This is a genomic window from Asticcacaulis sp. (assembly GCA_024707255.1).
Classification (GTDB): Bacteria; Pseudomonadota; Alphaproteobacteria; order Caulobacterales; family Caulobacteraceae; genus Asticcacaulis.
Genome location: JANQAC010000001.1, coordinates 743,759 through 974,444 on the forward strand (window position 1 = coordinate 743,759; position 230,686 = coordinate 974,444).

At 61.1% G+C, this 230,686-nt stretch carries 205 protein-coding genes, 1 other RNA gene and 13 pseudogenes (2 of these 219 cut by a window edge); 85 read left to right on the plus strand and 134 right to left on the minus strand.

Annotated elements, in window-relative coordinates:
- Window positions 1-185: the end of a pentapeptide repeat-containing protein gene (locus tag NVV72_03580; protein MCR6658452.1), read on the plus strand. Its footprint begins 1,012 nt before the window's first position; 185 of the gene's 1,197 nt are visible here — the last part of the coding sequence; its start codon lies beyond the left edge, outside the window; the stop codon is at window positions 183-185.
- Window positions 186-284: 99 nt separating this feature from the next.
- Window positions 285-782, plus strand: a complete 498-nt coding sequence (locus NVV72_03585) for a DUF305 domain-containing protein (GenBank protein ID MCR6658453.1) — start codon at window positions 285-287, stop codon at window positions 780-782.
- Here NVV72_03585 and NVV72_03590 read toward each other — a convergent pair whose 3' ends face one another.
- The 5 genes and pseudogenes from NVV72_03590 to NVV72_03610 all read right to left on the minus strand — a co-directional run bounded on the left by NVV72_03590 (window position 783) and on the right by NVV72_03610 (window position 4,665).
- Window positions 783-1,748 (minus strand): magnesium transporter CorA family protein, encoded by a 966-nt coding sequence (locus NVV72_03590; GenBank protein MCR6658454.1) that lies wholly within the window; start codon window positions 1,746-1,748, stop codon window positions 783-785.
- A 58-nt stretch (window positions 1,749-1,806) separates the two neighbouring features.
- Window positions 1,807-2,691 (minus strand): CHAP domain-containing protein, encoded by an 885-nt coding sequence (locus NVV72_03595; GenBank protein ID MCR6658455.1) that lies wholly within the window; start codon window positions 2,689-2,691, stop codon window positions 1,807-1,809.
- Window positions 2,692-2,780: 89 nt separating this feature from the next.
- A pseudogene (locus NVV72_03600) lies at window positions 2,781-3,877 on the minus strand (acyltransferase).
- 197 nt (window positions 3,878-4,074) lie between these two features.
- Window positions 4,075-4,461, minus strand: coding sequence for a YdbL family protein (locus NVV72_03605; protein MCR6658456.1), 387 nt, complete (start codon window positions 4,459-4,461; stop codon window positions 4,075-4,077).
- Between the two features lie 21 nt (window positions 4,462-4,482).
- The gene (locus NVV72_03610; protein MCR6658457.1) at window positions 4,483-4,665 is read right to left on the minus strand and encodes a YnbE family lipoprotein; all 183 of its coding nucleotides are present in this window, start codon (window positions 4,663-4,665) and stop codon (window positions 4,483-4,485) included.
- Between the two features lie 149 nt (window positions 4,666-4,814).
- Here NVV72_03610 and NVV72_03615 point away from each other — a divergent pair, with 149 nt between their 5' ends.
- Entirely contained in the window at window positions 4,815-5,864 is a 1,050-nt protein-coding gene (locus NVV72_03615; protein ID MCR6658458.1) for a potassium channel family protein, read from the plus strand.
- 24 nt (window positions 5,865-5,888) lie between these two features.
- Here NVV72_03615 and NVV72_03620 read toward each other — a convergent pair whose 3' ends face one another.
- Window positions 5,889-6,596: a YdbH domain-containing protein gene (locus NVV72_03620; GenBank protein ID MCR6658459.1), complete on the minus strand. Its 708-nt coding sequence runs from the start codon at window positions 6,594-6,596 to the stop codon at window positions 5,889-5,891.
- Window positions 6,597-9,985: 3,389 nt separating this feature from the next.
- On the opposite strand from NVV72_03620, the gene NVV72_03625 reads away from it, so the two are divergent.
- Window positions 9,986-11,452, plus strand: coding sequence for a peptidoglycan DD-metalloendopeptidase family protein (locus NVV72_03625; GenBank protein ID MCR6658460.1), 1,467 nt, complete (start codon window positions 9,986-9,988; stop codon window positions 11,450-11,452).
- Here NVV72_03625 and NVV72_03630 read toward each other — a convergent pair whose 3' ends face one another.
- The gene (locus tag NVV72_03630) at window positions 11,453-12,727 is read right to left on the minus strand and encodes an MFS transporter (GenBank protein MCR6658461.1); all 1,275 of its coding nucleotides are present in this window, start codon (window positions 12,725-12,727) and stop codon (window positions 11,453-11,455) included.
- A 76-nt stretch (window positions 12,728-12,803) separates the two neighbouring features.
- On the opposite strand from NVV72_03630, the gene dapE reads away from it, so the two are divergent.
- On the plus strand, window positions 12,804-13,964 hold the full coding sequence (dapE, locus tag NVV72_03635; protein ID MCR6658462.1) for a succinyl-diaminopimelate desuccinylase: 1,161 nt from the start codon (window positions 12,804-12,806) through the stop codon (window positions 13,962-13,964).
- Here dapE and truA read toward each other — a convergent pair.
- From truA to rmuC, 4 genes are all read right to left on the minus strand, one after another.
- Window positions 13,913-14,695: a tRNA pseudouridine(38-40) synthase TruA gene (truA, locus tag NVV72_03640; protein ID MCR6658463.1), complete on the minus strand. Its 783-nt coding sequence runs from the start codon at window positions 14,693-14,695 to the stop codon at window positions 13,913-13,915. The genes dapE and truA overlap by 52 nt on opposite strands.
- On the minus strand, window positions 14,695-15,624 hold the full coding sequence (fmt, locus tag NVV72_03645; GenBank protein MCR6658464.1) for a methionyl-tRNA formyltransferase: 930 nt from the start codon (window positions 15,622-15,624) through the stop codon (window positions 14,695-14,697). Before fmt ends, truA begins: the two co-directional genes overlap by 1 nt.
- A 177-nt stretch (window positions 15,625-15,801) precedes the next feature.
- Window positions 15,802-16,335, minus strand: coding sequence for a peptide deformylase (gene def, locus NVV72_03650; protein MCR6658465.1), 534 nt, complete (start codon window positions 16,333-16,335; stop codon window positions 15,802-15,804).
- A gap of 24 nt (window positions 16,336-16,359) precedes the next feature.
- A complete protein-coding gene (rmuC, locus tag NVV72_03655) occupies window positions 16,360-17,658 on the minus strand; it encodes a DNA recombination protein RmuC (GenBank protein MCR6658466.1) in 1,299 nt (432 codons plus the stop codon).
- 82 nt (window positions 17,659-17,740) lie between these two features.
- Between rmuC and NVV72_03660 the strand changes: the two genes are divergently transcribed.
- On the plus strand, window positions 17,741-18,292 hold the full coding sequence (locus tag NVV72_03660; protein ID MCR6658467.1) for a VUT family protein: 552 nt from the start codon (window positions 17,741-17,743) through the stop codon (window positions 18,290-18,292).
- A 123-nt stretch (window positions 18,293-18,415) separates the two neighbouring features.
- Here the strand turns inward: NVV72_03660 and recR are convergent, their stop codons facing one another.
- The 4 genes from recR to ffs all read right to left on the minus strand — a co-directional run bounded on the left by recR (window position 18,416) and on the right by ffs (window position 21,569).
- Window positions 18,416-19,018 (minus strand): recombination mediator RecR, encoded by a 603-nt coding sequence (recR, locus tag NVV72_03665; protein ID MCR6658468.1) that lies wholly within the window; start codon window positions 19,016-19,018, stop codon window positions 18,416-18,418.
- A gap of 123 nt (window positions 19,019-19,141) precedes the next feature.
- The gene (locus NVV72_03670; GenBank protein MCR6658469.1) at window positions 19,142-19,471 is read right to left on the minus strand and encodes a YbaB/EbfC family nucleoid-associated protein; all 330 of its coding nucleotides are present in this window, start codon (window positions 19,469-19,471) and stop codon (window positions 19,142-19,144) included.
- Window positions 19,471-21,291 carry a DNA polymerase III subunit gamma/tau gene (locus tag NVV72_03675; GenBank protein MCR6658470.1) on the minus strand — a complete coding sequence of 607 codons (1,821 nt, stop codon included), beginning with the start codon at window positions 21,289-21,291 and terminating at the stop codon, window positions 19,471-19,473. Before NVV72_03675 ends, NVV72_03670 begins: the two co-directional genes overlap by 1 nt.
- Before the next feature lie 184 nt (window positions 21,292-21,475).
- An RNA gene (ffs, locus tag NVV72_03680) (signal recognition particle sRNA small type) lies at window positions 21,476-21,569 on the minus strand.
- A gap of 252 nt (window positions 21,570-21,821) precedes the next feature.
- Here ffs and NVV72_03685 point away from each other — a divergent pair.
- The 16 genes and pseudogenes from NVV72_03685 to NVV72_03760 all read left to right on the plus strand — a co-directional run bounded on the left by NVV72_03685 (window position 21,822) and on the right by NVV72_03760 (window position 41,739).
- On the plus strand, window positions 21,822-23,417 hold the full coding sequence (locus NVV72_03685; protein MCR6658471.1) for an alpha-glucosidase: 1,596 nt from the start codon (window positions 21,822-21,824) through the stop codon (window positions 23,415-23,417).
- Window positions 23,418-23,564: 147 nt separating this feature from the next.
- Entirely contained in the window at window positions 23,565-24,065 is a 501-nt protein-coding gene (locus NVV72_03690) for a hypothetical protein (protein ID MCR6658472.1), read from the plus strand.
- Window positions 24,066-24,105: 40 nt separating this feature from the next.
- A complete protein-coding gene (locus NVV72_03695; GenBank protein ID MCR6658473.1) occupies window positions 24,106-25,137 on the plus strand; it encodes a class I SAM-dependent methyltransferase in 1,032 nt (343 codons plus the stop codon).
- Window positions 25,134-25,836 (plus strand): annotated as a pseudogene (locus NVV72_03700) (pseudouridine synthase). Before NVV72_03695 ends, NVV72_03700 begins: the two are co-directional and overlap by 4 nt.
- A gap of 269 nt (window positions 25,837-26,105) precedes the next feature.
- Window positions 26,106-27,224: a sn-glycerol-3-phosphate ABC transporter ATP-binding protein UgpC gene (gene ugpC, locus NVV72_03705; protein MCR6658474.1), complete on the plus strand. Its 1,119-nt coding sequence runs from the start codon at window positions 26,106-26,108 to the stop codon at window positions 27,222-27,224.
- On the plus strand, window positions 27,224-28,138 hold the full coding sequence (locus NVV72_03710) for a sugar ABC transporter permease (GenBank protein ID MCR6658475.1): 915 nt from the start codon (window positions 27,224-27,226) through the stop codon (window positions 28,136-28,138). The genes ugpC and NVV72_03710 overlap by 1 nt, the downstream gene beginning before the upstream one ends.
- Window positions 28,138-28,815: a carbohydrate ABC transporter permease gene (locus NVV72_03715; GenBank protein ID MCR6658476.1), complete on the plus strand. Its 678-nt coding sequence runs from the start codon at window positions 28,138-28,140 to the stop codon at window positions 28,813-28,815. The genes NVV72_03710 and NVV72_03715 overlap by 1 nt, the downstream gene beginning before the upstream one ends.
- Entirely contained in the window at window positions 28,803-29,006 is a 204-nt protein-coding gene (locus NVV72_03720) for a hypothetical protein (GenBank protein MCR6658477.1), read from the plus strand. Before NVV72_03715 ends, NVV72_03720 begins: the two co-directional genes overlap by 13 nt.
- A complete protein-coding gene (locus tag NVV72_03725) occupies window positions 29,003-30,301 on the plus strand; it encodes an ABC transporter substrate-binding protein (GenBank protein MCR6658478.1) in 1,299 nt (432 codons plus the stop codon). Before NVV72_03720 ends, NVV72_03725 begins: the two co-directional genes overlap by 4 nt.
- On the plus strand, window positions 30,298-31,875 hold the full coding sequence (locus NVV72_03730; protein ID MCR6658479.1) for a glycoside hydrolase family 28 protein: 1,578 nt from the start codon (window positions 30,298-30,300) through the stop codon (window positions 31,873-31,875). The genes NVV72_03725 and NVV72_03730 overlap by 4 nt, the downstream gene beginning before the upstream one ends.
- Window positions 31,872-33,035: a glycoside hydrolase family 88 protein gene (locus tag NVV72_03735; protein MCR6658480.1), complete on the plus strand. Its 1,164-nt coding sequence runs from the start codon at window positions 31,872-31,874 to the stop codon at window positions 33,033-33,035. The genes NVV72_03730 and NVV72_03735 overlap by 4 nt, the downstream gene beginning before the upstream one ends.
- 276 nt (window positions 33,036-33,311) lie before the next feature.
- A complete protein-coding gene (locus NVV72_03740) occupies window positions 33,312-36,269 on the plus strand; it encodes a TonB-dependent receptor (protein MCR6658481.1) in 2,958 nt (985 codons plus the stop codon).
- 86 nt (window positions 36,270-36,355) lie between these two features.
- Entirely contained in the window at window positions 36,356-37,948 is a 1,593-nt protein-coding gene (locus NVV72_03745) for a family 43 glycosylhydrolase (protein ID MCR6658482.1), read from the plus strand.
- A gap of 64 nt (window positions 37,949-38,012) precedes the next feature.
- Window positions 38,013-38,803, plus strand: a pseudogene (locus NVV72_03750) (rhamnogalacturonan acetylesterase).
- Between the two features lie 9 nt (window positions 38,804-38,812).
- On the plus strand, window positions 38,813-40,135 hold the full coding sequence (pelA, locus tag NVV72_03755) for a pectate lyase (GenBank protein ID MCR6658483.1): 1,323 nt from the start codon (window positions 38,813-38,815) through the stop codon (window positions 40,133-40,135).
- The gene (locus NVV72_03760) at window positions 40,132-41,739 is read left to right on the plus strand and encodes a carboxylesterase/lipase family protein (GenBank protein ID MCR6658484.1); all 1,608 of its coding nucleotides are present in this window, start codon (window positions 40,132-40,134) and stop codon (window positions 41,737-41,739) included. Before pelA ends, NVV72_03760 begins: the two co-directional genes overlap by 4 nt.
- On the opposite strand, the gene NVV72_03765 is transcribed toward NVV72_03760, so the two are convergent.
- Together NVV72_03765 and NVV72_03770 are read right to left on the minus strand one after the other, a co-directional pair.
- On the minus strand, window positions 41,720-42,469 hold the full coding sequence (locus tag NVV72_03765) for an alpha/beta hydrolase (protein ID MCR6658485.1): 750 nt from the start codon (window positions 42,467-42,469) through the stop codon (window positions 41,720-41,722). The genes NVV72_03760 and NVV72_03765 overlap by 20 nt on opposite strands.
- Entirely contained in the window at window positions 42,469-43,581 is a 1,113-nt protein-coding gene (locus NVV72_03770; GenBank protein ID MCR6658486.1) for a pectate lyase, read from the minus strand. Before NVV72_03770 ends, NVV72_03765 begins: the two co-directional genes overlap by 1 nt.
- Before the next feature lie 401 nt (window positions 43,582-43,982).
- On the opposite strand from NVV72_03770, the gene NVV72_03775 reads away from it, so the two are divergent.
- From NVV72_03775 to kduD, 3 genes are all read left to right on the plus strand, one after another.
- Window positions 43,983-45,041 carry a LacI family DNA-binding transcriptional regulator gene (locus NVV72_03775; GenBank protein ID MCR6658487.1) on the plus strand — a complete coding sequence of 353 codons (1,059 nt, stop codon included), beginning with the start codon at window positions 43,983-43,985 and terminating at the stop codon, window positions 45,039-45,041.
- Window positions 45,042-45,168: 127 nt separating this feature from the next.
- Window positions 45,169-46,029: a 5-dehydro-4-deoxy-D-glucuronate isomerase gene (gene kduI, locus NVV72_03780; protein MCR6658488.1), complete on the plus strand. Its 861-nt coding sequence runs from the start codon at window positions 45,169-45,171 to the stop codon at window positions 46,027-46,029.
- A gap of 50 nt (window positions 46,030-46,079) precedes the next feature.
- The gene (gene kduD, locus NVV72_03785) at window positions 46,080-46,835 is read left to right on the plus strand and encodes a 2-dehydro-3-deoxy-D-gluconate 5-dehydrogenase KduD (protein MCR6658489.1); all 756 of its coding nucleotides are present in this window, start codon (window positions 46,080-46,082) and stop codon (window positions 46,833-46,835) included.
- Between the two features lie 4 nt (window positions 46,836-46,839).
- Here kduD and NVV72_03790 read toward each other — a convergent pair whose 3' ends face one another.
- The 5 genes from NVV72_03790 to NVV72_03810 all read right to left on the minus strand — a co-directional run bounded on the left by NVV72_03790 (window position 46,840) and on the right by NVV72_03810 (window position 52,539).
- Window positions 46,840-47,598, minus strand: coding sequence for a FadR family transcriptional regulator (locus NVV72_03790; protein MCR6658490.1), 759 nt, complete (start codon window positions 47,596-47,598; stop codon window positions 46,840-46,842).
- 78 nt (window positions 47,599-47,676) lie between these two features.
- A complete protein-coding gene (locus NVV72_03795; GenBank protein ID MCR6658491.1) occupies window positions 47,677-49,317 on the minus strand; it encodes a DUF5597 domain-containing protein in 1,641 nt (546 codons plus the stop codon).
- A gap of 126 nt (window positions 49,318-49,443) precedes the next feature.
- Window positions 49,444-50,607 carry a TonB-dependent receptor gene (locus NVV72_03800; GenBank protein MCR6658492.1) on the minus strand — a complete coding sequence of 388 codons (1,164 nt, stop codon included), beginning with the start codon at window positions 50,605-50,607 and terminating at the stop codon, window positions 49,444-49,446.
- Complete coding sequence (locus NVV72_03805) at window positions 50,561-52,261, minus strand: TonB-dependent receptor plug domain-containing protein (protein MCR6658493.1); 1,701 nt, start codon at window positions 52,259-52,261, stop codon at window positions 50,561-50,563. Before NVV72_03805 ends, NVV72_03800 begins: the two co-directional genes overlap by 47 nt.
- Complete coding sequence (locus NVV72_03810; GenBank protein MCR6658494.1) at window positions 52,147-52,539, minus strand: hypothetical protein; 393 nt, start codon at window positions 52,537-52,539, stop codon at window positions 52,147-52,149. The genes NVV72_03805 and NVV72_03810 overlap by 115 nt, the downstream gene beginning before the upstream one ends.
- A gap of 608 nt (window positions 52,540-53,147) precedes the next feature.
- On the opposite strand from NVV72_03810, the gene NVV72_03815 reads away from it, so the two are divergent.
- The 5 genes and pseudogenes from NVV72_03815 (at window position 53,148) to NVV72_03835 (ending at window position 60,764) form a co-directional block, all read left to right on the plus strand.
- Window positions 53,148-54,356 carry a D-galactonate dehydratase family protein gene (locus NVV72_03815; GenBank protein MCR6658495.1) on the plus strand — a complete coding sequence of 403 codons (1,209 nt, stop codon included), beginning with the start codon at window positions 53,148-53,150 and terminating at the stop codon, window positions 54,354-54,356.
- 212 nt (window positions 54,357-54,568) lie between these two features.
- Window positions 54,569-55,857, plus strand: a pseudogene (locus NVV72_03820) (MFS transporter).
- Between the two features lie 9 nt (window positions 55,858-55,866).
- Window positions 55,867-57,966, plus strand: coding sequence for an alpha-glucuronidase (locus tag NVV72_03825; protein ID MCR6658496.1), 2,100 nt, complete (start codon window positions 55,867-55,869; stop codon window positions 57,964-57,966).
- A gap of 90 nt (window positions 57,967-58,056) precedes the next feature.
- Window positions 58,057-58,410, plus strand: a complete 354-nt coding sequence (locus tag NVV72_03830; GenBank protein MCR6658497.1) for a hypothetical protein — start codon at window positions 58,057-58,059, stop codon at window positions 58,408-58,410.
- Window positions 58,410-60,764: a glycoside hydrolase family 3 C-terminal domain-containing protein gene (locus tag NVV72_03835; protein MCR6658498.1), complete on the plus strand. Its 2,355-nt coding sequence runs from the start codon at window positions 58,410-58,412 to the stop codon at window positions 60,762-60,764. The genes NVV72_03830 and NVV72_03835 overlap by 1 nt, the downstream gene beginning before the upstream one ends.
- Before the next feature lie 274 nt (window positions 60,765-61,038).
- Here NVV72_03835 and NVV72_03840 read toward each other — a convergent pair whose 3' ends face one another.
- Entirely contained in the window at window positions 61,039-62,463 is a 1,425-nt protein-coding gene (locus tag NVV72_03840; protein MCR6658499.1) for an MFS transporter, read from the minus strand.
- The gene (locus tag NVV72_03845; protein ID MCR6658500.1) at window positions 62,427-63,785 is read right to left on the minus strand and encodes an FAD-containing oxidoreductase; all 1,359 of its coding nucleotides are present in this window, start codon (window positions 63,783-63,785) and stop codon (window positions 62,427-62,429) included. The genes NVV72_03840 and NVV72_03845 overlap by 37 nt, the downstream gene beginning before the upstream one ends.
- Before the next feature lie 226 nt (window positions 63,786-64,011).
- Between NVV72_03845 and egtB the strand changes: the two genes are divergently transcribed.
- Window positions 64,012-66,159 carry an ergothioneine biosynthesis protein EgtB gene (egtB, locus tag NVV72_03850; GenBank protein MCR6658501.1) on the plus strand — a complete coding sequence of 716 codons (2,148 nt, stop codon included), beginning with the start codon at window positions 64,012-64,014 and terminating at the stop codon, window positions 66,157-66,159.
- Here egtB and NVV72_03855 read toward each other — a convergent pair.
- A complete protein-coding gene (locus tag NVV72_03855) occupies window positions 66,143-66,949 on the minus strand; it encodes a betaine/proline/choline family ABC transporter ATP-binding protein (GenBank protein MCR6658502.1) in 807 nt (268 codons plus the stop codon). The two genes, egtB and NVV72_03855, sit on opposite strands and share 17 nt — an antisense overlap.
- Window positions 66,942-68,813, minus strand: a complete 1,872-nt coding sequence (locus tag NVV72_03860) for an ABC transporter permease subunit (protein ID MCR6658503.1) — start codon at window positions 68,811-68,813, stop codon at window positions 66,942-66,944. Before NVV72_03860 ends, NVV72_03855 begins: the two co-directional genes overlap by 8 nt.
- Before the next feature lie 818 nt (window positions 68,814-69,631).
- On the opposite strand from NVV72_03860, the gene NVV72_03865 reads away from it, so the two are divergent.
- The 7 genes from NVV72_03865 to NVV72_03895 all read left to right on the plus strand — a co-directional run bounded on the left by NVV72_03865 (window position 69,632) and on the right by NVV72_03895 (window position 74,701).
- Window positions 69,632-70,372, plus strand: a complete 741-nt coding sequence (locus tag NVV72_03865) for a sigma-70 family RNA polymerase sigma factor (protein ID MCR6658504.1) — start codon at window positions 69,632-69,634, stop codon at window positions 70,370-70,372.
- Window positions 70,373-70,376: 4 nt separating this feature from the next.
- Window positions 70,377-71,771, plus strand: coding sequence for a transporter (locus tag NVV72_03870; protein MCR6658505.1), 1,395 nt, complete (start codon window positions 70,377-70,379; stop codon window positions 71,769-71,771).
- Window positions 71,772-71,961: 190 nt separating this feature from the next.
- Complete coding sequence (locus NVV72_03875) at window positions 71,962-72,696, plus strand: hypothetical protein (protein ID MCR6658506.1); 735 nt, start codon at window positions 71,962-71,964, stop codon at window positions 72,694-72,696.
- 23 nt (window positions 72,697-72,719) lie between these two features.
- The gene (locus NVV72_03880; GenBank protein ID MCR6658507.1) at window positions 72,720-72,920 is read left to right on the plus strand and encodes a hypothetical protein; all 201 of its coding nucleotides are present in this window, start codon (window positions 72,720-72,722) and stop codon (window positions 72,918-72,920) included.
- 82 nt (window positions 72,921-73,002) lie between these two features.
- Entirely contained in the window at window positions 73,003-73,395 is a 393-nt protein-coding gene (locus NVV72_03885) for a hypothetical protein (GenBank protein MCR6658508.1), read from the plus strand.
- A 14-nt stretch (window positions 73,396-73,409) separates the two neighbouring features.
- Window positions 73,410-74,132 carry a C39 family peptidase gene (locus NVV72_03890; GenBank protein ID MCR6658509.1) on the plus strand — a complete coding sequence of 241 codons (723 nt, stop codon included), beginning with the start codon at window positions 73,410-73,412 and terminating at the stop codon, window positions 74,130-74,132.
- Between the two features lie 8 nt (window positions 74,133-74,140).
- Window positions 74,141-74,701 (plus strand): hypothetical protein, encoded by a 561-nt coding sequence (locus NVV72_03895; protein MCR6658510.1) that lies wholly within the window; start codon window positions 74,141-74,143, stop codon window positions 74,699-74,701.
- Here the strand turns inward: NVV72_03895 and NVV72_03900 are convergent.
- The 3 genes from NVV72_03900 to NVV72_03910 form a co-directional block, all read right to left on the minus strand.
- Window positions 74,691-75,812, minus strand: a complete 1,122-nt coding sequence (locus NVV72_03900) for a M14-type cytosolic carboxypeptidase (GenBank protein MCR6658511.1) — start codon at window positions 75,810-75,812, stop codon at window positions 74,691-74,693. The two genes, NVV72_03895 and NVV72_03900, sit on opposite strands and share 11 nt — an antisense overlap.
- An 80-nt stretch (window positions 75,813-75,892) precedes the next feature.
- The gene (locus NVV72_03905; protein MCR6658512.1) at window positions 75,893-76,750 is read right to left on the minus strand and encodes a prolyl oligopeptidase family serine peptidase; all 858 of its coding nucleotides are present in this window, start codon (window positions 76,748-76,750) and stop codon (window positions 75,893-75,895) included.
- Window positions 76,672-78,159, minus strand: coding sequence for a hypothetical protein (locus NVV72_03910; GenBank protein MCR6658513.1), 1,488 nt, complete (start codon window positions 78,157-78,159; stop codon window positions 76,672-76,674). Before NVV72_03910 ends, NVV72_03905 begins: the two co-directional genes overlap by 79 nt.
- 204 nt (window positions 78,160-78,363) lie before the next feature.
- Between NVV72_03910 and NVV72_03915 the strand changes: the two genes are divergently transcribed.
- The 5 genes from NVV72_03915 (at window position 78,364) to NVV72_03935 (ending at window position 83,106) form a co-directional block, all read left to right on the plus strand.
- Window positions 78,364-79,368 carry a LacI family transcriptional regulator gene (locus NVV72_03915; GenBank protein ID MCR6658514.1) on the plus strand — a complete coding sequence of 335 codons (1,005 nt, stop codon included), beginning with the start codon at window positions 78,364-78,366 and terminating at the stop codon, window positions 79,366-79,368.
- A gap of 134 nt (window positions 79,369-79,502) precedes the next feature.
- A complete protein-coding gene (locus NVV72_03920; GenBank protein MCR6658515.1) occupies window positions 79,503-79,907 on the plus strand; it encodes a c-type cytochrome in 405 nt (134 codons plus the stop codon).
- Between the two features lie 209 nt (window positions 79,908-80,116).
- Window positions 80,117-80,830 carry a DUF1080 domain-containing protein gene (locus tag NVV72_03925; protein ID MCR6658516.1) on the plus strand — a complete coding sequence of 238 codons (714 nt, stop codon included), beginning with the start codon at window positions 80,117-80,119 and terminating at the stop codon, window positions 80,828-80,830.
- 2 nt (window positions 80,831-80,832) lie between these two features.
- Window positions 80,833-81,405: a gluconate 2-dehydrogenase subunit 3 family protein gene (locus tag NVV72_03930; protein MCR6658517.1), complete on the plus strand. Its 573-nt coding sequence runs from the start codon at window positions 80,833-80,835 to the stop codon at window positions 81,403-81,405.
- A 9-nt stretch (window positions 81,406-81,414) separates the two neighbouring features.
- Complete coding sequence (locus tag NVV72_03935) at window positions 81,415-83,106, plus strand: GMC family oxidoreductase (protein MCR6658518.1); 1,692 nt, start codon at window positions 81,415-81,417, stop codon at window positions 83,104-83,106.
- Between the two features lie 113 nt (window positions 83,107-83,219).
- On the opposite strand, the gene NVV72_03940 is transcribed toward NVV72_03935, so the two are convergent.
- The 7 genes from NVV72_03940 to NVV72_03970 all read right to left on the minus strand — a co-directional run bounded on the left by NVV72_03940 (window position 83,220) and on the right by NVV72_03970 (window position 92,639).
- Window positions 83,220-84,212 (minus strand): alpha/beta hydrolase, encoded by a 993-nt coding sequence (locus NVV72_03940; GenBank protein ID MCR6658519.1) that lies wholly within the window; start codon window positions 84,210-84,212, stop codon window positions 83,220-83,222.
- 117 nt (window positions 84,213-84,329) lie between these two features.
- Window positions 84,330-85,391 carry a sugar phosphate isomerase/epimerase gene (locus NVV72_03945; GenBank protein ID MCR6658520.1) on the minus strand — a complete coding sequence of 354 codons (1,062 nt, stop codon included), beginning with the start codon at window positions 85,389-85,391 and terminating at the stop codon, window positions 84,330-84,332.
- Window positions 85,388-86,476, minus strand: coding sequence for a Gfo/Idh/MocA family oxidoreductase (locus NVV72_03950; protein MCR6658521.1), 1,089 nt, complete (start codon window positions 86,474-86,476; stop codon window positions 85,388-85,390). The genes NVV72_03945 and NVV72_03950 overlap by 4 nt, the downstream gene beginning before the upstream one ends.
- A 19-nt stretch (window positions 86,477-86,495) precedes the next feature.
- A complete protein-coding gene (locus tag NVV72_03955) occupies window positions 86,496-88,007 on the minus strand; it encodes an MFS transporter (protein ID MCR6658522.1) in 1,512 nt (503 codons plus the stop codon).
- A gap of 138 nt (window positions 88,008-88,145) precedes the next feature.
- Window positions 88,146-90,377 (minus strand): TonB-dependent receptor, encoded by a 2,232-nt coding sequence (locus tag NVV72_03960; GenBank protein ID MCR6658523.1) that lies wholly within the window; start codon window positions 90,375-90,377, stop codon window positions 88,146-88,148.
- 172 nt (window positions 90,378-90,549) lie between these two features.
- Window positions 90,550-92,133: a carboxylesterase family protein gene (locus NVV72_03965; protein ID MCR6658524.1), complete on the minus strand. Its 1,584-nt coding sequence runs from the start codon at window positions 92,131-92,133 to the stop codon at window positions 90,550-90,552.
- 59 nt (window positions 92,134-92,192) lie between these two features.
- Window positions 92,193-92,639: a MarR family winged helix-turn-helix transcriptional regulator gene (locus NVV72_03970; protein ID MCR6658525.1), complete on the minus strand. Its 447-nt coding sequence runs from the start codon at window positions 92,637-92,639 to the stop codon at window positions 92,193-92,195.
- A gap of 93 nt (window positions 92,640-92,732) precedes the next feature.
- Between NVV72_03970 and NVV72_03975 the strand changes: the two genes are divergently transcribed.
- Window positions 92,733-93,137, plus strand: a complete 405-nt coding sequence (locus NVV72_03975) for a nuclear transport factor 2 family protein (GenBank protein MCR6658526.1) — start codon at window positions 92,733-92,735, stop codon at window positions 93,135-93,137.
- A 211-nt stretch (window positions 93,138-93,348) separates the two neighbouring features.
- On the opposite strand, the gene NVV72_03980 is transcribed toward NVV72_03975, so the two are convergent.
- From NVV72_03980 to NVV72_04025, 10 genes are all read right to left on the minus strand, one after another.
- Window positions 93,349-94,950 carry a sodium/solute symporter gene (locus NVV72_03980; protein ID MCR6658527.1) on the minus strand — a complete coding sequence of 534 codons (1,602 nt, stop codon included), beginning with the start codon at window positions 94,948-94,950 and terminating at the stop codon, window positions 93,349-93,351.
- A gap of 356 nt (window positions 94,951-95,306) precedes the next feature.
- Window positions 95,307-97,829: an exo 1,3/1,4-beta-D-glucan glucohydrolase gene (locus tag NVV72_03985; GenBank protein ID MCR6658528.1), complete on the minus strand. Its 2,523-nt coding sequence runs from the start codon at window positions 97,827-97,829 to the stop codon at window positions 95,307-95,309.
- A 690-nt stretch (window positions 97,830-98,519) separates the two neighbouring features.
- A complete protein-coding gene (locus NVV72_03990) occupies window positions 98,520-99,590 on the minus strand; it encodes a LacI family DNA-binding transcriptional regulator (protein ID MCR6658529.1) in 1,071 nt (356 codons plus the stop codon).
- Between the two features lie 94 nt (window positions 99,591-99,684).
- Window positions 99,685-100,317 (minus strand): bifunctional 4-hydroxy-2-oxoglutarate aldolase/2-dehydro-3-deoxy-phosphogluconate aldolase, encoded by a 633-nt coding sequence (gene eda / locus NVV72_03995; GenBank protein MCR6658530.1) that lies wholly within the window; start codon window positions 100,315-100,317, stop codon window positions 99,685-99,687.
- A 174-nt stretch (window positions 100,318-100,491) separates the two neighbouring features.
- Window positions 100,492-101,508 carry a glucokinase gene (locus NVV72_04000; protein ID MCR6658531.1) on the minus strand — a complete coding sequence of 339 codons (1,017 nt, stop codon included), beginning with the start codon at window positions 101,506-101,508 and terminating at the stop codon, window positions 100,492-100,494.
- Window positions 101,509-101,512: 4 nt separating this feature from the next.
- A complete protein-coding gene (gene edd / locus NVV72_04005; GenBank protein MCR6658532.1) occupies window positions 101,513-103,327 on the minus strand; it encodes a phosphogluconate dehydratase in 1,815 nt (604 codons plus the stop codon).
- A 28-nt stretch (window positions 103,328-103,355) separates the two neighbouring features.
- On the minus strand, window positions 103,356-104,147 hold the full coding sequence (gene pgl, locus NVV72_04010) for a 6-phosphogluconolactonase (GenBank protein ID MCR6658533.1): 792 nt from the start codon (window positions 104,145-104,147) through the stop codon (window positions 103,356-103,358).
- Window positions 104,140-105,630 (minus strand): glucose-6-phosphate dehydrogenase, encoded by a 1,491-nt coding sequence (gene zwf, locus NVV72_04015; GenBank protein MCR6658534.1) that lies wholly within the window; start codon window positions 105,628-105,630, stop codon window positions 104,140-104,142. The genes pgl and zwf overlap by 8 nt, the downstream gene beginning before the upstream one ends.
- Window positions 105,631-105,838: 208 nt before the next feature.
- The gene (locus tag NVV72_04020) at window positions 105,839-106,501 is read right to left on the minus strand and encodes a phosphoenolpyruvate carboxylase (GenBank protein ID MCR6658535.1); all 663 of its coding nucleotides are present in this window, start codon (window positions 106,499-106,501) and stop codon (window positions 105,839-105,841) included.
- The gene (locus NVV72_04025) at window positions 106,473-108,533 is read right to left on the minus strand and encodes a phosphoenolpyruvate carboxylase (GenBank protein ID MCR6658536.1); all 2,061 of its coding nucleotides are present in this window, start codon (window positions 108,531-108,533) and stop codon (window positions 106,473-106,475) included. The genes NVV72_04020 and NVV72_04025 overlap by 29 nt, the downstream gene beginning before the upstream one ends.
- A gap of 408 nt (window positions 108,534-108,941) precedes the next feature.
- Here NVV72_04025 and NVV72_04030 point away from each other — a divergent pair, with 408 nt between their 5' ends.
- The 6 genes and pseudogenes from NVV72_04030 (at window position 108,942) to NVV72_04055 (ending at window position 117,946) form a co-directional block, all read left to right on the plus strand.
- A complete protein-coding gene (locus NVV72_04030) occupies window positions 108,942-109,505 on the plus strand; it encodes a hypothetical protein (protein MCR6658537.1) in 564 nt (187 codons plus the stop codon).
- 511 nt (window positions 109,506-110,016) lie between these two features.
- Window positions 110,017-112,646: pseudogene (gene pepN, locus NVV72_04035) on the plus strand (aminopeptidase N).
- A gap of 100 nt (window positions 112,647-112,746) precedes the next feature.
- Complete coding sequence (locus NVV72_04040; protein ID MCR6658538.1) at window positions 112,747-113,319, plus strand: response regulator; 573 nt, start codon at window positions 112,747-112,749, stop codon at window positions 113,317-113,319.
- A gap of 154 nt (window positions 113,320-113,473) precedes the next feature.
- Complete coding sequence (locus NVV72_04045; GenBank protein MCR6658539.1) at window positions 113,474-116,107, plus strand: ATP-binding protein; 2,634 nt, start codon at window positions 113,474-113,476, stop codon at window positions 116,105-116,107.
- A gap of 227 nt (window positions 116,108-116,334) precedes the next feature.
- The gene (greA, locus tag NVV72_04050) at window positions 116,335-116,814 is read left to right on the plus strand and encodes a transcription elongation factor GreA (protein MCR6658540.1); all 480 of its coding nucleotides are present in this window, start codon (window positions 116,335-116,337) and stop codon (window positions 116,812-116,814) included.
- A 64-nt stretch (window positions 116,815-116,878) separates the two neighbouring features.
- Window positions 116,879-117,946: an alpha/beta hydrolase gene (locus NVV72_04055; GenBank protein MCR6658541.1), complete on the plus strand. Its 1,068-nt coding sequence runs from the start codon at window positions 116,879-116,881 to the stop codon at window positions 117,944-117,946.
- Here the strand turns inward: NVV72_04055 and NVV72_04060 are convergent, their stop codons facing one another.
- The 4 genes and pseudogenes from NVV72_04060 to NVV72_04075 all read right to left on the minus strand — a co-directional run bounded on the left by NVV72_04060 (window position 117,947) and on the right by NVV72_04075 (window position 122,665).
- Complete coding sequence (locus tag NVV72_04060) at window positions 117,947-118,471, minus strand: periplasmic heavy metal sensor (protein MCR6658542.1); 525 nt, start codon at window positions 118,469-118,471, stop codon at window positions 117,947-117,949.
- A 2-nt stretch (window positions 118,472-118,473) separates the two neighbouring features.
- Entirely contained in the window at window positions 118,474-118,929 is a 456-nt protein-coding gene (locus tag NVV72_04065; GenBank protein MCR6658543.1) for a hypothetical protein, read from the minus strand.
- Complete coding sequence (locus NVV72_04070) at window positions 118,926-119,615, minus strand: RNA polymerase sigma factor (protein ID MCR6658544.1); 690 nt, start codon at window positions 119,613-119,615, stop codon at window positions 118,926-118,928. The genes NVV72_04065 and NVV72_04070 overlap by 4 nt, the downstream gene beginning before the upstream one ends.
- Window positions 119,616-119,714: 99 nt before the next feature.
- Window positions 119,715-122,665: pseudogene (locus tag NVV72_04075) on the minus strand (bifunctional [glutamine synthetase] adenylyltransferase/[glutamine synthetase]-adenylyl-L-tyrosine phosphorylase).
- A 422-nt stretch (window positions 122,666-123,087) separates the two neighbouring features.
- Between NVV72_04075 and NVV72_04080 the strand changes: the two are divergent.
- Entirely contained in the window at window positions 123,088-123,942 is an 855-nt protein-coding gene (locus tag NVV72_04080) for a PhzF family phenazine biosynthesis protein (protein ID MCR6658545.1), read from the plus strand.
- On the opposite strand, the gene NVV72_04085 is transcribed toward NVV72_04080, so the two are convergent.
- The 28 genes and pseudogenes from NVV72_04085 to NVV72_04220 form a co-directional block, all read right to left on the minus strand.
- On the minus strand, window positions 123,943-125,460 hold the full coding sequence (locus NVV72_04085; GenBank protein ID MCR6658546.1) for a HAMP domain-containing histidine kinase: 1,518 nt from the start codon (window positions 125,458-125,460) through the stop codon (window positions 123,943-123,945).
- A gap of 159 nt (window positions 125,461-125,619) precedes the next feature.
- Complete coding sequence (locus NVV72_04090; GenBank protein MCR6658547.1) at window positions 125,620-126,291, minus strand: response regulator transcription factor; 672 nt, start codon at window positions 126,289-126,291, stop codon at window positions 125,620-125,622.
- Between the two features lie 90 nt (window positions 126,292-126,381).
- Window positions 126,382-127,953, minus strand: a complete 1,572-nt coding sequence (locus NVV72_04095; GenBank protein ID MCR6658548.1) for a Do family serine endopeptidase — start codon at window positions 127,951-127,953, stop codon at window positions 126,382-126,384.
- 148 nt (window positions 127,954-128,101) lie between these two features.
- Window positions 128,102-128,521, minus strand: coding sequence for a cytochrome c-type biogenesis protein CcmH (locus NVV72_04100; protein MCR6658549.1), 420 nt, complete (start codon window positions 128,519-128,521; stop codon window positions 128,102-128,104).
- A 78-nt stretch (window positions 128,522-128,599) separates the two neighbouring features.
- Window positions 128,600-130,585 (minus strand): heme lyase CcmF/NrfE family subunit, encoded by a 1,986-nt coding sequence (locus NVV72_04105; GenBank protein MCR6658550.1) that lies wholly within the window; start codon window positions 130,583-130,585, stop codon window positions 128,600-128,602.
- Window positions 130,586-130,751: 166 nt separating this feature from the next.
- A complete protein-coding gene (ccmE, locus tag NVV72_04110; protein MCR6658551.1) occupies window positions 130,752-131,246 on the minus strand; it encodes a cytochrome c maturation protein CcmE in 495 nt (164 codons plus the stop codon).
- Window positions 131,243-132,325 carry a c-type cytochrome biogenesis protein CcmI gene (gene ccmI / locus NVV72_04115; protein ID MCR6658552.1) on the minus strand — a complete coding sequence of 361 codons (1,083 nt, stop codon included), beginning with the start codon at window positions 132,323-132,325 and terminating at the stop codon, window positions 131,243-131,245. Before ccmI ends, ccmE begins: the two co-directional genes overlap by 4 nt.
- Window positions 132,326-132,371: 46 nt before the next feature.
- Window positions 132,372-132,755, minus strand: coding sequence for a hypothetical protein (locus NVV72_04120; protein ID MCR6658553.1), 384 nt, complete (start codon window positions 132,753-132,755; stop codon window positions 132,372-132,374).
- Window positions 132,756-132,795: 40 nt separating this feature from the next.
- Window positions 132,796-133,716, minus strand: a complete 921-nt coding sequence (locus NVV72_04125) for a hypothetical protein (GenBank protein ID MCR6658554.1) — start codon at window positions 133,714-133,716, stop codon at window positions 132,796-132,798.
- Between the two features lie 109 nt (window positions 133,717-133,825).
- Window positions 133,826-135,268: a sensor histidine kinase gene (locus NVV72_04130; protein ID MCR6658555.1), complete on the minus strand. Its 1,443-nt coding sequence runs from the start codon at window positions 135,266-135,268 to the stop codon at window positions 133,826-133,828.
- Window positions 135,265-135,945 carry a response regulator transcription factor gene (locus NVV72_04135; protein MCR6658556.1) on the minus strand — a complete coding sequence of 227 codons (681 nt, stop codon included), beginning with the start codon at window positions 135,943-135,945 and terminating at the stop codon, window positions 135,265-135,267. The genes NVV72_04130 and NVV72_04135 overlap by 4 nt, the downstream gene beginning before the upstream one ends.
- Window positions 135,946-136,317, minus strand: a complete 372-nt coding sequence (locus NVV72_04140) for a hypothetical protein (GenBank protein MCR6658557.1) — start codon at window positions 136,315-136,317, stop codon at window positions 135,946-135,948.
- A 190-nt stretch (window positions 136,318-136,507) separates the two neighbouring features.
- Window positions 136,508-137,501 (minus strand): annotated as a pseudogene (locus NVV72_04145) (DnaJ domain-containing protein).
- Between the two features lie 267 nt (window positions 137,502-137,768).
- Entirely contained in the window at window positions 137,769-138,677 is a 909-nt protein-coding gene (locus NVV72_04150) for a hypothetical protein (GenBank protein MCR6658558.1), read from the minus strand.
- Window positions 138,674-139,627, minus strand: coding sequence for a phage tail protein (locus NVV72_04155; GenBank protein MCR6658559.1), 954 nt, complete (start codon window positions 139,625-139,627; stop codon window positions 138,674-138,676). The genes NVV72_04150 and NVV72_04155 overlap by 4 nt, the downstream gene beginning before the upstream one ends.
- Complete coding sequence (locus NVV72_04160; protein MCR6658560.1) at window positions 139,584-141,437, minus strand: glycoside hydrolase TIM-barrel-like domain-containing protein; 1,854 nt, start codon at window positions 141,435-141,437, stop codon at window positions 139,584-139,586. The genes NVV72_04155 and NVV72_04160 overlap by 44 nt, the downstream gene beginning before the upstream one ends.
- A 64-nt stretch (window positions 141,438-141,501) precedes the next feature.
- The gene (locus NVV72_04165; protein ID MCR6658561.1) at window positions 141,502-141,969 is read right to left on the minus strand and encodes an NlpC/P60 family protein; all 468 of its coding nucleotides are present in this window, start codon (window positions 141,967-141,969) and stop codon (window positions 141,502-141,504) included.
- Window positions 141,966-142,268 (minus strand): phage BR0599 family protein, encoded by a 303-nt coding sequence (locus NVV72_04170; GenBank protein ID MCR6658562.1) that lies wholly within the window; start codon window positions 142,266-142,268, stop codon window positions 141,966-141,968. The genes NVV72_04165 and NVV72_04170 overlap by 4 nt, the downstream gene beginning before the upstream one ends.
- A complete protein-coding gene (locus NVV72_04175) occupies window positions 142,213-142,623 on the minus strand; it encodes a DUF2163 domain-containing protein (protein ID MCR6658563.1) in 411 nt (136 codons plus the stop codon). The genes NVV72_04170 and NVV72_04175 overlap by 56 nt, the downstream gene beginning before the upstream one ends.
- 106 nt (window positions 142,624-142,729) lie before the next feature.
- Window positions 142,730-143,341, minus strand: a complete 612-nt coding sequence (locus tag NVV72_04180) for a DUF2460 domain-containing protein (GenBank protein MCR6658564.1) — start codon at window positions 143,339-143,341, stop codon at window positions 142,730-142,732.
- A 98-nt stretch (window positions 143,342-143,439) separates the two neighbouring features.
- Window positions 143,440-143,955, minus strand: coding sequence for a phage tail tape measure protein (locus NVV72_04185; GenBank protein MCR6658565.1), 516 nt, complete (start codon window positions 143,953-143,955; stop codon window positions 143,440-143,442).
- Window positions 143,948-144,187, minus strand: coding sequence for a phage tail assembly chaperone (locus NVV72_04190; protein ID MCR6658566.1), 240 nt, complete (start codon window positions 144,185-144,187; stop codon window positions 143,948-143,950). Before NVV72_04190 ends, NVV72_04185 begins: the two co-directional genes overlap by 8 nt.
- Window positions 144,180-144,422, minus strand: coding sequence for a gene transfer agent family protein (locus NVV72_04195; GenBank protein ID MCR6658567.1), 243 nt, complete (start codon window positions 144,420-144,422; stop codon window positions 144,180-144,182). The genes NVV72_04190 and NVV72_04195 overlap by 8 nt, the downstream gene beginning before the upstream one ends.
- Window positions 144,423-144,438: 16 nt before the next feature.
- On the minus strand, window positions 144,439-144,843 hold the full coding sequence (locus NVV72_04200; GenBank protein ID MCR6658568.1) for a phage major tail protein, TP901-1 family: 405 nt from the start codon (window positions 144,841-144,843) through the stop codon (window positions 144,439-144,441).
- Window positions 144,844-144,920: 77 nt separating this feature from the next.
- A complete protein-coding gene (locus tag NVV72_04205) occupies window positions 144,921-145,322 on the minus strand; it encodes a DUF3168 domain-containing protein (GenBank protein MCR6658569.1) in 402 nt (133 codons plus the stop codon).
- Entirely contained in the window at window positions 145,319-145,627 is a 309-nt protein-coding gene (locus NVV72_04210) for a hypothetical protein (GenBank protein ID MCR6658570.1), read from the minus strand. The genes NVV72_04205 and NVV72_04210 overlap by 4 nt, the downstream gene beginning before the upstream one ends.
- A gap of 17 nt (window positions 145,628-145,644) precedes the next feature.
- Window positions 145,645-145,914 carry a head-tail connector protein gene (locus NVV72_04215; GenBank protein ID MCR6658571.1) on the minus strand — a complete coding sequence of 90 codons (270 nt, stop codon included), beginning with the start codon at window positions 145,912-145,914 and terminating at the stop codon, window positions 145,645-145,647.
- 145 nt (window positions 145,915-146,059) lie between these two features.
- Window positions 146,060-147,271, minus strand: coding sequence for a phage major capsid protein (locus tag NVV72_04220; GenBank protein ID MCR6658572.1), 1,212 nt, complete (start codon window positions 147,269-147,271; stop codon window positions 146,060-146,062).
- 250 nt (window positions 147,272-147,521) lie between these two features.
- Here NVV72_04220 and NVV72_04225 point away from each other — a divergent pair, with 250 nt between their 5' ends.
- Window positions 147,522-147,905: a hypothetical protein gene (locus NVV72_04225; GenBank protein ID MCR6658573.1), complete on the plus strand. Its 384-nt coding sequence runs from the start codon at window positions 147,522-147,524 to the stop codon at window positions 147,903-147,905.
- Here the strand turns inward: NVV72_04225 and NVV72_04230 are convergent.
- The 12 genes and pseudogenes from NVV72_04230 to NVV72_04285 form a co-directional block, all read right to left on the minus strand.
- Window positions 147,871-148,299 carry an HK97 family phage prohead protease gene (locus tag NVV72_04230; GenBank protein MCR6658574.1) on the minus strand — a complete coding sequence of 143 codons (429 nt, stop codon included), beginning with the start codon at window positions 148,297-148,299 and terminating at the stop codon, window positions 147,871-147,873. The two genes, NVV72_04225 and NVV72_04230, sit on opposite strands and share 35 nt — an antisense overlap.
- Window positions 148,296-148,526 (minus strand): hypothetical protein, encoded by a 231-nt coding sequence (locus NVV72_04235; GenBank protein ID MCR6658575.1) that lies wholly within the window; start codon window positions 148,524-148,526, stop codon window positions 148,296-148,298. Before NVV72_04235 ends, NVV72_04230 begins: the two co-directional genes overlap by 4 nt.
- Window positions 148,523-149,691 (minus strand): annotated as a pseudogene (locus NVV72_04240) (phage portal protein). Before NVV72_04240 ends, NVV72_04235 begins: the two are co-directional and overlap by 4 nt.
- A gap of 77 nt (window positions 149,692-149,768) precedes the next feature.
- The gene (locus NVV72_04245; protein MCR6658576.1) at window positions 149,769-150,977 is read right to left on the minus strand and encodes a terminase family protein; all 1,209 of its coding nucleotides are present in this window, start codon (window positions 150,975-150,977) and stop codon (window positions 149,769-149,771) included.
- Window positions 150,907-151,311, minus strand: a complete 405-nt coding sequence (locus tag NVV72_04250) for a hypothetical protein (protein MCR6658577.1) — start codon at window positions 151,309-151,311, stop codon at window positions 150,907-150,909. Before NVV72_04250 ends, NVV72_04245 begins: the two co-directional genes overlap by 71 nt.
- A 206-nt stretch (window positions 151,312-151,517) precedes the next feature.
- Window positions 151,518-152,933 carry a glycosyl hydrolase gene (locus tag NVV72_04255; GenBank protein ID MCR6658578.1) on the minus strand — a complete coding sequence of 472 codons (1,416 nt, stop codon included), beginning with the start codon at window positions 152,931-152,933 and terminating at the stop codon, window positions 151,518-151,520.
- A gap of 8 nt (window positions 152,934-152,941) precedes the next feature.
- Entirely contained in the window at window positions 152,942-154,546 is a 1,605-nt protein-coding gene (locus NVV72_04260) for a tryptophan 7-halogenase (protein ID MCR6658579.1), read from the minus strand.
- A gap of 97 nt (window positions 154,547-154,643) precedes the next feature.
- Window positions 154,644-156,557 carry a glycoside hydrolase family 3 protein gene (locus NVV72_04265; protein MCR6658580.1) on the minus strand — a complete coding sequence of 638 codons (1,914 nt, stop codon included), beginning with the start codon at window positions 156,555-156,557 and terminating at the stop codon, window positions 154,644-154,646.
- Window positions 156,558-156,771: 214 nt separating this feature from the next.
- Window positions 156,772-159,606 (minus strand): TonB-dependent receptor, encoded by a 2,835-nt coding sequence (locus tag NVV72_04270; GenBank protein ID MCR6658581.1) that lies wholly within the window; start codon window positions 159,604-159,606, stop codon window positions 156,772-156,774.
- A gap of 332 nt (window positions 159,607-159,938) precedes the next feature.
- On the minus strand, window positions 159,939-160,994 hold the full coding sequence (locus tag NVV72_04275) for a LacI family DNA-binding transcriptional regulator (protein MCR6658582.1): 1,056 nt from the start codon (window positions 160,992-160,994) through the stop codon (window positions 159,939-159,941).
- A gap of 93 nt (window positions 160,995-161,087) precedes the next feature.
- Window positions 161,088-161,423, minus strand: a complete 336-nt coding sequence (locus tag NVV72_04280; GenBank protein MCR6658583.1) for a hypothetical protein — start codon at window positions 161,421-161,423, stop codon at window positions 161,088-161,090.
- Window positions 161,424-161,644: 221 nt separating this feature from the next.
- Window positions 161,645-162,139, minus strand: a complete 495-nt coding sequence (locus tag NVV72_04285; protein MCR6658584.1) for a YcgN family cysteine cluster protein — start codon at window positions 162,137-162,139, stop codon at window positions 161,645-161,647.
- 133 nt (window positions 162,140-162,272) lie between these two features.
- On the opposite strand from NVV72_04285, the gene NVV72_04290 reads away from it, so the two are divergent.
- The 3 genes from NVV72_04290 to NVV72_04300 all read left to right on the plus strand — a co-directional run bounded on the left by NVV72_04290 (window position 162,273) and on the right by NVV72_04300 (window position 166,571).
- Window positions 162,273-164,111, plus strand: coding sequence for an ATP-binding cassette domain-containing protein (locus NVV72_04290; protein MCR6658585.1), 1,839 nt, complete (start codon window positions 162,273-162,275; stop codon window positions 164,109-164,111).
- Window positions 164,112-164,431: 320 nt separating this feature from the next.
- The gene (locus NVV72_04295) at window positions 164,432-165,424 is read left to right on the plus strand and encodes a hypothetical protein (GenBank protein MCR6658586.1); all 993 of its coding nucleotides are present in this window, start codon (window positions 164,432-164,434) and stop codon (window positions 165,422-165,424) included.
- Between the two features lie 49 nt (window positions 165,425-165,473).
- Window positions 165,474-166,571: a DUF2336 domain-containing protein gene (locus tag NVV72_04300; GenBank protein MCR6658587.1), complete on the plus strand. Its 1,098-nt coding sequence runs from the start codon at window positions 165,474-165,476 to the stop codon at window positions 166,569-166,571.
- Between the two features lie 363 nt (window positions 166,572-166,934).
- Here the strand turns inward: NVV72_04300 and NVV72_04305 are convergent, their stop codons facing one another.
- A complete protein-coding gene (locus NVV72_04305; GenBank protein MCR6658588.1) occupies window positions 166,935-167,168 on the minus strand; it encodes a hypothetical protein in 234 nt (77 codons plus the stop codon).
- Window positions 167,168-167,338 carry a hypothetical protein gene (locus NVV72_04310; GenBank protein MCR6658589.1) on the minus strand — a complete coding sequence of 57 codons (171 nt, stop codon included), beginning with the start codon at window positions 167,336-167,338 and terminating at the stop codon, window positions 167,168-167,170. Before NVV72_04310 ends, NVV72_04305 begins: the two co-directional genes overlap by 1 nt.
- 344 nt (window positions 167,339-167,682) lie before the next feature.
- Here NVV72_04310 and NVV72_04315 point away from each other — a divergent pair, with 344 nt between their 5' ends.
- Both NVV72_04315 and NVV72_04320 read left to right on the plus strand, forming a co-directional pair.
- Window positions 167,683-168,234: a hypothetical protein gene (locus tag NVV72_04315; protein MCR6658590.1), complete on the plus strand. Its 552-nt coding sequence runs from the start codon at window positions 167,683-167,685 to the stop codon at window positions 168,232-168,234.
- Between the two features lie 199 nt (window positions 168,235-168,433).
- Window positions 168,434-168,646 (plus strand): hypothetical protein, encoded by a 213-nt coding sequence (locus tag NVV72_04320; GenBank protein ID MCR6658591.1) that lies wholly within the window; start codon window positions 168,434-168,436, stop codon window positions 168,644-168,646.
- Window positions 168,647-168,661: 15 nt separating this feature from the next.
- Here the strand turns inward: NVV72_04320 and NVV72_04325 are convergent, their stop codons facing one another.
- From NVV72_04325 to hisS, 4 genes and pseudogenes are all read right to left on the minus strand, one after another.
- Window positions 168,662-169,531: a hypothetical protein gene (locus NVV72_04325; protein ID MCR6658592.1), complete on the minus strand. Its 870-nt coding sequence runs from the start codon at window positions 169,529-169,531 to the stop codon at window positions 168,662-168,664.
- A complete protein-coding gene (locus NVV72_04330) occupies window positions 169,528-169,737 on the minus strand; it encodes a M13 family metallopeptidase (GenBank protein MCR6658593.1) in 210 nt (69 codons plus the stop codon). The genes NVV72_04325 and NVV72_04330 overlap by 4 nt, the downstream gene beginning before the upstream one ends.
- Window positions 169,738-169,832: 95 nt before the next feature.
- Window positions 169,833-170,507: pseudogene (locus NVV72_04335) on the minus strand (M13 family metallopeptidase).
- Window positions 170,508-171,178: 671 nt separating this feature from the next.
- A complete protein-coding gene (hisS, locus tag NVV72_04340) occupies window positions 171,179-172,657 on the minus strand; it encodes a histidine--tRNA ligase (protein ID MCR6658594.1) in 1,479 nt (492 codons plus the stop codon).
- Between the two features lie 180 nt (window positions 172,658-172,837).
- On the opposite strand from hisS, the gene NVV72_04345 reads away from it, so the two are divergent.
- The 3 genes from NVV72_04345 (at window position 172,838) to NVV72_04355 (ending at window position 174,177) form a co-directional block, all read left to right on the plus strand.
- Window positions 172,838-173,008: a hypothetical protein gene (locus NVV72_04345; GenBank protein ID MCR6658595.1), complete on the plus strand. Its 171-nt coding sequence runs from the start codon at window positions 172,838-172,840 to the stop codon at window positions 173,006-173,008.
- 231 nt (window positions 173,009-173,239) lie between these two features.
- The gene (locus tag NVV72_04350; GenBank protein MCR6658596.1) at window positions 173,240-173,728 is read left to right on the plus strand and encodes a hypothetical protein; all 489 of its coding nucleotides are present in this window, start codon (window positions 173,240-173,242) and stop codon (window positions 173,726-173,728) included.
- The gene (locus NVV72_04355) at window positions 173,728-174,177 is read left to right on the plus strand and encodes a hypothetical protein (protein ID MCR6658597.1); all 450 of its coding nucleotides are present in this window, start codon (window positions 173,728-173,730) and stop codon (window positions 174,175-174,177) included. The genes NVV72_04350 and NVV72_04355 overlap by 1 nt, the downstream gene beginning before the upstream one ends.
- A gap of 196 nt (window positions 174,178-174,373) precedes the next feature.
- Here NVV72_04355 and NVV72_04360 read toward each other — a convergent pair whose 3' ends face one another.
- The 7 genes and pseudogenes from NVV72_04360 to NVV72_04390 form a co-directional block, all read right to left on the minus strand.
- Window positions 174,374-174,676: a thioredoxin family protein gene (locus tag NVV72_04360; protein ID MCR6658598.1), complete on the minus strand. Its 303-nt coding sequence runs from the start codon at window positions 174,674-174,676 to the stop codon at window positions 174,374-174,376.
- On the minus strand, window positions 174,606-175,178 hold the full coding sequence (locus tag NVV72_04365) for a hypothetical protein (protein MCR6658599.1): 573 nt from the start codon (window positions 175,176-175,178) through the stop codon (window positions 174,606-174,608). The genes NVV72_04360 and NVV72_04365 overlap by 71 nt, the downstream gene beginning before the upstream one ends.
- 5 nt (window positions 175,179-175,183) lie before the next feature.
- Window positions 175,184-176,449 (minus strand): protein-disulfide reductase DsbD family protein, encoded by a 1,266-nt coding sequence (locus tag NVV72_04370; protein MCR6658600.1) that lies wholly within the window; start codon window positions 176,447-176,449, stop codon window positions 175,184-175,186.
- Between the two features lie 298 nt (window positions 176,450-176,747).
- Window positions 176,748-177,434 carry a hypothetical protein gene (locus NVV72_04375; GenBank protein MCR6658601.1) on the minus strand — a complete coding sequence of 229 codons (687 nt, stop codon included), beginning with the start codon at window positions 177,432-177,434 and terminating at the stop codon, window positions 176,748-176,750.
- Window positions 177,435-177,514: 80 nt separating this feature from the next.
- Window positions 177,515-179,763: pseudogene (ptsP, locus tag NVV72_04380) on the minus strand (phosphoenolpyruvate--protein phosphotransferase).
- 171 nt (window positions 179,764-179,934) lie between these two features.
- Window positions 179,935-180,741, minus strand: coding sequence for a hypothetical protein (locus tag NVV72_04385; GenBank protein MCR6658602.1), 807 nt, complete (start codon window positions 180,739-180,741; stop codon window positions 179,935-179,937).
- A gap of 54 nt (window positions 180,742-180,795) precedes the next feature.
- Complete coding sequence (locus NVV72_04390) at window positions 180,796-181,185, minus strand: hypothetical protein (protein ID MCR6658603.1); 390 nt, start codon at window positions 181,183-181,185, stop codon at window positions 180,796-180,798.
- A 113-nt stretch (window positions 181,186-181,298) separates the two neighbouring features.
- Here NVV72_04390 and NVV72_04395 point away from each other — a divergent pair, with 113 nt between their 5' ends.
- On the plus strand, window positions 181,299-182,318 hold the full coding sequence (locus tag NVV72_04395; GenBank protein ID MCR6658604.1) for an IS30 family transposase: 1,020 nt from the start codon (window positions 181,299-181,301) through the stop codon (window positions 182,316-182,318).
- Window positions 182,319-182,359: 41 nt separating this feature from the next.
- Here the strand turns inward: NVV72_04395 and NVV72_04400 are convergent, their stop codons facing one another.
- The 4 genes from NVV72_04400 to NVV72_04415 all read right to left on the minus strand — a co-directional run bounded on the left by NVV72_04400 (window position 182,360) and on the right by NVV72_04415 (window position 187,469).
- Entirely contained in the window at window positions 182,360-182,617 is a 258-nt protein-coding gene (locus tag NVV72_04400; protein MCR6658605.1) for a hypothetical protein, read from the minus strand.
- Window positions 182,536-184,023, minus strand: coding sequence for a methyl-accepting chemotaxis protein (locus NVV72_04405; protein ID MCR6658606.1), 1,488 nt, complete (start codon window positions 184,021-184,023; stop codon window positions 182,536-182,538). The genes NVV72_04400 and NVV72_04405 overlap by 82 nt, the downstream gene beginning before the upstream one ends.
- Before the next feature lie 186 nt (window positions 184,024-184,209).
- Window positions 184,210-185,898, minus strand: a complete 1,689-nt coding sequence (locus tag NVV72_04410; GenBank protein ID MCR6658607.1) for a methyl-accepting chemotaxis protein — start codon at window positions 185,896-185,898, stop codon at window positions 184,210-184,212.
- Between the two features lie 302 nt (window positions 185,899-186,200).
- Window positions 186,201-187,469 carry an aspartate kinase gene (locus NVV72_04415; GenBank protein MCR6658608.1) on the minus strand — a complete coding sequence of 423 codons (1,269 nt, stop codon included), beginning with the start codon at window positions 187,467-187,469 and terminating at the stop codon, window positions 186,201-186,203.
- 248 nt (window positions 187,470-187,717) lie between these two features.
- Between NVV72_04415 and ubiG the strand changes: the two genes are divergently transcribed.
- The 3 genes and pseudogenes from ubiG (at window position 187,718) to NVV72_04430 (ending at window position 190,830) form a co-directional block, all read left to right on the plus strand.
- Window positions 187,718-188,500 (plus strand): bifunctional 2-polyprenyl-6-hydroxyphenol methylase/3-demethylubiquinol 3-O-methyltransferase UbiG, encoded by a 783-nt coding sequence (ubiG, locus tag NVV72_04420; protein MCR6658609.1) that lies wholly within the window; start codon window positions 187,718-187,720, stop codon window positions 188,498-188,500.
- A gap of 200 nt (window positions 188,501-188,700) precedes the next feature.
- Window positions 188,701-189,559 (plus strand): annotated as a pseudogene (prmC, locus tag NVV72_04425) (peptide chain release factor N(5)-glutamine methyltransferase).
- Window positions 189,560-189,864: 305 nt separating this feature from the next.
- Window positions 189,865-190,830 (plus strand): DUF4167 domain-containing protein, encoded by a 966-nt coding sequence (locus NVV72_04430; GenBank protein ID MCR6658610.1) that lies wholly within the window; start codon window positions 189,865-189,867, stop codon window positions 190,828-190,830.
- A gap of 88 nt (window positions 190,831-190,918) precedes the next feature.
- Here the strand turns inward: NVV72_04430 and NVV72_04435 are convergent, their stop codons facing one another.
- The 4 genes from NVV72_04435 to NVV72_04450 all read right to left on the minus strand — a co-directional run bounded on the left by NVV72_04435 (window position 190,919) and on the right by NVV72_04450 (window position 193,467).
- A complete protein-coding gene (locus NVV72_04435; protein MCR6658611.1) occupies window positions 190,919-191,389 on the minus strand; it encodes a DUF1178 family protein in 471 nt (156 codons plus the stop codon).
- On the minus strand, window positions 191,386-192,213 hold the full coding sequence (locus NVV72_04440; GenBank protein MCR6658612.1) for a carbon-nitrogen hydrolase family protein: 828 nt from the start codon (window positions 192,211-192,213) through the stop codon (window positions 191,386-191,388). Before NVV72_04440 ends, NVV72_04435 begins: the two co-directional genes overlap by 4 nt.
- Window positions 192,214-192,215: 2 nt before the next feature.
- Complete coding sequence (gene grxC, locus NVV72_04445; GenBank protein MCR6658613.1) at window positions 192,216-192,470, minus strand: glutaredoxin 3; 255 nt, start codon at window positions 192,468-192,470, stop codon at window positions 192,216-192,218.
- 178 nt (window positions 192,471-192,648) lie between these two features.
- Window positions 192,649-193,467 (minus strand): ComF family protein, encoded by an 819-nt coding sequence (locus tag NVV72_04450; GenBank protein MCR6658614.1) that lies wholly within the window; start codon window positions 193,465-193,467, stop codon window positions 192,649-192,651.
- A 50-nt stretch (window positions 193,468-193,517) separates the two neighbouring features.
- On the opposite strand from NVV72_04450, the gene NVV72_04455 reads away from it, so the two are divergent.
- Window positions 193,518-194,381 carry a methyltransferase domain-containing protein gene (locus NVV72_04455; GenBank protein MCR6658615.1) on the plus strand — a complete coding sequence of 288 codons (864 nt, stop codon included), beginning with the start codon at window positions 193,518-193,520 and terminating at the stop codon, window positions 194,379-194,381.
- On the opposite strand, the gene NVV72_04460 is transcribed toward NVV72_04455, so the two are convergent.
- The 6 genes from NVV72_04460 to NVV72_04485 all read right to left on the minus strand — a co-directional run bounded on the left by NVV72_04460 (window position 194,378) and on the right by NVV72_04485 (window position 199,344).
- Window positions 194,378-194,926, minus strand: a complete 549-nt coding sequence (locus NVV72_04460; protein MCR6658616.1) for a YbjP/YqhG family protein — start codon at window positions 194,924-194,926, stop codon at window positions 194,378-194,380. The genes NVV72_04455 and NVV72_04460 overlap by 4 nt on opposite strands.
- 58 nt (window positions 194,927-194,984) lie before the next feature.
- The gene (locus NVV72_04465) at window positions 194,985-195,320 is read right to left on the minus strand and encodes an excalibur calcium-binding domain-containing protein (GenBank protein MCR6658617.1); all 336 of its coding nucleotides are present in this window, start codon (window positions 195,318-195,320) and stop codon (window positions 194,985-194,987) included.
- Between the two features lie 69 nt (window positions 195,321-195,389).
- Window positions 195,390-195,788: an 8-oxo-dGTP diphosphatase MutT gene (gene mutT / locus NVV72_04470; protein ID MCR6658618.1), complete on the minus strand. Its 399-nt coding sequence runs from the start codon at window positions 195,786-195,788 to the stop codon at window positions 195,390-195,392.
- A complete protein-coding gene (locus NVV72_04475) occupies window positions 195,785-196,363 on the minus strand; it encodes a hypothetical protein (GenBank protein MCR6658619.1) in 579 nt (192 codons plus the stop codon). The genes mutT and NVV72_04475 overlap by 4 nt, the downstream gene beginning before the upstream one ends.
- A gap of 143 nt (window positions 196,364-196,506) precedes the next feature.
- A complete protein-coding gene (argJ, locus tag NVV72_04480) occupies window positions 196,507-197,937 on the minus strand; it encodes a bifunctional glutamate N-acetyltransferase/amino-acid acetyltransferase ArgJ (protein MCR6658620.1) in 1,431 nt (476 codons plus the stop codon).
- A gap of 450 nt (window positions 197,938-198,387) precedes the next feature.
- Entirely contained in the window at window positions 198,388-199,344 is a 957-nt protein-coding gene (locus NVV72_04485) for a peptidyl-prolyl cis-trans isomerase (GenBank protein ID MCR6658621.1), read from the minus strand.
- Window positions 199,345-199,608: 264 nt separating this feature from the next.
- On the opposite strand from NVV72_04485, the gene secA reads away from it, so the two are divergent.
- The 9 genes from secA to NVV72_04530 all read left to right on the plus strand — a co-directional run bounded on the left by secA (window position 199,609) and on the right by NVV72_04530 (window position 207,034).
- A complete protein-coding gene (secA, locus tag NVV72_04490) occupies window positions 199,609-202,497 on the plus strand; it encodes a preprotein translocase subunit SecA (GenBank protein MCR6658622.1) in 2,889 nt (962 codons plus the stop codon).
- Between the two features lie 296 nt (window positions 202,498-202,793).
- A complete protein-coding gene (locus NVV72_04495) occupies window positions 202,794-203,141 on the plus strand; it encodes a hypothetical protein (protein MCR6658623.1) in 348 nt (115 codons plus the stop codon).
- Window positions 203,087-203,950, plus strand: a complete 864-nt coding sequence (locus NVV72_04500; GenBank protein MCR6658624.1) for an FAD-binding oxidoreductase — start codon at window positions 203,087-203,089, stop codon at window positions 203,948-203,950. The genes NVV72_04495 and NVV72_04500 overlap by 55 nt, the downstream gene beginning before the upstream one ends.
- A 54-nt stretch (window positions 203,951-204,004) precedes the next feature.
- Window positions 204,005-204,232 carry a DUF2188 domain-containing protein gene (locus NVV72_04505; protein MCR6658625.1) on the plus strand — a complete coding sequence of 76 codons (228 nt, stop codon included), beginning with the start codon at window positions 204,005-204,007 and terminating at the stop codon, window positions 204,230-204,232.
- Between the two features lie 2 nt (window positions 204,233-204,234).
- The gene (locus NVV72_04510; GenBank protein ID MCR6658626.1) at window positions 204,235-204,861 is read left to right on the plus strand and encodes a hypothetical protein; all 627 of its coding nucleotides are present in this window, start codon (window positions 204,235-204,237) and stop codon (window positions 204,859-204,861) included.
- 108 nt (window positions 204,862-204,969) lie between these two features.
- Window positions 204,970-205,167: a hypothetical protein gene (locus NVV72_04515; protein MCR6658627.1), complete on the plus strand. Its 198-nt coding sequence runs from the start codon at window positions 204,970-204,972 to the stop codon at window positions 205,165-205,167.
- An 11-nt stretch (window positions 205,168-205,178) separates the two neighbouring features.
- On the plus strand, window positions 205,179-206,048 hold the full coding sequence (locus tag NVV72_04520) for an SPFH domain-containing protein (protein MCR6658628.1): 870 nt from the start codon (window positions 205,179-205,181) through the stop codon (window positions 206,046-206,048).
- Window positions 206,049-206,145: 97 nt separating this feature from the next.
- On the plus strand, window positions 206,146-206,328 hold the full coding sequence (locus tag NVV72_04525) for an Arc family DNA-binding protein (protein MCR6658629.1): 183 nt from the start codon (window positions 206,146-206,148) through the stop codon (window positions 206,326-206,328).
- A 49-nt stretch (window positions 206,329-206,377) separates the two neighbouring features.
- Window positions 206,378-207,034 carry a glutathione S-transferase family protein gene (locus NVV72_04530; GenBank protein MCR6658630.1) on the plus strand — a complete coding sequence of 219 codons (657 nt, stop codon included), beginning with the start codon at window positions 206,378-206,380 and terminating at the stop codon, window positions 207,032-207,034.
- Here the strand turns inward: NVV72_04530 and NVV72_04535 are convergent.
- Complete coding sequence (locus NVV72_04535; GenBank protein MCR6658631.1) at window positions 207,031-207,405, minus strand: DUF2147 domain-containing protein; 375 nt, start codon at window positions 207,403-207,405, stop codon at window positions 207,031-207,033. The two genes, NVV72_04530 and NVV72_04535, sit on opposite strands and share 4 nt — an antisense overlap.
- Window positions 207,406-207,542: 137 nt before the next feature.
- Here NVV72_04535 and NVV72_04540 point away from each other — a divergent pair, with 137 nt between their 5' ends.
- On the plus strand, window positions 207,543-208,337 hold the full coding sequence (locus NVV72_04540) for a DUF1295 domain-containing protein (GenBank protein ID MCR6658632.1): 795 nt from the start codon (window positions 207,543-207,545) through the stop codon (window positions 208,335-208,337).
- Entirely contained in the window at window positions 208,334-209,353 is a 1,020-nt protein-coding gene (locus NVV72_04545) for a cyclopropane-fatty-acyl-phospholipid synthase family protein (GenBank protein MCR6658633.1), read from the plus strand. The genes NVV72_04540 and NVV72_04545 overlap by 4 nt, the downstream gene beginning before the upstream one ends.
- A 149-nt stretch (window positions 209,354-209,502) precedes the next feature.
- Here NVV72_04545 and NVV72_04550 read toward each other — a convergent pair whose 3' ends face one another.
- From NVV72_04550 to NVV72_04560, 3 genes are all read right to left on the minus strand, one after another.
- Window positions 209,503-210,660, minus strand: coding sequence for a glycosidase (locus tag NVV72_04550; protein ID MCR6658634.1), 1,158 nt, complete (start codon window positions 210,658-210,660; stop codon window positions 209,503-209,505).
- Window positions 210,657-210,953 carry a hypothetical protein gene (locus NVV72_04555; protein MCR6658635.1) on the minus strand — a complete coding sequence of 99 codons (297 nt, stop codon included), beginning with the start codon at window positions 210,951-210,953 and terminating at the stop codon, window positions 210,657-210,659. The genes NVV72_04550 and NVV72_04555 overlap by 4 nt, the downstream gene beginning before the upstream one ends.
- A gap of 65 nt (window positions 210,954-211,018) precedes the next feature.
- Window positions 211,019-212,128 (minus strand): hypothetical protein, encoded by a 1,110-nt coding sequence (locus NVV72_04560; protein MCR6658636.1) that lies wholly within the window; start codon window positions 212,126-212,128, stop codon window positions 211,019-211,021.
- On the opposite strand from NVV72_04560, the gene NVV72_04565 reads away from it, so the two are divergent.
- Complete coding sequence (locus NVV72_04565) at window positions 212,088-212,555, plus strand: hypothetical protein (GenBank protein MCR6658637.1); 468 nt, start codon at window positions 212,088-212,090, stop codon at window positions 212,553-212,555. The two genes, NVV72_04560 and NVV72_04565, sit on opposite strands and share 41 nt — an antisense overlap.
- A gap of 109 nt (window positions 212,556-212,664) precedes the next feature.
- Here NVV72_04565 and NVV72_04570 read toward each other — a convergent pair whose 3' ends face one another.
- The 5 genes from NVV72_04570 to NVV72_04590 form a co-directional block, all read right to left on the minus strand.
- On the minus strand, window positions 212,665-213,429 hold the full coding sequence (locus NVV72_04570; GenBank protein ID MCR6658638.1) for a gp26 family baseplate hub assembly chaperone: 765 nt from the start codon (window positions 213,427-213,429) through the stop codon (window positions 212,665-212,667).
- 96 nt (window positions 213,430-213,525) lie between these two features.
- Entirely contained in the window at window positions 213,526-213,858 is a 333-nt protein-coding gene (locus NVV72_04575) for a BrnA antitoxin family protein (protein MCR6658639.1), read from the minus strand.
- A complete protein-coding gene (locus tag NVV72_04580) occupies window positions 213,846-214,112 on the minus strand; it encodes a BrnT family toxin (GenBank protein MCR6658640.1) in 267 nt (88 codons plus the stop codon). Before NVV72_04580 ends, NVV72_04575 begins: the two co-directional genes overlap by 13 nt.
- A 307-nt stretch (window positions 214,113-214,419) precedes the next feature.
- Window positions 214,420-215,151 (minus strand): hypothetical protein, encoded by a 732-nt coding sequence (locus NVV72_04585; protein ID MCR6658641.1) that lies wholly within the window; start codon window positions 215,149-215,151, stop codon window positions 214,420-214,422.
- A gap of 84 nt (window positions 215,152-215,235) precedes the next feature.
- A complete protein-coding gene (locus tag NVV72_04590) occupies window positions 215,236-216,840 on the minus strand; it encodes a peptide chain release factor 3 (GenBank protein MCR6658642.1) in 1,605 nt (534 codons plus the stop codon).
- 134 nt (window positions 216,841-216,974) lie between these two features.
- Between NVV72_04590 and NVV72_04595 the strand changes: the two genes are divergently transcribed.
- Complete coding sequence (locus tag NVV72_04595; GenBank protein MCR6658643.1) at window positions 216,975-217,400, plus strand: ribonuclease E inhibitor RraB; 426 nt, start codon at window positions 216,975-216,977, stop codon at window positions 217,398-217,400.
- Window positions 217,401-217,535: 135 nt separating this feature from the next.
- Here the strand turns inward: NVV72_04595 and NVV72_04600 are convergent, their stop codons facing one another.
- A complete protein-coding gene (locus tag NVV72_04600; GenBank protein MCR6658644.1) occupies window positions 217,536-218,885 on the minus strand; it encodes a hypothetical protein in 1,350 nt (449 codons plus the stop codon).
- Window positions 218,882-219,454, minus strand: a complete 573-nt coding sequence (locus tag NVV72_04605) for a TetR/AcrR family transcriptional regulator (GenBank protein MCR6658645.1) — start codon at window positions 219,452-219,454, stop codon at window positions 218,882-218,884. The genes NVV72_04600 and NVV72_04605 overlap by 4 nt, the downstream gene beginning before the upstream one ends.
- 205 nt (window positions 219,455-219,659) lie before the next feature.
- On the opposite strand from NVV72_04605, the pseudogene NVV72_04610 reads away from it, so the two are divergent.
- The 6 genes and pseudogenes from NVV72_04610 to NVV72_04635 all read left to right on the plus strand — a co-directional run bounded on the left by NVV72_04610 (window position 219,660) and on the right by NVV72_04635 (window position 226,284).
- A pseudogene (locus NVV72_04610) lies at window positions 219,660-222,192 on the plus strand (chemotaxis protein CheW).
- Window positions 222,189-222,632 carry a chemotaxis protein CheW gene (locus NVV72_04615; protein ID MCR6658646.1) on the plus strand — a complete coding sequence of 148 codons (444 nt, stop codon included), beginning with the start codon at window positions 222,189-222,191 and terminating at the stop codon, window positions 222,630-222,632. The pseudogene NVV72_04610 and the gene NVV72_04615 overlap by 4 nt, the downstream one beginning before the upstream one ends.
- 30 nt (window positions 222,633-222,662) lie before the next feature.
- Window positions 222,663-223,028, plus strand: coding sequence for a response regulator (locus NVV72_04620; GenBank protein MCR6658647.1), 366 nt, complete (start codon window positions 222,663-222,665; stop codon window positions 223,026-223,028).
- A 97-nt stretch (window positions 223,029-223,125) separates the two neighbouring features.
- Window positions 223,126-224,307 carry a chemotaxis response regulator protein-glutamate methylesterase gene (locus NVV72_04625; GenBank protein MCR6658648.1) on the plus strand — a complete coding sequence of 394 codons (1,182 nt, stop codon included), beginning with the start codon at window positions 223,126-223,128 and terminating at the stop codon, window positions 224,305-224,307.
- 105 nt (window positions 224,308-224,412) lie between these two features.
- Window positions 224,413-225,162: a protein-glutamate O-methyltransferase CheR gene (locus NVV72_04630; GenBank protein ID MCR6658649.1), complete on the plus strand. Its 750-nt coding sequence runs from the start codon at window positions 224,413-224,415 to the stop codon at window positions 225,160-225,162.
- Between the two features lie 123 nt (window positions 225,163-225,285).
- Window positions 225,286-226,284, plus strand: coding sequence for an aldo/keto reductase (locus NVV72_04635; protein MCR6658650.1), 999 nt, complete (start codon window positions 225,286-225,288; stop codon window positions 226,282-226,284).
- Window positions 226,285-226,387: 103 nt separating this feature from the next.
- Here NVV72_04635 and NVV72_04640 read toward each other — a convergent pair whose 3' ends face one another.
- Together NVV72_04640 and NVV72_04645 are read right to left on the minus strand one after the other, a co-directional pair.
- A complete protein-coding gene (locus NVV72_04640; protein ID MCR6658651.1) occupies window positions 226,388-227,032 on the minus strand; it encodes a DUF4142 domain-containing protein in 645 nt (214 codons plus the stop codon).
- A 288-nt stretch (window positions 227,033-227,320) separates the two neighbouring features.
- A complete protein-coding gene (locus NVV72_04645; protein ID MCR6658652.1) occupies window positions 227,321-227,590 on the minus strand; it encodes a helix-turn-helix domain-containing protein in 270 nt (89 codons plus the stop codon).
- 322 nt (window positions 227,591-227,912) lie between these two features.
- On the opposite strand from NVV72_04645, the gene NVV72_04650 reads away from it, so the two are divergent.
- Complete coding sequence (locus NVV72_04650; GenBank protein ID MCR6658653.1) at window positions 227,913-229,076, plus strand: acyltransferase; 1,164 nt, start codon at window positions 227,913-227,915, stop codon at window positions 229,074-229,076.
- Between the two features lie 15 nt (window positions 229,077-229,091).
- On the opposite strand, the gene NVV72_04655 is transcribed toward NVV72_04650, so the two are convergent.
- The 4 genes and pseudogenes from NVV72_04655 to NVV72_04670 all read right to left on the minus strand — a co-directional run.
- Window positions 229,092-229,607: an arsenate reductase ArsC gene (locus tag NVV72_04655; GenBank protein ID MCR6658654.1), complete on the minus strand. Its 516-nt coding sequence runs from the start codon at window positions 229,605-229,607 to the stop codon at window positions 229,092-229,094.
- 149 nt (window positions 229,608-229,756) lie between these two features.
- A pseudogene (gene vapC / locus NVV72_04660) lies at window positions 229,757-230,168 on the minus strand (tRNA(fMet)-specific endonuclease VapC).
- Window positions 230,168-230,389 carry an antitoxin gene (locus NVV72_04665; protein ID MCR6658655.1) on the minus strand — a complete coding sequence of 74 codons (222 nt, stop codon included), beginning with the start codon at window positions 230,387-230,389 and terminating at the stop codon, window positions 230,168-230,170. The pseudogene vapC and the gene NVV72_04665 overlap by 1 nt, the downstream one beginning before the upstream one ends.
- Before the next feature lie 166 nt (window positions 230,390-230,555).
- Window positions 230,556-230,686: the 3' end of a response regulator transcription factor gene (locus NVV72_04670; protein ID MCR6658656.1), read on the minus strand. 571 nt of this gene lie beyond the right edge of the window; only the last 131 of its 702 coding nucleotides appear in the window; its start codon lies off the right edge, out of view — the gene reads right to left on this strand; its stop codon occupies window positions 230,556-230,558.

The following is a 230,686-nucleotide window of genomic DNA, read 5'->3' on the forward strand; positions in this document are numbered from 1 at the left end:
CCGGCGCCAATCTTGGCCCGCTCGACCTGGGCGGCGGCCGGCTGATGCGCAGCGATCTCTCCCGCGTCCAGCTCAGCCATGCCAATCTCTCCGGCGCCGACCTGACCCGTGCCCGGATGCTGGAAGCCGTCACCGACCATGTCATCGACAAGGGCTGCAACTACATGCTGGCGGAACGCGCCTGATTTACGCCCTTGCCGGATACTGATGATTTCAGGCGATCTTTCGCAGGGAAATCGAACCCGCATGGGTCTATCACGGGGCTTTTTGGGAGCCCTTTGATCATGACCATGTCCTATGGACGCTTTGCCGCGATGGTCGGCGTATCCACCGTCCTGATGTACGGCATGATGTATCTAAATACATATCAGGCGGATCATATCGAGTTCAGCCAGACGCGTCTGTGGATGGCCGTCGTCATGGGATCGGCCATGGCGGCCGTGATGATGGTCTTCATGGGATCGATGTATAAGAACAAGCGGCTGAACGGGCTGATCATAGCAAGCAGTTGCGTGCTGTTCGCTGTCTCGCTCTGGCTGGTGCGCAGCCAGGCCACGGTCAGTGATGTCGGCTATATGGAGGCGATGATTCCGCACCATTCCATCGCCATCATGACCAGCGAGCGGGCGCATATCAAAGATCCGCGCGTGCGCAAACTGGCCGACGGCATCATCGAGGCGCAGGTCAGGGAAATCGGCGAGATGAAAACCCTGATCCGCGATCTGAAATCAAATCCGGCGCCGGATAGCCAGCCGAACCTGCCGGCAAGGCCCGCCAGCTAATCAGAACCAGCGGCGCGCCTTGAAATAGCTCAGCATCCCGATGATGATGGCGATCATCAGCGCGCATACCGCCTCGAAGGCATAGGGCTGGTGCAGGAACGGCATGTGGTCGAAATTCATGCCATAGATGCTGGCGATCAGGGTCAGGGGCAGGAAGATGGCCGAGACGATCGAGATCACCTTGACGATATTGTTCTGCTCGACATTGATCAGCCCCAGGGCGGCATCGAGCAGGAAGGCGATATGGCCGGAGACATGGCTGGAATGATCGTTCAGGCTGGCCACGTCCTGGCTCATGGTGCGCAGGCGATCGTGAAATTCTTTCAACTCGGTCGTCTTGCGGAAGCCGACGATCTGGCGTTCGAGAGCGGCGGCGAAAACCGTCAGCCGCGCCAGTGATACCAGGGAATCACGCACCTTGGCGATATCGTTCTGGGCCGCGCCCAGGCGGATCAAAACGGTTTCCAGCTTGGTGCGGCGGCGCGTGGTGAAAACTTCCTTCGAGAGGTCATCGATACTGTGGCTGGTCTTTTCGATCAGGTCGGCGGTGCGGTCAATGATGAGATCGACCAGGTTGAGGAAGGTCGTCGGCCCGTCGGCGCAATGGCCGGGCTGCTTTTCAAGCTGATCGCCGAAAATCTTGAACGAGGCGGGCTCGATATAGCGGATGGTCACCAGTCGGCCGCCCGTCAGGACAAAGGTCACCGGCCCGGACTGCAACTGCGACAACCCACCGAAGAACGCCACCTGCGCCGTCATGAAGGCGGCGCCATCCTCGATATAGAGGCGGCTGGACGTCTCGATCTCGTCCATGTCCTCGCGTGTCGGCAACAGGACGCCAAGCTGGGCTTCCAGCTTCAGTTCTTCATCGCGGGTGGGATTGAAAAGGTCGACCCAGGTGGTATGCGGATCAAAATCGCCGGCCTCGGCCGCAACGTGAAATCCCTGCGAATGGAGTGTCAGCACACGCGATATCCCTTTGATCAGGCGGCATAATTAACCGCAAAGGGCTAAGGCGTAAAGCCTACTTCTTGTGGGTGTGCTTGCGGGCCGTGGCCTTGGGCGTCTGGGCCTTTGATTTCGCCTTCGCCGACTTGGGTTCCGGCTTGATTGCCTTTTTGGCGGCGGCATGGCCGGCAGCGGCCTTATCCGAATCGATCTGCGCCACCAGTTCGGCGGCGGGCTTGCCGCTGACATGGGCGGCGACGGTCACCGGCTTGGCGGTCATCTTGCTGCCGGCAGGGCTGAGCGCGGCCTTCAGATCGGCCGGCATGTCATCCGTATTGGCTGAAGCGATCTGTTGGTACGGACGGGCAGTCGAGGGGGCGGCTTCCGGTTGCGCAATCGTGGTGACGTGTTCGCCCATGCGGACCTGCGCCGGATCCTGGTAGATAAAGCCGTAGGTCGTATAGACCGTGGTGCCGAGGTCATTCGACGGGCCATACCACACCTTGACCTTCGACCAGTCACCGGCCTCCGACACGTCCATGACATTGACATTGTCTTCCACCTGGCCGCGGCGGCCATTGATCGGCGACCAGTTGGCGTGGGTGACCTGGATATAGCGGTCGGTGATGATCTGCGAAACGACGGCGACATGGCCGAGCTTCATGCGGCCTTGCGAGCGGAAGACGAGAACGGCGCCGGGCTTGGGCGTGTTACCCTCCTCATAGCGGCCGGTGGCTTTTTCCCACCAGGTCCAGGCATCGCCGAAGATCTGCATTCCGGTAAACTGACGGGCGAAGGTCACGCATTGCAGGTAGGCGGAACCGGCGGGCGTCTTCTGAGCGGCAACCTTTACAGCGCTGGCTTTGCTGGCTTTATGGGCTTTCGTGCGGGCATCGGCAGAGCCGGCGGCACAAAGGGCAAGAAGGGCAAAAGCAATCGCCGAAAGGGTCTTTTTCTGCACGCAACACACTCATTAACTATTCGTCCTGTGTCTTTGCTACATCAGAAAAATTAATTTTCAAATACTTTTTCGCCCATTCGGCGCAAAAATTAACCTTCCTTAACCCACGAATGCGTGATCGCGCCGTGAAGACGTTCGCCATAATGACGCACGATCTTGCGGAACGGGCGCTCGATCAGATGGTGCGCCAGCATCGACAGCGGCACCAGAGCCAGCAGGCCGGCAAACCACCACAGGAAGGGCAGCGGCGCGTGATCTGTGCCCAGCAACGCATTGATGGCCTTAAGATATACCCACTTCCACGGCACATAGATCATGTAGGTGGCAAAGGAAATCTCGCCGAGATAGACCAGGGTCTTGCCGGAGAGGAGGCCCTTTTCATCCTGGGCCAGTCCCGAAATCGACAGGACCAGCAGGCCCAGGGCCACGACCGTCAGGATGTCCGACTGGCCTAAGGAGGTTGAAAACACCACAGTCAGCAGGGCGATGCCGGCGCCGATCAGCGCCACGCCCGGTTTGGCGACCGCGCCGGAACGCCAGGCCAGGTAAAGCGCGCTGCCATAGAGGAAGCTCGGGACGATACGCAGGGCGCCCCACTGGAAGGTGGCGTTTGTCAGGTTGAAGCCGGCTAGGCGTGAGAAGATCAGGTTGACGGCGACCAGGAAAGAATCGCCAGCGATACGGCCAGAATCGGGCGCTCGCGCAGGCGCCACGCCAGGTATGCCACCGCCGGGAAGCCGAGATAGGCGAACCATTCGGCCGAGATCGACCAGGAGGGATGGTTGAACGAGGCCGTCGGCGCCAGTCCCCAGGCCTGTGTCAGGGTCAGGTGCGCCGGCAGGGCCGCCCAGTTGGCGGCGTTTTCATCGAGCGTAACGCCCTTGATAGCGGCGGCGGCGATCAAAAGCAGGGTAAACAGCAGGGTGGCGATATGCAGCGGATAAACCCGCGCCAGACGGTGAATGACGAACTGTCCGTATTTGAAACGGCCCTCACCGAACCCGTTCAGATAGACATAGGAGAGGATGAAACCGGACAGCACGAAAAACAGATCGACCCCGAGATAGCCCTTTTCGATTACCCCTAAGCCGATATTACCGCTCAGCTCGTGGATATAGGTATACATCACCACCCAGAAGGCGGCGAAAAACCGCAGGCTCGTCAGGGGTTTGAGATGATCGTTCATGTCTCCGGCCTTCCCGCTGCCACTCTCCGAAAAGAACGGCCCAAAAGAACAATGTTGTCCTTAAAAATAACGCCCAAACAGGCGAACGGCTGGGTCCATGCACGAAGTGTGCCGAATAATATTACAGATTTGGTAAATGGCGCGCATAAAAAAAGCCCTCTGCGCGGGAGGGCTTTTCATCTCATCAGGCGATGATGCTACTTCTTCACCCAGTTGCCGCTGGCGTCCTGGTAATATTCGCCAGCCTTCAGCTTCGGCACGATGACATTGGCATAGGCCGAAATGCCGGCGGCTTCCGGCGAGACGCCGTTTTTCGCCGCCGCCTGGCCGTAGACGCTCTTGCGGCCGGCATTGATTTCATCGACGGCGGCCTTGGTGGCGGCATCGCCGGAACCCGACACGAAGCCGAGATAGCCGTTATTGCGTTCACCGACCGTGCCCTTGGCCTTGGCGGCATCGACCAGCGCCTTCGAGGCAGCGACATCGGCGGCGGCCGGGGTGGAGATAACGGCGCTGACCGCAACAACGGAAGACGCCATGGCGAGGGCCGCTACAGCGGCTTTAAATAAAGAGGTCTTTTTCATGAGAGTGCTCACTTTCTAACCTTAGAACAGATCAGGGTTCTGCTGGATCAGGGCCTTCACGTCCTGGTCAAGCTGGACCTTCACATTGACATCAAGCTTGGCATAGATAGGTGCCAGGTTGACATTGACATTCACCGAGGGCGTGCAGGCGATGAGCATGATGCCACCTGCCCCCAAAGCTATCGCCGCTATCGCTTTCTTCATAAATGGCTCCCTCAATTCCGAGCTGTAAATACCGTTATACCCATATAGCCAGATATAGGCTGAACCGTGGCTGAACGAAACGGATATTTTGACTAGACATTTTACACCCTTTTGCCACACACAGGACAAGGGGCCACGGAAGATCACAGATGCTGAAAAACGACGCGACGACCGCGCCGATCACCGCCCGACAGAAACCCCGCCTGAATGTCTGGCAATCCCTGTGGCTGCGCGGCGTACTGGTTCTGGTCCTGCTCGGCATCGCCCTTACCGGTCACTGGCTCGACCGCAAGGGCCTGCATGACAATACCGACGGCGTGGTCTCGTTCAGCGATGTCGTCTATTTCACCGCCATCACCGTCACCACGGTCGGCTATGGCGATATCACGCCGGTCACCGACCGTGCCCGCATGTTCGACACCTTCGTCGTCACGCCGGTACGGCTTTTTATCTGGATAATCTTCTTCGGCACAGCCTATACTCTGGCCCTGAAAAGCACCTGGGAGCAGATCCGGACGCGCATGATCCGCAAGGGCCTGAAACATCACATCATCGTCTACGGCTATGGCTCAACCGGCGAGGCGGCGGTCGGCGAACTGTTGCGCCAGGGCGTGAAGCCGCAGAGCATAGTGGTGGTCGACAGCAATGCCGCGCGCATCGCCCAGGCCATCGAATGCGGCGTGACCGGCATAGAGGGCGACGCCACCTATAACGCCACCCAGGACGCCGCCTGCATAAAGACCGCCCGCGCCGTGATGGTGGCCACGCACCGCGACGATTCCACCGTCCTGATCGTGCTCAGCGCCCGCCAGATGAACGCGACCGTGCCGATCAGCGCCACGGTGCGCGCCACCGAAAACGAAGACCTGATCCGCCAGGCCGGCGCCGACAACATCATCAATCCCGTCAGCATGGGCGGCCACCTGCTGGCCCGCGCTTCCGAAGGCCGGCATGTCGCCGAATGCATCGCCGACCTGGCCTCGGCCGATGGTCAGGTGGTCATGCGCGAACGCGAGGTGACGGCCCGGGAAATCGGCAAGCCCCTGAGCGGCATCACCACCGGCATGGGCCTGCGCATTTCGCGCGGCAGCCACATCCACGGCTACTGGGACCACGCGGCCCAGAGCCTGAAGGCCGGCGATATCATCGTCGAGATTGTCCGGACGGACGCCCCTCCGTCATCGGTTCAGGCGCAATAGCGTTCCGGTGAGTCGACCGGAACGCTATTGCTGGGGTTTCTGGGCCGTGTTGGAATAGAAGGCCGCCAGATCGGTCAGCACCTCATCGAGATTGACCGGCACTTCGAGATATAGCTCGACCGGCGTTTTCGAGGGCAGCTTGATCGGCTTCTGCATCCATTTGCCGCTGATATAGTCCATCAGGCTGATCTTTGCCTTCTGCTTCTGCGGCGGATCGTAATAGCCCTTGATGTGGAAATTGATATTGAGGATGCCACCGTCGATCGAGTTGAGACGGGCATCGATCTGATCATAGGCGACGTGTTCCATCGCCTGGAAGGCCAGGTCCTGGAACGGATTGAAATTGGGATCGGCCGCCGCGGCGGCTTCGGCGTTCTGGCTGGCGATGGCGGCGGTGGCCGGCGGCGCGTCGGTCGTCACCGAGCCGGTGGCCGTATTCACGCCGGTCACCGCGGTGCGGTAGATCGAAATCTGGCCCGGCGCATCCGAGGTCATGGTGCCGTTGGCGAAGGCAATATGCCCCTCAGTGTAGGTAAAGGGCAGATGGCCGCTGAGGTTACCCTTAAAGCTCATGCTGGTATTCAGGTCGGACGCCGCGACGACCTTGCCGAAATCGAGCCCGTCGAAGGCCAGCACACCGGTGATCGGTTTTTTGGCGTCGAACCAGATATCGGTCGGCTCCAGCCGGACCGGACCGCCGGGGCTTTCCACCGTGGCCTGCTCCAGCGCCATGTGATCGCCCGAGGATCTGGAAGCGGACATCGAGATCGGTCAGCGGCACGCCGAGCTTGGTTTGCGCCAGGCGGATGGCCCGGCCCGGAGCGGTATGCAGAGGCGACAGGGAATCGAAGACGATCTGCCCGGTCAGCCCCTGCGACGGGCCGGTGGCGCCGAAGAAGCTCATGCCGACGCCATAGGGGGCCTTTTCCGTGGCCGCGACAAAATCGCCGACGCCGATATTGAGCACGCCGCCGCTCGAACTGGTGGTCTTCGTCCAGTTGAACGCGCCCTCGAAGCTCATGGGGCCGGTAACGTCACGGCTGAAAACGGCCGCCACCATCGGCGACAGATAGACCGGCTGCAGGCCGGTCGGGACGAAATTGAGGTCGAGCGTTTTGAAAGACAGGCTGCCGGCGCCGGAAGCCACATCGCTGTCGAGATTGATCGCGGCGATGCGCAGGGGTTTGCCATCGCTTCCCTTGGTCGAGGGGGTAGAGGCGAAGAAGCGGCCGGTCGTGGCCTTGCGGTCCTGTTCGATCGCGCCGTCGATCAACAGCGGATTGAAACGCGTCTGGTCGGCCGGCACCCCATCTGTCAGGGTGGCGCCGGCTAGCGTCGCCTTGTATCCCAGGCCATCGCCCAGGCTGTAAGCCTGGAAATCGCCCTGCCCGCCAACCAGTTTGACGATGACATTGGGCGCGGTCAGGGCGAGATCGCGGTAGGCGCCGGTGACACGCCAGCCCTGCGGCGTATAGACGAGGAACGACTTCCCGGTCTGGGCGATGATGCCCGACAGGTCGGTCAGGTTGTCGCCGATCTGCGCCGACGTGGCGGTGAAACTGGCCTGATCCGCCAGGGTGACGTTGAAACCGCCGCCGGGCAGGGTATTGAAGCGGCCATGACCATCGACCTTGGCGCCCTGCAGCGGGTCAAAATCGAACTGCGCCGCCAGGGTATAGCCGCCGGAGAGGATGCCCTTGTCATCCAGCGCCAGGCCATCCAGCCCCAGCGCCACCTGTGGCAGGCCGTCGCCGGTCAGCGCTATGCCGGCCGCGCCAGATTGGCCGCTGGCAATCAAGGGCCTGGAGCCATGCGGCGCCAGGGTCGCCTTGCCGCCGCCATTGAGCATTGCGTCAGCGCCCTGAACGCGCAGCGCCATCTGCGCCGGGGTATCGGCATCGCCGTGCAGGTTGAGGCTCAGCCCCTTGATACGCAGGGCGAAACGCTGGAACGCCTGGTCGAGCGTGATGATGGCGTCCGCCGGCAGGGGATCGGGCGCGCCCGGAATCGGCGGTTTGCCGGCCGCTTCGGCACGGGCGGCGGCGCGATCCTTCGCCATTGCAGCCAGGCCGCTGTAACGCCCGCGATCGGAGCGGATATCGCTCTGGATCGTCACATCCCACGGACCCTGATCGGCGCCCGCTTCGGCACCGCCATTCAGCGCCAGTGTCGTCTGGTCGAGCGACAGATCGGTGCCCTGAGACAGGTGGCCCACGGTCATGCCGCCGGTAAAGGTCGCCTTGGCGCCGTCATCATCGGAGGCCAGGCTGAGGTCTGTCAGGTTCAGGCGCGCCGTCTGGGCCGACAGATTCCCCTGTTTGAAGCGGCCCGCCTCGCCGGTCATCGGGCCATTGAGATTGAAAGCCAGGCCGGTTTCGCTGGAAAAGCCGGTATTGAGCGTCAGGTCATCGCCTGCAATGCGCAGGCTTTCCGCCTGGATTTCACCTGATTGCAGACGGTCTGTGCTGGCGTTCAGCCTGGCCTTGCCGGAATAGGCGACGCCCTTTTCCGTGGTCTTGAGCGTACCGTCAAAACCGATCTGGGCCTCGAAGGCATCGGCCCTCGTGCCTTCGCTGATCACCTCATCGCCGGTCAGGGTAATGGCCGCATCAATGGCGCCGCTGAACGCCTCATACATCGACTTCGAATGGCGATACGGCAGATGGCTGTCGAGATCGAGTACGACATTTTGCGCATGGAACCGCTGGTCCTCGGCGCCGATGGTCTCGACCAGATTGCCGCCGCCCTTCACCGTCCAGTTATCGCCCACCAGGTGCGCCCTGACCTGCAACTGGTCGCCATTCTTGCCCGTATTGACCGAATGCGCCGTCACGCGGCCTTCGCGCAGGTCGCCGGCGCCGAGCGTACCGGTCAGGTGCGTGGCCGGCAGTTTCAGGTCGAGCAGGGTCAGGAGGCCATTGCGCAGGCTTAGGCCCCCATGGCCTTTCAGCAGGCCGTAGTCGCTGTTGAGGCTGATATCGACATCGGTGACGACGATTTCTTCCGGCGGCGGCGCATTGGATGGCTTGGCCGACAGGGCATCCTGCACGACCTTGTCCAGCGAACCGAATTTCAGCTTGCCGTCTTTGATGGAAATAGCAACGACCGGCCGGGTGATACGCAGGGCCTTGATCCGGGCCAGCGGCAGGCCATTGCCGGCGAAAGGCGTCAGGGCGTAATCGACATCGAAACCGCCGACCGACATTTCCGGCTTTTTCATATCGCCGATCAGCACGCTGCCGGAGGCATGGCTGAGTGACAACTTGTCGATCGTCACATGGGCGGTGACGCCCTGCCCTTTCAGCCAGCTTTCGGCCACTGACTCGGCAATAACCTTGCGGCCGGCCACGCCGACAATGCCGAGCGCCGTGACGCCGCACAACGTGATCCACAACCAGCTCGCGGCGCGGAAATTGCCGCCATTGCCGCCGCCCCGCTTTCCGGAAGGGCGTCGGCCCGGCAGACCGATATCGTCCGGGCCTTCCTCAGGCGGCGCGCCATCGATCCCTGTCGGACGCGAGAAGCTTTCCCCGGTGCTCATATGCGCCGGAAACCACAGGGCTTCATCAGACAGGGAGGTTTGGCTCATCAATCGGTCTTGTCGTTCTGCGGCATTCGCCGGCGGGATTTGTAACGCATCATGAACCATACCTTTTTAAAAAGTGTGGATATCAACGCTTTTCTTTTACAGACTAGGGCCCGTTTTAGCCGAAATTCCGGCATATCCGCCGATTACCGGCGCCTTTTCCGGGCCAAAATCGATTTGTGCTGTTTTTTACAGGTTTATGAAAGAGTTATCCACACAGGGCGTATCGCGTCGTCACAAAAGGTTAACGCGTTAAGACCTCGTTAATATCTTTTAAGCAGGATTTTAAGGATAACAAGGTAATTCCTTGCGCGGACAGGGTCGGCAGTCGGGGTAAAATCGCCTCATTTTCGCCTTTTTTTGGCGTAAGCAGGGCCTTCCACTGTTTTAAGACTCAAGGCATGTTCTCTGTCTTTTACGAGTCTTGTCTACCGCTTGACCGACGGATGTCGGTTTTAAGCAAAGCTATTTTAGTCCGCCGGCCTCTGAAACAGAGCCGTCGCCTACCGCTAAAACAGGACGAATTCGCGTACCCATGGCCCAACTCGACCCCCGCCGCCAACCTGTCAGACTGACGCCAATGGTCTTCGCATTGGCCACCGCGCTGACGGTCGGCACCCTGCTGTGGAAGGTGGTCCAGCCGATGAACGGCGCGGTGCAGCCCATGGATCCGGCTGCCGCCATGGCCCTGGAAACCCAGGCCTACGCCGAAGCCGCCGCGCGCCCCGGCTATGAACAGCCGGTCGATGTACCGGTCTCGCTACGGTCTGGCGAAACCCTGGCCGGCGCGCTTATTCGTTTAGGCGTTGCCCCGGATGAATCCAAGGCCGCCGTCAGCCTGCTGTCCAAATCGTTCAACATCACCGATATCAAGGCCGGCCTGACCCTGGAAGCCGCCATCGCCAAGCCGGCAGAAGGCGCAGGCCCGGCCCAGCTTTTGGGCCTCACCGTCCGCACCGGCCCCGCCCGGCAACTGACGCTCACCACCTCGCGCGACGGCCAGATGCGCCTGCGTGCCCTGGAAGAAGCCGTGCGTGACGAACGCCGCGTTGCCATCGGCACGATCAGCGGATCGCTGTTCACCTCGGCTGCCACCATGGGCGCCACCCCCACCCTGACCGCCCAGGTGGTCAAGCTGTTCGCCCACAAGCTCGATTTCGAGCGCGATATCCAGTCCGGCGACACCTTCAAGCTGGTCTTCGACCGCAAGGTCACCGAGAGCGGCCGCACGGTCGAGGCCGGCAACCTGCTCTATGCTGAAATCCAGGCCAAGGGCGGCGTCGACCGCTTCTATTCCTTTACCCCCAAGGGCACGAATTCCACCGAATATTACGATGAAAACGGCAAGAGTATCAAAGGCTTCCTGCTGGCGACGCCGGTTTATGGCGCGCGCACCTCATCGGGCTTCGGAATGCGGTTCCACCCGATCGTCGGGTTCATGAAGATGCACACCGGCATCGATTTCGCCGCCCCTTCCGGCACGCCGATCCAGGCCGCCGGCGACGGCGTGGTGATGGATGCCAAATGGTGGGGTGGCTATGGCCGTTGGGTGCGCATCGCGCATAACAAGGAATGGGAAACCGGCTACGGCCACATGTCCGCCATTGCGGTGCGCCCCGGCCAGCACGTCAAGCAGGGTCAGGTGATCGGCTATGTCGGAACCACCGGTCGCTCGACCGGTCCGCACCTGCATTTCGAGGTCTGGCAGAACCATCACCCCATCGATCCGAAGGGCGCCAAGGTGCCGCAATCGAGCACCCTGGCCGGCAGTGACCTGGTCGCTTTCCGCGCCCGCAAGCATGAGATCGACACCATGATCGCCCAGGCCGAGGCCAGCCCCACCGGCGCGCTGGCCAATACCGACAGCAACGGTTTCCGCTTCGATATGAATACCGATACGGCCCAGCCCCAGGCCCTGGCTCAGACAGAAACAAGTCCCCTGCGCAATGGCGGCGGTCATTCGCTGCGTTCGGCGATCACCACGACACGCGGCACGCGGTAATTATTCGAGTTTGTCAGCTTTATAGAGCGCCGGAAACAGCTTGATCCAGCTTCCGGTGACGATCAGCGAGCCGATGCCACCGAACAGCGCCGCATTGACCGGCCCCATCAGGCGGGCCATCACGCCGGTCTCGAACTCACCCAGTTCATTCGACGCGCCGATAAACAGGTAGGAGACCGAAGCGACGCGGCCGCGCATATGATTGGGCGTGACGATCTGCACCAGGGTGCCGCGGACATAGACGCTGATCATATCGGCCGCCCCCAGCACGATCATGGCGGCGATCGACACCCAGATCATTTCAGACAGGCCAAAGACTATGGTCGAGATTCCGAAAATGGCCACCCCGCCGAACATCCACGGCCCGGCATGGCGGCGGATCGGTGACCACGACAGGATAAACGAGGTGATGATGGCGCCGATCGCCGGCGAAGCGCGTAATATACCGAACGCCTGCGGCCCGGCGTGCAGGATATCCCGGACATAGATCGGCATCAGGGCCACTGCCCCGCCGAGCAGGACGGCGAACAGATCGAGCGAAATGGCGCCAAGGATCACCTTGTTCGACCAGATATAGGCCATGCCTTCCTTCAGCATGGTCATCTTGGAGCCGGACGGGGCATCCGGCGCCGTCGGTGTCTTGATGGTCAGGATCAGGAGGGCGGCGATCAGGCAAAGACCGGCGCAAAAGCCATAGGCGAAGCGCGGCGAAAACCCGACCAGGACGCCGCCCAGGGCCGGGCCGACAATCAGCCCGGTCTGGAAAGCCATGGAATTGACCGCGATCGCCTTGGGCAGGATGTGTTTCGGCACCAGCATGGGGCCTATGGCCGAACTAGCCGGCGCGCTGAAGGCGCGGCAGGCGCCCAGCACGGCGCTCAGCGCAAACAGGCCCCAGAAGGGCGGATGCGGGATAAAGGAATAGGCAAAGAACGCCAGGGACAGCAGCAACTGCGCGAACAGCACCACACCGACAATCTTCTTGCGATCATGGCGGTCAGCGACGATCCCGGCCGGCAAGGTAAAGGCGAACAGGGTGATGAACTGCGCCAGGCCGATCAGCCCGACATAGAGCGCCGATTCCGCCACCCCTTGTGTGCGCCGGGCGATTTCATAGACCTGCCAGGCAATGGCTGCGCTCTGCGCCGAAGTGCCCAGCACGCCGGCCAGCCGCGAAGTCCAGAAGGCGCGAAAATCGGGAATTTGCAGCGGATGCCGGTTGTCATCCTCAAGTGGCGGCAGGTCGATAGCGGGCGGTTCGGCAGGCGCAGTCACTGTAAAGCCTTCAGAAATGCAGACACGACTCGAATTTGAGTCTTCCCCGGTCAACAAAGGGTCTTAGAGCAAGGGCATGGCAAATGCATCTAAAAATCTCGACGTTGTCGCGCTGACTCAGGCGCTGATTTCACGGCCCTCCGTTACCCCCGCCGATGCCGGCGCCATGGATACAGTGCAGCGCACGCTGGAGGATTTGGGCTTCACCTGTCATCGGCTCAAATTCGGTGAGATCGAGAACCTCTATGCCCGCCGCGGTACGGCCTCGCCCAATCTCTGCTTCGCCGGCCATACCGACGTGGTGCCCGTGGGCACGCGTAATCTATGGCGCTATGATCCCTTTGGCGCCGAGATTCACGACGGCGCGGTGATCGGCCGCGGCGCGGTCGATATGAAGGGTGGAATCGCCGCCTGGATCGCCGCCATATCGCGCCATGCCGATCAAAACGGATCACTGTCCTTCCTTATCACCGGCGACGAGGAAGGCGTGGCCACCGATGGCACGGTGCGCGTAGTGCAATGGCTAAAGGCGCGCGGCGAGGTCATCGATCACTGCATTGTCGGTGAGCCGTCGTCCTCGGCGCAACTGGGCGACATGATCAAGGTGGGGCGTCGCGGTTCGGTCAACGCAACCTTCACGGTCAGCGGCAAGCAGGGCCATGTCGCCTATCCGCAACGTGCCTTGAATCCCCTGCCGGTGCTGGTCGATCTGCTCAGCACCCTGAAAGGCCGGGTATTGGATGAAGGCTATGCCGATTTTCAGCCGTCGAACCTGGAAATCACCACGATCGATACCGGCAACGCGACCTCAAATATCATTCCGCAGGAGGCTCGTGCCCGCATCAATATCCGCTTCAATCCGGCCCATACCGGCGCGGAACTGAAAGCCTGGTTCGAGGCTTTGGCAGCAGACCATGCCGCGCGATCAGGGGCGAAAATCGAAGTGCAGACGGCTATTTCCGGCGAAGCTTTCCTGACCGAGGCGGGGCCGTTCGTCGATCTGATCGCCGATGTGATCCAGGCGAAACTGGGCGTGGAAACCGACCGTTCAACGACCGGCGGCACCTCGGATGCGCGCTTTATCCGCGACCTGTGTCCCGTGGTTGAGTTCGGGCTGGTCGGCCAGACCATGCATCAGATCAATGAGTGCGTTTTGGTGGCCGATCTCGAAGCCCTGACCGATGCCTATTCGGCCTTGATCGAGGCGTATTTTTCGAAGTTCGGGTCTTTTTCGTAGGTCACATGGGTCAGATAGAGGCCGTGCGCCGGGGCCACCTGACCGCAGATGGCCCGGTCCGCCGCTTTCAAAGCGTCCGCCATATAGCTGACCGGATAGCGGCCGACACCGATATCGACCAAGGTGCCGACCATGGAACGCACCTGACGATGCAGGAAGGAGCGCGCCGCGAAGACGCAGTGGATCTCCTCATCGATCCGCTTTACCCGCGCAATATCGAGCGTGCGCATCGGTGAATTGGCCTGACAGCCGATAAAGCGGAAGGTTGTGAAATCATGATGACCGATCAAAGCCTTCGCCGCCTCGGACATGGCCGCGACGTCGATCGGCTTCTTGACATGCCACACCCGGCCCTGATCGATCGCCGGCGGCGCTTCACGGTTGAGGATGCGATAGAGATACATCCGGCCGGTGGCGGAAAAGCGGGCGGAAAAGTCATCGTCGCATTTTTCCGCCGCCAGGACAGAAACCGGCTTTGGCATCAGCCAGGCATTCATGGCGTCGCGCACCACCTTGGTCGGGAGATCTTTTTCCAGGTCGAAAGTGACCACCTGACCTGTGGCGTGGACGCCGGTATCGGTGCGACCGGCCACTATCAGACGCAGGCGCTGTCCGCTGAATTTGAAGATGGCTTCCTCAAGCGCTGTCTGTACGCTGGGCTGGTCGCCCTGCGCCTGGAAGCCGTTGAACGGTCGGCCATCATATTCAACGAGACATTTATAACGCGGCATCAGAGCAGGATATCGCCGGGTTCAAGCGCAGCGCCGTTGAGGAAATCAGCCGCATCCTGCGCCGCCTTGCCTTCCCGCTGGACACGCAGCAATTCGATCACGCCGTCACCCGTGGCGATTTTCAAGCCGCCTATTAACCGTGTGCCAGGTGTTTCGCCGGTGGCTTCGTCGGTCAGCCGCGACATCAGCACTTTCAGGCGCTGCTCGCCTTTCGGCGTTCGCAGCAGGCACCAGGCACCGGGGAAAGGCGACAGGCCGCGTATATGGAAATCGAGCTCGCGCGCCGGGCGGTTCCAGTCGATGCGTGCCTCTTCGGATGTGATCTTCCTGGCATAGGTCGGCTCGCCAACCTGTTCCTGTCCGACCGCGCCACCGCGTTCAATGGCCGCCAGGGCCACCGGCAGGAGCGAAGCGCCCAGCGCCGCCAGCTTGTCATGCAGTGTCTGGGCGGTGTCATCGGGGGTGATTTCCTCACGGCCGGTCAGGATGATCGCGCCTTCGTCCAGTCCCTCGCTCATGCGCATGACCTCGACACCCGTGTGGGTATCGCCCGCCATGATGGCGCGCTGGATGGGCGCCGCACCACGCCAGCGCGGCAGCAGCGACGCATGGAGATTGAAGCAGCCGAGCGGCGGGTGATCGAGCACTTCCTTTTTAAGGATTTGCCCATAGGCGACGACGATGCAGGCATCGATATCGAGGGCCTGGAATTCGGCAATGGCATCGGGCGCCTTCATCGATTTCGGCGTACGGACCTCGATACCGAGACTTTGTGCGAAGGCATGAACCGGCGAAGGGCTAAACATCTGCCCCCGACCTTTCGGCGCCGGCGGCTGGCTATAGACACAAACGATCTCATGCCCGCTGGCCACCAGTTCGGCCAGGGCTTTTACCGCAAATTCGGGTGTGCCCATAAAAGCTAAGCGCATAATGGCTCCAAATGATCTCAGCGATAATTCGGAGTGCTGAGGCGAAAAAATATTAGCTATCGAGAAACGTAGCGCAGCGTACTTAAGTACGTGAGCAACGTATCGCCCTTAGCATTGTGGAGACAATGCGTAAACGCATTGAAGGGATGATGTTTTGCAGACCAGCAATGCGAATTATCAGGCGGCGCGGGTTAGCTTCTTGACCTTTGTCACGGCGCGATCGCGCTTCAGCTTGGACAGGTGGTCGATAAACAGAACGCCTTCGAGATGGTCCATCTCATGCTGGATACAGACGGCGAAAAGGCCCTTGGCCTCTTCCTCGATCTGCTCGCCCTGATAGTTCAGGTAGCGAATCTTGACGTGCGCCGGGCGCTGCACTTCGTCATAGATTTCGGGGATACTCAGGCAGCCCTCTTCATAAGGCAGGGTGTCTTCCGACTTCCAGATGATCTCCGGATTGACGAAATAGCGCGGATTTTTAACCGGCTCGGCATCCTCCGCCGCGCCTTCCGGCTTTTCCTGCAGGTCCATGACGATGACACGGACCGGCTCACCGATCTGGATCGCGGCCAGGCCGATGCCGGGCGCGTCATACATGGTTTCCAGCATGTCATCCATCAGCGCGCGCAGCGCGTCATCCACCTTATCGACGGGCTTGGAGACCTGCTTCAGGAGCGGGTTCGGTACAGTAATGATTTCACGTATAGCCATGAGGGTGATGTAATCGCGGACGCTTTAAAAATCAAGTTTCGCCGCATCCCCCTCTGTCGATTCCAATAGTTTCAACTTGTTAGAGGCGCGCGGCTGGGCTTCGACCGGCGGCAGTTCGGGCACCGGCTTGCCCTGGTGCTCGACCTGGAGTTCCTCGAACTTCTTCGCCTGGGTCAGAACCTGGCTGTCAAGCGAGCCGACAAAGGCATTGTATTTATCGACCGCGCGGCCAAGGGCCGTGCCCACATCCGAGACATGCCCTCCCATGACCGACAGGCGCTTATAGAGTTCGCGCCCCAGGTCGGCGATATGCGAGGCATTCTTCATCTGGTCCTCGACCCGCCAGCCGTAGGCCACTGCCTTGCACAGAGCGAACAGGGTGGTGGGCGTGACGATGATGACCTTTTTATCCATGGCCTCGTTCATCAGTTGCGGCATCCGGTCGAGCGCTGCGGCCAGAAAGCCGTCGCCCGGAATGAACAGGGCGACGAAATCGGGCGACTGATCCTTGAACTGATCCCAGTACGCCTTGCCCGCGAGATCGCGGACATGGGCGCGCAAGCCTTGCGTATGACGCTGCAGGGCGGCTTCGCGCGCCTCATCATCAAGCGCATCCATCGAATCGAGAAAGGCAGTCAGGTTGACCTTGGAATCGATGACGAACACGCCGTTCGACTTATCCCCCGGCATCCGCACCACCACATCCGGACGGCGGCGACCCTCGTCGGTATCGAGGTTTTGCTGTTCGATAAAATCGAAGCGCGTCAGGCCAGCGGCCTGCAGGACATTGCGCAGGGTCTCCTCGCCCCAGCGCCCCTGCACACCGGCGCCACGACGCAGGGAATTGGCGAGTTTCTGTGTCACTTCACGGGTCTGGTCAGACGCGTTCAACAGATGCTTGATCTGCTGTTCCAGTTCGCCACTGTTCTTTGAGCGCGCTTCTTCCATGGCCTTCACCTGGGCCTCGAAACGCGTCAGGGTTTCTGAAACCGGCTTGAGGCTCGAATTCATCCGCTCCAGGGCCAGCTTTTCCCGTGCCACAAAGGATTCCTCGGCCCGCTTCAGCAATGAATCCGATGACGCCTGCATAGCCTGATGCGACACAAGCTGGAACTGCTCGCTCATGGCGGCCTTGGCGTCTTCCAGATTGCGCGCGCGTTCCTTTGAGGCGGACAGTTCGGCGGTCACATCGGTCAGCCGGTCGGCCAGGTCTTCATTGCGGGTGCGCAGGCGTTTGGCCTCGGTCAGCGACAGAAACCAGGCGCCGGCAAAAACAGCGGCGACGACCAAAACGATCAGCAAACTCACGGTCGACATGTTCATGCTATGTTCCTAACTTCCGGAATCGAACTTGGCAAGTTCTATTTTACGGCTAGAGTTCACTTGGCAAATCAAAGGGGCAAAAATGATCGAGGCCAAAGCGGCTGCACAGAAAGCCTTTACCGGCCGTGCGCCGTGGACCTATCTCTATCTGTTTCTGATCCCGTTCATCAACTGGGCCTATGCGGCGGTGCCGACCATTCCCCTGCCCGATCATGGTGAATGGACCCCTCTGGCCATCGTCACCGGCCTGGTGCTGGTGGTGCGCGACTTCGCCCAGCGCGAAATCGGCCACTGGATATTCATTCCGCTGATCATCGGGCTGGCCATTTCCTTCAAGATGGCCCCGGCGGAAATCGCCCTGGCCAGCGCCGTGGCGTTCGGCATCAGCGAGTCGGTGGACTGGGGCCTGTTCACCTTCCTGAAATTGCCGCTTTCCAAGCGCGTCTTTATTTCAGCCGCCATCGGTTCGCCCATCGATACGACGGTTTTCTATATGATGGCGGCGACCGCTATTCCCGGCATTTTCAATATCTGGGCGATCGGCGCCTCGATTCTCAGCAAACTGGTTGGCTGCGTCATTGTCTATCTTTTGATGAAAAACCGCGAGAAGAAGGCGGCATTGGCAACGACTTAAGACTGCGGTCTCGGCGCAAAAAAAGCCTGAATTTTGGATGAGAGGCTAGCCGACTAGCGACGGCTGTATACCTATACAGCCAAGCGACGACTGCGACGCCTATCGCCAAAAGGCAGAGTTTTTTTACCGACGAGATTTAAAGGCGTGGGCAATAGTATTATCGTCTAACCAATCCAGCTCACCACCAACCGGCACGCCGCGCGCCAGAAAGGTGATTTCCACCTGATTATCGAATGATTTCAGGCGGTCGGCGATGTAGTGCGCCGTGGTTTGCCCCTCGACCGTCGCCGGCAAGGCCATGATGATTTCAGACACCCGACCTGAGCGCACGCGCTGAACCAGGCTATCGAGCCGCAGGTCTTCCGGCCGGATGCCATCGAGCGCCGAGAGCAGCCCGCCCAGAACATGATAGGTGCCGTTAAAGGCGCCGACGCGCTCCATGGCCCAGAGGGCGCTGTCCTCTTCCACCACGCAGATCATGGTCTGGTCGCGCGCCGGATCGGTGCAGGTCGGACAGGGATTTTGCGTCGAAAGCCGCCCGCAGACACGGCAGGCTTCGACCTTGTCGGCAGCGTCCTGCATGGCACGCGTAAGAGGGATCAGAAGCTGGTCCTTGCGCTTTAGCAGGGCAAGCGACGCACGGCGCGCCGAACGCGGCCCAAGCCCCGGCAGCTTCGACAGCAATGCCATCAGACGTTCGATTTCGGGTCCGGCGCCAGAGGCCATTAGACGAAGGCCGTTTTAATAGAAAGGAAGCAAGAAACCCCACCACCACGCCGCAAGAGCGGCGCGGTCCCCCTCCCCAGTGGAACTGGGGAGGTATAAGAAAGAGGCGTTTCAATTTTCAAATCAGAAGAACTTCGGCATGTTGGGCAGGCCGCCGCCAGGCCCCAGATCCTTGGCGGCTTCGGCCATGACCTGCGAATTCAGGGTATCGAGATGGCGGCGGGCGTCGGCATGGGCGGCGCGGATCAGATCGGCCAGAACCTCGCCTTCGCCGGGGGCCATCAGGCTGTCATCGATCATCAGGGCCGACATGTCGCCGGAACCCTTCAATTCCATCTTCACAAGACCCGCGCCGGCGGAACCCTGCACGGTGCTTTCGCTCATCTTGGCCTGCGCTTCGTGCAGCTTCTGCTGCACCAGTTGCGCCTGCTTCATCATGGCGGCAAAATCCATCAGTCGTTTTCCTTATCAATGTCTGGGCGTTCGTCTTCGGGCACGACCGGCTCGATGGTGTTCACCACGGGTTTCGGCTTGGCGCGCACGGCTGTGATTTCGGCGCCGGGGAAGGTCTCCAGAACCTTGGAGACAAACGGGTTGGCCTGCAAACGCGCTTTCGCCGCGTCACGCTCGCGGTTGTCGCGCTCCATGATCGATTCCGCGCCACCCGTGCCTTCGGTGGCAATCAGCCAGCGCTGGCCGGTCCATTCACGCAGTTTCAGCGACAGCTTGCGCACCAAGTCGCCGGGTGCATTTGGGGCAGGTTCAAAGGTAATGGCGCCGGGCCGGAAAGCGACCAGCCGAACAAAGCGCTCGACATCGACCCGCAGGCCGATATCGCGCTTGTCGGAGATCAGCTTCAGGACCTCCTCAAAAGTCTGCGGATTGGGGATGGTCTGCTGTACGGGTCGCATCTGGACGGCGGTCGCACCACCTCCGCCACCACCGCCATGCGTGGGAAGGCCGCCCGGCCCATTCGGCACCAGAGGTTCGCCGCTTTGCAGGCGCTTTATCAGAAGCTCCGGCCCCGGCAGGTCGGCGGCATAGCACAGTCGCACCAGTGCCATTTCAAAGGCCGCGCAGGCATCGGGCGCCCGGCGCAGTTCCTCGAACGCCTTGAGCATCAGGGTCCACAGACGGCTGAGCGTGCCGGCTGAAAGCTGCGAGCCCAGCGCCGTCACCCGCATCGCCTGCGCCTTGGGCAGCCGCGTGGCATCAGCACCAAGAATCTTGGCCACGCTCGTGGCGTGGGCATATTCCAGCATGTCGCCCATGATCTGCGACGGATCGGCGCCAAAGCCGTAAAGCGTGCGGAAAGCCAGCAGGGCCTCGCTCATCTGGCCGGAAACAATGTTTTCGAACAACGACAAGGTGGCGCCGCGATCGGCCAGGCCCAGCATGTCGCGCACCACTTCAGCGCTCGTGGTTTCGCCGGCCTCGCTCTGCACCAAGGCCTGATCGAGCAGGCTCAGGCCGTCACGCACCGAGCCTTCAGCGGCGCGGGCGATCAGAGCCACGGCATCGGGCTCGATCTTGACGCCTTCCAGAGCACAGATCTTTTCCAGATGTGGGGTCAGGGTTTCCGGCTCGACACGGCGCAGGTCGAAGCGCTGGCAGCGTGACAGAATGGTAACCGGCACCTTGCGGATTTCGGTCGTGGCGAAGATGAATTTGGCGTGGGGCGGCGGTTCTTCCAAGGTCTTGAGCAGGGCGTTGAAGGCGCCGGTCGAGAGCATGTGGACTTCGTCGATGACGTAGACCTTGTAGCGCGCCTCGACCGGCGCATAGCGCACCGATTCGAGCAGGTCACGCATGGCGTCGACACCCGTGCGCGAGGCGGCATCGAGCTCGAGCACGTCGATATGACGACCTTCGATGATGGCCTGACAGTGGACGCCCATGACCGACAGATCGACGCTTGGGCCATGCACGGTATCGCTCTCATAATTGAGCGCACGCGCCAGCAGGCGGGCAGTCGTGGTCTTGCCGACGCCGCGGACGCCGGTCAGCATGAAGGCGTGAGCGATGCGGTTGGCATGGAAGGCGTTGGTCAGGGTGCGGACCATGGCCTCCTGGCCGATCAGGTCCTCGAAGGTGCGCGGGCGGTATTTACGGGCGAGGACCGTATAGGCTTCGGATTTCTCGATCGGCTTGGCCACGGCCACGGGCGCAGGTGTTGGCGCACCGCCGAACATGTCGTCCGTGTTCTCGTCACGCTCAGGAAGGTCGATTTCCGCGGCAGCAAAGGGATCGTCGAGGTCGGGATGTTCGGACATGAATTCTATATAATGGCTTTTTGCACAGGCGTCATCACAATGCGCGATTCTTCAACAGGCGCAATTGCAGGCGATAGGCATTTTCGGAAACTCCAAACCCTTCGGGTTTGGCAAGCGCGACTGCGCGCCCGAGCCGTTGCGAGGAGCCATGCGGCGTCTGAGCTAAATCACCCTGCGCTGCGCGCAGGGTGAGACGACTGACCCGAAGGTGAATTCGTTGTGGCTGCTGCCTTCCGGCCCTGACCAGATTGGCGAGGCCTCCGCCCAGCCGTCTCGCGGCCTATATGCGTATTTTTCGTGACCATTGCAAGAGGGGATTTTTGCGGCCAGACTGCGCATGTAGGAAAGCAAGATACCCCACCACCCCGCCCATGAAGAATGGGCGCGGTCCCCCTCCCCGACAAGCGGGGAGGTACAAGAAGAAAGCTCCTCCCCGCTTGTCGGGGAGGGGGACCATGAGCGCTGCGAAACGAAGTTCGCGTAGCAAATGGTGGTGGGCGTCTTACTTTCTGCCTCATGAAAGCCCGCCCATGCCTCTTCAAAACGAAACGACCCCAAACGGCTATATCAAACGCTGGTGGAAGGAGGCCGTGGTCTATCAGGTCTATCCGCGCTCGTTTTATGACAGTAATGGCGACGGCATCGGCGACCTGCGCGGCATCATCGAAAAACTGGACCATATCAAGGGCCTGGGCGTCGATGTCATCTGGTTGTCACCGCATTTCGATAGTCCCAATGCCGATAACGGCTACGATATCCGCGATTACCGAAAGGTCGGAGCCGAATTTGGCACCATGCAGGATTTCGACAACCTGCTGGCAGCGATCAAAACGGCAGGCATGAAGCTGATCATCGATCTGGTGGTCAATCATACGTCCGATGAACACCAGTGGTTTGTCGAGAGCCGGTCGTCACGCGAGAATCCGAAGCGCGACTACTATATCTGGAGCGATCACAAACCGAACGACTGGACCTCGATTTTCGGCGGCCCGGCGTGGACGAAAGATGCCGCCACAGGCGACTGGTATCTCCACCTGTTCGATCCGAAGCAGCCGGACATCAACTGGGATAACCGGAAGGTGCGCGAAGAGGTTTATGACCTCATGCGCTTCTGGCTCGACAAGGGCATCGATGGTTTCCGCATGGACGTCATTCCCTTTATCTCCAAAGACAAAACCTTCCCCGACCTGCCGGAAGCCCTGCGCGCCAAACCACAATATGTCTATACCAACGGACCAAAAGTGCATGACTATCTGCATGAAATGAACCGCGAAGTGTTGTCGCACTACAATGTCATGACCGTTGGCGAAGCCTTCGGCGTGACGCTTGAGGATACGCCGAAACTGATCGACGAGCGGCGCGAAGAACTCGACATGATCTTCCAGTTCGCCGCCATCGAGGTCGATCGCGGGCCAGATGGCCGCTGGAAGCCGTGGACCCTGCCGGAATTCAAGACCATCTTTACCCGACAGGACCAGGCGCTGGACACACATTGCTGGCCGACCTTTTTCCTCAGCAACCACGATAATCCCCGCATCGTTTCGCGCTTTGGCGATGACAGCCCGCAATGGCGCGAAAAGTCCGCCATGCTGCTGGCGACACTCACCCTGACCATGAAGTGCACGCCCTTTATCTATCAAGGCGACGAGATGGGCCTGACCAACCGCAATTTCACAGACATAGACCAGTTTAACGATCTGTGGACGAAGAACGCCTGGAAAGAGGAAGTGGCCAGCGGCCGATGGACGCCTGAGGATTTCTTTGCCAACCAGAACAAGGTCAGCCGCGACCACGCGCGAATGCCTCTGCCCTGGACAGCCGAAGGCGGCTTCACCACCGGCCAACCCTGGTTTGCACTCAATCCGAATTTTCCAGAAGTGAATGCCGAAAGCGGCCGCGCCATCTATGACCACTATGCCCGCCTGATCGCCCTGCGTCATGCCGAACCGGCCCTGGTCTATGGTGATTACCAGGATATCGCGCCCGATCATCCGCAGGTCTTTGCGTTCAAAAGGACACTCGGCGGAACGGCCTTTATGATCGCTCTGAATGTTTCCGGCCGGCCCGCGTTTTTTCGACTTGCCCGATACCGCACTGTGTCTTGGCAACTATGTGTATGCCTCTAAAGACCTGTACCCATGGGAAGCACGGATTTACCGGACAAAATGACGGGAACGGATTATTAACCCTGTCTTCTGAGGCGCCGTTAAGCTTTTTAGTTGTAATATCCTTTTCGGACAGGAACGTTTCAAAAGAAATACAGAAAAAGTAATATGTCACCGCGTAACATCCTGTTCCTGTGTAGCTTTAATGCCGGCCGTGCCATGGTGGCAAAGGGCATACTCAATGCCTTCGCCAGTCCGGATTATCGCGCCTTTGCCGCTGGCGACGAACCGGAGCCCACGCCTTGCCCGGAAGCCCTGTCGGTGCTTGCCCGTCACCTGGAAACGGTCCAGGGTGTGCGGGTCAAACACTGGAGCGTTTTTACCCGGCCCGGCGCGCCTAAAATCGATGTGGTGATTAGCCTGTGCAACAACGCGATGGGCGAAATCTGCCCGGTCACCCTGCCGGGCCGCCCCCTGACGGCGCACTGGAACATCACTGATCCCTCGACATTCCCGGATGCCGCCGGCCGTCGTGCGGCCTTCGAGCAGGTCTATCAGGAACTTTATGCCCGCATTACCGACCTGATCGAGATTCCCCTCGCCAAGGAGGGCAAGAAACTCGAAAAGACCATCAATACCATCGGCTGGCTGAACGCCAGCGCCGCCTGACGCGCTTGGCATATGGCTTGCGCTGTGCAATAGCGTCGCCATGCCTAATGATCCCGTATTAGATACCCTGTTCCTGCCGCTTGAAGACGGCCTCATCGACTGGCCCGCCAAAGGCCCGGCCCTGTTCCTGCGCGCCCGAACGGGGGATGCCCTTGATGACATTTCGCGCGACAAACTCATCTGTGAACAGAGCTTCAAGCCGGCCTATGACGCCCTGATCCGCGCCGGCTTCCAGATGCGCGAAGGTGCGGCGCCGGTCGAACTGGCCCTGGTCCTGCCGCCCCGCCAGCGCGAGGAAGGCCGCGCCCTGCTGGCCCGCGCGATTCTGGAAACGACCGAGGGTGGCATCGTCATGGCGGCGGTCTCGAATAATGAAGGCGCCAAAACCATCGAAGGCGATCTGAAGGCCCTGGCGGGGAATATCTCCAGCCAGTCGAAGAACAAATGCCGCGTCTTCTGGGCGACAGTCGATGACCGCACCGATACCACCCTGCTGGCTGAATGGCTGAAACTGGATGCACCGCGCGACATCGTGGAGGGCCGCTTCACCAGCCGGCCCGGTCTTTTCGCCTGGGATCATATCGATGCCGGCTCGAAACTGCTGGCCGATCACCTGCCCAGGACTTTCAAAGGCAAGCTGGCCGATCTCGGCGCCGGCTTCGGCTATCTCAGCAATGAGGTGCTGACACAAGACCCCGGCATTACCCGCCTGGACGCCATCGAGGCCGAGGGCCGCGCCGTGGAAATGGCGAAGCTCAACCTGGCGGTCCATGGCGAACGCGCAATGGTGCATTGGCTCGATGCCACAAAAGCCCTGCCCGATACCTACGATGCCATCATCAGCAACCCCCCATTCCATGTCTCCGACCGCGCCGACCGCCACGATGTCGGCAAGGCATTCATCACCTCGGCGGCAAAGGCGCTGACCTCCGGCGGCCAGCTGTGGATCGTCGCCAATCGCCACCTGCCCTATGAGGAAACGCTGGAGGCCAGCTTCAAGCATGTCACGGTCGTGGCGCAGACTAATTTCTACAAGGTCTTCAAGGCGGTCGGCCCGAAAGGGACACGATGAAGCTGATCAGGCGCCTCGCCAATCTCGGCTACGGCTCACGCAAGGAGATGCAAAAGCTGATCCGCATGGGCGCGATTACCAATGCCGCGGGCGAACGGCTCGATGAGGATGCCGACGCGGCGCACGACGAGATCCGCTACAAGGGCCGGCCGCTCGACCCCGATTTCGGCATGGTGCTGATGCTCAACAAGCCGACCGGCTATGTCTGTTCGCTCAAGGATCGCGGCAGCCTTGTTTATGAACTGCTGCCTGCGCGCTTTGCCGAACGCAAGCCGGTGCTCTCGACCATCGGCCGGCTCGATGCCGATACGTCCGGCCTGCTGCTCTTTACCGATGACGGCGACTACCTGCACAAGATCATCTCGCCGAAAAACCATGTCGCCAAGATCTATGAAGTGACCTGCGCCCGGCCGCTGGAACCACACTATGGCGATATCTTCGCTTCCGGCACGCTGATCCTGGAAAGCGAAAAGGACGTGTTGAAACCGGCCTTTCTGGAAGTGACCGGCGAAAAAGACCGCGCGGCTGACGCTCTACGAAGGCCGCTACCACCAGGTTCGCCGCATGTTCGCGGCGGTCGGCAACCATGTCGAGACCCTGCATCGCGCACAAATGGGTGACCTGACGCTAGGTGACCTTAAACCCGGCAAATGGCGGCTGCTGAGCGCGACCGAAGCCCAAGGGCTGCTTAAGGGCTGATTGCGATCACCGGCCGGCCTCCACCCAGTCAAGCGGTGAAATACCCACATCGCGGCTGGGTATTATTGCACCATAGATTGGCAAGCCAGGCGGCAATTTTCGCAAGCTAGAAATCAGCCTACGGCATGGCATGGAAATATAAAATCGGCCCGATAAAACGATAGCGATTGAAAATGACACCGGTTTCCTATAGGCTCCATTTCAACCGATCACCCATCACCAGGGGGCCAAAAGGCCGGATCACGCAACAAAAAGCAAACGGGGAATAAGTGAATACGTCCAGCGTCATCCTGGACCAGGTCACCAAGTCGTTCAGCGGCCATGATGTCATCAAGGGCGTCTCGCTGGAGGTCAAGAAGGGTGAACTGGTCGTCTTCGTCGGCCCTTCGGGCTGCGGGAAATCCACCCTGCTGCGCCTGATCGCCGGCTTGGAGACACCCACCAGCGGCCGCATCGAGATCGCCGGTGAAAACGTCACCTTCGCCCACCCGTCGAAGCGCGGCGTGGCCATGGTTTTCCAGTCCTACGCCCTCTATCCACACATGACGGTCGAGGACAATATCGGCTTCGCCCTGCGCATCAAGGGGATGCCGCGCGCTGAAATCAAGCTCAAGGTCCGGGCCGTCGCCGAAACCCTGCAACTGGGCCACCTGCTGCACCGCCTGCCCAAGGCGCTGTCCGGCGGCCAAAGGCAGCGCGTCGCCATCGGTCGCGCCATGGTGCGCGAACCCGACGTTTTCCTGTTCGATGAACCCCTGTCCAATCTCGACGCCTCCCTGCGCGGTCAGATGCGGGTGGAGATCGCCGGCCTGCACGCGCGCCTGGGCGCCACCTCGGTCTATGTGACGCACGATCAGGTCGAGGCCATGACCCTGGCCGACAAGATCGTGGTGCTCAATGGCGGCCGCATCGAACAGGCCGGCCCGCCCATGGAGCTTTACCGCCGCCCGGCCAACCTCTTCGTCGCCACCTTCATCGGCTCGCCCGGCATGAATATCCTGCCGGTGACTCTGGCCGGCGCGGAACGCGATCAGGTAACCGTCAACACGGCGCAGGGGCCGATCATCCTGCCGCGCGTCAATGCCCGCGTCGTCGCCGGCGCGGAAGCCAGCCTCGGCCTGCGTCCGGAAAGCCTGTCGCTCACCACCGCCGCTCAGGGCCAGCTATCGGGCTATGTCAACCTGATCGAGCGGCTGGGTGGCGAAACCTTCGCCTATGTCGCCCTGAAAGGCTTCGAGGGGCCGCCAATCATCGTCCGGCTCGATGGCGAGATCGAATTGCGCGTGCATGACGAGGTGCATCTGGCCATCGACGGCCAGCGCGCCCACCTTTTCAGCGCTGATGGCCTGGCGCTCGGCCATGCGCCGGATGCAAAGGCGGCTTCCTGATGTCCGGCGCCTCCATCTATGCCAGCCGGCGGGCCGGGTCGCTCTATATCGCGCCCTTCGCCATCGGCTTTCTGCTGTTCACCGCCTTCCCGTTCGTCGCTTCTTTTATACTCAGCCTGACGGATGCGCGGCTCCAGGATCAGCTTGGCGATGCCCATTTCATCGGCTGGCACAACTATGCCGGCATGTGGGCGGACGCCACCTTCCGCAAGTCGCTCGGCGTCACCTTTTTCTATGTTTTCGTCACCGTGCCGCTGAAACTGGCCTTTGCCCTGCTGATCGCCGTGCTGCTCAATTTCAAACTGCGCGGCATCGGCCTGTTCCGCACCGCCTTTTACCTGCCGTCGATTCTGGGCGGCAGCGTGGCCATTGCCGTGGTCTGGCGTTTCGTCTTCGCCAGCGACGGCCTGATCAACCAGTTCCTGCATGGCGCGGGCTTCGGCGGCGTCAACTGGCTGGGCGAACCATCGACCGCCATGTTTTCGATCATCCTGTTGCGCCTGTGGCAGTTCGGCTCGGCCATGGTCGTGTTTCTCGCTGGCCTGAAAGCCATTCCCGAAGACCTCTACGAGGCCGCTGATCTTGACGGCGCCTCGCGCCTGCGCCAGTTCTGGATGATCACCCTGCCCCTGTTGACGCCGGTGCTGTTCTTCAACTTCATCATGCAGATCGTCCAGGCGTTTCAGGAGTTCAACGGCCCCTACATCATCACCGGCGGCGGACCGATGAAATCGACCTACCTGCTGCCACTGATGATCTATGAGGAAGCCTTCAAATATTTCAATCTCGGCTATTCCTCGGCGCTTTCGTGGGTGCTGTTCGTCATCATCGCCCTGTTCACCGCCCTGGCCTTCTGGTCGCAAAGATTCTGGGTCTTCTACGCCCAGGAACGCGACAATAAGGGAGACCATTGATGAGCGCGACCTCTGTATATGGCTGGCGCCGCCACCTGCCCCTGATCAATGCCTTTATCCGATATGCCGTGCTGATCTGCATCGGCTTCCTGATGCTCTATCCGCTGTTCTGGATGATCGGCGGGGCCTTCAAGAACAACCATGAAATCTTCGCCTCGCCCGGTTTCATTCCGGCCCACCCGACGACGGACGGCTTCACAAAAGGCTGGAAGACCTCGACTGAATATACCTTTGCCACCTATCTGCTGAACACGATGAAGATCGTCATCCCCAAGGTGATCCTGACGGTCATTTCGTCGGTCATCGTCGCCTACGGTTTCGCCCGCTTCGCCATTCCCGGCCGCAAGCTGCTGTTCGCGCTTTTGATGGCGACCGTGCTGCTGCCCAAGTCGGTGCTGCTGATCCCGCAATATCTGATGTTCCGTCAGTTCGGCTGGCTCGACACCTATCTGCCGCTCTATATTCCGCAAGCCTTCGCGGTGGAGGGCTTCTTCGTCTTCCTCATCATCCAGTTCATGCGCAGCTTGCCGGTCGATATGGAAGAGGCGGCGGTGATGGACGGCTGCAATTCGTTTCAGGTGCTGACCCTGATCGTCTGTCCGGTCATCTTGCCGGCAATCATTTCGGTGGCCCTGTTCCAGTTCATGTGGAGCATGAACGACTTTTGCAGCCGCTGATCTATCTGTCGAGCGTCGAGAAATATCCGGTGGCGCTGGCCCTCAAGATGTCGATCGACGTGACCGAAGCGACCTCATGGAACGAGATCCTCGCCATGTCGGTCATTGCGCTGGCGCCATCGCTGATCCTGTTTTTCGTGGCGCAGAAATATTTCGTTGAGGGCGTGACCTCCGGAGCGGTGAAGGGATGAGCGCACCTGTTACACGGCGCACAGCCATAGCCGGCATGGGCGCATTGGCCGCCTGTTCGCCACGCACCGCGCCCGGCCCCAAGCGCCAGGTCACCTTGCGCATGAGCTGGTGGGGCGGGGCCTCGGCGCACAAGGCGACCCTGGAAGCCTTGCATCTCTTCATGAAGCGCTATCCGCATATTGAGGTGCGCGGTGAATATACCGGCTTCCTTGGCCATCTGGAGCGCCTGACCACCCAGATCGCCGGCAATACCGCCCCCGACCTGATGCAGATCAACTGGTACTGGCAGGTATTGTTTTCGCGTGACGGAAAAGGCTTTTACGATCTCAATACGCTGTCGAAAGAGATCGACTTTTCGCAATACGACGCCCGCACCCTCGGCATGGGCGAGCGGGGCGGTTATCGCAATGCGCTTTCGGTCGGCAATGCGGCGCGGCTGTTCTATTTCAACCGCACCACCTTTGACAAGGCCCGTATGCCCCTGCCGGAGTCCTGGGAAAGCCTGCTGGCCGCAGGTCCGAAAATGCGCGAGGCCCTGGGCGACGCCTATTACCCGATCGACGGCACCTTTCAGGACTTCATCGCCATGGCGCGCTCACGCATCGTGCAGAAGACCGGCAAGCCGCTGGTCGATGACGTCAATAAGCGCCTCAATTGCACACGCGAAGACATCGCCGAAATGGCCCGACTTTATGCCGGCCTGACGCGCAATCATTCCCTGCCGGCGGCCCGCGTCCGCGCCGCCTTTGGCAACGTCGCCCAGCAGGAGATGCGGCCATGGATCAATGGCCAGTTCGCCGGCTGCTATCTCTGGAACTCGTCGATCGACAAGTTCACCGACACCCTGCGGCCCGGCGAGCATGTCGAACTGGCCTCCTATCCGCTCATTCCCGGCGCCAGCGATGCCGGATTGCTCTATCGCCCGGCCATGATGTTCGCCATCAATCGCCAGACACCACATCCGCAGGAAACCGCCCTGCTGCTCAACTTCCTGATGAACGATCCGGTCGGCGTCCGCGCCATGGGTCTGAGCCGCGGCGTACCCTCCTCGGCCATCGCCCGCCGCACCTTGACGGAAGACGGCATGATGACCGGCCTGAAACTAGACAGTGAGGCCGAACTGGCCAAACTGCCGATCACCGTGCTGGAAAGCCCGTGGTTCGAGCATCCGCGCGTGCGTGACGGCTTCCAGGATATCCTCGAAATGCAGGGCTATGGCGTCATCGACGAAGAGACGGCGAGCCAGCGGCTGTATGACGACATCAACGCCATACTGGCGCGCGTGGTCCGATGACGCTCGGTTGCGTCGCCACCCTGCCGACCGCGCTGGCGCTGGAAATCGCCAACGGGCACTGTTTTCGCAGTCCCGCGCCGCACCAAGTACGTCTGAATGGTGTCGAGGTTTTGGTGACCAACCGCAACAGTTTCACCCTGCGCGGTCTGAAAAGCGATACGGAATACCATGTCGAGGTGGAAAGCGGCGGTCAGGTCTATAGCCTGACGGCACGAACGAAACCGCTCACCGCTATGCTCGATCCGTGCGCTTTCGGGGCGAAGGGCGACGGCGTAAGCGACGATACCCGCGCCTTGCAGGCCACCCTCTCCGCCTGTCCGCCGGATGGGCTGGTGCGGCTGACCGATGGCGAGTTCGTTTCTGGGCCGCTATTCCTGAAGAGCCGGACGCGGCTGGAGGTCACGCGCGGCGCCAGTCTTCTGGGCCTGCGCGACATGGCGTCTTGGCCGGTTTTGCCGGCCACCCTGCGCGGCCCGAATGACCTGACAACCTTCCTCGGCTCGTGGGAAGGCGAACCGCTTGCCTGCCATGCCGGCCTGCTCAACATCCTGTCGGCGGAAGATATCATGATTTACGGCGAGGGCACGATCGACGGCCGCGCCGGTTTCGATACCTGGTGGTCGGTGGATCGCATCGCCGATGAGAAGCAACCGGAGCGCGGCACTCTCCCCGGCGGCGCGGCGCTCGGCTGGCGGCCACGCCTGATCTACGCCGTCGATAGCCACGGCCTGACCTTCGAAGGCGTCACCCTGGCCAACAGCCCGTCATGGACCCTCCATCCGCTCCACTGCACCGATGTCCGCGCCGTCAATCTTTCGATCACCGCCCCCGCCGACAGCCCCAATACCGATGGGCTGAATCCGGAGAGCTGTACCGGTGTCACCATCACCGGCGTTCATTTCACCGTGGGCGATGACTGCATCGCCCTCAAGTCCGGCAAGATCAGCATGGCGAGACTGGCGCTGCGCCCGACGCGCGATGTCACCATCGCCAACTGCCATATGCAGGACGGTCACGGCGCCGTGGTCATCGGCTCGGAAATGGCCTCGGGCGTTTACGATGTCCATATCCGCGATTGCCTGTTCACCGGCACCGATCGCGGCCTGCGCGTCAAGACCCGGCGCGGTCGCGGCAAGGATGCCATTGTGCGCAATATCCGCTTTGATAATATCCGCATGGATAAGGTCGGCACGCCCTTTGTCATCAACAGCTTTTACTGGTGCGATCCCGACGGCAAAAGCGACTATGTGGGCAGTACGAACGCCCTACCGGTCGATGATGGCACGCCCTCGCTCGGCGGCTTTACGCTGACCCGCATCCATTGCACCGGTGTGCGGCTGGCGGCGGCCTGGCTGCTGGGTCTGCCGGAGCAGCCGATCAATGGTCTAACGGTGGACGGCTTTTTCGTGCGCTATGCCGCCCATGTCACCCCAGAACCGCCGGATATGGCCGCCGCCATCCCCGCCGTGGCCCGACAGGGAATCCATATCCGCAATGCCCGCCATGTCCGCCTCGATCAGATCGATATCGCCGGCCAGGACGGCGAAACTATCACTCTGGAGTCCGTATCGTGATCGTCATCCCGAAAATTCCCGAAGATGTCACCAAGGCGCCACTGCAACGCACTTTCCACCTGGGGAATGGCACGATCCGTGCCCTGTCGGCCTTCGGCGTGCAGGTGCCCGTCTTTATCGAAGCCTATATCCGAAGCTGGCGCCCTTACAAGGATGCCTGGAACTACGAGGACGGCATGATCTGGCTGGGCGCGCTCGATCTTTATGAGGCTACGGGCAATGCCGCCCTGCTCGATTTTGTCCGCACCGAGGCAGAACGCCGCATCACGCCCGAAGGCGTCATGACGACCTTTGAGTCTGATGAATATAATATCGACAATATCCATGCCGGCCGCATCCTGCCGCACCTCTATGCCCTGACCGGAGACGAACGCTACCGCCGCGCCATGGACCGGCAGTTTTCCCAGTTGCTGACCCATCCGCGCACACAATCCGGCAATTACTGGCACAAGCAGATCTATCCGTGGCAGGTCTGGCTGGATGGTCTTTACATGGCCCAGCCGTTCCAGACCGCCTATGCGCGGGCCACTGGCAAGCCGGACCTGTTCGCTGATACGATCCGCCAGTTCCTCGCCGTCGAAGCCCATCTGAAAGGTGAAAGCGGCCTCTATCATCACGGCTGGGACGAATCGCGCGCCGAACGCTGGGCCGATCCGGATACCGGCCGTTCGCCCTGCGTCTGGAGCCGTGCCATGGGCTGGTGGGTGATGGCCCTGGCCGATGTCTGCGAAGCGGCGGAGGGCCTTGACGGCCATGACGACATCGCCCGCCTGCTGAAGGAGAGCCTCGATGCCCTGCGGCGTGTGCGCAAACCCGGCGGCCTGTGGTATCAGGTCGCCGACCAGGGCGGACGCGTAGGCAATTATGAGGAGGCATCGGCCTCGCTGATGATCGCCTATGCCCTGATGAAGGCTGAGCGGCTGAGGGTCGCGGAAACCGCCGCCGAGGGACTTTCGGCCCTGCGGATGATCTGCGATCGTTTCGTCACGCCTTCCGCGCTCGAAGGCATCTGCGGCGTGGCGGGGCTCGGCAATACGCCTTATCGGGATGGTTCTTACGCCTATTACCTGTCGGAAAAGATCACCCCCAATGACCCCAAGGGCGTCGGGGCACTGATGATGGCGCTCTCCGAAGGGGTGCTTTTGACGGCCAAATCATAACCCCTTCCGAAAAGCATGGACTCAACTATGGCAAAATTATCGCAGTTTTGACAGAACGGTGATTTTTAATGCCACCGGTGTCATTCTTTGCCGCCGCAGGGCTTGTCAGCCTAAAATTTCTATGCCTAGTTGTTGATCATCGACGTTATGCGGATCCTGCGTGGTCCAATGACACCGGTGTCAATTTATAAGCCGAAGCGGAGGCCAAAAGCCTTCCATTCACACGAACAGCCGGATGATAGTCCGGACTGTTGGCAAAACGGGGAGTAAAAACCGATGCTGAAACCGACCGACGCCCGAACTGCGTCCACATTCACCAAAGCCCTCGCCCTGAGCGCGTCTGTCGCGGCCATTAGCCTGGCTGCCGGCGGCCTGTGCGCCGCGTCTGCCCTGGCCCAGGATGCGGCCCCGGCGGCCGCGCCCGCCGATGACTCGACCCTCGTTATCGTCACCGGCTTCCGGGGTTCGCTGCAAACCGCCATCAGCGAAAAGAAGCGTTCCACCGATATGATTGACGTGATCAAGTCGGAAGATATAGGCCAATTCCCTGACCTCAACCTGGCGGAAAGCCTGCAGCGCATTCCGGGTGTCTCGATCGACCGGGACGGCGGCGAAGGCAAGCAGATCACCGTGCGCGGCCTCAATTCGGAATTTTCGCGCACACGCCTGAACGGGCTTGAAGCCCTGGCCACCACCGGCTCCAAGGATTCCTCCGGCGGCACCAATCGCGGCCGCGGCTTCGACTTCAACGTCTTCGCCGCCGACCTGTTCAACTCGCTGACCGTGCGCAAGTCGCTGTCGGCCGAGATCGAGGAAGGTTCGCTCGGCGCCACGGTCGACCTGCAAACTGCCCGCCCGTTCGACTACAAGGGCTTCACCATGGCCGGCTCGCTCCAGGCTGGTTATAACGACGCCTCGAAACAAACCGAGCCGCGCGGCACCTTCATGATTTCGAACCGCTGGGCCGACGGAAAGCTCGGCGCTCTGCTCTCGGTGGCCTACGGCACCCGCACGGTGATCGAAGATCCGACCAACACCACGCGTTGGGAAAATGCCTATGCCAACGGCAATGCCGGGCGGATTGGCAGCTATAGCACCGATGGCGGACAAACCTTCATCCCGGTCACGCCTTGCGCCAACAATTCGTCCAGCCAGTGCAACAAGGCCGAAGACAATTCCAAGAACCCGGTACTGACCGATCCGGAAGCGATCAAGATCAGCCACGCCCTGCACCCGCGCATTCCGCGCTACAATCACTTCGAGACCAACCAGGAACGCCTGGGCATCACCGCCGCCTTCCAGATGCGGCCAAACCCGGATACTCTGTTCACCTTGGAAGGCATGTACGCCACCTTCGGCTCCAACCGCGACGAATGGGAAATCGAAGGCATCTCCTTCAGCCGCAACGGCGCGGGTTTCCCCAATTCGGGCGTCTATAATTACACGATCGACGACGAAGGCACCATGACCAAGGCGTCGTTCAACGATGTCGATATCCGCGCCGAGCACCGCTATGACGAACTCAAGACCACCTTCCAGCAGCTCAACCTGACCTGGGACCAGAACTGGGGCGACCGCCTCACCTCCAAACTGCTGATCGGCGCTTCGGATTCGCTGCAGGACAACCCGGAACAGACGACCTTCACGTTTGAATCCTACAATGTCGATGGCTACAGCTACGACTATTCGGACATGACGCATCCGGTCTTCAACTATGGCACCTCATCGACCGGCTGTTCGCCGGATCAGGCCTGTTACTGGACCTATTCCAGCAGCAAGACCAATGGCGACGCTTCGCTGATCCGCCTGCGCCCCCAATCGGTCGAAAACAGCTTCGCTACCGCCAAGCTCGACCTGAAATACGAACTGACCGACAATATCGACATCAAGTTCGGCGCCTCCAGCAAGAAGTATGAATTTAACTCCACGGAATACGGTCGCTTTACCAGTGATCCTCTGAAACGCGACGAAGACGCCTCCGGTGCCATCGTTGACGCGATCAACACCGATATTGCCGGCTATTCCGAGACGGTGACGGTGGGCGGCAACACCTATCTGATCCCCAATCTCGATAAGATCCGCAGCACTTTCGATTACAACTGCAACTGCACCAACAGCTACGGCACATTCACAGTCAATACGACCAACTCGTCTTCGCTCGCCGGCAACCGCGATGCCGAGGAAGTCGATACCAGCTATTACGTGCAGGCCGATTTCAAGGGCCAGCTCGCCGACATGCCGTTCCGCGGCAATATCGGCACGCGCCAGGTCCGGACCCAGACCACTGTCAGCGGTTACATCGGCGGATCCGGCGCGCCGACCCTGACCACCATCCGCCGCAGCTATGACGACTCGCTGCCTTCGATGAACGTGATGATCGAGCCACTGGAAAATGTCTATGTCCGCTTTGCGGCCGCCAAGACCATGGCGCGTCCGACCCTGCTCTCAATGACACCCGGCGGCGGTTCGATCGACACCACCAAGAAGACGCTGAAAACGGGCAATCCGTACCTCGATCCGGTTCGCGCCAACACCATGGATGTCTCGCTCGAATGGTATCCGGACAAGGACACGCTGGTCACGCTGGGTGTGTTCCAGAAGGACATCAAGAGCTATATCCAGTCGCGCGTCACGTCCGCCAAGCTGAGCGAACTGGGCTATAATTATGCCGACCTGGGCGAGACCAGTGACGTTGAATATGACGTTACCACGCCCGTCAACACGCCGGGTGGCGATCTGAAGGGCTTTGAAATCAATATTCAGAAGCCGTTCACCTTCCTGCCCGGCTTCCTCAGCCGGACCGGCGGCATCCTGAACTACACACACGTCGAATCGCAGATTCAGTATTACATCGGTGCCGGCGACACGACGACGACCGAAGCCGATCTGCTGGGCCTGTCGCCGGAAGCCTGGAACGCCACGCTCTATTATGAAGGTGAAAAGCTTTCCGGCCGCATCGCCGCTTCGTACCGCGACGGCTACCTGTCCCAGCTCTCGCCCGGCTCCTCGGCCGATTTCTGGGGCAAGCACGAGACCCTCAACTTCGATGCCCAGATGACCTATAAGATCAACAACCAACTGACCCTGGTCCTGGAAGGCATCAATCTCACCAACGAAGCGGATGACCGTTACGTTGCCTACAACACGGTCCAGGGCAATACCGCCCAGAACCTGCTGTACGACTACGGCACCTCGGGCCGCCAGTATTATCTCGGCCTGCGTTACAAGTACTAAGCGTATCCCTCCTCTTGTCATGACTGGGGCGCCGGAGTCATCCGGCGCCCCCTTTTTATGAGCGGGGGTGTTTTGAAGGAGAGGTCATGTCAAAAACCAGCCGCCGCGATGCCCTGAAATCAGCCGGGCTGGGAGCCCTGTTCCTCGGCCTGCCCGCCGGCAGCGACGCAGCTTCGCCTGCATCGGCGCGTGGCGTGGAGGGCCAGCGCCGGGCCGATCTCGGCGACGGCACCTTCCTCAATCCGATCATGGCCGGTGACCATCCCGATCCGTCGATCCTGAAGGACGGCGCCGATTATTACATGACCTTCTCTACCTTCGAAGCCTATCCCGGCCTGATCATCTGGCATTCGCGTGACTTGGTGAACTGGCAGCCGGTAACGGCGGCTCTGACCCGCAATATCGGCTCGGTCTGGGCGCCGGAGCTTTGTAAACACAGGGGCCGCTACTACCTCTACATCCCGACAAAGCAGACGAAGACACCCGGCAGCAAGACCACCTCCTGGGTCATCTGGGCCGACGACATCAGGGGGCCGTGGTCGGACCCGATCGATCTCGACCTGCCTGACCATATCGACCCCGGCCATGCGGTCGGCGAAGACGGCGCGCGCTGGCTTTTCTTGAGCGGCGGCGACCGTGTGCGCCTGGCCGATGATGGCTTATCAACCATCGGCGCGCCGGAGCATGTTTATGACCCGTGGCATTATCCGGCGGACTGGGATGTGGAAAGCTTCTCCCCGGAAGGCCCCAAGGTCACCCGTCACGGCGATTATTACTACCTGATCCTGGCGGTTGGCGGCACGGCGGGACCGCCCACCGGCCACATGGTTATCGCCGCCCGCTCGCGCTCGATCAACGGCCCGTGGGAGCAGCATCCGCGTAATCCGCTGGTCCATACCGCCTCGCTTGCGGAAAAATGGTGGTCGCGCGGCCATGCTACGCTCGTGGAAGGCCCCAAAGGCGACTGGTGGGGCGTTTATCACGGCTATGAGAACGGCTTCTGGACGCTGGGCCGCCAGACCCTGCTTGCGCCGGTCACCTGGAGCGCCGATGGCTGGTTCGATTTCGGCGGCGGTGACCTGTCGCAACCGATCAAAAAGCCCCTGCCCGGCCCAGCAACGCCGCACGGGCTGGCGCTTTCCGACGATTTCACCACCGATAAATATGGCCGGCAATGGAATTTCTTCAATCCCGCCACCGATGAAACCGGCCGCCTCCGCCGCGAGAACGGCATCCTCCACCTGACGGCGCGCGGCGAGGCCCCCTCCTCTTCCGCGCCGCTGCTTTGCGTGGCCGGCGACCAGGCTTACGAATTCGAGTGCGACATCGAGATCGATCCCAGCACTCGCGCCGGCCTGTTGCTGTTCTACGATTCCAGCCTCTATTGCGGACTGGGGTTCGACGAAAAGACATTCATTACCCACCAGTACGGCATCGAACGCGGCCGCCCTGCCAATCCCCACGGCCAAAGGATGCACCTGCGCGTGCGCAACAACCGCCACATCGTTAGTTTCCACACCTCCGCCGATGGTCGGAACTGGACGCGTTTCGATCGCGGCATGGAGGTTTCCGGCTACCACCACAATGTGCGCGGCGGCTTCCTGATGCTGCGCCCCGGCCTTTATGCTGCCGGCAAGGGCGAGGCCCGTTTCCGCAACTTCATCTACAGGGCGCTTTGATATGAAATCTGTCCTCACCACCCTGGCCTTCGTCTGTCTCGCCACCACGGCGCATGGACAAACCCTGACACCGGCTGACGCCGAGGCGCGCGTCCAGACCAAACAGATCACCGCTGTCAGGGTCATACTGGTCGGGGATTCGACCACGGCGGTGCAAAGCGGCTGGGGCGGCGCCTTTTGCGCCGAGCACCTGACGTCTTTTGCCGCCTGCCTCAACCTGGCCCGCGGCGGGCGTTCTAGCTTCAGCTACCGCGCCGAAGGGTCATGGAATATCGCCCTGGCCGAGATGAAATCCGGCGGCTATGCCAAAACCTGGGTGCTGATCCAGTTCGGCCATAACGACCAGCCGGGCAAGCCGGGCCGTTCCACCGACCTGAAGACCGAGTTTCCCGCCTTTATCCGGCAATATGTCAGCGAGGCCCGCGCCGCAGGCGCCATTCCGGTGCTCGTCACGCCCCTGACGCGGCGCAGTTTCAAGGACGGCCAGCTAGATGACGATCTGGCGCCCTGGGCGGCGGCCACGCGTCAGGTGGCAGCCGACATGAATGTGCCTCTGGTCGATCTCCATGCCCGCAGCCGCGCCGTGGTGGAAGCCTTGGGGCCACTTCAGGCCATGTCACTGGCCCGGTGCCGCCGCCGCCCGACGTTGTGGCGGCGGCCGGTACGGGCACCACCATTTCCGCCGCCAAAGCACCAGCCTCGCCACCGGCGCCCGCCTTCGACCAGATGGCCTTCGCCAAACAGGCTTTCGATTATACCCACCTGGGCAAGACGGGCGCCGAGATGATTTCCGGCCTTGTCAGCGAGGAACTGTCCAGAAACGTGCCCGATCTGCGTCCGTATATTATCCCATAGGAGTTACCCATGAGACTGTCCCTTCCTTCTCTTTCCATCATGGCCATGCTCCTATCTGTGCCCGTTTTCGCTGGCCCCGCCTTCGCCGCAGTCGTCGGCGTCAATACCGCGGCTCAGGCGATCACCGCCGAGCGCATCAACACCCTGCCGCCGGAAGCGCAGCCGGTCTGGCGGTCCTATCTCGACCGATCCGTGGCACAGATGGCCGCCGATCGTGCCGTCCTGGCCGCCGAAGGGGCGCCGGGCGATTTCGTGCCTGTCAAAATGCGCGGCGACAGCGAAAAGACCATGCCCCTCGATCGCGCGCCTGAATGGTACGCCACGCCGGAGGCCCGCCATATCGCCGATGTCATTGTCAGTTTCCAGACCCCGGCCGGCGGCTGGAGCAAGAACCAGTCGCGCGACGGCGCCCTGCGCGTCCCCGGCCAGCCCTGGGCGGGCGACAACAATTCGCATTTCGCCGCGCCGGGTGATTTCGATATTGCGCGTGACGAGCACTGGCACTATGTCGGCACCTTAGATAACGACGCCACCATCACCGAATTGCAGTTCCTGGCGCGCGTCATCACGGCGCTTCCCGGCGCGGACGGCCAGCCCTATCGCACCGCTTTTGACAAGGGCGCGGCTTATCTGTTCAATGCCCAGTTTCCCAATGGCGGCTGGCCGCAGGTCTGGCCGCTCGAAGGCGGTTATCATGACGCCATCACCTTCAACGACGACGCCCTGGTCCATGCCGCCGAGCTGATGTCGGATATCGCCTCTGGCAATGGCGATTACGCCTTCGTGCCGGAGGCCACACGCCAGAAGGCCGCCGCCGCGCGTGATAAGGCCATCGCCTGCATCCTGGCCACACAGGTGCGCGTCAATGGCCATCGCACCGTCTGGGGACAGCAGCATGACGCCCTGACAGAATTGCCGGTGGCCGCGCGTAATTTCGAGCCTGACGCCCTTTCCAGCGCCGAAAGCGCCAGCCTGCTCGTCTATCTGATGAAGCTGCCTGATCCGTCGCCGCAGGTCGTGGCGGCCGTGCATGACGGCGTAAGATGGCTGCATGGCGCAGCGCTGCACGATGTCGCCTGGACCGATGGCGGCGATAAGGCCGCGGGCCGCAAGCTGATCGCCAGCCCCGGTGCGCCCGACCTGTGGGCGCGCTATTATGTGGCGGCTACCGGCAAGCCGATCTTCGGCGACCGCGACAAGACCCTGCACGATGATGTCAACGAAATCAGTCTGGAACGCCGCAACGGCTATGCCTGGTTCAACACCGCGCCGCTGAAGGTCTTCAAAGCCTACGCCAAATGGAGCCTCGACCATCCGCAGGCCACGCAATGAACCGGCGCGACAGCTTGAAGCTCATGGGCGCCGCCGCCGGCCTCATGGCCGTGCCTGCGCTCGCCAGGACCAACACACCGCAAGTGATGACGCAGGCCGGGCCGGTGATCGGGCAGTCAAAGGGTAGTGTCGATGTTTTTCTCGGCCTGCGCTATGGCGAGGATACCGGCCCCAATAACGGCAAGGCGCGCTTCAGGCCGCCGGTAAAGCCGCAACCGTGGACCAAACCCTATATCGCCGATCATTATGGCGCAGCCGCCCCGCAAGCCGGTACGCCCGATCCTTACAGCCAAAGCGAGGACTGCCTGTTCCTCAATATCTGGACGCCACAAGCCAGCGCTGGCAAGCGGCGGCCGGTCATGGTCTATATCCACGGCGGCGCCTACAATACCGGTTCCGGCGGCAGCCCGCTCTATGACGGCACGAACCTGTCCTTGCGCGGCGATGTGGTGGTGGTGACGATCAATCACCGTCTGAACGCCTTCGGCTATCTCTACCTGGCGCGGCTGGAACACGAGGTCACAGGCGCATCGGGACCGCTGGCCTTTTCCGGCAATTGCGGCCAGCTTGATATCCATCTGGCGCTTGAATGGATACGTGACAATATCGCCGCCTTCGGCGGTGATCCCGATTGCGTCATGGTCTTCGGCCAGTCCGGCGGCGGCGCCAAGATCGCCACAATGATGGCGACCCCGACGGCCAGAGGCCTGTTCCACCGCGCCGCCACCATGAGCGGCCAGCAGGTCACCGCCTCAGGCCCCGGCAACGCCACCCAGCGCGCCATAACCTTCCTCGCTGAACTTGGGCTCAAACCTGATGCCGCTGGACTGGCGCAGGTGCAGGCCCTGCCCCTGGCTGACCTGGTGGCGGCGCTGAAGGCCACCGATCCGGTGATCGGCAAGGGCGGGCTGTACTTCGGTCCGGTGCTCGATGAAATGGTTCTCTTCCGTCACCCGTTCTGGCCCGACGCCCCGGTGCAATCCGCTGACATACCGATGATGATCGGCAATACGCACGATGAAACCCGCGCTTTCTTAAGCGGCGATCCGCACAATTTCGACCTGACCTGGGAAGAACTGCCGGCAAAACTGCCGCCGCAATACCGCGTAGATATCGATCCCTATATGGTGATCAATACCTACCGCCGGCTTTATCCGCAGATGTCGCCGTCCGATGTTTTTTTTGCCGCCACCACGGCCGGGCGATCCTGGCGCGGCGCGATCGAGGAACTGGAGGCCCGCGCAAAGTCAGGCGCGGTCACCTACGCTTATCAGGTCGACTGGAAAACGCCGAAAAACGGCGGACGGCTGGGTGCGCCCCACACCATCGATATCCCGCTGGTTTTCCGCACCACCGGCGTGCCGGACAGCATCACCACTGACAGCACAGACGCCCGCAAAATGGCCGACCTGTTCTCGGATGCCTTCATTGCTTTTGCCCGCACGGGTTCGCCGCAAACCGCCGCCCTGCCGGACTGGAAGCCCTATTCGATGGTAAAGCGCGAAACAATGCTGATGGACCTGCCGCCGCAACTGGCCAATGACCCGCGCGGCGAGGAGCGCAAGCTCTTCGCCAGGGTGCCCTTCACCCAGCAGGGCACCTGATCTCAAGCCAGCGCGCCGCCAGATCAGGCCAGGCGGCATGAGTTCCATCCCTGTGCCGCAGCGCGAAGCCATGCGGCGCCGTTCCGAAAATATGCGCATCCAGATCGATGCCGGCGTCGCGCGCGGCGGAAATGAAACGCAGCGCATTTTCGATAGGGACCACGCCATCATGCAGCGCATAGGCCAGGAAAACCGGAACGTCCGGCATGACGGACAGGCCCACGGGCCACTCGTCGTAAACGGCTTGCTTTTCCGGAGGCGCGAAATCAGGCTTACCCAGCGGCACCTTATGATCGCGGTGATTACCGTTTATAGGCGCATAAACCGCCAGCACGCCCGCCACCGCCCTCTGGCTTGCCAACACCAGAGCCAAATGGCCGCCGGAGGACAATCCCATGATGAAGAGCGGCAAATCCCGGCCCAGATGATCCAGCGCCAAAAGGCCGTCAGTCAGCGCAATGTCGTGCGGATGACCGTCGGCACCGGGAAGGCGATGAATGAGCACGCTGGCCTCATAACCCAGCCCGCCAAGCCAGGCCGCGATTTCCGCGCCTTCCTTGTCAGCCATCAGGCGCGTGTAGCCGCCGCCGGGACAGACCAGAACCCGCGCCGCCGGCCTGTCCACCGGGTAAATGTGCAGTTCCGGATGATGAATATGCACGGCAATGCGCTCACCATCCATGCACTCGAAAATATTCTCCGCCCCCGCCGCCAGCCGGATGACCTGCATCAGTGCTTCGGCGCCGACTTCGCATAAAGTGACGCCCAGCCGGCCTTGGGGCTCATGTCGTCAAGGTTCCAGTCCGCTTCCACGAATGGCGCATCGGTGCGCTGATATTTCGGATAGCCGTAATAGTTCTGCGTTTCGGAATCGATGATCTCGCCGCGCCCTTCGGCCACATCCGACAGGATCTTGAAATCGACATCGTCACGGTCCCAGGGCCGGGCGCCGACGGATTCGTAGATTTCGTCCTCCAGCCGCGCCGCCGGAATGATCGGCATATTCTCCGGCAGATAAGGCGTCTGGGCTTTCAGGATTTTCGCCGAACCGGTAGTGTAGCGGCCGGTCTGGGCCACCGGTGTTCCATAGGGATCGACAGCGATATTATCGCGCATGTACAGCGAAACGTCGCCATCGCCTCCCAGACTGAAGAGCGGCGTGGCGGTCACCGTATCCGGCCCCTGGCGATAGACATTACCGATCAGGGTGATCATCCCGGTCTCGAACGGATGGGTTTCCCATTCATGGGCGATCAGGTTGTAGTGAATCGCCTTCTGCCCCGGATTATAGATCATAGAATTGACCTCGGCGGCATGGACCCCGCCCTTGAACAGGGCGTTGCGCTCCTCGTTCGAGGCATAGAGATTGGCATAGAGCAGGATGCCCGTGGCATTGTCGTGGATCAGGCCGCCCTTGGAATGCTCGCCCTTGCCGTGGGTCGATTTCGCCAGCCCTTCATAGACCAGGTTATGGCTGTAGGTGATGTCATGCGAGGTGTTCTGCCGCCATTCGGTGATGTCCGTCCCCTTGAAGCGCGGCCCGGACGCCGACAGGTTCTCGTCGGTCGCCCAGGAGAAACTGCAATGATCGACAATGACATTATAGGCCCCGTTGGCGGAGAGGCCATCGGCCTCCCAGCCGCTTTTCTTGGGGTGGCCGGCCTCGCCGGTGCGAACCATGATATGCTGCACGATGACATCATGGGTGGCTATGTTGAACTCGCCCTTGATGAAGGTGATGCCGGGCGAAGGCGCCGTCTGGCCGGCAATGGTCAGGAAGGGATTTTTGATTCGGATCGAGGCGCTGTCGAGATCGATGACACCGCCAACCTCGAAAACCACGATGCGCGGCCCTTCGGCTTCCACCGCCGCGCGGAAGGAGCCCGGCCCGCTTTCATTGAGATTGGTGACGCGAAGGATGCGCCCCCCTTGCCGCCCTGGGTGGCCGCGGCCCAGCCCAGGACATCATAGGTCGACCGGTTCAGGTGAAAATCCGCTGTCCCCGCCGCTGCCGCTATAGCAGGGGTAGCGAGAGCCATGACGCCGCACAGCCATAATATCTTTTTGAAAGACATAGCGTTTCCTTCTTTTCAAACCCTGTTTCGGCCGGTTCGGCCGTCTTCGGTTCGCCCGCTCGATTCCTTGGGTGAAATCGATGCGTGACGTCCGCCTTATAGTATGGTAACCGGTGTCATAAAGCTAATCGGCGCCCTTTGCAAGGGGCCGGATTCCGGGGAGGCGGGATGACGGAGACGATTGAAGCCTTTCTCGGACGCCGCAGGAAGGCGACTATAAATGATGTGGCCCGGCTGGCCGGCGTCTCCAAAAAGACCGTCTCGCGCGTCATCAACAACTCGCCGAGCGTCCATGCGCGGACCCGCGACGAGATCGCCGACATCATTACGCGCATCGGCTTCCGGCCCGATCCGCAGGCGCGCGGTCTGGCCTTTCGCCGGGCCCTGCTGATCGGCCTGATCTACGACAATCCCAATGCCCAATATATCGTCAACATGCAGATGGGCGCGCTGGACCGCCTGCGCGGCTCGGGCATCGAGTTGGTCGTCCATCCCTGTACCTGGCACAGCGAAACCTTCGTTTCCGAACTGCGCGACTTTCTGGAAAGCCAGCGGCCATCCGGCGTCATCGTCCTGCCGCCGATCGCCGAGGACCGCCGATTGCTGGACCTGCTGGACGAGCTGAATGTACCGCGTGTGCGGGTGACGGCGCGCACCTCCGGCGATAGCAATACTTCCATTGGGCGGGAAATCGTGTCGTGCGATGATATCGGCTGCGCCGAGGCCGGCGCGCATATCGCCGAGCTCGGTCATCGCCGCATCGGCTACATCGGCGGCAATCCTGACTATCCTTCGGCCCATGTCCGCCGGCACGGTTTCGAGACCGGACTGGCCGCACATGGCACCGCCATCGCGCCGGACCTCGATGAAACGGGAAATTACAGTTTCGAGTCGGGCTATGCGGCGGCGAGGCGCCTTCTCAGCCGGCCTGACCGCCCCACGGCGATCATCTGCGCCAATGACGAAATGGCTGCCGGCGCCTACAAGGCCGCCTTTGAAGCCGGCCTGCGCATCCCCGGCGATCTGACCCTGATCGGTTTCGACGATGCGCCGATCGCCGACCGCCTGTCGCCGCCGCTGACGACAGTTCGCCTGCCGACCCGCGAAATGGCGCGCATGGCTGCCGATCTGCTCGTCACCAAGGCTTCCCCCACTGACACGGCCATAACGGTGGCTTCGGCCCTGATCGTGCGCGGCTCTTCAGGGGTGCCTAAGGCCGACCTGTGACGCTGCACCAGAATTGTGTTGCCAAAATAAATGACACCGGTTACCAACCATGCAAACCACAACACATAAACAACGAGGCATCGAACAGAAGATGTTCGGATAAGCCTTTTCAAACGGGAATAAGACCATGTGTACCAGCCCCTATGCCAAAACGCTTTACGCCACCCATCCGGATATGATGAAGGGCGCGGATAATGCCGACCTGCGCGACAAGTATCTGATGACGGGCCTGTTCGCGCCGGACGCCGTGGTGCTGAACTACACCCATTTCGAGCGTTTCGTCATCGGCGGCGCCGCTCCGGTCAAGGGCACAGTCAAGCTGCCCGACCAGACGGAGCCGGCTTCCGCCGCTGGCCATCCCTTCCTCGAACGCCGCGAACTGGGCCTCATCAATGTTGGCGCCGGCACCGGCAAGGTGTCGGTCGATGGCGTGGTTTATGACCTGGCGCAAAAGGACGGCCTCTATATCCCCATGGGCTCGGCCGAGGTGCTGTTCTCCTCGGACGATGCTGCCAATCCCGCCCTCTTCTACCTGACTTCGACACCGGCCCATGCCCGCTACGAGACCGTCAAGATCTCCATCGACAAGGCCGTGCCGCTGGAACGCGGGTCGCTGGAACAATCCAACCAGCGCGTCATCTATCAGTACATTGTGCCGACCACGGCCAAATCCTGCCAGTTGCTGCTGGGCCTGACCATACTCGCCCCCGGTTCGGTGTGGAACACCATGCCGCCGCACCTGCATGACCGCCGTTCGGAGGTCTATTTCTACTTTGGCCTGGGCCAGAATGACCGCGTTTTCCACTTCATGGGCCAGCCCGATAATGCCCGTCATATCGTCATGGCCAATAACGAGGCCGTGGTCTCGCCGCCATGGTCGATCCACATGGGCTGCGGCACCAGCAACTACGCCTTCATCTGGGCCATGGGCGGTGAAAACCTCGACTATACCGACATGAATGTCCTCGATATCTGCCAGTTGGCCTAAGCAGGGTCACAGACCCTGCACCCATAAGTTATCAGTGGAAACGACATTTTATGAGCAAACTTTTCGATCTGTCCGGCAAGGTCGCCATCGTCACCGGCGGCAACAAGGGCCTGGGCGCCGGTATCGCCTTGGCGCTCGCAGAGGCCGGGGCCGATATCGCCGTTGTCTCCACGCGGACGGAAACCAAAACGGTCGAGGCGGTCAAGGCACTGGGCCGCAAGGCCATCCACATTGCCGCCGACCTGACCTCGATCGAACCGATCCCGCACATCGTCTCGACCACGCTGTCAGACCTTGGCAGGCTCGACATCCTCATCAATAATGCCGGCATGATCCGCCGCGCCGACAGCGTCGATTTCACCGAAGCCGACTGGGACGCGGTGATCGACCTGAACCTGAAGAGCGCCTTCTTCCTGGCCCAGGCCTGCGGTCGTCACATGATCCAGCAAGGTGACGGCAAGATCATCAATATCGCCTCGATGCTCAGCTTCCAGGGCGGCATCCGCGTGCCCTCCTACACCGCTTCGAAATCAGGCATTGCCGGCATCACCAAGCTGCTGGCCAATGAGTGGGCGTCCGGGGGCGTCAATGTCAACGCCATCGCGCCGGGCTATATGGCCACCGACAACACCGCCGCCCTGCAGGCCGATGAAGCCCGCAACCGCTCGATTCTGGAGCGCATTCCCGCCGGGCGCTGGGGCAATCCGTCCGACATGGCCGGCGCCGCGGTGTTCCTGGCCTCCGCCGCCTCCGACTACGTCAACGGCATCACCCTCCCCGTGGATGGTGGATGGCTGGCGCGATAAGCTTTTAGCGCCCTTTTTTCAGCGCTTTCATGCGCGTGGCCACGGCCATGCGGCGCTCGCTGCTGGCCTTGCGCGCGTTCTCGACCGCCACCATCTCGGTAGCGCGCAGCAGGTGCTCGATCACCCGATCCATATGCTCGTGCATGGCCTGACGCGCCGCCGCCACCGAGCGGTTTTTCAGCGCGGTCAGAATATCGGTATGTTCGGCGATCCGGTCATTCATGCCGAGATCGGCGGCGCGTGCCAGCACATTGCGCGCCAGCGGCGAATGATAACGCCAGTCCCACAGGTTCTCGACGCAGGTGGTCAGGGCGCCGTTGCCGGTGCTCTGGGCGATCAGGATATGGAATTCGCGGTCGGCCTTTTCAGCCGCCACCGGATCGGCGTCGCCCATTTTCTGAACCAGCGCTTCCAGTTCGGCGATCTGCTCCTCGCTGATCAGGGTGGCCGCCAGGGCCGCGACCTCGGCTTCCAGCAGACGGCGGGCCTCGATTAGTTCGAAGGCGCCGATCTCGGAATCGGTAAAGGCCGGCGCGCGCTGTTTCTTGCTGGACACCGTGATGCCGAGGCCATGCTTGGCCTCGATCAGGCCCAGAATTTCCAGAGCGATCATCGCCTCGCGCAGGGATGGCCGGCTGACGCCGTATTGCAGCGCCAGTTCACGCTCGGTCGGCAGCCGGTCCCCCGGCTTGTAGCGCCCTGATTCGATCTCGGCGGCGATGGAATCGGCGATCTTGCGGTAAAGCTTTCTGGAATCTGACATCGGTGCGGAAAATGAAGGATGAACGCGGAATCATATGATCGTTAACATGTCCGCGTTCAATCAAAAAGCCCCTGCCCCTCAGCGGAATTTGTACAGCTTCAGTTGCTGGATGCCAAACCCGTCGGCATTGATCTTCAGATGCCGCCCCTGATGGCTTTCATCGCCATTCAACCAGCGGCCGGGCTTCCATACGCCATCCACATAGCGTCCTTCGACAATCTGCTCTATGCCGACGGCCTGCTTGGCCGCTTCCGCGTCCTCAAAGGTGACCACTACGCCCTTGCCGGCCACGATAAAACTGTCATCGCCGGTCTGGATGATCAGGCCGCCATTGGAGGCGATGTCCTGCTTGTCCTTTGGTGTCCACGGATCGACAAAACTGACCGTGAAGCGATAGCCGCCGAGTGTAAAGGACTGCGGTGTCTCATCGACCACGCCATCGAAGGAGATGCGCGGTCGGAAACCGCGCATCCGGCTCGTGCCCTGCGCCGCCAGAATCTGCGGCGACAATTGCTTCAGAACATCATAGGCGCCCGTCAGATTGGCGCTGTTCTCCGGTTTGATATTGTCGATCGAGAACGGCGAAAAGCTGATCGAATCGAGCTGACCGATGGCATAGAAGGCATTGGCGCCGGCCTCCCGCTTGCCCGCCTGATTGGCCTCCGGAATGAAGAACGGATTATCCGGCCGCTTGAATTTATCGGCCCATTCCATGAAGTTCGGAAAATACATATCGATCGCCAAAATATCGATGTCCGGCGCCCCTGGTTTCCAAATGTCGAAGAGATGCGGTAAAGGGCCCGCGCTCGGATATTGCCCCGGCGTCTTGCCTGGACGGATCAGGGCCGCATTGACATACATCGGCAACGGATACTGCGCCTTGCCAGCCTTCGCCAGGCCATTGGCGAAGGCAGCAAAATACCACGCCTGGAAGACCTCCTGCGCCTGAATGGATGTGCCGAAAACCTCCGGCCAGGTGCCAGTTTCCTTCAGGCCATTGGCTTCCCAAAGCGTGCGCACATAAGGATCCAGCGTCTCCCGATGCGCCTTCAGGTAAGCGATCAGGTCAGCCGGCACCGGCCCGTTCCAGGCCGCTTGCGCCTGCGGGCTGTAGTCGCGCACCACCGGCAACATGCCGATCTCGTTTTCCACCTGGATCATGACCACGGTATGGGCTGTATCCACCTGCTTCAGGTGCGCCATCACCGCCGAGAAGGCGCGGGCATCGGCGGACAGGGTATCGGGGTCGAACGGCGACAGGATATCCTGCGGCTGGCCCTTGTCATCCTGCGCTCTCGAATAGGTGGCGTAATCCCGCTTTACCCAGGCCGGCACATAGGTCGACATCGAGTTCTTCCACACGCCGAACCACAGCAGCACCAGTTTCACATCATTCTGCCGGGCCTGTTTGATCATGCCGTCGAGCACGGTGAAATCGTACTTTCCGGGTTGCGGCTCGACCTGGTCCCATTCCACAGGGGCGATGACCGTATTCAGTCCCACCGATTTAAGGGTTGGCCATTTGGTATTGAGATAATCGAGGCTGGAGGCTGTGGAATTGGCCAGTTCGCCCCCCAGGATCAGGAACGGCTTGCCATCGACGATCAGTTGCTTCGTCATGCCCTGGGTGGCCAGGTGCGGGATATCGGCGGCCAGGGCTGGGGTCGATAACAGCGCGGCGCAGGCCACGGCGGCAAGATGTCTGAACAGACGGGTCATGGGGTTTCCTTCCTGTGAAAGGACATTATCCAAAAAAAGGGTGATGCGCCAGAAGACGCACCACCAGAGCGGGGAGGTTCGGAAGAAAGAGCGGCGGCAGGTAACGGGGCCCCGCCACCGCAAGGTTTAGAACTTGCCGCGGATGCCGACCGAGATCGTGGTGCCCGCCTTGTACCAGTAGTTGGGCGCGCCATCGAACTGGAAGTTCTGGGTCTGGGTCGCGTCGGTCAGGTTGGTGGCGTTCAGCGTCAGCTCCATGTCACGGCTGAAACCAAAAGCCTGTTTCAGATTGACGCTGGCAGCCAGATCGAGCTGCTCGTAGCTTTCATTGAACAGAGTCGCCGCGGCAATGCCCTGCTGGTTGCCGAGCGTGGCCTGCGAACCGTCCCGATAGGTATCCGACAGGCGGACCGACCAGCCGTTCTTTTCGTAGAAAGCCGTGAAGTTCCAGGTCTTTTCGGGCACGCCGAGCGCGATGGCCGGAGCGGCGCCGGTGCCCTTCTGACGGATATAGGTGTAGTTGGTGCTGTAGCCGAAGCCTTCCAGCGGCGCCCAGAACTGGTCGAGCGGCTGGACCCAGGCGAATTCAAGACCATCGATCTTCAGTTCGCCGCTGGCATTGAACGGCTGGCTGATATTGACCTGGGCTACGGAGGGGCCGCCGCGCAGGTCGATGGCGTCCTTCTGCGACTGGTTCAGCGTGTCGTAGTTGACGCCGTACTGCGCCAGGAACGAGAACGGATAGAGGGTGTTCTGGTTCAGGGTGAAGCCGTTGATCCGCTTGTTGAAGGCGGCCAGCGACACATAGCCTTCCTTGCCGGTATACCATTCCAGGCCGAAATCGAGGTTCTTGGAAATGTAGGGCGTCAGGGACGGATTGCCGAGGCTGCCGTTGAAGGCCGAGATATCGCCGAAGCTCAGGCCCGGCAACATGCTTGACGGGTTCGGCCGGGTCATGGTGGTCGAGGCGGCGAAGCGGCCGATCAGGTTATCCTTGATATTATAGGCGAAATTGGCGGAAGGCAGGTAGTTCTTGTAGTGTGTCTCGTTGTAGGTGAACACGACGATATTGGGATACTTGGCGCCATCCAGCGAAGTGCTTGTATTGCGCGGATCGGGGATCGAGTTCTGGCCGCCGATGATCTGGTCGGTCGTCGTGGCGCGAACACCGAAATCATAGCGCAGGCGATGACCGAAGAGGTCGCGGTCGCCATTGATCTGGATATAGGCGCCCTGCACCTTTTCACGCAGGAAAGAGCGCGGCGAGTTGATGTTCGATCCGCCGGCCACCGGCGCGCTGGCCAGGAAGTCGTAATAGTGCAGAATCGGCGGCGAACTTCGACCAGTCGATATTGACGTAGCCGTAGGGCCCAGGGACCAGGTAGTCAGCTAGGCTGGATTGCGGGATCAGGGAGCCACCATAGGCCAGAGCCGGCATACCAGCGGAGAAGCCCGTGCCCAGGCCCGGATAGGCCGGATAGCCGGCGGCGATGGCCGAGGCCAGGTCGGTAATGACCTCGCCCTTGCAGGCCGGCTGCGAATTCGGTCCCGGCAGGTAGACGTTCGGATTGTTGCCACAGGCCGCGTTTTGCCAGGCCTGGGAATTATCATAGGGCGTGATCCGGCGCGACGTGTCGTCATAGGCCAGGCCCAGCTCCATGTTGAACTCCGGCGTACCCCAGTTGATATTGGTGTGGAAGCCGCGCGTCATTGTGGTCCGCGCCTCGGACTGTATGTTCAGGCGACCGCCATTCCAGCCGAAGCTCGCCGGATCGTTCAGATCGACATTGGAGGTGAAGGTCGGGTTGCCATCATGATTGGTGTAGGTGGCGGTCACCCCCGAACTGGCCGGGGTGATCAGGAGGACGGTCGGGGAATCGCGGCGGAAGTCGCTGTGCGTGTAATTGGCGTCAAAGGTCCACTTCAACTGGTCATTGATGTTCCAGGCGAAACCGGGATTGATCGAATAGAACTTGTTGGTTTCGATGAACGGGCGGTATTCGAGGAAGAACTGCGCATTGGCGAAGGTGGCGTCGGTGACCACGCAGCCATTGGTGCAGTCCGAACGATCGACCTTCATATTGAGCGGGATGAAAGAACCGCTGCGGCCAACAAAATTCATATCGGTGCGCTGCTGGTCATTGTCCTTCTGCGCCGCCATGCCGTCGAGCCAGAAACGCAGGGTTTCGGACGGACGATATTCGACGCTGAGGATGCCGCTGGTGCGGTCGCGCGAGCCATAATAGTGCATCGGGCGGCCGAGCCGCGGAACGATGGCGTTATCGATGGCCTCAATGGTCAGGCCGGGATTGAGCGCCAGAAGCAGGGCTTCGTCAATCGTGGCGCCGGTTGTCAGGCCATTGCCGGCATTGGCGGGCACGGTGGCCGGGATGGTCCAGTTGCCGCCGCCGGTATTGTTGCGCGTCGAGGCCGGGTTCATGGCGGCATTCAGGTTGGCATTGGTCCAGCCGACCGATTCAAACCCTTCGGCATTGATCGGGCTGTGCTGATAGGCCACGCCCGCCAGGACGCCGAAATCGCCCCACTTTTTCGAGAACATCAGCGAGCCCTTATAGCCCATGTCATCGACCTGACTGTTCTTGCTGCCTTCCAGCGAGAACTGGACATTGTCGCCCTTGAAATCGAACGGGCGCGCCTGACGCATATTGACCGCGCCGGCGGCCCCGCCCTCGACCTGGCTGGCCGAGGCCGACTTGCTGACCGTCAACTGGGTGAACAGTTCCGGCGGGAAGATATCGAGATCGACTTCGCGGTTGGTGTTGCTGGTATTGACATCTCCGGTCGAGGCCACGGCCACCGGCGCCCCGTTCAGCAGCACCTTTGTGAAGCTGGAGCCCAGGCCGCGAATGGCGATGGTTGTGCCTTCGCCAGTGATTTCGCGGGCGATGGTGATGCCGGGGATGCGGTTGAACGATTCCGCCAGGTTGGTATCCGGAAACTTGCCCATGTCTTCGGAAAAGATCGATCCTCGAAGCCGGTGGCGCGTTTCTTGGCCGAGGTCGAATTCAGCAGGCTGCCGCGATAGCCGGTGACGACGACTACCGTATTGTCATCCGCGGGTGCGGCGGCGGGCGCCGCATTCTGGACGGTTTCCTGGGCGGCGTCCTGGGCATTGGCGATGCCGGCAAAGCCGGTCAGCAAGGTGGCGCCGAGCAGCGCGACCTTGAACGTATGGCGGGCGTGACCCGAAGCTTTTGGCATGATTTGTTCCCTGTCTGGAATTTGCAGTTCGTGTGCAATTCTTTGGCGCCGCCACAATCTGATAGCGGTCACATACCGCCTTGGTAATTGGCCTGTCTGAAATTGTCAATAATGGCCTGACCAATTTTGACACAACTTCATCACAATTCCGCCACCTCAACTGCCAAACCCCACAAAGGCAAAACGTTGCCATTTAAATTAAAATTCACATAAGTATCTATTTTAACTGAACTTATTTACATTTATCACTCCCTAAAATCTTTATTTTGCAAAATGGCTCTTCACTTATTGGTCAGATATGTTGCGCTTATGAAACGCTTCCGCAGCGTCATAATTAAATGATAGCGAGAGAACACTTCACCGCTCCCGTCGCCACGCAGGGGAATTTCGCCGAATACACGCGCCGCATCCTGGCTGGACGCATAATCACGGTCATGAATCCGCATTTCCGGTTTACATCAGGGCAAAATAGATTATTGGTATGACCAATATATACATTACGGGCGAGTGAAAGGCCAAGTGTACCAATGGATTCCCCCAAGACCTCCGATGCCGAACCCAATAACAACGCTCCAGGCGCCGGGGACGCAGCAAACGGTCAGTCCGGCCTGGTCATCCGGTCGGCGAAAGTCATCATCACCTGCCCCGGCCGCAACTTCGTCACGCTCAAGATCGAAACGAACCAGGGCGTCTACGGCATCGGCGACGCCACGCTGAATGGCCGCGAACTGGCCGTGGCCAGTTATCTGACCGACCATGTCATCCCCTGCCTGATCGGCCGCGACGCCCACCAGATCGAGGACATCTGGCAATATCTCTACAAGGGCGCTTACTGGCGGCGCGGCCCGGTCACCATGTCGGCCATCGCTGCCGTGGACATGGCGCTGTGGGATATCAAGGCCAAGGTGGCCGGCCTGCCGCTTTATCAGTTACTCGGCGGCGCCAGCCGCGAGGCCGTTATGGTCTATGGCCACGCCAATGGCGTATCTGTCGAGGATACTGTCAATGTGGCGCTGGATTACAAGGCCCAGGGTTACAAGGCCATCCGTCTGCAATGCGGCGTACCCGGCCTGGCTTCGACCTACGGCGTCTCCAAGGACAAGATGTTCTACGAACCGGCCGATGCGGACCTGCCGACCGAGAACCTGTGGAACACCGAAGCCTATATGCGCGTCGTGCCGAAGCTGTTTGCCGCCGCCCGCGACGCCCTGGGCGAAGAGGTCCACCTGCTGCACGATGTCCACCACCGCCTGACGCCGATCGAGGCCGGGCGCCTCGGCCGCGATCTCGAACCCTACCGGCCCTTCTGGATGGAGGACGCGGTCGTCGCCGAGAACCAGGACAATTTCCGCCTGATCCGCCAGCACACGACGACTCCGCTGGCCGTCGGCGAAATCTTCAACACCATCTGGGACTGCAAGGAGCTGATCCAGAACCAGTTGATCGATTATATCCGCGCCACGGTCGTCCATGCCGGCGGCATCACGCACCTTCGTCGTATCGCCGCCTTTGCCGATATCTATAATGTGCGCACCGGCTGCCACGGCGCCACCGACCTATCGCCGGTCTGCATGGCGGCGGCCCTGCACTTCGACCGTTCGATCCCCAATTTCGGCATTCAGGAATATATGCGCCACACTGAGGCGACCGACGAGGTCTTCCCGCATGGCTACTATTTCAAGGACGGCTTCCTCTACGCGTCGGAAACGCCGGGTCTGGGCGTTGACATCGATGAGGAAAAGGCCGCCAAATATCCCTACAAACGCGCATACTTGCCGGTGAACCGCCTGCAGGACGGCACTATGTTCAACTGGTAGACTGATTTAAGAAAGCAAGACCCCCACCACCACTCGCTTCACTCGTGCCCCCCTCCCCGACAAGCGGGGGAGGATCAAGACAGAAAGCGCATACACATATCTTGTACCTCCCCGCTTGTCGGGGAGGGGGACCGCGCCCAAAAGGGCGTGGTGGTGGGGTTTCTGACTTAAAACAAAATGACGGAGGCCGCCTCCGCAAACAGGGAAACACCATGGAAACGACCGCGCCGGACACCATAGCCACGCCCAAACCAGCCGGCTACATTCGCTGGATCGTCTGCGGTATCTTGTTCCTGGCCGTGGTCATTTCCTATATCGACCGGCTGGTCATTTCCGTGCTCAAGCCAAGCCTGGCCGCGCAATATAACTGGTCCGAAACCGGCTATGCCGACATGGCCTTTTACTTCCAGCTTGTCTATGGCATCGCCTTCCTGATCTCCGGTCGCATCATCGATAAAATCGGCGCCAAGGCCGGTTACAGCTTCGCCATGATCATCTGGACCGCCGGCCACATGATGCACGCCCTCTTTACCTCTACCACGGGCATGATCCTCGCGCGCCTGCCGCTGGCCATGGGCGAGGCCGCCACCTATCCTGCCGCGCTTGTGGCCGCTAACTCGTGGTTTCCGAAAAAGGAACGCGCCCTGGCCATCGGCATCCTCAATGCCGGGGCCAATGTCGGCGCCATCGTTACGCCTCTGATCGTGCCGGCCATCGCCCTGGCCTGGGGCTGGCGCGCCGCCTTTATCGTCACCGGTCTGTTTTCGGTCGTCTGGCTGGTCATCTGGTGGATTTTCTACCGCAAGCCGCGCGATCACAAGCTGGCGACGGCTGCCGAGGTGGCGTGGATCGAGTCGGACGTAACCACCGAAGAACCGATCAATAAGGTCTCCATCCTGGGCATGCTGAAATATCGCCAGACCTGGGCCTATATGTGCGGCCGCTTCCTGATCGATCCCGTCTGGTGGACCTTCCTGTTCTGGCTGCCGGCCTTTTTCGCCAAGCAATTCGACGTCAAACTTAGCGGCTTCGGACCGCCGCTCGTCGCCATCTACCTGCTGGCTGATGTCGGCTCGATCTTCGGCGGCTGGCGCTCCTCCAGCTATCTGAAACGGGGCTGGGAACCTAACAAGGCGCGCAAGACCGCCATGCTGATCATGGCCTTTGTCGTCCTGCCGGTCGCCTTCGTGACCTTCATGCCGAACATGTGGTGGGCGGTGCTGCTGATCGGCCGGCCTGCGCCGGACACCAAGGCTTTTCGACCAACCTCTTCACCATGCCGGGCGACCTCTATCCGCACTATGCCTCCGGCACAGTAGCCGGTCTCGGTGGCCTGGCCGGGGCCTGTGGCGGGATGCTGATGGCCAAATTCGCCGGCATCATCCTGCAAACTACCGGCGGCAACTATACGCCGATCTTCGTCGTCTCCTCGGTCATGTATCTGCTCGCTTTCTGCGTTGTTCACCTGCTTTGCCCGCGCTGGGAAAAGGTTTCTTTGTAAGGACTTTTCATGCATCGTCTGATTGCCGCTGTCGTTTTCGCCGTCACCACCCTGACGACCGTCGCTCATGCCGAAGATGGCTACGATCTGTGGCTGCGCTACAAGCCCGTGGAAGCCGGCTATGCCGCACAATATAAGCCGCGCGCCACTGCGATTGTCGGCGGTGATACGCCGATCCTCGCCAGCGCCAAATCCGAACTGAAACGAGGTCTGGATGGGCTGCTGGGGCAGGATACCCCCATAGTCGCGGCGCCCATCGATGGCGCCATTGTGCTGCAAACCGGCGACACGACCCTGCCCGAAGAGGGCTTCTGCATCGAGACCAAAACGCTCGACGGTCATCCGGTCACCGTGATCAGCGCCAGAACCGACCAAGGCGCGCTTTATGGCGCCTTCCGCTTCCTGCGTGAGGTCCAGACCCGCGCCCCGCTCGCCGATATCAGCGACGCCCCCAAGATCAAACGCCGCGTCATCGATCACTGGGACAATCTCAACGGCTCCATCGAGCGTGGCTATGCCGGCACGTCGATTTTCGACTGGTGGCGGCTACCCGATCTCGTCGATCCGCGCCTGACCGACTATGCCCGCGCCGAAGCCTCGATTGGCGTCAACGGCGTGGTGCTCAACAATGTCAACGCCAAGACCGACAGCCTGACAGCCCCCTACCTGCAAAAGACCGCAGCCATTGCCAAGGTCTTCCGCCCCTGGGGCATCAAGGTCTACCTGTCGGCCCGCTGGACCGCGCCGATCGAGCTGGGCGGGCTGAAGACCGCCGATCCGCTCGATCCCGCTGTCCATGCCTGGTGGAACGCCAAGGCGGACGAAATCTACACTCTGATCCCTGATTTCGGCGGCTTCCTGGTCAAGGCCAATTCCGAAGGCGAGCCCGGTCCGGGCGACTATGGCCGCAACCACGCCCAAGGCGCCAACATGCTGGCCGCGGCGCTGAAACCGCACGGCGGCATCATCATGTGGCGCGCCTTTGTCTATTCCGAGCACGACGCCAATGACCGCGCTAAGCAGGCCTATAACGAGTTCAAGCCGGTCGAGGGCCAGTTCGCCGATAATGTTTTGCTTCAGATCAAGAACGGCGCCATCGACTTCCAGCCGCGCGAGCCCTTCCATCCTTTGTTCGGCGCCATGCCGAAGACCAATGAGATGCTGGAGGTGCAGATCACCAAGGAATATCTCGGCCAGGGCACGCACCTCGTCTATCAGGGTCCGCTCTACGAAGAGACGCTCAAGGCTGACACCTATGCCGAAGGCAAGGGCTCGACCGTGGCAAAAATCATCGATGGTTCGCTCGATCACCACACGCTGACCGGCATGGCCGGCGTGTCGAATGTCGGGGACGATCGTAACTGGACCGGCCATGATTTCAGCCAGGCCGACTGGTACGCCTTCGGCCGGCTGGGCCGGGACCCCGAAGCCTCCAGCCGCGACATCGCCACCGACTGGGTGAAGATGACCTTCTCCAACGATCCGGCCTTTGTAAAACCCGTTGTCGATATGATGATGGCCTCGCGCGAGATGGCGGCCAACTACATGACGCCGCTTGGCCTCGCCCACCAGATGGCGACCGGCCACCACTACGGCCCAGGCCCGTGGGTATGCGATCTCGCCCGCCCGGAATGGAACCCGTGCTACTACGCCAAGGCGGATGCGAAAGGCATCGGCTTCGACCGTACCAAGACTGGCTCTGACGCTCTGGCGCAATATGCCCCCGCCGCCGCGAAACAATGGGCTGATCCCCGGAAAATGGACGAGCGCTACCTGCTGTGGTTTCATCATCTGCCATGGACTTACAAGGTAAAATCCGGCCGTACCCTGTGGGACGAACTGGTCACCGATTACGACAGGGGCGCGAAACAGGCGGCGCAGATGCAGACCACCTGGTCGGCCATGAAGCCTTACGTCGATGCGGAGCGCTTTGCCGCCGTCTCGTCCAATCTCGGCATCCAGGCGCGCGAAGCCAAATGGTGGCGCGATGCGTCGATCGCTTATTTCCAGTCGAAGTCCGGCCTGCCCCTGCCGACCAGCATCGCCCCGCCGGAACATGACCTCGACTATTACAAGTCGCTGCAATTCCCTTACGCGCCGGGTCACTGATCCAGCGGTCGGCTTGACGATCCTTCGCTTTAGATGATACCGCTAACACAACCACATCAAAGATCAAAAAAAAAACTGAGGAAATGCCCCATGAACCGTCGCGTCACCTTCACGGGCCGCCTTCTGGCATCCGCCGCCCCGCTGGCTCTCGTCCTGATCCTGTCCCAATCCGTCCACGCCGCCACGCCGGAAGCCTGCGCCTCCACGGCTTGCGCCTTTCTCGATAAAAGCCTGACACCGGAGCTGCGCGCCAAAGACCTGGTGTCGCGCATGACGCTGGAGGAAAAGGCCGCCCAGATGCAGGACAATGCCCCGGCCATTCCGCGCCTTGGGCTCAAGCGCTACGGCTGGTGGAACGAGGTGCTGCATGGCGTGGCCCGTGCCGGCGACGCCACCGTCTATCCGCAGGCCATTGGCCTGGCCGCAACTGGGATACCGCCCTGATGGGCCGGATCGGCGACGCCATCGCCACTGAAGGCCGCGCCAGTCACAATGCCGCCCTGGCCCGCGATCCCTCCGGCACCGACCGCTATTTCGGCGTCAACTACTGGTCGCCCAATATCAATATTTTCCGTGATCCGCGCTGGGGCCGCGGCCAGGAGACCTATGGAGAAGATCCCTTCCTGACCGGCCATATGGCCGTCAGTTTCATCCACGGCATCCAGGGCGATAATCCGCTTCTCTACAAGGGCGTCGCCACGCCGAAACACTTCGCCGTCCATTCCGGGCCTGAGCCGCTGCGTCATGGCTTTAATGTCGATGCTTCACCCTTCGATCTGGAAGACACCTACCTGCCGGCTTTCCGTTCGGCTATTGTCGATGGCCAGGCCGATTCCCTGATGTGCGCCTATAACGCCATAGATGGCTATCCGGCCTGCGAAAGCCCGCTGCTGCAAAACCGCCTGCGCGGCGACTGGAAATTCAAGGGCTTTATCGTCACGGACTGCGATTCCATCGATGACATGGTGACCGGCCACAAGAAATATGCCGATGCCGCGTCGGCTTCCGCGGCGGCCATAAAGGCCGGGGCCGATCTCGATTGCGGCACCACCTACAAGGCCATTCCGGAGGCCGTGACGCGCGGCCTGATCACGCAGGCCGATCTTGATGTCTCGCTGGAACGCCTGATGGCGGCGCGCATCCGCATGGGCCTGATCGACGGCAGTACCTATGATCAGATTCCCGCCAGCGAGATCAATTCCGCCACCCACCGCGCCCTGGCTTTGAAAACGGCTGAGGAATCGATGGTGCTGCTCTCCAATAAAGGCAATGCCCTGCCCCTGAAAGGCACGGAAAAGATCACCGTCATCGGCCCCAATGCGCAACTGCTGCAAAGCCTGGAAGGCAACTATACCGGCGTGCCGGTCGATCCGTCCTACCCGCTCGACGCCCTGAAAGCCGCGTTCGGCGCCGCCAATGTCGCCTACGCCGCTGGTGCGCCCTTAACCGACGGGATGCGCACGCCGGTGCCCACGACCTTCCTGAAAACCTCTGCCGGCAGCAGCGAAAATGGCCTCAAGGGCGAGTATTTCGACAACCTGACCTTCGCCGGCGCGCCGAAGATGACGCGCACCGATCCGGTGATCAATTTCGATTTCTACCGCACGGCACCGAAAGGCTTCAAACCGCTCGGCTTCAGCATCCGCTGGACCGGGGTGATCACCCCGCCGGCGCCGGGCAAGTACCAGATCGGCTTCCGGATGCAGACGCCGCGTCCGGGTGTGTCGGCGCCAGATGTGAAAGTGTGGATCGATGGCAAGCTGGTGGTGACGCCGGAGCTTTCCGCCGCCGCCGGCCGTGACGAAGCCTATTGCGGCGGCGCCTGCGCCAAACCACCAATGGCGCCGGTCGCCTACGAATTCACCGACACCAAACCGCACGATATCCGCATCGACTATGTCCGCACAGTCGAGGACCGCGCCTCGTCGCTCGACTGGATCGCGCCGGTCCAGCCCCTGATCGACGGGGCGGTAGAGGCTGCGAAACAGAGCGATACCGTCATCGCCTTTGTCGGCCTGTCACCCGATCTCGAAGGCGAGGAAATGGCTGTCAGCTTCCCCGGCTTCAAGGGCGGCGACCGCACCTCGCTGGCCCTGCCTGAGGCGCAGCAAAAGATGCTGGAGGCGGTGAAAGCCACCGGAAAGAAACTGGTCGTCGTCTATATGACCGGCGGGGCGATTTCCGATCCCTGGGTGTCAGAAAACGCCGATGCCGTGCTCCAGGCCTGGTATCCGGGTGAAGCCGGCGGCGAGGCCATTACCAACACGCTTACGGGCAAGAACAATCCCGGCGGCCGCCTGCCCTATACCGTCTACCGCGATGTCGCCGACCTGCCATCATTTGAGGACTACTCAATGAAGGGCCGCACCTATCGCTATTTCAAGGGCCAGGTGCTTTATCCCTTCGGTCACGGCCTGAGCTACACGAGCTTCACCTATGACAATCCGGTGCTCTCCGCCAAAACCCTCAAGGCGGGCGATAGGGCCACGGCCAGCGTCACGGTGCGTAACAGCGGCAAGCAGGATGGCGACGAGGTGGTGCAACTCTATCTCGCCAAGCCCGGCGACACGGCCAATCCGGTGCTCGCCGGCTTCTCGCGCGTGTCGCTGAAAGCTGGCGAAAGCCGCACGGTGTCCCTGGCGCTCGATGCCCGCGCCCTGTCGCAGGTCGGTCAGGACGGCAGCCGCAAGGTGCTGCCGGGCGCATACAGCGTCAGTATCGGCGGCGGCCAGCCCGGCTTCGCGGCCACGGTTTCAGCGAAACTGACTGTCAACGGAAGCGCTGACGTGCCGAAATAATCAGGCCCAAATACTCAACCAGCCTTCTGGGGGTCGTCGTCGGGTTCTTCCTCAACGCGGCCCCTGAAAGGCGACAGGCCATCCAGTTCATTGGCCGGCCGGGGAATAGCCACGGTATTGCGGTCGCGCTCCAGTGCGGGCGTACCGCCGGAAGGCGGATTGGGTTTCTTTTTGCAGGGTCATGGAAGCCTCCTTGTCAGTCCCCATCCTAACGCGCTACCCATAAATATTCGGACAGGATCGACGGCGCGATCATAAGTCTTCGGCAAGTCCCCTATTCCGCCCTGATGGCCATTCGGGCGGAAACCAGGCAAAACGCGCTGGCGGACGCCAGAACGCAAGCGCCAGCGCACAGGGTCATGGCAACGCGAAAGCCGGCGATCAGGTCATGGCCGGAAGCGCCGAGCACACCACCCAGCAATGCGGTCGCGATCATCCCGGCCGTCCGCGCTACGGCGCTGTTGAGGCCCGACGCCGAGCCCGTGTGGGCGTCATCGACCGATGACAGCACGGCCGTCGTCAGGGGCGCCACGGCGCCGGCCATGCCGATGGCGAGCACCAGGATGCCGGGAAAAACGTCCGTCCAATAGCCGGCCCGTTCATCGATGCGCAGCAAAAGCGCGAAACCGGCAGCGACCAGCAACGGACCGATGGTTAAAGGCAGGCGCGGGCCGGTCTTTTCCGCCACGCTCCCCATCACCGGTGACGCCACGGCCAGCAGGGCGGCGAATGGCAAAAGCGCCGCCCCCGCTCCGGTGCCCGAATAGCCGGCAGCCGTGATCAGCACGTAGGGCACCAGCACCATCAGCGCACCAAGTGCGCCGTATAATAAAAGGGTCAGCAATGTCAGACCGGCAAAGGTCCGCGAACCGAACAGAGCCAGCGGCATCATCGCCGAATTGCCGCGCGCATTCTCGACATAGAGAAACACCCCGGCCAGGACGACTCCGAAAATAACGGCAATGATTGCCGCCAGGGTCCAGCCGGCCGGTCCGGTGCCGATGGTCAGCCCCCAGGTCATCGCGCCCAGACTGCCCGTCGCCAGCAGGCCGCCCGGCACATCCAAGGCGGAGGCCTGAGGGCCACGCGGCGTATCCCTGATATAGACTTTGGCCAGGCCGATGGCGCCGAGAGCCGGTGGCAGGTTGATCAGGAAGATCGACCGCCAGCCGATGGTGTCGATCAGCCAGCCGCCAAGCACCGGTCCCAACGCGCCCATGACCGCGCCGGCGGCGGCCCATATGCCGACCGCCCAGCCCTTGGCTTCGCCGCTGAAGGTGCTGCCGAGAATGGCCAGGCTATTTGGCAACAGAATGGCCGCACCAACGCCCTGAGCCGCCCGCCCCGCCAACAGCCAGAACAGGCTGGGCGCCAGGGCGCAAGCCAGCGAAGCGACAGCGAACACCGCCGTGCCCACGACCAGCAGGCGCTGACGGCCGAACCGGTCACCCGCCGCGCCGCCGAGCAGCAACAAGGCACCCAGCGGCAACAGATAGGCGTTGATGATCCACTGCAGGTCGGCCGCGCCAGCCTCAAATGACGCACCGATGGCCGGCAGGCCTACATTCACCACCGAGCCGTCGATAAAGGACAGGGATGACGCCAATATGGTCGTCAGCAGGATCAGGGCCGCATGGCGAGGTTGCCCGGTCTTAGGCGACATCATGCCGGTTTCAAACCCTTCAGCACGGTGGGCCACAGTTCGGAAACCGTCGGGTGGATAGGCACCGCCCATTGCAGCACATCAAAGGTCACGCCGGCATTCATCATGTCCAGAACGCCGTGGATGGCCTCGTCGCCGCCGGTGCCGAGAATGGCGGCGCCGAGGATTTTCCGGCTGTCGGCATCAACCACCACCTTCATGAAGCCTTTCGTTTCACCCTTCTCGACCGCCCGGCCGACGCGGGTCATCGGCCGCGTACTGACCAGCACCTTGTGGCCGGCCTTTTCCGCCTCGGCTTCTCCCATCCCGACCCGGCCGAGCGGCGGATCGATATAGAGGGCATAGCCCAGGACACGATCGCTAACCTTGCGGTTTTCGCCATCGAGCAAATTGGCGGCGATGATCTCGAAATCGTTGAAAGCCGTATGGGTAAAGGCGCCCTTGCCATTGCAATCACCCATGGCCCAGATACCGGGCACGTTGGTCTGGAGGTCGTCGCCCACCGCGATATAGCCGCGCGCATCGAGTTTTATACCGGCAACCTCCACGCCGAGATCATCGGTATTGGGCCGGCGGCCGACGGCCACCAACAGGTCGGAACCCGTCACCTCGCCATCCGACAGGCGCACGGTGATACCATCGCCGCCCTGCGACACACCGTTGATATCGCCCCCGGTATGAACGGCAATCCCCTCGTCTTCCAGAATCTTGCGGATGGCGTCGGAGATATCCGTATCCTCACGGGCGATCAGGCGGTCGCCTTTTTCCACGATACTGACCTGTGCCCCGAAACGCCGATACATCTGAGCGAATTCCAGCCCGATATAGCTGCCGCCGAGAATGACCAGATGTTCGGGCACCCGGTCGAGCGTCACGATCGAACTGTTGGTCATGTATGGCACGTCTGCCAGTCCGGGAATGGGCGGCACCGCCGCCCGGCCGCCGACATTGAGGAAGATCTTCGGGGCGGAGATAATCTCATCTCCAACCTGGAGGGTCGTCGCGTTTTGGAAACGGGCGTGACCGGTCATGACCGTCACGTTCTTCATGCCGCGCAGCCAGTTTTCGACACCGCTGCGGGCATCCATAGTCACCTTATGGGCGCGTGCCGCCACGGCCTTCATGTCGATGCGGACGTCGCCGGTCATCACGCCGAAATCCGCGCCGCGCCGCGCCAGACGGGCGGCATAGGCACTGGCCACCAGCGCCTTGGTCGGCATACAGCCGGTATTGACGCAGGTGCCGCCGAAGAATTTTCGTTCGACCACGCAGACCGTTTGTCCGGCCGCGCTGAAACGTTCAGCCAGTGACGGACCGGCTTGGCCGGCCCCGATGATGATGGCGTCGAAGGTTTTCATGGCGGCTCCTGCATTTTGCGCTGATCGTTACGCCCGGCAGAATAAAAATACAGCCGGAAATCAAAAACCGTGATCAAGGTATGTCAGAACCTGTCAGCAGTGAACCGCGGCGCTCTGGCGAGTCCGGGCGCACCACCCATCTTAAACGCAGGAAGCACGTATCTGCTCATTTAAAACTTATATTTTCCAAACGATAGTCAGCGACAAAAATCAAAAGGGGCCAGGCATGGATACCGTTCACCACCCGATAACGGAAAAGACGACCGAACACAGTCCGCTGTCCTGCGCCTTCACGAAAATGCGCGCCCATACCCTGGCCCTGATCGCGCCCCTGACGGCCGAAGACATGGTGGTGCAATCCATGCCCGATGCCAGCCCGGTCAAGTGGCACCTGGCGCACACAACCTGGTTTTTCGAAACCTTTCTGCTGAAGGACCAGCCCGGCTACCGGGTGTTCGATCCGGCCTATGCCTATCTGTTCAACTCCTATTATGAGGCGCTTGGCCCCCGCCAGCCGAGAGCGCAGCGCGGCCTGCTGACCAGGCCGCCACTCGCCGATATCCTGGCCTATCGCGCCCATGTCGATCAGGCGATGAACCACCTGCTGCAATCCGATCTGCCGGCCGAAACCGAAGACCTGATCCGCCTGGGTATCGCCCATGAAGAGCAACATCAGGAACTGATCCTGATGGACGGGCTGCACCTGCTGGCGCAATCGCCGCTGAAACCGGCCTACTGCCCGCGCACCCCGGCCGATGCCGGCGGCAGGCATGGCCGCTTCCAGCTCCGGCCGGGTGGCCTGGTCGAGATCGGCCACACGGGCACAGGCTTCGCCTTTGATAATGAAGCCCCGCGCCATCGCACCTGGTTGCAGCCTTTCGAAATCAGCGACCGCCTGGTTACCAATGGTGAATGGCTGGCATTCATGGCTGATGGCGGTTACAATCGTGCCGATCTGTGGCTCTCCGATGGCTGGGCGCAGGTACAGGCCCACGGCTGGAATGCGCCCTTCTATTGGCAAGCCGATGGCAATGACTGGCAGGAAATGACCCTGCGCGGCCCGCAAGCCATCGCCTTTGACGCGCCGGTGACGCACATCAGCTATTATGAGGCCGGCGCCTATGCCCACTGGGCCGGGGCGCGTCTGCCCACCGAGGCCGAATGGGAGGCCGCGGCCGCCGACGGCGTGCTGGAACAGGTGGATGACGTTGCCTGGCAATGGACCGGCAGCGCCTATCTCCCTTACCCCGGCTTTCAGCCTGGCGCCGGGGCGGTCGGCGAATATAATGGCAAGTTCATGAGCGGCCAGATGGTGCTGCGCGGCGGCTCCGCCTTCACCCCCGCCGGCCATGCGCGCCTTACCTACCGCAATTTCTTCGCACCGGAAAAGCGCTGGGTGCGGTCCGGCCTGCGGCTGGCGCGTGATATCTCCGCCGGCACGACTGGCGATGTTTCTGACGACGGCTTTGCCGCCGATGTGGTGGGCGGCCTCTCCGCCCGGCAAAAATCCCTGTCGCCGAAATATTTCTATGATGCCACAGGCTCCGAACTGTTCGAGGCCATCTGCCGGCTCGACGAATATTACCCGACCCGCACCGAAACGGCCCTGCTCACCCGCATCGCCCCGGAACTGACGGCCGGTATTCCCGCCGATGCCGTGCTGGTCGAATTCGGCAGCGGCGCCAGCGAAAAGACGCGCCTGCTGCTCGATGCCGCGCCGCAAATCACCGGTTATGTGCCGATCGATATCAGCGAGGACGCCCTGCGCCAGGCCACCCTGCGCCTGAAGGCAGCCTATCCAAAACTGGCGGTGACGCCGGTGGTCGGCGACTTTACCTCTGACGTTTCCCTGCCCAGCGCCCTGAAAGGCCGGCCGCTGATCGGCTTCTTCCCCGGCTCGACCATCGGCAATTTCAGCCATGCCGAGGCGGTTACCTTCCTGCGCAATGTACGCGGGCTACTAGGCCACAAAGCCCGCCTGATCCTGGGGGCCGACATGGTCAAGGACGAGGCGACGCTGGTCGCCGCCTATGACGATGCGAAAGGCGTCACTGCGGCATTCAACAAGAACCTGTTGGTCCGCATCAACCGCGAACTCGACGGCAATTTTGACCCCGACGCCTTCGATCATCTGGCGGTCTGGAATCCGGTCTATGAACGTATCGAAATGCACCTCGTCTCGCGCAAGGACCAGATCGTAAAAGCGGCCGGCCATGCCTTCGCCTTCAAGACCGGTGAGCGCTTCCACACCGAAAATTCGCACAAGTTCACGCCGGCCTCACTGACGCGGCTGGCGGCTGGCTCCGGCTGGAAAATCGAGCGGCAATGGATCAGCCCGGCGCCCGAATTCGGTATTTTCAGTCTCGGTTCCTGATCTTCACAAACCGGGCAACATAATCATCCGCCGGATGACTAAGGATATCCGCCGGCGTGCCGGTCTGCACGATCTCCCCGTCCTTCATGATGGCGATGCGATTACCCAGCCGCAACGCCTCGTCGAGATCATGCGTAACGAAGACGATGGTCCGCTTCAGCCGCTGTTGCAGCCCCTGAAGCAGATCCTGCATGTCGGCGCGGGTCAGGGGATCGAGCGCCGAAAATGCCTCATCCATCAACAGGATTCCGGTCTCGACCGCCAGGGCGCGCGCCAGCCCGACACGCTGTTTCATGCCGCCCGACAACGCATCAGGCCGCGCCTTTTCATAACCTTCCAGCCCCACAGCCGCGATCCATTCCCGTGACTTGTCGTGCGCCGTCTGTCTGTCCTCGCCCCGCGCCGCCAGGCCGAAGGCGACATTCTCCAGCACATCGAGATGCGGCAGCAGGCCGAAGCCCTGAAACACCATGCTGACCTTGCGGCGACGGTATTCCCGCAAGGCCGCGGCCTCCAGCGTCCGCACATCCACGCCATCGACGTGGATATCGCCGGCTGACGGCTCGATCAGCCGGTTGATATGACGGACCAAGGTCGACTTGCCGGAGCCCGACAGGCCCATCAGCACACAGACCTCGCCATCGGCGATATCGAGCGTCACGTCGCGCAGGGCCAGGGTGCAGCCGGTCGCCGTCAGGATGTCCGCCTTGCCGGCGCCCTGTTCCGCCATCGCCAAAGCGGCGGCTTCCTTGCGGCCGAAAACCTTGGTGAGGTGGCGCAGCTCAATCATGCGATGCCCCTTTCCCGCCAAAGCCTTGCGTTATCCGATCGAGCACAAAGGCCAGGATGACGATGCCCAGGCCCGCCTCCAGCCCCATGCCGACGTCGAGCGTCTGGATACCGTTCAGCACCAGCTCGCCCAGGCCGCGCGCCCCGATCATTGAGGCAACGACCACCATGGACAGCGCCAGCATGATGGTCTGGTTGACGCCCGCCATCAGGGTCGGGCGCGCCAGCGGCAGTTCCACCCGCCACAGCCTCTGCCACGGCGTCAGACCGAACGAGTCGCCCGCTTCGCGCACCTCATGATCAACGCGCTCGATGCCCAGGGTCGTCAGCCGGATCATCGGCGGCAGGGCGTAGATGACTGTGGCCAGGATCGCCGGCACCTTACCGAGGCCAAACAGCATCAGGGCAGGAATGAGATAGACGAAGGCCGGCAGGGTCTGCATGATATCGAGCACCGGCTGGCTTAGTCCCTTGATCCAGCGCGATTTTGCCGCGGCGATGCCGACTGGCAAGCCGATCAGCACGGACAAAAAACTGGCGATCAGCATAAGGGTCAGGGTCTGGGTCATTAGGCTCCACAAGCCGAGCAGTCCCATGACGAACATCAGCCCACCGACCGCCGTCGTCAGGCCGATCCGCCGCGTACCCAGCCAGGCCAAGCCCATGAAAAAAGCGATCAGCAGCCACCACGGGATGACATTGAACAGGCTGTCCAGCGCCACGATGACGCTCAAACCGGCATTGGACAGCGCCCGGAACCCGGCGCCATGATCGCGCACCAACCCGGCCACGGCCTCATTGACCGGCTGGCGGATGGACAATGTCCAGCGTGCCGGAAAATTTGATTTCGGCACCGGCGCCGCCGTGCCCAGACTGGTCGAAATCCGTTCGGCGGTGTCCGCATCCACCCATTGCCGCCACAGGTCCGGACGCGCCTTCAGAAACCACACCGCCTGCGCCCGCGCGGTCAGCTTGCCGTCGGCCCGTCGCACCAGGTTGGCGTTCAGGTCATCGATGGGGAAGGTCGCCTTCGCCAGCATCGCGGCGATGGCCGGGGCCCTTTCGGCAAAAGGGGTCGATACCCCATAGGCGACATCGGCCGGCGGTGCGGCGCACCCTTGCGTGTGTCGGCCATTCCGGCTGGTCAGATCGGCCCAGCAGGCGGCCGACCACGGCGGCTCTTTCAGTTGCACCAGTTTCAGACGTGCGGCGATCGGGCTTGGTGACCAGTAATAGAAAAGGATCGGCTGTTTCTGCGCATAGGCGGCAGTAATGGCGGCATCCATGGCCGGTCCGGTGCCAGGACGAAAATCGACATAGGCGCCGGTCAGCCCGTAGGCTTTCAGCTTGGCGCTGTTGACGCCCTCGCACGTCCAGCCGGAGGGGCAGTTGAGAAACCGCCCCTTGCCGGGTTGCTCCGGATCGCGGAACAGGGCGACATAATGCGAATCGGCAAGCTGGCCGACACTGTTCAGGCCAGCAGCCACGGCATCCGGACCATGCACCATATAGTCCGGCACATACCAGCCTTCACGCGCCTCGGTAAACGGGTGACCGATGGCTTTTACCGTGCCTTCAACTGCCGCCTTTTTCCACACATCGCTGCGGCTGACCCATTCCTCGGCCAGGATCTGGATGTCGTCATTGGCCAGGGCCTGTTCGAGCGTGACGGTATTGCCCGGCACGGTTTCGGTGGCGCACCCATAGCCGCGCTCGATGATCTCCTGCATGACGGCAGTAATGAACTCGCCGCTTTCCCAGTTTACCCCGGCGAATCGCACGCGGCCGCTAACGGGGCACTCCGCTTTCGCCAGGGCCGGACCTGACAGGCCGGTAAAAAGCAAGACCAGGACACATGCCCACATATGGGCCGCCGCTGTTGCATTCCGGGACACAAAACGTCTCAAGACCCGCTCCTGCCTGCCACGCGGACGCAAATTTACCGCCAAAACACTCAATCAGAGGCGTTATATATGCGCAATCACGTTTTTGTTTTTTCCCGACTTCCCCAGAATGGCGACTATTTTTTGACGCCGCCCCATTGTGATCACGATTTCAGCTTCCCCGGCATCAACTACATCGATGTAGACGCAAGGCCGGCGACCAGCGCCCCTGAACGCCGAAACAATCGCGGCAACAAGCATATATAATTAAAAAAAGTGATATTGTATTTGAAATATATTTTATTATAAATTTATAATACTTTACCATATTATTTTTTTATGCCATTTTAATTATTTTTATTTGGAAATAATTTTAATTTATAATAACAACTATCAAAATGAAATTAAACGCACCCTGTGGGATATGCCGCTAAAAGGAAGCCCTTCCCAACCAAAATCCCGCCTTGGCACAAAATACCCCATTTGATTGAATTTGTGATAAAATAAAGTGACTTCCGCTTGTAAAGAAACTGCGTTATATTAAGGTGTGTTAACTTATTCCGAGGCGGCGCCCTCCTGTTTGACCGCCGAGGAGCATACCGGACTCACGGTCGCGTCGCGTTATACTTAGTAAAACAGTATCGCATACATGAAGTTTAGCCAATTTTAAGTAAATATTCGACTCAGCTTAAATCCATTTGTATGGGCTGAATCGAATATAATCACCCGGCGATCGACATCCTGGGCAGGTATTTTGTGCGCGTAATAATCCCAAAAAGCAGGAAGACGCGGGAAGAACAATGAGAGTCGATGTTAATGACTGGCGCCAGAACAGGGACCAGGCCGATAAGCCGACGCGTGATGCGGCATCCATCGCCCTTTCAGGCAACGCGCCGCAAATGACGACACATGACTCGCCCGGCAGCCAGGCTTCACCAGATAGCTTCCGTGACGCAATGATCGCCCTGATCCCGGCCCTGCGCATCCAGGCCGCCACGCGCGTCAGATCACGCAGCGAAGCCGACGACCTGGTACAGGAGACGCTCACGCGCGCCTGGTGTTACCGCGCCAGCTTCCAGGAAGGCAGCAACCTCAAGGCGTGGCTCTACAAGATCATGCAGAACTGCTTCTACCATGATTTGTCGCGGCAGCGCGATACGGTGGCGGATGTAGAGGGGCGCTGGGCCGCCATGTTGAGCGTCGCCCCCTCGCAGGAATGGCGCCTGCAATATAACGACATGCTGTCCGCGCTCGATCATCTGCCGCCCGACGCCCGTGCCGCGCTCGTGCTGATCGGCGCCTCGGGATGTTCGTATGAAGAGGCTGCCGAACTGGCAAATTGCCCGGTCGGCACCTTAAAAAGCCGCGTCAACCGGGCGCGGGAAAAGCTGGCCAGCCTGATCGATAACGGTGTCGATATCCATCAGACACGGCTTGCCGGAATGCCGCCCACACCCCCAGCGCCCACACCTCCGCCCCCCATGCACAGGCCATTTCGGGCGCAGGCCGTCGACCCGAATCTGCAACCTTCCGGGGAGTAGGTACATGCGACACGTCCAAAGACACGCGCCGCCCTTAAACGTCGGTTTGCTTGCCCTGATGGCCGGCGCCGGCCTGCTCGTTATGGCCCGCCCGGCCCTGGCCGCCGACCAGGCCACAGACCGGCGCCTGGCTGAGATCAAACAGGCTCTGCAAGTTCAGGAAAGCCGACTGAACACACAAGAACAACAGTTGGCCGACCAGCAGAAAACGCTGGCCACCCAACAGGCGGAAATCGACAGGCTGCGGGCGGAACGCGATGGCCTGCTCGCTGATATTCGGGCCGGCCGCAGCGATGCTCCGGCGGGGAGCGACACGGCCGTGCCCTATGCCAGCCTTTCGCCAAATACCAGTTCCACTCCCGGCGCCCTCTCCGGTTCGGATACCTCCACATCCGGCGCGCCGGCCATGACCGTGTCCCAGGTCGAACCCATGCGGCCTGATCCCCTGCCGCAACAGCCGGTCGGGGCCGCACCGCCGCCCAAAAAGGTCGAGGAGGTCGCCGCCCTGCCGGAACATGTCGGGGTTCTCACCCCGAAAGGCAAACTCGTCTTCACGCCGTCGCTGGATTATGTCCGGTCCAGTTCCAACCGCCTGGTCTTCCGCGGTGTCGAAATCGTCCCCGGCATCCAGGTGGGCGTCATCGAGGCCAATGATGCCGACCGTGATTCGGCGGTTGCCACCGTTGCCATGCGCTATGGCCTGACCAGCCGGCTGGAGGTGGAAGCCCGCATCCCCTATGTCTATCGTCATGACCGCGTCACCACCCTGGCACAGCGCGACGAGACCATCAACCGAACCAGCGAACTCGATGGCCAGCAGATCGGCGATGTCGAATTCTCGGCGCGCTATCAGCTCAATGAGGTCCGCCCCGGCCGCGCCATATTCGTCGCCAATGCGCGCATCAAGCCCCCTACCGGCCTCAGCCCCTACGATGTCGGCTATGATCAGTTCGGCGTCGCCACCAGTCTGGCCACCGGGTCGGGATTCTGGGCGATCGAAGGCGGCATCACCATGCTTTACCCCAGCGATCCGGGCGTTATCTTCGGCAGCCTGAGCTATCTGCACAACGTACCGCGCGATATCAACAAGGAAATCGGCGGCGCCATGGTCGGCCGTGTCGAACCGGGTGATGCCATCAGTGCCAGCCTGGGCTTCGGCCTGGCGCTCAATCCGCGCTTCTCGGTGTCATTCGGCTACAGCCACAGCTTCATCTTCCCGACCAAGACACAGATCGGCACCACCATTCAGCAGTCCAACAGCCTTCAGGTCGGCTCCCTTCTGATGGGCTGGTCCTACCGCGTGAATGACCGCATGACCCTGACCAATAATTTTGAATTCGGGGTCACCAGCGATGCCCCCGACATGCGCATGGTCGTCGCAGCACCCATGAGTTTTTAAGGGCGCAAATACTGATTTGAGCCAAAAAGCAAGTCAATATTCTGCGATTATTGGACAGTCTTATGTATTTGGTTAATAAGGAAAAATAAATACTCGAACCGGTACTTTTCGAGGGAACTTTTCTGGCTTGACCCGATTTAATGAAGTGAAGGACGGTCCTTCAGAATTCATGAATTCGAGGTTCACTCAAATGACCAGCAAAAGCATCAAATTACTTGCGTCCGCTTCCGCCATGGCCCTTGGCCTGATGATGGCCGGCGCTGCTTACGCGCAAATCCACAATGAAGCAGACGACGGCTCGACGGGCACGCTCAATGCCTATAACGACAACTCGCTCGATAATGTCGGCAATGCCACTGCCACCGATTCCGGCAACACGACCACCAACACCGACGCTTCCAATCAGGGCAATGACAACTCGACCAACTCTGCCACACTTGGTGTGTCGGTTGCCGATTCGGGCAATACGACCACCAACACGGACAATTCCAACAATGCCGTAACCGACAATTCCAATAACTCGGTTACGGATAATTCGAACAATTCGACCAACACGGCCGATTCCGGCAACGACAATTCAATCAATACGAATGTCGCCGACTCCGGCAACGACAACTCGAACAACTCGGTCAATACGGCCGATTCGGAAATGACAATTCCAACAGCTCGACCAATACGGCCGATTCCGGCAATACCACGAACAATACCGATAACTCGAACAACTCGACCAATACCAGCCTTGCCGACTCGGGCAACGACAATTCGAATAACTCGACGAATACGGCCGACTCCGGCAATGATAATTCCAATAATTCGACAAACACCAGCGTTGCCGATTCCTACAACGCGGACAGCTCGGGCTCTGGCAATGTCACCGATTCGAACAACACGGACAGCTCTACAAATGTCGCCTATATCAGCCTGACCAATCAGGATCTGTCGGCCAGCGTGACCGGCTCCAGCGTCAGCCTGAGTGCGGCCGATCAGGACCAGGAAGGTAACCTCACAACCGGTAATATCGTGGCGCGCGGCGGTTCATACGCCAACTTCTCAGGCGTCCAGACCGCCAGCTCGAATACCGGCATCGGCTCCATCAACCAGGCCGCCACGGCCCTTTCAGCGAACGCCAATATCAGCTTCGGTCAATAGGCTGAGCGCCGGGCACGACAACACCGTGCCCGGCTCTACTTTCCGCGTGTCTCAAAGTCCGCTTTCAGAAAGTGTACCAGCCATGTCCGCCAAATATCTGTTTCCCACTTGCCTTGCCGCGCTAGCCCTGACGGCGGCCCTGCTCCCGGCTGCGGCGCTTGCCCAGGCGGCCCCAGTTACCACCCTGTCGGTTAGCCCGCCGGACGCCGATACCCCCACACCGCTCGCGCCTGATGAACTGGACGGCATCAGCGCCGAAGGGGCGATAACCAATGTCATCACCAACCAGGATCTGAGCGCCACCAACAGCGGCAACACCATTGTCGCCGGCACGGTCCAGAACGGCGACATCAATTTCTCCGGCAATGCGCTGACCGGCTTCAGCGGTGTCGGCAACTTTGTTACCAACACCGGCAATAACAACAATCTGCAAGGCAGTATCAGCGTTGTCGTGACCGGCGCGCCGCTCCCCTAGTAAAGTCTTTCACCATGAAGCCCCTGCCTCTCATCACCGCCTGCCTTGCCCTGGGTTCGGGTGCGCCTCACATGGCGCACGCCCAGGCCATGCTGACCGATGGCGGCATGATGTTCTCGGTGCCCGTCACCAGCATGAAGGACATTCCCTTCCGCACGGTTGTGCGCCAGCAGTACGACTATAGCTGCGGCTCGGCTGCCCTGGCCACCCTGCTGCACTATCACTACAATATGCCAGTCACCGAGGCCGAGGTCTTCAAGGCCATGTACGCCACGGGCGACCAGGAAAAGATCCGCAAGGTTGGCTTCTCCCTGCTCGATATCAAGAATTACCTGTCCTCGCGCGGCTTCCAGGCCGACGGCTACAAGCTGACCTTCGACCAGCTTGTAAAGATCAATCGCCCGGCCATAGCCGTGGTGACAGCCGGCGCCTATCGTCATTTCGTCGTCGTCAAGGGCGCGCGCAATGGCAAGATTCTGATCGGCGATCCGGCCGGCGGCCTGCGCACCTACAGCAATGCCGAATTTTCACAGATCTGGAATGGTGTCATCTTCGCCATTCATGCCTCATCCGCCGCCAAGGTGCCGTATAATCGTGACGAGGAATGGAGCCCCTGGGCGCTGGCCCCGCTGGGCCAGCCACTGGGCGATGCCTCCCTGTCCAGTTTCACCCGCGAACTGCCGCCGATCTATCAGATATCGACCATGATTAACGGCAATTCGCCCACCACACCCTGAGCCTGTTCATGACCCGCGCTATCCTTCTCAGCCTCTTTGCCGTCCTGCTGGCCGCGCCCGCCGTGGCTCAGGAAACCGTCGTGCCGGCACAAGACCTGACCGCCAGCGTGGCGCCTTTAAGCCCGGAAGAACTGAAAGAACAGGTCGGCGGCCTGCGCACCCCCACAGGCATCGAATTCGGCCTGGGCGCCATCATTACCACCTATGTCGACGGCCAGCAGGCCCTGCAATCGCACCTGACCTGGACGGACCAGGGGGTGGTCGAGACCACGGATGGCGCTGGGTCACTCGCCGGCGCCGCCGGCGCGGGCATCAATCTCGGCGGCTCCGTACCAGGTCTCTATCTGCCTGGCGAAAACGGCGGCACGGTCGTCCTGCATGATCTGGGCGACGGCCGTATCGGCAGCGTCGTGCTCAATACCGCCGACAACCGCGACATCCGCCAGGAAACGGTCATCAATCTCGATATTCCGCAGTTACAACAACTCCAGCAGGACTATGCCGGCCAGAAGTTCCAGATGAACCTTCAGGATGCCGTGTCGCGGGCGCTGGAAAACGCTAATCACTAAGTTGATCGATAATATCGGCCAGCGCCCTGAGGCAGGTTTCGCCCAGCGCGCACGACCGGCTGGCAGACCATGCCCGCACCGGCTCCGGCGCATCATTGTGATCCTTGAACGGCATTTCCAGCGTCATGGCGATGGCCTTGAAGCGCTCGGCCACGGCATTGGTCGAGATCGCCAGGTTAGCCGCGCCCGGCGCCGGAATATCGTAGCCGAACCTGGTCTGGAAGTCTGGCGTGCGCGCCAGCAGGCGATCGAGATAGGCCTGGTAAAGCGCGCCCCTCGCGTCCGTCCATGATGGCGTGCCCTCGAAACCGGCCATGAAGACATGTGGAATCGCTTCATCGCCATGAACATCGATGGCGAAATCAACACCGCTATCCGTCATGGCCTGCAAAACGTAGAGGATTTCCGGGCTGCGTTCCATGGTCGGCCCAGCCCATTCGCGGTTGAGATCGACGCCCGCGGCATTGGTGCGCAGATGCCCGCGCGCGCTGCCATCCGGATTCATATTGAGCACGATGTAAAAGGTGGCCGCTTCGCGCAAGCTCATCGCCGCCGGATCATTACCGGTCAGGAAGGCGACGGCGCCCTCCATCCACCATTCGGCCATGGTTTCGCCGGGATGTTGGCGCGCATAGAGCCAGATCTTGGCCGCGCCATTGCCGAGGGTAAAGAGATCGAGGTCGCGGCCATCAAGCGTCTGGCCCAGCACACGATGCGTCATGCCCGGCAGGGTCTTCGTCTTTTCCACGAAGGCGTGATGGCGCTGGCTGTCGAAGGGCGCGAAATAGGCAAACCACACCGTATCACCGGCGGGTTTGTGCCGGATGGTCAGGACCCCATTGTCATAACTTGTGTCGGTACAGAGCCAGTCGGCATTATCGGAACTGACGCGCGCCCGGTAATTTTCCCAGCCGCCCGGATAGGCCGAACCGCCGGCATTGGTGATCCGCAGGGTCAGGTCGAGCCCGGCCGCGCCATCGACGCGGAAATAGAACCACTGGTAATAATGCGAGCCGTTATCCGGCCGGATCGCCAGATCCCATTGTCCGCCTTCCCCACCCAAAACCTCGATATTGCCGCCATCGAAATCGGCTGAGAACGTGACTGACATGAAACCTCCGGTGCGCAAGACTGTTTCCCGCGTATCTATCCGAATTCAAAGCGTAACGCTCATCACTTTTCCCGCGATATTCAATTCGGATTATAGATTTTCAGGAAATCCACCACCGCCTGAGCCGTTGCCAACCGTGCCTCTTCGGTCGTCAGTTCGTGATCGCTGCCCGGCAATTCGGTATAGGTCACCGCCTTGCCTGCGGCTTGAAGCGCATCCCGCATTACCTTGCTCTGGCGCACCGGCACCGAGCGATCATCAGCCTGATGCACCAGCAGGACCGGCGCCTTGATATCGGCCACCTGGTTGCGCGGCGACAGGGCGCTCCAGCCGGAGGGATCACCCAGATAGCCTGTAACGATCGATACGGACCCCGGATCGGGCGAAAAGGCGCGCGGCCATACGGGGTCCGCCGTCAGGCTGGCGATCTGGTCCGGGTCGGGTACGGATCGCTTGCTCTTCACCCAGCCTACATAATCGCCGATATCGGAAATGCCGCCGAGCGAAGCCGCGCAGCGCCAGGTCTCCGGCGTCGTGGCACCTTCCAGCGCCGCGTAACCGCCATACCCATTGCCGATGATACAGACCCGCGCCGGATCGGCCAGACCCTGGCCGACCAGATAACGAACACCATCGGCCAGGTCGGACTGCATCCGTCGCCCCCACTGGCCCTTGCCCGCCGCCATGAAAGCCGGTCCCGCGCCATCCGACCCGCGATAATTGGGTTGCAGCACCAGATAGCCGCGCGAAGCCAGCACCTGGGCCAGCCAGTCAAACCCGCGACTGTCATGCGCCTGCGGCCCGTCATGCGGCAGGACGATCAGCGGCAGACCCTTCGGTTCCGGTTTCGGCGGCAGGGTCAGCAGGGCACCAATCTCCAGACCGTCGCTTGCCTTGTAACTGACGCTCTTTTGCGAGGCGACCCATTCCGATGGCACTTCCGGGTGGATATCACCGATTTCCAGTGTCTTCCCGGTCGTGAAATCGATGAAATGATAGGCGCCCGGCTCCTCGCCCCCTGGGCGAAGATGATCATGCGGTGCGGATCGCGCGCCGTCGAAACGACCGTGACCGCCTGTCCCGGCGCCGCGTCCTGCGCCTTCCGGTAAAGCTCGCTCATAAGGGGATCGCTCAGGCTGTATTCCGGGGCCTCGCCGGTTTGGACAAAGCCCGCCAGCCGTCCGGTTTCGGGATTGAAAATCGGCCGGTCGCGCGTGGCATCGCCCGGCTCCAGCGGCGCCGACAATGTGCCGTCCGCCGCCAGTTCGTAATAATGAAACCGCCGGTCGGCGCCGCTGGTGCCGGGTTCGGCATCGAAGATCACGATCGACTGACCGTCGCGGCCCAAACCGACCATGAAGGGCGCGAAGGCGGTGGCGCGGTCTTCTATCTTTCGCGTCAGCGCCGGCTTCCACTTGCCATCCACCTTGCGCTCGCCATCCACCTTGCGCTCGATGGTGAATTGTTCCCTGGTAAAATTATAGACCGACCGGGCGGTGATATTACCCTGTTTGTCGAGCAGCCAGTCATCGACATAGCGATGCTCCCGGTCCAGATCGCCACCGCCATCATCAACCAGCTTGCCCAGCCCGGTTTGCGGATCACTGCGCCACAGATAGACGCGCTGGGTGGGTTGTCCGCCCACCGATTGCTGTCGCAGTTCGAGATAGGGCCCGATCAGTTGCACCTTGCCGTCCACCACGACAGGTTCTGGTGTACCGAGTGCCAGATTGGCGTATTCGCTCAGGCGCGCGCCCAGATCCGTGCCGGCGCGCTCGGACACATTCACCGAGGTCACGGCGGTCTGGGCGCGGATACCATAATAGACGCAGCCTGGCGTTTTCAGCGATTCCATCAGTGAGAGCTGCGCCATGGCTTCAGCGGCGCTGCCCTCCTTGGCCGTATCGGTTTCTGGCCGGTTGATATGGCTGGATGCCGCGTCACGGCTGGATTGCACCGCACCTTCACAGGTGCCGCGCAGACCGGTGCGCGTGGTCGAGATCAACACATGATCGTCATCCGCCCAGGAAATGGCGGAAACAGTACCGGGATTGAGCTTTACGACCCGGTTGCTCCTGTCAGCCACACGATAGGTTATCAGTGCGCGGTAGCTTTCGACCCAGGTCACGAAGGCAATCTGCGACCCGTCCGGGGACAGGGCTACCTGCTCGATGCGCGGGCGCTTGACGAAAACATTAATCGGCGGCGGTGCATCGACCGGGCGCGGACGCAAGGCCCCCTTGACCACAACCTCGGTGGTCGCCTGTGCGCAGGCGCTTTCCATGCCGAAAAGCATGGCGGCCAGACTTACGCCTGCTGTCGCTACTGCCAGGTGAATGCGTGACATCTCAACCCCTCATTTATGCCCCTTCCGCTCTCCGGCTTCATGGCGGACATTTAGGGTACTACAGCGCGAATCCATCCGGTATGCAAGGCGATATGCTGCCCTGACGTTTAATGCGCGTACCGACGTACCGGTCAGCATTTTTCTTGGCAACGCAACGCATAAGGCCGTATTGAAGGACCAACAGAGATCTTTTCAGGGCTGAACATGTCGACCATCAATGACGTAGCCAAACTGGCCGGCGTCTCCACCGCCACGGTTTCCCGCGTGCTGAATGACTATGCCCACGTCTCTCCGGCCGTGCTGGAAAAGGTGATGGGCGCGATCGACCAACTGGGCTACGAGCCGAACCAGATGGCCAAGTCGCTGCGCACGCTCAAGACCTCGCGCCTGATCGTTACCGTGCCCAATATCGCCAACGCCTTCTTCGCCCATATCATCCGCGGCGTCGAGGAAGCGGCGCTGGCCGCCGGCTATACGGTCCTGCTCGGCGACGTGGGATTTGGCGACAGCGAAGACGCCTACGCCGCCCTGCTGCGCCGCAAGGAGGCCGACGGCATGATTTTCCTCGGCCATACCCTGCCTTCCTCGCTCAATGACCTGGTGGCGAAAAAGGGCGCGGCAGCGCCGATTGTCAATGGCTGCGAATTCAGCGATTCTTTAAGCGTCTCCTCGGTCCACATCGATAACGCCCTGGCCGCCCGCCAGGTCATGGATCATCTTTACGGCCTCGGCCACCGCCGCATCGGCGTCATCACCGGCGACCTGCGCAGCCCGATCAGCCGTGACCGCCTGCAGGGCGTCACCGCCAGCGCCGACCAGCACGGCCGCAGCAACGACCTGACGATCCTGACCGGCGACTATTCCATCGAATGCGGCGCCGAGATGACCCGGCAGTTGCTGGCCCAGGCCAAACGCCCGACAGCCCTCTTCTGCTTCAGCGATGACATGGCCTTCGGTGCGCTCCACGCCATCCGCGCCGCCGGCCTGACTTGCCCGGCGGATATCTCCGTGGCCGGTTTCGACGACGTCCACCTGTCGCGCTTTTCCGCGCCAGCGCTCACCACCGTGCGCCAGCCGATGCACGAAATCGGCCGCAAGACGGTGGACCTGCTGCTGGGCATTATCGATGGCGGCACCACCGAGCGCGTCAATATCACGCTCGACCATGAACTGGTCATCCGCGAAAGCACCGCCGCGCCAAAGGCTTGACCCCATGCCTTAACCTGCGAACGATTCTCTTGGCTTGATGCTATTGTAATCGATTTCAAGTCGTGTTACCCATTTTGAAAAATGCGGATCGTGCGCCATGATCGCCCGTCCCGAACAGGTCGCAGGAGCCTTCAGTGCCGATATTTTCCAGCCGTTTTTTAATACCCCTCGTCCTCGCCGCCGGGCCCGCTTTCGCCGCCCAGGCCGCACCGGCAATCGACGCCGCCCAGCTTTCTACCGGCGAAAAAGTCTTTGCCCAGTGCAAGGCGTGCCATGCGATCGAAAAAGGCAAGGCCGACGGCGTGGGCCCCAATCTTTACGGCGTCTACGGCAGCAAGGCCGGCGCCCATTCCGCCACCTTCAAATATTCCGCCGCCATGAAGGCATCCGGCCAAACCTGGAATGACGCCACGCTGAACAGCTTCCTGCAGGCGCCGATGAAGGCCGTGCCGGGTACGAAAATGACCTATGGCGGCGTCAAGGATGACGCCAAACGCGCGGCGCTGGTCTACTACCTCAAGGTCAAGTCGGCGGAATAATCTCCCTTGCCGATAGTCGGGAAGGGCAAGGGCAAGGCCCGTCCGAGCTGATGCGAGGAGCCTTACGGCGTCTGAGTAATAAAAATGGTCCGAAAACGGACCTGACAATACGGGATGGAAATGATGCGCTTCACTTTAGCAACGCTTGAGTCTGCCTGTTACTTACCGCGCCGGCCTCGGCCGGTGATCTCGGCTTTACCGACACCCCCATGCTGCCCGGCGGCAAGTGGCACGTCCATGATCCGGCGCGACCGCACCCTGCCATCGTCACGGCCGGAAAGACGGCCAGTGAGGCGCCTTCCGACGCTATCGTCCTGTTCGACGGCACCTCGCTAGACGCCTTCGTCACCGCCGACGGCAAGCCTGCGGACTGGACACTGGCCGGAGGCGCCATGACCGTACCGCACCGCGAAGGGCCGCATGGCGATGGCAGCCTGACCACGAAACAGGCGTTCGGCGACATCCAGCTTCATATCGAATTCCGCGAGCCCGCCGATGTCACCGGCACCTCGCAGGCACGGGGGAATTCCGGCGTCATCCTGATGGGCCAGTATGAGGTCCAGGTGCTCGATTCCTATGACAATGTCACCTATGCCGATGGCCAGGCGTCGGCCATCTATGCCTGGAAGCCGCCGCTGGTGAACGCTTCCCGCAAGCCCGGTGAGTGGCAAACCTACGACATCATTTTCGAGCGTCCGCACTTCGATGCCGCCGGCAAGGTGCTGAAACCCGCCTATGTCACCGTGCTGCACAATGGCGTGCTGACGCAGAACCACCAGGAAATCCTCGGCAAGACCGACTGGCGGACCTTAGCCACCTATCACCCGCACGCCGACGCCCTGCCCTTCACGCTCCAGGATCATGGCAGCGCGGTATCCTACCGCAATATCTGGGTGCGCAAACTGGCGGAACAGGAGGAGTAGACATGGCCCACGATCATTCCCGCATCGACAGGCGCAGCCTTTTGACCGGCATTCTCGCCATGGTCGGCGGCGTGGCGGTCGCCCCTATCGCCCGCGCCATGCAGGCCGGCATGGACCCCGGCTACGCACCCGCCAATCCCTATATGACCGCAGATCAGCGCGCGCTCACCGCCGCCGTCTCCGAGCGCATCATTCCCACCACCGATACACCGGGCGCCATCGCCGCCGAGGTGCCGGCCTTTATCGAGATGATGCTGTCGGAATGGTACTGGCCCGGCGAACGCGACATGGTTATGGGCGGGCTTGCCGCCATGGATGCCACCGCCCGCAAGACACACGGCAAGCCGTTCGCCGCCATTACACCCGAACAGCAGGACGCCATACTGACCCTGGCCATGAACCAGACGCTGCCCGATGCCCCGGCGGACAGTTTCGAGCATCTGCGGCAACTGGTCATCTTCGGCTATTACAGCTCCGAAATTGGCTGCACGGTCGAGCGCGTCTATCTGCCGGTGCCAGGCCGTTACGACGGCGCCTATCCCTATGCCGAAGTCAACCGCGTCTTTTCGTCTTAAGGGCCAGCCATGTCAGATTATGAATTCGACGCCGTCGTCATCGGCTCCGGCGTTTCCGGCGGCTGGGCCGCCAAGGAACTGACCGAAAAGGGCATGAAGGTCCTGATGCTGGATCGCGGCCGCATGGTCGAGCACAGTGCCGACTATACCTTTGAGGGCACCGGCCCGTGGGAGCAGCCCTATCGCGGCCAGACGCCGCCCGCTTTGACCGAAAGCGATTATTACGCCTCGCGTTACGGCGGCGCCGGTCAGACGGCGGTGAAAGGCTTCATGAACAATGACCGCCTGAACCCCTATGCCATAAAGGACGGCCCGGAGTTCCGCTGGGTGCGGCCGGGTATTGTCGGCGGCAAGTCGATCACCTGGGGCCGAGTCTCCCTGAGATTTGGGCCACAGGATTTCGAGGCCAATGGCAGGGACGGCCACGGCAATGACTGGCCCATCCGTTACGATGACATCGCGCCCTGGTATTCCTATGTCGAATCCTATGCCGGCATCGCCGGATCGAAAGAGGGCCTGCCGCATCTGCCCGACGGCGAGTTCCAGCCGCCGCACCCGATGAATGTCGCCGAAACCTGGCTGAAGGACCGGCTGGAAAAGGCCATGCCCGACCGCAAGGTCATTTCGATCCGCACCGCCAACATGACCGAGGACAAGCCGGAACAGGGCCGGTCGCGCTGTCAGAGCCGCTCGCAGTGTAATCGCGGCTGTTCATTCGGCGCCTATTTCTCGACCCAGGCCGTGACGCTTCCCGCCGCGCGCGCCACCAATCGGCTGACCCTGCTCTCCGACCAGGTGGTGACCTCGCTGGAATTCGACCCGAAGACCAAGCGCGTCACCGGCGTCCGCACCATCGACGCCAATACCCAGACCGCGCATACCTATCGTTCGCGCATCGTCTTCCTGTGCGCTTCGGCCATGGCGTCGAACCAGATCCTGCTCAATTCAAAACTGCCTGGCAGCGACAAAAGCTTCGCCGACTCAAGCGGGAAACTTGGGCGCTACATCATGGATCACCCCATGCTGACCCTGTTTTCAGGCAACCTGCCGGAAGGCGTTCATGACGATCTGATCGAATATGGCCGCAAGCCCGCCGGCATCTATATCCCGCGTTTCCGCAATCTCGATGGCCAGGACGCCGATGCCGACTTCCTGCGCGGCTATGGCTGCCAGGGCGGCGGCAGTCGCGGCGTCTCCAGCGCGGTTGGTTTCGGCGCGGCGATGAAGGCGGGCCTGCGCAAATACGGGCTGTGGTCAGTCGGCTTCAATATCTTCGGCGAATGCCTGCCCTATCTCGACAATACGATCACCCTGCACTCGACCAAGGTGGACCGCTTCGGCGTACCTCAGGCCCTGTTCAATGTCACCTACCGCGACAATGAAAAGAAGATGATGGCCGATGGCGTACGCCAGGGCCGGGCCATGATGGAGGCTGCCGGCCTGATCAATATTTCTGCGGAGGAAAGACCGCATATTCCCGGCGACTCGATCCACGAAATGGGCGGCGCCTGCATGGGTAAGGATCCGCGCACCTCGGTCACCAATGCCTGGAACCAGTTGCATGACGCGCCGAATGTCTTCGTCACCGATGGGTCTACCATGGCCTCGACAAGTTGCGTCAACCCGTCGCTGACCTTCATGGCCTTTACGGCCCGCGCGGCGGATCATGCCGTGAAGCAGGTGAAGGCGGGCGCGATCTGACACTCTTTGCGCGGCCGTTCGTGCCCCTAACGGATGCGCCGCCGCAAGCCGTAACACCTCCTCCTGGTTACGGTTCAAACCCTGGGCGCCACCGCCGGCGTCCAGGGTTCTTTTTATCCCATAAGCCCCTGGCTGCGGACGAAATTGACCAGCAGTTGCGGCCAGATGTGATAGGGCCGGTCAAGATCGGCCTTCATGCCGAAGCCATGGCCGCCGCTGGCGAACAGGTGGGTCTCGACCGTGATCCCCTTGGCTTTCAGGGCGTCACGCAGGACAATCGAATTGGCCACCGGCACGGTGGTATCGTCCTCGGCCTGGGTCAGGAACATCGGCGGGGTCTGCGCATCGACATTGTGATCAGGTGCATAGCGGGCGATCTGTTCAGTTGTCGCCGGCGCACCGAAGAGCGACGGCGCGGTGCCTTCGTAGGCAATGGCGGGATCGAGCGAAATGACGGGATAGATCGGCGCGGCGATCAGCGGACGGGCGTCGAGGTGATCGGCCTCATCGACGGCGGCATAAAGGGCCTGCGCATGACGGGTAGCCAGCGAGGCGGTCACAAAGCCGCCGGCGCTGAATCCGGCCACACCGACGCGTTTCGGATCGAGTTTATATTGCGCCGCATTTTTACGGATCAGGCGCATGGCGCGCTGGGCATCGATTGTGCCGACATCGGCCGCATTTTGCCAGCCGTCATTGGCCAGGCGGTAGAACAGCACGAAACAGGTGATACCCTGTTTGTTGAGATAGTCGGCCAACTGGTAGCCTTCGTGGTCGAAATAGTTCCACCAGAAGCCGCCGCCGGGAATGATCAGCATGGCCCCGCCATTGGGGTTTTCGGCCGGAAAGACCGCCAGACGCGGCTTCGATATGCCCTGGACGCGGCGGAATTTGATGGCGGGGTCGGTCGAGGTTTCCTCGACATGTTCCTTCATGTCCGGATGTAACTGACCGGGCGCCCCGTTCGGCCACAGGTCGATCGTGCCGGTTGGTGTGGGCCAGCCGGCGACGATCTTGGCCGTATCAGGGGCAGCGGTCTGGGCCATGGCCCCTCCGGCAGTCAGGGCCAGCGGGGCCAGCAGAAGCGAACGGCGTATGGTATCCATATTATTTCCCAATAACCCTCAATGATGTGGCGAAAATGGATGATTTTCGAGCATCGCCGCGCAGCGTACTTCAGTACGTGAGCAGCGAAGCGCAGAAAAGCGGGCATTTGCAGACCATCAGTGAGGTGTTATTCCTAGTAAATTACGTAACGACTCTTTGGATACGCCGCTACCGGCGAAGTCGTCAAACGCCTTTTCAGTGACACGGATGATATGGTCGCGGATAAAGGGCGCGCCTTCACGGGCGCCGTCTTCCGGATGCTTCAGGCAGCATTCCCACTCAAGCACCGCCCAGCCGTTGTAATCATACTGTGTCAGCTTCGAGAAAATGGCCTTGAAATCGACCTGGCCATCGCCGAGAGACCGGAAGCGGCCTGGCCGGTCCACCCAGCCCTGATAGCCACCATAGACGCCTGAACGCCCGCTCGAATTGAACTCGGCATCTTTGACATGGAACATCTTTATCCGTTCGTGGTAGATGTCGATATAGCTGAGATAATCAAGCTGTTGCAGCACGAAATGGCTGGGGTCGAACAGGATGTTGGCGCGGCTGTGTCCGCCCACCTCATCGAGGAAGCGCTCGAAGGTGGCACCATCGTGCAGGTCTTCGCCGGGGTGGATTTCATAGCAGCAATCGACGCCAGCCTCCTCAAACGCATTGAGAATAGGCGTCCAGCGCCGGCCCAGTTCGGCGAAAGCCTCTTCCACCAGCCCCGCCGGGCGTTGCGGCCACGGATAGATATAGGGCCAGGCGAGCGCACCGGAAAAGGTGGCGTGCGCCTTCAGGCCCAGTCGCTGCGAGGCTTTGGCGCCCAGCTTGACCTGCTCGACCGCCCAAGCCTGGCGGGCCTTCGGCTTGCCATGCAGGCTGAGCGGTGCAAAGCCGTCAAACAAGGTATCGTAGGCCGGATGGACGGCGACAAGCTGGCCCTGCAGGTGCGTCGAAAGCTCAGTCACCGACAAACCGTATTGCGCCAGCATACCAGTGATCTCATCGGCATAGGTCTGGCTTTGAGCGCATTTTTCCAGGTCGAAAATCGCTGGCGACGAGGTCGGGATTTGCAGGCCCTTATAACCAAGCCCCGCCGCCCACTGCGCCATGCTTTCCAGCTTGTTGAACGGCGCCGCATCGCCGAGGAACTGTGCCAGGAAAATACCGGGGCCTTTGAGTGTCTTCACAGCAGTGTCTCCCAGCTTTTGTTGCGGCTCGACCGGATGGCCGTCTCGATAAAGGCCATGCCGCGCACGCCGTCGTCTATGCCCGGCACCAGTGACGGCACGCCGGTCGATACCTCGTCGGCGAAATCACGGTAAAGCGTGGCGAAGGCTTCAAGATAGCCTTCCGGATGACCCGCCGGCACGCGCGCGCCATAGGTCAGGTAAGACATGCCGGCGTGCAGGACCTGAGTCGGCGCATCGTGCCAATTCAGCGTCAGGGTGTTGGGCTGTTCCTGCGACCAGTCGATACCGCCGGTTTCGCCATAGACCCGCAGGCGCAGGCCATTGCGATCCCCCGCCGCAATCTGCGAAGACACCAGCACGCCGCGGACGCCGTTTTCATAACGCAGCAGCACATTGCAGTCGTCATCGAGCGCGCGGCCGGGCACGACAATACCGAGATCGGCGCTTAAGGCTTCCACCTTCGCCCCGCTGACAAATTCGCTCAGGTGAAAGGCATGGACACCGATATCGGCAATACAGCCGCCGAGACCCGACTGCGCCGGATCAGCCCGCCAGTCGGCCTGCTTGTTTTGCAACGGTTGCGACAGCCAGCCCTGGCTGTACTCGACCACAATCTTGCGTACACGACCGATCCGCCCTTCCGCCACCCGCTTCCGGGCCTCACGCACCAGCGGATAGCCGCTATAGGTATAGGTCAGGCCGTAATGTTTGCCACTGGCGCGCACAAGGTCGCGCAGGCGCAGGGCTTCTTCGAGGTTCAGTGTCGCCGGCTTATCGCACAGCACATTGAAACCCGCCTCCAGCGCGGCTTTGGCGATCGGGAAATGGGTGTCGTTTGGCGTGACGATAGCGACCAAATCCAGCCGCCCCTTTTCCTGAGCCAGCATCTCCTGCCACGAGACGTAAACACGGTCAGCCGACAGGCCGTAGCCCTCGCCCGCCGCGGCATTCTTTCCGGCATCGCGGCTGAAGGCGCCGGCGCTGAGGACAAACCGGTCGTCCAGCCGCGCCGCGATTCCATGCACCGGGCCAATAAATGCGCCCGGTCCACCGCCCGCCATGCCTAGTCTTAGCTTTGTCATATCGTCTCGAATTTTATTGTTAGTGTTCCCCGATCACCACCGGCCTGTATCCCCCCTTGCGGCGGAACCACAGGATCAGGCCGAGGAAGATCAGGCAGGTAATCACCGGCAACAGGGCCACCTCTTTCAAGGCGTCCTTCTTGGCGCTGCCGGAAAGCCCTTCCAGCACCGCCTTATCGGCGTCCGGAGCCACGGCCACCTTCGCCTCATCCAGCGCCTTGTAGCGGCCGAATACGCTGACCTTTTCGGTCAGGTACTGTTCGGACAAGGTAGTCTGGTGCGTGGCGTCATGCAGCCTCAAACCCTCACGGGTCGAATTATCCTGCGCCGCGCCCAGCAGCACCGAGCCGACAATGCCCGCCGCCAGCATACCGCCACCGGCCAGCATATTCAGCGTCACCGCGCCGCCCTTGGGGAACTGCTCGGAGGCCACACCCAGCGCCGTGCCCCAGAAGAAGCTCTTGCCGATGCCGTAGAAGGTGGCCGCCGCGAGAATAGCCAGCCCTGTGGCGCCCGACATCAGGAAGAGCCCCGCCGCCGCCGGGGCCGAGGCCATGGCCAGAACGCCCAGCGGATTGAGCCACCTGATAAGCGTGCCGGCGAAGATGCGGATGACGAAAACCAGCGCCGAGGTATAGATCAGCACCCAGCCGGCAGCCAGACCGAGTTTGTTCATTTCCGGTGTCATCAGCGAGGAAATCCAGCTATCGGTGGAGAGCTCGGTGACCGCCAGCGGCATCATTACCAGCACCAGCAGGATGAACAGCGGCCGCCCCGGCGAACGGGCGAAAAAGGCATAGATCAGGGCCAGCACAGCGGCGGCGCCGAACGACACCACCGGCGACAGGGCGAAGACGCGCCCGACTTCCAGCATGATCAGAGCCGCCAGGATAAAGGCCGATATGAAACCCGCTTCGCCCAGCATGGTGCGGTAGGACACGCCCGATGCGACGCGCTCGGATACCGGAAATTTGCGGCCGATCAAAAGCACCGTATAGACCAGCACCGGAATGATCATCAGTCCGACCTTCACTCTCCAGTCGAAGCCGCCGAGGCTATCCAGTCCCATGGCCAGCAGACCGCCCAGGATCATGCCGCCCGGCCAGGCGGCGTGCAGGCGATTGAGCCATTTCGATTTGTCATGGGCAAAGAGCGTGGCGATCAGCGGATTGGCGGCGGCCTCCACCGCGCCATTGCCCAACGCCATGATGAAGGTGCCGGCATAGAGCGACCAGTAGCCAGTGGCGGTAAAGAGAAGCCCCAGGCCGATGATATGGCAGAGCGCCGCGAACCACAGGGTTACCCGGAAACCAATGCGGTCGATGAACAGCGACATCAGCACGATGGTGATCGAGAATGGCCACAGGCCGACGCCCAGAAGTTCACCCTTCTGTGTCTCCGTCAGGGCGAAATCGACACCCCAGTTATCGATGACCAGCGCGCGCAGAATGAAGCAGAAGGAGGTGGCGGTAATGGCGGCAAAGGCCGTAGCGAAAAGCCAGCCCTGACCTTTCCGGGTGATCATATCCATGACAAATTCCCTGCATTTTGGGCCATCACGGATAGAGCCCCCCGTCCGGCCATTTTTTTGATCGTCAGACATGTGTAATCGATTACAGAAAAAATGCAAAGAAAAAGGCAGAACCTAGCGGTCCTGCCCTTTCCATTCCTACATCGGGCCGCCGCCCGGAGGGCCGCCCCAGCCGCCGGGGCCACGCCGGCCATTCCATTGACCGTCGCCATCCTTGTTGCTGCTGGCGCCGCCCAGCGTATAGCTGAGGCCGACCATGATGACCTGGCCCTGCAGGCTGCGCGAAGATTCGCTGTAGATCGTATCCGTATCGACGATCGTCTTGAATTTCGCCGTGCGGAACGGATCCTGCACCGTGACGACCAGCGCCGCCTTCGGCGTCACCTGGTGACGATAGGACAGATTGCCCATGCCGAAAGGCGCGCGATAGCCCTGGCCGGTCAGTTGCTTGCCGCGGGCGAAATAGCTCAACTGGAAGCGATCCTTTGCTGTGGCCGTATAATCGAAGCTGATACGCCCGCTCAAGGTCGTGGCTTCGGTATCGCGGGTCTGCGAAGCCGCGTCCAGCTTGGTATAGGCCAGGTTGCCGTTCAGACGCAGGGAGAGCTTCTGCGTCAGCTTGCCATCGAAATTACCTTCCAGCCCGCCCGACTGGCTGTCGCCGAAATTGCGCTTGGTGGTCAGCAGAACCTGGGGCGCATCGGGATCGGTTTGCGGCAGGTAATAGCTGTAGTCGGTGATTTCGTTATCGGTCTTCCGGTAATAGGCGCGGATCTGGTAATTGATCTTGCCCGCGCTCTTTTCATAGCCGGCCTCGAAGGAATCCGTCTCTTCCGGCTTCAGGTCGGGATTGCCCTGGCTGACATTCTGCTCGTCACGATAGGTGCGGAACGGGTTCAGGTCTTGGGCCTGCGGACGGCGCAGGCGGTGCGAATAGGAAAAGCGCAGCTTGGTGCTGTCATTCAGGGCATAGGTGGCAAAGGCGCTGGGGCTGATCTTGGTATAGTTGATATGGCTGGCCGTATCGTCCGTCGTTATATCCGGATTACCAAAGTTTTCGGTATTGAGATCGAGCGCCTCGGCGCGCAGCCCGCCCTGAACCGTCCACTTTTCGCCGATCGGCTGCTGCCAGGTGATATAGGCCGCACTCAGGGTCTGGTCATAGGCAAAATCATTGGTCAGCAGGGCGGCATTCTTGCCCGTGGCGAAGTTGTGGAAGCTGTTATTATCCTGGGTGATTTGAATGCCGGTGGTCATCTGGGCGTCACCGAACGGCCGGACATAATCGACGCTGAAGACGGCATTGTGGAAGTCGCTCTGCGCAACGCGGGTTTCGTTATCCGTTGTTCCGTCACTATTGGAATTAACGGCTTCCGTCGTTGTATTGCCGACGGAGCGGCCAAAGCGCAGGTCGGTCTTCAGGCTTTCGCCGGCCTGCTTGCCGGTGTGGTTCCAGTTCAGGTCGAAGCTGAAATCATCATGCGGACCGGTATTGTGCGAGGTCCGCGTATAGCCCCCCTGATAGGCGCCATCGGCCCCGTAATTGGCATAGGTTTCCTGGCTGTCATTATCCATCTCGCGGCGCGACCAGGCGACCTGGGAACCGATCGAGTCATTTTCGCCCAGATTGTAATCGATCCCGGCATTGGCCGAGACATTGTCCATCTTGCCTTCGGCAATGCCCGACTGTTCGGTGGTCGTATCACTCATCAGGTTTTGCGAGACCGAGCCGGAGCGGTTCGGGCGCTGGTCATGGCGGATACTCAGACCGCCGCTGATCGTGTATTTGCCGGTATTGCGCGCGCCATTGAGCGAGGCATTGTAACGCCCATCACCGATATTGGCATTGATCGCGCCGCTGGTGCCGGGCTTGCGGTTCTTGCGCATCACCAGATTGATGATGCCGCCGGAACCTTCCGAGGAAAAAGCCGCGCCGGGATTAGTCATGACCTCGATGGAATCGATATCGCCCGACGACATGGATTGCAGGGCGCCGGCGCGGTTATCGCCCTGCATCATCACCGACGGCTTGCCATCAACATAGACCTGGACATTGGAATTGCCGCGCAGGGTGACATTGCCGGTGGGGTCGACATTGACCGACGGCACCTTGTTCAGCGCATCCGCCGCCGTACCGGTCTGGCTGTCGATGTCCTTGGTATTGTCATAGACCTGGCGGTCGATCTTGTTCTGCGCCTTCTTGCCTTCGACGGTTACGGTGGTTGTCGGCGCCTCATCCGGCTTTGCCGCCGCATCAGGCGCGGCCTGAGGCGGCGCGGCTTCCTGCGCCATAGCTGGCAAGGTGACGGCGACACAGCCGCAAAGGATCAGGCCATAGAGGCCCGTAGTCATGAATTGGGTCGAACGCATTATGCTGCCTGAAATTTGTATAATCCCCGTCCCTCCCGCATAACGGGTGAAAGCGACCGTTAAAGGGCGGAACTATTTCTGTAACGCAAAATGTCTGACATTCCGTCGAATGAAAAACATCTGTCTGCGGGGGATATATACGGGCTCCCTGTGAACCGGACCTGAACGACCGTCAGGGCGCCGTTGCCGCCGTCACATCCAGACGTGACTTCCACGGGTCAGGGATCGCTGTCGGCGTGCCATCCGGCGCAAAATTCATCAGCACATCGGCCTTCGGATCATATTGCGGCCATGCCGGCAGACCATCGCCATTGGGATTGCCGCTTTTGGCGAAATTGGCCCAGTAGCTGTTGGTCTGGTCAGCGATCTTCGCATCCGCCGCCGTCAACTTGTCGCCGTACTTGGCCCTGACCGTATCCATGACATAGGGTATTTCCGTGGCGTGCGGCGTGCCGGTCTTCCACTCCGCCTTCATCGAATCGGCCACATAGGCATAGCGGTATTCATAGCTCGGCACGCCCTGCGTTGCCAGCACCGACGCCACGAAGCGCGCCGGCTCGATCATCATCCGGTCCATGCCCATGAAGTAGCGGATGACCTCGACCGGGAAATTGCCCATCGGGTCATAGGCCGCCTTCGCCTCATCTATGTGGCTGCCGAAAGGTGCAAACGCCGCGTCCTTGGTCTGGGCGAAATTGAAACCGATATCGGCCGAATTGGCGCCAATCATCAGCGGCACCTTGTTATAGCGGCCGGCCAGATAGGCCGACTGCGGGTCTTCGACAACGATCTTGCCGTCGACCATCGGTCCGCCATAGGTATCGCTCGTCATGTTAGCCAGGTTGAGCTTGTCGACGATCGCCTCCGCCGGCAGGGCACGCAGTTTCGCCAGGGCCGCAGCGTCCGCGCCTTCGATGCCGTTCTGTTTCGCCAGCGCTACGCCGAGCGCTTCCGACGACGGCACATTGGGCAGGTCTTCATGCAAACGGCGCTCGCCCATCAGATTGCCGCGCCCGCCGCCGGACTGCACAATCGCCCTGGTAAATAAACCTTTTGTCAGGGGCGAGGTCATCAGCATATGGACGCTGCCGCCGCCGGCCGATTCACCGAAGATGGTGACATTGGCCGGATCGCCGCCAAAGGCTGCGATATTGGCCTGCACCCATTTCAGCGCCGCGATCTGGTCCATATAGCCGTAATTGCCGAGCAGGCCGTGATCGGCATCGGCCACCGTCAGGGCTGGGTGGCCGAAGAAGCCGAAACGCCCCAGCCGGTAATTGAAACTAACCATGATGACGCCCTTTTTCGCAAAGGCTGAGCCGTCATAGACCGCCGGCGAAGACCCGCCATTGACGAAGCCGCCGCCATAGATCCACACCATCACCGGCAGTTTGTTATGACTGCCCGCCGGCCGCCAGACATTGAGCACCAGGCAGTCTTCGGAAGGGCTGGTGCCGAGCGGCGCGGCATCGCCGCCAAAGGGTTCCTGCATACAGTCATGGCCGTAATGGTCGGCTTTCAGGGGCGTGGTCCAGTGCGCGGCCGGTTGCGGCGCCCGCCAGCGCAAATCCCCCACCGGCGGGGCGGCAAAAGGAATGCCCTTGAAACTTTCGACACCCTCCGCCGTCATGCCCGATACCGGCCCGCTGGCGGTTTTCACCGGGGTCTGAGCCAGGGTCGGAAACGCAACAACCGCCGACAGAATTGCCGCGCTCACCAGCGCGCCGCGCATTACAGACGCCATGCCAAATACCATGATAGCCTCCCTTGGTTTTGCTCGTTGGACGGTAGCTTACGCCCGCACACGGCAGGGGGTCAATCGGCGATTGCCGCCGCCAGTTCGCCAAGAATGTTCCGCAACTGCGCCATCCTTTCCGTGCCGATCCGCGCGGAGCATTGCGCCTCCAGATCGAAACTAAGCTCCACCAAGACATCCCACACCTGGCGGCCGCGCGCCGTCAGGATGACGAGCTTGGCGCGGGCATCGGTCGGGTCCGGCGCAATGGTGACATAACCGAGATCAGCCAGATTGCCCGCCAAATAGGCCATGCTCTGCTTGGTCATTTCGGCCAGTTCGGCCAGGTCCGATACGCGCGAGCCTTCCGGCCGGATATAGCGAAACACGCTGGAATGGGCCGGGCGAATGTCGCCGAAACCGCGCGCCGCCAGTCCGGCATAGACCTTGATCTGCAAGACCTCATACGGCTTGCGCAACAGGGAACCCAGGGTAACGCGGGCTTCGGATATAGTGGTGTTACTCATTTTTTTATTCTGCCACATTGACAGCCTATCTGTCTATATGTATTTAGACAGTCAATCTGTCTAACTAATGTTATTTGAAGGAGACCTGCCGTGATGAATCCCACCGCCGCTGAAATCAACCTGGCTGTTGTCGATGCCCACATGAAGGGTGAGGCCACCGATCCGGCCTCGATCATGAACCTTTATGCCGAAGGCATTGTACTCGACATGCCGAGTCGCGACATGCGGCTGGATACGCTGGAGGCCATAGAGGCCAACTATCGCGCCCTGTTCGGATCGATCGAACTGCTGTCCATGCGACCGCTTGATCGCTTTGCCACGCAGGACCGCGTGGTCGATGACTGCATCGTCCAGTTCAGAGTGACCGGCAAAGGCTATGCCAAGCTGCCCTTCCCCATCGGTGCTGTTATCGAACTGCGCCTGTTGCATGTCTTCCAGATGCAGGATGGCAAGATCGCCCGCGAAACCGTCTTCGAGTCGTGGAAGCCGATCCAATAAAAAAGGCGGCGAAGGTTTCCCTTCACCGCCGGTTTTTATTTCTACGAACGGAAGATGAAGCTCAGTGGTGAGTCGAGAACCGTTAGCTGACGAGAAGCGGAGCGGAGCGGAGCGTACTAAGTACGTGAGCACCGCATCCCCAGTATCGTGAAAACGATACGTAAGAACGTATCTTGGCAGGTGACGGTTCGCAGACCACCGATGAGCTTCATCACCAGAAGTACCAGTAAAGGCCAACCAGGATCACAATCACGCCGATCGCCAGGGCATTGACCACCGGGGTCGTCTTGAAGCTGACGCCTTCCAGCGTGAGGGTCGAGACTTCCTTCCTGTTCGGCACCACCAGAGAGACGGCGACGCACAGGCCAAGCGCGATCCAGAAGACCCAACCGACGCGGTTCATGAACGGCATGTCCGGCACGGTGGTCGCCATGAAGGCGTTGCTGAAGCCGAGGAAGTCCGGGTGTGTATGCAGGTACGACGCCACGTAGAAGAAGCACGACATCAGGAAACCACCGGCCACGGCCGCGAAGGCGCCCGCCGTCGAGCAGCGCTTCCAGAACATGCCCAGCGCGAAGATGACCACGATGCCCGGCGTGAAGAAGCCGGTGAAATCCTGGATATACTGGAACGCCTGGTCGAAGGAGCCAACCAGCGGCTTGGCGACGATGACGGCGATGATCACCGAAACGACCGCCGCGACACGCCCCACCATAACCAGGGTCTTTTCATCGAGGTCACGCTTGAGCGGCGCCACGATATCGATGGTGAAGATGGTGGCGATCGAGTTGATCTTCGAGGCCGTCGACGAAATGACGGCAAACGTAAGCGCCACGAAGACGAGACCGAGCAGGCCGGTGGGCAGCAGGGTCATCATCTGCGGATAGGCCTGATCCGGCTTCGGCAGACCGGGCGCCAGGATCAGGGCGGCCATGCCGGGCACGACCACGATCAGCGGCATCAGCAGCTTGAGATAGGCAGCGAAGGCGATGCCCTTCTGGGCTTCCGTCAGCGACTTGGCGGCCAGGGCGCGCTGGATGATGTACTGGTTGAACCCCCAGTAGGAGATGTTCATGATCCACATACCGCCGACCAGCACGGCAATGCCAGGCAGATCCTTGTAATGCTCGGACGACTTGTCGAGAATCATGTGGAAGTGGTCGGGGAAGTCGGCGCGCAGCTTGTTGAAGCCATCAAGGAAGCCGGTGATATTGGCCTCGCCGCCGATCTTGGAAAGCGTCAGACCGGCGATGATCAGGCCGCCCAGCACCAGAAGGGTCACCTGCACGATGTCGGTCAGGGCCACGGCTTTCAGGCCACCCGAAAGCTGATACAGCAGGGCGAAGGTGCCCAGCGCGATCAGCACGGTCAGGGTATCCAGACCGGTCACGGTGGTCACCGCCGTACCGCCCAACCACAGGATCGAGGTCAGGTTGACGAAGACGTAGAGGATCAGCCAGAAGACGGCCATCAGGTATTTCACCGATGGGCCGAAGCGGGTCTGCAGGAAGCCCGGCATGGTCTGGATGCCATTGCGCAGGAAGACCGGCAGGAAGTACTTGCCAACGATGATCAGGGTGATGGCGGCCATCCATTCATAGGAGGCGATGGCCAGGCCGATCTTGTAGCCCGATCCGGACATGCCGATGATCTGTTCAGCGGAGATGTTGGCGGCAATGAGCGAGGCGCCGATGGCCCACCACGGCAGGGTGTTGCCGGCCAGAAAATAACCGTTCGAGGTGACCGCCTCGCCCGCCTTGCGGCGCGAGACGACCTGGGCCAGAACGAAGATGGAGACGGCGTAAAAGAGCACGATCCAGATATCGAGACTTCTTCAGAAAGCTGCTCGCCGGCAGCAGTGAAGCTAAATCAGGCATGTTTCCCCTCTTGGGCGCGTCGGATAACGCCCGTGATTTATATTATCATACAATTGACACAGCTTTTAGGCTGAATCAATCCCGAAATCCCAACAGGTGAAACGGCGACGATTGAACTCGCCGCTCTGTTCTATCACATTCGCCTCCCCCACTTGTGGGGGAGGTGGCATTTGCGCAGCAAATGACGGAAGGGGCAATTCAACCGACAGAGGCCCCGCCCACCATCGCAAGCGATGGTCCCCCCTCCCCATAAATGGGGAGGGCGAAATCTAAATCACTTCTCCGACTGAAATCACTTCGCCGGACACACGGCGTCGCCCTCGTCCGAAGCCAGTTTGATCTCGCTGTAGCTGATCGACAAAGGCGTCGTCGTCGCCAGCGAGAACGGCACGCCGACCTGCGATACGTCGAGCCCGGCCGCCTGATAACAGTCCAGCTTGACCTTCAGCGTGGTCCACTGCCCGACCGGCGCCTTCAGTTCCGGGCCTATATCCAGCGAGGTATAGGTCTTTTCGTCCTTGCCCATGGTCAGCATGACCGGCCCCGAAACTGCGGAATCGAGGCGATAGGTGACGGCCAGCGCCATCTTGCCTGTGGTCTGGCGGCTGAGATCGACCGGCGAGCCGAAAATGGCCACCGCGCCTATGCCATTGCCCTTGAAGACCACCGAGCGCCCGGATTCCTGCTTGTCAGCGTCCACGGTCGTCTGGGTGACATTGCCGCTGGCGCTTTCCACCGAAGCGCCGCTGATCATGGTGATGCCTTGGCCGTCCATCACCGCCGATTGCCACGGCGCCTTGACGCGGCCGGCGGCGAAATAGGTATCGACATTGACCACAGCTTCGTCACGCAGGCCGGAATCTTCCGACAATTGCGGCACATCGCCGATATCTGCGTAGGTCAGGCCGTAGCCATAGGGGAAGAGCGGATCATAGCCGACGGTGCCGACATTGAGCGGCCCCTGATTGGCGGTCTTCGGCCAGGAGAAGGTCAGCTTGCCCTTGAAATCGTAGCGCGGCTGTTTGTTGAGATCCCCCACGATGACATCGGCGATGCCGCCGCCTTCGGTGCCCGGCAGCCAGGCCTCGACAAAGGCGTCCGAGGCGTTGATTTCCGGGTTGGTCCACAGGGGGCGGCCCGACAGGAAGACGGTGACCACCTTGATGCCGGCCGCTTTCAGCTTGTGGATCATCTCCAGGTCGCTGCGGTCGCCGGTCTGGTAGTCGAGATTGGTGCGGTCGCCCTGGAATTCGGCGTACGGATCTTCACCGATGACCACCACGGCCACGTCGGGCTTTTCCTTGTAGAACCCGTTGTCGCTGAGCGTGGCGACGCCCCCGGCCTGCTTCACCGCTTCGGCAATGCCCTCGTAAATGGTCTCGCCATTCGGGAAGTCGGCGCGGCTGTTGCCGGTGCCCTGCCAGGTGATCGTCCAGCCACCCGCCTGCTTGCCGATATCGTTGGCGCCCGAGCCGGTAACCAGAATGCGCGCGCCCGGATCGAGCGGCAGGGTATGGTTCTCATTCTTGATCAGCACCAGGGATTCGCGCACGGCCTGACGCGCCAGGGCGCGGTGTTCGGGCGAACCCAACTGGTCCCACTTGCCCGAAAGCGGCCGATCGAGCGGCGCGCCCAGCGTAAACAGCCCGCCCTTGATCTTGGCGCGCAGAATGCGGCGCACGGCGTCATCGAGACGCGACATCGGAATGGTGCCGGCCTTCACATCGGCCAGGGTATTTTCGTACATCGGCTTCCATGAATCCGGCGCCATGAACATATCGACCCCGGCATTCATCGCCTCCGGGCAATCGTCCTTGGCGCAGCTTTCCAACTGGCGGTGGGCGTCCCAATCGGTGATGGTGAAGCCATCGAAGTGCATCCGCTGCTTCAACGCACCGGTGATCAGGCGCTTGTTGCCGGCCATCTTCTGGCCGTTCCATGACGAAAACGAGATCATGACCGACAGGGCGCCGGCCTCGATGGCAGGCGGATAACCGGCGCCGTGGATGCGCGCCAAATCAGCCTCGCTCATCTCGGCATCGCCCTGGTCCTTGCCGTCCTTGGTACCGCCATCGCCCAGGAAGTGCTTGGCGGTGGACATGATATGGCCCGGCTGGATGCCATTGGCCCCGCCGCCCTCACCCTGCAAACCGTCAACCATGCGGCCGGCATAGGCCGCCACGTCGGCCGGATTTTCCGAGTAGGATTCATAGGAACGGCCCCAGCGCTTGTCACGCGCCACGGCGACGGTCGGGGCGAAGGTCCAGTCCACACCGGCGGCGGCCATTTCGGCGGCGGTGGCGACGCCGATCTTCTCGATCAGGTCCGGATCGTGGGTAGCGCCCAGCCCGACATTGTGCGGGAAGATGGTGGCACCGACGAGATTGGAATGGCCATGCACGGCGTCGATGCCAAACAGCAGCGGAATCGGCGCCTTGGTGGGGCGATCGAGCGCCGCGCGCCAGTAGTCATCGGCCAGCTTCAGCCATTGATCCGGCGTGGCGCGTTCATTGCCGCCCGGCGCGGAATTGCCGCCGGCCAGGATGGAACCCAGCGGATAGGTCTTGAGGTCTTCCGGCTTGATATAGGCGATATCGGCCTGGATCGTCTGGCCGACCTTCTCCTCCAGCGTCATTTTGCTCATGATCTCGGTGATCTTCGCCTCGGTGGCGGGATCGACCAGGCCGGCCGGGGCCAGCTTCGGCCAGGCGGGATCGACCGCGATGACCGCCGGCGCCTTGGCCACGGCCTTTTTCTTTACGGTCTTCTTTTTGACGGTTTTATGCGCGGCCGCTTTCGCCTTGGCCTGCGCCATATCCGCTGCACCAAAACCGAATGTACACAACACACCGAGTGCTGCGCCGATCAGAAGGGCGGGCCTGCGCGAAGATTTATGAGACAATGGAGTGCTCCTTGGGTCGTTCTTCCACAACATTTTTTCTTTGACCTGTAGCACGGCCGCACGGTCTGAAAAAGCCGCCCGTTATCGCCCACCTGTCACTGCTTTTGCCGGCCCGTTTTGCTGCCTGTGACGACCGGACCTGTCCGGTTTAATGACAGCGCTATCAAGGCCCGTCAAGTCACCATCCCTTTTGACGCGAGCGTTTGCGGCGCAATATATCCGGCGGCTCCTGTCAAAAAACATATTTGCTTTCATTATTTATTTGACAGCGTTGTCAGATTTGCTATGACTACCTCACCCTGTTTTCCCGCTATGCGAATTTTTCTGGAATTTGCGGATCGGGATCTGTGTTTAAAACCATTATGCGGCCCGGTTTCTTTCCCTTTTTCATAGCCGTTTCGCGTCCGTGGTTTTAAAGCGCCTTCTTAATGTGGCATTATTTGGAAGGCACTGGCCTTTATCCCGATGGACCTTCTGGTTCATCGGGTTTTTTTTGGCTCTCTATGCGCTCAGGCGGCGCGAGCCTCCTCGCATCAGCTCGGGCGGGCGCTTGCCCTTGGCCTCAATCGCCGGATGGCTAAGGTGCTTTAATTACGCGGCGTTCTAAACCGCCTTCGCCGACTCGCGCATCACCAGTTCAAACGGCAGTTCGCGGCGTGTGTCGCTGAAATTCGGCGCATCCTCATCCGCTGTCGCGCGTGACAAAAGCATATCCGCCGCAGCATAGGCCAGGTCGGTCACCGGCTGGCGGATGGTGGTCAGGTGCGGCCAGATGATCATTGAGCCCGGTGTATCATCGAAGCCCACCACAGACACCTGATCGGGAATGCGCACGCCCGTCTGCTGGGCATAGGCCATGACACCAAAGGCCATTTCGTCATTGGAGGCAAAGATCGCCGTCGGCAGGTTAGCGGCATCCATGAACAGCGCCTTGGCCGCTTCCAGCCCGGAGGCGAAACTGTTGAAGCCCTGCGCGATGCGGCGCGAATGCGGTTCGGCGCCCGCCTCGTGCATGGCCTTGATGAAGCCGTCATAGCGCCGGTGCGAAGACCCATGCTCCGGATGGCCGCGCACGAAACCGATATCCCTGTGGCCGCGCGCCAGCAGGAACTGCGTCATCTCATAGGCCGCCTGGGTATCGTCCATTTCCACCAGAGCCGAGCGGCCGGGAAAAAGCGACGGCGAGACACGCACATAGGGCACGCCGGCGGCTTCAACGGCATCGAGTACCACCGCCATGTCGCACAAGGGCGGCGTCAGGATCACGCCATCGAGGCGGATGGTGGCCAGCAGCGAGGCGATCGCCCGGCCGATATCCGGCGCCAGGCTGTCCTGCGGCTCGCTCAGCACATGGTAGCCGCTCTGGCGGCAGCGCTCGATCACGCCTTGCTGCAGGTCGATGACATAGCTGGACGACGGGTTGTCATAGAGCAGACCGATCAGGAAACTGCGCGAACCGGCCAGCGACCGGGCCAGTAGGTTCGGCCTGTAATGCAGGCGCGCGGCGGCTTCCTTCACCTTGGTGCGGGTTTCCTCGCGCACGTTCGGCTCATCGTTCATCACCCGCGAAACGGTCTTGATCGATACGCCGGCCAGCCGCGCCACGTCATTGATGGTGGAAACCGCGCTGGAAACGGACGGCTCTTTTGCGGCAGGCGCCTTGATCTGGGTCACTCGAATCCGAGCCTTGTTTATTATATTGGTCTTATCAGCTTGCGTCTGTCATGACAGCTTTGTCAATGGGACAGACGCAAGTCGATTCAACCGCTTATTTTTTCCCGAAGGTCGCCACGGCTTCGGCGGCGAGACGGGTAATTTCAGCCCAATTGCCTTCGTTCATCGCCTTGGCCGGCGCCACCCACGAACCGCCGACGCACAGCACATTATCCAGCGCCAGGAAATCGGCGGCGTTTTTCGCGTCGATCCCACCGGTCGGGCAGAACTTGACCTGCGGCAGAGGGCCGCCAATGCCCTTGAGGTAAGGCACGCCGCCGGCGGGAACAGCGGGAAAGAATTTCAGGTGAGTGAAGCCCCATTCCAGCGCCTTCATCACTTCCGACGAGGTGGCCACGCCCGGCAGCAGCGGCAAAACATCCTGATGGGCCAGGGTCTTGGTCAGGCCCGGCGAAACGAGGAACTTGGCGCCGGCCTTCTCGGCCTTCTCGGCATCCTTCGGCGTCAACACCGTGCCGGCGCCGACCACGGCGTCCGGACGTTCCTTCGAGATCAGCTTGATGGCATCCAGCGCGCAATCGGTGCGCAGGGTGATTTCCAGTGCCCGGATGCCGCCGGCCAGCAGGGCGTCGGCCAGGGGCAGGGCCTGGTCGAGCGACGGAATGACCATCACCGGCAGCACCGGGCCCATGGTCATGAATTTTTCTACATCGGGATGCGTGGACATGGGTGTTTCCTTTGTTCTGGGAAAGCAAGATACCCCACCACCATTCGCTGCGCTCATGGTCCCCCTCCCCTGCAAGCCGGGGAGGTACAAGCGCTTTCTTATACCTCCCCACCTTTGGTGGGGAGGGGGACCGCGCCTGAAAGGCGTGGTGGTGGGGTTTCTTACTTACTACTCTTAAGCCGTAATCTGCACGTCGGTTAAGGCATTCGCCGAACCGAGCAGCGCCGCATACGGATGAATGATGATACGTGACGGAATGGCGGCCACCATGCCCGCCAGCGGCGCCTTGGCCTCCATGCGGGCGCGGAAACGCAGTTCGTCGACATGCTTGATCAGGCGCGGCGCGATGCCGCCGGCAATGAACATGCCCGATACCGCGCCATGCGCCAGGGCCAGGTCACCGCACACCGAGGCCATGATGTCGAGGAAGGCTTCGACCGTATAGCGCGATCCGGTGGCGTCCTCGCCTTCCAGATGGGTGATCTGCGCCGGCGTCAGGTCTTCGGCCAGTTCGCCGCGGATCGAGGAAATCGCCTGATAGAGATTGACCAGGCCCGGCCCGGACAGCAGCATTTCCACCGTCACGCGGCCGTGCTTCTTGCGCAGGAAACGCAGGATTTCGCTCTCATAGTCATTGACCGGCGCGAACGAGATGTGACCGCTTTCCGTCGACAGGCAGTAGGGGCCAAACTCACCGCCCACCAGCACCGAAGCGCCGAAGCCGGTGCCCGCCCCCATCACGGCATGGACATCGCCAAAGCCCTGTTTCACCGGACCGATGCACTTGGTGTCGCCCTCTTCGAGATGCGGTAGCGCAAAGGCCAGGCCGGCATAGTCATTGATCAGCCTGGCGCGGCGCGCACCGGTCGCTTTCGCCAGCAGCCCCTCCTCGACTTCCCAGTCGAGATTGGTGAACTTGATGTGGCCATTTTTCACCGGCCCGGCCACGGCCACGCAGGCATAGTCCAGTTCCGGCTTGCCACCGATCATGTCGAAATAGGCTGCCAGCGCCTTGTAGACGTCCTTGTGCTCCGCCGTTTCCAGCGATTTGAAGCTGGTCAGGCTGGTCTTGCCTGCCCGACGCTCCGCAATGGCGAAACGGGCATTGGTGCCACCGATATCCCCCACCAGCCCGCGCAAGGGGCGATTGAAAGAGGTGGTGACCGAACTGGCCTCGAAATGCTTTGTCATATAGTTACCAAAAAACGGCGCCACCCTGGTCGGCCGGTCCTACCGAACGACGCATGTGCGCAAAAAGTTCCCGTCCCATGCCGTCGGCTTCTGGTGGCCGATCAGCATTTGTTCTTTGTGAAAACTCGGCGGCATCTCCGAGGAAGTCTATGGTGCCGGCCACGCAATCGACGCGCAGCACGTCCCCGTTCTTGAGTTTCGCAATCGGTCCGCCGTCAACCGCTTCCGGCGTCAGGTGGATAACGGCAGGCACCTTTCCCGATGCCCCCGACATGCGGCCGTCAGAGACCAAAGCGACCTTGCGGCCGGCATCAAGGATGCTGGAAAGCGACGGCGTCAGGCTGTGCAGTTCCGGCATTCCGTTGGCTTTTGGCCCCTGGAAGCGGACGACGCAAATGAAATCGCCTTCCGGCAGTTGTTTGGCCTTAAAGGCCGCCAGGAAATCATCCTGGTCGTCGAACACCACGCACGGCGCTTCAACGATCTGGTGCTCCAGCTTGACGGCCGAGACCTTGGCGATCGAGGTGCCGAGATTGCCCTTGACCTCACGCAGCCCGCCTTCCGGCGAGAACGGATTGGAAGCCGGACGCAGGATGTTTTCGTCGAGGCTGTGTTCGGGCGCATCGCGCCAGACGACCTCGCCGTTTTGCAGCACAGGCTCCTTGGCGTAATCCGCCATGCCCTGCCCCCAGATGGTCTGGACATCGGCGTGCATCAGGCCGGCGTTCAGCAGTTCCTTGATGACAAAACCCATGCCGCCGGCGGCATGGAAGTGGTTCACATCGGCCGAGCCATTCGGATAGACGCGCGCCAGCAGCGGCACCACGGACGAAATCTTGTCCATGTCTTCCCAGGTCAGGATCACGCCGGCAGCACGCGCCATGGCTGGCAGGTGCAGGGCGTGGTTGGTCGAGCCGCCGGTGGCCATCAGGCCGATGACGCCGTTGACGATGGCCTTGGCGTCGATGACATCGGCCATGCGCGACGGATTTTTGGAGTTCTCGGCCGATTTCGCCGCGCGCTCGACAGCGCACTGCGTCAGGGCGTCACGCAGCGGCGTGCCCGGATGGACGAAGGCGGCGCCCGGCACATGCAGCCCCATCATTTCCATCAGCATCTGGTTGGAATTGGCCGTACCGTAGAAGGTGCAGGTGCCGGCGGAATGATAGGAGGCCATTTCGGCGGCCAGCAGGGCATCGCGGCCGACTTCGCCGAGCGCATACAGGGTGCGGACCTTGGCCTTTTCCGGGTTCGGCAGGCCGGAGCCCATCGGGCCGGATGGCACGAAGATGATCGGCAGGTGGGCAAACGACAAGGCGCCGATGACCAGGCCCGGCACGATCTTGTCGCAGATACCCAGCATCAGGGCGGCATCGAAGGCGTCATGGCTGAGCGACACGGCAGTGCTCATGGCGATGACATCGCGCGAAAAGAGCGACAGTTCCATGCCAGGGCGGCCCTGCGTCACGCCGTCGCACATGGCCGGCACGCCGCCGGCAACCTGCGTGGTGGCGCCGAACTGACGCGCCATGACACGAAGTTTTTCGGGGTAGTCGTGATAGGGCTGGTGCGCCGACAGCATGTCGTTATAGGCGGTGACTATGCCGATATTAGGCACGGAATCGAGCGCCTGCTGCAACTTGTCATTGTCCGAAGAGGCGGCCACGACGTGGGCATAATTGGCGCAGGAGAGCTTCTTGCGGCGCGGCTCATTCGCCTTGTAGCGGTCGGCGCGCGCCATGAATTGCTTACGCAGATCCTTCGAGCGCTCGATGATACGCGCAGTCACTTCAGCGATAACGGGATGCAGTGTTGTCATGATATTAGTCCTTTAGCCCGCCCAAATCTCAACTTGCCCAGACGAATTCGACGTCGGTCGGACATTGCGCGATAAACGCGCCGATCGGCGAGGTATAGGGGTCGGTGTCCTCGGTCGCGCTTTTGAGCGCATCGAGCTTGGCCTGACCGGTGATGTAGAAAAGAATACGGCGCGAATTATTGATCGCCGGCACGCTTAAGGTAATGCGCGGCAATTTCGGCTCGGAACCATCCGTATGCGGCAGAACCGGCAGAACGAGTCGCTGCGTCGTATAGACCTCGGCATTGATGGGATTATGCGGGAATATCGAGGCGTAGTGCGTATCCGGCCCCATGCCCATCAGGGCGAAATCGAAACGCGGCGCCTCGCCGCCATTCAGATCACGCAGGGTCTTTTCTGCCTTTTCGGCGCAAGAGTCCTGGTCATCGATATCCTGAATAAGCGTCAGGAACGCCATGCCCGAATGGTCCTTGTCCGCCAGAACCGGCGCCAGAGCCTCGCGCATCATGCGCGTATTCGAGGCCGCGTCATCGACCGGCACGAAGCGTTCATCGACCTGGGCCAGGGTCACCTTCGACCAGTCCAGTTCGGCATGGATCAGGTGCTGGTAGATCGGCTTCGGCGTGGTGCCGCCACAACCGATCCAGACCGCCTTGGTGCGCTGATCGATGGCCTGACGCAGGCTGTCGGCAATGGCGTCGGCGATATAGGTGCCGGCGCGCTGCGTATTGGCGAAGCAATGCACGGTCACGGTCTTGCCGTGGGCATTCCAAGTTAATACGTCTTCCGAGACGTTGAGCTTGTGCGCGGCCTCAGTCATTCCACATGCGCCCGTTATCGCGTTCGATCAGGCTGAAGGCGCTGACCGGACCGAAGGTGCCGGCCGGGTACTTTTGCGGCTTCATGTCCTTCTCGTGCCACGCCTTGATGATGCCATCCACCCAGGTCCAGGCGGCCTCGACCTCGTCGCGGCGCACGAACTGGGCATTATTGCCATTGAGCGCATCGAGGATCAGGCGCTCATAGGCGATGCGGCGGCGCGGCGGCTTGCCATCGCGGCTGTCGTCAAACGCCTTGATCAGCGACAGGCTGAGATCGAGCGGCTGGAGGTGAACCCCCTCGGCGGTCAGTCCCGGCGCCTTGTTCATCAGGGTCAGCGAAATGTCTTCTTCCGGCTGGAGGCGGATCAGCAGGCGGTTGGCCTGGGCCTCGGGCCCGAAGATCGAGTGCGGCAGCGGCTTGAACTGGATGACGATTTCCGTAGTGCGCGACGGCAGGCACTTGCCCGTGCGCATATAGATCGGCGTGCCGGCCCAGCGCCAGTTGGCGATCTCGGCCTTGATGGCGACGAAGGTCTCGGTATTGGACGGCGAACCCTTTTCCGCCTCGTAGCCGGCCACCGGATGGCCGTCGGCGAAGCCGGGGCCATACTGGCCGCGCGCCGTATTGGTCAGCACGTTTTCAGCGGTGATGGCTTTAAGCGAGCGCAGCACCTTGACCTTTTCATCGCGCAGGGCGTCCGAGGTCAGGGCCGAGGGCGGCTCCATGGCCAGCAGGCAGAGCAGTTGCAGCAGGTGGTTCTGCAACATGTCGCGGATGGCGCCGTATTCGTCGTAATAGCCGAGGCGATCCGCCACGCCGACCGTTTCGGCGATGGTGATCTGGATGTGATCGATCGACTGCGAATTCCACAACGGCTCGAAGACCATATTGCCGAAACGCAGGGCGATCAGGTTCTGAACCGTTTCCTTGCCCAGATAGTGATCGATACGGAAGGTGCGGTCTTCGGCGAAGGCATGGGCGACGGAATCGTTGATCACCTTCGAGGTGGCGAGGTCGCGGCCGATCGGCTTTTCGATGATGACGCGGTTGGGCGCCTTGTTGAGACCGGCCTTTTCGATATGTTCGCAGATCGGCTTGAACAGCGACGGCGACACCGACAGGAAGAAGACGATATCGAGTGTTTCGGGATCGCCGAGTTCGGCCTTCAGCTTGGAGCCCCAGTCGTCATGGGCGGCATCGAGCGCCACATGGACGATGCGCTTGCGGAACCGGCTCAGAGCTTCGGGCGTGGTCCATTCGCCGAACCGGCTGGTGACGGCATTGCCGATGCGATCGACGCAGACCTCGGTGCCGCAGTCTTCGCGGGCCACGGAAATGATGCGCAGATTATCGGCCAGAAAGCCTTCCTGATCGAGCATGGCCAGCGACGGCCATAACATGCGCATGGCAAGGTCGCCCGTACCACCGACAAGAACAAAAACCGGTTGGCGCGCGCCATTACTTGCAGAAGATGCCGACATGAGACCTTTTCGTTCCGAACCTGTGACCCGCCCTTTGTGCCCAGGGCTTTAGTCATGACAGCGTTGTCATAACCCCTGTTTTCCGGCAGGTCAACAATGAATGTCAGCGGGCGTTATAAATGCCATGCCCGCAGCGGTCATATAGGCCATGCGGCGCCGCAAACACAAGGGCTGATAGGGGATTTAACCCGTCGCCGGAAAACGGCTTTTACCCCGTATTACGCAGGGCGGACGCAATGCCGTTGACCGTCAGTTGCATGGCCAGTTGTACCAGCTTGTGCCGATTGCCGTGGCGGCGGATGCCCAGCAGGTAGACCTGCAAACGATTGAGCGAACCCAGCAGCGGATTGGCGCGCTCGATCTGGTTGCGCAGGCGCTCATGCGTCGAGAGCAGATAGGGCGCGCCGCGCAGGCGCAGGATCAGCGCCACCGTATCGTCGAACTCGAACTTGATCTTGGCATAGATGCGCGCCGCCTCTTCCGGTTCACCGGCCAGGCCCGCATAAAGCCCGGCAATCTCCACGTCGGTCTTGGCCAGGGCCATTTCCATATTGGCGATGAAAACCTCGAAGAAGTCCCACTGCATCATTTCCTTCAGCACGTCGTCGCTGATCGCCAGATCGCGCACCGCCGCAGCGAAACCATACCAGCCCGGCAGCATGAAGCGCGTCTGCGACCAGGCGAAGACCCACGGAATGGCGCGCAGATCCTCGATCTTGCCCGACGCCGTGCGCGAAGCCGGGCGCGAGCCGATCTTGAGATTGCTTACCTCGTCCACCGGCGTCACCGTGCGGAAGAAGTTGAGGAAGTGCGGATCGTCATAAACCAGGCCGCGATAGGCATCAAAGGCGGCCGCATGAACCTGGTCCATCAGCGGTGTGAATTTTTCCTCCAGCTTCGCATCGGCCGTATGGGCCGCCGTCTTCGGCCCGCGCTTCGGCACCGTCGCCGAGGAAGGTGGCCGCCGCGAAGCTGTCGAGCGTCTTGTGGGCGGTGACGACATTGCCGAACTTGCGCGCGATCATCTCGCCCTGTTCGGTGACGCGGATCTGCCCGCCGACCGTGCCTTCCGGCTGGGCCAGGATCGCCGCGAAGGCCGGACCGCCGCCGCGACCGACCGAGCCGCCGCGACCGTGGAACAGGCGCAACTGCACGCCAGCCTTGTCGCACACCGCCTTGATCGCCTTGGACGCCTTGTGCAGCGACCAGCGCGAAGAGGTATAGCCGCCGTCTTTATTCGAGTCGGAATAGCCGAGCATGACTTCCTGCAGCGCCGGGCGGCCCATCAGCGAGCGGACGGCGAAATTGCCCAGCCATTTCTTCATGATCTCCGGCGCCGCCTCCAGGTCGCCGATGGTCTCGAACAGCGGCGATATCTTCATCATGCAGTGCGGCTGCGGCCCGCCGCGCACCAAACCAGCCTGTTTCAGCAGCACCAGCGGCTCCAGGATATCGGACACCGAACCGGCCTTGGAAATAACATAGGCGCCGAAGGCTTCCGGCCCGAAGGTTTTCACGATCTCCGCCGCCGCATCGACAATGCGTAGCTCTTTACGCGTTTCATCGGAATAGCTGGCATAATCCCAGCGCAGAATCCGGTCATTTGCCAGCTCGGCGAAGAGCAGCGAACAGCGCTCGCTTTCCGACATGCCGAGATAATCGATCAGTTCCGACGACTGGGTAAAGAGGTCGGCGATAACACGTTCATGCACATCGGAATTCTGCCGCAGGTCGAGCGCCAGCAGGTGGAAGCCGCAGGAGCGGGCAATGCGGATCAGCGTCTTGAGCGTGGCGCCGATCATCCGGCGGCCGCCATTGCTCGCCAGGGAATTGCGGATCACCCTGAGGTCAAACAGGAAGGCGGCGCAGCTTTCATAGGCCGGCGCAGCGACCGAGGTATCGCCGGCGCGGCTGCCCACTGATTCCCCAAGGATTTCCGCGCGCGTCCGCAGCAGGCGCTGCCGGATATGGGCGATGGCGCGGCGATAAGGCTCATCGACGCGGTGAATATCGGTATTGAGCGACTTGCGCGCCAGTTCCTGAAGGGCATCGCTGACCGGCGTCACCTCGTCCGACATGGTCAGTTCGGTATCGAGCTTGTCGAGATGGACCAGATAGAAATCAAAAGCCACGCGCGCCTGTTCGCGGTAGGCATAGCGCAGGGTCACCTCATCGACATGCGGGTGGCCGTCGCGGTCACCGCCGATCCACGAACCCAGCTTGAGCACGTCCGGCAGCGGTCCCTCGTGCGGGATGTCGCGGCCCCACTCGGTATAGAGCGTCACCAGGGCCGGCAGGATCGAGCGCTTGACCGCGCCGATCAGGTTGTTGATCTCGTCGCGCACCGTGATGCGTTCCGGCCGGTTGAGGCGCGTGTTCCACAGCAGCGCCACGGCGCGGTAGAGATCATCTCCCACCTGCTTCTTCTCGCCCGGATTGGCGGCCTTTTCATAGGCTTGCAACAGGGTGGCGATTTCCGTTTCACGCTCCACGATCGAGGCGCGGCGCATCTCCGTCGGATGGGCGGTAAAGACCGGCGAGGCCAGTATACTGCTGAGCGTGGCGTCAATCTCGGCCCTGTCGACACCAGACTGCCGGGCCGAGGCCACGGCATTGGCCAGGCTGATCGGCTGCATGGAGCCGTCGGCGCTCTCGAAACTGTCGATCTTGCCGAGTTGGCCGACATCCTCGGAAATGACCGACAGCATGGACATACAGGTCATGATGCGGGCGATATGCGCGGCTTCCGATTCACTCAAGGCGCTGAAATCGAAAGTCTTGTCCTTCAGTGCCTCGACCTTGTCCATGACCTCGGCCTTGCCGAATTCGTGGACGGCTTCGCTGAGATAGCCATCAAGGAGGCCAATATGTTGCTTGACGTGGTTGAGGACAGTGTCGGTCATAGTCGTGTTCCAGAGTACCCGTTGGGCCGTCACTCGTCATACTTTTCGTCACAAAAACATAGACTTGCAGTCAGGTTTCTTCCGACGACGCATGATCAGATGTCAAGCCGGTTTATTGTTTTATCCTATTTGCTTAGGCGGGATTTTTGTGCATCGCAAGATAACAAATTTCGACGTGAAACTGATCATATTGATAGTATGAATGAATCCAAGACCTTGAATATTATTGTCTGATTTAATATTTTTTCACTCCTGAACTTTTCGCACACAATGTTTCATTAGAAACAATGCCTTGGTCACACACCAGCCCTCTCTGAACGGCATAATAACACCGCCCGCCATTTGTTAAGACTTTTCCTGTAAAACAGACGTCCATAACAAGCTTAAGAATAAGCAAGAGGGTGTCCCATGGCCAAAGCGACCTTTCATCGCCACCAAAGAGTTTATGTCGAGCCGGTCGGCACCTGGGCGGTGATCGACAAGGTCAACCCTGTCTGGGTCAAGGGATTCGACGAGCCGGTACGCGTCACCTATGACTGCGGCCTGGGCCGTGATTTCGCTGCCGAGGAACTGACACCCGAAAGCGCCACCGACAAAAGCGGCCAGGACCAGCACCTGTCGCACTGGCGCCTGATGCGCGCCCGCAACAAGTGGCAGACGCCGGAAGAAAGCCGCAATCACCCCTTCCCCGGCACCTATCCGATCGTCGTCACCGACGAGAACGACTGGGGCGGCTGGCGCGTGCCCGGCGCCGAATATGAGCGCGATCCCGGCCTGATCGAAATGCAGGCCCGCCTGATCGCCGCGGCCCCGCACCTGCTCAAGCTGGTCAAGGACCTGCGTGATTACGCCCGCAACAACAGCGAACTCGACGATGATCTGATCTCGCTGGCCAAACGCGCCGACCAGTTGCGCCAGCACGTCGAAACCGACGTGACCGATGTGCCGAAAGCTACCCGCCAGGCGGGATAAGGGTTGACCACGAACCACACGAAACGAAGTTCGGCGAAGCCAACGGACACGAACTCTGAGTTTCGATGGGCAGGGTCTGTGGTTGTGTCTGGCTGCGATTAAAGAGGATCACGGACAGGCACGGAAAAAGACGGAAATACGCGGAATTCTTTGTGTGTCTCCTTCTGCGCGAAGCGCCTTCATGTCGTCATTGCTTCGACACGCGCAAATGAAAGCCCTTCGGGCACAAAGGTTAGAGCAAACGCATATTTCCGTGTATTTCCGTCTTTTTCCGTGCCTGTCCATGATCTCCTTTCCTGATAAGGCACAACGCTCACCGGCACAGGCCATTGAAGCTCAGAGTTCGTGTCCGTTGGCTTCGCCGAACTTCGTTTCGTGTGGTTTGTAGTAAAACCCTTCCCTCTTAATTTCACCGAATCCGTCCAAATCCACCCAAATCCACATTGTATCGCTTGAGCTTCTCTGAAAAGAGTCCCATGTGGACTGAGACTTCAAGCGAGACAGAACGAATATGCGCACCGATACGCCCCAGCCGATCAAACTCAGCGACTACAAGGCCCCCGACTTCCTGATCCCGGCCACGGAACTGGCGTTCGATCTCGCCCCCGAAGCCACGCGGGTCAAGGCGCGGCTGACGATCAAACGGCAGGGTGCGGCCGATGCGCCGCTGGTCCTGATGGGCGAGCGCCTGAAGCTGATCAGCGTATCTCTGAATGGCAAGCCGGTCGACTACACCACCACCGACGAAACCCTGACCATCTTAAAAGTCCCGGACAGCTTCACCTTAGAGACCGAGGTCGAGATCGATCCGCTGAACAACAAGACACTGGAAGGACTCTACATGTCCTCCGGCCGCTACTGCACCCAGTGCGAGGCCGAGGGCTTCCGCAAGATCACCTACTATCTCGACCGCCCCGACAGCCTGTCGAAATACCGCGTCCGCATCGAGGCGCCGAAAGCCGGTTTCCCACACCTCCTCTCCAACGGCAATCTGCTCGAAAAAGGCGACTTGCCAGGCAATAAGCACTACGCCCTGTGGGAAGACCCCTTTTTCAAGCCATGCTACCTGTTTGCCCTCGTCGCCGGCGAGCTGGACGTGCTGGAAGACTCGACCGTCACCATGTCCGGCCGTACGGTCGAGCTGAAAATCTATGTCGATACAGGGATGCGCGACCGCGCCGCCTACGCCATGGACGCCCTCAAGCGCTCGATGAAATGGGACGAAGAGGTCTATGGCCGCGAATATGATCTTGACCTGTTCATGATCGTCGCCGTGCGCGATTTCAACTTCGGCGCCATGGAAAACAAGGGCCTGAACGTTTTCAACGCCTCCCTGCTGCTGGCCGACCCGACCACCGCCACCGACGCCGATTATGAGCGCATCGAGTCGGTCATTGCCCACGAATATTTCCATAACTGGTCGGGCAACCGCGTCACCTGCCGCGACTGGTTCCAGTTGTGTCTCAAAGAGGGCCTGACCGTCTTCCGTGACCAGGGTTTCTCGGCCGATCAGCGCGGCCATGCGGTCTCGCGCATCAAGGACGTCAAGGCCCTGCGTGCCCGCCAGTTTCCTGAAGACTCAGGCCCCCTGGCCCACAGCGTGCGGCCATCCTCCTACGTCAAGATCGACAATTTCTACACCGCAACCATCTACGAAAAGGGCGCGGAAATCGTCGGCATGTTGAAGACCCTCGCCGGTCCGGCGCTCTATCGTCAGGCGCTCGATCACTATTTCGAGCACAACGACGGCACCGCCGCCACGCTGGAAGACTTCCTCGCCAGCTTCCACGCCGTCACCGCCGACACTCCGCAATTGCGCGCCGACCTCAGCGCCATGATCGACTGGTACACCCAGGCCGGCACGCCTCAGGTCCGCATCTCCCAGCACTATGACGCCGCGGCCAAAACCCTGACCCTCAGCCTCGCCCAGGCAACGGCGCCGACGCCCGGCCAAGCGGAAAAGAAGCCCCTGCCCATCCCGATCCGCCTGGCGGTACTGGATGAAGACGGCGCGCCGCAGCCCCCTTTAATACCCCCGGCAATGACTCCTGGCTCTTCACCCTGCGCGATGCCCAGGAAGAGATGGTGATCCGCAATATCGAAAAGCCCCCCGTCATTTCTGCTCTGCGCCATTTCTCCGCGCCGGTCATCCTGACCATCGACGAGCCGCAATCCCATGCCTTCGCGCGCTTCAAAGGCGACAGCGATCCGTTTAACCGCTGGGAAGCGGCACAAGGCCTGGCCAAGGCGATCATGCTGGACGAAATCCCCGATGAAAACCTCATCGATGCCTTCGCGCAGGGACTGGAAGCGACCTTGCGCGACGACCGTCTCGACGATGCCTTCAAGGCGCTGATTATGGGCCTGCCGACCGAGGCCGATCTGGCGCAAAGCCAGTCTCCCATCGATCCGGCCTTCCTGCACCGCAACCGCAAGCGCTTCAAAACGGCGCTCTCCCTGCGCCTGCATGATACCCTGCGCGACCTTTACAATGCCCTGCCAGTGGCCAATACCTTCAGCCCTGATGCCGCCTCGGCCGGCAACCGCGCCCTGCGCAACGCCTTGCTCGACCTGCTGCTGGCAAGCTTCAGCGCCAGCCCAAATCCCGGCGAACTGACCCTGCTGGCCGAAGCCCATTTCAAGGCCGCCACCAACATGACCGACATGATCGGCGGCCTGATCGCGCTTACCCACGTGCAGGGCAGGCCCTATCAGGATGCGCTCGACGCTTTCTATGCCCGCTTCAGACATGAGCCGCTGGTCATCGACAAATGGTTCTCGCTGCAAGCAGCGGCGCCGCATCCGGAAACCCTGGCGCGCGTGCAGGCCCTCAGCCATCACCCCGATTTCGATGCGAAGACACCTAATCGCTGGCGCGCCCTGGTGCAGGGCTTCGCCAATAACCAGAGCGTCTTCCATGCGCCCGATGGCGGCGGCTATGCCTTCCTGGTCGAGCAGATCCTGGCGGTCGACGCCTTCAATCCGATGACGGCGGCACGCCTGGTCGAACCGCTCAGCCGCTACCGCTTCTATGCGCAGCCCTACAGCGAGAACATGCGCCAGGCCCTGCAAATGATTACCGCGGCGCCAAAGCTGTCGAAAAACGTCCTCGAACTGGCCACGAAGGCGCTGGCGGACTAATATAGCTAATAGTTATTAACCACTCTTAAGCATTGCTTACCTAAAATGCGCAAAAGAGACGCGGATTGCGTCGCCTTGCGCATGGTTTTGGGAGAGACGATTGGCGAGCCTCGAACGGGTCCGTTTCCTGGTGGTGGACGATAACGCCCACATGATCAATATCGTCAAAACCCTGCTGCGCGGGTTTGGCGTCACCCAGATATTCGAGGCGCGCGATGCCACTGAAGCCTTTCACCGCCTGAAACACGACTCAATCGACATCTGCATCACCGACTACCAGATGGAGGTGCTGGACGGGGTCGAGTTCGTCAAACTGGTGCGCAATTCCTCCGACAGTCCGAACCGCTACGTGCCCATCATCATGCTGACGGCCCATTCGGAGCGGTCCAAGGTGATCGCCGCGCGCGACGCCGGCACCAATGAATTCTGCTGCAAGCCGGTGACTGCCATCGAACTGCGCCGCAAGCTCGTCGCCATCGTCGATTATCCGCGTCCCTATATCAAGACCGCCACCGGCAACTATTTCGGCCCCGATCGCCGCCGCAAGCAGGATCCGAAATACCATGGCGAAGAGCGCCGCGAAGGCTGGAGCGAGGATCACCGCCCACCCACCGGCCGCAAACGCAATACCTCGGCCGGCAGCGGCACCTTTGACGAAGACGAGGGCAGTTAACCGCTTTTGGCGGCCGGAGAATTATTTAAGTTTATAAAACCTTAAGACTCTCGACAATAGGTTAACGGGGCGTTTACCCTGATAGCTTACGCCGAATCAGGGCGCAACCGAATCTGACCTGACCTCACCAGGGTCAAACTGTACAGGACTGCCCGTGGCGGAGACGCATCAAAACCTGCGCACCCGAAGTCTGGCCGGCGGGCGGACAGCGAAGGCATCTCCGGAAAAAGAGCCGGAAAAGGACGCGGCGAAGCCCGCTGACGGCCGTTCCGCCTTATCGCGCCTGATCATCTCCCCCGTTTCCCCCACCATGCCCCTTTGGATCCGGATCGGCGCCCTTCTCCTCACGCTCGGCCTCGTCATCTTCATGGCCCTGTCGACCCTGCAACTGGGCAACAGCCTGTCCGCCGGCAAGGATGCCGAGGGCGAGGCCCTGCTGACGGCCGCCCGGCTCGATGCCGCCCGGCTCGATGGCCGCCTGGGCACGGCCCGCGCGGCGCTGGAAGCGGCGCAAGGCCAACTGGGCCAGAAACCCGACGCACCGCTCACCGCAGCCGAACTGGCCCTGAAACTGGGCCGCGACACCCTCACCAGCACGGCGCTGATCAATGCCACTGGCGGCGAAGTTATCGCCCGGTCCGGCAGCGAGGATGCCGACCTGATGATCGAGGCGGCGCAAAAAGCCCACACGCCCTTCGCCATCGTCACGGCCGGCTCAAAACTCAGCCGCACGGACCACACCTACGCCGTTCTGAAAGGCGCAGGCGGCGCCCCTGACCTGGTGGCGCGGCTCGAAGACGGCCTGCTGCCAGCCCCCGATGACAAGGGCGGCTTAAGCGCGCTGGTCGGTCCCGATGGCCTGATCGTCGCCGCCTCCAGCGAGGCCCTGACCGGCAAGGATCTCAAGACCGCGCTTGCCGTCTCCTACAGCCAGGTGCGAGCACGCGCCGATTCCGGCCACCTCATCCAGGGCGCCCTGACCGAGGGCGGCTTCGTCAAGATCGCGTCGGTGGCGCAGGCCGACCTCAGCACCGCCGACGCCCTGCGCAGTGCCGACGTAAGCCCGCTTATCCTGCTCCGAGCCACGCCCACACCACGTTTTTTCTCGGCGTCGCAAAGCCTGCTGAAAACCGTGACCTTCGTGGGCGGACCGTTGCTGATCGGTGCGTTGTTCGGCCTCCTGCTGTTTTTCCAGGCGCGCAAGAACCGCGAGGACGCCCAACTGTTTCAGGCCAGCGAGCAACGCTACCGCCTGGCGGTTGAATCGGCGCGCTGCGGCATCTTCGACTGGGATATCGACCAGAACCTGATCTATATGTCCGATGTCACCGGCGTCATGCTCGGCTGGGGCGGCGGCGGCGTCGCCTCCACGAACGAGGTGCTCGAACGCATCGCCCCCGAACAGCGCGCCGATGTGGTAAAGGCGCTGGAGACCGCTCGCTCCACTGGCGCGCTCGATGTCTCCTTCCGCGTCCCTTCGGCCACCGGCCAGGCCCTGTGGGTCGATGCCCGTGGCCAGTCGGTCGGCGAACGCACGGCTGGCGGCTTCACGCGCCTGTCCGGTGTGGCGCTCGATGTCAGCCAGGAACGCATCGCCCAGATCCGTGCCCAGCGCGCCGAAACCCGCCTGCGCGACGCCATCAACTCGGTGTCGGACGCCTTCGTGCTGTGGGACCGCCATAACCGCCTCCTGATGTGGAATGCGACCTTCGGCGAGACTTTCAATATCGATGCCCGTTTCCTGAAGGCCGGCACGCCGCGCCACCTGATCGACCAGGTGATGCAGATCGCCATCCGCCGCCAGCACCCAACGCAGGATGCGCGCGAAGGCGTCTTTGAAGCCGAACTGAACAATGGCCGGTGGATTCAGGTATCGGAAAGCCGCACGGCCGAAGGCGGTTATGTCGTCACCGGCGCCGATATCACCGCCGTCAAGGTTCAGGAAGAAAAGAGCCGCGAAAACGAGGAAGCCCTGCAGGGGCTGGTGGAAAAGCTGGAACAGAGCCGCCAGCAGCAGACGGTCCTGGCGCGCAAGTACGAGATCGCCAAGATCCGCGCCGAGGCCGCCAACCACGCCAAGAGCGAATTCCTGGCCAACATGTCGCACGAGTTGCGCACCCCGCTCAATGCCATCAACGGCTTCTCGGAAATCATGTCGTCGGAAATGTTCGGCCCGCTCGGTCATCCGCGCTACAAGGAATATGCCGTCGATATCCTGGGCTCCGGCCAGCACCTGCTGTCACTGATCAACGACATTCTCGACATGTCCAAGATTGAAGCCGGCAAGCTGAACCTGCGCTTCGAGCCCGTGGCCATAGACGAGGTGGTCGAGGACACCCTGCGCCTGGTGCGGCAAAAGGCGGAACGCGCCGGCCTGAAACTGCGCGTCCACCTGCCGCAACTGCCGGAAATATCAGCCGATTTCCGCGCCCTGAAACAAATCCTGCTCAACCTCCTGACCAATTCGGTGAAATTCACCCCCACCGGCGGCACCCTGACCATCTCGGCCATCGCCACGGAAACCAATGTCCATATCACGGTGGCCGATACCGGCATCGGCATCGCCCGCAAGGACATGGAACGCCTGGCCAAGCCGTTCGAGCAGATCGAAAACCAGTTCTCCAAGACCCGCGAAGGCACCGGCCTGGGCCTGGCGCTCACCAAGTCGCTGATCGAGATGCACAATGGCCGTTTCGAGGTCGACAGCGTCCTTGGCGAAGGCACCACCTGCACCGTGATCCTGCCGATCGCCCAGACCGCCACGCAAATCGGCGACCAGGCGGCTTAATGACGATTTGCGAAGCAAACCGTCATTAAGCTTTTTTGCTTGAAGAGCGCGCAAACGTGCGCGGCGGGCAGTCGCCCTTGCCAAAATTCAATGAATGAATTTTGGAGAATTGCTTTCTTATACCTCCCCATCTCTGGTGGGGAGGGGGACCGACGCGCCCTTGCGCGTTGGTGGTGGGGCTTCTTGCTTTCTTGCTGCCTGTCGTCACAAATGTGCTACAACACCCCATGAGCGTTGCTTTCACAAAAGACGAAGACCACGAGGCGGCAGCCGCCAACCTGCCCGACCGGCCGGTCTCCCCCCACCCCAATCTCGTCACGCCGCAGGGCCTGGCGCAACTGGAAGCCGCCTTCGCCGAAGCCAAGGCGGCCTATACCGCCGCCCAGGCCTCCGGCCTGATCAATGAAGACCGCACCGCCATGGCGCGCGCCACGCGTGACCTGCGCTACTACACCGCCCGCCTGGGTTCGGCTCAGCGCATCGATCCCGTCACGGCGCCGGAACGCGTTGTTTTCGGCTGCACGGTGACCATCATCCGCGATGATGACCGGGAACAGACCTTCCAGATCGTCGGAGAGGACGAGGCCGATCCGAACAAAGGCAGCGTGTCCTATGTCTCGCCGCTCGCCCGCGCCCTGCTCGGCAAGGAAGTGGGCAACGAGATACAGCTCAGCGGGGCCGGCCTAGAAATTACCGCTATTACGTAACCTCGGCATGCTTGCTTACCCCAGTCACAAACGATATTTTCTGCCGGTATATTCCGGGGGTTCCATGTCCACAATCCGTCTTGCCGCCTTTACCATTGCCGCCCTGTTGGCCGTTTCCGCCACGGCCAGTCAGGCGCAGGCGCCTGCGGGAAATATCTGCACCTCACCCACCCAAAGCGTGCGCGAAGAAGGCTTTGTCGAGATCGGCGGCATACCGCAATGGGTGACCATCAAGGGCGACAGTTGCGCCAATCCGGTCATCCTCATGGTCCATGGCGGCCCCGGCAATCCCATGAGCCTCTTCGCCGACAAAATCTATGGCGGCTGGGAAAAGAACTATACGATGGTGCAATGGGACCAGCGCGGCGCCGGCATGACCTACGGCAAGACGCCGCCCGCCGAGGATACGCCGCTGACCTTCGAGCAGATAAGGGACGACGGCATCGAACTGACCCGCTACCTGACGCAGCATCTCGGTAAGCGCAAGGTGATCCTGATGGGCGGTTCGTGGAGTTCGATCATCGCCATCCACATGATCAAGGCTGAGCCCGACCTGTTCACCGCCTATCTCGGCTGGTCGCAGATGGTCAGCTACCGTGAAAACCCGCTGGCGACCTACAGCCTCCTGCTCGACAAGGCGCGCCAGGCCGGCGACCAGGACAGTGTGAGCAAGCTGGAAAAACTGGGCCCTCCGCCGTGGACCGACCCGCGCGGCTTCGGTATCATGCGCCGCGTCGACCGCAAGTATGAGGCCATGGCCACCGATCCGGCGCCCAGGGACTGGTGGCAGCCGGCGCCGCTCTATGCCACGCCGGAGGCCGAAGCCAACTATACCGCCGGCGAGGACTATTCCTATCTCCAGTTTGTCGGCCTGAAAGGCGACGGCATGTATTCAAGGGTGGACCTGCCAGCCCTGGGCACACAGTTCGACGTGCCGATTTTCCTGCTGCAGGGCGAAGACGATTACCTGACGCTGCCGGCTATCTCCCGCCGTTATTTCGACAGCCTGAACGCACCGCAGAAGGCATTTATCAGTCTGCCGCGCACCGGCCATGATCCAAACCAGATCATGATCGACGCCCAGTACAAGGTGTTGCAGGAGACCATCCGTCCGCTGGCTGACCAGCCGTGATTATTTCGGTGCGGGCGCATCCACCTTTACCGGCGGCTTGTCGTCCCTGGCGATAAAGCGATCAAACCGGCCACTGGCGCGCAGCAGCGTGGTCAGCATGAAGGTGCGTTCGCGCACCGGCAGATCCTTCATGTTGAGGATCAGGGCGTTTTCGATCTTACCGCGCGCGTCGTTCTCGGCATTACGCGCCTGTTCCGACAGCATGGCGATCTGCGCCGCGTCATACGGTTCCTGCGACACCAGCACGCGCGCCTGGGCCCGCAGGGCCCGCGCCTTGGCCATGTCTGCCTCACCGCTTAATGCCGCGGCCTTGGTCAGCAGATAGATATGATGGCGCTCCTCGCGCGTCGTGCCTTCGGTGGCCTCGCGCCACGCCTTCTGCATGGCCAGCGGGCGCTGGAAATCACGCAGATGGTGCTTGACCACGAAGCCAGCGCCCACGGCGGCCCCGATCAGGAAGATATTGATAACCAGAGAGATCGCCAGAATCCATTTAAGGCGGGTGTCCGTCAGCCAGGCGTTCATGCTCAGTCTCCCCCGTCGATCATGGCCACCTGTTCCAGCACGCTGGTGACGCGCAGGTCGCTAAGGCCCATCAGGCTGAGATTGACCCCCAGCACCGCGCCGGCCAGGCAGGCCGCGGCCGCGATGCTCACGCCCCAGACAACAGAGCGCGAAAGCGGAGCCGGACGTGGGCGCACCGGAAAGGCAACAACCTTATTCACCGGCGTAAACTCGGCCGCAAAACGCTCCATAGCCGCTTCGAATACGGGCTGGTCCGCCTCCGCGCGACCGTGTTCGACGGCGCGCAGGGTGTCCATCATGTCATCCAGCGCCCGCGCCTCGGCCAGCCAGGCTTGCGCTTCGGGATGCGCCGCAACACAGGCCAGCGCCGCCTCGCGCTCCGCCTCAGGCCAGTGCGCCGCATGGGCGCCATAGGCATCAATAATCGCTTTCAGTCGTTCCAAACGCATGTCACTCATCTTCTCGCTCCCGTACGCCCCGGGATTACAGACGTCTCGCTCATCAGGGTGCGCAGGGTACGCCTCGCCCGCGCCAGCAGACTTTCCAGCGCCTCTATGCTCACCCCCATGACCGCCGCCGCCTCAATATTGGACATCTCCTGAAAATAGTTCAGGGTGATGGCCGTCCGCTGTCTTTCGGGCAGTTGCGCCAGGGCCTTTTGCAGGGCCTGCGCGGTCTGCGCCTGCTCAAGCTGCACCGATGGCCCCGCCGCGTCATCGATGATCTCAATCTCATCCGAACTGACGCTGTCCTTGCGGCGGCGCAACCGGTCATAACAGAGGTTGAGCGCCACGCGGTGCATCCAGGTGTCGATGCGCGCCTTGCCCGGCACCCAGGTCGCCGCCTGTTTCCAGGTCCGCACCAGGGTTTCCTGCGCCACGTCTTCCGCTTCGGCCGGATCGTTCAGCATCCGCCGGCCCAGTGACAAAAGCTTCGGCAGCTTGCGCGAGACAAGCGCCGACACCGCCGCCATGTCGCCGCGCGCGATCCGCTCCAGCAGAACCTCGTCAGGGTCTGTCGTCACCTGTTTCCCCGGCAGACGGTCAAATCGATCGGATACAAGCTGTATCCGCTTCTGTTGCAGATTTTCCGTCACCGAGGTCCGGTTCAGTCCGGTCCGGTTCTGGGAAGGCATCTGCGCCATAAATCGTGGTTCCTCAGCGAGCTATATGAATACCAAAAGCCAATAATCCGCCGCTTGTCTCAAATGGTTTCACGCTGAAACCGGTTTTATCCGTCGCTTTTAATTCTCGTTGGGCCGGATGATCTTTTCAAAAGCCACCCTGGCGCGCTTGCGGATATCGCGCAGCTTCTTCTCCAGCGTATCGAGCCTGCGGGTATGTACGGCCCTGGCAAGCTTCCTCTGAAAAGCCTCCGGCTCGTTGCGCGGATCATCCTGAGCGGTAAGGGATACCCGCATGACCTGCGCCAGGGATTGCTGCACCTTCCACGCCACGCTCAATGCTTCGATCTCGGCGGCCGGCGCCAGCCCGGCGCGCGACATGGCCGACAGCGCCGCCAGCGTGCCGACGCGCAAGGGGCCGCCCGCCTCACCATGGACCAGTTGCAGGTACTGCGCCGCGAACTCGGCGTCGACCTGACCGCCGATCGACAGCTTGAAATCCCAGAAAGACTTCGCCGGGCGTTCCTTTTCCATCAGGGCGCGCATGGCCAGTACATCGAGTGCCGTCCGGGCCACGGAGCGCTGGCGGCGCAGGATGGTCTCGACCTTCAGCCGCACCAGATCGGCGAAATCGGCCGAGGTCGACCAGACGATCCGCGCCCGCGTCAGGGCCCGGAATTCCCGGTATCGGCGTCCTTGTCGTAATAGTTCTCGAAAGCCGCCAGCGACACAGCTACCGGCCCCTTGGCGCCGGTCGGCCGCAGCTTCATGTCGATTTCGTAGAGCGTGCCTTCGTGAGTCGGCGCCGAAAGGGCCGAAATCAGCCTCTGGGTGAAGCGCCCGAACCAGGTTTCCGGCGCCCAGTTCTTGACCGTGGAGGCCGAAGACGGGTCGTCAGGCAGGTAGACCGCCATCAGGTCGAGGTCAGAGGTCGCCGTCATTTCCTGAGAGCCCAGCTTGCCGAGTGCCAGGATGGCCACCTGACCGTCCAGCTTTCCGGCCTGACGCACCATGTCTTCCAGCGCCAGCGGCGCCAGGTGATGGATGCAGGCGTCCGCCAGGCGGGCATAGGCCGCGCCCGCCGCCTCGGTGCTGAGGCGACCGCTCAGAATCTGCATCCCGATGCGGAACTGCTGTTCGCGGCCGATGCGACGCAGGGCATTCATCACGGCTTCCAGATCAGGCGGCACGCGCTCGACCTCGCGCCGCACCAGTTCGTCCAGTTCCTCACCGAGCGGATCGAAGAAGCCGGCATCGAGCATGGCGTCGAACGAGGTCGGGTGGCGCGCCAGCATCTGGGCCAGGCGCGGCGAGAAGCCCATGATCTCGACAATAGTATGGAACAGCTTCGGATTGGCCAGGAAGAGGGATTGTATCTGTACGCCGGCATTCAGTGTCACGAAGAAGGAGGCGAAGCGCGTAAAGGCGATCGACGGCGTGCCGGTCTCGTTGAGCGCCTCCAGCAGACGGGGCACAAGCCGGGTGAACAGTTCGCGGCCGCGCTCCGAGCGCGTCGCCGGAATGCGGCCGTGGTGCCAGGAACGGATGGTGGCCGCCACCTGTTCCGGGTGATCGAAGCCCATCCGCGCCAGGGTCTTGATGGTTTCCGGATCGTCGTCCACGCCGGTAAAGACCAGCGAGCCGAAGGAGGAGGACAGGGATTCCGCCTCGGAAAACAGCTCGCCATAGTGCGAATTGACCAGGCGCAGGGTACGCGATACCGCCAGGTCAAACCGCGACAGGTTGGAAAAGCCGGAAAGCGCCGCCACGCGCATCCGGTCATCGTCATTTTCCGGCAGGTCGTGCGTCTGCTCGTCATGGATCATCTGGACGCGATGTTCCCAGTCGCGCAGGCGGACATAGGCCTGCTTCAGTTCCTTGGCGACGGCCGGGGCGAGGTGTCCGGCCCGGCGCAGGGCATCCAGCGCATCGAGCGTCCGCTTGGACCGCAGGGACGGATCGCGGCCGCCGAGGATCAACTGCTGGGTCTGGGCGAAAAACTCGATCTCTCGGATGCCGCCGGCGCCAAGCTTCAGGTTCGCCCCCGCCGCTTCCAGCCGCTCATCCACCTTGTAGACGTGAATCTGCCGCTTGATGGAATGAACGTCGGCAATGGCGGGGTAATCGAGGCTGCGCCGCCAGATAAAGGGCGACAGGTCGTTCATGAACGCCTTGGCCTCGACCATGTCGCCGGCCACGGCCCGCGCCTTGATGAAGGCGGCGCGCTCCCAGTTCTGCCCTACCGATTCGTAGTAATGCAGCGCAAAGGGCACACTGACCACGGAGGGGGTGGATGACGGATCGGGCCGCAGGCGCAGATCGACGCGGAAGACATAGCCGTCGCCGGTGCGCTCGGAAAGGAGGGTCGAGACGCCGCGCGCCACCCGGTCGGCAAAGGTCTGCGGATCGACCTGGGCATTGACCGGCAGGCGTTCCAGATCGCAGAAAAAGGTGATGTCGATATCTGACGAATAGTTCAGTTCGCCGGCGCCGTGCTTGCCCATGGCCAGCACGAAGAGGCCCGGCAAAATCCCGCGCTCTTCGCTTTTGTCGATGCGGCTGTCATCTATCCGGCCCTTGTCGCGCTCCTCACGCACCACCAGGGCCGGGGCGGCCTCGGTCACGGCATCGGCAAAGCGCGTCAGGGCGGCGGTGACATGATCGAGCCCCCAGACATCGCCGAGATCGGCCAGGGCGGTCAGCAGGTGCGTATCGGCCTTCAGGTGGCGCAGGATTTTCTTGGCGGCGGGGATATCGAGGGTCTCGACCGTCGCCGCCTGATCCTTGAGCGCCTCCGTAGCCAGCAGGATCGCTTTCAGCCGGGCTTCGGGGGCCGAGATCAGGGTCTCGCGCAGGCGCTGCGGATCGCGCCGCATGAGGCCGGCCAGATAGGGCGAAGCCGAGACCACCGGCCTGAGCGCATTTTCCGCCTGCTGCAGCACATCGCGCCAGCCTTCCGCCGTGGCCACCTCATACAGGGTCTCAAAGACGTAATCCGCCGCGCCTGCATTCAGAACCGGCCCGCAGGGGTGCAGGCGGTCGACCAGAGAAGAGAATAAAACATCTGCCATGAGGTATGCGGTACAGGTCCCTGCGTCTTTTGTCTTACATGTTTAACCCTGAATCGCCGAAATACCAAACTTTCCAAGACCTTTGGCCAACATGTTTTTGAGATTGGAGACAATTTAAACCGACCACATGATCGTTATTGATAAGAAGATCACGGACAGGCACAGAAAAAGACGGAAAGACACGGAAGGTTCACGCGGCAACACCTGCGCTAAGCGCCCCCATATCATCCTGTTTTCACAGATATCGTTTGCCGCCCTTTGGGCGTGGTGATATCCGCGCGCTCATATTTCCGTGTCCTTCCGTCTTTTTCCGTGCCTGTCCGTGATCCACTTCTGATACGACGCAACCAGGCCATATCCAACGCTGGCCATCCGCCTCGTCATGCCATATCAATCGCTCCCAAATCCTTAGGAGCCTGACCATGCGAGCCTACAAAGTTGTCGATGCCTTCAGCGACCGGCCGTTTCTCGGCAATCCCGTCGCGGTCGTTCTGGACGCGGAGGGTCTCGACACCGCCGCCATGCAGGCCATCGCCCGCTGGACCAACCTGTCGGAAACCACCTTCCTGCTGCCGGCCGAACACTCCGACGCCGATTACGCCTTGCGCATTTTCACCCCTCAGAGCGAATTGCCCTTCGCCGGGCACCCAACACTCGGCAGCGCCCATGCCATCATCGAGGCGGGTCGCCATACGCCGAAAAATGGCGTGCTGGTGCAGGAATGCGGCGTCGGCCTGGTCCGCATCGAGGTGACGGATCGTCTCATCACCCTCGCCCTGCCATCGGCGCGAATAGAGACGCTTGCCGTTGAGGACGCTGCGGAACTTGAGGCCATCCTCGGCGTTCCGGTGCAGAAGGAAAGTGCCCCGGCGCTGGTCAATGTCGGCCCGACCTGGATCGTGGCCCAGATGACGGATGCGGCGGCCGTACTCGCTCTCGAACCTGATTTCGCCCGCTCCGCCCGGTTCGAGCGTCGTCTGAAAGCGACGGGTATAACCGTCTTCGGCAAATACCCCGATGGCGCGGCTATCGAAGTCCGCTCCTTCGCGCCCTCCTGCGGTATTGATGAAGACCCGGTGTGCGGCAGCGGCAATGGCAGCGTGGCCGCCTTCCGGATCGCCCGCGGCCTTATCCCGCCTGTGGCGACCGCCTATACGGCCACGCAGGGCCAATGCATCGGCCGCGACGGCCGGATAAAGATATCGGTCGACGAAACCGGACAGGTGCAGGTCGGCGGCGCGTGCGTGACCTGCGTGGATGGCTGGCTGGCGTCCTGACTAGCCCTGTACCGGTGGCAAAACCAAGGCAGTGCGCAACCCCGGTCCCTGACCGTCGAAAACGCCCGGCCCCTCCGCCACTTCCAGCCGGCCCTTGTGCGCCACCGCCACGGCCTCGACCATCGAAAGCCCCAGCCCCACGCCCGGAAGTGTGCGCGAATTTTCCAGCCGCACGAAGCGTTCGGCAATGCGCTTGCGGTCCTTTTCCGGTACGCCTGGCCCGGTATCGGTGATCGAAAACTCAATCTCGCGCTGCGAGGTATGCCGCATCCGGAAGGTCACGCCGCCCGGCACCGGCGTATATTTGATGGCGTTGTCGAGCAGGTTGGACAGCGCCTGCGCCAGGAAATCACGGTTGCCATAGGCCCTGACGCCCTTTTCGATCTCGGCCTCGAATTCCAGCCCCTTGTCGGCGGCCACCGCCTCGAACAGTTCGGCCATATCCTCGGCCAGTTCGCTGGCGGAAAACAGCACCTGGTCCGGCGCCTGTCCCTGCGCCTGCAAACGCGACATCGAAAACACCGTCTGGAAGGTGCGCAGCAATTGCCCGGTTTCCTCCAGCGCCCCCGCCAGGGCGTCATGGGCCTGGGACGGGTCTTTATCGACCTCCAGCAGCGACACCTCCAGCTTGGTGCGCAGGCGCGACAAGGGCGAGCGCAAATCGTGCGCGATAGCGTCGCCGGCATATTTCAGATTGCCCATGGTTTTTTCCATGCGGTCGAGTGTCTGGTTGATGCGCAAGGAAAGCGCGTCGAACTCATCCCCTGAATCGCGCACCGAAATCCGCGCCTTGAGGTCGCCTTCCTGCACGCGCTCCAGCACCGTGGTCACCCGCGCCACCGAGCGCGTGACCTCCTGATTGATCAGGGTGCCAGCGAACAGACCGAGTATCACCACCAGCAGGCCGCCGCCGGCTACCGCCTTGATTTCCTGTTGGAAGCCGTGATCGGCCCATGACATATCCATGGCGACATAGATGTAGAAATTATCATCCAGCCGCACCACGCGCCCCTGGAACCGGCAGCAGTTCGGATCATTGGGCGATGGTGAGGTGAAGTTGATCGAGGCCACCGGATTATCGGCACTGACCTGTTTCAGCCCCTCGCGGATCACCGTGTCGGGCAGGCTTTTACCTTCCATGCGGGCGCGGCCGTTCTGCGCCAGCACCTGGCCCGAATTATCGAAGGCGCCCTTGGCGAAGACCCATTCGACGGCATCGTCCCCCAGAATCTTCGCCACCACCGCCGCATGGCCGTCACGCGCGTCGGTTTCCTTAAGGCTCTTGATTCGCGCGTCGATCGATACATTGCCCCAGGCGCGCGATTCCGTCGAGGTGGCGAGGTAGATATAGCCGAAAACCAGCGCCGCCACGAAGACATAGACGCACAGGAAGACGAGCGTCAGCCGGAAGGGCGTCTGACGGAAGAAGTTCGGCCGCAGGATGGCGAGCGCATCCACCCGCCGCCAGACGGCGTCGATCATTTGCTTGCGGGTTTCGGAGGAAGAACTGTCAGTCATAATCTATCCTTGTACCTGCCAGTGCAGGCACGATACTCTCCTCCCCATTTCTTGAATGGGGAGGTGTCAGCGCCAAGCCCGCAGGGCTGGTGTCGCTGACGGAGGGGCGCCCCTCCGGCGCTGCGCGCCACCTCCCCGCTTCGCAGGGAGGAGAAAAAGCTACGCCTTCAACTGATATCCTTCGCCGCGCACCGTATGCAGCATCGGGCGGTCGAAATCCTTGTCCAGCTTGGAGCGCAGGCGCGAGATATGCACGTCGATGACATTGGTCTGCGGGTCGAAATGATAAGCCCAGACCTTTTCCAGCAGCATGGTGCGGGTCACGCTCTGGCCGACATGGCGCATCAGGAACTCCAGCAACTGGAACTCGCGCGGCTGCAGGTCGATAATCTTGGTCTGGCGCTTCACCACGCGTGAAATCAGGTTCATCTCCAGATCGCCGACACGCAGGATGGTCTCGACCGTGTCCTTGTCCTTGCGGCGACCGAGCGCTTCGACGCGCGCCACAAGTTCGGTCAGGGCATAGGGCTTGACCAGGTAATCATCCGCGCCGGCGCGCAGGCCCGACACGCGGTCTTCCAGTTCGCCGAGCGCCGAGAGGAACAGCACCGGCACATCGACGCCATCGGCACGCAGGGTTTGCAGCATGGTCACCCCATCCATCACCGGCATCATGCGGTCGAGGATAATGACATCGGGCACTTCCGCCTTGATGGCGTCCAGACCTTGCGCGCCGTCACCGGCCAGCCGCGCCTCGATACCGGCCTCTTTCAGGCCCTTCTGCATGTTTTGCGCGGCTTCAACATCATCTTCGACAATCAGGACGTTCATTATCGGCTCTCGCTTATTCAGATACGAAAAAGGGTCATAACATGCGTTACGACCCTTTTCCTCTTAAAATTGGCAATTAACCCGAAGTACTTACTTCTTCGCGGCATCGTCCTTGAGCGACAGCGGCAGGGCGATATTGCGGCCCTCGCGGCGGACGAGCAGCAGAATGCTCGGGCGGTTCTGCTTCTTCAGGTCAGCCACAATGCCGCTGAACTGCGCCTGTGTGGTCACCGGCTGGTTATTGGCCAGAACGATGACGTCGCCGGGCTTCAGGCCCTTCTGGTCGCCATCGGAATTGGCGGCCACATCGGTGATCACCAGACCGTTGCTGGTGTCATCCAGGCCGAACGCCTTGCGGACATCCGGCGTGATCGCCTTGACCGACAGGCCGATGACCGGCGCCGAACCGCTGGCCGAACCGCTGGACGAGCTATCATCCCCGCCGCTCTGGCCGTTCAGCCCCTTCAGCAGGTCTTCTTCCGAAGGCCGCAGGGCCGCTGTCAGGGTCAGGTTGATCATCTTGCCGTTGCGCAGCACCCCGAGCGTCACCTTTTCACCGACCTTGACATCGGCGATGCGGCGGGTCAGCTCGGTCGGGCTCTTGACCGGATTGCCGTCCACCGACTTGACGATATCGCCTAGCTGGACCCCAGCCTTGTCCGCCGGACCGCCACGGGTGGTTTCGGCGATATAGGCGCCGGTGACATCGGTGATGCCAAGCGCCTCGGCATTTTCCTGCGTCACCGACTGAATGGTGACGCCGATATAGCCGCGCTCGATCTTGACGCCCTTCATCAACTGACTGGTGATCTTGTTGGCCACATCTGATGGAATGGCGAAGCCGACGCCGGCATTGGCGCCCGAAGGCGTGACGATGGCGGTATTGACGCCGATCACCTTGCCGTAGAGGTCGAAGGTCGGGCCGCCGGAGTTACCGCGGTTGATGGCGGCGTCGATCTGCAGATAGTCGGTATAGTCCGGGCCGGAGGAATTGTCGCGCAGGTCGCGGCCATAGGCCGAAACGATGCCGGCGGTGGCGGTGTTCGAGAAATTGAACGGATTGCCGACCGCGATGACCCAGTCACCGACGCGCGGCTGCTTTTCCAGTTCCCAGCGCACGAACGGGAAGTTCGTGCCCTCGACCTTGAGCACGGCTAGGTCGGTGCCGACATCGCGGCCCACAACAGTGGCCTTCAATTCCTTGTCATTGGTCAGCTTGACGGTGATCTCATCGGCGCCGTCGATGACGTGGTTATTGGTGACGACGTAGCCATCGGCCGAGATGAAGAAGCCGGAGCCCGCCCCGCGGACCTCCTGTTCCTTCTGGCCGGAACCGTCATCCTGGCCGGGGAAGCTGAAGCCCGGAAGCGACGGGATGCCGGTGTCGATCTTCATCTTGCCCTTGGTCTCGATCGAGACCACGGCCGGCGACACGCGCTCGATCAGGTCGGCAAAGGACATGGGGGCGCCGGCGGGCGGCTTGACCGGGGTCAAGTCGGCGGTCTTGATCAGTTGCGCGCCGTCATAGCCCGCGCCGATGCCGTGTGAGCCGAAGCCGGTGATGGTCGCGCCGGCAACGCCCGCGCCCAGGACCAGACCGGCAACCGCGCCACCCACTGCCGAACGATTTTTCAGCAGCGTCTTGAAATTCCAATTCCCCATAATCCTACCTTTATCCGTACGAATAAGCCGCGTTTAGTCAGATATCTGAGCGTTAAGCGGGGCGATTACAACCACAAACCGTATCGGACTCACGAAGAATCCCGGTTTCGTCCTTATGTAATCAAAGCGGTGAGGCAAAATCGTGACATCAATCGTGTTTCTTCAGGATATCACGAAGCTTTTTCTCCTCGGCCGCAGTTAGGGCATAATCACCTGATTTTTCAGGCTTTCGCCGTGAGACCCACAGGATTGCGCCGCCGACTATGGCAATGAGCGGCGGCAGCAGCCACAGCAGCAGGTTGCCCGCTGAAAATCTCGGCCGAAAAAGAACATAATCGCCATAATGCGCGAAGAGTTCCTTGCGGATCTGCGCGTCCGTCTTGCCGGCGGCGATATCGGCGCGGATTTCCCGGCGCATGTCGCCGGCGATCTGGGCGTCCGAATCGGCGATGCTTTCGCTCTGGCACTGGACACAGCGCACCTCGGTAAAGAGCTGCCTGGCACGGGCGTCTTCCTGCGGCGTGGCAGCGAAGGCGTGGAGGGGAAAGACAAGCAAAAGCCATATCATACCTCCCCACCTTCGGTGGGGAGAGGGGACCAAAGCGCTCTTGCGCTTTGGTGGTGGGGTTTCTTGCTCTCTTCAAGCTCATCCCTTCGCCGCCTTCTTCACAATCCCCAGCCGCAACCGCCGATCACTTAGGCTTAAGCACCCGCCCAGCGCCATCAGCAGCGGGCCAAAGAAGATCAGCCGCACCCACGGATTATAGAAGAACCGCACCTGCCATGACATGACACCGCCCTCGCCCGTCTGCGGCTCCGCCATCACCACATAGAGATCATCCAGCGGCGTGAAACACAGTGCCACCTTGCTCTGCACCTGATTGGACGCCGGATAAAACCGCCGCTGCGGCTTCGGCTGGCAGATGATCCGGCCCTTCCCATCCCTCACCTCGAACACCCCGCCCTGCGCGTCGTAATTGGCGCCGGGTGTCTGGTAGAGCGACCGGAAACGCAGCTCATATTGCCCCAGCTTCACGCTATCCCCCAGGGCCATGCCCTGCATGACACTGAGCTTCTGATGCCCCTCCACCACCGCGCCGAGGACAAAAACACCGAGGCCGATATGGGCCAGAATCATCCCCCAGGTCGCCAGCGGCACGCCCGGCAGACGGCGCAGCGCCTTCCCCGTCGCGTTTAGCCGAAAATCGACCGCCTGCATCAGGGTCCGCACCGTGCCGAAGATCAGCCAGAACCCCACAATCAAACCAATCAGATATTCCGCCTCGCTGAGAAAGGTCGGGCCCTTGTAAAACAGCGAACCGACCGCCGCCGCCAGCACGGCCACGGCGAAAGCCGCCGCGAGCCGTTGCAGCCCCCCCTTCAGGTCAGCGCGTTTCCATGACATCAGGGTCGAGACCGGCACCAGCAGCAGCGCCACGATCATGATCGGCCCGAAGACCGCCAGATAATAGGGCGCCCCCACCGACATGGTCTTGTCGAACAGGGCCTGCATCAGGATCGGATACAAGGTGCCGAGAAAGACCGAACACAGCGCCGCCGAGATCAGCAGATTATTCAGCACCAGGGTCGTTTCGCGGCTGACCGTGGCGAACAGGCCGCCAGGGGCAAGCGTCGGGGCGCGCAGGGCAAACAGGGCAAAGCCGCCACCCGCCGTCACCAGCAGGATCGCCGCCAGCAATATGCCGCGCTGCGGATCGACGGCGAAGGCATGCACGGAGGTCAACAAACCGGAGCGCACCAGGAAGGCCCCCATCATCGAGAAGGTGAAGGCCAGCAAGCCCAGAAACACCGTCCACGCCTTCAAGCTGTCGCGCTTTTCCATGACGATGGCCGAATGCAGCAAGGCGGTGGCCGCCAGCCACGGCATGAAGGAGGCGTTCTCGACCGGGTCCCAGGCCCACCAGCCGCCCCAGCCCAGTTCATAATAGGCCCAGAAGGCGCCCAGCGTAATGCCGATAGTCAGGAAGCTCCACGCCAGCAGCGCCCACGGCCGCACCCAGCGCGCCCAGGCGCGATCCAGCCGACCTTCGATCAGGGCCGCCACGGCGAACGAAAACACCACCGACATGCCGACATAGCCTAGGTAAAGCATGGGCGGATGGAAGGCGAGTGCCGGATCCTGCAGCGCCGGATTAAGCGACTGCCCTTGAAGCGGCACATCGGCCAGCCGCGCCAGCGGATTGGATGAGAACAGGGTGAAACCGACAAAGGCCGCGCCGAGCAGGCCCTGCACACCCAGAGCCTTCAGGCGCAGGGATTCCGGCAGCCCCTGCCCGCGCAGGGTGATCAGGGCGCCATAAACCAGCAGGATGGTACACCACAGCAGCATCGAGCCTTCGTGCGAGCCCCAGGCGCCGGAGATTTTATAGAGCAGCGGCTTGTCGGTATGCGAATGTTCGGCGACATTCACCACCGAAAAATCGGAGCGGATAAAGGCGAAGATCAGGATGGCGAAGGCGATGACGATGCTGACCGCGCCGGCCAGAGACATGCCCTCGGCATAGCGGGCAATGCCGCGTCCCTTGCCGGCAACGACAAGCCCCGCCTGCGCCAGTGAAAAACAGAAGGCGAGGACCAGGCAATAGGTGCCGATTTCGTTGATATGGGTCATGCGTTCTTCTCCTCCCCTGCGCGGCGGGGGAGGTGGCAGCGCAAGACCCGCAGGGCCGGTGTCGCTGACGGAGGGGGCATCGAGGATGGCAAGTAGCCCCCTCCGTCACGGACTTCGCCGTGACACCTCCCCCGCTGCGCAGGGGAGGAGAAGTTATTTTGTCCCCTCATTGAAACGGCCTCTGGACCGGTTTCGGCTTGTCCATCCCCGCTTCCGGACGCCATTCACCCTGCTTTTCCAGTTCTTTCTGCACGTTCTTCGGAATGTATTTCTCGTCATGCTTGGCCAGCACCTGGACGGCTTTCAGCGACGTCGCTCCCGTCACTTCACCTTCGCAAACAACCCCCTGCCCCTCGCGGAACAGATCAGGCAGTTCACCCTTATAGACCACGGCGATTTCCTTGAGCTTGTCCTGCACGGTAAAGCGGGTCACGCCATCGGGCGTCTTCACCACACTGCCCGGCTTGACCAGTCCGCCCAGCCGCACTGTCTTGCCGACCGGCACCTTCGCTTCAATCCACTGCGCCGGCGTATAGAAATAGACCACCGTCCCTTTCAGCGCATACAGGCTCAGGGCGACAGCGGCGATAAATACCGGTGCAGCAATGAGAAAAATCGTCAGCCGGCGGCGGGCTTTGACGGACTTCGGCCAGAAATTCATTTCGCCTCTCCTTCCGAACCGACGCGCGTCTGCGCCTTCGTCAGGATATCGGCGATGACTTCCGGCCGATTGGCATAATGCACCTGCATCGCCGCCCGCGCCTTATCATGCGCCGCCTTGTCCCCCAGCACATCGTAGGAACGCAGCAGCCGCGCCCAGCCGTCGGCATTTTCCGGATCGGCCTGCAATTGCGCCTCAAGCCCTGACACCATGCCGGAAATGCGGGTATTCATCGCCCTAGCGGACGCTTCCGCCGGGCCAATGCTGTTCAGCGCTTCCAGCACCTGCGGCCGGCTGACATCATCCGGCGCCATGGTCTTCAGTGCCGCTTCATAGTGCCCACGCGCCACTTCGTACCGGCCCTCCGCCAGCGCCTGCTGACCGAGATAATAGTGCGCCCGTGCATCGTCCGGATTCAGTTGCAGCGCCTTTTCAAATGCCTGCACCGCCTCCGGTCCGCTGGTGCCGCCGCCGACAAAGGTCAGGGCCTCGCCCAGTTCCGACCAGGCGGCAAACGTGCCCGGCGCGAGCGCCCGCGCATTTTCATAATCCTGCGCGCCGGCGTAATTATTGCCGGCCAGCATGTCGATGCGGCCGAGGAACAGCCAGTAGGTCACGTCATTGGTGTGTCCTGCCTGCCCTTGCCGCAATACCGCCGCCATGGCCTGCGGCGGCAGAACATCCGGGTTGGTCTGGGCCAGGCGCGTCCAGGTTTGCAGGCGCTTTTTGTAGGGCTGATCCGACTGATCGGGATGACCGACCGTCAGGTAAACCGCCAGGCTCAGGATCGCGGTCACGCCGAGCGCCACATAGCCATAAAGTGGTTTTACCGGCGCATCCGCGGCCACCGTGCCGCTGGCTTTCAGCAGCACACGCGCCGCCTGCGCCCGTTCTTCCTGCGCCTGGGCGCCATCGATATCGCCCCGCGCCAACCGCCGTTCAAGGTCGGCCACGAACCCTGCATAGAGGGCTTTTTCCTGCGCCAGGGCCGGTGTCGAACCGCGTTTCCGTTGCCATGCCCACACCAGCGCCATCAGCGCGGCGCAGATCAGCAGGCAGGTAAGGATGAGCAGGAGCATGTGGCCTCAATAGCCGATTTCAGGCCAAAAGAAAGCCTATACAGGCTCAGGCTACGGATTTCGAGGGGTTCATCAGGTCCGATGACGCGACACGGCGTCGCGCCAGTTGTCCCTTTTCCTCGCCGCACAGAGCTTCCATGAGGTCGGTAATGCGCTCAAATCCAGCCAGCAACTGCTCCGCATCAAAGGGTTCATCGCCATTGGCCAGGGCCAGCAGTTCGGTGAAATAGGCATCCAGCGTCAGTTCGCAGGCCTCCGCCGTCTTGGCCTGCAAGGAGGCGAACCCGCCGGACATGGCGATCGGCCGCACCTTGCGGATAAAGGTCAGGACGCCGTGCGCCGTGGCCATGACCGCATCCGGCGGCACGCGCGCATAATCCGGCACCTCCTTCTTAACCCGGCCATAGACCCGTTCGGTGCGCATCGGCATGACGCCTTCAAGTGCCTTTTCCGCGCTCTTGAGCTGGTGCTCAACCAGGCCGGCAATGGTCTTCTGGGCTTCGGTGATCCGCTTGCCCCTGGGGGCCGCCGCGCGTCAGCTCGACATAGTGCCCGAACGCCTGAATCTGGCTGAGGCAGTGCGCCACCCGCTCGCCGGCCGCGGCCGGATCGTCGCAAACCTGCCCCTTGCCGCCCATGAAAGCCTTGATGGCGGCCAGGTCCGCTTCGATGCGGTCAAGGATGCGTATACCGAAATCCGCCAATTCCGATTCGGCCAGGAAGCGGTCGTTCGGCCGGTCGGACACAATGGCCACGAACTTGATAATCTGGGCGCCGTCATCCAGATTGGCGAAGATGATCTCCAGAAAGCGCGTGCCGCCGTTGATATCGAGATCGCTGGCGTCACCGAACATGACGCGCAGGGCCGCGGCCTTGTCGGCGTCGATCCGCCCCATGAAATCATCGAGCCGCGCCAGTACCTGACGCGCCAGCCGGTGCAGGTCGAGATAATGTCCGAATTCCGCCACCGCTGCACGGTCGGCCTCACTGGCGCCGGGACGCAGAATGATCTCCGGCGTGTCATAGCAGATATGGGCCGCCGCCGTCACCAGCCGGAAAAAGACCACCGGCGTCGGGTCTTCCGCGCGCAGGGTTCTAAAGGTCGCTTGCGCCTCGGCGCAGAGATCGGGCTCGCTTGCGCCCAGCGCCGACCACAGGGCATTGACGATCCACGGCTCGAACCTGACCCCGGCCAGTCCATCGGCGCGCGTCCGGAACAGCGGCATGAAGGGCGCGAAAACCGCCTCACGCACCTGGCGGAATGCCATCTCGGCCGCGATCAGCTCGCGGACCTCGACCATCTTCGCCTCATTGGTCAGGCCAAGCGCCATTTCCAGCGAACGCAGGGACGCCTGGGGCAGGGTGCGAACCAGCCCTTTGAGCATATTCATGCGCTTTTCGGCTATCAAGCCTGCCAAACCGGAAATCCTTACGCCACAACGCTTTAGGGAAAACGCATCATAGTAACGATCCGGTTAATTTTGTCTGACGGGTATCCGATCACCTTGCCTGTTCGGACAGGATAGCCGGCAGTTTCGCCAGCACTTTCAGGCCGCCCCAAGGGGAACGCTCGAAATGCAGCCGTCCGCCATAGGCGCGCACCAGTTCATCGACAATCGACAGCCCCAGGCCGGAGCCCGGCACGCTCTCGTCCAGCCTTGCACCGCGCTTCAGAACTTCGTCGAACCGGGCCTCGTCCAGCCCCGGCCCGTCATCCTCTATGGCCAGGGTCATCGTCTGATCGGCCGCGATGAATTCGGCGGTGATCCACACCTTGCGCCGGCACCAGATACAGGCGTTTTCCAGCAGGTTACCCGCGATTTCCTGCAGGTCCTGTTTTTCGCCACGGAAGGCCAGGTCTTCCGGCGCGCGCCAGTCGATGATCACGCCCTTGTCCTGAAAGACCTGCTCCAGCATCACCGCCAGTTCATCGAAAACCGGCTCCACCGGCGTCCGCTCCCCCATGGCCTGGGAACGCGCCGCCGCCCGCGCCCGGCGCAGGTGGTGATCGACCTGGGCCCGCATGGTTTCGGCCTGCTTGCGCATGGTTTCCGGCAGCACCCCTTCCGTCTCGCCGGCCGTCGCCATCAGCACCGACAGCGGCGTCTTCAGCGCATGCGCCAGATTGCCGACGTGCATGCGCTGGCGCTCCACCACCTCCTGCGAATAGTCGAGAAAGGCATTGAGCTGCGTGGCCACCGGCGTGATCTCCGCCGGATAGGTCTTGGTCAGGCGCTGCTGCTTGCCGCTCTGCACATCGGCGATCTCGCCGGTCAGATCGAACAGGGGGCGCAAACCGACCCGCACCTGGATGAAGATGGCCACAAGTGAGCCTAGCGCCAGAATGAACAGCGCCGCCGCTGTCAGCAGGGCGAAAGTGCGCACGTCCTTTTCAACCGGACTGGAATCCTCCCCGACCATGAAAACATAAGCCTTGCCACCTACCATAGAGTAGATCACAGCAACCCGCAGGGGCTCGCGCACCGGCCCGAAACCGTTATAAAACACACTGGTGCCGTTACGCGCCTTCTTGGCATTGGCCAGCACCGACGCGGGCAAGGCCAGTTGCTCGTTCCATAAGGAACGCGACGTAACCGGCGCGACCAGCGCGCCCTGGGGATTAACTTCGCCGACCTGCCAGTACAGCCCTGAATGGATGATGGTCGAACTCGTGTCGACGAAGCGCGAAGTATCTATGCCGTTTCTATCTATGTTAACGACCGAGAACAGGTTGAAAGCCGATTGCCCCACCCGTTCCTGGAAACGATTCATGGTCACTTCATGAAAATAAGCCGTCAGCGCGATGCCCGTAACGACAAGAGCAAAGATGAACCATACCGAGGCCAGCCGGATCAGCCGCCCGACCAGCGAATTGCGGCGCGTCAGCCGGCGCCAGAGTTTGCCGGCAGCGCGAACGATTGGGGCAGTCGTGTCATCGCTCACAGATCGCTGATCTCGTCATGCAGCGGCTTGAGCCGATAGCCAAGGCCGCGCACGGTCTCGATCCGGTCGGTGCCTATCTTCTTGCGCAGGCGGCCCATGAAGACCTCGATCGTATTGGAATCGCGATCGAAATCCTGATCATAGAGATGCTCGACCAATTCGGTGCGCGAGATCACGCGGCTCTGGTGCAGCATCAAATAATGCAGCAAGCGGTATTCCAGCGAGGTCAGACGCAGCGGCTCGCCATTGACCGACGCCCGCGCCGCCCGCGGGTCGAGCCGCACACCACCGCAGACCAGCATGGGCTGGGCATGGCCGGCGGCCCGGCGCACCAATGCACGCAATCGGGCCAGCAACTCCTCGGTATGGAAGGGCTTGGTCAGGTAATCATCAGCGCCGGCATCGAAGCCCGCCACCTTGTCGTTCCAGGCGCCACGCGCCGTCAGGATCAGCACCGGCGTCGACTTTCCGGCGCGCCGCCACTTTTCCAGCACCGAAACGCCGTCAATCTTGGGCAGGCCCAGATCGAGGATCACGGCATCATAAGGCTCCGTATCGCCGAGAAAATGCGCTTCCTCGCCATCGGGCGCATGATCGACCACATAGCCGGCATCGCTGAGCGACGCCTTCAACTGGCGCGACAGGTCGGGATCATCTTCGGCTAACAGGATTCTCAACTAGCGTTCTCCAATAATACGGCCTGAATCAGCATCGACCAGCAGATCGACGCGTCCGTGATCGGTCGCCACGCGCACCCAGAAGACAGAACCGCCCTGCGGTCCGGCGTCAAGCACCCGCCCGCGCTGTCCGGCCACAGCCATGGCCCGATTGATGCGATCGTCACGGTTCTGGAACTGCCTGCCATTGCCGCGATCGAAATTCTGCGCGTTCGCCGGACGATCCCGTGACGGGCGGTTGTCGTCCTGCCGGTCGTCCCCGCGATTGCCGCGGCGATCGTCATTACCGCGCTGGCGATTGCCGCCGCTGTAATCGCGGTCCTTTTTATTGCCCGCCAGAATCATCACGGCTTCATCCAGACCGCCGCGCATGGCCGGGGCTCCGCCGCCGCGACCGCCGGAGCGGCCACAGGCGCGGCGATCAGCACAAGACTAAGAAGGGGCCAAATCTGTTTCATGACGCCATTTATAGAGGTCAACACCTGAACCTTATCTGAACAGACGCGTCAGGGAAGTAAATAATTGGAAAAAATACAATCTGCCCGATTATGCCCTTACCACCCTATTTCCGCCGGGTGGTGATGGTTGGCGTATAGTCCGCCTTGTCACGCCAGCGTTCGAGGAGGCTGGTGAACTCGGCCTTCAGGTCAGCCGGCATCCCGTCCAGGCCCTTGTCCGGCATGGCCAGGACGACATGGGCGAACAGATCGCCGCGCGTGCCGGCCTTGGCATCGAGCGCGCCGCGCCCCTTCAGGCGCAGGATGGCGCCCGAATTGGAGCCCTTGGCGAGGTTGACGCTGACCGGACCATCCGGCGTCGGGGCCTGTACCTTGCCGCCCAGCAGGGCATCCGGCAGCGAAACGAACAGATCCATATGCAGGTCGTTGCCATCCATGCGGAAGACCGGGTGGGGCTTCAGGTGCAGTTCGACCAGGGCATCGCCATGCGCGCCACGGCCCGTAGGCGAAGGCGAGCCCTGCCCCTTCAGGCGCAGGGTCTGGCCATCGCGCGAACCCTTGGGAATATTGACATCGACCGTGCGGCCATCCGAAAGCAGCACGCGTCTTGTATTGCCGACAATGGTATCGAGCAGGTCAATATCGAGCCGGATCTTGATATCCTGTCCCTTGGCCGGCGGTTGTTCACGCTGACCACCGAAACCGCCAAACCCGCCGCCGAACGGACTGCCGCCCCGCGCGCCAGCGCCGCCCCCAAACATGCTCATGATATCGTCGATATCCATGCCCTCGAACTGCGTGCTGCGTCCGCCACCGGCGCCAAAGGGCGAGCCGCCGGCGCGCCCCCCCGCCGCCGAAGCCACGGAAAATTTCGCGCCCGTCGGCATCGATCTCGCCGGCGTCAAACTTCTTGCGCTTGTCGGTGTCTTTCAGGAAATCATAGGCCGCCGTCACACGCTTGAAGCGCTCCTCGGCCACCTTATTGTCACGGTTGGTATCGGGATGCAGTTCCTTGGCCAGCTTGCGGAACGCCTTCTGAATCTCGGCATCGCTGGCCCCTTTTTTCAGGCCCAATTCAGAATAGGGATCATTTGCCACTGTAAAACATACCTCCGCGATAGAGGTGTGTCCTAGACCTTATCGTTTCAAGAGGCAAGCATCGCCACGGCGATGCTTGCCTCTTGAGTCTTTCATAAGAGGTTGCGCGCAAACGTGCGCGGCGGCCGGTCGGCCTTGCCAAAATTCAATGAATGAATTTTGTAGACTTCTCCCCCCTGCAAAGCGGCAACTTCGTTGTGAGGGAAGTGTCGAGCAACGCGCGGACCGCAGGTCGCAGCGCGTCGAGACGGAGGGGGCCACTTCACCCTAAGCCAAAGCCACAGTCAGCACCGGCCCATAGCCCCAGACCTGCGATTTCTGCGCAATTTCCACCCGCACATCCGCGCCGAATCCTGCCAGAAAATCTGTCATGCGTTCCGCATACACCCATTCCGGCGTGCTCACCTCAACTTCCCGCACCAGGTCATCGCCATCCCACACCTGCACGCGATAAAGCTCATAGTCCTCGCACAGCGGCGGTTCAGCCTCCCAGCTATCGCCGCCATAGCGCGGCGACCTGAGCCAGCTTATCGTATCCCCCGTCACCCGGCCAAAGACCGGCGCGCGCGGCCGCAAAGCCAGACCCGTCCATGTCGCGGTCACATCCAGCGCCCCCGCTGCCACACCACCAAAGCCGGTCCTCCCCACACGCCATACCCGCGACAGTCCCAGTTCCTCCAGCGCCATATCGGCGTGTACAAACCCGGCCGGCAGGCTCACCACCTCCGCCCCCGCGCTCATCCCCGCCAGCAGAGCCTGTTCCGTGCCCCACTGCCCGCGGATCAGACCGGTCAGGCGATACTGATCGACGCCCAGGGCCGCCGCAGTCAGATACTGGATGATCTCCCATTCGTCATTATCCGCCTGAACGCACAGATAATTCTCCCCTGCCAGCACCTCTTCCAGGCTGCGGCTGCTAGGGGCGGCCCCTTCAAGGTAGATATCGAGCGAAGCCCCCTCATGAAGATAATGCGCCCGCTGGACCGGCACGCCCGTCAGCACCCGCCCGACCGACGCCGCCTCAGTCACCCGCCCGCGCAGGCGCAAGGAGGTCGCACTCGCTCCGGCATAGACATCCGCACCGGCCCACGGGTCCGCCGAAGGCACCAGCACCGGCCGCGCATTGGCCTCGTCGGTGCCGAAACACGGCAGTTCCAGCAGCCGGAAACCGGTCATGATCGCCCCCGACACCACCGCACTGACCGACCCAGATACCGACGGATCGGCGCTGACAAACGCCCGCGCTTCCGGCGCCGGCTCAAGCGTGACGGTCGGCGCCTCCCCTGATCGACATGGCCCAGGCGATAATTCGCCGCGCCAAACGCCACCCCGTCGCCCGTTTCCAGTTCCAGCAGGCGCAGGGGGTCGATATCGAGCGTCACGGTCTGACTCACACCCTGTACAGCCCGCAACGCATAACCGGCATAGTCCATCGCCTGCCCCGCGCTCAGAACCAGCGGCAGCTCCACCGACGCCTGCGATGCCCCCGCCTCATCGCCGCGCACCGTCACCGCCAGCAACTGATAATCGCGATCGACATCATAGCAGCGCAGGGTCAGGCTGGCCGGCGGCACCAATAAATCGCGCCGCGCCATCACCGCGTTCTGGTCATTATAGGCCAGATCGCCGGCCAGCAACGCCGCATCCATGCCATGCGTCGAACCAATCAGCTTCAGCCCCTCGCCGCGCTCAACCACCGCCAGTCCGAGATAGGCCAGCACCGGCGACAGCGCCTCCGCCGCCGTCATCGGCTGTTCGATGACATAGCCATCGATCGCGCCAATCACTTCATCGAGATCGAGCTGTGTCACCCCCGCCTGGCCGGCGATATCGTTGATTAAATTCTTTGCCTCCCCCGCGCCGACCCGCCCGTTCAGCCAGTGCCCGGTCCGCCAATTGGCCGTATCGCCCCAGACATCGGCGCGTTGCGGAAAATACGGATAGGGTCGCACGTCCCAACACCAGACTGCCATGTCCGCCAGCATCGGCCCGCCATAAACCGTGCTCACCGGATTATGCGCCGCATAATGCTGCATATAGGCGGTGAGGCAGGCGCGCTGCGCCCGGTCATCACGCGCACCACTAGAGAACGGCGGCAGGGCACTTTCCGAGCTTTTTCGGATCAAGAAACAGGTTCGGCGCGTTCGGTCCCTTGTCGATGGCGCCGCAACCGATCTCTATAAAGCGGATCGGCTTGGATTGCGGCACCCACGCGGTCGCCACAGCCGAGCGCACCCCATTCGGCCGGTTATGATGCGCATTCGACCACCAGGAAACGATATCCTTCGGCCGGAAAATCCACGGCTCGCCATAGGCGCCATCGCTGATCACGGATCGCGCTTGCGCCGCGCGATTGGCCTCGCTGGCATAATACCAGTCGAAGCCTTCACCGGCTGTGATCCGCCCTTGCAGATAGGCGTCGTCATAGATCGCAGCCGCCAGGCCCCGGTCGAGATGATCGTCGCCATCGCGCCAGTCGGTCAGCGGCGCATACCAGTCGATGCCGACAAAATCGATATTGCCATCCGCCCACAAGGGATCGAGATGGAAGCTGACATGGCCGCTGCCATCGGCCGGCTGGTGGCCGAAATATTCCGACCAGTCGGCGCCATAGCCGATCAGCGTCTCCGGTAAAAGGCCGCGCACCTCCGCCGCCAGGGCGCGTAAGGCGCCAACCATCGGATAGGTGTTGACGGCGCTTCTCAGGGTCGTGAGCCCGCGCAGTTCGGAGCCGAGCACAATGCCGTCCACCCCGCCCGCCGCCGCGCCCAGGTCCGCGCAATGCTTCACAAACCGGCGAAAGCCCCACACGCCATCCATAAAGGCGCTGACCGCCGTGGCTGCGCCTGCCGTCATATCCGCCGCCGAAGTGATCCGCCCGCGCCACGGATAACCAGCGCAGTCCATCAGGATAAACGGGATCAGTGTCACACTGTACCCCCGCGCCTTCAGTTCGCGGATGGCCTCAATCACCACGGTATCCGCGGGCGTGCCGCCAAAGGCCGGACGCCCCCCGATCTGCGACACCACATAAGCGTCTTCGCGCCCCACGCCATCCACTTCCCAGATGAGCGACGTCGTCAATTTGTCCGCCACCTCGACGCCGGGCCGGATGGTGCATGTGGCCGCATCCAGGCTTGAGCCAAACCAGCTCACCACCAGGTTGACCGTCTTCACATTGGGCAATTGCGCCTGCAACTGATCGAGTGAGACGACGAAATCGGTGCGGCCGTCACCCGTATGCTGGGTTTCGTAACTGGCGCGCGTCATGCCGCTCAAAACGGCATTCGGTTCCGTCGCATAGATGAATTCGCCCGCGCCGGGGATCAGGCAGACGCCCTTGATCAGGCTTTCCAGATCGGCATAATCGCCCTTCGGACGCCGGAATACCTCGACCGACAGGTTGGGCGGGCGATTGCCAAACTGTGTTATATCGAGATCCTCAAACACCAGATAAGCCAGGCCGCGATAGGCCGGCGCAGCCCCCTCAACCGCCTCAATCAGGGCATCCGGCGTCTGGCTTTCCTCACCGCGATAGAGCCGGTAAGCTACCTGAGACTGATCGAGTAATTGTCCGTCGGCCCAGATACGACCGATACCATCGATCGGCCCTTCGCAAAGCCCGACGGCGAACGAGAGGCCATAACTGAAGCTTTCCGTCCTTCCCGATGTCTTGCTGGCGCGCGTCGTCGAGCGGTTCTCCTTCAGTCGCGTCGCCCAGATGATCGTACCCGCCACCCGCGCCTTGCCGAGGACCTGTTTGACCGGATCGCCCTGGGCGCTCCCGCTCAATTGCAAACCGCTCAGGCGCGTCCCGACCTGCCGCGTGGGCGCCAGACTGTTCAGCACCGTGCGGTCGATCGCCTGCCCGATCTGCGCCCCGATCCAGCCCCCGACCGGCCCGCCCAGGACCTGCCCCACCGCACTCAATACCACCTGCGCCAAATCTCAAATCCTTTCCTAAATCTCCTCCCCTGTAGCGAAGCGTACGGGGGAGGTGTCAGCGCGAGGCGCAACGCGCCGGTGTCGCTGACGGAGGGGGCAAATCGGGGTATCTAAACGCCCCCACTACCGCCTTACGCCAAAACGGCCCCAGCCAACTCTCGACCACCGCATGGCCCCAATAGGCATGGACGATCTTCGCCGCCGGATCGCATATCCCCTCTCCTGCGCTTAAGATCGCCACATGCTTGGTCACAGTGCCGGGCTTAATGCGAAAAGCGATCACATCCCCCGCCCGCGCCTCATCCACCGGCTCAAAATACGCGCGCAACCCCGCGATCAACCGGTCTTCTCCGCCAACCTCCGCCCAGTCCGGATTATAGGTCGGCAGCACACACGGCTCCGCACCATAAAGCGCCCTCCACACCCCGCGCACCAGACCGATGCAGTCACACCCGACACCCTTCAAACTCGCCTGATGCTGATAGGGCGTGCCGATCCATGACCGCGCCTCCGCCACAATCATCGCCCGGCGCCCTGCTGCCGCGACGCCCCATCCATCACATCGCCACTGCGCGGATAAACCGTCAGGAAATCCTCGCCCGGCAGGTCAGGGAAGCCGCGGAAGTTCAGTACATTATCGAACACAGTCAGGCAGGTGCTGTAGCGCTTGTCGCAACTGGCTGCCGCCAGAGCGCCTGTCAACCCGCACCGCGCATCGCCCAGGGCGGCATCGCACAGAAACCCAAACCGCCGCCCGATCACGCGGTCAAGCTGCGCCGCCGGTCCTTCGATATGGGCGATAAATGATCCGCCTTCCGCCACCCCCGCCCCGGCATTCCAGCCGCGCCAGCGTGCCCGCACCGGTCAGCACATAGTCCGCCGGCGTCGTCCAATCGACCGTATAGGTCCGCACCGCCGCCGCATCATAAAGCCCCGCCGCGATATCCTCAGCACTGATCGCCTCGCTGGAAATCACACCCGATATCGCCGCGCTGCCGGTCTCGCCGATATCCGCACTCGCCGCCCCCGCCGTCAGGCCGGACTGCGCCTGACAGACGACACCGAGAAAGACCAGCGCCCGGTCATGATCGGTAAAGCCGAGCGTCAAGCCATCGCGTCGCTCAATCAGCCAGACATGACAAAGCTTTGCCACCCCCTGCGTCAAAGCAGAGGCCATAGTCTCAGAAATTGTTCGCAAGGTTTTCCCTTTCTTGTACCTCCCCGCTTGTCGGGGAGGGGGACCGCGCGCCACTTGGCGCGTGGTGGTGGGGTTTCTTACTTCCTCACGCCCGTATCTCGACCAACGACACCGCCGTCAGCCGCCCGGCATCGACACCCTCCAGCGTCAGGTCGATCCGCTCGGAATCGAAGCGCACCGGCGTATCGAACTCAAAACCGGCCGTAACCGCCTTGCCCGCCGCCGGCGCGCCGGCCAGGGTCACAATGCCTGTGGTCTCATCGACCGAAAACCCGACCTCGACACCATCCACCGCCACCTGCACCGTACCACTCACCGGCTTGGTAATATCGCGCACCACGTCGCCATAGACCTTCACCAGTTGAAATGACGTCATCACGCCATTGCCGGTCCCGATCACCTGATCCGTCGCAGCCGGACTGACATTCAGCGCGCAGCTCTTAAAATCGGCGAAATCCTTGAAGCGGAAGCCATAGAGCCGCCCTTCCCGCGCCTCAAAAAACGCCAGCAACTCCGCCGCATCGACCAGCGACTTGACGCCCGCCCCGATCAGATAATGCCGGCGCCCAAGCGTCCATGGACTGATCCGACGCTCATAGCCCGAAGCCAGCGACACGATCTCGGTCTTGCGCTCGATCCCCGAACCCGACCCGAAGGCCAGCCGCGCCGGAAACCGCACCTCATGAAAACTTGTCATCACAATCCTTTTTTCTCCTATACCTCCCCACCTCTGGTGGGGAGGGGGACCGACGCGCCCTTGCGCGTTGGTGGTGGGGTGTCTTGCTTCCCTTAAACCTACCTCACCCCCATCCGCGCCGCGCGCTGCAAGGCCGTCGCCACCTGTGCCTCCGACCGCACCAAACCTTGCGCCCCGCCTGAAACCATCACGGTCACATTGACATTGGGCGAGGAACCACCGGCCTCAATCGATCCCGAAACCGCCGGCCGGAAGACCTCCGGTCCGCGCTCGCCAACCACATAACTGCCACCGGCACCGACAAAACCACCATCGGCTCGCGCACCCGAAAACGACGAACTCACCGCCGAAAACACCTCCGACAACACGCTCGCCAGACCGCCCGAAGACGACGACACGCCCGCCGCCGAATTGACCGCCGCCAGCACCGCCGAGGCCAGTTCCTTCAGGCTGATCTTGCCGTCCGAAGCGGCCCGCGCCAGCGAACGCGACAGGCTTTCCCCCGCCATGGAAAACGCCTGATCGATGGCATCGGCCGTTTCTGCCGCCGAGGCTTCCAGCGCCTTCAGACTGGCCCCCGCCTCACCGACCTGACCACCAAACGGATCACTCATCCGGAAACTCCCGCATTAAATCCTCCAGAGCCTGCCGGCTCAAAACCGCCATTTCCGGTGCGGCTGTAAGCATCTGCCATTCGCGCCAGCTCAGCCGCCAGAACGCCTCCGGCGTCAGACGCAAACCCAACACGCCATGCCGAAACAGCGAAATCCAAATATCCTCGCCCGCCCCGTTTACGGGGAGGGGGGACCGCGAAGCGGTGGGAGGGGCTATCCCACCGTTACCCATTCATCGCCTCGAACGCCTTGACCACCGCCCGGATCGCCTCGGCAAAGCCGATCCCATCCGGTAATTCATCCATCGCCAACGCCTGCAAAACGACCATCAGATCCGCCGCGCCGAGCGTCTTCAAACGCTCACCCAGGGCCTCGAATCCGGACACCTCGAAGTGCCCTTCCAGCGCCGCCAGTGCGCCAAGCGTCACGCACAAACGCACTTCACGCCCGCCCAGTGACACCGACACTTCCCCCCTCGCCGGATTACACAGCCGCAAAGCTGACCTCCCCCGCCGAAGCCAGGGTCAGGGCGAAACTGGCCTCGCCGTCGTGTTGGCCGGCATATTCCAGCGCCGCGATCAGGAACGGCCCCTCGAACTGACCAAAATCGGGCACAATCACCTGCCAGTCGGATTGCGCCTGCGCGAAAAATGCTTCACGCATCAGCGCATCCGAGGCCGCATCGCGGAAAACACCGGAACCCGAAACCGACAGCGACCGCACCCCGGCCCCCGCCAGCAATTCACGCCAGCCGCCCGAACCGGAATCGGTGACATCCACCGTCTTCGCATTGAGCGATACCGTCCGCGCCCGCAGTCCCGCCACGGTCACAAACGCCGCACCATCTGAAATCTTGAGCAGCATGTCCCTGCCCTTTTGCACAGCCATATTTTTCTCCTGTTTATCTTCTCCTCCCCTGCGCAGCGAGGCAGGTGGCGCGCGCAGTCGCGCCGGAGGGGGCCAGCCTAAACCGCCTCAGTCACCGCCCGAAGCCGGACCAACGCATAAGTCGTCCGCTGATCGGCCGAACGAAACACATCAACATAGGTCACCCGCAGACTGACCAGGCCGGCGATTTCCAATGCCGCGCCATCGAGCAAAACCCGCAGTTCCGCGGCCATCGCCTTGGCCTCTTCCGAGCCGTCGAACCGCGACACGCACATCAGATTGATCGCCTGCTCGGTCACCTCGGCATCCACCCCGCCGATCGATTGCGCCGACACCCGCCCGAAGCTGACATAGGGATAAACAACGCCCGCCGGCACCTGATCGTAAACCCGCGCCGGGCTCCCCAGCCAGACCGCCAGGGATGACTGCCCGCGCAGCCAAGCCAGCAGCCCCGCCTGTAAATCGAGAAGGTCGCTCATGCGTGAACCCTTTCCAGCCGCAGGCGCACAGAACCGTCCGTGCCTTCATCTAGACTGACGATTCGCCAGTCGAAGCCCCTGAGGTTGAGCCGCCCGCCCCGCGCCATGCCCGTCGCCGACCGGCAGATAAAATCCGCGCCCTGAACGACAAAGGCATCGCCCTCGGCCATGCTTTGCACAGCCGGCGTATCGGGCCGGAAATCGCCCCAGATCATGGCGTCCGGCGCCAGCGAAAATGACCGGCCGCCATAGGCGCTTTCCGTTTCGGTCACGGCATAGAGCCGCGCCGGCGTCTGCAAATCCATGATCCTCACACTTCGATTCACAGGCGCACCTCACGATAGGGCGAAAGCCACGCGTCCAGCGCCTCCAGGTTCATCGCTGCCTCGCCCCGGTTCTGGTAAGCCTGCGCCACCAGGTAGAGCAGGCAGAGCCGCAAGGGCGCCGGCGACGCCTCATCGAGCACCACACCGGCCTCACCCTCCAGCCGCATCTTCGCCGCCGCGACCAGAGTCGCGATCAGGGTATCTTCGGCATCGTGCGACACGCGCAAAAAGAGCTTGGTCTCGTCAAGCGAGACAGGATCAGCCATTTGATTTTCCTTAAGAATATTGATCTGACGACCAATCTAAACCCGTCCGAAACACCGGGGATTATTTCCCTATTCCCTGTACCTCCCCGGCTCTGCCGGGAGGGGGACCGCGCCCTTCTTAGGGCGTGGTGGTGGGGTTTCTGACTTAGCTTACAGCCACCTTAAGCAGCTTTATGGCATCAAAATTCTGCACGCCGCCGCCGACCCGCTTGGTGGTGTAGAACAGCACATAGGGCTTGGCCGAATACGGATCGCGCAGCACCGAAATCCCGGCACGGTCGACGATCAGATACCCCTTGGCGAAGTCACCGAAGGCCACCGAAAAGGCATTGGCCGCCACATCCGGCATGTCCTCGATCTCCTGCACCGGATAGCCAAGCAGAAGCGGCAGGCTGCCCGCCGTCATGGCCGGCTGCCAGATATAGTTGCCTTCGGCATCCTTGAACTTGCGGATCTTGGCGGCCGTGCGGCGGTTCATCACGAAGCTGGCGCCGGGGCGATACTGCGCCTTCGGGGCATAGATCAGGTCGATCAGTGCATCGGTCGGGTTGGTGGTGGCGAAATCGCTGGCCGCACCCGTGGCCACATAGCCGATCTGACCCCAGGTGGCCGAAGCATTGGCCGCCGTGGTGTAGCTTAGGAAGCCCTTCGGCTTGGCCGAACCGTCGCCGGAAACAAAGGCCGTGGTCTCCTGAGCGGCGAAGCTGTCCTCGATCTCGGAAGCCAGCCATTCGTCGAGATTGATATAGGCATCATCCAGCAGGTCTTGCGTGGCCGAAGGCGAGGCGTAGAGATCGCCGGCCGCGAAGGTGATCAGGTCGAGCGTCGCCGGATTGGTCTCCGGACGCGCGGCGGTTTCCGCCACCCAGCCGGAGGTAACTGATGCGGTCGTGACCGGCTTCTTGAAGGTCGCCGCACCGACCTGGCGTACCGTGGCCAGCGACCGGAAGGGCGACACCTGCGCCAGGCGGCGATCGATAAAGGTTTCCGTCTCGGTCGGCGCCAATACGCCCGAACCACTGGCCGACGAAATGCCTGCCTTCAGTTCGATGCCCATACGTCCTGAGCGCAAATACCCGTTCCAGGCCGCCTTGGCCTCATCCGGCTGGACCAGACGGCCCTCTTCGATCACCGGCCGCGACTTCTGGCTCATAAGACGCTGCAAACGTCCCTCGGCCGATTGCAGAGCGCTTTCGATGCGCTCCAGCTTGTCTTCCAGCAGGCCGTCGCCACGCTTGGTTTCGATGGCGCTGAGGCGCTCGTCATTGGCCGCCTTGAAGGCTTCAAAATTGGCCAGCACCTCATGCAGGGCCGCACGCACCTCCGGCGAGGCCGCGGCCTGTTTCACTTCTTTCATCCATTTTCTCCAGTTGAAAAACACAGTCTCCCGCTCCTCCCCTCTTGGAGGGGAGGTGGCAGCGCGAAACCCTTCAGGGCTGGTGTCGCTGACGGAGGGGTAACAACCGACAGCGCGTTTACCCCTCCGTCTCGATGCGCTGCGCTTACTCGACCCCTCCCCGCTTGTCGGGGGAGGGGGACCCCAACCGCTTGCGGTCGGGGTGGTGGGGTTTCTTGCTTACTGATTTCGATATGCTAGGTTCGCCGCCATGACCGCCTTCACTTCACTTGAAATCGCCGTATTGGCGGCCATCTGCAATAGTCAGGTTCCGTCGCTTCGTGCCTTGCTCGATACCGCCCAAATGACTGAACGTGAAAATACCGGGCATGGCTTCTACACCTCCTTTTCGATCGATCGCCGCCTGCCGCCAGTCCAGACGCCACATCGGCTGATCAATGGTCCCGTCGCCCATATGAACAACATGGGCGAGGGCATGATCATGGGCTTTATCCTGTGGCTCGAGGACGGCTATCCCGAATGCCTGGAAGGCTTTCAGTATGGCGATAGCCTGGGCAATACGATTGATTTGAAAGCACGCGATCTGACCACCCTGACGTTCACGCAGCTTGAACCACTTCCGCCATCGATGTGATCCGCGCACTCGGCAGCATTGGGAAGGTGACGATGGAAATTTCCCACAACTCCACCGCCGTCAGCACCCGCAGACTGCCGCTATCCTTGCGGCTCTTCACCGCGCGAAAACCGATGCTCAGGCCATCAACCACGCCGGCCTTCACCAGCGAACCGACCATCCGCGCCTCGGCATTCAAATCCAGAATCCGCCCCCGCACATAAAGCCCAATGGCATCCTCGCGCAGCTCGTCCCATACGCCCACCGGTGACTTGACCTGATGCTGGTAAAGCATCCGCACGCCCTTCGGCCCCGTCTTCACCAGCGTGTCACGAAAGGCCCCGGCCACCACCACATCGTCATTCAGGTCGCGCAGCCCAAAGCGTGAGGCATAGCCTTCGATATAGAGCGTCATGAATACTCCCTGTCTAACTTGGTCTCGATCCGGTCGAGCGTGGCGCGTTGTGCGAACGCCTGTTCTTCCAGCCGTGCCAGACGCTCATTGACGCCCGCCTGCTGCTCCAGCCGCTGCTCCATCATGTCGAGCCGGGCGCCGGCTCTGCCAACCCACAGCAGGACAAACGCCGTCTGTATAACGATCGTGATAACGGCCGCGAGCGGCACGGCCTGCCAGAAGTTCATGCCTCCACCTCACGCGCAATTTCACTTAGGCCCGCCAGATGCCGCCGCTCGGCATCGGTGAGGAAGCTCGCCGTCTCCAGCCTGGCCCACAGCGCATCCCGTTCCGCCGAAAGCGCCGGCAGGGCCTCGATATCGTTAACGATCCGCGCCCCCGGAAATTTAGCTTCCAGCCAGGCGCTCAAACTGCGCGTCGTCTTCTCGGTCAGCGGCAGCACAGCATTGCGCCAGAAGGCGGCATTGGCCTCCTTATAATTGGCGTAGGAATTATCACCCGGAATGCCCAGCAATTGCGCCGGCACACCGAAGGCCAAAGCGATCTCGCGCGCCGCGGCGTTTTTGCCCTGGATGAAGTCCATATCGGCCGGCGTCAGCGACATCGGCTTCCAGTCGAGCCCGCCTTCCAAAAGCAGCGGCCGCCCGGCATTGTCCTGACCGGAATAGGTGTCAGCCAGTTGCTCCTTCAGCCGCGCGAACTGATCCTCGGTCAGCCGCTCCGAAGCCTTCGAGCCATAGACCAGCGCACCGGATGGCCGCGCCGCATTATCCAGAAGCGCCTTGTTCCACGCGCCAGAGGCATTATGCACGTCGATCGAAAACGCCGCCGCTTCCAGAGGCGACAGCCCGTACCAGTCATCGAGCGGATGCCACAGCTTGAGATGCAGCACCTTCAGCCAGCCCTCGCCGTCCCGCCCGATCACAGCCTTCGCATTGCCGGTGCTGTACTCATAGGCGTCCGGCCATCCCGAACGCCCGGCACCACCTTCATCCTGTCGGGCCGCAGGCTCCACAGTTCCGCAGGCGCGTCATCATCGAGAAATGCCGCCTCGACATAGGCATTGCCCGCCGTCTGCAAACCGCCATAGAGCGCCTCGCGCAGGTCGGCCCCACCCTGCTCCGGATTGGGCCGGTCGATCAGGGTTTGCAGTGGATGATCCGGCGCGCGCCGCCCATTAAACTCCACTCGCATCGGCACGGAGGCACACGCCTCGGCAATCATCCTTACACACCGATAGGCGATGGCGTTCTTCGCAAAGCCTTCACTGGCCAGGGCCTGATAATTGCGCGGCGTCCACACCGGCTTCCCGACCACATTCATGGCGATCACCGACCCCGCCGCGCTCTGTTTCTGTTCCCGCCTGAAAAGGCCGCTCAATTTTTCAAACATCAAAATTTCCTTTTTCCTCCTCCCCTGCACAGCGGGGGAGGTGTCGCGGCTTGTCCGCGACGGAGGGGGCCTCTTCCCTAAACCCGCCGCAATCTCGGTTCTGCCTTCGCGTTCACCAGCAAGGCCCCAAGCGCCCAAACCAGCGCATCCGCCCTGTCCGGACTTTTCCCCAGTTCCCCGCTCCCCAAAGCCATCAGTTCCTCATCCAGTTCGGCAAACCGGCCCCGACCGATCGGGCAATGGCTCACCCGCCCCTGCTCATACAAGGCCGCCACCGGTTCGGCCCGCATCCGCTTGCCGGCCCTGGCATGGACCAGTTCGATCGGCATATTGCAGCCCGACATGGCCAGGAGCGACCGCACCATCTCCCCGCCCTGGTTGGCCTCGGCCACCACGCGATGCGCCCCGTATTCCGCCACAACAGACGCCACCTTCTGCGCCCAGCCGAGCGGTGAAAATCCGCTGACCGTGGCATCCTCCAGCACATAGCCACGCTCGCCCAGGCGGCCCGCGACCACGATCCCGCAGGCATCCCCGCCGGCCGTGGCCGACGGATCAACGGCTACCACCACCTCTTCAAAATGGTCCGGCCGCGCACCATAACAGCGCGCCAGATCGTCGGCCCGCCACAGGGCACGGTTGTCGTCATCGACCACCAGCCCTTCCAGTTCCTGCGCCGCCAGCCGCGTGCCGCCATAAAGCCCGCGCAGACCTTCCAGGAAGGCCGGCGCCAGGTTTTCAGCATTCTGTGCCGTCGAAGCCCGCGTAATCGCCACGCCCGGCTCGGCCATCAGATTGCGCAAGGCCCTGATCGGCTTCGGTGTCGTGGTCAGGCACAGCCGGGGTTTCTCTCCCAGCCGCAAACCCATCCGCAGCATGGCCAGGGTCTCGGCCGGATGCCGCCAGGCGCAGAATTCATCCGCCCAGGCGTAATGAAACTGCGGGCCGCGCAAACTCTCAGGGTCTTCCGCCGAATAGGCATAGGCCACCCCGCCATTGGGCCAGCGCAGCCGTTTCCGCGACACCTCATAGCTCGGCCGATTGCCCTTTGAAGCGGTGACTTTCAGCCCCGAAGGCCCCTCAATCATCACTTCGCGGACATCATGCAGACTGGCCCCGATCAATGCGCACCGCACCCCGCGCCCCGCCAGCGCCGACAGCCATTCGGCCCCGGCGCGTGTCTTGCCGGCACCGCGCCCGCCAAGAAACAGCCAGCTATGCCAGTCCCCCGTCGGTGCCTTCTGATGGTCGTTCGCCCAGAACCCCCAGGTCTTCCCGTTGTTCACCGGGCTGTCCGGATGCCACACCCACGCGCGAATTTCGTCGTCTGTGAGCGAGGTCAATAAGTTTGCGCTCAAGTTCGACCCGCCAGGCATGGTCACTGGTATCGTCATTCATGTCTTCTTCCTCAATATCGTCCGGCGTCTCATCTTCGCCCTTGAAAATCTGCTCTATCGCGGCATCGGCGGCCTTCAGCGCCTTGGCCATTCGCTCGGCTTCCAGCGGCGTCTTCGGCTCATCCAGGCCCTCAATGTGGCCCACCAGCTTTTCCGCCTGCGCCGCCAGCCTCAGCTTCAATGACGACTTCCACAGCGCCAGATCGTTCAGGTCTTTTTCCATGACCGCTACTCTACCGCCCCCCGGACCAGCGGGGATTTTTCGCACAAAAAAACCGTCCCGCAATCACGGAACGGCTTATCTGATCCTCCCCTGCGCAGCGGGGGAGGTGTCAGCGCGAGGCGCATAGCGCCGGTGTCGCTGACGGAGGGGGCAACGCTCCTCCCCATCTAAATGGGGAGGGGGGACCGCAAAGCGGTGGAGGGGCGCTACGGCCGCCAAACAAACGTCGCCACAGCCCCTGCTGGCAAGGTATAGCCAAACGTCTTCCCCTGCGCCTTCACCGAAAACGCCGTCGCCGCCGCATTGCCATTCAGCGCGATCAGCACCAGCGATCCATCCGGATTTTTAAACGCCACATTGGAAATCCCGTCCGCCTCATTGGACGCCACCCGCACCGCCCCCGCCTTGACGAATTTCGACGCATGGCCAAAAGCGTAATATTCGATATTTTTCGTCACCGCACCGGTCGTCGAATTGATGGTCACGATGCCCCGGCAATCGCCGCACCCGCCCTTGTGCGGCCCGAAATTCTCATCCAGCGCCAGGTTCCACATCAGCACGCCCTTCGCCCAGTTGCGCGTCGAGCCGATGATCAGGTTCTTTACCGTCCAGTCGAAGGTATCGCTGAATTTCGGCGCCCATTCGCCGCCCGAACATTCGGTGAAATAGGCGTCCTTGTCCGGATGCGCCTCATGCACCGGCCCCTGCGCCGCCACATCGCCATTATAGCAATGCCAGGCCACGCCCGCGACGTAAGGGCTGGCCTTCGCATCGCCCAGAACCGTCAGCGGAGAGGACGGCAAATCCCAGTTATGGTCATAATCGAGGATCTTCGTCCGGTCGCCGTCAGCCTTCAGTTTCGGCCCCAGAAACCCGCCGATAAAGGCGGCGCGCGACTCCGGTTCCACCCGCATCCCCGGATAGGAATCCGGCTCGAACCCCGGCTCATTCTGCAGGGTCAAAAGCGTGATATCGATACCTTCCGAACGCATATCGGTTAGGTAGCGGCTGAGATAATCGGCAAAGTTGGGGTAGGCGTCCGGCTTCAGAGACCCTTGAATGAGGCTGTCCGTCGTTTTCATCCAGCCCGGCGCCGACCATGGCGAGGCCATCACCGTCAGTTGCGGATTAAGCGCCAAAGCTTGCTTCACCGCCGGAATGACATCACCCTTCGCCGCGTCTATCGAGAAATGCGCCATAGCCGGATCGGTCTGCCCCGCCGGCATGTCATCGTAGCTATAATGCTCGCGCGAAAAATCCGAAGCGCCGATAGTCAGGCGCATAAAGCTGAAATTCAGACCCTCGGCGCCAAACAGATCGCCCATCAGGGCGTCACGCTGATCATCCGTCATCCTGTTGCGGATCAGGTAGGCCGAAGCATCGGTCATCGCCGCACCGAACCCCACCATGCTCTGGTAGCTCTGCGCCGGATCGATCGTGATCACCGTGCCCGAAGCCGCCGCGCCGAAATGCACATCTCCTTGCGGCGCCAGCAGCTTCGACTGGTCGGCGTCGGTCTCCCACACCTTGACTGCCGGATGGCTACCCGCCAATCCGCCGGCCGCACATCCGCCTAAGCCCATCAGCGCGGCCAATACCGCCACCTGAAAAATCCGCATCATCTCCTCCGTCAGGCCTTACAGGTGGCCTCTATATATTGCGCATGGCTCGGCATTGCGGCCACGCATTTGCCAATCACACCACTGATATCATTGAGATATTTGACAATCTCATCTTCCGCGCGCAGATCAACGAACGGATCGTAACCGTCCGGAATCAATCCCTGCCCGATCAGCACCTGTATCCAGCTCTCATCGACGAAAAGCTCCTCGCCTGTCTTGAAGAACCGTCCGGCCACGCGCCACAAATCCAGCCGCTCGCGCAGGGCATCGGGGATATCCATATCCCGGCAATAGCGCCAAAATCCTTTGCCATTTGGGGGCCTGTCATCGCGCGTCGTCAGCTTGTAGTGCGCGATCAGGAAGTCGCGGATCTCGCGGTATTCCTCATCGACCAGCCGGTTGAAACTGTCGCGCTGCGCCGGCGCGAACCCGCTGTCAGGAAAGAAGGCCAGTAACCGTAAAATCACGCTCTGGATCAACTGGATCGAGGTCGATTCCAACGGCTCCATAAAGCCGGAGGACAACCCCACCGCTACGACATTCTTATCCCACACCTTGCGGCGCTTGCCCGTGCGGAAGTGGATCACCCGCGGCTCCGCCAGCGCCTCGCCATCGAGATTGCCCATCAGCACCGCCGTGGCCTCATCATCACTGATATAGCGTGAGGAAAAGACATGGCCATTGCCGATGCGATGCTGCAACGGAATCCGCCATTGCCAGCCGGCCTTGTGCGCAATCGAGCGCGTATAGGGCGTCAACAGTTCGGATTTTCCGAGGACCGGCTCGCCGGTCCGAGGCAAGGCCGACTGGCCGCCCGAGCCGTTGCGAGGTAAAGCCTGCGCGGCGTCTGAGCGCTCAAAGGAACAAGGCACCGCCACGGCGCGATCACATGGCAGCCAATGCGACCAGTCCTCATAACCGGCACCCAGGGTCTGTTCGATCAGCAGCGCCCGCATCCCCGAACAGTCGATAAACAACTCCCCCTCGACTACCGCGTCACTCTCCAGCACCACACCTTCGATAAAGCCATCCTCGGCCCGCTGATTGACCTTGACGATCTTCCCCTCGGTGCGCTTCACGCCCAGCGCTTCAGAGTATTTGCGCAGGTAGAGCGCATAGAGCCCGGCATCGAAATGATAGGCATAGGCGATATCATTAAGCGGCGAAGCCTTCATATCCGGCCGCGCCCGCATGAACTTGTTGGCATAGGCCGCCGCCGTATTGATCGAATAGTCGGCGAAGCGTTCCGACACCTTCCCGGTGCCACGCATTTTCAGCCAATACTGGTGCATCCTGAGCCACCCCAGGTCCTGGCCGATCTTGCCAAAACCGTGGATATAGCTGTCCCCCTCATGGCCCCAGTTGGTGAATTCGATCCCCAGCTTGAAGGTCGCCTGTGTGCTCCTGATGAAATCGGTCTCGTCCAGTTCCAGCAGGTGATTGAAACGCTTGATCGCGGGAATGGTCGCCTCACCGACGCCGATGGCGCCGATCTCCTCGGATTCCACCAGCTCGATTTCCAGCCCCTTTCGAGCGAGCTTCGCCAACAACGCCGCCGCCATCCAGCCCGCCGTCCCGCCGCCAACGATGACCACTTTGTTCAAGGGAATCATGATCCCTTCTCCTCCCCTGCGTTAGCGGGGGAGGTGTCAGCGCGAAGCCCGAAGGGCTGGTGTCGCTGACGGAGGGGGCCTTTCCTCACAAGTCTTATCATTTACATTCCACCGGCTCAGCCACGGGCAATGCCCCGACCATTCCCGGTTTAGCATAGCTCAGCCCATAGCCCAAAGCGAACTGCGCCGCCGCCCCTGGACACCCCGCCGACGGCCAGTCAAACGACAAGGTGCCTTTGAAATCCTTCCCGCCAAACAGCACATCGGTCACGCCCCTGCCTTCCGTCCCCGGCAGCCACGCCGCCACAAAGGCATCCGACAGGTTGAGCAAATCATTGGCATAGAGGGTGCGGCCCGATTCCAGCACCGTAATCACCGGCTTGCCCTTGCCGGAGACCGCCTGCAAGACTTTCACATCTTCCGGGTAACGCGCCGTATGCGACAGATTGCTGATATCCCCCGCCGTCTCGGCGTAGGGCGTCTCTCCCACCACCGCGATCACCGCGTCATATTGCGCAATATCTACGCCCGCAGCATCCGCGCTATAGGTCACATTGCCCGCTCCCGCCTCGGCCTTGATGCCGGCCAGGATACTGTCGGCATTGGGGAAATCCGAATTGGCATTGTCCGTGCCCTGCCAGGTGATCGTCCACCCGCCGGTCTGGTTGCCGAGATTGTCGGCGCTCTTGCCGACCACCAGAATTTTCGCACCCTTTTTCAGCGGCAAAGCAGAGCCCTCGTTTTTCAGCAATACCAGCGATTCCGATACCGCCCGCCGCGCCAGATCGCGTGCCTGGATCGCCGAAACCTTCCCAGCATACGGATTACTCGACGGCCGCGCCCCAAAAATCTTCGCCCGCATCTTTACCCGCAGTATCCGCGTCACCGCGTCATCGATGCGCGACATCGGAATGGCGCCGCTCTCGACATCGGCCACGGTCGCATCAATGAACTTGTCCCACTCCAGCGGCACCATCATCATGTCGATGCCGGCATTGATCGCCTGCGGACAGTGATAATTCAGGCACCCCGGCAATTGCCCGACCGCGTTCCAGTCGGAGATAATAAAACCATCGAAGCCCATCTTGCCTTTCAGCACGTCGGTCAGCAGGTATTCATCACCGTGCATCTTGCCGTAATCCTTGCCCGTGGCGCCGTCGGTCCACGAGGAATAGGAGGCCATCACGGTCTGCACGCCGGCGCCGAGCGCGCCATAATAGCCTTGGCCGTGGATATTCATCAGGTCGGCCTCGGACGACATGTTGACGCCCTGGTCCTTGCCGTTCTTTGTGCCGCCGTCGCCGATATAGTGCTTGGCCGTGGCCACCACGTTTCCGGCCTTCGAGAAATCACCCTGCATCCCGGTGACATAGGCCGAAGCGTAATCTTTCACCTCCAGCGGATCGGAGGAAAAGCCCTCATAGGTCCGCCCCCAGCGCTGGTCTTCCACCACGGCAAGCGTCGGCGCGAATACCCAGTTGATGCCCGTGGCGCGCACAGCCTTCGCGGTTGCCGCACCGATCTCGCCGATCAGTTCCGGATCATGCGCCGCGCCCAGACCAATATTGTGCGGAAACAGCGTCGCCCCGATGACATTGCCGTGGCCATGCACCGCGTCGGTGCCCCACAATAGCGGAATTTTCGTCTTCATGTCGGTCTTCATGGACGCGTCATAAAAGCCGTCCGACATCTTAGCCCAGTCCTTCAGGGTCGCGTGCTTCATCATATAGGGCCACGAGCCGCCGCCATTCAGCACCGAGCCAATGTAATGCTTGCGGATATCCTCCGGCGTCACCGCCTTGATCTCGGCCTGGGTCATCTGACCGATCTTCTGGCGCAGGGTCATCTGACTGACGATTTTGGCGATCTTCGCCTCCATCGCCGCATCCGGCCTGATCGCCGAGTCGATATGCGGCCAGTCCTTCAGTTCCTGCGCCTGACTCAAGGGCGCGAACAACAGACACAGCGAGATCGAGCCGAGCAACGCCCGGCGGAAAGATGACTTGGACATGGGATAATCCTGAAGACAAAAGCGAAACGTTTTCCCTCTCCTCCCTATCGCTTGCGATGGGGAGGTGGCGCGGCGATCCATTCATGGGTCGTCCGTGACGGAGGGGCGCTCTTTCAAAACTCAAAAAGACATCCGGGGAAGGCCGGGAGGTGCCCTCCCCGGATAGCCAACACCTGCCGCCACACGCAATGAACGGCGGCAGGCGCTCGGGGGATTACTGGAACTTGTAGCTGACGCCGAAGAGGATCGTCTTGCCGTATTCCTCATAGATTTCCGGATAGGAAGACCCATCCGCCGTCTTGTTCTCCGTCACCTTCAACTGGGTCTGGTAGTTCGAGTCAGTCAGGTTATAACCTTGCAGCAGGAAGGTAACGCCCTTGAGCGGGCCGTCCTGCATCTGGTAGCTAAGCTGGGCGTCAACCTGGTCGTCGGCCAGGATACGGGCCGCCGCGCGGTTGGCGTAAAGCGCATAGGTCTCGCCCAGGAAGGCCGAGCGGTAACGATAGCTCAGGCGCGCCGAGAACCCACCCCGCTCGTAATAGCCGGTCAGGTTGCCGACATCGCCGGAGAAGCCCGGCAGTTTCGACGGATCGATATCATCGCCTGAGCGGATATTAGTCCAGCCACGCGAGAAGCTGCCGATCACGCCAAAGCCATTCAGCTTGTCCCAGATCAAAGCCCCATCCAACGCGCCGCTGAATTCGATACCGGAGACGTTCTTGCCGCCGCCGATATTGCTCGCGGTGCCGTCATCATTGATCGGCAGGGTAAAGCTGCCGATATTGCTGAGCGGCGTCACCCCGCTGGTATTGGTCCAGCCGGTGAAGTCGTAGTTGGAGACCGTCAGGTTACGAATATAGTTGCGCATCACCTTCTGGAAGCCGGCTACGCCGATATAGCTGGTCCGGTTGAAATAGCGCTCATAGGCCAGGTCAACACCATCGGCGATCCACGGCTTCAGATTCGGATTGCCGCCGGAGCCGCTCCAGGTCTGGGTCGTTATACTGACCGAAGCATTGCGGCTGGCGCGCATGTCCTCCATGCGCGGACGGGCCATGGCGCGGCTCATCGCAAAGCGCAGCACGGAATTGTCGTCCATGTCGTATATCAGGTTCAGGCTCGGCAGGAAGTCGCCATATTCCTTGCTGGTCGAGACCCACTGGCCGATCGCCGGCGAGCCGCGCTGGATGATCTCGTTACCGGCCGAGGTCTGCTTGGCGCCGACATATTGCAGGCCTAGATTACCGCGCAGGCCATGCCCGCCCATCTCCGTATCGATGTTCATCTTGGCGAACAGGGTCACCAGTTCTTCATCGACCTGCCAGTACTTGTTGAGGTTGTCCTCGTTCAGGATGGCGCGACGGTCATAATATTTGTCGAGCACGCTGCCCAGATCATAGGACAGAACCTTGCCGAAGCCGGCAAAATCGAGATTGGTCGGTTCCTGCAGATCAGCCGCATCCACCGCCACGCGCGTACCATGACAGTCATTGGTCGTCTGGTTCCAGCCCTTGAGGCAGAGATCCCATTCCTGCACACCCTTTTCCTTGGTGCGGTGCGAGTAGTCGACCCCCAGTTCAATACTCTTGAAGCCACCCCAGTCCATGTCATGCACGCCGCTGAAGCGCGCCGTCGCCAGTTGATCGACCACTTTCGGCTGACGGATGGCGCCGTCATGGCCCCAGCCGCCCCAGGGCGCCACGTCGCCGAGATAGACATTATCGGCGTCGGCATAGTTCAGACCCGGCGTAAGCTGCGGAAAGCCGCCAAAGGCGATGTTCTCGTCAATCGTATCGAAGGTGCGGCTGACCGGCGTCGGGTCCGTGCCGTAACCAGCATAGGTTTCGGCGATGCTTTCCTTACGCACGGAGCGCGAATAGCCGAAATCAATCACCGACCGCCACGCACCGATGTTAAATCGGTTGTTCGAGCCGAAGGAGAACATTTCGTCGCGGCGCAGATTGTTGTCGTTGCGGATGATCGGCGCAATGCCGCTGATCGTCGCCTGCTGCACCACCGGCGTACCGCCGCGATCGGAGACCACCACATTCGAGAAGTGGATATCGTCGGTCCATTGCGTCTGATACCACTGCGCGCCGTGCGTCACTTCGTTCTGGTCAAAGACCGAGTAATAGAAGTCATTCACGCTGCGGAAATTGTCGTTCGGCTTGAAATCGAGCACGGCCATGTAGCCGTCGCGCGTCTGGCGGCGGGCGGTCGACCAGATTTCAACGCCGTGCAGACCAAACGCATCGGCATTGCCAAGGCGCGGCAGGCCGGTAACCGAGTCATTGCCCTGCTTGTCCCACCACCAGCTCTTGGAGTGCTGCAATTCCGACGGATCATCAAGGTGCGCATAGGAGAGCGCGACGCCCAGCTTGCCGTCCATGAACTGATCGATATAGGCCAGGCTGATACGATTACCATTGGCGCTGTAGCCCGGAACGATTTCGCCATTGGTATTGACCGAACCGCGCACATTCACCGAAATGACGCGCTTGTTATAGTCGAGCGGGCGCACGGTATTCAGCACTACCGTGCCGGAAAGGCCCTGGCCGGTCAGGCCGGCATCCGGTGTCTTGTAGACGATGGCCGAGGAGACCATTTCCGACGGATACTGGTCGAATTCGGCGGCGCGGTTGTCGCCGGAAGAGACCTGCATCCGGCCGTTCAGCAGCGTGGTCGAGAAATCGCCGGAAAGCCCGCGAATGGAGATGGTCTGCGACCGGCCGCCGACGCGCTGCGCCGCCAGGCCCGGTAGACGCGCCAGCGATTCGGCGATCGAGGCGTCCGGCAGCTTGCCGATATCTTCGGCCGAAACGGCTTCCACGATCGAGGTGTTCTTCTTCTTGATGGTCAGCGAATCCTGCAAGCCCTTGCGGATGCCGGTAACGATCACGACCTGGGTATCTTCGGCCGGCGCGGCCGCGGCCTCATCCTGAGCCTGGGCCGCTGTTGTCAGGCCGCCCAGCGCAATGGCGCAGGCCGCCGTAGTCATCAGAACCGTTTTAATGGACGCAGAACCGCGTCGCGTGACAGATTTCATCATGTTCCTCCCCGGATCGGGTGCTATGCGCTCTTTGGGTGCCGTATAGGCGAGTTGATCCCGCCATTGGAAGCGCTCTCAATTCCTGCGCCGCAGAATACGCCTCTGTCAAGCGCGACACCACGCACAAGCCCGTTTTCAGACACATTTGCCCCAATCAGAGACAAAATGTGTTCAATATGACACAAGGTTTAGGCTGAAACCATTTATGGGAGCGCTCCCATTTTTCTCCTCCCCTGCGCAGCGGGGGAGGTGTCAGCGCAAAGCCCTTTAGGGCTGGTGTCGCTGACGGAGGGGCCTGTTTTTAGCTTTAATCCCTATGCAAGGGCCTTACTTCACCCCCGCGGGGGGCTGGCGCTTTCCCGCATGACCACCTTATGCGGCACCACATCAAACCGCACCGGCAAAGGCCCGCTGGCCGTCTTGCCGGCCTTGATCCGCTCGACGATCATGTCCACGGCGCGATAGCCGATGGTTTTCAGCGGCTGGTTCACCGTGGTCAGCGGCGGCCAGATAATCTCCGACACAGGCGTATCGTCGAAGCCAACGATCGACAGATCCTGCGGAATATTCAGGCCCACCTTGTGTGCCGAGAACAGCGCGCCGACGGCCATGTCGTCATTGGCGCAGATCAGGGCGCTCGGTCGATGTCCATTATTCAGGATCGCCGCCGTCATCTCCACGCCTGAGCGGAACGTGAAGTTGCCGCGCATCACCGTCACATCCGCCTCGTCTATCCCCGCCTCGGCAATGGCCCGCCGGAAGCCCGAATAGCGCTCCTCTGCCGAGAGGTGCCCTTCCAGGCCCTTGATAAAGCCGAACTTTTTATGGCCGAGCGACAACATGTACCGGGTCATTTCATAGCCCGCCACTTCGTCATCTATCCCCACGCCCGAAGCCACCTTCTGCGCCGCCAGGCCCGGCGAAATGCACACCACCGGACAGTTGCGCGCCTCCAGTTCGCGCAGCAGGTCGCAGTCATCGGAAAAGGGCGGCGTCAGGATCAGCCCATCGCAGCGCCTTGAATCGACCAGTTCGATGATCTTGGCCGTCTTGCCAAGGCTATGCTGATTGACCGTGTGCATCAGAAGCTGGAAACCGGCCTCGGCGCAGCCTCTCAGCGCACCCAGTTCCAGGCCGGAATGATAGAAGGAGTTAGGTTCGCTATCGAGGTCCGAGGCATAGACCAGACCCAGCACCTGCGTCTTGCCGCCGGCCAGGAACCGCGCCTGCATATTGACCTTGTACTGCAGCTTGTCGACGGCCTTGAGTACACGCTGGCGAACCTCCTCGCGCACGTTCGGCCCGCCGTTCAATACGCGCGATACGGTGGCCCGCGCCACGCCGGACAGCGCCGCTACATCGTCGATCGTCGGTTTACCGGCACGCAATAGGGTGTCTCACTCGCCAAACAGTCATATTCGCTTTATGCGGCCTGTTGACGCAGGACACAAGCCCCTATCGCACACCAATTGAAAGCGCTCTCAGTAGTGGTTGCGATCATGATCCCTGTCGTGATTTCGGTCATGATCATTATCGCGCGACCGGTGCATCCGCGCCGAATGATAGCCATCCGCCGCCTCGCGCCGGAAATGCCGGCCATCATCACGGCGATACTGGCGGTTCGTGTGGTCACGGTAATAATACCAGCCGTCTTGGCTCCAGTAGCCATCGCGCACCGGGCCGTAATAGTTGTCGTAATAGAGATCGTCGTAATCGTTATAGCCGTAGCCGACCCCCGCGCCGCCATAATAGCCGGTACAGCCGCTGAGCCCCAGCACAACGGCCAGGGCCGCCGAAAGAACAATTGCGCGTTTCATGACCGTCTCCCTGAAGATTTTCCTCCGCAAAACGTGCGCTCAAAATCCTAAACCCGAAAGACGAAAGCCCTCCCACTTCGCAAGGATATGGTAAATCGGAAGTGCGACAAGCTTACCGTGAATGTTCTCTCTTAATCCTCCCCTCTTGGAGGGGAGGGGGACCCCGAAGGGGTGGAGGGGTAAAAACAGGAGGGCGTGGCCAAATCCAACCTCACCTGCCTCTAATCGATATCTTCGGCCGGCCAGTCCGAACGGTCCTCGTTCAGATCCCAGGCGGCGAAATCGAGCGCCTCTTCCGGATCACCGAGCGCCAGTTCGGAAATGGTCTGGCCGCGGATCGAAACACCTGAGCGATGCACCGTCTCGCGGTCGCCGGTGATCAAATGATGCCAGTCCGGCAGCGTCTTGCCTTCATGCAGCCGGCGATAGGCGCAACTCATCGGCATCCATTCCAGGGCCTCGATATTGCGCGGCGTCAGCTTGATGCAGTCCGGCACATGCCGCTTGCGGTTCTGGTAGTCGGAACAGGCGCACTTGTCCGGATCGAACAGCTTGCAGTGGACGCGCGTCGGGATGACCTCCAGCGTCTCCTCGTCCTCGAACCGCACCAGGCAGCACAGCCCGCAGCCATCGCACAGGCTCTCCCACTCCTGCGGGTTCATTTCGGCAAGGGTCTTGGTCTCCCAGAAGGGTTTTTGCGCAAAATCACTGTTCATGCGCGGGCTTATAGTCCCCCGCGCTCATTTTTGCACCCAAGTTATTTTCCAACAGCCTGAAAAGCAGATGGGACGTTCCTTGCTGACGCAGATTTCCTTTGTAAAATAGCCGCCGGCACACTACATGGCGCCTATGGCCAAAACACCCGCAAAAGCCCCGCTGCTCGCCCTGAAAGACGTCCGCCTGATGGACGGCATGAACCCGCTGTTCGACGGCGTCGATATCGCCTTGGAGCGCGGTGTGCGCGCCTGTCTGGTCGGCAAGAACGGCGCCGGCAAATCGACCCTGATGCGCCTGATGTCTGGCCTGATCGAGGCCGATTCCGGCGAACGCATCGTCAGCAACGGCATCCGTTATGCCTTCGTGCTGCAGGAGCCGGAACCCAAGGGCGAAACCATCCTCGACTGGGCCTGTTCCGGCGGCGCCGAGCACTATACCGCCGAGGCCGAGCTCTACGCCTTCGAGATCGATCCGAACGCGCCGACCACCTCGATGTCCGGCGGCGAAAAGCGCCGCGCCGCCCTGGCAAAAGCATTTGCCGAAGAACCCGACCTTCTGTTCCTCGACGAGCCGACCAACCACCTCGACATCTTCGCCATCGAAACCCTCGAAGACCGCCTGCGCAGTTTCCGCGGCGCCGCCCTGATCGTCTCCCACGACCGGACCTTTCTTGAGCGCACCACCCAGCGCTGTTTCTGGCTCTATGACCGCAAGGTGCTGAAGCTCGACCAGGGCTATGCCGGCTTTGAGCCGTGGTCCGATTCGGTCATCCGGGACGCCGAGGAATCCCTGGCCCGCCTGCAAAAGGCGATCGAGCGCGAGACCAAAACCTTCTATTCCTCGATCACCGCCCGCCGCACGCGCAACGAAGGCCGCGCCTCGCGCCTGGCCGCCATGCGCGCCGACGCCACTGCCCGGCTTATGCAACGCGGCAAGACGATGGAAATGAGCATCGATTCCGGCGGCACCTCCGGCCGTCTGGTCGCCGAACTGAAAGGCGTATCCAAAGCCTTCGGCGAACGCACCCTGTTGAAAAATTTCTCGACCCGCATCATGCGCGGCGACCGCCTGGCGATCGTCGGCCCCAATGGCGCCGGCAAGTCCACCCTGGTCAAGCTGCTGCTCGGCCAGATTCCGGCGGATTCCGGCGAAATCAAACTCGGCACCAATCTCGAAGTCGCCTATCTCGACCAGGGCCGCGACGCTTTGAAAGGCGAGGAAACCCTGTGGGACGTGCTGGCCAATTCCGGCTCCGACCAGATCATGGTCCAGGGCACGCCGCGCCACGTTGCCGCCTATGCCAAGGATTTCCTCTTCCGTGAAAACCAGTTGCGCCAGCCGGTAAAATCGCTCTCCGGCGGGGAGCGCAACCGCCTGCAACTGGCCCGCGCCCTGGCCAAGGCCACCAACCTGCTGGTGCTGGACGAACCGACTAACGACCTCGACATGGACACGCTCGACCTGTTGGAGGACATGCTGGCCGATTACGACGGCACCCTGATCCTGGTCTCGCACGATCGGGATTTCATCGACCGTCTGGCCACCTCCACCCCGGCCCTGAACGGCAAGGGCGATGCCGCCGAAACCCCCGGCGGCTGGCAGGACTTCATCCGCCAGAACCCGGATTTCTTCTCGGAAATCTCGCGCATGGAATCGATCAAGATCAAGGGCGACACGCCGAAGGTCCTGTTTGAAAAGCCGGTGGAAGTGGCCACTCTGACCAAGAAGCCGGCGGCAAAACTGTCCTATAAGGATCAGAAGCGCCTGGAAGATCTGGAGCGCCTGATGCCCGAATGGCAGGCCGAGATCGAAAAACTGGAAGAGATTCTCAGCGACCCCAACCTCTATACCAAGGCGCCCAAGGCGTTCGAGCAGACAACCCGGCAACTGACCCATACCCGCACCTCGCTGGAAAGCGGCGAAATGGAATGGCTGGAGTTGGAAGAGAAGAAAGCGCAGTTGGCGGGCTAGGAGCCACTAAAAGCAAGATACCCCACCACCGCATCTAGCGCTCCGCGCGTCATGCGGTCCCCCCTCCCCGACAAGCGGGGAGGAACGATTCTTATTTGAGCCTCCCCGCTTGTCGGGGAGGGGGACCGCGCCATTCTTCATGGCGTGGTGGTGGGGTGTCTGACCTTCTTAAGAGAAGGGAAACCACGGATAAACCTTCTTCTATCCACTTCCCGCACTCCCAACCAAAAATCCTCCGCTATTAGGTCTTAATTAAACTCACTGGCTTAAGCTTTCAGGGTTACAACCTGACGTACCGCGTGAAAGTCATCCAGCAAGCCATGACCAAGCCTGCCCGCCGCGCCTGTTATCTGCTGCCCGCCGCCGTCGCCCTGATGGCGGTCGCGGTCCCTTGCGCGGCGCTCGCCGGTTCGGCCCGTCCCTATCTGACCTGGAGCGCCAAGGCCCAGCCGGTCACGGAGGCGCCCCCGCAGACCGAACAGGTCCAGACGACCACCGGCGCCTATCCCGTCCCGCCCTCGCCCTATGGCCAGGTTGGCGATCCCTACGCCCGCTCCTTGCGCTGGCCCGCCAAGCAGGCGACCGCCGTGGCTTCAGTCTCCCCGCCTCCGCAGCCGCAATTCGCCGCTGTGCCGACGGCCCCCGTCCGCAATCCGGCCCCCGTTTCCGTATCTCAGCCCGTGCCGATGGCCGCGCCGACGCCGGTGGCTGTGGTGCCCTTACCCGCCCCCCCGACCGCCCCTGAGCCCGAACGCGAAGATCCCGGCCTGGCCGACGATCCCGACCTGACGCCCGAAGCGCCGGTCGCCGCACAGCCCTCACCGCCTCAAGCCGCCCGCAAATCCGCGGCCGCAGTGGCGTCAGCGCCAACGCCTGCACGCACCGAAACCGCGCCACCCTCGGCCGCCGTCGCTTCCGCCCTGAGCACCGACGGCGCCTACGAAGTGCCCGCAACAAGCAAATACGCCGCCCGCATCGCCGCGGCCCGCGCCGCGCAACTGCCGACCGCCGAAGTCCCCAAAACCGGCAAACCGGACGCCAAACCGACCGCCACCGCGCCGGAACCCGATGTCTCCCCGGCTTCGCAGGAAACCGATCACGTCTTCATTCCCGGCGAACATTACACCACCCCGGCCGACGAGCCGCGCCTCTACAGCCTGCACCGCCAGTACGGGATGCGCCCCGATCCGATCAGCGTCACGCCCGGCGCCACCGGCGCCCTGCTGACCGTTTCGCCGGAAGAAGGCGGCGATCCGAACGATGACGATAAGGCCAGCGATACCGGCAAAAAATCCGACACCGATAAGAACTGATCCATACTCGATAAACCTTCTCAGCCAGAATGGCCCTCAAGGAAACAGAATGTCCCGCGTCCCGACCTCAGCCCTGACCGACCTGATCGAACTGGCCCAGGAACCTTCGAGCGCCAAACGCCGCGAACTGCTGCGCCAGGTGACCGGTATCTTCATGACCAATCCGGAAGAGATCAGCGGACCGGAAATGGAACTCTACGATTCGGTGATGAGCCAGTTGGCCGCCGATATGGAAACCGCCGTCCGCGCCGAAATTTCCACCACCATTTCGCAAACCCGCAATGCGCCTTTGGGGCTGCTGCGTCGTTTGGCCTCCGATGACATCGCCGTCGCCGAACCGATCCTGACCCGCTCGCAGGCGCTCAGCGAAACCGACCTGATGCACATCGTCTCGACGCAAGGGCAGGATCACCTGCGCGCCGTCTCTAAGCGCGAGTCGGTGCCCGAAAGCGTCTCCGGCGTCATCATCAACCGCGGCGACGACACCACGCTCCATACCCTACTCAGCAATGACGGCGCCCGTCTGTCGCGCGCCTCCAACGAGCAGGTCATCCAGCGCGCCCAGGCCAATCCGGCCCTGCACGAGGTCGTGGTCAACCGCGCCGACATGCCGGTCGACCTGATGAACGACATGTATTTCGTCGTCGAGGCCCGCCTGCGCGAACGCATCATGCGCGAGAACGAAAAGCTCGATCCGGCCGTGCTCGAACAGGCCCTGTCCAAAGGCCGCGATAAGGTGGCCGTGGCCTATGGCAGCTTCCCCGACGATTACGAGAAGATCTTCGACGAGGTCGAATCCTTACGCCGCAATTCGCGCCTGACCCCGACCCTGCTCGCCAAGTACATGCGCGATCCGAACCCGACCTATTTCCTCTGCGCCCTGGCGCAGATGGCCGATATCGATTTCCTGACCGCCCGCCACCTGGTCGAGAAAAAGGAAATCGATGCGCTTGCCATTGCCTGCAAGGCCGCCGATCTCGACAAGGCCCTCTTCCTGACCTACGCCATGATCATGCTGTCGGACCAGGAAAACGCCATGGGCAAGGCCAGCGAATATGGCCGGCTCTATACCGACCTGCCGCGCGACACGGCGCTTCGCACCATCCGCTTCTGGCGAATGCGCCGCGCCGAGGGCCACGCCGCTTAATCGGGACTTTGTCCCGATTAAGCTTTTTTCTTAAGAAGATACCTCGCATCGGCTCGGGCGCGCAGTCGCGCTTGCCAAAATGCGATTAGTCATCGCATTTTGGAGGTCTCATGCCCCTATCTCCTCCCTACCGTAAGGTGGGGAGGTGGCAGCGCGAAGCCCGAAGGGCTGGTGTCGCTGACGGGGGGCGCCCTTCCCCATCCTTCCGCGTAAAAAAAAAGCCGCGCTAAACAGCGCGGCCAGTTTACAGGGAGGAAACGCCCAGGAAGGGCAAAGACCTCGAACAAGGTCTAGGCCCCGTCTATAGCAGGCTGTTAGCGCTACCGCAAGCAAAAAATGACAGCGCTGTCATGCTTTTTTTACTCACCCCTCTCCATGCGCGTGCAGGAACTTTGCCAGCGGTTCACGCAAGGCCTGCGGCCCGGAAACCGCCGCCTCGAACAGGCGCTTCTGGATATCACGCGGCAGGTCGAACCAGTGCATGATCACCGCCGTGCCCAGGGCTTGGACCAGTTCGCGCTCATCTTCGCGCAGGTCATGACCGGCCGAAAGGTTCCATGACAGGTATGGCTTACCGCCGTCAGATGCCTTTTCCATCACACCGCCTCCGGCTGGCGCGGTGCCCGCGCATCGGGTTCCGGCAAAGGTTCCGGCACGGGCATGGGGTCATCGCCTTCCGGCACCGGCGAAAGGTCGGGCACATCGGGCGCCGGATCGGGCACGGGCGGCGGCGGATCATCCTCAGTATGGGTGTCAGTCAGGGTCATGGTGATGCTCCCGGATAGATATCGGACAGCGCAACCTAGCACTCACACCGTAAAATCCGCAGACCACAAACCGGCAGCGAAATCAAAATTTCATAAATACAGGAAAAATCCCTTGTCCGCAAAACATATCCGCTTTTCACCAGACATCCGAAAAGCGAATACTTCCCGTCTGTTTGCCGCACCGACAAGACTTACAATCTCTTTACCACGATTACCGGCCATATGGATGACAATCTTACGGACCGGGGCGTAGGGTCTGCGCCGTGCCCGGCGATCCTGGGCACGGCATCAATCCACATATACCCTGTTACCATCCCGCCGCCCTTGCGGGAAAAGGAGATACCATGCCCAGAAACAACGACGACCAACGCAGTTCCCAATCCCGCGAACGCGACGAAGAGGGTCGCTTCACCAGCAGCCCCCGCCGCTCATCCTCGCGTTATGACGATGACGACGACGATTACCGCACGCAAGGCCGCGACCGCGATGAAAACGGCCGTTTCACCAGCGAACGCGGCCGCTCCCGTGACGAAGACCGCGACTTCGAGGACTGGCACGCCTATGGCCACGCCCGCGGCTGGCACGCTCACCAGCAGGGCCGCCACGGCCAGGCCAACCGCAACCGTGACGAAGAAGGCCGCTTCACCAGTGGTGGACGCAGCGGGCGGGATCGTGACGATGACCGCTCTTACGGGGCTTCATCGGGCGGGGCTTCATCAGGACAAGGCCGCGGCTGGCACGGTGATCCGGAAGGCCATGCCCGCGCCGGCAGCATGAGCCACGGCGGCTCGCAAAGCCGTAGCCGCGATTATGACGACGATGATGATATGCGCGGTCGTAGCGCTACCAACCGCGAACGCGACGATAATGGCCGCTTCGTCGGCAATCGTCACTAGCCAGAGCCAGATGCTTTTAAGCTGAAGCTTTGCATCGGATGCGCACAAGAAGCCCCACCACCACGCCCGAAGTCGGGCGTGGTCCCCCTTGTAAGTTATTTGCGTCTGCTCTTTTCTGGACAGCGCACTCAATGCAAAGACCCACAACAAGACTTTCAAGACCTTCTTTGAAAACCTGGTCAAAGCCGGAAAGCCTAAAATGGTCGCCATGATCGCCGTCGTCAGAAAACTACTGACACAGATCAACGCCATGATCAGAGATAACAGCCCCTGGACTGAACAAAAACTTGGCCAACAACGCAGTCGCTCTCCGACAAGTCGGGGACGTACAAAAAAGCCCGCCTCTTGCGAGACGGGCTTTTGTGAGAACCGCGACAACGGCGCAACCGCCACCGTCACGATTCCGGGTTAAGGGTGCCTCGCACCCTTACCAGATTTTCACGCGATCGGCCGGTTTGACATAGTAGATCTGGTCCGGCTTGACATCGAAGGCCGAATACCAGGCATCGACATTGCGCACGGCGCCGATGGCGCGGAACTTGTCCGGCGAGTGCGGATCGGACGACACCAGGAATTTCAGGAAATCCGGCTGGTATTTCGATTGCCAGACCTGCGCGAAGCCTAAGAAGACGCGCTGGTCGCCGGTATAGCCGTCGATGACCGGCGCCGGCTTGCCGCCGAGCGACATGTGGTAGGCATCCAGGCCCAGCAGCACGCCGCCAAGATCGGCGATATTCTCGCCCATGGTCAGGCCGCCCTGGACATGAACGCCGGCCACCGGCTCATAGGTATCGTATTGCGCGCCGAGCGCTTTGGTCTGGGCCTCGAACTTGGCGGCGTCTTCCGGCGTCCACCACTCCACCAGCGCACCGGTCGGATCATAATGACGGCCCTGGTCATCGAAACCGTGGGTGATTTCATGGCCGATGACCGCGCCGATAGCGCCGTAATTGACCGCCATGTCGGCCTTCGGATCAAAGAAGGGCGGTTGCAGGATGGCGGCCGGGAAGACGATCTCGTTCTTGGTCGGCGAATAGTAGGCATTGACGGTCTGCGGCGTCATTTCCCAGTCTTCCGGGTCGATCGGCTGATCGATATGCGACACCTGATAGGCCCATTCAAAGGCCGAGGAGCGCTCGATATTGCCGTAGAGATCATCGGCCTTGATGGTCAGCGCCGAATAGTCGCGCCACTTGTTAGGGTAGCCGATCTTGACGCCGAAGGTGGAAAGCTTTTCCAGCGCCTTGGCCTTGGTGGGGGCGCTCATCCAGGTCAGGTTCTCGATGCGCAGCTTCATGGCCGCCAGAAGGCCATGGACAGGTCTTCCATTTTGGCCTTGGATTCCGGCGGGAAGTAATCGCGGACGTAGGCGCGGCCGAGGGCTTCCCCCATCTTGTCGTCGGTGGTGCCAACGGCGCGCTTCCATAAGGGGCGTTGCTCGGCAATGCCGTACATGGTCTTGGAGCGGAATTCGAAGCGGCGGGTATAGAAGCGATCCGACAGATAGGCCGAGCCCTGGTCGAGCGCGTTGAAGGCTTCCAGGCTTTCAGGGTTTCCAGCGGGGTATCGGCATAGATCTTGGCGATCTTCGGAATGGCGGTATTCTGCGCCACAATCACCTTCTGCGCCTGGGAGACATGGGCCGCAGCAAAGAAGCCATCCCAGTTGAAGCCCGGCGCGTAGGCATTGAGGTCTTTCAGCGCCATCGGGTTATAGGTCTTGGTGTCGTCGCGGCTCTCGATCTTGGTCCAGCTCACCTCGGCGATCTTGGTTTCCATCGCCACGATATCCTTGGCCGCCTGTTCGGCGCCGGGATAGCCGGCCATGCTAAGCATATCCTTGATATAGACCTCATACGCGGCCTTTTTGTCAGCATAGGTGTCGGTCAGGTAGTAGTCGCGGTCGGGCAGGCCCAGGCCGCCTTGCGACATCTGCAGGGCGCGGTAGCCGGGCTTCTTGGCGTCGTCATAAACGAAGATGCCGAAAAAGGCAGAGCCGAAGGTTTCCGAGGTGGCGCCCATGAAGGCGGCCATGTCGTCCTTGCTGGCGATGCCGGCGATCTTCGCCAGTTCGGCCTGCGCCGGCTTGAGATCGAGCTGGTTCTTCAGGTCAACATTCATGGCCGAGCGGTAAAGATCGGCGATCTTCAGGTCTTCGCCGGTCAGGTCATTACGGGCGGCGAGTCCGGTGACCAGGGCCTTGAGGCGCAGTTCCGAAAGATCATAAAGGGCATTGAAGCTGCCATAGCCGGGCTGGTCGCCAGGAATGACCATATTCTTTAGCGCGGTGCCATTGGCATAGTCGAAGAAATCATCGCCCGGCTTGATGGACTTGTCCATGCCGGCGGTATCGAAGCCCCATGTGCCATAGGTCTTGGCGACGGTGCTTTCAGATGACGCGGCGGCCGGGGCTTCGGCAAAGGCCGGCATGGCGGCTATAGGGGCGCTCAGCAAGGCGGCCGCGATGGCAATGGAAGAAATAAGGGATTTGGCCAAGGGTTTAAAATGCATGTGGCTCTCCGGCAATGGACGGCCGGACTATCAGCGCGCCCCCAAAATCAGGCCCGCACCTTGATACAGTTTAACAAGGCTGTCTCATGAACATTTGGTAATCTTGTTGCGAAAGTTACCGCCGTACCCGAAGTGCCACTTTTTGACGAACCCGTCACTTTTTTTGGATTTTCAGGGCAAAAAAAGCCCGCCTGGGGGATAAACCCGGCGAGCTTTTTATTCTGTAAATTAAAGAGCGTTTCCTCCCCGAAACGCCGGAGCTGACTTCTCTCTACGGGAAAAGTTCTGCTCTCTTGGAGTGGAGAAAACATTTTTTTGCCAGGACTGTCAACCGGTTTTGTCACATTACGTCAAAATTATTTCAGCAATGCGGCCATATTGTTTTTCAACGTCAAAAACGGAGCATCATTGGCAGCGCTTCCATCCGCAAAGCGTTACGATTCCACTATGGATTTCAAGTGCTTGATAGCTTCGGCACGGGGCAGGGTTACCTGTCCCGGCCGACCTTCACGCCAAGCCTTATTGTCACTTATTTGCATCGCCAGATCACGGCCGAGATCGAGATCCTTGACAGTAACCGTACCAGATTTCAGTTCATCCTCACCAATCATGACTGCCGCGGGGCTGAATCGACGGTCGGCATATTTCATCTGGGCCTTCATGCCGGAACGGCCGAGATAGACTTCGGCGGGCAGGCCGGCGGCGCGCAGTTCAGCGGCCAGGCTGAAATATTCGCCCATGTCCGAATCCGAAAAGGCGATAATGACGATCGGGCCGCGGGCGCCGCTGCGCTTGCCGCCATCGAGCAGGCTGAGGGCGGCGGCCAGGCGCGAGACACCGAACGAGAAGCCGGTAGCCGGGACGGACTGGCCGGTAAAGCGCGCCACAAGATCATCATAGCGACCGCCGCCGCCGACACTGCCCATCTGGACCAGATTGCCCTTGTCGTCGCGCAGTTCGCGCAGGAATTCCGCCTCGAACACGGGGCCGGTATAGTATTCGAGACCGCGCACGATGCCGGGATCGAAAATGGCTTCCTCTTCGGCCACGCCCATGGCCGAAACGGCGGCATTGATACGCGCCAGATCTTCCAGTCCCGCCTGACCTTCGGCCGAATTGGCGAGCACGGCCGCCAGCTTTTCCAGCACGCCGGAGCGGGTATCGGCCCCGCCCGCCAGAACGAAATCGAGCACGGGCTGGATGGCGGCGTCGGGCAGTTGCGCCCCCTTGGTATAGTCGCCACTTTCGTCCTTGCGGCCCGCGCCGAGCAGCAGGGCCACGCCTTCGGGACCAAACCGGTCCATCTTGTCGATGGCGCGCAGCACGCCCAGTTGCTGCCCGGCATCGGTGACGCCGAGGCTCACCAGCAGGCCATTCAGCAGCTTGCGGTTATTGATGCGAATTCGCGCCGGCACATCGAGCGCCTTGTAGCCGGCGACGGCCAGTGCGATCACTTCGGCATCGGCTTCCGGACGGTCGGAGCCGACGATATCGGCGTCGCACTGCATGAATTCGCGCAGGCGGCCGGGGCCGGGCTTTTCATTGCGCCAGACAGGGCCGAAGGCATAGCGGCGGAAGGGCTTGGGCAGGGTTTCCCAGTTCTGCGCCACGAAGCGGGCCAGCGGCGCGGTCAGGTCGTAGCGCAGGGCCATCCACTGATCATCATCATCCTGCTGGGCAAACACCCCGACATTGGGACGATCGGAATCGGGCAGGAACTTGCCGAGCGCGTCGGCATATTCAAAGGCCGGCGTTTGCAAAGCTTCGAAGCCGAAATCCTCATACACCTTCGAGACGGTCTCGATCAGCCGGCGCTCGATGGCGATCTGGCCGCTGCGCTTGTCGATAAAGCCGCGCGGGCTGCGCGCTTCGGGCCGGAAGGTCTCGGTGTCTTTTTCAGAGTTCTGGGTCATGGCGGGCGAATTAAAGCATCCCGCCGCCGGAGACAAGCTGAAACAAAAAACCGGTTCGCCCGTAAGGGGAAAATAAAGACGCTACGGTATTTTGACACTTAAGTCAAAAAATGCGATCAACCCCTTCAAAATGCGGTAAAACAATGTTATAAATATGGTTCCCTTAAGGAGGGCAAAACAATGAGTAAGTCGCATACAGCAGAGAACTTTTCGCGTTTTGTCGTAGCCATGGTCGTCGTCGTCGCCCTCATCGGCGCCGTCGTCTGGGCCTTCTCGACCTTCGACTCGATAGGTTGTGCCGCCGGTGTTCCGTGTCACAAGGGCGGTGAGCCCACGCACGTCAGTTACTGACGAAGCTCAAGGCTTCGCCATCCGTCATTTGCAGGAGTGACCTCCGGCTCAGTCCATGTGATCGAGCCGCTTGGCAGGTGTGTTCCTGATACGCGGCCATTAACGCCGCTCCGTGCCCCATCGGAGCGGCGTTAATGGTGTCTTTTATAATGGCGTCAGCTATTCGTTAACGCTTTCTTGGCCGCCATATTGCATAGTGTCGGGCAGTTTGTGTCACTCCCGGAGCGCGCCGTGAAACGTCCTCTTGTTACCGTCTGCCTGGCCAGCCTGTTACTGGCTTCGGGATCACCTGTCCTTGCTGCTGCCGCACCGACGCAAAGCGCCATATCGCAGGAACCCTTCTTCGCCGGACTGGTGACGGAAGCCGGGCGCCTGAAAGCCGAAACCGAGGGCTTCACGCCGACGCCGACCCTCGTGTCGCAACCCGATTTCAAGACCTATGCCCAGGCGATCAAGGCGCTTTCCGCCGGTGACCTGCAGGGCCACATGACGCTGAAAGCGCGCGGCACCGACCGCGACCTGAAATGTATCCTGACCGGCCTGTCACGCGACCTGCCGATCAAGCTGACGGCGATAGAGGCAGCGAAGGACGATGCCGCCATGAAAACGGCGCTGACCAATATGGCCGACCTGCTGAGCGACAATATCGACGTGATCGTCACGCCGGCCACCGCTGATTCCGGGCTGGACTGCACCCTCGAATTCGGGCCCGACGCCTGATGCGTCGCATTGCGGGGCTGGCCCTTATCACCTTGCTCGCGCTTGCGGCCTGCGACAAGCCAAAGCCAGCGGCCACGCCCGCCGCGCAAGGCCCGTCCCTCCCGGCCAGCCAGACCGCCTTCCTGGCCCTGCCGCGCACCGGCGCGGCGACGGATGACTTCTGCACGCGATTCAAGACCTTCGACCGGTTTGAAAACTGGCAAGGCAAGGTTCAGGATCTGCGTATCTCGACGCTCGACGGCACGGCCGACCTGGAGATCAATATCGGCCAGGGCATACGCCTGGAGGCGATCGTGCAGAAGAGCGACCCGGCCTATCCGTCACTGCTCAAGCTGGGCCTTGGACAGGCGATTATCGTTTCCGGCCAGTTCACCCATGCCAATAATGACGCCGACTGCCTCTATTATCGCGGGCCATTCGGCGTGCATTTAACAGCGCTGGCGGGTTAGAAGGCAAGAAGATCACGGACAGGCACGGAAAAAGACGGAAAAGCACGGAAATATGAGCTTATGACGACATCTTTGCCCGAAGGGCGTTAAGTGAGTCTATGGAAACAAAGACGCCATGCTGGCGCTACGCGCCGGTGTTGCCGGACACTTATTTCCGTGTCTTTCCGTCTTTTTCCGTGCCCGTCCGTGATCCCCTTCACTTCCCCCGGATCACCTTCACCACATCGGCCGTCTTGAGCAATTGCGGCAGAACGACCGGCTCGGCGTTATTGGGGCCATAATAGACATAGAGCGGCACGCCGGAGCGACCGAACAGGGTCAGGTAACGGGCGATGGCGGCATCCTGGTTGGTCCAGTCCCCCACCATATAGACCGTGCCGGTATCGGCCACGGCCTTTTCAAAATCTTTGGTGCTCAGGACAAGGCGTTCATTGACCTTGCAGGTGACGCACCAGGCGGCGGTCAGGTCGACGAAGACCGGCTTGCCCTCGGCGCGCAAGGCGGCCAGGCTTTCGACGCTGAAATCCTGATGCGTGATCAGGCCGGCAGGCGCGGCCGGTGTCTTTTTCGGCGCGCGGCAGGGAGGCCGCCAGACCGCACAGCACGAGCCCGCCCGCCAGGACCAGCGGCTTGACGATCTTCGGCAGCGGACTTTTCAGCACGGCGATGACGACCAGCGCCAGGGCGAAGACCAGCAGGATCAGGCCATAGGGCTCGACCTGCTGCGCAAACACCCAGACCAGCCACAGGCAGGCGGCATACATCAGCAGCGACAGGATGTGCTTGAGAACATCCATCCACTTGTCGGGCTTCGGCAGCAGGCGGGCGAAACCCGGCACCAGGGTGATCAGGAAGGTCAGGACGACGAACGGCAGGGCAAAGCCAAGCCCTAAGCTGACGAAGACGGCAAAGGAAACCAATCCCCCTTGCGCCAACGCCACGCCGATGGCCGTGGCCATGAAGGGCGCGGTGCAGGGCGCGGCCACGACCACAGCCAGCACGCCGGTCAGCAGAGCGCTGAGCCGCGGGCGTTTCGATGATACCGGATGCCGCCCACCGCCTGCAGGGAGGTGCCGATTTCAAACACGCCCGACATATTGAGCGCCACCAGCAGCATGACCAGGCTCAAACCGGCGGTGACATAGGGAGACTGCAACTGGAAGCCCCAGCCGATCGACTGGCCGAAGGCGCGCGCCGCCATCAGGATCAGGGCGAGGCCGACAAAGGTGAGGATGGTGCCTGCGCCATAGAACAGCGATTCCTGTTGTGCCAAGCCCTTGTCATGGCCGGAGCGCGCCAGGCTGAGCAGCTTCATGGAAAGGACCGGGAAAACGCACGGCATCAGGTTGAGGATCAGCCCGCCGATAAAGGCGCCGGCGATGGCGATCAGGATGCCGGAGAGGGAAGCATCCGCCTTGGCCTGCGGCGCGGCGCCAAGACCATGGACTGACGGATCAAGCGGGGCGCGTGTGAGTTTGATCGCATAGGCAGTGCCATCCGCCAGTTTCAGCACGCCTGAGAGGTCGCCCTCCGGCAGGGCCGTGCCAGCGGCCTTGGTGCGCAGGGCGAAGCCTTTCGCCCCCATATCAAGCGCCTGAGGCGCCGGGGCGCTTGTCACACCACTCTGTTCGGGAAAGAAGTAAGCCCCTTGCGCGCTTACATCCGCCAGAGGTAAGCCCAGTTCAACCTCCCCATTGTGCAGGTCGATGGTCGCGGCGGCGGTATTGGCAATCGGCAGGGCCTTGCGGGCCTTTTCTATAACACCGGCATCAGCGCTCGGCTTCGGCGCCCCGACCTTGAGATCGAGGCTCACATCGAGGCTTTCGGGGATACAAACATCGGCACAGACGAGAAAATCGACATGGGCCTTGATGGGCAGGGTGTCTCCCGCCGAGAGACTGGAACCGTTATGCGCCGGGATCAGCAGGACCGTGCGGCCGGTAAAGCCATAGCTCATCAGGCCAAAGGCCGGCAGCAATTCCGGTGTCGGGAACTGCGCGTCTGCTGTGGTCACGCCGTCCGGCAGGTTCCATTTGAATTTGGGCGGCAGGCCGGTATCGCCGGGATTGATCCAGTAGGTATGCCAGCCAGGGGCCGGGGTATAGTCGAGCGCCAGGGTGATATCGCCATTCGGCGCAACCGTGGCGGACTCGGCGATCAGGCGGGCAGTAATGTGGGGGGATTTGCCTTCGATGGCGGCGTCCTGGGCATTGGCCGGCAGGGCAAAGGCAAGCACGAAGAGACAGACAACAAACCGCAGAATTGAAGACACGCGCCACCCGATGGAATTGGTTTTGCCTATCTATACGTCGAAGACCGCATTTTGGTGACAGAAAATTTTTGCGGCGAGCAATATGATTTCTTGTTGAATCATCTCTCTTCACTTCCCCCCCTCTCCCCATTTTCATGGGGAGAGGACGACGGGCAAGGCGAAGCCGCAGATCGTCGGGTGAGGGGCTTGTGTCCATTTGAAATGCCCCTCACCCGGTCGCCTTCACTACGCTCGGCTCCCGTCCTCTCCCCACAAGTGGGGAGAGGGGGAAGGATTTGGCCTCACGCTTAAGCCATGATCAGGGCTCGACGGCGGTTTCGCAGTCACGGTTGCCGTTCATGCGCGTCACCCAGACGGGCTCGACATAGCGGTCACCATCGCGGAAGCCGGGGGCGCAGCCTTCGGGGGTGCTGGCGCCGCTGCGGTTCTGGCCGGTCATGTCGAGCGACAGGCCCACCGATTGCGAGGTGCCCCCACGACGTCCCCAGCCGCGCCCGTACCCGTACCCGTAGCCATAATCGTCATAGCCATAAGGGTCGCCGTAATAGCCAAAGCCGCCGTTCTTGCCGTAGTCGGTCTGGCTGACCGCGATACCCAGCGTGCCGTTTTCGCCCAGCGGAATAAGAGACGAGACATAGGCGCTGCGATAGCCGCCGGTGCCGACAGTGACACTGGCCACGCCATGCACCTGACGCCTGGCCCCATCATCATCATCGACCGGCCATAAGGCGTCATTCTGATCGTCGCGGCTGATTTTCGGGGAACGGGCGGTCCAGGCGGCCACCTGTTCCTCGGTGGTCAGGGGTTTGGTCAACTGCGCCGCCTTGGCCTGCAAATCCGCCTTGGCCTTGGTTTGTTCGGCTTCGGTCGGCAGGGGCGCCGGGCGCGAGGCGGCGACCACGACTTCATCGGCGGCCACCGCGAGAGAGGCCGTCAATGAACCGGCCGCCAGCGCAAGGGCGAAAACAAGACGAGACGTGAGCATGGGCCAATCCTCCAACCGGGTCATACTACACCCGGTCTGCCACCAAATTATGGCCTGAATGTATCATGGAGGCAAGCCGCCTACATATCGAGATCGAGCTTGCGCGCCAGCGACAAAATTTCGTTACGCACGCTGCCATTGGAGCTGGTCATGAGCTTGGTGATGGCCTTGGCGGCGGCCTCGCGGTCACACGACAGGATCATGCGCTTGACCTGGCCAAGGCCCGCCGGCGGCATGGAGAGGCGCTCAAAGCCCGGGGCGATCAGCACGAAGGCTTCCAGCGGACGGCCGGCGATCTCGCCGCAGACCGACACCGGTGTGCCTGACTCCTTCGCCGCCTTCTGGATCATCGACAGGGCGGTCAGGAAAGGCGGTGATAACGGATCGTAGCGATCCGACATCTTCGGATTGGTGCGATCGGCCGCGAAGAGATACTGCATCAGGTCATTGGTGCCGACCGAGGCGAAATCGACCAGCGGCAGCAGGGCATCTAGGTGGAACAGCAGGGACGGACATTCGATCATGGCGCCGACGCGCAACAGCGCCGGCAGGACGCGGCCGCGCCGCTTGGCCCAGGCGCATTCGATATCGACCATTTCCCGCGCCTGACGGAACTCGTCGATCGAGGCCACCATCGGGAACATGATGCGCAGTTCGCGGCCCCGCGCGGCGGTAATCAGGGCCCGAAGCTGCATGCGCAAAAGCGCCGGGCGGTCCAGCCCCATGCGGATGGCACGCCAGCCGAGCGCCGGGTTTTCCTCGCGCTCCATCTCCATATAGGGCAGGATCTTGTCGCCGCCGAGATCGAGCGTACGGAAGGTCACGGGCCGATCACCGGCGCCATCCATGATGCGTTCGTAAAGCTCGGTCTGGCGCTTGAGGCGCGGCAAATCGTCGGACACCATGAACTGGAATTCGGTGCGGAACAGGCCAATGCCCTCGGCGCCAGTTTCGTTCATGATTTCGATATCAAATTCCAGACCGGCATTCATCAGCAGGGTGATGCGCTGGCCATCACGGGTGACGGCCTCGACATCCTTGATCTTGCTGAATTCGGCGCGCTGGGCGGCGCGGACATCCATCCGCGTCGTCGCCGCCTCGATGATATCCGGACGCGGCCGCAGGTAGGCTTCGCCGGTTTCGCCGTCGACAATGACGATATCGCCCTGACTGACCTTGTCGCGCAGCCCTTGCAGGCGACCGACGCAGGGGATTTGCAGCGCGCGCGCCACGATGGCGGCATGGTTCGAAGCCGAACCTTCTTCGAGCAGTATCCCCTTCAGACGCGTGCGGTCATATTCCAGCAGGTCGGCCGGACCGAGATCGCGGGCGACGAGTATCGAGTTATCCGGAATGTCGCGGACCGTGGTGTTCTTGCCGGCCAGGACGCGCAGCAGGCGGTTGGCCAGGTCTTCGAGATCGTGCAGGCGCTCGCGCATATAGGCGTCGCGGGCGTTATTGAGCTTGGCGCGCTGCTCGTTACGCACGCGATCGACCGCCGCTTCCGCGGTCAGGCCGTTGCGCACGGCTTCGGTCAGGTTGCGCACCCAACTCGTCGAGTGGGCGAACATGCGGTAGGTTTCGAGCACGTCAAACGTCGGCCCCGCCGGCCGTGCGTGCCTTCGAACATGGCGTCGATCTGTTCGCGCAGAACGATGATGGCGTCATTCAGGCGCGCTTCCTCGGCCACCGAATCGTCGCTCAGCAGATGCTCGGAGGTCACCGGCACCTCGTGCAGGATGACAACGCCCAAGCTGATGCCGTCGGCGAAGATCGAGCCCTTCAGACGCTCCGGGCGCGAGGGCGCCAGTTCGATGTCCTTCAGTTCTTCCAGGCCGACCAGTTCGCCCGCCGTCACGATCTCGGACAGCACCATGGCGATGATCTGGAGATCCTCGACCTCTTCTTCCTCGTACTTGCGCGCCGCCATGTTCTGCACGACCAGGACGCCAATGGTGCGGCCACCGCGCAGCAGGGGCACGCCGAGGAAGGACTTGTAAGGGTCTTCGCCGGTTTCCGGACGGTAGGAGAAGCTGGGGTGCGAGGTCGCATCCATCAGGTTGAGCGGCACGCCGGCGCGCGCCACTTCACCGACCAGACCTTCAGACAGCCGCATCCGCGTTTTGTGGACGGCGGCGGCGTTCAGGCCCTCGGTGGCGAAGAGTTCCAGTTCTTCGGAGGTGCGGCGCAGATAGATCGAGCAGACCTCGGCCACCATGCTGGAGGCGATGATGCGCACCACCGTATCGAGGCGCGCCTGGGCGGACTGGCCCTCCTCCATCGTCTCGCGGATCTGGCGCAGCAGGCCGCGCTGGCCGCGAACGGCCATGAAGGGTTTCGGAATACCTTCGAACGGACCCAGTTTTACCACCCTAATATCCCTTCCGGCCCTTTGGGCGTCGATACGCGACAGGCTCTTATTCTGAAACCCTTTTCGCGCGCTGTCTAGCGGCAGCACCCGCCGCCGCGCAAGTCACGAAGGGGTTATAATCACATTGATTTAACAGTCTGATACATTTGATGCCGCATGAGGTCGCCGCCGCGTCGATACAGCGATATTGTCAAACAGGGCATACTGAGCCGATGGCGGCGCGAAATCGGGCGTGCCGCCGCCGAAAAAGGTCTCGAAACGGAAACTGTCGATGGCGAAATCCGCCGTGTCACGCCAGCGGATATGCCGGTTTCGGTAGACGCGGCGGCCATCCAGCCAGGATTCGCTGACGCCATCGGCCCGACCGGGATGGTTCATCTTCACGTAGGTCTCCACATGATGCCAGACGCCGGTGCTCAGGCGGGCATTCCGCCACGGCGCGATATCGCCATAGATATCGGCCTGCTCCGGCCAGTAGAGATACTGGGCGGCACGGTCGCCGCGCCAGATCACGCGCGATGACCAGCCATCGCGGCCATCGGGCTTCTTGCCGCCACTGTTGCAGGCGCCGCCGCAAAGTCCCAGCAGCTTCCCCTCTTTGACGAAGGTAAAGCCCGCCGGAAAATAGACATCGAAGGTGAGGTAAAGCGCATCGTGCCGCGCAAGGGTAAACGGGATAATGACGCCTTCCCCTACCCGGCCGGCAGGATAGTCGACGCGCAGGGCCTGGCCGCAGCGGCCGGGCGCGGCCACGATGGTGGCGCGGCCTTCCTCTATGCCGTCACTCCACGCCGGATGATGGAAATCCGTGTTCATCGTCGCCGGGCTATAGGGTCCGGCTAAAGCGGTTTCGAAATCAACTGCGAACAGATTGTCTTTTGCCGCGACAGGCGCGGCCACGGACCAGATTAGAAGCAGAAGAGCGACAGCTTTCATCCGCTGAGCCTGACAGAAAACCGGACTGTTGGCCATCCGCTTATCCTACAGGCTTCAGTTTTCGATTTTGTCGTCGTAGTCTGCCAGGGCCTGCATGACGTGCGGCTGGTCCTGGTATTTCCGGCGCAGATTAGCCAGTTTGCGGTCAGTACCCTTACAGGTGTCGTTAATGGCATTTGTAATTTCCTTGGCGCGGTTCTCATCATAGGACTCTTCGCCACGCCAGTGATCGCATTCGTCGCGCGTTTCCATGAAGGCCTGAACATCCGCGGGCATCGCTTCCGCAGACGATGTGTCTTGCTCATACGCGGTCGCAACAGCCACAAAGGATGACTCACTTGCCGATGACGTCGCAACGGCCATATCGGCGGGAGGATTGGCCGCAGGTGACTGATGACATCCCGCCAGTAGAGGCAGTAGCGCAAACATAACCCGGATCTGCATCAATCCCCCTGGGCTTTCAAAAGACTTATTATGCGCGGATTATTCAATCAAAGGTGGACTCTATTTTGAAGAGCGAATGATCCATAAAATCAACCGCTTCTTGAGAGACCATTATGGGCCATTCTTACACCCATCTGACGAAGGAAGAACGTCAGACAATCTACAAACTGCTCGATCGCAAAATTCCACTCACGCAGATCGCCAAGATGCTCGGCCGCCACCATTCGACGCTTTATCGCGAAATTCGGCGCAATTATTTTCACGATAGAGAATGCCCGCAATACTCTGGATGGTTTGCATGGAACGCAACCGAGTTCGCGCGCAAGCGGCGTTTTAAACGGCGCAAGCTGGAGCGTGATCTCGAGTTGCGTGTGCACATCATAGAGAGACTTGAGCAGCACTGGTCACCTGAACAAATCGCCGGTCGTCTCAAGCTTCACCCTGTGGGTAAATCCAGGTTCGGCCGCGTCTGTTCAGAGACGATCTATCGCTTTATCTACGATCGCAGCAACCGTGAGATGGCGCTTTACACCCTGCTCGCCCGCCGGCGTAGAACTCGGCGTGGCCTCCGTGGCCGCAAGCCAAGAGGGTCACATATCCCTTTGTATTGTAACATAAAACAAAGACCTGAAGACATTGCTAATCGCGAGACTTTTGGACATTGGGAGGCCGATCTGGTGATTTTCCGACGCGACTTCGGAAAGGCAAACATCACCAGTCTGATCGAGCGCAAAAGCCGTTACCAAGTCGTCATCCGCAATAAGGATCGCCACTCGTTAGGTGTCTTAGGCGCCATCCAGGAGCAATTACGCCCTCTCCCATCTCAGGGCCGCCAGTCAGTCACTTTCGACCGTGGAACCGAGTTCATGGCGTGGAAAACGCTGCATCAGTCGTTGGGTATCAGAAGCTACTTTTGCGACACGGCCTCACCCTATCAAAAGGGTTCCGTCGAGAACGCGAATGGGAGATTGCGCCGCTATTTGCCGCTCGAGACTGATCTGAAAAGACTCGAGGATGCGGCCCTGTCCTCTATTGCTCTGCGGATGAACAATACGCCCCGTCAGTGCCTGGGATACCGAACGCCGGCCGAAGTTTTCAACGCCGAACTGGCTCAAATCAGAAAAGCCTGCTAGTCCGAAACCGGACTTCGCACTTCGATTAGAACCCGCCAAACCTAAGCCGCCTGCAACTGCTTCACGAAGTTCTGCACTTCCTTTTGCAGGTCGCCGGCCTGTTCGCTGAGATTGCCCGAAAGACCCATCAGTTGCGTACTCGCCGCACCGGTCATTTCCGCCGCCCGGCCGACGCCGAAGATGTTCTCAGTCACCTGTTGGGTGCCGTCGGACGCCTTCACCGTATTGCCGGCGATCTCATGCGTGGCGGCGCCCTGCTGTTCCACCGCCGAGGCGATATTGGCCGAGATGCTGCGCATGTCGGTGATGGTGGCGACGATCTTCTCGATCGAGGCGACGGTGCGCTGGGTGGCCTCCTGAATCTGCGACACACGGTCGCCGATATCTGGGTGGCGCGCGCCGTCTGGTTGGCCAGGGTCTTGACCTCGGAGGCAACGACCGCGAAGCCCTTGCCGGAGTCGCCGGCGCGGGCCGCTTCGATGGTGGCGTTCAGCGCCAGCAGATTGGTCTGGGCGGCGATATCATTGATCAGGCTGACCACGGCGCCGATACCAGATGCGGCTTCGGAGAGGGCGCGGATTTCATGCTCGGTGCTGCCGATCTCGTCGGCGGCTTCGCTGGCCACCTGTGCGGCGCGCAGAACCCGGCCGTTGATTTCGGAGACGGAGGCCGACATTTCCTCGGTGGCGGCGGCGACCGTCTGGACATTGACGGCGGCTTCTTCGGCCGCGCCCGAGACCACCATGGCCTGACGGCTGGTCTCCTCGGCCGTGGCTGAAAGACTTTGGGCCGCATCGGAGACTTCGGAGGAGGAGCGTACAAACGAATCGGCCAGATCGACCATCTTGCCCTGGAAGCTTTCGACCACCTGGCGCTCGCGTTGCAGGCGCGCCAGTTCGGCGGCCTTGGCGGTCTCGGCGGCTTCGCGCAGACGCCGGCCTTCCTCCAGCCCCTGGCGGAAGGTTTCGAGCGTGCGGGCCATGCCGCCCAGTTCATCCCTGCGGTCCTGACCGGGAACGGTGATGTCAAGCGTCCCCTTGTCCATCTCGCTCATGGTGGCGTTCAGCGCCGACAGCGGCCGCACGATCCCCATGCGCGTCACCATTATGGCCCCCACCATGACGATCACCAGCCCGAAGCCAAGCCCCGCCCAGGTAATGCCGATGGTATGCTGCGTATCGGCGCCGGCGGCAGCGGAAGCCGCGACATTATCCGCAATCGTTTCATCGACCACCTGCGCCATGGTCTTTTCCAGTTGCGATATGGCCGGATCGCAGGTGGTCCGCATCAGGCGAAGCGCATCGGCATCATCGCCGCTCTCCGCCAGGCGGCGGGTCTCGGCACAGGTTTCATCGATGGCCGCATTATAGCTGGCCTGGATGCCCTGGATGCGCTTCGCTTCCGAAGGCAGGGCCTTCAGGGCCTCGTTGGTTTCCTTGGAGAAGGAACTCTGGGCCAGTTTCAGTTCGCTGGTGGCGTCGGCTATATCCTGGGGATCATTGAAAGAGACCAGCTTGTAGAAGGCCGTCTGGACGCGCTGAATGTTCTTGCTGGCGCGCTCCATGTCGACCGCGGCCGTGCCCGGTCCGGAAATCACCCGGCCGTAATCGGCGCTGATAGCGCTCATGCGCGAGGTCGTGAAAAAGACGGCGCCAATGACGACGAGCGCCAAAAAACCCAGCAAACTCAGGACTTTGCCCAACATGGGCATGTTTTTGAACGACACGGGCAACCTCAGAGGCGAAGGACGCATACGCTTGGATCTCGAACGGAACGCCCCCGGATTCGTCCGGACCGTCGATCTTCGTGCATGTCAGGTGATGTATTATGTAACGAACTGTAGTTAATGCCGGTTTAACTGTGATCTTATCCTGCCTTATAATACCTTGTCTTAGGCCGTGCGGAGCTGGCTGACGAACGCATTGACCTCGCGTTGCAGGTCGTCGGCCTGAGCAGACAGAGTACCCGAAAGGCCCATAAGCTGGGTGGAGGCCGCGCCGGTCATTTCCGCCGCCCGGCCAACGCCGAAGATGTTCTCGGTCACCTGAAGGGCGCCCGTCGAGGCGCGGGCGGTATTGCCGGCGATTTCGTGCGTGGCCGCGCCCTGCTGCCCGACCGCCGAGGCAATGGCGGTGGAGATCGAACGGACATCGCCGATAGTGGCGACGATCCGGCCAATCGAGGCGACGGTGCGTTGCGTGGCTTCCTGGATTTGTGCGACCTTTGCGCCGATATCGCCGGTCGCTTTCGCCGTCTGGGTGGCCAGTTGCTTGACCTCGGAAGCCACGACGGCAAACCCCTTGCCGGCCTCACCGGCGCGGGCGGCTTCGATGGTGGCATTGAGCGCCAGCAGGTTGGTCTGTGAGGCGATATCGCTGATCAGGCTGAGCACGGCGCCGATTTCCTGAGCGGCCTCAGACAGTTCGCGGATGTCGGTTTCCGAGCGCGCCGCCTCGTTGGCGGCCTCGACCGTGACGCCAGCGGCGGCGGTCACCTGGCTGTCGATCTCGCGGATCGAGACGGTCATTTCCTCTGTGGCGGCGGCGACCGTCTGGACATTGACCGCAGCCTCTTCCGCCGCGCCGGAGACGACCTGGGCCTGACGGCTGGTTTCCTCGGCCGTGGCGGCCAGGCTTTGCGCCGCTTCCGAGACTTCACGCGACGAGCGGACGAAGGCGTCCGCCAGCACACCCATTTTCGACTGGAAGCTGTCGGCGATGCGGTCACGCTCCGCCTGCATCTTCTCGGCATTGAGCCGCTCGGCATCGGCGGCCTGGGCACGCAGGGTTTCGGTTTCCTGCAGGCCCCGGCGGAAGATATCGGAGGCGCGCGCCATGGCGCCGATCTCGTCCTTGCGGTCCTGCCCCGGCACCTCGACCGCCGGGTCACCGCCGGTCATGGCCGTCATGGTGCCGGTCAGGCTTTTCAGTGGCCGGACGATAAACATCAGGGTCATCCAGATGGCCAGAGCCAGAACGATTCCCAGACCGGCGATGACGCCCGTCCACGAAAGGCCGATGGTCTGGCGCGTTTCGGCACCGGCGGCCGCCGAGGCCGCGGCATTATCCGCCAGGGTGTCATCGACGACCTTCGACATGGTGCTGGTCAGTTGCCCAATGGCCGGATCACAGACATCCTGAAGCTGCCTGACCGCGCCGGCATCATTATCGGCATCGGCCAGTTCGCGGGTGGGCGCGCAGGCGTCGTCTATGGCAGCCACATAGCTGGCCTGCATATCGGATATGCGTTTTGTCTCCGCCGGCAGGGCTTTCATGGCCTCGCCGGTTTCCTGGGTAAAGGCGGCCTGGGCCTTTTTGAGATCGGCCTCGGCCTTCGCCCGGTCCTGCGGGCTGATGGCGATGGCCAGTTTGTAAAAAGCGGTCCCGGAACGTTCGATCTGCCGGCTGGCGCGTTCCATATCGACCGAAGCGACGCCCGGCCCGGCGATGACGGCGCTGTAATCGGCGCCGATCTTCGCCATCTTGGTTGTGGTGAAAGCGACGGCCGCGATAACGACGACAGCGAGCGACAGCAGCATGGCCAGGGCCTTGCCGAGCATGGGCATATTCTTGAACGACACCGGAAACCTCATGAAAACAAGGACGGCATTCGCGCAGATGTCAGAGAAAGCAGGCCCCGGTTACGCTTACAGAGACGATCTTCGTGGATGTCCCGGCGGAAGGTATGCCGACACGGTTAACAGCACCTTAAGGTTGTAAGGCAGGAGGTTGGTCAATTTTTTGAGATTTACTGTCGCGTATAAGTCGCTGTGATGAGCCGAGACGCATTGGCGTGCGAGCACCCGACGCGACGTGTACGCTTGTACACGAGCAAGGGCGCACAGGACGACGGCGCGGCGCAGGCCATCGCAGTAGACTTAGACTAGGCGCCCACCTTGTCCAGGCCATAGGCGGCATGGAGCGCGCGGACGGCCAGTTCGGTATAGGCTTCATCGATCAGGACGGAAATCTTGATTTCCGAGGTCGAGATGACCTGGATATTGATGCCTTTTTCCGACAGGGCGCGGAACATGGTCTCGGCCACGCCGGTATGCGAACGCATACCGACGCCGACGATCGAGATTTTCGACACGCCTTCATCGACCTTGATGTCGTCGAAGCCGATCTCCGCCTTGGCGGCGGCCATGATCTCGGCGGCGCGCTGGGCGTCGCGGCGGCCGACGGTGAAGAGCTGGTTGGCATATTCGCCCGAGCGCTTTTCCGACTGAACGATCATGTCGACATTGATATTGGCGGCCGCCAGCTTGGAGAAAACCGCAGCCGAAACGCCGATCTTGTTGGGCAGGCCCAAAAGGGTGATCTTGGCCTCATCACGGCTGTAGGCCACGCCGGAAACGATATGTTTTTCCACGATTTCTTCCTCGTCGCACACCAAAGTGCCTTGATCTAGATTTTCGCCGGGTTCGACGAAGGATGACAACACGCGCACCGGCATCCGGTAAGCCATGGCCAGTTCGACCGAACGGGTCTGGAGCACCTTGGCGCCGAGCGAGGCCATTTCCAGCATTTCCTCGAAGGAAATCTTCGGCAGGCGCTTCGCCTTGCTCTCGATGCGCGGGTCGGTGGTATAGACGCCGTCGACATCGGTATAGATGTCGCAGCGGATGGCCTTGGCGGCTATGGCCACAGCCACGGCGGAGGTATCCGAACCGCCACGGCCCAACGTGGTTATGCGGTCATCGTCGGTTACGCCCTGAAAACCGGGGACGACGACGATCTGGCCGGAATCGAGCGCATTGATCAGGTTGTCGGCCTCGAAATCGCCGATGCGCGCCTTGCCGTGCAGGTTTGAGGTCTTGATCGGCAACTGCCAGCCCATCATCGAGCGCGCCGGATAACCGAGATTTCGCAGCGTCATGGCCAGCAGGCCAGCGGTCACCTGTTCGCCGGAAGCTACGACCACGTCATATTCGTCATCGCTGTTGGCATGAACTTCGGCGGCCTTGCCGGTAGGCTGGCCGGCGCCGTCTGTCCAGGCGACCAGTTCATTGGTCTTGCCGGCCATGGCCGAAACCACCACCGCCACCTTGTGACCGGCGTCAACCTCGGCCGCCACCAGCCGCGCCGCCCTGCGGATGCGTTCGAGATCGGCCATGGAGGTGCCGCCGAACTTCATCACTAAACGCGTCATTTCGCCACTTTCTTTCTGACGGACAGGCATCTATCCTTGTCCGGACTTGTTGCGCGGCCTAATTAGCGGTTAAACCCCTGTGCTGCAAGGCCGATTCCGGCGACAAAAGATGAGAAATAGGCACGCAAAATGGCGCAAAACCTAAACAGTTTGGATTCAGGTGCGGCCAGCGTTTTCAGCATCGATGAAGGCGAACCGCGCTCAAGCAGCGCAGCGGTAGCGCAACGTAAAATGGACGAGCCCCAGTCATGAATACGACAGTCAACGATTCCGGCTCCGCAGAAGGCTTCAGTATCGATCAGGGCGAAGTCTCGCGTTTTTCAGCGCTGGCCGCCAAGTGGTGGGACGTGAAGGGTGAATTCGCACCGCTGCACAAATTCAACCCGACGCGTGTGAAATTCATCCGCGAGACCTGCTCGGAACATTTCGCGCTCGACTACCGCAAGCGCGCGCCTTTCGAGGGCCTGCAACTGCTCGATGTCGGCTGCGGCGGCGGGCTGCTCAGCGAGCCGATGCGCCGGATGGGCTTTACCGTCACCGGCCTCGATGCCTCTGAAAAGAATATCGGCACGGCCAGCGCCCATGCCGCGCAAGGGGGACTCGATATCCGCTACCTCAACCAGACGGTCGAGCAACTGGCGGCTTCCGGCGAGGTGCTTTACGATGTGGTCCTGACCATGGAGGTCATCGAACACGTCAGCGATCCGGAAGCGTTCCTGAAAACGTGCGCCTCGCTGGTCAAGCCGGGCGGCCTGCTGTTCGTGGCGACCCTGAACCGCACGGCCAAGGCCTATGGCCTGGCGATCGTCGGCGCCGAATATGTGCTGCAATGGGTGCCTAAGGGCACGCACGACTGGCAGAAATTCCTGACGCCGGAGGAGATCAAAACCTTCCTCGACGGCACGCCGCTGATGCCGGAACCACCGGTGGGCGTCAGTTATCATCCGATTTCAGGCACCTGGGCCTTGTCGGACGATACCGATGTGAACTACATGGTGGTGGCGAAATATCCGGTTACGACCGCGTTTTAACCTAGCAAGCAAGATACCCCACCCCCAACGCGCAAGAGCGCGTCGGTCCCATGGCTGGCGAAAGCTATACTTTCGCTGGCACCAAACCCCGACAAGCGGGGAGGTACACATTTCTTGATCCTCCCCGCTTGTCGGGGAGGGGGACCATTGCAAAGCAATGGTGGTGGGGCTTCTTCCTTTCACAGCTCTAAAGATTGCCCATGCCCCTCACACTCGTCAAAGCCTGGACCGGCGCCCAGCAACGCCTCAAGGCCGCCTTTATCGACTCGCCCGCCATCGACGCGCGCCTGCTGCTGGAGGCCGCCACCGGCGCCACCCGCGCCGATATTCTGACTGATCCCTACCGCGAACTGACCGACGACCAGATCAATACGCTGGAGGAATTCCTGGCGCGGCGCGAAAACGCGTGCCGGTGGCGCGGATTCTCGGCCGCAAGGGATTCTGGAAGCTGCTGCTCAACCTCTCCGAACATGTGCTGATCCCTCGGCCGGAAACCGAGGTAATCGTTGATATGATCCTCAAGCGCAGCCAGCCAGGCGATGCCTTCCAGTTGGCCGATCTCGGCACCGGGTCCGGCGCCATCCTGCTGTCGGTGCTGTCCGAACGCCCGGCCGCCAGGGGCTGGGCACCGATATCAGCGAGGACGCCCCGGCCGTGGCGCGCGACAATGCCGCCAATCTCGGCCTGTCGCACCAGACCGCCTTCCTGCGCACCTCGTGGGGCTCGGGCCTGCATGACGGCACCTTCGATATCGTGGCGTCGAACCCGCCCTATATCCGTTCCGAGGTCATCCCGACCCTGGAGCCGGAGGTCAAGGAGCACGACCCGATTCTCGCGCTCGATGGCGGTCTAAGCGGCCTCGATGCCTATATCGAACTGGCGCCGGAGATTTTCCGCCTGCTCAAACCGGGCGGCATGGCCTATCTCGAAATCGGCTTCGATCAGGCGATGGACGTGGAAAACCTAATGAGATCAGCGGGTTTTGATGACGTTACTACCTATCTCGACCTGTCCAACCTGCCGCGTGTGGTGACCGGCCAAAAACCGCATCAGACCTGACATAAAATTCCGCTTGGCAGAAAGCTTCGGAAAGGCTAGACATAATCGTCTTCCTCACATCGCAGCAGGCCCGGCCTAAACAGACGGTATGAACGCGGCGGAGGACTGTGAGAGCGCGAGGTTTCTTCGGGTCATAAAAACGGCCCCCGCGCCCCTTAAAGCCAGGACAATTGCAAGGTTCAGGACCGCTCGACACGACGATAGCCAACGGTCCGACCTGACATTTATGCACATATTCGCCGCCCCACGAACAGACCGGGCGGAGCGTAAGAGAGACGAAATTACCGATGAAAGACTTCAGGGGCATGAAACGGCAACGCAGCCGTAACCGCAAACCCGCCGGCAATTCAAACAATCCCAACCGCGCCTACGAGTCGAACGGACCCGAAGGCACCAAGGTGCGCGGCAACGCCCAGACCATTTACGAAAAGTACCAGCAGCTCGCCCGCGACGCCAATTCGTCCGGCGACCGGGTTCTGGCTGAAAACCACCTGCAGCACGCCGAACACTATTTCCGCATGATCCGCCAGATGCAGCCAACGCGTCCGGTCTCGGAATTCGTGCAGCGCGACCCCTTCTCCAGCGGCTTCGACGATGACTACGAGGATGTGGAGGTCGAGGCCACCGATACGGACTCCGACGCCTCCGGCGACGAGCAGCCCTCGGACGAGCCGCGCTACGAGAGCCGCGAGCGCAACAATGATCGCGGCGATCGCAATAACCGTGATCGTGACAACCGCAATAACCGCGACCGTGACAACCGCAACAATCGCGATAACCGCAATAATGGCGATCGCAACAACGAGCAACGCAGCTTCGAACCGCGTAATAACGCACCACGCGATTCCGAGCCGCAATATGACGAAAACGGCAATCGCCGCGAAACCCGCCGCGAGCGCTATGAACGCCGCCGCCAGCAGCGTTTCGCCGAGCAGGAAGCCAATCTGAATGCGCCCGTGAGCATTTCGGCGCCCGCCGCAGAATATACCGCGCCGGCCTTTATCGCCTCGACCCAGCCCCTGGGCGCCAGACCCGCCGCGCAACCGGACCTCGGTTTTGAGGCGCCGGCCGCCGAGGCACCGGTGAAGGAAAAGCGCGAACGCCCGGAACGCAAGCCGCGCACCGAGGCTTCGGATGATGCGTCGCAATTGCCGGCCTTCCTGCATCGGCCAGCCCCAGTGGCCGCTGATGCGCCCGCCCCGGAGCCGGAAGCCAAGCCAAAGCGTACCCGCAAAAAGAAGGAAGACGCCAGCGCGTCCGAAGAAGCCTGATAAGAAAAAGCCTCCGATGCAAATCGGAGGCTTTTTTCTTATACCTCCCCAACTTGTTGGGGAGGTATAAGAAAGTCAGTTCAGCTTCTTATCGATCAGCGGCGTCGCGGGTGGCAACACAGGCACTTTTGCCTCCCCTTCCGTTGCTGGCGAAAAAGACCGGCACGGCCGCCACCGGCACGCCGTCCTCGACCAGCCCCTTGACCTCTTCCGGTGTGGCCTCGCCATAGATCGGGCGTTCCGGTGTCAGCCCCTCGTGCATGTCGCGGGCCTCGCTGGCAAATTCCTTGCCGACATAATCGTGCGTGGCCTCGACATGGCGGCGCAGACGATGCAGGGCCTCGGCCACGGCCTGCTGCGCCTCAGCCAGGCTTTGCGGCGCTTCCCTGCCCTTGGTGGTGCGCACCATCGGCGCCATGATCGCCTTGGTCACCGATTTTGAGCCGCACATCGGGCATTCGACCAGCCCTTTGGCCACCTGTTCGTCAAAGCCATCGGATGATGAAAACCAGGCATCGAACTCATGCTCGACAATGCACTTCAACGCGTAACGGATCATACTCGGAACTCTCTGTCGTGCTGCAGCGAAGGCAGGGCCTGCCGCGCACGGGTCACTTCACTGAAATCGATACTGGCTTCCAGAACCGCCGGGCGGTCATGGTCCAGACGGGCGATGACCTCGCCCCAGGGCGAGATCACCATGGAATGGCCATAGGTGGTGCGGCCGTCTTCATGCAGGCCGCCCTGCGCCGGGGCGAGCACGAAACAGCCGGTTTCGATGGCGCGGGCGCGCAGCAGAACCTCCCAGTGCGCCCTGCCGGTCGGCACTGTAAAGGCGGCGCAGACGGCGATCATGTTGGCGCCCTGCCCGGCCAGCGTGCGATGAAGGTGCGGGAAACGCACATCGTAGCAAATGGTCAGGCCCAGACCGCCCCACGGCGTTACGGCGACGGCCGCCGCTTCCCCCGGCCGCATGGCAGCGCTTTCGCGGTAAGACCGGCCATCGGGCGTATCGGCATCGAACAGGTGGATCTTGTCGTAACGGGCGACGATCTCGCCGCGCGCATCGATCAGCAGACTGCGATTGGCGGCCCTTTCGTCAATCTCCGACTTTACAATCGCCGAGCCAATCAGGATTTCGACACGCAATGACTGCGCCAGCTCGCGTACACCCTGGATAAAGACATCCTCGGCCTCGGTCGTCACCACCTGCGCCTTATGCTCTTTACGCGCCTCCATCAGGTTGGCGCATTCGGGCAGCAGGATAAGCTGCGCCCCATTGGCGGCGGCCTGCAGGATCAGCGGACGCGCATGGTCCAGCGCCGCCGCCGGCGTGGCCGGGGTGCGCGTCTGGATCAGGGCGAGGTTGAGGATGTCGGTCATGCTTATGCCGCCAGCAGCGGATCCAGACCGCCGCGGGCATTCAGCGCCATCAGGTCATCGCAGCCACCGACATGGGTGCCGTTGATAAATATCTGCGGATAGGTGTAGCGACCGGAACGCTCGTTCATTTCAGCGCGCAGGGCCGGATCGTGCGAGGCGACGATCTCGTTATATTCGGCGCCCTTTTCTTCCAGCAACGCCTTGGCGCGCTCGCAATAGGGGCAATAGGGCTTGGTATAGATATCGATCTTTGACATGGGGCACTCGGCACAAAATGACATTGAAACGAGAATATAGGAAAACGCATAATAAATTAAAGCGCATATGTGGATAAGATTGCAAAATCGAAACCACGAATGCACACGAATAGACACAAATTAAAGACGTCTCGCTCGATCTATTCGTGTTTATTCGTGCGCATTCGTGGTTCCAGCCTTATCTCGCCAAAACCACCCTGGCCAGCACGCACACATCGACCGAGGCCGCGCCGGCCTTCAGCAGGGTATCGGCGCAGGCGCGTAATGTGGCCCCGGTGGTAAACACATCGTCGATCAGCACGATCCGCTTGCCCTGGATACGTTTCTGATCGCGCGGCCCCACCGCAAACGCGCCGCGGACATTTTCCCAGCGCGCCTGTGCGCCCTTGCCGCGCTGATGGGTCTGGCGCGTGCGTTTCAGGGCATTGCCGAGATAGGCCCTGCCGAGACGCCGCGCCACCGGCCGAGCCAGTTCCGCCGCCTGATTGAAACGGCGATGCAGCAACCGCAAGGGGTGCAACGGCACCGGCATGACGATATCGGCCTCGGCGATAACGTCCGCACCGGCGCGTTCCAGCCAGCGCGTCAGCATGGGGGCGAGATCGAGCCGGTCGCCATTCTTGAAGCCGAGGATCAGCCCGCTGACGGCTTCGTCATAGACACAGGCGGCGCGGGCACGGCGGAAGGGAAAGGGCTTGTCCGTGCAGTCATCGCAGTGCGCGCCGCTACCGAGGAACAGCCCGCCCTCAAAGGGCCGGGCGCACATATCGCAGCCATCATGATCGAGAAAACGTATGCGCGACCAACTGGCCGACGCCAGTCCGGCGCCCATCAGGGCTTCCGGCGGCGCGTCTTCCACGCTGTCGAAGCGGTGTGGCGGGAAAACCGTATCAAGCGCGTGGGCCAGGGAGGCGCGGATATGAGCAGCGGTCAGGCGGTCATCGACAAAAGCCTTAACCTCTGAGCGGATTTGGCCTAAACGGGAGGCTAGTCGCATATAGAGTCCCCCATCATGTCGCTGCCCCCCGTTTATTTGATCGCACGCTTCTGGCCCACCGACTTGATCGCGCGGCCGGCGGCTTTTCGCAAGCGCATTTTCTGCGTGAACGGGCGGTGGAAGACCTGATCGAGACGCTATCCGCCATCAACCGGCAATTCGATGTGGCGCTCGATATGGCGGCGCGCGATGGCGCCTTTGGCCGGGCGTTTCAGGGCACCCCCGTGTCTGGCAAGATCGGCCTGCTGATCGAGGGGGACCTGTCGGAAAAGCTCTCGGCGCAGCAATCAGGTTCGGCGCGGCTGATCATGGACGAGGAAACCCTGCCCTTCGGCGATGACAGCCTCAACCTGGTGGTCAACGCCCTGGGGCTGCATACGGTCAATGATCTGCCGGGCGTGCTGGTGCAGGTGCGCCGCGCGTTAAAGCCGGACGGTCTGTTTATCGGTTCGCTGTTCGGCGGCGAGACCCTGACCGAGTTGCGCGCCTGCCTGATGGAGGCCGAGCTGGAGGTGCGCGGCGGTTATGGCCCGCGCATCGCCCCCTTCGCCGAAAGCCCGGACCTGATCGACCTGCTGAAACGCACGGGCTTTGCCATGCCGGTGGTCGACAGCGACCGGGTGACCGTGAGCTATGAGCATCCCTTGCGCCTGATGGCCGATCTGCGGATGATGGGGGAGAGCAATATCCTGCTCAAGCGGCCGCGCAAGGGCCTGAACCGCGCCATACTGGAGAAGGCGTCGGCGCTTTATTTCGAGCGTCATGCCGATAACGAAGGGCGGATCACGGCGACCTTCGAGATCATCACTCTGTCCGGCTGGAAGGCGCATGACAGCCAGCAAAAGCCGCTACGCCCCGGCTCGGCGAAGATGCGCCTGGCGGACGCTTTGGGCGTCAAGGAAGGCAAGCTCTAGCGCGAACTGGCTACAGTGTTGGAGCGGGCAAGCCAGTCATGCAGGCTGGGCATGTTTTTTGTGCCAATATCATGGATGCGCCAGTCACCGTCTTGCATCACCAGATCATAGGTGAATGTGCGCGGCTGCCGGGCTTCCGGGCTATAGGTGGCGTCTGTTTCGGTAACAGTGACGCTCGCCTTCGCCGTTGTGGCCGTTGCCTGCTCAATCTTGATGTTGGCGGATAATGTGCCGAAGTCCTGACAATCACAGATGGGATCGCCATCGAGTGCGCCGACCTCGCCATTCGCCAGGCGTGTATCTTCGGCCATCAGGCCCACCATCTCCCTGTCGAACCATAGCGGCGCCTGGGCGCCTGTCGGTGAGAAAGATGTATCCGCAGGCTTGCCTCTGTAATGGGCGTAAAGACGCGTCAGAAAAGCATCCGGATCAGGCTTCGCCGCTTGTGATGAAGCCACAGTGGACGAAACCTCAGATGGAATTTTATCACAAGCTGAAAGATTGCATAATGCAGCCAACACTATTCCGGCATGAATCGATTTCATACGCCCCTCCTCAGATTTGAAAGAACGTTAACACATTCCGGCTTTTTGGCCATTCCGCTCAGACGGCGCAGGCAACGCCCTTGTGGCGCGGATCGAGATAGCTCCAGTAGCCGGGGGCACCGCGATGGGCCGGCGCCAGATGGACCGCGCGGGCGATATCACAGCCGCCGCCAGCCGCCAGGTGTCGCAGGGTAGTCGGCACATCCCACGGGCTGAACTGAGTCAGGCCGAGATAGAGGCACAAGGCGATCAGGACAAAAGTACTGATCAGCTTCAGGCGATCGGAAATCTCGCTCTGCGCGTTCAGGCGTTTCGAGCTCGCGCCCAGGCGTTGCCGCAGGAATTGGGCGTCGTGTGTTTCAGACTGTCTTCCGTAGCTCGGTCCATGCGTCATTGCCCGGCCCTCCGGATAACCAGGTTACGCCGAAGGCTCTAACAGTGGGTTTTCAAAAACGCTTAACGATCAGATAAAATCGCGCAGCCAGGCGACCAACGGATCATCGGCCGGCGGCATGGGATACTGGCTCATGTCATTCGGGCGCACCCATTTGATGGCCTGGTGTTCCTTCGCTTCCGGCTCGCCTTCCCAGCGGCGGATCAGATAGAGCGGCATCAACAGGTGAAAGGTTTCATAGGTATGCGAGGCGAAGACAAACGGCGCCAGGCACGCCTGCTTGACGACGATGCCGAGTTCTTCTTCCAGTTCGCGGATCAGGGCGGTTTCCGGCGTCTCGCCCGGTTCGACCTTGCCGCCGGGAAACTCCCACAGGCCGGCCAGTTGCTTGCCTTCCGGACGCTGGGCGATCAGCACCCGACCATCGGAATCAACCAGGGCTGCGGCAACGACAAGGATGGTTTTCATTTTTCTTTTTCGCTGTTTTGTTCGGCTAAATTAACTACATAAATTGGCATCGGCTGCTCACCCGATACAATTTTAATCAAATTATCCCGCAACTTCTGCTGTGCGACATCATTTTCAGCATGAACTCTGGGATAATAAATGCCGAATTTTATTTGCTTAGCGGAAAATTTGTATCCTAAGGCTTTAGCCATTTTCACAAGCAAATCCATAAGAAGATCTACCCCTTGATCATTCCAAGATCGTATTTTTTCTTCATCAAGTCCTTCTAAATTTGCAGTTAAATGCTTCATGTATTCATGCCATGAATGTAAAACTTCACTTTCCAATTTGTTCTCAGTTTCAAAGAAAAATATTTTCTTTTCTTTTTCGAAGAACAATTCAATAGAATTCAACGCTTGAACATGGTCATTGGATGCCGCGCGTTGTGCTCGCGTTGACATCAAAGTGTGAAATATCCATAGCTTTTTCTGTCGCCCTTCCCTAATTCTCTCAATCCACTTTTGAACCTGAACTGCAATAAGTGGAGACACTAGGGTCGCCAAAATGATCAGAATGTTGGTCGTGTTGATTTCCATTGCTGTGCCCTTAGCCAATAGACTTTTTGTAACACGATTCGGAAATCGTGAGATTTGAGTCGAGTAGCAGGCGGCTAGCGACGGCTGTATGCTGATACAGCCTAGCGACGCCAACGCACTAATCGGCCAAAGATCGCGATTTCCTAGCTTCTATAGTCGCCGTTGATGCTGATATACCCATGCGTCAGATCGCAGGTATAGACATGCGCCAGCGCCCGGCCGACGCCGACATCGACGCTGATCTCCAGTTCGGCGTTTTTCATGTAGGCCGACATCGCCGCCTCGTCATAGGTGCGTGACACGGCGCCGTGTTCGGCCGCCACCAGATCGCCGAAGCGGATGGCGATGCGGTCGCGGTCCACCGGTTCCTCTGTCTTGCCGACGGCCATGACGATCCGGCCCCAGTTGGCGTCCTCGCCGGCCAGCGCCGTCTTGACCAGCGGGCTTTCGGCGATCGACTTGGCGATTTTCCGCGCCGAGGCCGGTGACGATGCGCCGGTGACATTGACCTTGACGAACTTGGTGGCGCCCTCACCGTCGCGGATCAGTTGCGTGGCCAGGGAGTGCATGACCTTTTCCAGCTTGGCCTTGAAATCGGCCAGACGCTTGTCGCCGGCGCGGGAAATCTTCGGTGCACCAGCCGCCCCCGTGGCGAACAGCAGGCAGGTGTCATTGGTCGAGGTATCGCCATCCACCGTCACCGAATTGAAGGTGGTGCGGGTGAAAAGCGCCAGCAGGCTTTGCAGCACGCCGGGCGACAGGGTGGCGTCCGTGGCGATAAAGGCCAGCATGGTGGCCATGTCCGGCGCGATCATGCCGGAGCCCTTGGCGATGCCGTTGATCCGCACCGTCACGCCCTCGATTACCGCCGTTTCCGAGGCGCCCTTGGGGAAGGTATCGGTAGTCATGATGGTGCCCGCGGCATCGGCCCAGGCATTGGCGCGCAGGTCTTTTTCCAGATCGAACAAGCGGGCGGCGATCTTGCTGTCATCGAGCACCACGCCGATCACGCCTGTACTCGCCAGCATGATGTCGCGCTGGCGGCAGTCGATACGACGTGACAACGCCGAGGCCGTGCGGCGGGCGGCGTCGGCGCCCGGCTTGCCGGTGAAGGCATTGGCGCAGCCGGCATTGCAGATCAGGGCGCGGACATCGCTGCCCTCATTGGCGTCGAGCTGTTTCTTGCACCAGTCCACCGGCGCGGAGCCGACCGTATGGCGCGTGAAGACGCCGGCGCAGGTGGTGCCTTCGGCGAACTTCATCAGCAGGGTGTCTTTGCGGTCGTGCTTGTAGAAGCCGGAGCGGACGGTAGAGAGTTGCACGCCGCCCACCGGCGGCATATCCGGCAGCGGCACGGCCAGGGGGGATACGGCCAGGCCGGGCTTTCCGGGTGCCGCCGCTTTAGGGGCTTCGGCCTCCGGCGCGTGGGTCAGGTTGGCGACCGCATCGGCGCCGGTTTGCACCGCACGTTTCACCGCGCTGGTAAAGGGATCAAGCGCGCGCTCCAAACCCTCGGCGGCACGCTGGGTAATGCGGCTGGCGGAAGGGGTCTTTGATGGGGGCGTCTTGGTCACTGGCGCGGTTCCTTTAACTGACGGAATACGGTCTTGCCCCTTAACAGAGACACGGTAAGGACGCCATAGGCAATAGGCGCTCCGGGCCGATACACGCACTGTTACGACAGGTTTTGCCAAATGTGATGGAGAGAGGGCTTTTTCGCAGGTGCGAAATATGTTATGACAGCGCTGTCAGTAAATATGAGGCGGGCCATCCCCCGCGGGAATTAAGTATCATGAAGTCCATCGCCAGCATTTTTGTGAACCTCGTCATCGGTTGGGCCCGCGCGCACCGCCTGCCCGTCGCGGACTAAAGGGAGCGCCACACGATGAAAAAGCAGATTGAAGCCTTCCTGATGGGCCTGCTGGCCTTCGGTTTCGCGCCGGGTACGGCGAAGTTCTGATCGCTGCCAGCGATCGCCCTTTTTGAAGGCCGGGTGACGTTTTACGTCTTTTGCCCGGCCTTTTTCACAGGCGCGGCGCTGGATGCGGAGGCGCTGTCCGAAGACCCATCATCCGCCGCCATCGAGGCCGGGGCGGAATCCGGCTCCTGGCCGCCCCCGTCTGCGACGGCTTGACCAGCAGCTCGACCTTGGCCTTCTTGCGCAGGCTATTCAGCATACCCGCCACCTGGTTATAGATCAGGTAGCGCATGATGATCGGGCGCTCTTCCTCAAGCGTCGGCAATTGCTCGGGCCGGCGATCCTCGACTCGCAGCAGCGCCCAGCCGCCATCGACCTGGACCGGCCCCACCGTATCGCCGGTCTTGGCCGTCGCCAGCACGCCCTTATAGGCTTGCGGCATGATGTCCGTGGTGAAATAGCCCATGTCGCCGCCATTGAAGCGCGTGCCCTGGTCGATCGACTTTTCCATCGCCATGGCTTCGAACAGGGCGCCGCCCACGAGCTGCTTCAGCGCCGCGTCGGCCTCGGCCTTGGTCCGCAGCAGTATCAGGCGCGTGCGGATTTCCTCGGATTGTTTCGACAGCTTGACCTGCTCGTCGTAATGATCCTTAACCGCCTTGTCGTCGATATCGCGGTCAATGCTGGTCTCGACCAGCATGTCGCCCAGAATACGGTCATGCGCGGCGCGCAGGCGGCGCTGGGCGGTGGTCGATTTCTCCAGCCCCTTGGCCATGGCCGCCTTGGCCAGCAGGCGCTGGTCGATCACCTCTTCCAGGGTGCGCGAGAACAGGTCGGAGGTGACATCGAGCGGCTCGCCCGGACCGATCTGCCCCTGGGCGATCGCCTCGGCACGGACATCGGAGGTCCAGATGGTTTCGCCGTCGATCCGCGCCACCGCGACATCGCCGGCTTCCGGCGGCGCTTCATTGCTGACGGTCGTCTTGTTACAGGCCGCGACGCTTAAACTCAGCGCCAGCAGGACAGGCACGTATACGAAGCGCAGGACAGAGCGTTTAACCATGAATTTCCCCAAAGTGGCCTTACGACGGTACCGACCCCAAGCCGACATTGACATACATCATTCCGCCGCTTAAGTCAGTGCCCGTGCTTGAAAAGCGCAATTCCGGACCTATTTGACCTGTAAGTCGTTTCAGTCTCGTTACGAACACTACAGATAAATAAGACGTTTTCGCGCCGACTTCACAATTCTCTACATCTGACAGGCTAATCTGGCCCGATTTGAGGCTATTTCAGACTGATACGAAATTCATAGTTAAGGTTTCTCATGCTGGCCATCGCCAAAATGCTTTTCGGCTCCTCAAATGATCGCAAGGTGCGCGGTTACATGGCCCGCGCGCAGAAGATCAGCGCGCTTGAGCCCAAATACAAGGCGATGAGCGATGAGGAACTGCGCGGCCAGACGCAGATTTTCAAGGAACGCATCGCCAAGGGCGCCTCGCTCGATCTGCTGATGGATGAAGCCTTCGCCGTGGTGCGCGAAGCCGCCTGGCGCTCGATCGGCCAGCGCCATTACGATGTCCAGCTTGTCGGCGGCATGATCCTGCACAAGGGCGGCATCGCCGAAATGCGCACCGGTGAAGGCAAGACCCTGGTGGCCACCGCGCCGGTCTATCTCAATGCCCTGTCGGGCAAGGGCGTCCACCTGATCACGGTCAACGACTACCTGGCCAAGCGCGATGCCGACTTCATGGGTCGCGTTTATCGCTTCCTCGGCCTGACCACCGGCGTCATCGTCCAGGGCCTTTCCCAGGGCCAGCGCAAGCAGGCCTACGGTTCGGATGTCACCTACGGCACCAATAACGAATTCGGTTTCGATTACCTGCGCGATAACCTCGCCTACAGCCGCAACGAAATGGTCCAGCGCGGGCACAACTTCGCTATCGTCGACGAAGTCGACTCGATCCTGATCGACGAAGCCCGCACGCCGCTGATCATCTCCGGCCCGACCGAGGACCGCTCCGAGCTTTACAAGATCCTCAACGCCACCATACTGGAACTGATCCGCGATCCGGATACGTTCGAGCTGGACGAGAAGCAGCGCCAGGTCCTGCTCTCGGAACTGGGTTCCGAGCGTCTGGAAGAAATGCTGGAGGCCGGGGGCCACCTGGCGGAAGATTCGGCCGGCCTCTATGATCCGGTCAATATCTCGCTGGTCCACCATGCCAACCAGGCCCTGCGCGCCAATACGCTCTACACGCTGAACAAGGACTATATCGTCAAGGACGGCGAGATTATCCTGATCGACGAATTCACCGGCCGCATGATGACGGGCCGCCGCTTAAGCGAAGGTCTACACCAGGCGATCGAAGCGAAGGAAGGCGTCGATATCCAGCCGGAAAACCAGACCCTGGCCTCGGTGACGATCCAGAACTATTTCCGCATGTACGAAAAGCTTTCGGGCATGACCGGCACGGCCGCCACGGAAGCGCAGGAATTCGGCGATATCTACAAGATGGATGTGCTCGAAATCCCGACCAACCGCCCGATCATGCGCGTCGATGACGATGATGAGGTCTATCGCACCGAAGCCGAGAAGTTCAACGCCATCGCCGCCCAGGTCGCCTATTGCTACGTCAAGGGCCAGCCGATCCTGGTCGGCACCGCCTCGATCGAGAAATCCGACGACCTGTCGAAATTCCTCAATGCCTACAGCTACAAGGTCGAGCAGTCGCGCACCCTGCGCGCGAACTTCGCCAATGCCGACAAGAAGGATATCCTGAAAGCCGGCGAAGACGCCTATGACATCGTCTACAAGTCCGGCAAGGGCATTCCGCATAACGTGCTGAACGCCCGCTTCCACGAGCAGGAAGGCGACATCATCGCCGACGCCGGCGTGCCGGGCGCCGTCACCATCGCCACAAACATGGCGGGCCGCGGCACCGACATCCAGTTGGGCGGCAATGTCGACATGCGCGTGCAGAAATGGCTGGCCGAACAGGACGCCGCAGGCAATGCCGTCTCGGCCGAGCAGATTCTCGCCAAGAAAACCGAAATCGAGGCCCGGGTCGGCGACCTGAAGCAGAAGGCGCTGGCCGCCGGCGGCCTGTTCGTGCTCGGCACCGAACGCCACGAAAGCCGCCGCATCGACAACCAGCTTCGCGGTCGTACCGGCCGCCAGGGCGACCCCGGCCGCTCGAAATTCTTCCTCTCCTGCGAAGACGACCTGATGCGCATCTTCGCCGGCGACCGCCTGAATGCGATGATGAAATCGCTCGGCGTCGAGGAAGGCGAGGCCATCACCCACAAGCTGCTGAACGGCGCCATCGCCACCGCGCAAAAGCGCGTGGAACAGCGCAACTACGAAATCCGCAAGAACCTGCTGAAGTATGACGACGTGGTCAATGACCAGCGCAAGGCCGTCTTCGAGCAGCGCCAGGACTTCATGGATTCGGATGACCTCAGCGAACTGATCGGCGAATTCCGCACCGACACGATCCACGATCTGGTCGAGCGCCACATGCCGCCCAAGGCCTATGCCGAAAAGTGGGAAATTCCGGAACTGAAAGAAGCCATCCTCAACCTCACCGGGCTCGATCTGCCGCTGGAAGAGTGGGCGCAAGAAGAAGGCATCGCCAACGAGGAATTCGAGGAACGCATCCAGACCCTGGCCGCCGAGAAGATGGAGGAGCGTCTGCGCCTGCTCGGCGACGACCAGATGAAGGCGCTGGAAAAGCAGTTCCTGCTGCAAATGATCGACATGCACTGGCGTGAGCACCTGATGCATCTCGATCACCTGCGCGCCGTCATCGGCCTGCGCGGCTACGGCCAGCGCGACCCGCTGAACGAATACAAGACCGAAGCCTTTACCCTGTTCGAGACCCTGCTGACCAATCTGCGCCACTCGGTCACGCGCTGGCTGATGACCATGGAAATCCGCTTCGAGGCGCCGCCGGAACAATTGGCTGAAGCCGATCCGATGCCCTTCGCCCCGTCCCTGCCGCAGCAGCGCCGCGCCTTCGAGGAAGTCCATCTCGATCCGCTGACCGGCCACAATGAGCGCGCCGCCAAACTGACCGACGACCTGACGCCGGAACAACGCGCCGCCCTGCCGCCCCAGGCCCTGCCCGCCGGCTGGGAGAACACCTCGCGCAACGGCCTGTGTCCGTGTGGTTCCGGCGCTAAGTTCAAACACTGCCACGGCACGCTGGTCTGAGCCGCAAGTTTTTAGCCAGACGGGCTTCGCCCTTTGGGCGGCTCAGGTGCCAAGTTCAAGCACTGCCACGGCACCCTGGTTTAAAGCGATCATCCTCCACCTTATACCTCCCCGGCTTGCCGCGAAGGGGGACTGCGCCAGTCTTCATGGCGTGGTGGTGGGTTTCTTGCTTCGACCCAATACCATAACATCTAGCTGGTCATTTTTTTGTGACCATTCCCTATCCCATAGTCCTTGGGCTTGTCGCCGCATGATACCGTCGTATAGGGTGCCGGCGCTTACAGATGGGGGAGCTTATGGCCAGAACAACCGACAGACGCTCGCTTATCCGCACCGGCCTGGCCGCCGCCGTGCTGGCCCCGCTAACGGCGCCCCGAATAGCCCTGGCGGCCGAGCCGCCGCTGATCCCTATCCACACCGATCCGGCGCAGGTGTTCCGCACCACGGTCTGCCTGCGCCCCTTCCGCGCCGCCGGTCCGCGCATCGAAAGCGAAACCGTCGGGCGCAAACAGGTCATCCATAATTACGGCCACGGCGGCAGCGGCTGGTCGCTCTCCGGGGCTCGGCCGCAGAAGCCGTCTGGCTGGCCATGCAGTCCTCGCCGCGAAAAGTCGCGGTCATCGGCGCCGGCGCGCTTGGCCTGACCGCCGCCATCACCGCCCAGCGCGCCGGGGCCGAGGTCACCATTTACGCGAAGGAGCGCTTTCCCTTTGTCCGTTCGGCGCGCGCCACCGGCATCTGGTCGCCGGATTCGCGCGTGGCACAAACCGCCGCTATGCCCGCCGATTTTCCCGTCCTGTGGGAGCGCATGGCGCGCACCGCCGCCGCCCTGCACGAAAGCTATGTCGGCAGCGCCGGCAATCCGGTGGAATGGATCGATTACTACATCCTGCGCGATCCGGAACCGGAAACCCAGCCGGCCGCTGAAGCCCCCGACGTTTTTGACCCCGGTTTTGCCTCTCTGAACGACCGCCTTCAGGGCCTGATGCCGCATTCCGGTCCGGTAGCGACGGAAACCACGCCGTTTGCCGCCGCGCAGGTGCGCCGCGCTGCCAATCTCTCCTTCAATATCGCCGACTACGGTCGCCAGCTTGAGGCTGATTTCCTGGTGGCCGGCGGGCGTTTTGAATATATGGAATTTCATGAGCCGTCCGACCTCTCCAGACTGAAGGAAAAGGTCATCATCAACTGCACCGGCTATGGCGCCCGCGCCCTGTGGCGCGATGAAAGCGTCATTCCCATCCGCGGCCAGATCGTCTGGCTGACCCCGCAGGAAGGCGTCCATTACGGCTTTTATCATGAGGGTGTCGGCGTCCTGGCCCGTCGTGACGGCATAGTGGTGCAGGACTTCGGCCCCGACGAAGCCTTCGGCTGGAACGACGCCAACGAGACCGCCGATCCGGCAGCCGCCCAAGCGACACTTGAAAAGCTGAAGACGGTCTATCGGGTGTAGCGGGCTAGCGCAAAGCACGATAAATGATTATAGTGAATTCGGAGGTGTTCGATCGTGTCAAGAAAAGGCCAACATGTAGTTCCGTCCGCTACTGGCGGTTGGAGCGTAAAAAAGTCAGGCGCAATGCGAGCTACGGTCATTTACCAAACGCAAGCCGAGGCTATTGCGGCCGCAACAAAGATTGCACAAAATCAAAAGACTGAGCTTTATATTCATGGGCGAGATGGGCGTATCCGTGAGCGCAATTCCTATGGCACAGACCCGCACCCACCAAAGGGATAAATTTGCCAATCCCGTTTGAAAAATCTGTCTTTATCAATTGCCCTTTTGATCCGGAGTTTGCCCCCTTGCTGCAGGCGGTGGCATTCTGTGTGACCGATTTGGGCTTCTATCCTCGATTGGCACCCGAAAATGCCGATAATGCGGCAAATAGATTAGATCGAATTATTGATTTAATTCGAGAATCAAAATTCGCTATACACGATTTAAGCCGCTGTAAATCCATCTCAGCCAATGAATATTCAAGACTGAATATGCCTTTTGAATTGGGCATTGATCATGGCGCCCGAAGGCTAGGTGAAAATTCGTTATCTTCTAAAGCGATCCTCATACTTGAGCATACCCAGTATGATTATCAGAAGTCGTTGTCTGATATTTCCGGTTGGGATATCCATGCTCACGGAGGGGACCATATTAAAGCCGTTCGCCATGTACGAAATTGGCTTTTAAGACAAGCCAATGCGGATCCAACAGGCCCCGCCAAAATACTTAGCGATTACGCCACATTTCAAGAATGGTATTGGGAACGCGAACTTGGCCGCGGCTCCTCTGAAGAAGATATTAAGTCCTACCCAACAGTTCAGATGGTAGATGCAATGCGCGAATGGGTCGACAAAGGCCGGCCGACATAGCCACCCGCATTGCTTAAGGTCCACATCCTAGAAGCTGGCTATTCTTAAAATACTGGACCTTTCGCTCCAAAAGTGATATCACTTTGATATAACTTTATGGAGGGCAAGATGACCGATGACAGCAGGCCCCTGAGCGAATTGGTGGCGCAGGGCTGGGAAATCCTGAACTACAGTTCGTCACACGACGCCACCAATGGCGCGATTGTCGAAAATTTCCTTCTGCGCAAACAGAAGATGCACCGGATCCTCAGCGTCAGGCCGAAGATGCTCGGCAAGGGATTTGTCGTCAAGGAAATGGATGTTTAAGGGAGGGTGATATGAACGATCAACCGATAAACAGTACCCGTGAACGCGTCGGCGAAAGCGGCAATGGCGGCGTCATGCTGCTGGTCTTCCTGGCGCTCGTGGTGGCGGCCGTCATCGCCCCGGTCATGCGGATGCCGCTGTGGGCCATACCGCCGGCCCTGACGGCGCTCTTCCTGCTGATGGGCTTCTACACTGTCCAGCCCAACCAGACCGTGGCGCTCACCGTTTTTGGCAATTACAAGGGCAGCGACCGCAATACCGGCCTGCGCTGGGTGCCCTTCTGGTATGGCCGCCGCAAGGTGTCCCTGCGGGTCCGCAATGTCACCAGCGAGGCCCTGAAGGTCAATGACCAGCGCGGCAATCCGATCGAGATCGCCGCCAATATCGTCTGGCATGTCGCCGATTCGGCGCAGGCTTTGTTCGATGTCGATGACTATGCCGCCTTCGTCAATATCCAGATCGAGACAGCCCTGCGCGAAACGGCGCGCCAGTATGCCTATGATCACGCCGATGACGGCCAGCCGACCCTGCGCGATGACGCCGATATCGTCGGCGCCCGGCTGAAAGAGGATTTGCAGGCGCGCGTGGCGGTGGCCGGCGTGGCGGTCGATGAAGCCCACCTGATGCACCTGGCCTATGCGCCGGAAATCGCCGGCGCCATGCTCAAGCGCCAGCAGGCCGAGGCGGTGATTGCCGCCCGCCAGAAGATCGTCGCCGGCGCCGTCGGCATGGTCGAAATGGCCCTGGAGCAGTTGTCGCAGCGCGGCGTCGTCGATCTCGACGAGGAGCGCAAGGCGTCGATGGTGTCAAACCTGCTGGTCGTGCTGTGTGCCGATCGGGAAGTCCAGCCGGTGGTCAATACCGGCACACTTTACGGCTAGAGCATAGATCCGACTGAATCGGATCTATGCTCTAGCTCTTTACTTTGACGCACTTTTTAATCCGAAAAGTGCGTCACACTTTTCGGAAAGTGCTCTGATGGCCTCGCCCGGCAAGAAAGCCTATCCCTTGCGACTGCCGCCGGAAGTCCTGGCGGCAGTAGAACGCCTGGCCGCGTCCGAACTGCGCTCGACCAATGCCCAGCTTGAAATGCTTCTGCGCGAAGCCCTGAAGAAACGCGGCGTCCGTCTGACACCGCCCGGCACAGACGACGATCATTGACTTGATCCTCATGGCGCGCTTAATCGGTACACCAATCCGGAGCCTGCCTATGCCGCCTGTCATTACCGCTTTTGAACGCTCACCCGATGGCGGCCGGGGACTGGCCCGCGATACGCGCGTGCGCTGGGCGCTGGAGGAAACCGGCCAGCCCTATGAGGTCCGTCATCTCTCCTTCGAGGCCATGAAACAGCCTGCGCACCTGGCGCGGCACCCTTTCGGCCAGATTCCCACCTATGAGTGCGGCGATCTTGTCCTGTTCGAGACCGGATCGATCGTCCTCCATATTGCCGAACGCCATCCGGGCCTGCTGCCGCAAGATTCCAATGCCCGCGCGCGGGCCATCACCTGGATGTTCGCCGCGACCAATACGGTGGAACCGCCGATCCTTGACCTGGTGACCGCCCGGATTATCGAACGCGACAAACCCTGGGCCGAAGCACGCCTGCCCCTGGTTCAGGACCGCATCCGCGACCGGTTGAAGCCGCTGTCTGCCCGCCTGGGCGACGATGAGTGGCTCGATGGCGCCTTCAGCGCGGGCGATCTGATGATGGTGTCGGTCCTGCTCAGGCTGCGGCCATCGGGCCTGCTGGACGAATATCCGGGCCTGGCCGCCTATGTGGCGCGCGGCGAGGCCAGGCCCGCCTACCAACGTGCGTTCGCGGCGCAAAAAGCGGACTTCGAAGCCGCACCCGGCAGGCAAACCTAACCCTCAATCCGCGTCCAGTCGACGCCCTTGCAGATCAGGCCGCCCAGCACGCAGCCGGTCGTCGTCATGGTGTTTTCAGCCACCTGCATTTTCAGGCGGTAGTGCAGCTTTCGCTGCGGGTCGTAAGCCTTGCCGGTCCATTTGCCGTCGCCTTGGTCGGTGATCATCATGACCAGCCGGTCGCCGGTTTTTTCATCCTTCGTGCCCGGTCGTATCCAGGTGTTGACGGCGCAGATATCCTCGCCGCAGGGCGCGATGCGCACCCTTGCCTTGCCGTCTCCGCGCGCCCAGTCGCCCTGCGGCGACATCGCCTGTGCAGAGGAGGTTATGCCCGCCAGGACGAGCCCGGCCATCAGGATTTTCAATCGCATGAATCACTCCGGTTTTAGCCAGCCGTAAACAGATACGCCCGTAACCGCGCACCGGATCAGGACGCGATTTTTTCAGCCCGCGGTGAACCGGCGACGCGCGCCCTCCGTAAGCCTTGGCAGGTCACACGGAAATGCCCATGCTCCTGTCATCCAACCTTATCGTCCTGATCGGCCTCTTCGCCGGCATAAGCGCCATCATGATGGCGGCCACAGCCGTGCAACTGCTGACCGGCAAGAGCGGCTGGATAGATACGCTATGGACCTTCGCGGTCGGCGCCGGCGGGATCGCGGCGGCCCTTTTGCCGGCCGAAGGCGCCAATGACCTGCGCCGTATCTGCGTCGGCCTGCTGGTTGCCGTCTGGGCCCTGCGGCTGGGCCTGCATATCGCCGCGCGCACCCATGAAGGCGAGGACGATCCGCGCTACGCCGCCATAAAGGCCGATCACCCCAGGGACTGGCCAGTCTATCTCTTCGGCATGTTGCAGGCGCAAGCCATCGCCGCGTTTGTGCTTGTGGTGGCCGTGCGCTTCGCCGCTATAAGTCCGGCGCCCTTTCCGGCCGCCACGGACCTGATCGGCATCGCCGTCCTGCTCATTGCCTTCATTGGCGAAGGCGTGGCCGATGGCCAGCTCCGCGCCTTTGGCAAGACGCACAAGAAGGCGGTGGCCGATATCGGCCTGTGGCGCTGGTCGCGCCATCCGAATTATTTCTTCGAGTGGCTGGGCTGGTGCGGCTGGGCAGTGATCGCGCTGTCCGGCCCGTTCGGCTGGCTGGCCGTGCTGGCGCCGGTGCAGATGTACATCCTGCTCGTTTACGTCTCCGGCATTCCGCCGCTCGAAAAACACATGCGCGAGACCCGCGGCCAGGCGTTTGATGATTACGCCGCCCGCACCTCCGCCTTCTTTCCCTTACCCCCAAAGAGCCGATCATGAACCTCGCCACCACGCTTGCCGAACGCGCCCCCCTGCCGAACGCCGTGACCCTGGCCGCCATCGACTTTCTGGTCGGGCGCAGCAAGCGAAAGATCGCGCAATCCGCGCTCCCGGAAGAGGCATTCGTGGCCGCCATGAACGATTATCCGATCGCCGTCCATACCGCCGCGGCCAATGCGCAGCACTATGAAATCCCCGACCGCTTCTTCGGTTATATTCTGGGGGAGCGGCGCAAATATTCCTGCTGCTTCTACCCGTCGGACAACACCACGCTCGATGAGGCCGAGGTTCTGGCCCTGGAAGAGACCTGCCGCCACGCCGACCTGAAGGACGGCCAGACCATCCTCGAACTGGGCTGCGGCTGGGGCTCGCTGTCGCTTTACATGGCCGAAACATATCCCAACGCCCGCATCATTTCGGTATCCAATTCGCAGTCCCAGCGCGACTATATCGAGCGCCAGGCCGTCCTGCGCAAACTGACCAACCTGACGGTCATCACCGCCGACATGAACGATTTCACCACGCACCTGATGTTCGACCGCATCGTCAGCGTCGAGATGTTCGAGCACATGTCGAACTGGCGCGAACTGCTGGCGCGCGCCCGCACCTGGCTGAAATCCAGCGGCTTTCTCTTCCTGCACGTCTTCACCTCGAAGACGCATTCCTACCGCTTCAATCATGAGGCAGACAGCGATGACTGGATCGGCAAGTACTTCTTCACCGGCGGCATCATGCCGGCGCAGGATCTGCCGCATCGCTTCCCTGACCTGTTCACGGTCGAGGCCGAATGGCGTTGGTCGGGCGAGCACTACCGCCGCACCGCCCTGGACTGGCTGGAAAATTTCGATGCCCACCAGGCGCAGATCGAACCGATCCTGAAATCCGTCTATGGCAAGGATGCGGGCCTGTGGCGCCGGCGCTGGCGGCTGTTTTTCCTGGCCACGGCCGGTTTGTGGGGCCATGCTGGCGGTTCGGAATGGGGCGTCGGCCATTATCGGTTGAGGCCGGTAGCATAGACTTCCTTCTCCTCCCCTGCAAAGCGGGGGAGGTATCGAGCAAGGCCATTAGGCCGCGTCGAGACGGAGGGGGCCTAATAACATTGGAAAGCCCCCTCCGTCGCCGACTTCGCGGCGCCACCTCCCCGCTTCGCAGGGGAGGAGATATCTTAGTTAATGCCCTGCTCACTCAGGGCTTCCGCTTTCGCCTCGGTAAAAACCGACTTCGGAACATGGGTGATCCGGCAGGCCAGGTCGCCCTCACCCGACGCCACGATATAATGATCACCGCCATCGACAATCCCGGTCGTAAACACCACGTCGCGGATATAGACTTGGTCCTCGATCGGTCGAGTCAGCTCCGCATTTGCCTCGATCAGCGGCACGTGACTGGTGCGAAGTATCCGGCCCGGATCGTCCCTGTCCAGCAGCGACCAGTAGGTGCGATAGATGCCTATGATTTCCTTTGGCTCGACGCCGTGCCACAGGCTGAGCCAGCCCTCCGGCGTGAGAATCGGCGGGGTGCCGCCGCCCATGCGCGCTGTCGCCACGGTGCCGGAATGCGGGCGAATGCCCGGCCTGCGGCAGGGTTTCCAATAGAGCCCATCCTTTGACGAAGCCAGGTTGATCGAAGGCCCGGCGCGCCATTCACTGCCCGGCGGATAGGCGAAATAGAGATCACCGAGCGGCCGCGTCTGCGCCCAGTATTCGCCACCGACCTTGCCCTCGAAGATCAGCATGTCCTTGTTCTGGTGATCGAGCACAATATCTTCGAACACCCAGTCGAGACCATTTTGCGAACTGTAGAGCGTGGTCGATTGCCGCTCCGGGCTGATCGAACAGGTGGTCATCAGGAAACGGCCATCCACCCGCGATATACGCGGGTCTTCTATGCCGTAGCACTGCAGGCTGTTTTCCGGCGCCACCGCCTTGTCATAGTGCATGGCAATGACCTCAAGCCCATCCGGCGACAGCTCGACCGGCAGGAACCACGACAGCGAGGTCAGGGCGATGATCCGCCAGCCCCCGCCACGCAGTTTGAAGACCCGCGGATCGGCCGTATCGACCAGGTCCAGCGGCCACGGATCGAGCCCGTACCGCCCCTCGTCCCAGCGGATGGAATGGACATGATTATCGAAGATCGGCGTCCGCAGCGCTTCGGCGACGCGCACCATCATCAGCAGGTTGCCATTGGCCAGCCGGGTCAAGCCGGGATTGAAGGCGCCCAGCACATAGGTTTCGGCCTTTAAATGCCCAGCCAGGGGCGAGCGCGACAGGTCGATATCGTCCGGCGTCAGGATTAGCCGGTCAATGTCATATCGGCTCACCGCACCGGCCCTGTATCATCGGCGATCGGGGTTTCGCGCTCAATGGCGAGCAGGTCTTCGTCGGTGTCATGCACCGCCACCGCGCCCTCTTCCGGCATGTCGGCGGCATCGATATCGAGCGCGGCGCCGCTGTGCAGATGGTGGCTATCGTCAATGCCGGTCGGCACATATTCCGAGCCGTGCCGTTCGCGGTTTTCCGGCGTAAACGGCAGGCCGGCGGCATCGGTCAGGGTGGTTTCACCGGGCTTCAGCACGCTGTCGCGCGCCAGCCCTTTCGAAGTGGTTACGGTCATGGTCATGTCCTCCTGTGCGCCCCGCCGGAATCTTCCGGCAAAAACGCATCAAGGGACAATATGTTTTACGCCTGTTCGCGCACGCGATCGAGCTGGGCCTGCGCGCCCTTAGAGAGGCTTTTCAGATGCTGCTCGTCGAAGATTTCCAGCGCCGCTTCCAGGGCATAGGCGGCTTCGGCGCGTTCCATCATGAAGCCGGTGATATCGCCGCGCGCCACATAGAGCCGCGCCAGATTGGTTTGCAGGATCGCCCAGCCGACCGGATCATGCTCCGGCTTGCAGGCGCGCAGTTCAGCCTTGAAATCGGCCTCGGCCTGATCGAGCGACTGGAGATCGCCCTTCAGTTCGGCGTGTTTGGCCAGGCAGGCGGCGCGGTTGTTGATCAGTTGCCCGCGTAGCGACAGGCCCTTTTGCAGCGGCCGCTTCAGCGCCAGGTCATAGACCTGCATGGCCTTTTCGTAGATCTGTTGATTGAGCGTCAGTTCGGCCAGGGCCTGCAAGCCCATGGCCAGGGCCTGCTTGTGCGCCACCCAGTCCAGCGGCGAATGTTCGAAATCAACCGGTTCTTCCTCTGTGCTGAGCAGTGAAATACCTTCGGAGATGATGCCCGGATTGCCCTCGATCTCGCCTTTCCATACCATGGCCATACCCAGGCGCAGATTGACTCGCGACCAGGTGACCGGCTCATAGGCCGGATCGAAGCGCGCCTGCAGCGCTTCAAAGTCCTTGATCACCGCCGCCATCAGCGACGGATCGCAACGATCCAGCCCCACCAGGGTCAGCAGGTCAGCGCGTTCATAACGCGCCTGCGCGGCCTCGATCTTGTCGGCGGCGGCATGGGTCTGCTGCACGCGCTTGTCGGCGCGCTCCACGGCGCGATCGATATGGGACATGGCCAGCAGGGCCAGTTCTAGGTCTTCGCCGACGCCCTGCTTCACCGCCAAACGGGCGGCCAGTTGCGCCTCCACGCGGTTGAAACGGGCGCGAATGGCTTCATCGTCCTGAATGGCGGCGCGGCCCCCGGCCAGCAGGTCCTCTGCAGAGGTCAGCAGGTCGTGGGTTTCGTAAAGATCGGAAGACAGGATGCAGGTCTGGGCCTGTTCCAGGGCGGCGATGGCGGCCTCGGCGGCGGTTTTGGCTTCCTTGCCGGCGTTTTTCGGCGGCGGAGGCGGCACGGCGCAGCGCCACCGGATCACCGGTGCGGCGGCCATATTCGCGCCAGACCTGGGCGGCTTCGAGATAGGGGGCAAAGCGGTTCTTGGTCGAGACCCGGCCGCCTTCGATATCGAGCTGGCGCCCTTGCGTGATCAGCAGTTGCAGGTTCATCAGCTCGTACAGGCTGGGATCGGAATCGATCCGGCCGTGGTTACGAAAGATGCGCCTCAGTTCACGGCCAAATTCAAACATCGCTTGTCCATCGCTTCCGAAGCGAAAAGCGTATCAGGACGATACGCTCCGTTCGGCGGTAAATGGACATTTGCAAAGGAAGTGCCGGAAGCAGTGGATAAGGACGGTTTATCCACCATACGCATCTTATACCTCCCCGACTTGTCGGGGAGGGGGACCGCCGCGCGCTTGCGCGGTGGTGGTGGGGTTTCTTGATTTTACCGCCCGATCCAGCGCGGTAAACCCTCATCACTCCGCCCGATTTCGCTGCTGCGACGTTTCTTCCAGGTTCTTATTCGACGTAACCATAGCGACAGAACCATCTTTACTGCTTTAGCATCCAGACCAGGGCAATCTGCGACGACATGGCTTTAGCAAACATTACAGAATCCTTTTGCATCAGTTTGTCGCGGATTTTAACAAATTCGGCCTCGTCAATGACGCCTTCCTCTTTCAGAGACTTCCATTTGATCAGTTCATCGGCAACCGAATATGTCGTAAGCGCATCTCTTGCCATAATAGGCGGGGATTTATCTTCTTTTTGTTTTGGCTTCTTACGGTTGATCGCTTCGTGCATTTTATCAAATTGGCGGTTCAGAGGATCAGCCCATCTAAACTTTAAGAGAACGACGGGGACTATTGCCAGTAGCGCGATCAAGCCTCCGACACGACTTTCCATGACATGTTCGTCAACTATCGATGTGGCCCATTGATACCGATTATTGGCATCGACCTGTTCGCTAAGACGACTATCAGCTTCTGACCCGTATTTCAGGTGGAGGTCTAATGGAGAAAGGTAATAATCAGCGCTCAAATTTGGATTGGCTGGAACATTAGCACTTGCTTGTTCAGCCGCGCTATATTCCATAATGGACCATATACCAACACCTAGCGCCCCTATCACACACAACGTTTGCATAAGCTTTGTTGTTGTTTTTATGAAGTTTCTATTGCCCGTCATCAGCGCCGCAATTAGACCCCCAAATAAAAGCAAAGGCGGCAGGACAATCGGGAGACTCAATAATATTAATGCTCCCATTGCCAAAATCGTAATGGCATCCCCTGTACCGTCCTTTTTTATTTCATCCATTTCGCTACCCTAAACAGCCTAATCTCCACATCTTTTAGAGACAGCGTCAGAAATTTCAATGTGAAATAGAAATGAAAGCGGATTTCGGATAAACGGCTATTTCTTGTGGTCGAAAGCCTGCGCATCCGGTTCATGGAGCGACCTTGGGACCGACACCGGTTCAGCCTCGGCTATCCGGCGCAAAGCGGCATTGATCCGGCCCTGCCAACCGGCACCAGCCGCCTTGAAATGATCAAGCACTACCTGATCGAGCCGGATGGAAATGGCGACTTTCTTGGGCGGATAACGACCGATAAAAGCATAGGGTTCCAATTCGGCCCACTCTTCTTCGGTGAGGTAGCCGGAATCAGGATCGGCCATGGCTGCCGCTGTAACGATAGCGTCCTCTTCCGGCGTAAGGGAAATATGATCAGGTTTTAACTTGGGCATATTTTTTTGTCCTCGCGTGGATTGGCTTTGCGCAAACCGATAATGCGCCTAGTGTCGCCCCGGTCTGTATAAACGCTGACATAAAGTCGGGAACCAATATAGCCCACGGCAATAAAGCGTTCTTCACCATAGTCGAAGCGGGTGTCGGGGATTGTATAGGCTCCGTCCCACTCGAACCGCTCCGCCAAGGCGAGCGAGCAACCATGCTTCTCGATATTGGTGCGGTCCTTGGCAGGATCGAAGTCGATCTTCATGCAAATTGTATATACAATTTATCCGCCAAGTCAAATTGTATATACAATTCGTTTGAGCCGCGCTTTTGTCCGCTGGAAATACACATCGGGGAAGCGTTCGGAGACACAGCTTAAAATAATAAATCTCTAATTTTTGTGCTTAGGTTTTGTGAACCATGCCGCGAGACCTGATATTAATAAAATTGGGCCGCCAACATAAGTCACATAGACCCCAACATAAGAAACGGTTGCCCAAATAATTAGGTATATTGCCAGAGTAATCCAAAAAATTGCTGAGGCTTTGCCGTGAACCCAATTCCTCATTTTATTAGCTCAAAAAGAATGTGTCAGTTCCACAAAGTGGTTGAGAACGGCTTCCATATGTGGATTTTGCGATGATGTATCCCACAATCGAGCATCGCGCCATAAGGGCTAGGTTTCCGCTTATTCCGGAACGTGTCATCGCTATATGCAACTTGTTCAAACCGTCGGTAATTTGGTCAGCGGCCGACCCAGACTTTAGTCTGCGCAAACCACCGTCATAGAAGCTCTTGTCAATGCCTGTTCGCCTGATGAATGAATGCACAAAGTCATAATCACTTGTTGCTGCTGCATCCAATTCATATGCAATAACATCTACCGTGGCTCCATACTTTCTACAAACCACATCATAAAAACGAGCTGCGCAGATCATTATAGAGGGTATTAAATTACCATCATTGGTTTCTTCGGCAAATTTAGCCAAATTATCACCCCCAAATCCCCCTCGGTCAGACGCTTCAAGCTGCCATATGGCAGACTTGGCACCAGGATGCCCTGCTTCGGCTGCCTTATACCAACAGTCCGCAGCTAAATCGAAATCATATGGCGTTATGCTGCCGCCGCCCCAAAGAAGGGAAAGGTTATAAACCGCAGAAATATGCCCTTGTCTTGCCGCGTTGCCAAAATGCTTACTTGCGCCACTGTTGTCACCTTTCTGTAAAGCTAAAACACCCGCAACGTATTCGCCTTCAGCTTCTTTTGACTTGCTCTTGAAAAATGGATTTTGAAATCCAATCATTCCCTCCCCCGCGGGCTGTATTTAATCGAGCTGTCAATCAACCGACCGTGCGTTTACGTAAAATAACTACTTTGGCGGCAATATCTAGCCCCGTTCCTTCGTCCTCTGGAACGACACATCCGGGAAGCGCTCGGAGACGTAATTTATCTCCCAGCCCGACTTGCCGAGGAAGACCGGCGCCTCGTCGATATCGGCGCCCATCTGAGAACGGTACTTACCGCCGAAATCCTCGATCTTGGCCGCGTCGCCGCCGAGCCAGCGCGCTTCGGCATATGGCGATGGCTCGAACACGCATTCCAGGCCATATTCATTGGCCAGGCGGTCGGCCATGACCTCGAACTGGAGCTGCCCCACGGCGCCGACAATGAAATCCGAGCCGATCGACGGACGAAACAATTGCGTCACGCCCTCTTCGGCCAGGGATTCCAGCGCCTTTTTCAGGTGCTTGGCCTTGAGCGGATCTTTCACGCGCACGCGCTGGAGGATTTCCGGCGCGAAGTTCGGCAGTCCGGCGAAACGGATTAATCCGGACTCGGACAATGAGTCACCGACGCGCAAAACGCCGTGGTTGGGAATGCCGATAACGTCGCCGCCAAAGGCATCTTCGGCCAGTTCGCGGTCCGAGGCAAAGAACATAATCGGCGCGTTGACGCTGAGTTGCTTGCCGGTGTTCTGCACTTTCAGCTTCATGCCGCGCTGGAACTTGCCGGAGGTCAGTTTCAGCATGGCGATGCGGTCGCGGTGGTTCGGGTCCATATTGGCCTGGACCTTGAACACAAAGCCGGTGACTTCCTTGTCGGTCGGATTGACCGTGGCGTCGACGCCGGCCTTCGAGGCTTTCACCACCTTCGGCGGCGGCGCAAAACCGCCGATCGCCGCCAGCAATTGATTGACGCCGTAGTGGCGCAGGGCCGAACCGAAGATCACCGGCGTCATATGGCCTTCCAGGAAGCTTTCCTCATCGAACGACTTGAAACCACCCTGGATCAGTTCGGCGGTCTCCGTCAGTTCCGCGCGTTCATCGGCGGAAAGCCAGCCCTTGGCCACAGCCTCGTCGAGCGGCGCCGGACCTTCGTGGCCCTGATCGTATTCGGCGCCGCTATCGCGCTTGGTGAAGGGGTAAAACAGGCCGGTTTTCAGCTCTATCATGCCGCGGAAACGGTTGCCCGAACCGGCCGGCCAGTAGAGCGGCGACGGGTCGAGTTGCAGCTTCGAGGCCACCTCATCGAGCAGGGCCAGGGCGTCTTCGGCCTCGCGGTCCATCTTGTTGATAAAGGTGATGATGGGGATGTCGCGCAGGCGGCACACCTCGAACAGCTTCAGGGTCTGAGGCTCGATACCCTTGGCGGCGTCAAGCACCATGACGGCGGCGTCGGCGGCGGTCAGCGTGCGATAGGTGTCTTCCGAAAAGTCTTCGTGGCCCGGCGTATCAAGCAGGTTGAACATCTTGCCGTCGTGCTCGAAGGTCATGACCGAGGACGAGACCGAGATGCCGCGTTCCTTTTCGATCTTCATCCAGTCGGAACGCGTGCGGCGGTTTTCGCCACGCGCGCGCACCCGGCCGGCGGCGCGGATCGATCCGCCGGCCAGCAGCAGATGCTCGGTCAGGGTGGTCTTGCCGGCGTCCGGGTGCGAGATGATGGCGAAGGTGCGGCGGCGTGGCGCTTCGGTTTCAGGGGTATTTGACATGCGGCGGGGGATATAGGTTTGGGGGGCAAAAGTCAAAGTCGGATGATGTCAAGATGGTAAAACAGCTTGATCTCACCGGTATTTTCGTTTGTTTTCATGACATCAGGCGATTTCATACCTGTCGGAGAACAATCATGAGAAGGCTCGGCGTATTCCTGGCTATTGCGACTGCCTTTATTGGAGGACCAGTCTTGGCTCAACAACGGCATATTCCAAAAGCCCAACTGGAAGAAATGTTCGCCAACATCGAAACGCAAACACCCTGGAATATGAAAGAGAATATGCTGTGGGGTTACTTCTTCACAGGAACCGATCAAGGTGAATTAGAAAAGGTCGCCACCGAACTGACAGGTGAGGGCTATAGGCTGGTGGAAATTCGCAAACGCGAATCCGACACGCCTCAAGCGACTCAGGAGTGGCAATTACATGTTGAACGTGTCGAGACACACTCTGTCGATAGCCTGAACATACGAAATTCAGCGCTGGAAGAAACTGCAAGCCATTTCATATCTGTGGTTTACGATGGCATGGACGTGGGGCCTGCTGAAAACATCAAGTAAGAAACCCCACCACCAACGCGCAAGAGCGCGTCGGTCCCCCTCCCCGGCATAGCCGGGGAGGTATAGTTTTTTTATACCTCCCCAACTCGTTGGGGAGGGGGACCATGAGCGTTAGCGAAATGGTGGTGGGGTTTCTTACTTTTCCGCCTTCCACCGCCAGATCATCAGACCGAACAGCCCCACCCACAGCGCCAGTATTCCTTGCGCAAAGATATCACCGAGCCAGCTGTACACCGTGCCACCATGGCCCATCGGCAGATCGCCAATCAACATCGACGGCCCGTTGGTTGTGCGTTTTTCGGCAATGATCCGGCCCTTTGAATCATTCAACGTCATCAGCCCCTGTGAAGCCGAGCGCACCAGAGAGAAACCGTTCTCGACACTGCGCACCACGGCCATCCGACCATGCAGGTAAGCGTCGCGGTCGAAATCCCACGCGGGCACCAGCATCAACGCCACGTCACGCTTCCCGTAAAGCCGTAGATCGGAAGCAAAATCCATATCCTTGCAGATGGCGACACCGATAGCCTGTCCATCGATATGAGTGATCAGTTCGGAATGGCCCGGCAGATATTCCGCTTCCAGTCCCGGCACCATGCGCTTCTTGAGATAGAAACGCATGTTCGCGCCTTCATAAAGTGCGGCGACATTCAGACGACCGCCTTTTACGAGACTATCAAGACCGGCGACGATCACGCTGTCCGAAGTCAATTGCGCGCCCGTCGCCAGCATCTTTTCCGGGATGACGATGGCGGCCGGTTTTTGTGCCGTCGCTTGAGCAATCTGCGCGGTAAAAGCGGCGGCGATTTCAGGACCGGCTTCGGGATGGTCATATATCCGTCCCGCATAGCGGTCATCGCTCAGCAGGGCGATGCGCAGGGAAGGCCCGGATGGCTGCGACAATTGCCAGAAACCGTACACCAGCGCCGCCAAAACCGGCACAGCCCAGACCGCCAGCGCCATCACATCACGCGACCTGAGGCACAAAACCGCCAGTCCGGCCGGTATAATAGCCGCCAGAAAGCTCAGGCCCGCGATGCCTGCCAGCGAGGCCGTTTGCAGCAGGGGCAGGACATCGACCATCGTATAACCGAGCGCGCCAAAGCTGCCGTTTGGCGACACCAGGCCGTAGAGATATTCGATGGCGGCGGTCATGGTGGCAAAGCCCAGCACAGCCGCCGCCGGTGACACGCGCTGATATAGCCCGCGCATAAACAGCACCGCCAGGGCAAACACCAGAGCCTGATAGACCGCCAGCCCATAGATCAGCGGCAGGACGCGGCCATAAAACCATATCGGTCCGGCCTCGCCCATCAGGCCGGCGAGAAAGGCCAGGCCGAAGACCAAAAAGGCTTTCGACACGCGCAGGGCGTAAACCAGCAGCGGCACCGGCGCCACCAGCACCAGCCAGCCGAATTGTCCGGTATCGCGGCTCACTGCCAGCAAGACCCCCGATAGTAAAGCTGCGACTATGCCCCATTTCATTGCCCGTCTCCCTTGAGATAAATTCGTTCCGCCGAGCGCAAACACAGCGCCGTAAAGTCGGGCCGTGACAGGTTGAACCGACCGGAGCGATGCAGACCCACCAGACCCTGCAACACGCCCCAGACCGCCATGGCCAGTTCCAGCGGCGGCCCCTCGCGCACCAGTCCCGCCGCCTGCCCTTCAGCAAGACGATGCGCAAATCCGCCGATCACTGGCGAGCGCCCGGCTTCGAAATCTTCCGGATAGATGCGTTCGGCGCGCGTTTTCAGGACGAAGGCGGCGTCGAACAGGGCCGGCTCATCAAGCGCGAAATCAATAAAGGCCGTGGCCATGGCCGCGAAGCCTGCCAATAGCGGCAATCCCGTCTGCGCCTGGATACGTGCCTGCCAGACCCCAAGCGCGTATTCCCCCAGGGCCTGCAACAGGACGGCCTTGTCGGCAAAATGACGATAGACCGCCATCGGCGTTATCCCCGCCTTCTGGCCGACGGCGCGCAGGCTCAAACCCTCCAGTCCTTTGGCTTCGAGTTCGGCGATGGCGATTGTCAGGATGCGGTCTCTGGTTGTCATGTATACAGTGTATACTTGACCGTGCCATATGACAAGCGCCCAATTTCGTCCTCAAAAACAACCCGCCTGCGACAATCGGATAAAATTCAGACTTTGGTAAGATTGTGGCAACGGTCCCTTAACCAAAGCTGTTCACTATGGCTCGTGAAAAGCCCTGCCTGGAGTCTCATTTCCGTCAGGGCGAGCAGTAAACACGGGGTATGTTGTGGACGACTTAATTGCTGAATTCCTGACCGAAACCGCTGAAAGCCTTGAGGTCGTCGATAGCGAACTGGTCAAGTTCGAAGCCAACCCCACCGAGCGCAAGACGCTCGACAACATTTTTCGCCTGGTCCACACGGTCAAGGGCACCTGCGGGTTCCTGGGGCTGTCGCGCCTCGAAGCCGTGGCCCACGCCGGCGAAACCCTGCTCGGCCGCTTCCGTGACGGCAAGCTGGAAGTCACGCCGCTGGCCGTGACCCTGGTTCTGCACTCCATCGACCGCATCAAGGTAATCCTGGCCGGACTGGAAGCCACCGGCAACGAGCCCGATGGCGACGATCACGACCTGATTTCGCAGTTAGAGGCCATGGCCGAGGGCCAGGAAGTCGATCTTTCCACCGTAAAGACCGTCGAAGTGCCGGACCGCCCGATCGGCGCCGAAATCGACGCCGCTGAAATCACCGCGCCAGCGCTCGGCGTCGGCGATATCGACCCCGCCACCGGCCGCGCACTGCGCCACTGGCGAGGTGTCCGAAGCCGAACTGGAAGCCGCGTTTGCTGCCGCAGATGGCCCGGAAGATGGCCTCAAGCCCGGCGATATCGATCCCGCCACAGGCCGCCAGTTGCGCCCCGGCGAAGTCTCCGAAGCCGATCTCGAAGCCGCCTTCGCCGCCGCCGAGGCGCCGGACTGGATGAACGATTCGACGCCGGAACCGGTCGCCGAAGTAAAGCCTGAGCCCGTCAAAGCGCCTGAACCGGTCAAAGCCGCAGCCCACGCCGCCCCGAAAGCGCCCGCCGCGCCCGAGCCGGCGCCTTCGCTTGGCGGCGAAGACGCGCAAGGCATCGCCACCACGCAATCGATCCGCGTGTCGGTCGATGTGCTCGAAGGTCTGATGACCCTCGTGTCGGAAATGGTGCTGACCCGCAACCAGCTTCTCCAGATTTCCAGAAATCGTGAAGATTCCGCCTTCGCCACCCCGCTGCAACGCCTCTCGACGCTGACCGGCGAGTTGCAGGACAGCGTGATGAAGACCCGGATGCAGCCGATCGGCGCGGCGTGGAAAAAGCTGCCCCGCCTGGTGCGCGACCTTAGCTACGAACTCGGCAAGAAGATCGACCTCGTCATGGAAGGCGAAGGCACCGAACTCGACCGCCAGGTGCTCGAACTGATCCGCGATCCGCTGACCCACATGGTGCGCAATTCGGCCGACCACGGCCTGGAAGGCACCGAGGAACGCGTCCAGCTTGGCAAGCCGGCCAACGGCACCATCAAGCTGGCGGCCTTCCACGAAGGCGGCTACATCGTCATCCGCATCGCCGATAACGGCCGCGGCCTGAATACGGCCCGCATCCGCGAAAAGATCATTGAAAAGGGCCTGGCCTCGCGCGGCGAAGTCGAGGGCATGAATGATCAGCAGATTCATCGCTTCATCTTCGCACCCGGCTTCTCAACGGCGGCGGCAGTCACCAATCTCTCCGGCCGCGGTGTCGGCATGGACGTGGTGCGCACCAATATCGAGCAGATCGGCGGCCAGATCGACCTGAACTCGGTGGCCGGCCAGGGCACCACCTTCACCATCAAGATTCCGCTGACCCTGGCCATCGTCTCGGCCCTGATCGTCGGCGCCGGCGCGCAGAAATTCGCCGTGCCGCAGACCTCGGTCATGGAACTGGTCCGCACCGGCGCAAACGCCGAGCACCGGATCGAAAAGATCAATGACGCGCTGGTCCTGCGTCTCCGTAATAAATTGCTGCCGCTGGTCCAGCTTGGCCCGACGCTCCAGCTTGAAGCCGCGAAGGACGAAGACGCCACCTTCGTCATGGTCATCCAGGTCGGCGAACGCCGCTATGGCCTGGTCGTCAATGACGTGCTGGATACGGAAGAAATTGTCGTCAAGCCGCTGGCCACCATCCTGCGCGATGTCGATGTCTTCTCCGGCGCCACCATCCTGGGCGATGGTTCGGTTGTGCTGATCCTTGATCCGAACGCCATGTCCGAGCGCGCCGGCAACATGCTGGAAGAAAAGGCCGCCGAGGAGACGGAAGAGACCGTCACCGACGCCGGCAGCCAGAAGGTCGCCATGCTGCTCTTCAAGGCCGGCAACGGCGCGCCGAAGGCGGTCGAACTCGAACATATCACCCGCCTCGAACACGTCGAATCGTCTCAGATCGAGATCATGGAAGGCCGCGCCGCCCTGCAATATCGCGGCAAGCTGATGCCGATCCTGACCGTCAACAGCGATTTCTCCGGCCTGCTGTCGTCGCGTTCGGAAGAGACACATATCCAGCCCCTGCTCGTCTTCACCGGTGAAGGCTACGCCATGGGCCTGGCGGTCGATGAGATCGTCGATGTCGTCGAAGACCACATGACCATCGAGCTTTCTGCCGATCGTCCGGGCGTTCGCGGCACCGCCATTGTGGCCGGCCGCGCCTGCGAAATCCTCGATGTCGATTATTACCATCTGCGCGGTCTGGCCGAACACCAGCGAACACCTGGTTCTTTGGCTGCCGCCACCAATGAGAAAGCCGTCGCATGAGCCTGCGTGATTATGTAACCCTCCGCGTCGGCGGCCAGCTTTTCGGCGTCGATGCCGCCCGCGTCCACGATGTCTTCCATCCGCGCGGCCTGACCCCCGTGCCGTTGTCGCGCGCCGAAATCGCCGGTGTGCTCAATCTGCGCGGCCGCATCGTCACCGCTGTCTGCGCCCGCCGCCGTCTGGGCCTGCCGCCCCGCGAAGAGGGCGCGCCCGAGCCCCTGGCTATCGGCCTGGAAGTCCACGGTGATTCCTATGGCCTCGTTATCGACTCGGTCGATGAAGTCCTCAAGCTTGACGATGAAAAGTTCCACGCCCCTCCCGGCAACCTTCCCCCGCGCTGGGCAGAAATAATCGTCGGCGTTTATCAATTGGAAAAGGAACTTCTGATAGTGTTGGATCCACACACGCTTTTGGATGCCGCACATCTGAAGGCCGCATAAACGCCTTTTAGAATATTAGGGGAAAACAGGATGAAAACCTGTCTCGTTGTCGATGATAGCCGCGTGATACGCAAGGTCGCCAGACGCATCCTGGAAAACCTGCAATTCGAGGTCTCCGAGGCCAATGACGGCCTGGAAGCGCTGAAATCCTGCAAGGAAAAAATGCCCTCCGCCATCCTGCTCGACTGGAACATGCCGGTCATGGACGGGATCACCTTCCTGCGCCAGTTGCGCAAGGAAGATGGCGGCAAGGCGCCGGTCGTGGTGTTCTGCACCACCGAAAACGACCTGGCCCACATCACCGAAGCCCTGACCGAAGGCGCTTCCGAATACATCATGAAGCCGTTCGACGGTGAAATTCTCGAAGCCAAGTTCTCGGAAGTCGGCCTGCTGTAATATCCTGACGACTCTGGAAGCGCCCCAAGGCGGGCGCTTTCGGGGAGGAAACGCCTAACAAAAAAATATCGCGTATTCACTTTTTCCGGCTCCATTCATGTCTTTGAATCCCCATACCGCTGCGTCCTTGCGGCCCCTGAAGATCATGATCGTCGATGACTCGGCGGTCGTGCGGGGGCTGATCTCGCGCTGGCTGGAACATGAGCCGGACATGGTGCTGGCCGGTCTGGCCATCGATGGCGCCAAGGGCGTGGAAAAGGTCAAGGAAATCCAGCCGGATGTGCTGATCCTCGACATCGAGATGCCGAACATGGGCGGTCTCGAAGCCCTGCCGAAGCTGCTGGCGGCCAAGCCGGGCCTCAAGGTGCTGATGGCCTCGACCCTGACGACGCGCGGCGCCAATGTCACCCTGCGCGCGCTCGAACTGGGCGCCGCCGACTACATCCCGAAGCCCGATTCGACCCGCATCGGCGGCGCCGACGGCTTCCGCACCGAACTGCTGACCAAGATCCGCGCGCTGTGCGGCCGCACGCGCTCGTGGCCTGCACCAGCCGCGCCGGCACCGGCAACGGAAAAGCCCGCCACGCTGGAGCGCCCCTCGGCCCTGACACCTCGTCCCGCGCCTGTCATGGCGCCAAAGCCTGTCATTACACCGGCCCCACCGATCTTACGGCCGCGCAGCACCGGCCCCAAGCGCATAGACTGCCTCGTGGTCGGGGCCTCTACCGGCGGCCCGCCGGCCCTGCGCGCCTTCCTGCTCGGCCTCGGCCCTGACTGGAAGATCCCCGTGCTGATCGTCCAGCACATGCCGGCCACCTTCACCGCCATTCTCGCCGAACACCTCGACAAGGCCCTGCCGCAAAAGGTGCAGGAGGCGAAGGACGGAATGCTGATCGAGAGCCGCAACATCTATATCGCCCCCGGCGACTGGCACATGACCATCAAGAACGACCCGATCGTCAAGCAGATCAAGCTCGACCAGGGGCCGCAGGTCAACTGGTGCCGCCCGGCGGTCGATCCCCTGTTCAGGTCCGCCGCCGACGCCTATGGCAATCATGCGCTCGGCGTGGTGCTGACCGGCATGGGCCACGATGGCCGTGACGGCGCCCAGGCGCTGGTCAATGTCAATGGCTCCGTCATGGTGCAGGATGAAGCCTCAAGCGTCGTCTGGGGAATGCCCGGCGCCGTGGCCGAAGCGGGCCTCGCTGAAATCATCAAACCGATCGAAGGGCTCAGTGCGGCCTGTAAAGCTTTTGCGCGCGGGGAGCGTCCAAACTAATGACACCTGAAGATATCGAACACCTCGCCGCCACGCTCAAAACCCGCTCCGGCCTGATCCTCGGGATCGGACAAGACCTATCTGATCGAGAGCCGTCTGTCGCCTGTGGCGCGCCGCGAAGGCTTCGCCAATGTTTCGGCCCTGCTGTCCGCCCTGCGCACCAAGCGCGACGAAAAGCTGATGGCCGCCGTCACCGATGCCATGACGACCAACGAAACCTTCTTCTTCCGCGACAAGATCCCGTTTGACCAGTTCAAGAGCGACATCCTGCCGGCCCTGGCCAAGACGCGTCTTTCCGGCGACATCAAGGTGTGGTGCGCTGCCTGCTCTACCGGCCAGGAGCCCTATTCGCTGGCCATGCTGATGGACGAGGCCCGCATCCAGTATCCGCGCCTCAACCTCGATATCCTGGCCACCGATATCTCCGAGCGCTGCCTGGAAAAGGCGCAGGCCGGGCTTTACACGCAGTTCGAGGTCCAGCGCGGCCTGCCGATCACCATGATGGTCAAGCATTTCGAAAAGGTCGACGAGATGTGGCGCATCTCGCCGAAGCTGCGTTCGTCGATCCGCTTCAAGAAGATGAACCTGCTCGACGACCTGCGCATGGTTGGCCGCCAGGACGTGATCTACTGCCGCAATGTGCTGATCTATTTCGACCTGGAAACCAAGAAGCGCGTTCTAGAGCAGATGGCGACCCTGCTGGCCGATGACGGCTGCCTGTTCCTCGGCGCCGCCGAAACCGTGCTCGGCATCACCGATGCCTTCAAGCCGATGCCGGGGATGCGCGGGCTGTACGTGAAGAACCAGGCCAGCGCGCAGGTTTCGGCGCAGCGGGCGCTCAGAGGCGCGGCTTAAGCCGGGGATACGTCCCTGCACGCTGAGCTTTCATAGGCTGCGGTAACATTCTGCGTGAACCCTTTGCGCGACCAAGTCCCATCCCCACATATGCGAGGCTTTCTGTGAGAGGAGCCTCCCCAAATGAAAACACGTAAACTCGGCCAAAGACCCGGCCAGGCCGGTCTTGAAGTCTCCGCGCTCGGCCTCGGCTGCATGGGCATGAGCTGGGCCTATGGGCCTTCCGACCGCGACGCCTGCCTGAAACTGCTGCGCGATGCCGTCGATCTTGGCGTCACCTTCTTCGATACCGCCGAGGTCTACGGCCCCTTCGTCAATGAAGAACTGGTCGGCGAGGCGCTGAAACCCGTGCGCGACAAGGTGGTCATCGCCACCAAGTTCGGCTTCGCCATGGGTCAGCAACCCGGCAGCCTGACCGGCGTCAATTCGCGGCCCGATCATATTCGCGAGGTGGTCGATGCCTCGCTGAAGCGCCTGCAGGTCGATGAAATCGACCTGCTCTACCAGCACCGCGTCGATCCCGATGTGCCGATCGAGGACGTGGCCGGCACGGTCGGCGACTTGATCAAGGCCGGCAAGGTCAAGCATTTCGGCCTGTCGGAAGCCTCCTCTGAGACGATCCGCAAGGCCCATGCGGTGCAGCCGGTTACCGCCCTGCAAAGCGAATATTCACTGTGGACCCGCGATCCGGAAACGCAAGTGTTGCCGACGCTTGAGGAACTGGGCATCGGCTTCGTGCCCTATTCGCCGCTCGGCCGCGGTTTCCTGACCGGCGCACTGAAGGACGCCGCGCTCGATCCGACAGACTACCGCAATACCAGCCCGCGATTTACCGGTGATGCCAAGGCGCAGAATACCCGTGCCGTCGACGCCCTGACCGACCTCGCCAGGGCGAAGGGCGTCACGCCGGCGCAACTTGCCCTGGCCTGGCTGCTGGCGCAGAAGCCGTGGATCGCGCCTATTCCCGGCACGCGCCACCTCGACCGCCTGAAGGAAAACATAGCTGCGGCGGAGATTGTCCTGAGCGCCGCCGATCTCAGCGATATCGAAGCCGTCATTGCCGATACCGGCTTTGCCGGCGCCCGCTACACCGATGCCGGCATGGCTATGTTAAACAGGTAATCTGGGCTGAACCGCTAAGGCCATAAAAAATCCCCCAGGACGGTCTGGGGGATTTTTTCGCCCATAATCAGGCCAAAGACCTGACCCACTGGCGCGGAAATATTTAATTGCCGCCCTGAGAAACCGCGTCGAGCTTGTCGCCATTGGTGGCCAGGATCGGCAGGGTGTTGGCAGCGAAGGTCTTGACCGATTCATCGCTGCCGGTTGCGGCATAGGACTTGAACACACCCTCGGCCTTGTCCGTTACATCACCCATTGCAGTGACATACTTGGTATCGAAATCGGCGCCCTTGGCGGCCTTCAGTTCACCGAGCTTCATATTGTAGTCATCGGTAAAATTCTGGTCGAAGTGCATGTCCGAGGTCGAACCCTGGATGGCCGTCACCATCGCTGTGCGGGTCTTCAGGGCGTTATCGAGCACGGCCTGTGCGGCCGCCTTGACATCGGCGCTTTCGCCTTGTGTGGCGGCCAACTGGCTGGCGGCGATGCTGAACTCATTGGCCATGAAGGCTTCCTTCATGAAGTCCTTGGCCGCATTGGCATCGGCGGCCACGGCCGGCGCGGCAGCGGGCGTCGCAGCAGGGGCGGCCGGATCGACAGCCGGCGCCGTGACGGGTGCCGTAACTGGCGGCACGGTGGGCTGCGCATCTGGGCTTGTGGTCGGGGTCGTGGTTTGGGCCGAGGCGCCAAGGGCGGTGGCCGCCATAACCGCGGCCAGAATACCGGAGACCTTATATACGTTCTTCATAACAGTCCTCATTTTTAACGATCTGCACCTGTTGAGCGAATGCTGGCTGAGGAGACTGACAATAAGGACACGCCTTGGTGGAAATGGGGCTGTTTAAATAAGAGGCCGTACCCCATCGCTGCACAAAAAATAAAAAAGCCATAGGTGCTGGCGGGCACGCCGGGCAATCGGGGCCAGATCGTGGCGAAAACCGGCTATGCCTGAACGCGCGCGGAAGGGTCTGCGGCGGGATGATCCTTGAACCAGGCCCGAAGCGCCGTCGCGGCTTCGGCGTTATTTTCCGTCACTTCATCCAGAAGAAAGCTCATCAGCTCGGCATAGTGGGTGAAGTTGGCGCGGTAAATGATCGAACGGCCGTCCCGATAGGCGGTCAGCAGCCCGGCGCCGGTCAGGATGCTGGAGGTGGGTCGAGGCGGTATTGGCCGGGATGGTGTTGGCGGCCGCGATCTTGCCCGCCGCCATGCCGTCCGGTCCCGCTTTCACGATGGTGCGGAAGACGTTCAGACGGCCGGGATGCGCCAGAGCAAAGAGATTTACCACCGCGTCTTCGCTGATCATGGGGAGGCCTTTGGAAACGGACCGCGCGCAGCGAAAGCTGCATTTGCGCGATAAAACTGTGAGCGAAGTGTTCTGCTATAATAAAACTATGGAAACTTAAAGGCGAGTTTCCCATTCTTCCCTCACAATATCCCGGCTGTCTTCACACGCTTTCGTGCATATGCGTGAACGGTGAAAAACGATTCGCCCCCTGACGGAAATGCAAATCCCGGCTTTTTGAAAAAAAATTGACCGCGCACCGTGATCCGGTTACCGCCCCGACAAATTTTTTGATCATATAAAAGCGGTATTACTGTAATCAACATTCCCATTGGCATCTATATTGAATAACGGATTCTGTCTCGCGCCACTGTGTCGCGGAATGGTACAATCTTCCTTCGGACAGACAGATGCACAAACATCGATACGCCTATCTCGATGGTTTACGCGGCGCCGCCGCCATCATTGTCATGATTTTTCACGCGGACACCCTGTGGGGTTCAGCCTGGCCCATGGCCATCTGGCGGTCGATATCTTCTTCCTGATGAGCGGGTTTGTCATCGCCAGCGCCTATGATGCCCGCCTGGCTTCGGGCGAAATGTCGGTTCCGGACTTTCTGAAGGTCAGACTCATACGGTTATATCCCGTTTACCTGATGTCTTTCGTGGTCTCCCTGCCCCTGTTCCTGAAAACCTATCTGGGTGTCGAAGGCATAACACCGGCTGGCTTGCTCTTCGCCGCCAAGACCATGGCGCTGAACCTTTTCATGCTGCCGTCATATTCGCCACGCGGCCCCGTTCTGTTTGCCGTCAACCTGGTCTACTGGTCGCTGTTCTTCGAAATGGCCGTCAATATCGTCTATGCGGCGTGTCATCGTTTCCTCAAGGGCCGGGCGTTACTCACGGTGATCATGATTTCAGGTCTGGTGATAGCGGGACTGGCGCTGGTTAACGGCAACCTTGATCTCGGCGTTTCCTGGCCCGAATTCGGCGGCGGGCTTGCGCGCGCCGTGTTTGGCATTTTCGCCGGCATCGCCCTTTTCCGCTACCGCGACGGAATTGCGCTGCCGCTCAACCGACTGCCTGCGCCCTTAGTTCTTGGGATCGCCTGCCTGCCCATGCTCATGCCCCGGAGCGACCCGTTCGACGGCGTGATCGATCTGCTAGCCGTGATGATAATCTTTCCGGCGGCGGTGCTGATGCTTTCCAAGGCTGCCTCGGGGCGGACAACCAGCCTCTGGCTGGCTTTGGGTGCGGCCAGTTATCCGCTGTACCTGCTGCACTTTCAGGCGTGGAAATACGCCGAGATCATGCTGCGCTATCATCCTGAAAAATATGCGCCATTTGCGGGCATAGTGACGCTCGGCCTGCTGATTCCGTTGTGCATTCTTCTGGAACGCCGGGTTGATGAACCGATACGGCAATGGATGAGCAAACGCTGGATCAGGCGACCTGCGCCTGCAAGCCAGGTGCCGGCCGTCAAGACAGAAACCGATATGGCTGCATAGTCTCAGCCCTATCGATTACGCCGCCAGCCGCAGAGCGTCCTCGCCCATGCGGTCAAGGCGCGCCTGTATTTGAGGGCTGGTCAGACAGGCTTCCGACAGATTGGCCAGGACATCAATGCGCGCCGCCAGGTGATTGAAGAGATCGGCGAAGGCCGTAATGCCGGAAGGCCCTATCGCATCGGCGGGATCGGGCATATGCCAGTCGACAATAACCGGCGTGCCCGAAAACTGCGGCATCCGCGCACTACCGCGGCGATCCGGCGACAGGCGGATGATGAAATCGAAGCCCGGATCGGCGTCATCCATGACCGCCGCCATCTGCTTGGCATGGACCCGGTCGGAATTGTAATTGATCTTTTCCAGCAGCGTCAGGGCGTGAGGACTGACGGCCTCGGCCACGCCATAGCCGGCGGAATAGGCCTGGAAGCGGCCGGCGCCCAGGCGATTGAGCAACGCCTCGGCCAGAATGGACCGCGCCGAATTATCGGCACACAGAAACAGCACATTGAAGCTACGCAAATCTGTCGTCATCAGCTTGTTCCCTGCATCGGAGCGACCAGTGTTGGCGGCCCCCTTATGAGAACAACGTTATCACCAATTGTTTATTCCGGGATTTACGAAATGGGTGAATGAATTGACAATAAGGACGGACCGGCAACTTTGACAATCGGAGCAGCAGGTTAAGGCGCTGGGGAGAACCAATCCTCGCAACGAAGTCCCTCGACCCGTGAAAATTCTCTCAGATTCCCGGTGACTACGATGAGTCCCCGGCTGCGCGCATGACCAGCGATAAGCACATCGTAACCGCCGATTGGCGTACCCTTACGCTCCAGGTCTGCCCGGATATCTGCCGCGTGAGCAGCGGCTTCAGGTCCGAATGACAAGACCTCCAGCCGGGCTGCGAACTGCTCGACTTTCGTTCGGTTCAAAGCGGGACGGTCAGATTTTTTCGGCACCGTACAGCAATTCAGTCAGTATGACGGTTGAAATACACAATCCATCCGCTTCAGCATTGAAGCGCTCACGAACGCTCTGTGGCCGATCCCTCAGGACACGAATACAGAGATTTGTATCCAGCATATACCGGAGCATTAAAAGTCCTCACGGACCTGAGTATCCGGTTGGCTGCGCTTTCCAAGGTCTATGCCAGGCGCTGCGAAAAAATCGTCCCAGACATTATTGGACGGCACAATAATACGCCGCCCGCCCTCTCTGATAATTGTCACTTCCTTCACGCCTTCGGGAAAAGCCACGTCCTTAGACAAACGAACGGCTTGTGAGCGGTTTGATTGGAACAAGGTCGTCCTGGACATACATGCCTCCATACAGCCCTGCATAATAATGTTCAGTCGGGATATGTCAATGGGATATACCTATGCCAATGTCTGCACCCGCGTTGACTTTTTAAAGGCAAACAAAAAAAGCCTGCCGAGAGAGGTCGGCAGGCTTTTTCGATACTCTTAAAGGCAGGCGCGCTGATTAAGCAGCGACGATCGAGCCCTGTTCGTGCGGATCGCGCAGCACATAGCCGCGGCCCCAGACGGTTTCGATATAGTGGTTGCCATCGGCGGCCACAGCCAGCTTCTTGCGCAGCTTGCAGATGAACACGT

Excerpts from the sequence above, each read along its gene's own strand:
- NVV72_03585 (MCR6658453.1), top strand. The coding sequence starts at position 285 with ATGACCATGTCCTATGGACGCTTTGCCGCGATGGTCGGCGTATCCACC.
- NVV72_03605 (MCR6658456.1), bottom strand. The coding sequence starts at position 4,461 with ATGAAAAAGACCTCTTTATTTAAAGCCGCTGTAGCGGCCCTCGCCATG.
- NVV72_03610 (MCR6658457.1), bottom strand. The coding sequence starts at position 4,665 with ATGAAGAAAGCGATAGCGGCGATAGCTTTGGGGGCAGGTGGCATCATG.
- NVV72_03615 (MCR6658458.1), top strand. The coding sequence starts at position 4,815 with ATGCTGAAAAACGACGCGACGACCGCGCCGATCACCGCCCGACAGAAA.
- NVV72_03620 (MCR6658459.1), bottom strand. The coding sequence starts at position 6,596 with ATGGCGCTGGAGCAGGCCACGGTGGAAAGCCCCGGCGGTCCGGTCCGG.
- NVV72_03625 (MCR6658460.1), top strand. The coding sequence starts at position 9,986 with ATGGCCCAACTCGACCCCCGCCGCCAACCTGTCAGACTGACGCCAATG.
- dapE (MCR6658462.1), top strand. The coding sequence starts at position 12,804 with ATGGCAAATGCATCTAAAAATCTCGACGTTGTCGCGCTGACTCAGGCG.
- truA (MCR6658463.1), bottom strand. The coding sequence starts at position 14,695 with ATGCCGCGTTATAAATGTCTCGTTGAATATGATGGCCGACCGTTCAAC.
- fmt (MCR6658464.1), bottom strand. The coding sequence starts at position 15,624 with ATGCGCTTAGCTTTTATGGGCACACCCGAATTTGCGGTAAAAGCCCTG.
- def (MCR6658465.1), bottom strand. The coding sequence starts at position 16,335 with ATGGCTATACGTGAAATCATTACTGTACCGAACCCGCTCCTGAAGCAG.
- rmuC (MCR6658466.1), bottom strand. The coding sequence starts at position 17,658 with ATGAACATGTCGACCGTGAGTTTGCTGATCGTTTTGGTCGTCGCCGCT.
- NVV72_03660 (MCR6658467.1), top strand. The coding sequence starts at position 17,741 with ATGATCGAGGCCAAAGCGGCTGCACAGAAAGCCTTTACCGGCCGTGCG.
- recR (MCR6658468.1), bottom strand. The coding sequence starts at position 19,018 with ATGGCCTCTGGCGCCGGACCCGAAATCGAACGTCTGATGGCATTGCTG.
- NVV72_03670 (MCR6658469.1), bottom strand. The coding sequence starts at position 19,471 with ATGGATTTTGCCGCCATGATGAAGCAGGCGCAACTGGTGCAGCAGAAG.
- NVV72_03675 (MCR6658470.1), bottom strand. The coding sequence starts at position 21,291 with ATGTCCGAACATCCCGACCTCGACGATCCCTTTGCTGCCGCGGAAATC.
- NVV72_03685 (MCR6658471.1), top strand. The coding sequence starts at position 21,822 with ATGCCTCTTCAAAACGAAACGACCCCAAACGGCTATATCAAACGCTGG.
- NVV72_03690 (MCR6658472.1), top strand. The coding sequence starts at position 23,565 with ATGTCACCGCGTAACATCCTGTTCCTGTGTAGCTTTAATGCCGGCCGT.
- NVV72_03695 (MCR6658473.1), top strand. The coding sequence starts at position 24,106 with ATGCCTAATGATCCCGTATTAGATACCCTGTTCCTGCCGCTTGAAGAC.
- NVV72_03710 (MCR6658475.1), top strand. The coding sequence starts at position 27,224 with ATGTCCGGCGCCTCCATCTATGCCAGCCGGCGGGCCGGGTCGCTCTAT.
- NVV72_03715 (MCR6658476.1), top strand. The coding sequence starts at position 28,138 with ATGAGCGCGACCTCTGTATATGGCTGGCGCCGCCACCTGCCCCTGATC.
- NVV72_03725 (MCR6658478.1), top strand. The coding sequence starts at position 29,003 with ATGAGCGCACCTGTTACACGGCGCACAGCCATAGCCGGCATGGGCGCA.
- NVV72_03730 (MCR6658479.1), top strand. The coding sequence starts at position 30,298 with ATGACGCTCGGTTGCGTCGCCACCCTGCCGACCGCGCTGGCGCTGGAA.
- NVV72_03740 (MCR6658481.1), top strand. The coding sequence starts at position 33,312 with ATGCTGAAACCGACCGACGCCCGAACTGCGTCCACATTCACCAAAGCC.
- NVV72_03745 (MCR6658482.1), top strand. The coding sequence starts at position 36,356 with ATGTCAAAAACCAGCCGCCGCGATGCCCTGAAATCAGCCGGGCTGGGA.
- pelA (MCR6658483.1), top strand. The coding sequence starts at position 38,813 with ATGAGACTGTCCCTTCCTTCTCTTTCCATCATGGCCATGCTCCTATCT.
- NVV72_03760 (MCR6658484.1), top strand. The coding sequence starts at position 40,132 with ATGAACCGGCGCGACAGCTTGAAGCTCATGGGCGCCGCCGCCGGCCTC.
- NVV72_03765 (MCR6658485.1), bottom strand. The coding sequence starts at position 42,469 with ATGCAGGTCATCCGGCTGGCGGCGGGGGCGGAGAATATTTTCGAGTGC.
- NVV72_03775 (MCR6658487.1), top strand. The coding sequence starts at position 43,983 with ATGACGGAGACGATTGAAGCCTTTCTCGGACGCCGCAGGAAGGCGACT.
- kduI (MCR6658488.1), top strand. The coding sequence starts at position 45,169 with ATGTGTACCAGCCCCTATGCCAAAACGCTTTACGCCACCCATCCGGAT.
- kduD (MCR6658489.1), top strand. The coding sequence starts at position 46,080 with ATGAGCAAACTTTTCGATCTGTCCGGCAAGGTCGCCATCGTCACCGGC.
- NVV72_03790 (MCR6658490.1), bottom strand. The coding sequence starts at position 47,598 with ATGTCAGATTCCAGAAAGCTTTACCGCAAGATCGCCGATTCCATCGCC.
- NVV72_03795 (MCR6658491.1), bottom strand. The coding sequence starts at position 49,317 with ATGACCCGTCTGTTCAGACATCTTGCCGCCGTGGCCTGCGCCGCGCTG.
- NVV72_03810 (MCR6658494.1), bottom strand. The coding sequence starts at position 52,539 with ATGCCAAAAGCTTCGGGTCACGCCCGCCATACGTTCAAGGTCGCGCTG.
- NVV72_03825 (MCR6658496.1), top strand. The coding sequence starts at position 55,867 with ATGCATCGTCTGATTGCCGCTGTCGTTTTCGCCGTCACCACCCTGACG.
- NVV72_03830 (MCR6658497.1), top strand. The coding sequence starts at position 58,057 with ATGAACCGTCGCGTCACCTTCACGGGCCGCCTTCTGGCATCCGCCGCC.
- NVV72_03835 (MCR6658498.1), top strand. The coding sequence starts at position 58,410 with ATGGGCCGGATCGGCGACGCCATCGCCACTGAAGGCCGCGCCAGTCAC.
- NVV72_03845 (MCR6658500.1), bottom strand. The coding sequence starts at position 63,785 with ATGAAAACCTTCGACGCCATCATCATCGGGGCCGGCCAAGCCGGTCCG.
- egtB (MCR6658501.1), top strand. The coding sequence starts at position 64,012 with ATGGATACCGTTCACCACCCGATAACGGAAAAGACGACCGAACACAGT.
- NVV72_03855 (MCR6658502.1), bottom strand. The coding sequence starts at position 66,949 with ATGATTGAGCTGCGCCACCTCACCAAGGTTTTCGGCCGCAAGGAAGCC.
- NVV72_03860 (MCR6658503.1), bottom strand. The coding sequence starts at position 68,813 with ATGTGGGCATGTGTCCTGGTCTTGCTTTTTACCGGCCTGTCAGGTCCG.
- NVV72_03865 (MCR6658504.1), top strand. The coding sequence starts at position 69,632 with ATGAGAGTCGATGTTAATGACTGGCGCCAGAACAGGGACCAGGCCGAT.
- NVV72_03870 (MCR6658505.1), top strand. The coding sequence starts at position 70,377 with ATGCGACACGTCCAAAGACACGCGCCGCCCTTAAACGTCGGTTTGCTT.
- NVV72_03875 (MCR6658506.1), top strand. The coding sequence starts at position 71,962 with ATGACCAGCAAAAGCATCAAATTACTTGCGTCCGCTTCCGCCATGGCC.
- NVV72_03885 (MCR6658508.1), top strand. The coding sequence starts at position 73,003 with ATGTCCGCCAAATATCTGTTTCCCACTTGCCTTGCCGCGCTAGCCCTG.
- NVV72_03890 (MCR6658509.1), top strand. The coding sequence starts at position 73,410 with ATGAAGCCCCTGCCTCTCATCACCGCCTGCCTTGCCCTGGGTTCGGGT.
- NVV72_03895 (MCR6658510.1), top strand. The coding sequence starts at position 74,141 with ATGACCCGCGCTATCCTTCTCAGCCTCTTTGCCGTCCTGCTGGCCGCG.
- NVV72_03900 (MCR6658511.1), bottom strand. The coding sequence starts at position 75,812 with ATGTCAGTCACGTTCTCAGCCGATTTCGATGGCGGCAATATCGAGGTT.
- NVV72_03910 (MCR6658513.1), bottom strand. The coding sequence starts at position 78,159 with ATGTCACGCATTCACCTGGCAGTAGCGACAGCAGGCGTAAGTCTGGCC.
- NVV72_03915 (MCR6658514.1), top strand. The coding sequence starts at position 78,364 with ATGTCGACCATCAATGACGTAGCCAAACTGGCCGGCGTCTCCACCGCC.
- NVV72_03925 (MCR6658516.1), top strand. The coding sequence starts at position 80,117 with ATGCTGCCCGGCGGCAAGTGGCACGTCCATGATCCGGCGCGACCGCAC.
- NVV72_03930 (MCR6658517.1), top strand. The coding sequence starts at position 80,833 with ATGGCCCACGATCATTCCCGCATCGACAGGCGCAGCCTTTTGACCGGC.
- NVV72_03935 (MCR6658518.1), top strand. The coding sequence starts at position 81,415 with ATGTCAGATTATGAATTCGACGCCGTCGTCATCGGCTCCGGCGTTTCC.
- NVV72_03940 (MCR6658519.1), bottom strand. The coding sequence starts at position 84,212 with ATGGATACCATACGCCGTTCGCTTCTGCTGGCCCCGCTGGCCCTGACT.
- NVV72_03950 (MCR6658521.1), bottom strand. The coding sequence starts at position 86,476 with ATGACAAAGCTAAGACTAGGCATGGCGGGCGGTGGACCGGGCGCATTT.
- NVV72_03955 (MCR6658522.1), bottom strand. The coding sequence starts at position 88,007 with ATGGATATGATCACCCGGAAAGGTCAGGGCTGGCTTTTCGCTACGGCC.
- NVV72_03960 (MCR6658523.1), bottom strand. The coding sequence starts at position 90,377 with ATGCGTTCGACCCAATTCATGACTACGGGCCTCTATGGCCTGATCCTT.
- NVV72_03965 (MCR6658524.1), bottom strand. The coding sequence starts at position 92,133 with ATGGTATTTGGCATGGCGTCTGTAATGCGCGGCGCGCTGGTGAGCGCG.
- NVV72_03970 (MCR6658525.1), bottom strand. The coding sequence starts at position 92,639 with ATGAGTAACACCACTATATCCGAAGCCCGCGTTACCCTGGGTTCCCTG.
- NVV72_03975 (MCR6658526.1), top strand. The coding sequence starts at position 92,733 with ATGAATCCCACCGCCGCTGAAATCAACCTGGCTGTTGTCGATGCCCAC.
- NVV72_03985 (MCR6658528.1), bottom strand. The coding sequence starts at position 97,829 with ATGGCGCAGGCCAAGGCGAAAGCGGCCGCGCATAAAACCGTCAAAAAG.
- eda (MCR6658530.1), bottom strand. The coding sequence starts at position 100,317 with ATGTCCACGCATCCCGATGTAGAAAAATTCATGACCATGGGCCCGGTG.
- NVV72_04000 (MCR6658531.1), bottom strand. The coding sequence starts at position 101,508 with ATGACAAAGCATTTCGAGGCCAGTTCGGTCACCACCTCTTTCAATCGC.
- edd (MCR6658532.1), bottom strand. The coding sequence starts at position 103,327 with ATGACAACACTGCATCCCGTTATCGCTGAAGTGACTGCGCGTATCATC.
- pgl (MCR6658533.1), bottom strand. The coding sequence starts at position 104,147 with ATGACTGAGGCCGCGCACAAGCTCAACGTCTCGGAAGACGTATTAACT.
- zwf (MCR6658534.1), bottom strand. The coding sequence starts at position 105,630 with ATGTCGGCATCTTCTGCAAGTAATGGCGCGCGCCAACCGGTTTTTGTT.
- NVV72_04020 (MCR6658535.1), bottom strand. The coding sequence starts at position 106,501 with ATGGACCAGGTTCATGCGGCCGCCTTTGATGCCTATCGCGGCCTGGTT.
- NVV72_04025 (MCR6658536.1), bottom strand. The coding sequence starts at position 108,533 with ATGACCGACACTGTCCTCAACCACGTCAAGCAACATATTGGCCTCCTT.
- NVV72_04030 (MCR6658537.1), top strand. The coding sequence starts at position 108,942 with ATGGCCAAAGCGACCTTTCATCGCCACCAAAGAGTTTATGTCGAGCCG.
- greA (MCR6658540.1), top strand. The coding sequence starts at position 116,335 with ATGAGCGTTGCTTTCACAAAAGACGAAGACCACGAGGCGGCAGCCGCC.
- NVV72_04055 (MCR6658541.1), top strand. The coding sequence starts at position 116,879 with ATGTCCACAATCCGTCTTGCCGCCTTTACCATTGCCGCCCTGTTGGCC.
- NVV72_04060 (MCR6658542.1), bottom strand. The coding sequence starts at position 118,471 with ATGAACGCCTGGCTGACGGACACCCGCCTTAAATGGATTCTGGCGATC.
- NVV72_04065 (MCR6658543.1), bottom strand. The coding sequence starts at position 118,929 with ATGAGTGACATGCGTTTGGAACGACTGAAAGCGATTATTGATGCCTAT.
- NVV72_04070 (MCR6658544.1), bottom strand. The coding sequence starts at position 119,615 with ATGGCGCAGATGCCTTCCCAGAACCGGACCGGACTGAACCGGACCTCG.
- NVV72_04080 (MCR6658545.1), top strand. The coding sequence starts at position 123,088 with ATGCGAGCCTACAAAGTTGTCGATGCCTTCAGCGACCGGCCGTTTCTC.
- NVV72_04085 (MCR6658546.1), bottom strand. The coding sequence starts at position 125,460 with ATGACTGACAGTTCTTCCTCCGAAACCCGCAAGCAAATGATCGACGCC.
- NVV72_04090 (MCR6658547.1), bottom strand. The coding sequence starts at position 126,291 with ATGAACGTCCTGATTGTCGAAGATGATGTTGAAGCCGCGCAAAACATG.
- NVV72_04095 (MCR6658548.1), bottom strand. The coding sequence starts at position 127,953 with ATGGGGAATTGGAATTTCAAGACGCTGCTGAAAAATCGTTCGGCAGTG.
- NVV72_04100 (MCR6658549.1), bottom strand. The coding sequence starts at position 128,521 with ATGATATGGCTTTTGCTTGTCTTTCCCCTCCACGCCTTCGCTGCCACG.
- NVV72_04105 (MCR6658550.1), bottom strand. The coding sequence starts at position 130,585 with ATGACCCATATCAACGAAATCGGCACCTATTGCCTGGTCCTCGCCTTC.
- ccmE (MCR6658551.1), bottom strand. The coding sequence starts at position 131,246 with ATGAATTTCTGGCCGAAGTCCGTCAAAGCCCGCCGCCGGCTGACGATT.
- ccmI (MCR6658552.1), bottom strand. The coding sequence starts at position 132,325 with ATGCTCCTGCTCATCCTTACCTGCCTGCTGATCTGCGCCGCGCTGATG.
- NVV72_04120 (MCR6658553.1), bottom strand. The coding sequence starts at position 132,755 with ATGCCGATGCGCACCGAACGGGTCTATGGCCGGGTTAAGAAGGAGGTG.
- NVV72_04125 (MCR6658554.1), bottom strand. The coding sequence starts at position 133,716 with ATGAATATGCTCAAAGGGCTGGTTCGCACCCTGCCCCAGGCGTCCCTG.
- NVV72_04140 (MCR6658557.1), bottom strand. The coding sequence starts at position 136,317 with ATGCGCGGCGGTCTGGATGAAGCCGTGATGATTCTGGCGGGCAATAAA.
- NVV72_04150 (MCR6658558.1), bottom strand. The coding sequence starts at position 138,677 with ATGACCGGTTTCCGGCTGCTGGAACTGCCGTGTTTCGGCACCGACGAG.
- NVV72_04165 (MCR6658561.1), bottom strand. The coding sequence starts at position 141,969 with ATGATTGTGGCGGAGGCGCGGTCATGGATCGGCACGCCCTATCAGCAT.
- NVV72_04175 (MCR6658563.1), bottom strand. The coding sequence starts at position 142,623 with ATGGCCTCTGCTTTGACGCAGGGGGTGGCAAAGCTTTGTCATGTCTGG.
- NVV72_04180 (MCR6658564.1), bottom strand. The coding sequence starts at position 143,341 with ATGACAAGTTTTCATGAGGTGCGGTTTCCGGCGCGGCTGGCCTTCGGG.
- NVV72_04185 (MCR6658565.1), bottom strand. The coding sequence starts at position 143,955 with ATGAGTGATCCGTTTGGTGGTCAGGTCGGTGAGGCGGGGGCCAGTCTG.
- NVV72_04190 (MCR6658566.1), bottom strand. The coding sequence starts at position 144,187 with ATGGGTAACGGTGGGATAGCCCCTCCCACCGCTTCGCGGTCCCCCCTC.
- NVV72_04200 (MCR6658568.1), bottom strand. The coding sequence starts at position 144,843 with ATGGCTGTGCAAAAGGGCAGGGACATGCTGCTCAAGATTTCAGATGGT.
- NVV72_04205 (MCR6658569.1), bottom strand. The coding sequence starts at position 145,322 with ATGAGCGACCTTCTCGATTTACAGGCGGGGCTGCTGGCTTGGCTGCGC.
- NVV72_04210 (MCR6658570.1), bottom strand. The coding sequence starts at position 145,627 with ATGGATTTGCAGACGCCGGCGCGGCTCTATGCCGTGACCGAAACGGAA.
- NVV72_04215 (MCR6658571.1), bottom strand. The coding sequence starts at position 145,914 with ATGGCTGATCCTGTCTCGCTTGACGAGACCAAGCTCTTTTTGCGCGTG.
- NVV72_04220 (MCR6658572.1), bottom strand. The coding sequence starts at position 147,271 with ATGAAAGAAGTGAAACAGGCCGCGGCCTCGCCGGAGGTGCGTGCGGCC.
- NVV72_04225 (MCR6658573.1), top strand. The coding sequence starts at position 147,522 with ATGACCGCCTTCACTTCACTTGAAATCGCCGTATTGGCGGCCATCTGC.
- NVV72_04230 (MCR6658574.1), bottom strand. The coding sequence starts at position 148,299 with ATGACGCTCTATATCGAAGGCTATGCCTCACGCTTTGGGCTGCGCGAC.
- NVV72_04235 (MCR6658575.1), bottom strand. The coding sequence starts at position 148,526 with ATGAACTTCTGGCAGGCCGTGCCGCTCGCGGCCGTTATCACGATCGTT.
- NVV72_04250 (MCR6658577.1), bottom strand. The coding sequence starts at position 151,311 with ATGGAAAAAGACCTGAACGATCTGGCGCTGTGGAAGTCGTCATTGAAG.
- NVV72_04255 (MCR6658578.1), bottom strand. The coding sequence starts at position 152,933 with ATGATGCGGATTTTTCAGGTGGCGGTATTGGCCGCGCTGATGGGCTTA.
- NVV72_04260 (MCR6658579.1), bottom strand. The coding sequence starts at position 154,546 with ATGATTCCCTTGAACAAAGTGGTCATCGTTGGCGGCGGGACGGCGGGC.
- NVV72_04265 (MCR6658580.1), bottom strand. The coding sequence starts at position 156,557 with ATGTCCAAGTCATCTTTCCGCCGGGCGTTGCTCGGCTCGATCTCGCTG.
- NVV72_04270 (MCR6658581.1), bottom strand. The coding sequence starts at position 159,606 with ATGATGAAATCTGTCACGCGACGCGGTTCTGCGTCCATTAAAACGGTT.
- NVV72_04280 (MCR6658583.1), bottom strand. The coding sequence starts at position 161,423 with ATGAAACGCGCAATTGTTCTTTCGGCGGCCCTGGCCGTTGTGCTGGGG.
- NVV72_04285 (MCR6658584.1), bottom strand. The coding sequence starts at position 162,139 with ATGAACAGTGATTTTGCGCAAAAACCCTTCTGGGAGACCAAGACCCTT.
- NVV72_04290 (MCR6658585.1), top strand. The coding sequence starts at position 162,273 with ATGGCCAAAACACCCGCAAAAGCCCCGCTGCTCGCCCTGAAAGACGTC.
- NVV72_04295 (MCR6658586.1), top strand. The coding sequence starts at position 164,432 with ATGACCAAGCCTGCCCGCCGCGCCTGTTATCTGCTGCCCGCCGCCGTC.
- NVV72_04300 (MCR6658587.1), top strand. The coding sequence starts at position 165,474 with ATGTCCCGCGTCCCGACCTCAGCCCTGACCGACCTGATCGAACTGGCC.
- NVV72_04305 (MCR6658588.1), bottom strand. The coding sequence starts at position 167,168 with ATGGAAAAGGCATCTGACGGCGGTAAGCCATACCTGTCATGGAACCTT.
- NVV72_04310 (MCR6658589.1), bottom strand. The coding sequence starts at position 167,338 with ATGACCCTGACTGACACCCATACTGAGGATGATCCGCCGCCGCCCGTG.
- NVV72_04315 (MCR6658590.1), top strand. The coding sequence starts at position 167,683 with ATGCCCAGAAACAACGACGACCAACGCAGTTCCCAATCCCGCGAACGC.
- NVV72_04320 (MCR6658591.1), top strand. The coding sequence starts at position 168,434 with ATGGTCGCCATGATCGCCGTCGTCAGAAAACTACTGACACAGATCAAC.
- NVV72_04325 (MCR6658592.1), bottom strand. The coding sequence starts at position 169,531 with ATGAAGCTGCGCATCGAGAACCTGACCTGGATGAGCGCCCCCACCAAG.
- hisS (MCR6658594.1), bottom strand. The coding sequence starts at position 172,657 with ATGACCCAGAACTCTGAAAAAGACACCGAGACCTTCCGGCCCGAAGCG.
- NVV72_04345 (MCR6658595.1), top strand. The coding sequence starts at position 172,838 with ATGAGTAAGTCGCATACAGCAGAGAACTTTTCGCGTTTTGTCGTAGCC.
- NVV72_04355 (MCR6658597.1), top strand. The coding sequence starts at position 173,728 with ATGCGTCGCATTGCGGGGCTGGCCCTTATCACCTTGCTCGCGCTTGCG.
- NVV72_04375 (MCR6658601.1), bottom strand. The coding sequence starts at position 177,434 with ATGCTCACGTCTCGTCTTGTTTTCGCCCTTGCGCTGGCGGCCGGTTCA.
- NVV72_04385 (MCR6658602.1), bottom strand. The coding sequence starts at position 180,741 with ATGAAAGCTGTCGCTCTTCTGCTTCTAATCTGGTCCGTGGCCGCGCCT.
- NVV72_04390 (MCR6658603.1), bottom strand. The coding sequence starts at position 181,185 with ATGCAGATCCGGGTTATGTTTGCGCTACTGCCTCTACTGGCGGGATGT.
- NVV72_04395 (MCR6658604.1), top strand. The coding sequence starts at position 181,299 with ATGGGCCATTCTTACACCCATCTGACGAAGGAAGAACGTCAGACAATC.
- NVV72_04400 (MCR6658605.1), bottom strand. The coding sequence starts at position 182,617 with ATGCGCAGCATCTCGGCCAATATCGCCTCGGCGGTGGAACAGCAGGGC.
- NVV72_04405 (MCR6658606.1), bottom strand. The coding sequence starts at position 184,023 with ATGTTGGGCAAAGTCCTGAGTTTGCTGGGTTTTTTGGCGCTCGTCGTC.
- NVV72_04415 (MCR6658608.1), bottom strand. The coding sequence starts at position 187,469 with ATGACGCGTTTAGTGATGAAGTTCGGCGGCACCTCCATGGCCGATCTC.
- ubiG (MCR6658609.1), top strand. The coding sequence starts at position 187,718 with ATGAATACGACAGTCAACGATTCCGGCTCCGCAGAAGGCTTCAGTATC.
- NVV72_04430 (MCR6658610.1), top strand. The coding sequence starts at position 189,865 with ATGAAACGGCAACGCAGCCGTAACCGCAAACCCGCCGGCAATTCAAAC.
- NVV72_04435 (MCR6658611.1), bottom strand. The coding sequence starts at position 191,389 with ATGATCCGTTACGCGTTGAAGTGCATTGTCGAGCATGAGTTCGATGCC.
- NVV72_04440 (MCR6658612.1), bottom strand. The coding sequence starts at position 192,213 with ATGACCGACATCCTCAACCTCGCCCTGATCCAGACGCGCACCCCGGCC.
- grxC (MCR6658613.1), bottom strand. The coding sequence starts at position 192,470 with ATGTCAAAGATCGATATCTATACCAAGCCCTATTGCCCCTATTGCGAG.
- NVV72_04450 (MCR6658614.1), bottom strand. The coding sequence starts at position 193,467 with ATGCGACTAGCCTCCCGTTTAGGCCAAATCCGCTCAGAGGTTAAGGCT.
- NVV72_04460 (MCR6658616.1), bottom strand. The coding sequence starts at position 194,926 with ATGAAATCGATTCATGCCGGAATAGTGTTGGCTGCATTATGCAATCTT.
- NVV72_04465 (MCR6658617.1), bottom strand. The coding sequence starts at position 195,320 with ATGACGCATGGACCGAGCTACGGAAGACAGTCTGAAACACACGACGCC.
- mutT (MCR6658618.1), bottom strand. The coding sequence starts at position 195,788 with ATGAAAACCATCCTTGTCGTTGCCGCAGCCCTGGTTGATTCCGATGGT.
- NVV72_04475 (MCR6658619.1), bottom strand. The coding sequence starts at position 196,363 with ATGGAAATCAACACGACCAACATTCTGATCATTTTGGCGACCCTAGTG.
- NVV72_04485 (MCR6658621.1), bottom strand. The coding sequence starts at position 199,344 with ATGGTTAAACGCTCTGTCCTGCGCTTCGTATACGTGCCTGTCCTGCTG.
- secA (MCR6658622.1), top strand. The coding sequence starts at position 199,609 with ATGCTGGCCATCGCCAAAATGCTTTTCGGCTCCTCAAATGATCGCAAG.
- NVV72_04495 (MCR6658623.1), top strand. The coding sequence starts at position 202,794 with ATGGCCAGAACAACCGACAGACGCTCGCTTATCCGCACCGGCCTGGCC.
- NVV72_04500 (MCR6658624.1), top strand. The coding sequence starts at position 203,087 with ATGCAGTCCTCGCCGCGAAAAGTCGCGGTCATCGGCGCCGGCGCGCTT.
- NVV72_04515 (MCR6658627.1), top strand. The coding sequence starts at position 204,970 with ATGACCGATGACAGCAGGCCCCTGAGCGAATTGGTGGCGCAGGGCTGG.
- NVV72_04520 (MCR6658628.1), top strand. The coding sequence starts at position 205,179 with ATGAACGATCAACCGATAAACAGTACCCGTGAACGCGTCGGCGAAAGC.
- NVV72_04525 (MCR6658629.1), top strand. The coding sequence starts at position 206,146 with ATGGCCTCGCCCGGCAAGAAAGCCTATCCCTTGCGACTGCCGCCGGAA.
- NVV72_04530 (MCR6658630.1), top strand. The coding sequence starts at position 206,378 with ATGCCGCCTGTCATTACCGCTTTTGAACGCTCACCCGATGGCGGCCGG.
- NVV72_04535 (MCR6658631.1), bottom strand. The coding sequence starts at position 207,405 with ATGCGATTGAAAATCCTGATGGCCGGGCTCGTCCTGGCGGGCATAACC.
- NVV72_04540 (MCR6658632.1), top strand. The coding sequence starts at position 207,543 with ATGCTCCTGTCATCCAACCTTATCGTCCTGATCGGCCTCTTCGCCGGC.
- NVV72_04545 (MCR6658633.1), top strand. The coding sequence starts at position 208,334 with ATGAACCTCGCCACCACGCTTGCCGAACGCGCCCCCCTGCCGAACGCC.
- NVV72_04555 (MCR6658635.1), bottom strand. The coding sequence starts at position 210,953 with ATGACCGTAACCACTTCGAAAGGGCTGGCGCGCGACAGCGTGCTGAAG.
- NVV72_04570 (MCR6658638.1), bottom strand. The coding sequence starts at position 213,429 with ATGGATGAAATAAAAAAGGACGGTACAGGGGATGCCATTACGATTTTG.
- NVV72_04575 (MCR6658639.1), bottom strand. The coding sequence starts at position 213,858 with ATGCCCAAGTTAAAACCTGATCATATTTCCCTTACGCCGGAAGAGGAC.
- NVV72_04580 (MCR6658640.1), bottom strand. The coding sequence starts at position 214,112 with ATGAAGATCGACTTCGATCCTGCCAAGGACCGCACCAATATCGAGAAG.
- NVV72_04585 (MCR6658641.1), bottom strand. The coding sequence starts at position 215,151 with ATGATTGGATTTCAAAATCCATTTTTCAAGAGCAAGTCAAAAGAAGCT.
- NVV72_04590 (MCR6658642.1), bottom strand. The coding sequence starts at position 216,840 with ATGTCAAATACCCCTGAAACCGAAGCGCCACGCCGCCGCACCTTCGCC.
- NVV72_04595 (MCR6658643.1), top strand. The coding sequence starts at position 216,975 with ATGAGAAGGCTCGGCGTATTCCTGGCTATTGCGACTGCCTTTATTGGA.
- NVV72_04600 (MCR6658644.1), bottom strand. The coding sequence starts at position 218,885 with ATGAAATGGGGCATAGTCGCAGCTTTACTATCGGGGGTCTTGCTGGCA.
- NVV72_04605 (MCR6658645.1), bottom strand. The coding sequence starts at position 219,454 with ATGACAACCAGAGACCGCATCCTGACAATCGCCATCGCCGAACTCGAA.
- NVV72_04615 (MCR6658646.1), top strand. The coding sequence starts at position 222,189 with ATGAGCCTGCGTGATTATGTAACCCTCCGCGTCGGCGGCCAGCTTTTC.
- NVV72_04620 (MCR6658647.1), top strand. The coding sequence starts at position 222,663 with ATGAAAACCTGTCTCGTTGTCGATGATAGCCGCGTGATACGCAAGGTC.
- NVV72_04625 (MCR6658648.1), top strand. The coding sequence starts at position 223,126 with ATGTCTTTGAATCCCCATACCGCTGCGTCCTTGCGGCCCCTGAAGATC.
- NVV72_04635 (MCR6658650.1), top strand. The coding sequence starts at position 225,286 with ATGAAAACACGTAAACTCGGCCAAAGACCCGGCCAGGCCGGTCTTGAA.
- NVV72_04640 (MCR6658651.1), bottom strand. The coding sequence starts at position 227,032 with ATGAAGAACGTATATAAGGTCTCCGGTATTCTGGCCGCGGTTATGGCG.
- NVV72_04645 (MCR6658652.1), bottom strand. The coding sequence starts at position 227,590 with ATGATCAGCGAAGACGCGGTGGTAAATCTCTTTGCTCTGGCGCATCCC.
- NVV72_04655 (MCR6658654.1), bottom strand. The coding sequence starts at position 229,607 with ATGACGACAGATTTGCGTAGCTTCAATGTGCTGTTTCTGTGTGCCGAT.
- NVV72_04665 (MCR6658655.1), bottom strand. The coding sequence starts at position 230,389 with ATGTCCAGGACGACCTTGTTCCAATCAAACCGCTCACAAGCCGTTCGT.